We start from the raw sequence: 223290 nt of genomic DNA on the forward strand, positions 1-223290 counted from the left end.
ATCCGGAGCGTCAGGCCCTTGTTCAGGGCGTCGCCGAACTTCACGGCGTTGAAGATGGGCCCGTAGGCGCCCATCACCGAGACCGTGCCGCCCTTGCGGACCGAGTCGATGGCCCAGTTGAGCGCCACGGGGGAGCCGCCCTGGAGCTTGAGCTTGGCGGCGGTCACGTGCTGGAGGAAGTTGCCGTCCGCCTCCGCGCCCACGGCGTCGATGGCGACGTCGGCGCCCAGGTGGTCGGTGATCTTCTTCATGTGCACGACGATGTCGTCGTGCTCGGCGAAGTTGTACGTCTCGGCGTGCGCGAAGGTGCGCGCCTTCTCCAGCCGGTACTCCAGGTGGTCGATGACGATGACCCGCCCGGCGCCCATGAGCCAGGACGACTTCGCGGCGAAGAGCCCGACAGGGCCCGCGCCGAACACCACCACGGTGTCGCCCTCGACGATGTCGCCGAGCTGGGCGCCGAAGTACCCGGTGGCCAGGGCGTCGGTGAGGAGGACGGCGTCCTCCTCGTCCATCCAGTCCGGGATGATCGACGGCCCCACGTCGGCGAACGGCACCCGGACGTACTCGGCCTGGCCACCGTCGTAGCCGCCGGTGGTGTGGGAGTAGCCGTAGATGGCGCCGACGGCGGTGGCGTTGGGGTTGACGTTGTGGCAGTTGGCGTACAGGCCGCGGGCGCAGAAGTAGCAGGACCCGCAGTAGATGTTGAAGGGCACCATCACGCGGTCGCCGGGCTTGAGGTTCTGCACCGACGACCCCACCTGGTCGACGACGCCGATGAACTCGTGCCCGAACGTCGTCCCCACCCGCGTGTCCGGCATCATGCCGTGGTACAGGTGCAGGTCGGAGCCGCAGATCGCGGCACGCGTCACCCGCACGATGGCATCGTTGGGATGCTCGATGGCCGGGATGTCCTTCTCCTCGACCCGGATCTTGTACGGCCCGCGGTAGACCATCGCTCGCATCGCAATGCCCCTGTTCGTCCGCGCAACCCGGCCAGGATCACATGATCGGCGTCACACCGCGCTCCGAGGCGCCGGTGCCACGGGCGGTGCGCGGCCTCGCGCACGCACCGCACCGGTGCCGCGAGGTCGCAGCGCGCTGCCGACGCCGGTCACGGCTCGGTGGCTGGTTCCGCGGGCGCGAGCCGGTACGTGGCGATGATGACGCCGGTCGTGGTCGTCGTCGCCCCTGCGAGCCGCAGGTCGGCGGGCGCCCCGCCGTCGGGGAACAGGCGCCGCCCCGACCCCAGGACGAGCGGGTGGACGAGCAGCAGGAACTCGTCGACGAGGCGGCGCCGCATGAGGGACTGCACCAGCTCGCCGCTGCCGAGCACCACGAGGTCCTTGCCCTCCGCGGCCTTGAGGCGGGCGACCGCGTCGACGGCGTCGCCCGGGAGCAGCGACGAGTTGCGCCAGGGGAGCGGCTCGCGCAGCGTCGTCGACGCCACGTGCTTGGGGAACTCGTTCATCACCGCGGTGTACGGGTCGTCCGGCGGGGCCGTCGGCCAGTAGCCCGCCATCGACTCGTAGGTGCGGCGCCCGAGCAGCAGCTCCCCGCCCTCGGCGACGCCCCGGCCCATCGCCTCGCCCATGACCTGGTCCGCGTTCGCCATCGCCCAGCCGCCCCGGTCGAACCCGCCGCGGCGGTCCTCGTCCGGGGACGCCGGAGCCTGCATGACCCCGTCGAGCGAGACGTGGTTGACCACGACGACCTTGCGCATCGGCTGCTCCTTCGCAGAGTCCCCACCCGTGCACCGAGGGCGCCTGGACGCGGCGAGGGCGCCGGGTGCAGCAGGCGCCGTCGCGGTGTCGAGGCGCCCTGGTCGAACGTAGCAGCGGGCTCCCGGCTGCCGCGTGGGATCCCGATGCACGTAGGCGGCCCCGGTCCGGTCCAGCCGGGCGGCGAGGGCGTCCACCCAGGCCGCCTTCGGCCCCATGTCGGCGGGGCCGTCGTAGAAGGCGGCGACGTTCGCCATGATCGGCGCGCGGCGGTGGGCGTACGCCGTGGCGTCGTCCGGCACCTCCGCCACGGCGCCGCCCAGCACGCGCAGCTGCGCCACCCGCAGCGGCGCGTCCGACGCCTCCAGCGCCGCCACGACCTCGTCCGCGAGGGGTTCGTCGAGCTCGTCGGTGAACAGCGTCCGGGCCACCGCGGTCGGCCGGTAGCTGTCGTCCTCGGGCGGGAACATCTCGGCGTAGCTCGCCGGGCGCACGAGGTCCGCCAGCGGCGGGGAGCGACGGGACGAGGGCCGGGCGCTCGTCGTAGACGGGGGTGACGATGGTGCGCAGCCGGTCGAAGTCGGGGTCGTCGGGGGTCAGGACGGTGCCGGTCAGGTGGGTGCGCAGCCGGTCGACCAGCTTCGGGGTGGTGGCGTGCTGCACGGGTCGCTCCGGGTCGGACGTGGTGGACGGCCAGACGTCGAACGGGGACGGCCGGTCTCGACAGCCGGCGCGGGGGCGGAGACGCGAGTGGTGGGAGGCGCCGGTCGGACGAACCGCTCGTGACGGTTCGGGTCGAAGGTGCGCTTCCGGTGCATGGTTCCGGACACTATCCGGCCGTCAGGGCCGGACAACGAGCCGATGATGTCGAGATCCCCGAGTGCCGTTCGACGTTGGAGCTGAACGGGCGGCGCAGGCGCCCGCCCGCCCTGCAATCCCACGACGACGGAGGTACCCATGCGCAAGGTGGTCATGGCCGCGTTCCTCACCCTGGACGGCGTCATGCAGGCGCCCGGCGGCCCCGAGGAGGACACCGACGGCGGGTTCGAGTACGGCGGGTGGACGTTCCCGTTCGCGGACGAGGAATTCGGCCGCATCGTCACCGGAACGTTCGCCGAGATGGGCGGACTGCTGCTCGGCCGGCGAACCTACGACATCTTCGCCGGCTACTGGCCGCAGCACGCCGACCCGGACGACCCGGTGGCGACGGCGCTGAACGACTGGCCGAAGTACGTCGCCTCCACGACGCTGACCGAGCCGACGTGGCAGAACACCACGGTCCTCCAGGGCGACGTGCCGGAGGCGGTGCGGGAGCTGAAGGAGCAGGACGGCGGGAATCTCCTCATCCAGGGCAGCTCCCAGCTGGTGCAGACGCTCATGGCCCACGACCTCGTCGACGAGTATCGGCTGATCACGTTCCCGGTGGTCGTCGGGTCCGGGAAGCGGCTGTTCCCGGACGGGTGCCCGGCGCGCGGGCTGCGGATGGTGGAGTCCAAGACCACGGCGGCGGGAGCGGTGTATGCCAGGTACGAGCTGGCGGGCGAGGTCCGCACCGGCTCCTACTAGCCGGGGCGCCGGCCCGCCCAGGGCGCGCGGCCTGTGGGCGGGTCGGGGTAGACAAGTCCCATGACCGTGCACAGCGACACCGTCCCGAACATCACCCTCAACAACGGCGTCCAGATCCCGCAGGTGGGGTTCGGCGTCTTCCAGGTCCCCGAGGACAGCACCCAGGCCACCGTCGAGGCCGCCATCGAGGTGGGCTACCGCCACATCGACACCGCGGCGGCCTACTACAACGAGGCCGGCGTGGGCGCGGCGATCAAGGCCGTCGGCCTGCCGCGCGAGGAGCTCTTCGTCACCACCAAGCTGCGCAACGGCGACCAGGGCTACGACAGCGCCCTCCGGGCGTTCGACGACTCCCGCCGGGCGCTGGGCCTGGACGTGGTCGACCTCTACCTCGTCCACTGGCCGGTGCCGAGCAAGGACCTCTACGTCGAGACGTGGCGGGCCTTCGAGAAGCTCCTCGCCGACGGCGCGGTGCGGGCGATCGGCGTGTCGAACTTCCTGCCCGAGCACCTGCGCCGGCTGCTCGACGAGACCGACGTCGTGCCCGCCGTGAACCAGGTGGAGGTCCACCCCACCTTCCAGCAGCGCGGCGCCCTGGCCGCGACGCGCGAGGCGGGGATCGCCGTCGAGGCATACTCCCCGCTGGGGCGCGGCGCCGACCTGGGCAACGAGGTCGTGACCCGCATCGCCGAGGACCGCGGGGTCACGCCCGGCCAGGTGGTCCTGCGCTGGCACCTGCAGGCAGGCCGGATCGTCATCCCCAAGTCGGTGACCCCCGAGCGCATCCGGGCGAACATCGACCTGGCCGGGTTCGAGCTGACCGCCGAGGAGGTCGCCGAGATCGACGCCCTGGAGTCGGGCAACCGCACCGGCGCCGACCCCGCGAAGGCGGCGTTCTCGCAGTACCGCTGAGCCGTCAGGCCGTGCCGACGAGCGGACGGGCCGGCCCGTCCTCGACCGCCACGACCTCGTGGCGCGCCGGGGGCGGGCCCGGCTCCGCGCCGCAGCTGGCCGGGCGCGGCGGCCCGTCCGGGGAGGTGGTCTCCACCGTCACCCGGAGGGTCCGGTCGGCCACCTCCCAGGAGGTCGTCGTGCGAACGCCGTCCGTCTCCACGCCCATCAGCCGGAGAGCGGCGGCACCGTCGGCCCCGCTGGCCCGCCGCACGGCCACCTCGGCGGCCTGGACCGGGTGGGCGAGCGCCGCCCGCCCGCGCATCTTCCCGACCAGCAGCCGCCCCTCGGCGTGCGCCGCGACGAGCGGCGCCACGTCCTCCCGGTCCATCCGCCCGTAGACGACGCCGTCCGGCACCACCAGCACGTTGGCCGCCAGGCGGTGGCCGCCCAGGTGGCTCACCTCCCACGTGCCGGCCGCGTCGGCGGCCGCCAGGGCAGCCGCGATGGGCCGGCCGAGCTCTCCGCAGCAGGCGTCGCGCAGCGCCTGCGTGCACACCAGGTACTGCGTGGCCAGCGGCTCCCAGCCCGCCGGCACCCGGCCGGCGCGCAGCTCGGCCAGCAGCGCGCGCACGTTCCAGCCCGCGATCTGGGACAGCGCGCGCACGGCGGTGCGGGCGCCGCACCCGCCGTCGGGGCCGACGGCGACGAGCATGACGGCGGCCGGGGAGGGCACGCCGTGCTGGGTGCCGGGTCGCCTCACCAGCAGCGGGGTGATCTCGAGGGGCTCGAGCAGCGGCCTGAGGAGGTTCCCGAGACGGGTGTCGGTGCCGTCCGGGTCGGTGAACGGGGCGTCGCGCAGGATCTTCTTGCCCCACGGGCCGTTGTGCTCGATGAGCAGGTAGCCCTGCGCGGTGGACGCCGTCCCGGCCAGGGGGTCGCCGCTCTCGAGGCTGAGACGGCTGCACGCCTCCGGTCGCCTGCTCTCCACCCCGGTGACGGTACCGGGTGCGGCGCGGGCGCGGCGCGCCGCGGCGGCGGGCCCGGTGCCGTGCCGGGGGCGCGCCGCGGTGCGACGTGGGCGGACCCACTGTGGCCGTTCTGGCCCGCGGTGCGAGAATGGGGGAGCAAAGTCCCGAGTTCCCGATCGACGAGGTGACCATGGCCCTGCCGTACGACGACGCCCCGAAGTTCGCCGCCTACGCCCACCCCGACCGGCTGGTGAGCACCGACTGGCTGGCCGCCCACCTCGGCGAGCCCGGCCTCGTCGTCGTCGAGAGCGACGAGGACGTGCTGCTCTACGACACCGGCCACATCCCCGGCGCGGTCAAGGTGGACTGGCACCTCGACCTCAACGACCCCGTCAAGCGTGACTACGTCGACGGCGAGGGCTTCGCGCGCCTGATGTCCGCCAAGGGGATCGGCCGGGACACCACCGTGGTCATCTACGGCGACAAGAACAACTGGTGGGCCGCCTACGCGCTGTGGGTGTTCACCCTCTTCGGCCACCCCGACGTGCGGCTGCTCGACGGCGGGCGCGCCAAGTGGCAGGCCGAGGGCCGGCCGATGACCACCGACGTGCCCGCCCCCGCGCCGGCCGACTACCCCGTCGTGGAGCGCGACGACGCCGGGGTGCGGGCGTTCAAGGACGACGTGCTCGACTTCCTCGGCGGCCAGATGATCGACGTGCGCTCCCCGCAGGAGTACACCGGCGAGCGGACCCACATGCCCGACTACCCGGAGGAGAGCTCCCTGCGCGGCGGGCACATCCCCGGGGCGCTGTCGGTGCCGTGGGGCCGCGCCGCGAACGAGGACGGCACCTTCAAGGGCCGCGACGAGCTCGAGGCGATCTACCAGCGCGAGAAGGGCCTCGACCCGGCCCGGCCGGTGGTCGCGTACTGCCGCATCGGCGAGCGGTCGAGCCACACCTGGTTCGTGCTGCAGCACCTGCTCGGCTTCCCGCAGGTGCGCAACTACGACGGCTCGTGGACCGAGTGGGGCAACGCCGTGCGGGCGCCCATCGCCCGCGGCGAGGCGCCCGGGGAGGTGCCCGCCCGATGACCGCCGTCACCGGCCTGCCGCCGGCCTTCGCCGCGATCGTGGAGGACTTCGGCGCCGTCAGCCCGCAGGACCGGCTCCAGCTGCTGCTCGAGTTCAGTCGCGAGCTGCCGGAGCTGCCCCAGCGGTATGCCGAGCACCCCGAGCTCCTCGAGCCGGTGCCGGAGTGCCAGTCCCCGATCTTCCTGCTCACCGAGGTCGACGGCGCCGGGGACGACGCCACCGTGCACCTGCACTTCTCCGCCCCGCAGGAGGCGCCCACCACGCGCGGCTTCGCCGGCATCCTGCACGAGGGCCTCGACGGGCTGACGGTGCGGCAGGTCCTTGACGTGCCGGCCGACGTCTACAACCGGCTGGGCCTGGCCGAGGTGGTCAGCCCGCTGCGGCTGCGCGGCATGGCGGGCATGCTCGGGCGGATCAAGCGCCAGGTGCGGGAGAGGTCCGCGGCCTGAGGCCGCGCCGGGCGACCCGGAACTATGCCGCGACCATCGTGCGTCGCAGGGACCCCGGGAGCTGGCGGACCAGGGCGTCGACCGAGCGGTCCACGTCCACGCCGTCGTCCTCGATCACCGTCTCGATGAGCCCGTACGCGGCGTAGGCGAGCATGCGGGCGACGGCTCGCTCCTGAGCCGGCGCGCTGCCCTGCCGGGTGGCCGCGGCCAGCGCCTCCTCCGTGCTGCGGAGCAGCTGCTCCGCGACGGCCCGGGTCAGCACCGGGTCGCCGCCGCTGCCGAGGAACCGGTTGTAGGTGTCGCGGTGCTGTGCCGCCTCGTCGAGCACCCCGGACAGCCAGGCGCCGTAGCCGTGCTCCTCGAGCCGGGAGGGGCACTCGATGCGCTCCAGCAGGTCGGCGATGACGGTGGCCGCCAGCTCGGAGACGCTGGTGAAGTGCTTGTAGAACGTCGTGCGGTGCAGCCCCGCGGTGCGGCACAGCTCGACCACGTCGACCTCGTGCGGCGGGGTCGTGCCGGCGAGGTCGATCAGCGCCTGCTGCAGGGCGGCGATCGTCCGGCGCGCCCGGGGGTCGGAGGCTCTGGTCGTCTTGTTCATACGGACATGATGCGTCGTCTACACCCGCATAGCACTGTCCGAAAAAGGACACGTCCGGTTGCTGCCACCTGGGCATATGCGCCGTGGTGGCTCCCGAGGGCGCCGGAGACCGTCCCTCGGGCGCCTCGGGGAGGGGCATTACTCACGCTTCCGCTCTGGCGTAGCGTGGTGGCAGGCAGCTAGGTCCGGCGCATCGATGGAGGACTGCCATGAGGCGCATGCTCGCGGCCGCGGCCGCCGCCCTGGCACTCGCCGGGGCCTCGGTCGCCGTGGCCGGCCCCGCCAACGCCCGAACGACGGCGGACGCCGACGTGCGTTCGACGCTCGTTGTGATGACCGGCCGCGCCGAGCGGCCAGGGCCGGGCGACCCGGACGGCTTCGGCTTCGCCCTGGTCAGCCTGACCCCGGCCGAGGGAGAGATCTGCTACGTGCTCACGGCCTCGCGGATCGAGCCCGCCACCGCCGCCCATATCCACCGGGGTGGGCGGGAGGTGGCTGGTCCCGTCGTGGTGCCCCTCGAACCCCCGACTTCCGGCCTGTCCGCCGCCTGCGTGACGGCGGACCGTGGCCTGGTGACGGAGATCGCGGCGGACCCCGAGGGGTACTACGTCAACGTGCACAACGCCCCCTACCCGGCCGGGGCGATCCGCGCCCAGCTCCGCTGAGAGCGGCCGCGTGTCAGGCCGTGGGCTCGTACGCCCAGTGCCACGGCTCGCGTGGCGTGTCCTCGACGAAGCCGAAGCGGCCCGCGTTGGCGCGCATCCAGGCCTGGGCGTCGGGGTCGAGGTCGAGGTCGACGGCCATCCCCCACCCGTGCGGGCTCGTCCCGGGCGCTGCGCCGAGGCCGCCCTCGGAGTACAGCCCCTTGCGGCGGACGACGTCCACCTGCACGTCGTACGGGCGGTAGGAGTCGGTGATGCCGATCGTCACGCCGGCGGCCTCGGCCGAGGCCAGGAGCCGCTCGAGCGAGTCGGCGGCGGGTGCCCACAGCCGGTGGCCCGTGTCCCCGACCGGGTCCAGCGCCTCACGCGGGATGTGCCCGTTGCCGTAGGCCGCGAGCTCGGTGGGGACGCCGGCCGCGTTCAGGGCGCTGGTGAGTGGCGGCGCCTCGAACTCGGCGAGCGCGTCGTCGAGCGCGGACGTGAAGGCGGAGCCGGACGTCGCGGCGGGCTGCGCGGCGGGGGCGCTCAGTGACGCGATCGTCGTCTGGATCTGCGCGATGCGCTGCGTGATCGCGGCGATGCCTTCCACCATGGTCTCCTCCCCGTCCTCACTTCTCATCGGCCGGCGCGCGCCGCGCGTGAGGCGATCTGGTCGGGAAGAACCGACCGTCGTCGGGAATGCGGGACGCGCCGCCCCTGTTGGCGCAGTCGCATACCCTGCCGGGGTATCTCCGACGAGAGGAGAGATGACATGAGCGCATCAGGCGAGATGCCGCGCCAACCGGTGGGCCCCGGTCACGACAGGGGTCACGCGGCGCCCGAGGCGGGTCACCCCGCGCACCACGTGGACCACGCCGCGCACGGGATGGGCGCCGCCGGGCACGAGCCGCCGCCCGGGGTCGGCCACGCGACGCACGGCAACCACGCCGCCCACGGGGCCGACCACTCCGCTCACGGGGTCGACCACGCCATGCACGAGACGGCTCACGCCGCCCAAGCCGGGCACGGTGCGGCAGCCGCGCACGCCGGGCACGGGGTCGGCCACGGCGGCCACGACCACGTGGCGATGTTCCGCCGCCTCTTCTGGATCATGCTGGCGTTCGCCGTCCCCACCGTCCTGCTGAGCCCGATGTTCGCCGACGTCATCGGCTACGAGCTGCCTGACGTCCCCGGGCTGGCCGCCGTCTCGCCGATGCTCGGCACCGCCATGTACCTGTGGGGCGGCCGGCCGTTCCTCACGGGTGCCGTCAGCGAGGTCAGGGCCCGCAAGCCCGGGATGATGCTGCTGATCGGCACGGCGATCACGGTCGCCTTCGTCGCCTCCTGGGGCGCCAGCCTCGGCGTCCTCGCGCACGAGCTGGACTTCTGGTGGGAGCTGGCCCTGCTGATCGTCATCATGCTGCTCGGGCACTGGCTCGAGATGCGCTCCCTCGCGCAGACCTCGTCGGCCCTGGACTCGCTCGCCGCTCTGCTGCCCGACGAGGCGGAGAAGATCGTCGGCGACGAGGTCGTCAGGGTCGCCCCTGGGGACCTGGCGCTGGGTGACGTCGTCATCGTCCGGCCGGGCGGCCGGGTGCCCGCCGACGGCGAGGTCGTCGAGGGAGCGGCCGACGTCGACGAGTCCATGATCACGGGGGAGTCGCGCCCGGTGCGACGCGCCGTCGGCGACCGGGTGGTGGCCGGCACCGTCGCCACGGACAACGCCATGCGGGTGCGGATCACCGCCGTCGGGGAGGACACGGCGCTCGCGGGCATCCAGCGCCTCGTCGCGGAGGCGCAGTCCTCCTCGACGCGTGCTCAGCTGCTCGCCGACCGGGCCGCGAACTGGCTGTTCTGGTTCGCACTCGTCGCCGCCGCGATCACCGTTGTCGTCTGGTCGGTGGCCGGAGCCCCCGACAGCGCCCTCGTCCGGGCCATCACCGTGCTGGTCATCGCCTGCCCCCACGCGCTGGGGCTCGCCATCCCGCTCGTCGTCTCCATCTCGACCGAGCGTGCCGCCCGGGGCGGCGTGCTGGTGAAGGACCGCGCCGCGCTGGAGCAGATGCGCACGATCGACACGGTCCTGTTCGACAAGACCGGCACGCTGACCAAGGGCGAGCCCGTCGTCCGCCGGGTCGCGACCACCGGCGGCGCCGAGGACGAGGTCCTGGCCCTCGCTGCCGCCGCCGAGTCGGACAGCGAGCACCCGCTGGCCAGGGCGATCCTCGCCGCCGCCCGGCAGCGGGGGCTGACCCTGCCGCGGGCCAGCGGCTTTCAGGCCGCCACCGCCGTCGGCGTCAGCGCCACCGTGGACGGCCGCACGGTCAGCGTGGGGGGGCCGACGCTGCTCGCCGAGCACGGGCAGGACCCGTTGCCGGAGACGGGGCCCTGGTCCGACGCCGGCTCGATCGTCCTGCATGCTCTCGTCGACGGGCACGTGGTCGGCGCGCTCGAGCTCGCCGACGAGGTGCGCGAGGAGTCGCGGGAGGCCGTCGACGCCCTGCACCAGCTCGGCATCCGGGTCGTCATGATCACCGGCGACGCCGAACCCGTCGCCCGATCCGTGGCGGCCGGGCTGGGCATCGACCAGCTCTTCGCCCAGGTGCGGCCGGAGCACAAGAGCGAGAAGGTCGCCGCGCTGCAGAACGCGGGCCGCACCGTCGCGATGGTCGGCGACGGCGTCAACGACGCGCCCGCGCTGGCGCAGGCGGACGTCGGCATCGCCATCGGTGCCGGCACCGACGTCGCGATCGCCTCTGCCGGCGTCATCCTGGCCTCGGACGACCCCCGCTCCGTCCTGTCGGTGATCCAGCTGTCCCGCTCGGGCTACCACAAGATGAAGCAGAACCTGTGGTGGGCCGCGGGGTACAACCTCTTCTCCGTGCCGCTGGCGGCGGGCGTGCTCGCGCCGGTCGGGTTCGTGCTGCCGATGGAGGTCGGCGCGCTGCTGATGTCGCTGTCCACCGTGGTCGTGGCGCTCAACGCCCAGCTGCTGCGGCGGCTCGACCTGCGCCCGGAGGCCAGCGCCGGCGCCCTCCTGGAGAGTCGCCAGGTCGCCGGACGGGCGGCGCGGCGGGAGCCGGTGCCCGCCGGGCGGTAGCTCCGACGGATCCGCCGGGCGGCAAGCCTGATCAGCGGCCGGCGGTGCCGGCGTCGCGCGCCGGAGAGACGGAAGGGCTCCCGGCGCGCGGTGCGCCGGGAGCCCTCTGCCGATCTGAGGTCTCAGATCACCCGGACGAAGACCGCGTCGGAGCGGTAGATCGGGGTCTCGCTGAGCGGGGTGCCGGGCTGGCGGGCGGCGATGTTGTTGCCGTTGCCGGTGTAGATCCCGACGTGCCCGGGCCAGGCCACGAGGTCGCCCGGGCGGGCCTCGGCGGCGGAGACGCGCACGCCGGCGCTCGCCTGGGCGCCGGAGGTGCGCGGCAGGGAGACGCCGAACTGGGCGTAGACGTACTGCGTGAACCCGGAGCAGTCGAAGCCCTCGGGGGTGGTGCCGCCGTACACGTACGGGGTGCCGATGAACTGGCGGGCGAAGTCGACGACGGCGCTCGCCGAGGCCGAGGCCGCCGGCGCGGCGACCGTCGGGGCGGCGGCGGTGGCGGTCTGCGCCTCCGCGACCGCGTCGGCCAGCTGGGCGCGGGTGCCGGTGCGCGAGGCGCTCTCGGTGCTGCGCGCGGCGAGGCTCTCGCGCACGGGCGCCGGCGTCGCCTTGGCGGCGGCGACGCTCTCCACGCTCCACGTCACGTCGGCCGGGACGGTGACCGTGGGGGTGGTGATCATCGCGGTGACGGCCTCGGCGGCGGCGGCGGAGACGTCCACCCGCGGCAGCGCGGTGGCCTCCGGCCCGGCCGCGGCCGCGGAGGTGGCGGCCATGCCGAGGACGAGGCCCGAGGTGGCGACGGTGGCGAGCCCGCGGCGCGCGTCCGGCGCGCCGATGCGGTGGCCGAGGGTGGTCAGGGGTGTGGAAGGACGGCGTGCGGCCCGGTGGCGAGCCTTGGTCGTGCTGGTCACGTGCAAACCTCTCCTGGCGGCCTGCGGGGTGAGCTGTCGGGTTCGGGCGGGAGAGCACCCGGTGCGCCGTGGTGGCCGCACTTCACCCCAAGGCCCTTGCGGGCCGCGATCACTGGTTCCCCCGTCCCTGCCACGGGCTCGTACCTCCCCGGACGCCGGCAGGGTTCGGTCTGCGCCCGGAGGCCTCCGGGAGGGGATCCGGAAGCGAGGGAGACATTACCGGAAGTTGGGAGTGGAAAGTCACGTCCGGATAACGGCGATTCGGTCAGGGCCCGATCGACCGGGGTCACGGCACGTGGATGGCGCCACCCGCAAAGGACCTTCGGCCCAGCCGTCCGGGGCCCGGCGCCATAGGTTCGAGGCCGTTCCCCGAGTATCCGGGCGGTGGGGACGGCACTCGGGAGGCAGCCATGGCGGCCGGCCGGGCGCTGCGCGCTCAGGCGCGGCTAGCCGGTTCCTCCGCCTCTCCGGCGGCGTGTCGCGCCAGGACGAAGAGCAGGTCCGAGAGGCGGTTGAGGTACGCCAGCACCTCCATGCTGACGGCGCCGCCCGCGTCCCCCGCGGCCACGACGTGCCGCTCCGCGCGCCGGGCGACCGTCCGGGCGTGGTCCAGCGCGGCGCCCGCGGGGGTCGCTCCCGGCACCACGAACACCGGGCGCAGCGGGCGCTCCGCGACCAGCCGGTCGATGAGCGCCTCGAGCGTGGCGACCATCCGTGGGGTCACCCGCGACACCTCGGCGGCGAGGCGGTCCCGGTGCGTGGGGTTGGCCGCGAGGTCGGCCCCGACCACGAACAGCTCGCGCTGGAGCCGTAGGAGGAGCTCGGCGGTGGCCGCGTCCGCCGTCGACGCGCGGGCCACGCCGAGCAGGGCGACGGTCTCGTCCACGTCGCCGGACGCCTCGACGAGGAGGTCCGCTTTGGACACCCGCCCGCCCAGGTACCGCCCGGTCGTGCCGTCGTCGCCCTGACGGGTGTAGATCCGGCTCACCGGGGAAGCATCGCACTCCCGGCCCGGCGGGAGGACAGTAGAGGAAGAACTGAACATCCGCGCCCTGGACCCAGGGGAAGCCGGTCGAAGTCCGGCGCTGACCCGCAACCGTAGGCCTGGCGGCCTGGCCGCCGGCGAGCCGGGATGCCTGACCGGGGCGAGAGGCTTTGTCCGTCGAGGTCTGCGGGCGAGCCCGGAGCCGCCGTGGCCGCGGCAGCCGTCGCCGGCTGCGGGGACCTCGCGGGTGCCGGGCCCGTCCCGGGCCGCACCCGAGAGGAAGACCCTTGCGACAACTCGCCGCACTCACGCTCGCGGGCGCGCTGCTGGCGCTCGCCTCCTCGGCGGCCGCCAGCACCGGCGTCGCCCCGCCCGCCGCCAGCACCGGCGTCGCCCCGCCCGCCGCCACCACCGGCGTCGCCCCGCCCGCCGGCACCCCGGCGGAGGGGGTCCCGACGGGGGCGTGCGCGCCGGGGGAGGGCGTCACCGTCGTCGTGGACTCCAGCGACCTCGGCGGCGAGCTCCGCGTGGGGTGCGCGCCGGGCGACCCGGCGACCGGCCGGGACGCGCTCGAGGCGGCGGGCTTCACCCCGACGGACAGCGCACCCGGGCTGATCTGCGCCATCGACGCCCTGCCGGACCCGTGCCCGGCCGAGTTCGACGGGAACTACTGGGCGTACTGGTCCGCCGGGACCAGCGGTGAGTGGACCATGCGGTCCGAGGGCGCGGACACCGCGGACCCGGCACCGGGGGAGGTCGAGGGCTGGCGCTACAACGACGGCGGCACGCCGCCCTCCGTCGCGCCCGCCGAGCTCGGGCAGGCGGCGCCGGCCACCGGTGCGCCCGGACCGGATGTCGCCGGGGGGCAGGCTGATGACGCGGCCGACGACGCCGCGGCCGGCACCCCCGTCGCGCTGGTGGTGGGCGTCGCCGCCATCGCGGCGCTCGTGCTGGCCGGCGTCCTGCTGGCCCGGCGGCGGGGCTGACATGGGTGTCCCGAGCGCGGTGCGCGCGCGGCCCGGGACGCCGGGACCGGCAGGTGTGCGCCCGGTCGCGGTGCACCCGCTGGCCTGGTGGGCGTGGGCGCTGGGCGCTGCGGTGGCGGTGAGCCGGACGAGCAACCCTCTGGTCGTGGGGCTGCTCCTCGCCGCCGTCGTGCTGGTGGTGCTCGCGCGGCGCGACGACTCCCCCTGGGCGCGCGGGTTCGCCGGGTACCTGGTGCTGGCGGGAACGATCGTCATCGTCCGGGTCGCCTTCCACGTCCTCGTCGGGGTCGACGGCGGCGGCCCGGTGCTGCTCGACCTGCCCCGCGTCGGCCTGCCGGGGTGGGCGCGCGGCATCGAGCTCCTCGGGCCGGTCCGCGCCGCCGGTCTGCTGGCCGCCGCCGCGGGGGGCCTTCGCCTGGGCGCGCTCGTCGTCTGCTTCGGCGCCGCCAACGCGCTGGCCAACCCCAGGCGGGCGCTGCGCTGCCTGCCCGCCTCCCTGCACCACCTGGGCACCGCCGTCGCCATCGCGGTCACCGTCACCCCGCAGCTCGTGACGTCGGTCGCGCGGGTGCGCCGGGCCCAGCGGCTGCGGGGGATGGAGGGCCGCGGGCCGCGCGTGGCGCTCGCCCTGCTCCTGCCGGTGCTGCAGGACTCCCTCGACCAGGCCATCGCGCTGGCGGCCTCCATGGACTCGCGCGGGTACGCCCGCTCCCGGGTGCGCGGCGGCGACCGGCGGGTGACGGCCGCGCTCCTGCTGGCCCTGCTGGCGGCGGTGGTCGGCACCTACGGGCTGCTCGCCGGGACGGGGCCGCTGGGCGGCGTCCTGCTCGTGGCCGGCGCCGCCGTCGCCGTCGCGGCCTCGCGCGCGGCCGGCCGGCAGGTCCGCCGCACCCGGTACCGACCCGACCCCTGGGGCGCCCGTGAGAGCGTCATCGCCGGCTGCGGGCTGGCCGCCGCGCTCGCGGTCGTGCTCGCGGCGACGGCGGACCCCGCCGCCCTGGCGCCGCCGCCGGGCGTGCTGGCCTGGCCCGCCCTGCCCCCGCTGGCGCTCGCCGCCGCGGCCGCGACCGCCACGCCGGCCCTCGGAGGTGCCCGGTGATCCGCTTCGAGCACCTCTCGGTGACCTATGCCGGCGCGGCGGCGCCGACGCTTCGCGGCGTGGACGCGTGCGTGGCGGAGGGTGAGCTGTGCCTGGTGGTGGGCCCCACCGGGTCCGGCAAGTCCACGCTGCTGGGCGCCGCGTGCGGCCGCGTGCCGCACTTCACCGGCGGGTTGCTCGCCGGCCGCGTGCTGGTCGAGGGCCGGGACACCCGCGACCACCTGCCCCGCGACCTCGCCGACGTCGTCGGGGTGGTGGGCCAGGACCCGCTCGCCGGCTTCGTCACCGACACCGTCGAGGAGGAGCTCGCCTACGGCATGGAGCAGCTCGGCGTCGCGCCGCCGCTGATGCGCAGGCGGGTCGAGGAGGTGCTCGACCTGCTCGGGCTCGCGCCGCTGCGCCGCCGCCCCCTGCTGGACCTCTCCGGCGGGGAGCAGCAGCGCGTGGCCATCGGGGCGGTGCTTGCCGCCCAGCCCCGCGTGCTGGTGCTGGACGAGCCGACCTCCGCGCTCGACCCCACGGCCGCCGAGGAGGTGCTCGCGGCGCTCGGCCGGATGGTCCACGACCTGGGGATGACGGTGCTGCTCGCCGAGCACCGCCTCGAGCGGGTCGTCCAGCTCGCCGACCGGGTGATCGCCCTGGACGCCGACGGCACGGCGACCTCGGGGGAAGCGGCGCGGGTGCTCGCCACCGCGCCCGTGGCGCCGCCGATCGTGGAGCTCGGCCGGCTCGCGGGCTGGGAGCCGCTCGCGCTGTCCGTCCGCGACGCGCGCCGCCGCGCGGCGCCGCTGCGCGAGCGGCTGGAGCTGCTCGGGGCCCCCGTCGGCGCCGGTGACCCGGCCCCCGGTGCCGCGCGCGCCGACGCCGGCAGTGCCGTGCGTGCCGACGCCGACGCCGCCGGTGCCGTGCGGGCTGACGCCGCCGGACCGGCGCGGCTCCTCGCCCGCCGCCTGGAGGTCCGCCACGGCTCCGTCCACGCCGTCCGCGGCGTCGACCTCGACCTCCACGCCGGGGAGGTGGTGGCCCTGATGGGCCGCAACGGCTCGGGCAAGTCCTCCCTGCTCTGGGCACTGCACGGCCAGGGCCGGCGCTCGGGCGGGGCCGTCCGCCTGGTCACACCCGCGGGTGAGGTGGACCCCGCCGAGCTGCCCCCGGCACGGGCGCAGACGCACATCGCCCTCGTGCCGCAGACCCCTGCCGACCTGCTCTACCTGCCCGACGTCGACCAGGAGTGCGCCACGGCGGACCGGCAGGCCGGCGCCGCGCCCGGCGCCACGCGGGAGCTGCTCGGCCGGCTGGCCCCCGGCATCGCCGGTGCCGCCCACCCGCGCGACCTGTCCGAGGGGCAACGACTGGCCCTCGCGCTGGCGATCCAGCTCGCCGGGCGCCCCGCCGTGGTGCTCCTCGACGAGCCGACCCGCGGCCTGGACTACGCCGGCAAGGCCGCCCTCGCCCGCACCCTGCGCGGCCTCGCCACGGACGGCCGCACGGTCATGCTGGCCACGCACGACGTGGAGTTCGTCGCCGGCGCCGCCGACCGGGTCGTGGTCCTGGCCGAGGGGGAGGTGGTGGCCGACGGCGGGGCGCGCGACGTGCTGGTCGGCTCGCCCACCTTCGCCCCCCAGGTCGCCAAGATCCTCCGGCCGCTCCAGCTGCTCACGGTCGACGCCGTTCGCGAGCTGCTGGTCACGCCGGCCGGGAGGCCGGCGTGACGGCCGGTGGGCTGCGTCGGGGGCGGGGTCTGGTGGGGCCGGGTCCAGCGCGGCGGGGCCGCTCGGGTACGGCCGCCCGGCCCGACCTTGCCGTGCCGCCGAACCTCGCCGTGCCCCCGCGCCCCGCCGTGCCGGTCACCCGGCGCACCGCCGTCGCGCTGGCGCTCGTCTCGGCGGCCGGGCTGCTGGCCTTCGTCTGGCCGCTGCTGGTCCGGCCGGGCGCCGCGCTCTCGGGCGGCGTCGACGCGCCGCTCGTGCTGGGCCTCGTGGTGGCGGCGGCGCTCGCGGTGCTGTTCGTGGGGCTCGGCGACGGGGACCTGGACGTCAAGGCGGTGGCCGTCCTCGGGCTCCTCTCCGCCGTCGGGGCGGTGCTGCGCCCGCTCGCCGCCGGGACGGCCGGCGTGGAGACGGTCTTCTTCCTCCTGGTGCTCGCCGGCCGGGTGTTCGGCCCGGGCTTCGGGTTCGTGCTGGGCTCGACCACCCTCTTCGCCTCCGCGCTGCTGACCGGCGGGGTGGGGCCGTGGCTGCCGTTCCAGATGCTCGGCGCGTCATGGATCGGGCTGGGGGCCGGGCTGCTGCCGTCCCGGGCGCGGGGCCGGGCGGAGCTGGCCCTGCTGGCCGGCTACGCCGTCGCCGCCGCGCTGGCGTACGGGGCGCTCATGAACCTCTCGTTCTGGCCCTTCCAGCTCGGGTTCGGCACCGCGTTGTCGTTCGTGGCGGGGGACCCGGTGGGCGAGAACCTGCACCGGTTCGTCCTCTACAGCGTCGCCACCTCGCTGGGCTGGGACGTCGGGCGGGCGCTGACCACCGCCGCCGGCGTGGTGCTGCTCGGCCGCCCGGTGCTCGCCACCCTGCGCCGGGCGGCGACCCGCGCATTCTTCGCACCTCAGGACGTTCCGGCGTCGAACAGGCCCTGATCCGGTGCTCCAGGCGCCGGACTGACACCGGCTCGCCACTCCAGGCGCCGGACTGACACCGGCTCGCCCACTCCAGGCGCCGAACAGGCCCTGTTCCGGCTCTTGGGGCGCCGAACGCCGGATCAGGGCCTGTTCGAAGGGCGGCCGATGCGGCAACGGGACCCGGCACCGCCGGCGCCCGCGACCCGGCACGCGGGATGATTCGTCCGTAACCGACCAAGGTCCCGTGGCCCCGCGCGCGGCACTACATGTCGTGGTCGGGCAACGATCCGCACCCAACATGTTGTGGTGACACGCGCGGCTTCGGGGTCCACAATTGGTGCCCAAGCACCACGAAGCGGACAGCCGAGGGGCTTCGAAGGAGACCAGATGTCCGTGACCCCCGCGGCCGGCAAGAAGACCGGCTCCCCCCGTGGCAGGCGCCAGGGCCTGACCGTCCCGCGCGTGTTCTCCACCGCCGGCACACACCCGTACGACGAGGTCGAGTGGGAGCTGCGGGATCTCGTCCAGACCAACTGGCGGACCGGCGAGACCGTCTTCGAGCAGCGCGGCGTGGAGTTCCCGGCGTCGTGGTCGATGAACGCCTCGACCATCGTGGCCACCAAGTACTTCCGCGGCGCGCTGGGCACCGACGCCCGCGAGCACAGCCTGCGGCAGATCATCGACCGGGTGGTCGCCACGTATACACGGGCCGGGCGGGAGCACGGCTACTTCGCCACCGGCGAGGACGCCGCCGTCTTCGCCGACGAGCTCACCTGGCTGCTGCTGCACCAGTACTTCGCGTTCAACTCCCCGGTGTGGTTCAACGTCGGCACCCCGGCGCCGCAGCAGGTCAGCGCCTGCTTCATCCTCTCCGTCGACGACAACATGGACTCGATCCTCAACTGGTACCGGGAGGAGGGGATCATCTTCAAGGGCGGCTCCGGAGCCGGGCTGAACCTCTCGCGGATCCGGTCGTCCAGGGAGCTGCTCTCCTCCGGCGGCAACGCCTCCGGCCCTGTCTCCTTCATGCGCGGCGCCGACGCCTCCGCCGGCACCATCAAGTCGGGCGGCGCCACCCGCCGCGCCGCCAAGATGGTCGTGCTCGACGTCGACCATCCTGACATCGAGGAGTTCGTCGAGACCAAGGCCCGCGAGGAGGAAAAGATCCGCGCCCTGCGCGCGGCCGGCTTCGACATGGACCTGGGCGGCCGGGACATCGTCTCCGTGCAGTACCAGAACGCCAACAACTCCGTGCGCGTCTCCGACGAGTTCATGCGCGCCGTCGAGACCGGCGGCGGCTTCGGCCTGCGGGCGCGTCGGGACGGGCGCGTCGTCGAGACGGTCGACGCCAAGGCCCTCTTCCGCAAGATCGCCCAGGCCGCCTGGGAGTGCGCGGACCCCGGCCTGCAGTACGACGACACCATCAACGACTGGCACACGTCCCCCGAGTCCGGCCGGATCACCGCCTCGAACCCGTGCAGCGAGTACATGCACCTGGACAACTCCTCGTGCAACCTCTCCTCGGTCAACCTGATGAAGTTCCTCCGCGCGGACGGGACCTTCGACGCCGACGCGTTCGTCGCCGTCGTCGAGCTCGTCGTCACCGCGATGGACATCTCCATCGGCTTCGCCGACTTCCCGACCGAGGCCATCGCCGAGACCACCCGCGCCTACCGCCAGCTGGGCATCGGCTACGCCAACCTCGGCGCCCTGCTGATGGCCACCGGGCACGGTTACGACTCCGACGGCGGCCGGTCGCTGGCCGCCGCGATCACCTCGCTGATGACGGCGGCGGCGTACCGCCGCTCCGCCGAGCTCGCAGGGGCGCTGGGGGCCTACGACGGGTACGCCCGCAACGCCGCGGCGCACCAGCGGGTGATGCGCAAGCACGCCGCGGCGAACGACGCCCTGCGCACGGTCAACGACATGGACGCCGCCGTCCACGCCGCCGCCACCGCGCAGTGGCACGCGTGCCTCGAGACCGGCATGAAGGCCGGGTGGCGCAACGCCCAGGCCTCGCTGCTGGCGCCCACCGGGACCATCGGCTTCATGATGGACTGCGACACCACCGGCATCGAGCCGGACTTCTCGCTGGTGAAGTTCAAGAAGCTGGTCGGCGGCGGGTCGATGCAGATCGTCAACCAGACCGTCCCGCTGGCGCTGCGGCGCCTGGGCTATCCCGAGGAGACGGTCGAGGCGGTCGTCGAGCACATCGCGGCCCACGGCCACGTCGTCGACGCCCCCGGCCTGCGGACCGAGCACTACGAGGTCTTCGACACCGCCATGGGACGCCGCTCGATCGCGCCCATGGGTCACGTGAAGATGATGGCCGCCGTCCAGCCCTTCCTCTCCGGTGCCATCTCCAAGACCGTCAACCTCCCCGAGTCCGCCACCGTCGAGGACATCGAGCGGGTGTACTTCGACGGCTGGAAGCTGGGGCTGAAGGCGCTGGCGGTCTACCGCGACAACTGCAAGGTCGGCCAGCCGCTCTCCGCCGGGAAGACCCGGGAGAAGGCCGCGCCGGCGACGGCGGAGCCCGGGGAGCCGCCGCGCGCCGTCCGGCGCCGACTGCCGAAGTCCCGCCCGTCCGTCACCACGTCGTTCCGCGTGGGCGGCGCCGAGGGGTACATGACCGCCGGGTCCTACCCCGACGACGGCCTGGGCGAGGTGTTCCTCAAGCTCGGCAAGCAGGGCTCGACCCTGGCCGGCGTGATGGACGCGTTCTCGATCGCCGTCTCCATCGGGCTGCAGCACGGGGTGCCGCTGGAGGTCTTCGTGCAGAAGTTCACCAACCTGCGGTTCGAGCCGGCGGGCATGACCGACGACCCGGACATCCGCATGGCGCAGTCGATCGTGGACTACATCTTCCGGCGACTCGCCCTGGACTACCTGCCCTACGAGACGCGGGCGGGCATGGGCATCCACACGACGGCCGAGCGCAAGCGCTACGCGGAGACCGGCTCCTACGAGGAGGCCCCCGAGGAGGTCGACGACGTCCAGGCCGAGCTCGAGACCTTCAACCAGACGGCCGGGGACGAGCCGGCGCTGCCCTCCCGGGCGCACTCCTCGGCGGAGCTGCTCGAGCTGCAGCAGGGCCAGGCCGCCGACGCGCCGCTGTGCATGTCCTGCGGGACGAAGATGCGCCCGGCGGGCAGCTGCTACGTCTGCGAGAACTGCGGCTCCACCTCGGGCTGCAGCTGAGTCCCGACGCCCCCAGCCGCCCCCGCGACATGTCATCTGCTCCCCGACACGTCGTCTGCTCCGCGGGCCGCTCGCGAGGCTCCTGGCCGGCCTCCGTGCCGGATCCTGATCGCCTGGAAATGCCGGGCTCTCGAGGAGTAGATGACTTCTCGAGGAGAAGATGACATCTCGCGGGAAGGGGGCGGCGGGTGGGCGAGGCGCGGGTGGGCGGTCAGGCGATGACGGCGTCGTAGAGCCGCTGGTACCGGGCCAGCCGCTCGGCGTAGTAGGCCTCGCGGCCGGGCGCCGGCGCGTAGGAGGCGCCCACTGTCACGTCCGCGCGCGGCACGTCGGGGGCCAGCGCCTCCAGCGCGATCAGCGCGGTGCCGTGCAGCGTCGTGCGCTTCATCGTCACGTGCTCGACCGGGGCCCCGAGGGCGTCGGAGAGCACCTGGAGCCACTCGGGCAGGTCGGCCGCCACGCGGCCGCTCGCCACGATCCGCTGCGCCCGGCCGGCCGCCCGCTGCAGCTGCTCGGCCACCCGGGCATAGGTCAGCGCCACGCCCTCCATCGCGCCGCGGAAGATCATCGGCGCCGTCGTGGCGGCGGAGACCCCGGCCATCACCGCCCGGGCGCTGCCGGCCCAGCCGGTGCTGCGCTCGCCGGTGAGGTAGGGCAGCACCAGGGGGGCCGCCGGGTCGGGGTCCGCCAGGAGCGCGGCGGCGCGGGTGGCGCTCTCGAGGTCTTCCTGCCGCAGCGTCTGGTCCAGCCACGTCACCATGCGGCCGACGTCGTTGAGCGCGCCGCCGAGCAGGGTGCGCGAGGTGTCCACGCGGTAGCACCACAGCCCGGAGGGGATCTCGTCGGGCACGCCGTGCACCACCACCCGCATCGCGCCGCTGGTCGCGGCCGCCGCGGCGATCGTCGACTCGTCGTGCGCGCCCGCCCCGATGTTGCTCGCGAAGCCGTCGGTGATCACCGGGAACCACACCGCTCCGGCCAGCTCCGGCCACCGGGACGCGGCCCGGCCGGCGACGTCGCTCAGCGGCCGGGCCGGGTCACGGATCTCGGAGAGCTGCTCCCGCCGCACCCCCGCGACGGCCAGCATCTGCTCGTCCCACTCCCCGGTGCGCCGGTCGAGCAGGCCCGTCCAGGCGGCCGTCGAGGTGCCCGCCGCCGTCGTGCCGAGCAGCCCCAGGTAGACGTACTCGCCGAGGGAGAGCCACCGCTCGACCCGCTGGAACGTCGCCGGGTCGGTGTCCCGCAGCCAGCGCAGCCGCGCCGGCAGGTAGCTGGTGTGCAGCCGCGTGCCGGTGCGCTGCTGGACCTCCGCCTCGTCCAGCTCGTCCCGCAGCTGCTGCAGCTGGGGCGCGCAGCGCGAGTCCGCATAGGTGTAGCAGGGCGTGAGCGTGCGGCCGTCGGCGTCGACGCCGACCAGCGAGGACGCGAACGTGTCCAGGGCGACGCCGGCGACCCGGCCGCCGGCGCCCGCCTTCTTGGCCAGCACCTCCGTGATGATCTCGGCGACCTCCCCGGCCACGGCGCCGGCGTCGATCTCCGAGGTGCCGTCGGCGCCGGTGGTGAAGTGGTGGGGCACCTTGTGCCGTAGGCCCTGCACCGGCCGGCCTGCGGCGTCGTACAGGCCGCCGCGCGAGGCGGTCGAGCCGACGTCGAGCGCGAGCACCAGGGGCTCGAGGGCGTCCTCGAGGGCGACGGACCCACCGGCGGGCAGGGCGTTGGCTGACATGGGGCTCCTCGCTGTCGCGGGCTTCGGTCCGGCCCATGCTAGGGGCGGGGGCCCGGCGGGACGTCGCCGGACGGCGGAGCCTCAGGCGGTGCCGTCGAGCGTGGCCACGAAGTCGGTGATCGCCTCGACCACGTCGCCCAGCGCTGCGACCGAGCGCCGCGCGTCGCCGGGGAACTCCAGGCTGTGGTTCGCGCCGGGGATCTCGAGCACGGGGTGGCCGGTGCGGCGGGCCGCGGAGCCGTCCCACAGCTCGTCCGCAGTGCCGCCCACGAGCAGGGTGGGCGCGGTCTGCCGCTCGAGGCCGGCGACGACCTCGGCGTTGTGCATCAGCGGCGTGAGCCAGATCCCCGGGATCTGCAGGTCTGCGGCGAGCGGCGCGGCCAGCGAGCCCAGCGACTTGGCGACGACGAGGCGCTGGGCGGGCGCGGCGTCGGCGTGCAGCTCGCGCCAGGCGATGTCCCGGACCATGGTGCCGAGGGCGTCGCTGCCCGCGGGCGGCAGCTCGGGCCACCAGACGTCACGGCCGGACCAGCCGGCGTCGCGCAGGATCGAGCGCGCGTAGTGCAGCAGCGGCCGGTCGGGCGTGTACCCGGCTCCGGGGAAGACGATGGCCACGCGGCCGGCGTCCCCGTCGAAGATCCTCACTTGCTGAGGGTAACGTCCGGAAAGCCTCCGCGTCAGGGCGCCGCGCCCCCGTTATGCTCCGGGTCCATGGAGTCGCCGCGCACCGCTCTGGAGGTCCGGGCGGCCACTGACGCGGACTGGCCCGGCATCTGGGCCGTGATGGAGCCCGTGGTGCGCGCGGGCGAGACCTACACCTGGGACCCGGGCACGGACGAGGCCACCCTGCGCGAGAAGTGGATGCACGCCGGCGGGCACGGACGCACCGTCGTGGCGGTGACGCACGGGCGGGTCGTGGGCACCGCCGAGCTGCACCCGAACTACGGCGGCGGCGCCGCCGACGTCGCGAACGCGGGCTTCATGGTCGCCGCGGACCATGCCGGCCGGGGCGTGGCGCGGGCGCTCGCCGCGCACGTGCTCGACCTCGCCCGCGCCTACGGGTACTCCGCGATGGTCTTCAACGCGGTGGTCGCGAGCAACGTGCGGGCCGTGCGGCTGTGGCAGTCGATGGGGTTCGCGGTCGTCGGCACGATCCCCGGCGCCTTCCGCCTTCCCTCCGGGGACCGGGTGGGCCTGCACGTCATGCACCGCTTTCTCTGACTCCGCTCAGCGGGCGCCCGGCGCGGAGACCTCTCCCTCGCGCAGCGCCCGGAACCGCAGCGCCGACCACTCCTCGTCCACCGACACCTGCGTGGTCGGGCGCAGGCCGTACTCCGTCAGCATCGGCCAGAGGGTGTCGCGGTTGATGTCCGCCTTGTTGCCCTTGGGGTACGCGACCCAGAGGACCGGGGGCGTGCCGAGGTGCGGGCGGTGGGTCTCGAGGAGAGCCCGGGCCGCGGCCCCGCTCTCCGCGAAGATGACCGCCGTCGTCGCGCTCTCCATGCTCCGGACGGGGCGCACGTCCTCGGGCAGAGGACCGAGGAGCCCCTGTCGCTCGGGGTCGGAGCACCACAGCGTCGTGCCGGGCTTGATGAGCATCTTCTCGGCGACCGTCTTCTCGGCCATCGTTCCTCCCTCGTGAGCTGTCGGCGCGCTCGCGGCGGCCTGGTGCCAGCATGGCGCACCGCCGCGCGGGCGTCCCGGCGGAGCCCGCGGCGACCGTGAGGCACCCGCCCGGCCGGCGTCGTCTCAGGGGTGGAGGTGGCCCTCGTGGGGCCGGTGCCCCGCGGGCTCGAGCTGGAAGGTGGAGTGTTCGACGCTGACCGGGAAGTGCTCGGCCACGCAGTTCCGCAGCTCACGGAGCAGCGCGGTCGCGTGCCCGTCGCGGAAGCACTCGTCGTCGATCACCACGTGCGCCGAGAGCACCGGGAGGCCGGAGGCGATCTGGGAGGCGTGCAGGTCGTGCACCGCGCGCACGTGCGGGACACCCAGGAGATGCCGGCGCACCTCCGCCAGGTCCAGCCCGCGGGGGGCCGACTCGAGCAGCACGCTGGTGCTCTCGCGCAGCAGCATCAGCGTGCGGGGCACGATCAGCGCGCTGATGACGATGCCGGCCACGGCGTCCGCCCGCGTCCAGCCGGTGGTCGCGATGACGACGGCGCCGACGATGACCGCCACCGAGCCCAGCGCGTCGTTGACGACCTCCAGGAACGCCGCCCGCAGGTTGAGGTTGGCCGACCGGCTGCCGGCGAGCACCACCAGGGCGACGACGTTGGCGACCAGGCCGACGACGCCCAGCACCAGCAGCCCGCCCGGCTCGACCTCCGGCGGGGTCATGAGGCGCCTGACGCCCTCCACGACGGCGTAGACGCCGACGCCGAGCAGCAGGGTCGCCTGGGCGGCGGCGGCGAGCACCTCCGCGCGCCTGAAGCCCCACGTCCGCCGGGCCGTCGCCGGACGGGCGACGAGCGACGCCGCCACGAGCGCCATCAGCAGCCCGGCGGTGTCGGTGAGCATGTGGGCGGCGTCGACGAGCAGCGCCAGGCTTCCCGTCCACAGTGCGCCGACCACCTCCGCCACGAAGACGGCGGCGGTGATGCCGAACGCCACGGCGAGGCGGGCGCGGCCCGCCGGCGGGTGCTCGTGATGGTGCCCGTCCACGCCGCCTCCCTCCTCCGCCGCCATCATCTCGCGAAGTCGCCGCCCGGGAGGAACGGGGCTGCGGGCCCGGGCACCCGCGGGTGCGCCCGTCACCTGCCGGGCGCCGGTCGGCCGGGACTTTCGTTCGCGCAATATCCCGACTGCCCGGCCCTAGGAGCGTGGGTCAGTAACACGCCGGGCCTGGTCCGCTATTGACGGAGCTGCGGGCGGGAGAATCGGGGTGTGACGGGCGAGGACTACGGGGCGTTGTTCGAGGCGGAGCCGTTCCGGGTGGAGCGGGGCGAGGACGAGCGCGACGGCGGCGGAGCGGGGGTGGACAAGACATTCCGGGAGTTCGACCCGCACCAGGTGCTGTTACTGCCGCCCTCGCTCGATGACTGGCTGCCGGCGGACCATCTGGCCCGGTTCGTCGCGGACCTGGTCGATGAGCACCTGGACTTGTCCCGGATCTACGCCGCCTACCGGGAGGGGCGCGGGGCCCCGCCGTACGACCCGCGGCTGATGGTGCGGCTGCTGGTCTACGGCTACGCCACCGGGGTGCGCTCCTCCCGGGCGATCGAGCGGGCCTGCACCGACATCGTCGCCTTCCGGTGGCTCGCGGCCGGGTCGGCCCCCGACTACCGGGCCATCGCCCGGTTCCGCCGCCGGCACCTGGCCGCCCTGGCCAACCTGTTCCTCCAGGCGCTGGCGCTGTGCCAGGCCGCGGGGATGGTCAAGCTCGGCCGGGTCGCCCTGGACGGGACGAAGCTGCGGGCCAATGCCTCCAAGCGCAAGGCCATGTCCTACGCGCGGCTGACGGAGAAGGAGAAGATCCTCGCCCAGGAGGTCAGCGAGCTGCTGGCCGCCGCGGAGGAGACCGACAGGGCCGAGGACGCCAAGTACGGCAAGGACCGGCGCGGGGACGAACTCCCCGACGCGCTCGCCCGCAGGGAGTCGCGCCTGGCCAAGCTGCGCGAGGCCAGGCAGGCCCTGGAAGACCAGGCCAGGGCCGAGGCCGGCGCGAAGGCCGCGGAGAAGGCGCGCGAGCGTGGCGAGGACGAGGACACCGTCGCCGAGCGGGCCGCCCAGGCCGCCGAGCGCGCCACGCCGAAGCCGAAGGCGCAGCGCAACTTCACCGACCCGGAGTCGAAGATCATGCTCACCGGGGACGGGTCCTTCCAGCAGTGCTACAACGCCCAAGCCGTGGTCGACGCTGAGCATCAGGTCATCGTGGCCACCGACCTCAATGATTGCGCCGCCGACGTCGCCAACCTCATCCCGCTGACCGAGCAGGCGGTCGCGAACACCGGGCAGGTGCCCAAGGCCGTGCTCGCCGATGCCGGATACTGCTCGGCCGCCAACCTCGCCACCGCCGCCGAACTCACACAGCGGCAGGGCACCGAGTTCTACATCGCTACCGGGCGGCGCCGCCACGGCGAGCCCGCCTCGATCGCCCCGCGCGGGCCAATCCCGAAGAACGCCACGGCCAAGCAGCGCATGGCCCGCAAGCTGACCACGAAGACCGGCCAGGCGGCCTACGCCCGCCGCAAGGTCATCGTCGAACCCGTCTTCGGGCAGATGAGCATCCTCCAGGACGCCAAACGCCTGCTGCTACGCGGCCTCTACGGCGCCAAGGGTGAATGGTTCCTGCTCGCCGCCTGCCACAACCTGCGCAAGCTCCACCGCCACCTCGGCTCCGCCGGGCTCGCCGGCCTCCGCACCGCCTGACCGGGCCGGCCCACGGCCGGCCCAGGCGCCCGACAGCACCCCAGCGGGCCCCGCGGCCACGCACCGGCCGCGAACCGAGCGATGATCTCTGGCAACCGGACCCGCCACCGACGATCAGGCACACGCCGCCCTACGCGATCGCCCGCGCGCCATCGCACCGATACCGACCCGCGCTCCTAGTTTCTGATGCTGGCAGATGGATTAGGCGAAGGGCCCGACGGCCGGAGAAAAGCTGGTCGAGACAGGAACCTCCCTGAACAGCAAGCCCGCCAAGGTCACCGGCCTGGAGCAGGCCGCGCAGCCCGCCGGGGCGCCGTCCACCTCCGCGAGCAGGTAGCTGGCCCGCGCCTCGACGGTCGGGTCGGTGGCGTCCTCCGGATACCGGGCGTCGAGCTCGGCCACGGCGGCGCGCAGGAGCGGGGCGAGACGGGGGTCCTCGGGCGGCCGCGGGGCGATGCGCGTCGTGGCAATGCCAGGTGGCGCGCTGCCTGGGTTCCGGGCGGGGTGGCGGCGCGAGGGGCCCGGGGGGACCATGAGGGGACGAGCCGCCGCGGGCCCTCACGCCGGGAGAAGACGTGTGGGTGAAAGCACTCGCGCCCGCACCCCCCATGCCGTAGGCTCGTGGTCACAGTTACAGTGCATTCAGAGTTTGTTCGGCCCCGTCATCCAGCCGGGTTGCTTTTCCTTCGTGGAGCAGACGACGAACACCGTGACAAGCAGGACCGAATTCCCGGCACTGTTTGAAGCTCTACGAGGAGACAGCAATGGCTACCGGAACCGTGAAGTGGTTCAACGCCGAGAAGGGCTACGGCTTCATCGCCCCCGACGACAACTCCGCCGACGTGTTCGTGCACTACTCGGCCATCAACTCCAGCGGCTACCGCTCGCTCGAGGAGAACCAGAAGGTCGAGTTCGACGTCACGCAGGGCCCCAAGGGCCCGCAGGCCGAGAACGTCCGCCCGCTCTGATCTGAGCGTGGACTGACCTCCACCTGACGCGAGGCCCCGGCACGGTTTCGTGCCGGGGCCTTCGTGCGCCCGGGTCCGGGCGGCGGGGCGCTGTCGTGCCGACGTCAGAGGACCGGGGGCGCGCTCTCGTCGCGCAGCCGCGGCTCGGACCCCAGGGCGGGGCGGACGCCCGTCTTGCCGGCGTAGAACTCGCGGATCCGGTCCATGTCGGCGGCGACGTCGCCCGTGACGTGCATGGTCGGCCCGAACCCGGTGGTCATCGTGGTGCGGTCGACGAACCCGAGCGTCACGGGCAGCCCGGTGGCCAGCGCGATGCGGTAGAAGCCGGACTTCCAGTGCGCCGAGGCGCTGCGGGTGCCCTCGGGGGTGATGACGAGGAAGAACCGCTCCCCGGCCCGCACGCGGTCCACGATCTCCTCGACCAGCCCGGCCGGGTGGCGGCGGTCCACCGGGATGCCGCCCAGCGCCCGCATGAGGAACCCCAGCGGCGGGCGGAAGAGCTCGTGCTTGCCGAGGAACCGCACGGAGATGCCCGTGCGCCACGCGATCGCGAGCATCAGGACGAAGTCCCAGTTGGACGTGTGGGGGGCACCGATGAGGATGCCGGCGCCGGCGGGCGGCAGCGGCTCCGCGCGGTAGCGCCAGCGGCTCACGGCCCAGTAGGCGCGCGCCGCTGCGCGCCGGATCCTCATCACCGTCCGGACACTACGGCAGGACGGCGCGACGCCGGGGCGCGCGCCGCGGGGCGCCGGTGGGGAAGGAGCGGGCGCTGGTCCTCCCCCTCGACGGTTCGCCCCGGTCGCTTCGGCCCGGAAGACGCACCGGTGCCCTCTTTCCCCGCTCCTCGTCCCATCTCGGGCAGGGCGAGACGCCGCGCGTGTCCCACGTCACCTTCGGGACTAGCATGGGCCGCACATCCGCACGGCATGGACACGGCTCCGCCGGGCACCCGCCAGCGGGCGCGTCGGTGACGACGAGGATGCGGATCTCGCTCGAGGAGGAGTGATGGGATCCATCCGGCGCAGGTCATCGCTCGCGGTCCCGGCCGCGCTCGCGCTCGTGCTCGCCGCCTGCGGCGACGGCGGAGGCACCGACGGCGGAGGCGCCGGCGGCGGCGGGGACGCGGCCGTCCAGAGCCTGCAGATCATCGTCCCCGCGGACCCGGGCGGCGGCTGGGACCAGACCGGCCGCGCGATGCAGCAGGTCCTGCAGGACGAGGAGCTCGTGTCCGACGCCCAGGTGGTCAACGTCGGCGGCGCCGGCGGGACCGTCGGGCTGGCCCAGCTCGCCACCGAGACGAACCCGGACACCCTCATGGTGATGGGGTACGTCATGGTCGGCGCCATCGAGACCAACCAGGCGCAGACCACGCTCGAGGACGTCACCCCGATCGCGAGGCTCACGGACGAGCCCCTGGTCGTCGTCGCGCCGGCCGAGCGGCCGTACGAGGACGTCACCGACCTCATCGACGACATCCGGCAGAACGGGCAGGGCGTCGCCGTGACGGGCGGGTCCGCCGGCGGGGCGGACCACATCCTCGCCGCCCAGCTCCTCACGGAGTCCGGGGTGCCCGCCGAGGACGTCGCGGGCACGCTCAACTACATCCCGTACTCGGGCGGCGGGGAGTCGCTGGCGGCGCTTCTGGGCAACAACGTCAACGCCGGCATCTCCGGGGTCGGCGAGTACGCCGAGCAGGTGGAGGCCGGTGCGCTGAAGGCGCTCGCCGTCTCCGGCGCGGAGCGTTCGCCGGCCCTGCCCGACGTGCCCACGCTCGGCGAGCAGGGCATCGACCTCGTCCTGACCAACTGGCGCGGCGTGGTCGCTCCCGGCTCCGTCGACGACGCCCAGGCCGAGGCGTTGACGACCCTCGTCACCGACATGCACGACACCGAGGCCTGGAGCGCCGTCCTGGAGCAGAACAACTGGGGCGACGCCTTCCTGGCCGGACCGGAGTTCGCGGAGTTCCTCTCCCAGGAGACCGAGGAGACCCGCGAGACCCTGCGGACCATCGGCCTGGTGCAGTGACGTGGACGACGACGCCGCCGGCGAGGCCCGGGCGCGCCGGTTCCCGGTGGGTGAGCTCCTGTTCGCCCTGGCCGTCACGGCCCTGGGGGTCTACGCCGTGCTCGACGCGCGGACGATCAACGTCCCGCTGACCGCCGGCGCGCTGGGGCCGCGCGCCATGCCGTACCTGGTGGGCGCGCTGCTGCTGGCCAGCGGCGCGGCCACCGTCGTCGCCGTGGTCACCGGGCGCACCGGGCAGGCCGAGGAGGGCGAGGACATCGACCCGCACGCCGGCACGCACTGGCCGACCGTGGCGCTGCTCGTCGGGGTGTTCGTCGCGCACATCGCGCTGATCGTCCCGCTCGGCTGGCCCGTCGCGGCCGCGGTGCTCTTCGCCGGCAGCGCGATCGTGCTGGGCGCCCGCCCGTGGTGGCGGCCGGTGCTCATCGGCGCCGCCCTGGCGCTGGTGGTGCAGGTGGCGATGGTCGGCGGGCTGGGCCTGTCCCTCCCGGCCGGCCCCCTGCTGGAGGGGGTGCCGCTCCTCGGTGGATAGCTTCCAGCTGCTGCTCGAGGGCTTCGCGGCCGCGCTGCAGCCCGTGTACCTCCTGTACGCCCTCGCCGGGGTGCTCGTCGGCACGGCCGTCGGCGTGCTGCCGGGCATCGGCCCGGCCATGACCGTCGCGCTCCTGCTGCCCCTGACCTACACCCTCGAGCCCACGCCGGCGTTCATCATGTTCGCCGGCATCTACTACGGCGGCATGTACGGCGGGTCCACCACCTCCATCCTGCTGAACACGCCGGGGGAGTCTGCGTCGATCGTCACCGCGCTGGAGGGCCACCGCATGGCGCTGGCGGGCCGCGGCGCCGCGGCGCTGGCCACCGCGGCGATCGGCTCGTTCGTCGCCGGCACGGTCGCCACCGTCGCGCTCACCTTCGTCGCGCCGGTGGTGGCCCGGTTCGCCGTGCAGCTCTCCGCCGCGGACTACGTCGCCCTCATGGTGGTCGCCTTCCTCACCGTCGGGGCGCTGCTGGGCGCCTCGGTCACCCGCGGGATGGCGTCGCTCGCGCTGGGCCTGTTCCTCGGGCTGGTCGGGGTGGACGCGGTCTCCGCGCAGCAGCGCTTCACGCTCGGCATCCCCGAGCTCACCGACGGCATCGACGTCGTCCTCGTCGCCGTCGGGCTCTTCGCCGTCGGGGAGGCGCTCTACGTCGCGGCCCGGATGCGCCGGGGCCCGGTGTCGGTGATCCCGGTGACCGGCGGCTGGCGCAGCTGGCTGAGCGGGACCGACCGGCGCCGGTCGTGGCGCCCCTGGCTGCGCGGCACCGCCATCGGGTTCCCGATCGGCACGATCCCCGCCGGCGGCGCCGACGTGGCCACCTTCCTCTCCTACGCCACCGAGCGCCGGCTGGCGAGGGGCGCGCGCAAGCAGGAGTTCGGCAAGGGGGCGATCGAGGGGGTGGCGGGCCCCGAGGCCGCCAACAACGCCGCCGCCGCCGGCGTGCTCGTCCCGCTGCTGACGCTGGGCCTGCCGACCACGGCCACGGCCGCGATCATGCTGGCCGCCTTCCAGCGCTACCAGATCCAGCCCGGCCCGCTGCTGTTCGAGAACCAGCCGGCGCTGGTGTGGACGCTCATCGCCTCGCTCTACGTCGGCAACCTCATGCTGCTGGTGCTCAACCTGCCGCTGGTGGGCATCTGGGTGAAGATCCTGCAGATCCCCCGGCCCTACCTGTACGCGGGCATCCTCACCTTCGCCGGGCTGGGCGCCTTCGCGGTGAACTTCACCCCCGCGGACGTCATCCTGCTGCTCGGGGTGGGCGTCGTCGGGTTCCTCATGCGCCGCTTCGGCTACCCCGTCGCGCCGATGGTCATCGGGCTGATCCTCGGGCCGCTCTTCGAGGCCCAGCTGCGCCGCGCGCTGTCCATCTCGCAGGGCGACCCGGTCGCCCTCGTCACCTCGCCGTTCGCGCTGGTGGTCTACCTTGCGCTCGTCCTCCTCCTCGCGCTGTCCCTCTGGCTGCGCGCGCGGCGGCGGCGCCTGGAGGCGGCGCTGGCCCCGGGCCTGGTCGACCTCGACCGCGAGGTCGGCGCGCGCCCGCTCCCGGGCGAGGGCCTCCACGAGGGCGCCGCAGAGCCGCAGCCGGGCGGGGACGTGCCCGGGCGCCGCACGCCGGGATGACCGCCGCAGGGGCGCCGCGGCCCGATCCCGGCGGGGAGAGCCCGGTCCGGGCCGCTGGCCCGGTTCCACCCGGCGAGGTGGTGACCCGGCGGCTCCTCACGTGCGGCGTGCTCGCCGGGCCGCTGTTCCTCCTCGCGGTCGCCGTGCAGGCCGCCGCCCGGAGCGACTTCGACCTCGGCCGCGACCCGCTCAGCCTGCTGAGCCACGGACCCGCGGGGTGGGTGCAGGTCGCGAACTTCTCGGTGACCGGCCTCCTGGTCCTCGCCCTCGCCGCCGGCGTCGCCCGCCTTCCCCGCCCGCGCGACCGCGGCCGCTGGGCGGCGCCCCTGCTCGGCCTCGCCGGCGTCGGGCTCGTGATGACGGGCGTGTTCCTCGTCGACGCGCCGGCCGCCGGCGCCGCGGGCGCCGTCGACGCGGCCGCTCCGGCGGTCCCCACGGGGCACGGCCGCGCGCACGACGTCGGCACCGCGCTGGCCATCAACCCGGCGCTCGCGGCCGCGCTGTCCCTGGGCCGCCGGTTCGCCGCCGGCGGGCGGCCCGGCTGGGCGGCGTACTGCGGCGCCAGCGTGCTCGCCGGCGCCGGCCTCGCCTGGTGGCCGGACCGCGACAGCACCCCGGCGCGCCTCGCGCTCGTGGCGGTGGTGCTGATGTCGTGGCTGGGGGCGAGCGCCGCCGCGCTGCGCCAGGAGACGGCGCCGCCCCGGCGGGAGCGCGCGTAACTCGCACCGGCGGCGCGGCGGAGGCTCTTGCCGGGCAACCTGCGTTGGCCAATACCGTTAGCCAACACGTCGGCGCACCGGAGGAGCGCCATGAGCACCACCCGATGGATCGACCGGCCCGGCGGGCGCGTCGCGTACGACGTCACGGGCACCGGACCTCTCGTCATCGCCGTCCCCGGGATGGGCGACGTCCGGCAGGAGTATCGCCACCTCGTCCCGCACCTGGTGCGCGGGGGCCTCCGCGTCGCGACCACCGACCTGCGCGGTCACGGCGACAGCGACGCGACCTTCACCCGCTTCGGGGACGTCGAGACGGCCGGCGACGTGCTCGCCCTGGCGGACGAGCTGTCCCCGGGCGCCCCGGTCCTCCTCGCCGGCAGCTCGATGGGCGCCGCGGCCGCCCTCTGGGCCGCGGCCGAGCGGCCGGAGCGGGTCTCCGCCCTGGTCCTGCTCGGGCCGTTCGCCCGCGACGCGCGCACGCCGGCCCTCGCCCGGTGGCTCATGCGCGTGGCGCTGCTGCGCCCATGGGGGCCGCGCGCCTGGGTGACCTACCACCGCTCCCTCTTCGCCGGTCGGCCGCCGGCCGACCACGCGGACCACGCCGCGCGGAACCTGGCCGCCCTGCGCCGTCCCGCTCACTGGCGCGCGTTCACCGAGACGGTCCGCCAGCTCACCCATGCCCCGGTCGAGGCCCGGCTGGGCGAGGTCCGCGCGCCGGCCCTTGTCGTCATGGGCGGCAAGGACCCCGACTTCCCCGACCCGGCCGCGGAGGCGGCGTGGCTCGGAGAGCGCCTGGGCGCGGAGGTGCTGGTGCGCCCGGTGTCGGGCCACTACCCGCACGCCGACGACGCCGCGGCCGTGGGCCCCGCCGTCGCAGCATTCCTCACACGGGTGGCGGGCACGCGCGTCGATGCCTAGGGCGGGACTCACCCCGGAGCGGGTGGAGGAGCTCGGCTGCGCCGTCGCGGACGACGTGGGCTGGGAGCTCCTCACCCTCGCCGCCGTGGCGCAGCGGGCCGGGGTGCGGCTGCCGTCGCTGTACAAGCACGTGGCGAGCGTGGAGGACCTGCGCGAGCGGATCGCCGCGCGCACGGTCACAGAGCTGCGCGCCGCGGTGGCCGAGGCGGTCGCCGGCGCCTCCGGCCGCGCCGCCCTGCGGGCGGTGGCGCAGGCGTACCGCGCCTTCGCCCTCGCGCACCCGGGCCGCTACCCGGCGGTGGTGCGGGCACCGGGGCCCGATGACGTCGTCGCCGGGACGGCCGCGGGGGAGCTGCTGGGCACGATCGACGACGCGCTGGCGGCCTACGGCCTGGAGGGCGACGACCGGGTGGACGGCGTGCGGATCGTGCGCAGCGCCCTGCACGGCTTCGTCTCCCTGGAGACCCGGGGCGGGTTCCGCATGCCCCGCGACGTCGAGCGCACCTTCGCCCGGATGGTCGACGCCCTGGACGCCGCGCTGCGGGCGGTGGGCGGCGTGGGCGGCGACCCCGGGCGCGCGGCGCGGGTAGGTTCGCATCCGTGAGCGACACCGGCTACGGCGACTTCGAGTTCGAGCGGAAGTTCCTCGTCCGCGAGCTGCCGGTCTCCCTGCTGGGGGAGCCGGCGCCGGACCTGATCGTGCAGATCTACTTCCTGGCAGCCGAGGGCTACGCGCTGCGCGTGCGGCTGCAGGGTCCCGCGGGGGACGTGCCGGCGGGCGGCGACATCGACTCCCTCGACCCGGCGGCCTTCACGTTCTGCGCGCTGACCGCCAAGGGGCCCTACATCGGCGGCACCCGGTACGAGGCGGAGCGGGAGCTGGACGTCTCGGTCGGGCTGGCGATGGTCCGCCTGGGCGGCCAGCGGGTGACCAAGCTGCGCCACTCCATCTGGCTGGGCGGGGACGGGTGGGTGATCGACGAGTTCCTCGGTGACAACGCCCCGCTCGTCGTTGCCGAGTGCGAGCGCGGCGGCCCCGTGACCGACCTGGCGATCCCGGACTTCTGCGTGACCGAGCTCACCGACGACCCGCGCTTCGCCAACGACGCCCTGGCTGGGCGGCCCTACGCCGCCTGGCGGGAGGAGTTCGAGCGGGAGCTGGCGGCCACGGGCCCGCGGTTCCTCGAGGAGTTCGGCCACAACGAGCTCGGCCTGTCCTCCGACTCCTGAGCCGGCTCGGGGGCTGCGCCGAGCTCTCTGGCCGCCGGCCCCGAGGGGCGTCGAAATCTGACGGCGGCTCAGTCGCGCGCCGCGCTGCCCCCGGCGACGGCGAAGCTCCACTGCTCGGAGCTGATGCCGACCGGCCGCTGCCGGGCGCCGTCCTCGCTGCGCCCGTGGCCGGCGGCGAAGCCCTCCGACCCCACCCAGGCGTCGTACGCGGCCTCGTCCCGCCAGCGGGTGACGACCAGCCAGGTGGTGCGCCCGTCGGTCGGCTGGAGGAGCTCGAAGCCCTCGAACCCGTCGACGCCGTCCACCGCGCCGGCGCGGGCGGCGAACCGCCGGGCCAGCTCGTTGCCGCTGTCGGCCGGAACGGTGATGGCGTTGATCTTCACGATGCTCATGCGCCCATCATCGGGGAAGAACCTGCCGCCGGGACAACCCTGCCGTCGTCCGGCCTGCGGACCGCCCCCGGTGTCCGTAACGTTCGGGGCATGCTCACCCTGGAGAGGCTGATGGCCTCCGAGATGGAGCTCGCGGCGGGGGACGGCGCCACCTACCGGCGGGTGCTCACGGAGAACGCGCTCGTCGTGGTGCCGGGCATGGTCCTGGACGCCGAGGCGTGCATCAAGACCATGGACGCGAGCCCGCCGTGGGACAGCACCCAGTTCTGGGACGCCCACCTCGTCCGGCTCACCCCTGACAGCGCTGCCGTCGTCTACACGTTCGAGGGCGTGCGCGGCGGCAACACCTACCGCGCGGTGCTCAGCAGCACCTACGTGCTCCGCGACGGCGTGCCCCGCCTGGCGCTGCACCAGCAGACGCAGGTCACCTGACGGGACCTGTCCCCGTGGACGTCGTCGTGAGCCGGGCCGGCGCCGCGGAGTGGCGCACGGTGCGCGAGGTGCGCCTGCGGGCGCTGGCCGCCGACCCCGCCGCCTTCGGCTCCACGCTCGCGCGCGAGCAGGCGTTCGGCGACGACGTCTGGCGCGGGCGCGCCGGCGCGGGCCGCACCTTCCTCGCCCGCCGGGGCGGCGCCGTCGTCGGCATCGCCTCCTACTACGTGGAGGAGGGCCGCGAGGACGAGCGCCAGCTCGTGTCGATGTGGGTCGCGCCCGAGGCGCGCGGCTCCGGCATCGCGCCGCTGCTGGTCGGCGCGGTGCGGGACGCCGCGGCGGCGGAGGGCGCCGCGGCGCTGACGCTCTTCGTGGCGCAGGGCAACGAGGCGGCCCGGCGGCTGTACGAGCGTCTCGGCTTCCGGCCCACCGGTGAGATCCAGGCGCTGCCCTCCGACCCGTCCCGCGGCGAGGAGCGCTACGCGCTGCCCCTCGCCGCGGGCCGGGGCGGCACGGGCTGAGCCGCCGCACGCCCCGCTCAAGCCCCGCGGCCGCCCGGCCGGGCCGGGGGCAGGAACGACGTGGCGTTCCTGGCCCTCCGCGTGCCGCGCCGGCGCTCTGCGGTGCGCGCCTCCGTGACCAGGTCGCGGGCGCGGTACTCGTGGAGCTGCAGCCACATGTCCATCAGTGCCTCCTCGTGGGGTCGTCACCCGCGGCGGTCGTGGGGTGGATGGTGGTGGGCGTCTCGCCATGGGCGTCTCCCGTGCTCGCGGCCGCACGGCGTGCGGCACTGGGGACGACGATGCAAGCTCAAGTCGGCTTGAGGTCAAGCCGCTACGGTGGCCGCGTGCCTCCCGCCACCACCCTCACGATCGGGGAGCTCGCGCGCCGTTCGGGCGCCGCGCCGTCGGCGCTGCGGTACTACGAGGAGCGCGGCCTGATCCTCGCGGAGCGCACGGCCGGCGGACAGCGGAGGTATCCGCGCTCGACCCTGCGGCGGGTGGCCTTCATCCGCACCGCCCAGCGCGTGGGGCTGTCGCTCGAGGAGATCGCGCAGGCGCTGAGCGCCCTGCCGGGGAACGCCACCCCGACGCGGGCTGACTGGGCGCGGCTCTCGGCCGGCTGGCGGCCACGGATCGACGAGCAGATCGCCCGGCTGGAGCGGCTGCGCGACAAGCTCGACGGCTGCATCGGGTGCGGCTGCCTGAGCCTCGACAGGTGCGCGCTGAGCAACCCCGAGGACGAGGCCGCGGGCCGGGGGCCGGGCGCGGCGTTCCTCTGAGCCCTCGGGCGTCGGCGTGCTCGCCGCCGGAAGCGGAAGGACCGCCGGTCGCCCGGCGGTCCTCGGGTCCGGCTCACAGGCCGGAGTTGCGGTGCCTCCGCGGAAGGAAGCGCGTCGCCTGCCTGCCGTGGGGGGCGCTGCGGCGCCTGGCGGAGGCCTCGGCCTCGCGGATCAGGTCCAGCGCCCGGATGTCGTGCAACTCGAGCCACTCGCTCATCTACTTCTCCGTCTCGTGTGCTGGGACTTGGTGGTCGTCGGGGCGCGGTGCAGGGTGGGCGTCTTGGCCACCGGCGCACCCCGCCGGATCGGGAAGGCGGTCCTGCGCGGATCCATCGGTCCTCCTCGGGTCGCTCCCGGCGGACGCCGGAACGGTAGGCGCAGCGGGGCGCGCGGGCGCGTGCTCGAGCTGCGTGGGTGTGGCCCCTGGGGGCGTGCTCGTCCGGAGACTGCCGGCGAGGGAGGTGCCGCTGCGGGACGTCGGCTCCGACGTCCCCCGCGCTCAGGCGGTCGGCCCGCAGGCTGGGCCTGCGGTGCCGGCGGGCCGGAGCCCGCGGACGGCGTCGCCGAGCACCTCGCGGCCGGCACGGCCCGCGATGACGAGGTGATCGGTGAACATGGACCCATCACAGCAGCGGCGCGCCGCCCGCGGCAACGTATTTATCGGTGGCGCCTCTCCCGCGGTGTTTCCCGCACGGGCACCCGTACGCTCGACGCGGGTGGCCGACCGGGACGACGGTACGCGGTGGACCGTCATGACCGACCCCGAGGGCAACGAGTTCTGCGTGGTCCAGCGCTGAGGCGCCGGGTCGGCGGCAGGGAGGAGCGCCATGACCGGACCCGCCATCGCCGTCACCGGGGCGACCGGGCGCCTGGGCGGCCGCGTCGCGCGCCGGCTGGCCGCCGCCGGCGTGCCCCAGCGCCTGCTGGTCAGGGACCCGGGCCGGGCGCCGGAGTTGCCCGGTGCCGAGATCGCCGTCGCCACCTACGACCAGCCGGACGCCGCCCGGGCAGCGCTGCGGGGCGTGCGCACGCTGTTCATGGTCTCCGGCAAGGAGACGCCCGACCGGCTCGCGGACCACACGGCGTTCGTCGACGCCGCCGCGGCGGCGGGGGTCGAGCGCATCGTCTACACGTCGTTCTACGGCGCCGCGCCGGACGCCACCTTCACGCACGCCCGCCTGCACTGGGCCACCGAGGAGTACCTGCGCGCCGCGCCGCCGGCGGTCGTCGCCCTGCGGGACAACCTCTATCTCGACTTCGCGACCTCCCTCATGGGGGACGACGGCGTCATCCGCGGCCCCGCGGGCCAGGGGAGGTTCTCCCCGGTCGCGCAGGACGACATCGCCGACGCGGCCGTCGCGATCCTGCTCGACCCGGCGCCGCACGAGGGCCGGGTCTACGACCTCACGGGCCCCGAGGAGCTGACCCTGACGGAGGTGGCCGCGGGCCTGACCGCGCATCTGGGGCGGGAGGTGCGCTACGTCGAGGAGACCCTCGAGGAGGCGTACGCCTCCCGGGCGCACTACGGCGCGCCGGACTGGGAGGTGGAGGCGTGGGTGAGCACCTACACCGCCATCGCCGCCGGCGAGATGGCGGGCGTCAGCCCCGCCGTCCCGATCCTCACCGGCCACCCCGCCACGTCGCTCGAGCAGCTGTTCCCGCCCGGCGCGGGCGCCCGGGCCTGACTCCATCCACCTCGGAAGGTCGCCTGGCGCTCTGGCGGTCACTCCTGGCACAGCCGACGGTGCGTCCGCCTCTGATCAGACCCAGGTGGGGGAGAGGGTGACCTCCCACGGGTGCCGCTCGAAGGTGCGCCACCACCCGTGCGCGCCGGGGGGCAGCCAGTCCTGCGGCGCCTGCGAGACGAGCGCGCGCAGCTCGCGCTTGAGCGCCACGAGCTCACGGAGGTCCGGCGTGGCGTCGTCGTCGCCGGGGGCGAGCAGCTCGGTCTCCAGCGCCCAGATCTGCCGCCGCAGCTCGATGAGGTCCCGCGCGAGGAGCCGCTGCTCGTCCGTCGCGGGCTGCGTGGCCTCGGCCGCGCGGAGGTAGCCGTAGTCCATCGCGATGGCGATCAGGCCCGGATCCACGGTGAGCGCGTCGTGGATGTCGAGCTCGGGGGAGATGACCGTGACGCCGGCCGTCCGGGCGTAGGTCACCTCGTCGTGCAGGCCCTCGTCGGACATGATGCCGGCGGTGCTGCGCAGCACGATCGAGAGCATGTCCTTCTCGGCGTAGCTGTCCTGGTGCGGCACGCCCGGGGGCGCCGCGACGACGGCGAAGGCCCGGCCCACCCCCAGGTGCTCGACGGCGATCTCGGCCGGCAGCGTCTCCCGCACGCCGGGTCGACGTAGTGCTCCTCGCCGAGCTGCACGGGGGCGAAGACGGCGGGGATGGCGCACGAGGCCCGGATGGCCTCCACGAGCGGCACGGTCGTGGTGCCCGGCACCGGCGCGTCGCAGCGGTCGACCAGCTCGCCGCGCTCGGTGACGTACCGCAGCTCGCCGGACTCCAGCGCCACGACGGCGACCCGTAGCGTCACGCCGGAGGCCGCCACGCGCTCGGGCGTGAAGACCTCCGGGTCCAGCAGCCGGTCGACGATCGAGCCGGGGCGGTACATCGACTGGGCCCGGCGAGCCCCGCGCACGATGGCCTCCAGGTCCGGCCGGGCCCGCCCGGCCTCGCGCAGCGCCGTCACCAGCTCGACCACGTTGACCGGCGCCCAGGTGCCGTCCGCAGGCGGGTCGTCCGCGGTCACCTGCCCGTCCGGCCCGTCCACGACGACGGCGCTCAGGGCCGCCGCCTCCTCCGCCGTGCCGCGGCGGACGGTCCGGTCCGCCACCCGGGCGAAGCTGCGACCCAGGGTGCTCTGGCGCCGCTGCTGGCGGGTGAACGCCGTCACCAGCGCCGGCCCCCGACGGCGCAGCAGGGCGAACCACTCCAGCTCGGTGAACATGTCCGAGCTCTCCCGCATGCCGAGCCAGACGCCCTCGAGGCCGGCGAGCGCGCGCCGCTGCCCGGCGTGGTCCGACGCCTGGGCGAGGACGGCCGCGAGGATGGACCCGGCGGAGGTGCCGGTGATCACCTGCGGCGTCACGCCGAGGCGGTCGTAGAGGTAGCGCAGGGCGCCGATCTGGAAGCTCGCGCGCGCGCCGCCGCCGCTGAGCACCAGCCCCACCCTCTCATCGGCGGACTGGCGCTCGCGGAGCTTCCAGAACATGCGGCCAGGCTAACCGGGCGGCCTCGGTCCGGCCGGACGTCGGATCCGGCTGCGCGCGCGGATGGCTCCGGCTCATGCTTTATTGGCGCCAGCAGTGAGGGGGCGAGGATGACCGCTCAGCGGGAGGTCCGGCCCGGGACGGCGCTCCGCCGGGCCGAGGGTCCGGTGCAGGGACGCCGTCCCTCCCGGCGGTTCATGCTGGGCAGGGCGCTGCGGGACTTCTTCGCCGACGAGTGCTGGGACCGGGCCGCGGGGCTGACCTTCTTCGGGGTGCTGTCGATCCCGCCCCTCGCGGTCGCGCTCGCCTCGGTCCTGGCCGTCGTCGGCCAGGAGGAGACCACCGGAGCGATGCTGGGGATCCTGCGCCTGCTCACCCCCGACGACGAGGCGCTGGAGACGGTGAGCGAGCCCGTGGTCGCCGTCCTGCGGCACCCGGGGGCCGGCGTCTCGCTCGTGCTGGGCCTGCTCACCGCGCTGTGGATGGCCTCCGGGTACGTCGGCTCCTTCGGCCGCGCGATGAACCAGATCTACGGGGTCGACGAGGGGCGGCCGCTGTGGAAGCTGACGCTCTGGCACCTGCTCACCACGGTGGTGCTCGTCGCCTTTGCGGCCCTCGTGGCGCTGATGCTGGTCATCTCGGGGCCGGTGACGGAGGCCGTCGGGCAGGTGCTGGGGCTGGGCGACGTCAGCGTGCGGGTGTGGGAGGCCGCGCGGTGGCCCGTGCTGCTGCTCGCCGCGATCGTGGTGGTCGCGGTGCTGTACTACGCCACGCCGAACGTGCGCCACCCCCGGTTCCGGTGGGTCTCGCCCGGCGCCGTCCTGGCGCTGGGGCTCGCCGCGCTGGTCTCCTACGGGTTCAGCTTCTACGTCGAGGCGATGGGTAACCGGTTCGAGATCAGCTACGGCACGGCCCTGGCCGGGATCGTGGTGTTCTTCGTCTGGCTCTGGATCATCAACATGTCGCTGCTGCTCGGCGCCGAGCTCGACGCCGAGATCGAGCGGGCGCGGCAGCTGCAGCGGGGCATCCGGGCAGACCGGGCGGTGCAGGTACCCGTGCGCGACACGCGGGCGAGCGAGCGCGCCGCGCGGCGCCGCCGGGCGGACGAGGCGCGCTCGCGGAGCCTGCGCGAGTCGCACGGGTGGTTCGACGACGAGCTGTACCACGGCGACCCGCCGCGGCACGGGCCCAGCGAGTCTTGAGCGGCGCGCCGGGCCCGTTGCCGGCTACGTGCGGCGGCGGCTGAGCGCGAGGCCCAGAAGGATCATGGCCACGCCGAGCACGAGGTGGAGCCAGTTGTCCGCGGTGTTCACCGGCACGAAGTTCGCCGGGGACTCTTGGTCGATGAGCAGCCCGTACAGCCACAGGACGAGGTAGATCACCCCGCCGCCGACCAGGAACGTCCGCGCCCCACCGACCGTGCGCGCCATCGCCAGGCCGGCGACGCCGAAGAGCAGGTGGACGATGTTGTGCAGGATCGAGACCTGGAAGATGCCGAGGAGCATCGCCTCGGAGTCCTGGCCGAGGAAGGTCATCGCCGAGTAGTTGGACGTGACGCCCGGGATGAATCCCAGGATCCCCACGATGAGGAAGACGGCGCCGACGAGCGCGGCGGCCGTGCGGATCGTTGCCCGCTCGCCGGCCGCGCGGCCGGCCATGGGTGCGGTGGTCATCGCTACCTCCTGAAGAAGGAGGGCGGGCGCGGCACTGCGTCCGCTTCCGCCCCGGGTGCCCGGTCCGGGACCGTGCAAGAGATGCCCGAGTCCGTCACGGCTTCGTGACGGGCTCGACCGTGTCGCCGACCTTGTCCTTGCCGGCCTGCGCGATGTTCTGCTCCGACATGCTCGCTCCTCCCGTTCGGACGGGACGTGCACTTTCAGGGTAGGAACCGCTCCCCGTCGCCGCACGCCGAGAGATGTCGGGGGCTCCGCGCGGAGCGCCTCAGGGCGTGAGGTCGAGCGCCTCCTCGGTGAGGGCCAGCACCGACCACGACTCGCCGGTGTCCGCCGTGAGCTCGTACGCGGGCACCAGCAGCGCCGTGCCCGACGGCGTGGTGTAGGGGGCGACCGCGAGCCGGGCGCCCGTGATGGTCACCTGGCGCACGGGCCACGCCACCGGCTCCCCGGGGACGGCGGGCGGGGGCGGGGTGGCCCCGCCGCCCGGCGCCGCGACCGGGGCGTCCGGTGCGGTCAGGGCCGTGGAGCTCGGGTCCTCCGGGGCCGCCGGCGCCGCTGGGTCCGGGACCGGTCGGCCCTCGCGGGCCGGGCCTGCCTCGCCGGCCCCGCCTGCCTCGGCAGCCATGATCGAGAACCCGCCCAGCACCCCGAACCGCGGGTCGTTCAGGCGCCCCACCGCCTCGGCGGGGCTCACCACGGGGTACGTGCCGAGCTCGGTCAGCGGCGCCAGCGGACCGGAGGCCCAGGCCACGCCCGCTCCGGTGACGGTGAGGTACCACGCCACCCCGGTCCGGCCGCCGCCCCGCACGAGGTGGGCGATCACCGACACGGCCGGACCGTGCCCGAGGTCGGGCACCTCGTACTCGAACCCGTCGAGCCCGAGCGCCGCCAGCAGGGCCTCGGCCTCGTCGGTCGCCGTCTGCGGGTCGGGGGCGGGCCCGGTGTCCCGCGGGACGCACTCGACGGCGCCGCCGGTCGCCTCGCACACCGGCTCGGCCGCCGGGTCGTGGTAGCTGAGGCCGGCCTGGCCGTCCGCGTGCACGGAGATCGACGGGCCCGAGCCGTCCTGGGGGCCCACCTGCCACACGCCGTCCTGCAGGCGGGGCTCGCCCGTCACCCCCAGCGCCGCCGCGGCCGCGGCGACGCGCTCGGCCGTGAAGGCCGCGGCCGCGTCGAAGGCCCAGGCCGGCGCCGTGCCCGCCGCGTCGGAGAGGCCGGCGCCCGTGAAGGTGGTGCGCCCGCCCACGCCCGGGCCGGGCCAGATCTCCGGGGCCACCGCGGCGCCGCGCAGGTCGGTCCCGTCGAGCGCCGGCTCGGCGCCGCCCGCCGTGTCGCCCGGCACCGCGGTCTCCCCGGTCGTCCGCCCGAGCCCGAAGCCCGCCGCGCCCACCACCGCCACCCCGGCGGCGACCGCGGCGACCCGGGCCCAGCCTCGCCGTGCGCGGGCCCGCCGGTCCGCCAGCGCGGGCGGGGCCGTCGGGGTGGCCGCGGGGGCGTCGCCGGCCATCCGCGCGTCGACGGCGGCGCGCAGCCGGTCCAGGTCCACCCGGGCGCCCGCCGCCGGGTCCGCGGCCCGCAGGCGGTCCACGGCGTCCGCGGCGGAGGGTCCGCCCGTCCCTTCCTCGTTCATCCTCGCTCCGTCCGTCGGGTTCGACCGCTCACTCCCGCGGCCACGCCGCCGCCAGCCGGGCTCTGGCCCGGGACAGGGCCGCGTCCGCGCCGCCGCGGCTGATGCCCAGCACGGCGGCGAGCTCGACCCCGCCCAGGCCCTCCCAGGCGTGCAGGAGCAGGACCGTGCGGTCGCGCGGGCTCAGCGTCAGCAGCGCCGTCCGGGCGGCCTCGTCGGCGAGGACGAGGTCGGCCGGGTCGTCGTCGGCAACCTGCTCCGGCAGGTGGTCGGCGGGGCCGGGGACCCGCTTGCGCCGGTGGTTGGCGAGCACGAACCCGGCGGTGCGGTAGAGCCAGGGCAGCTCCGCGCCGTCGGGCACGTCCTCCCGGCGCCGCCACGCGATGGTCATGACCTCGGCGGTGAGGTCCTCGCAGTCGGCGGCCGCCGTGCGGCGCAGCAGGTACCGGTGCACCGCGGGGGCGTGGGCGCGGAAGAGCGCGTCGAACCACGCGTCGTCCCGCACGCGCGTCGCCTCCTGCGCCATGGCCCTCACACCCTGTCTCTGTCCCGGACGGGCCACATCTTGCCGGGGCTCCGGACGCGGGGCGGTGGTTCGGCCGGCGGGCGCGCCACCGCAGGGGGTGCGACGATGTCCGGCGGGCTACTTCCGTCCGCTACCGGCGGGCGGTGCGCACGGCCCCACGCCACGGGCCCTCGGCGGCGTGCCCAGGCGCCCCCGGCGCCCGAACGAAAGGGATCGCGACATGACGCAGGAAGGGGCGCGGCGCGACCGCGGCGAGCGGCTCCCGCTCAGCACCCGGGATCGGCTTGTGGGGGCATGGACGCTCGCCTCGCTCGCCGAGGACGGCGGGGAGGCGGCGGAGGGCGCCGAGGGCCTCGCCCTGTACACGCCGGACGGCCACGTCGCGGTGCAGGTGACCCGCGCAGGTGGGGAGGGCGGCGCCCTGGCCGGCCCCTGCGAGCTGGACGAGGACGGCGGCAGCATCACCCAGCGCGTGAGCCGCGTGGTGGCCGTGGGTGCGGCCGACGGTCTCGGTGACGGGGTCCTGGAGCTCGCGGACGACGAGCTCGTCCTCACCGCCCCCTCGGGCACCCGCCTCGTGTGGCGCCGCGCCCGGCCGGAGGTGTGATCAGGCCTCCGCGGGCCACGCCGCCGCGTCGGCCCCGGCGGTGAGCCGGGCGGCGTCGGACACCACGGCGGCCAGCCCGGCGCCGCGCGCGTACACCTCGCGCTGGCGCCGCGCGCCGGTGCCCCGGCGGAGCAGGACGTCCAGGCGCTCCTCCACGAGGGCCGCGTCACCGGCGGCGCGCAGCGCCGGCCGCACGTGCGCGAGGAGCGCACGCACGACCTCTGCGGCCGGGCGGGGGCGGACCGTGACGGGGTCGACGAGGACGCCGTCGAGGCCCTCCCGGGCCGCCTGCCACATGGCCAGGCGCAGCGTGGTCGCCGGCACGGGAGGCGGCGGTGCCCCGCCGGCCCAGGACGAGGCGGCGGTCTCCACGAGCGCCCGGCACAGCGCGGCGACCAGCACGGCGTCCTCGGCGTGCAGGCACACGTCGGCCGAGCGGATCTCCACGGTCGGGAAGTGCTCGGAGGCGCGGGCGTCGAAGTAGAGCATCCCGCGGTCCAGCAGGACGCCGGAGGCGATCATCTGCGCGACCAGGTCGTCGTAGGCCGCGGCGGAGCCGAAGACCTCGGTCGGGCCTGCGGAGGGCCAGCGCAGCATGAGCTGGCTCCGGAAGCTCGCGTACCCCGTGCTCAGCCCCTGCCAGAAGGGGGAGTTGACGGTGAGGGCCTGGACCACGGGCAGCCACACCCGGATGCGGTCCAGCACGGCGACCGCCTCCTCGTGGCTGTCGATCCGGACGTGGACGTGGAGCCCGCAGGTCAGGTGCTGCCGGCCGGTGAGGCCGTAGCGGCGCACCATCTCCTCGTACCGGGGCGAGCCGACGACCTGCGGCTCGACCTCGGCCGGGTAGGTCCCGAGCGCGGCGACCTCCGCGCCCACGCTGGCGGCGGCGCGGGCCGCCCGGAGCCGCCAGTCGCGCAGCTCCTCCTCCAGCTCGAGCATGCTCGTGTGCGGCCGGGTGTTGGTCTCGAGCTGCTGCTCGGCCATCTCGTGGGTCAGCACGCCGCCCGGGCCGCCCCCCGGCAGGGTCGCGGTGCCCCAGGCGCGCGCCTGGGCGAGCGCCGCCTCCGCCACGGCCATCGCCTGCCCGGTGCCGCGCTCGACCAGCAGGAGCTCCTCCTCGACGCCCACGGTCCGCACGGGGACAGTGTGGGCCCGGAGGGGCCCCCCGGTACATGCCCGTCGGCCGCCTCCGCCCTCCCGGTCACCGCCTCCGCCTCAGGGGCGCAGCATGACCTTGATGGCCTCGCGGCTGTCCATCGCCGCGTAGGCGCGCGCCACGTCCGCCAGCGGGAGGGTGAGGTCGAAGACCTTGCCCGGCTCGATGCGGCGCTCGAGCACGTCGGACAGGAGCTCCTCGATGTACGCGCGCACGGGCGCGACGCCGCCGAGGAGGTTGACGTTGCGGTTGAACAGCGGGCGGACCGGCAGGGCCGAGATGCCGTTGGGGACGCCGACGTAGCCGACGTTGCCGCCGGGCCGCGCCGCGGCGATCGCCTGCTCCATGGAGGACTGGTTGCCCACCGCCTCGACCACCACGTCCGCGCCCGGCCCGCCCAGCAGGTCGCGGAGCTCGGCCACGCCCTCCTCGCCCCGGGCGGTGATGACGTCGTCGGCGCCGAGGGCGCGCGCCACCGCCTGCCGCGCCGGGTACCTGGAGAAGATCACCACGCGCTCCGCCCCGAGCCGCCGCGCCGCCAGGGTCGCGCACAGCCCCACGGCGCCGTCGCCCACCACGGCGACCGTGGCGCCCGGGCGCACGCCGCCGCGCAGGGCCGCGTGGTGCCCGGTGCCCATGACGTCGGTAAGGGTGAGCACCGAGGGGAGCAGCTCCTCGTCCGGGGCGCCGGGCACCTTCACGAGGGTGCCGTCGGCCAGCGGCGCGCGGACGTACTCGCCCTGCCCGCCGTCGACGAGGTCGCCGTCGCCGTCCCGGGCTCCCCAGTAGCCGCCCCGCACGCAGGAGGTCTGAACGCCGGCCAGGCAGTTCACGCACTCGCCGCAGCTGTAGGAGAACGGCGCGACGACGAAGTCACCGGGGGCCACCGACCGCACCTCGCCGCCGACCTCCTCGACGACGCCGACGAACTCGTGACCGATCCGGCTCGGCCCCCCGGAGCCCACGACGCCGCGGTAGTGCCACAGGTCCGACCCGCACACGCAGGAGGCGACCACGCGCACGACGGCGTCGGTGGGACGCAGGACGCGCGGGTCGGGAGCCTCTTCAAGCCGTACGTCGCGGGGGCCGTGGATCGTGGTCGCACGCATCCACCGATCCTAGGTGCGCGAACGATCCCGCCCCGGCCGGAGGAGGTGGCCGCCCTGCTGCGGGCCGCGCCGGAGCGGTCGGCACGGACCAGATCGGCGCCCTCGCCGGTAGACGTCACTCGCTGGTGGCGCCGACCTCCCTGTCCTCGTGGAAGGCCTGACGGCGGGCAGTCTCGTGCAGCTCCTCGAGGCGCGCCTGGAAGCCCCGGGCGTCCTCGGCGAGCTCCTCGAAGCGCTCCCGGGGCAGCTGGATGTCCTCGGAGAGGTCAATGAGCGTCTGCCACAGCCCGAGCTGGCCGGCGACGGCGCTGCGCATCAGCTCCAGCTCGAGCAGCACGCTGAGCGGCGAGCGGGTGAGGACCCGCCCGTTCAGCTTCAGCCGGCCGAGGTGCTCGGCCGCCCAGGCGGCCGCCTGCCGGTACGGGCGCTTACGGAGTCCGAGCGCCTCGATGACCGCCTCCAGGGCGTCGCGCGCCTCGCCGATCTCCCTGGCGAGCTGTCCCAGCTCCGGGCCGAGCGTCGTGTCGGCGTAGGCGCGGGCCATCCGCTGGATGCGGTTGAGCCCGCCGGTGGCGCCGGTGAGGTGGTCCGAGAGGTACAGCCCGAGCAGGTCGGCGTCCAGGTGCGGGGGAACGTGGGCGGCCATGACGTCTCCTGGGGTCGCGCGGTCGCGGTGCCGGCCGGCGACCTCGCCGGCGTCGTGGAACTGCTTGTCGTGCGGGCGCATGGTGGGGCTCCGGGTGCCGTCCTTGTGCACCATGCCCAGCAGCATCTCGCGCAGCGTCTCCTCGGCGCCGTGCCGCGGGCGCCAGTCGAGCACGGTCCGCGCGCGCGTGGTGTCCATCAGCGGCACGCCGAGGCCCATGTCCAGCCAGCCGGCGTCGGAGGCCAACGCCTTGCTCTCCCACGCGAGCCAGAACAGGGGCCGGACGAGGCGGGGCGGCACCTGCACCACCCGCCCGTGGTCCAGGATCCGCGCGAGGTCGCCGGCCCACAGGACCTCGTCCGCGGCGACGTTGAAGGCGCCGCCGGCGCGCTGCAGCACCGCCCGCAGGTAGGCCTGCGCGGCGTCGTCGGCGTGGAGAACCTGCAGCCGGAGCCCCCGGGGCAGCGGCAGCACGGGGAGGGCGCCGGGGCGCAGCAGCGGCAATGGCACCCACCGGCCCAGGAAGTAGCGCACCACCTGCGCGCCGGCGGCGGCCTGGAAGACCAGCGCGGTGCGCATCCGGGTGACGACCACCTCCGGGTGGGCCACCTCGAAGGCGTCCAGCACGCGCTCCTGGGCGGCCTTGTCCACGCTGTAGTGCGAGGAGCGGATCCCGCCCGTGCGCCAGGTCTCGTCGCGGGGGAGGTCGTCGTCGGCGGGGGAGTACGCGCCCCAGGAGGAGGCGCACACGAGCTGGCCCACGCCCGCCCGGGCGCAGGCGAGCGCGACCCGGCGGGTGCCGTCGACGTTGACCCGGCGCAGCTTCTCGCGGTCGTGGTTGGGCTGGAGGATCCACGCGAGGTGGATGACGGCGTCGTACCCGGTCAGGGCGCGGGTCAGGCGCGCGACGACCGCCTCCTCGGCGGCGTCGTCCGGGGCCTCCGCGCCGATGTCCAGGGCGGTCCACTCGGCGGCGTCGTAGGGGGGCGCCAGCGCCCCGCGGTCCGGGACGCGGCGCGCGATGCCGAGGACGGCGGTGATCGAGGGCTCGTCGGCCAGCGCCCTCAGCACCGCCGTCCCGACGTTGCCGGAGGCCCCGACGACGGCGACCCTCATGGGCGTTCGGCCTCCGTGGCCGGGCCCGCCCCCTCGGGCTCGCCGGGCCGCACGTCGGCGGCGGTCGCCGCCGCGATCTCGGCCTCGGTGGCCGCCGGCACCGGCGGCGCGGCGGGCGCGGCCGGGTCGAGCACCACCTTGATGAAGCCGTCCTGCTTCTTCTGGAACTTCTCGTAGGCGGACGGCGCCTCCTCCAGGGGCAGCCGGTGGGTCTCCAGGTCGAGCACGCCGAGCGGGTCGGCGCCGTCGGTGACCAGCGGCATGAGGTCGTCCAGCCAGCGCCGCACGTTGGCCTGGCCCATCCGGACCGTGACCTGCTTGTCGAACAGCTCCATCATCGGCATGGGGTCCACCGCCCCGCCGTACACCCCCGAGAGGGAGATGGTGCCGCCGCGGCGCACGGTGGCGATGGCCAGGTGCAGGGCGGCGAGCCGGTCGACTCCCAGCTTCTTGATCATCGGCCGCGCCAGGGCGTCGGGCAGCAGCCCGGCGCCGGCCTGCAGGGCCTTGGCGACGCCGGAGCCGAGCGCGCCGTGCGCCTCCATGCCCACGGCGTCGATGACGCTGTCCGGGCCGCGTCCCTGGGTGAGCCCGCGGACGGTGTCCGGCAGGTCCTCCACCTCGCGCACGTCGAGGGTGTCGATCCCGTGCCGGCGGGCCATCGCGAGGCGCTCGGGCACCAGGTCCACGCCGATGACCTGGCCCGCGCCGCGGTGCCGCGCGATGCGCGCGCTCATCTGCCCGATGGGCCCCAGCCCCAGGACGACGACGTTCCCGCCCGGCGGGACGTCGGCGTACTCCACCGCCTGCCAGGAGGTCGGCAGCACGTCGGAGAGGTAGAGGTAGCGCTCGTCCGGCTCGCCGTCGTCCGGCACGGGGATCGGGCCGTACTGGGCCTGCGGCACGCGCAGGTACTCCGCCTGCCCGCCGGGCACCTGGCCGTAGAGCTTGGTGTAGCCGAACAGCGCGCCGCCCTTGTCGTGCTCGTGGACCTGCGTGGTCTCGCACTGCGACTGCAGCCCGTGCCGGCACATCCAGCAGTGCCCGCAGGAGATGTTGAAGGGGATGACGACGCGGTCACCGGGCCGGATGTGGGTGACCTCGGGCCCTACCTCCTGGACGATGCCCATGGGCTCGTGCCCAAGGACGTCGCCGGGGTCGATGAACGCGCCCAGGACGCTGTACAGGTGCAGGTCGGAGCCGCAGATGGCCGTCGAGGTGATCTTGACGATCGCGTCGGTCGGCTCAACCAGCTCCGGGTCCGGGACGTTCTCGACCCGGACGTCCTCCTTGCCCTGCCAGGTCAGTGCGCGCACGTACTTCCTCCTCGTCGGTCCTCCGGCGCCGCTGTCAGCCGCCCAGGCACGGGGGCACGGGGCGGCCTGGGCGTCAGGCGTGGCCCTCCGCGATCTCGTCCTCCTCGCCCTCGGCCTGGTCCCGCTGCTCGGCGGGCTCGCGGGACTCGAGGCTCTCCGGGTCGGCGTCGGGGTCCTTGGAGGGGTCGTAGGGCTGCTCGCTGGGGTTCGTCGTGTTCTCGCTCATGCGTCCAACCGTGGCACCGGGCCCCGGCGCCCGCATCCGGTGACGTGGCGGCGGACGGGGTCATGCGGCGCGGTGCTGCCCGCGCTCGCCCCCGCGGTGGTGCCGATCAGGCGGGGATGCGGACGACGATCCGGCCGCGCGTCCGGTGCCGCGCCGCCACAATGGGGCATGGCCCGGGGAGCGTGCCTGCTCGCCGCCGTGCTGGTGCTCGGCGCCTGCACGGGCGGCCCCTCCACGCCTGCGACGTCCCCGTCGCCTTCCCCGTCACCGACCGGCCCTGCAGCGGCGCCCGAGCAGCCGGCACCGGCTCCGGCGCCGCCGGCGCCCACGCCCGCGTGGCCGGACGCCTCCGGCGGGCCCGTCGTCGTCGCCGAGGGGCTGGACGTGCCGTGGGGCCTGGCCTTCCTGCCCGACGGGTCGGCACTGGTGACGCTGCGGGACTCGGGCGAGGTGGTGCAGGTGCGGGCGGGCGCCGCGCCGCGCGTCGTCGGCACCGTTCCCGGTGTGGTCCCCGGCGGGGAGGGCGGCCTGCTGGGGATCGCCGTCTCACCCGGCTTCGCCCAGGACCGCCGCGTCTTCGTCTACCTCTCCGCGGCCACGGACAATCGTGTGCTGCGCATGCGGCTCGACGGCGAGCTGGTGCCCGACCGGGTGGTCGTCGAGGGCATCCCCCGCGCGGGCAACCACAACGGCGGACGGCTGGCCTTCGGCCCCGACGGCTTCCTCTACGTGACCACGGGGGACGCGCAGCGGCCGGCGAACGCCCAGGACCGCGCGTCCCTGGGCGGGAAGATCCTGCGGGTCGACGCCGACGGCGCCCCGGCGCCGGGCAATCCGTTCGGCTCGGCGGTGTGGTCCCTCGGCCACCGCAACGTCCAGGGTCTCGACTGGGCGGACGACGGCACGATGTACGCCAGCGAGTTCGGGCAGAACACCTGGGACGAGCTCAACGTCATCACGCCCGGCGCCAACTACGGATGGCCGGACGTCGAGGGCAGCGGCGACGTGGCCGGCTACACGGACCCCGTGGCGCAGTGGCGCACCGGCGACGCCTCGCCGTCGGGGATCGCCGTCGCCGGTGACGCGGTCTACCTGGCGGCGTTGCGTGGCGAGGCGCTGTGGCGGGTGCCGCGAGGAGGCGGGGAGCCGCAGCGGTTGCTGCACGAGGCTTACGGGCGGCTGCGGGCCGTGGAGACCGACGGCACCGGCAACCTGTGGGTGCTGACCTCCAACACGTTCCGCGGCGAACCCCGGCCGGGCGACGACCAGGTGGTCGTTCTCGATCCCGCCACCCTCGGCGAGGGCTGAGGCGCCGGCCGGACGCCGGCCGCACGCCGGCCGGACCGCTTCCTGGAACCGCGGCGTCGCTTTCCCGGCGGCGTTGCATTTCGCAGGCATGTCAGGAATCTGGAACTGATGACAGCAGGGCGCGCGTCGATTCAGCTTCTCGTCCGACACTTCCGCGGCACCGATGCCGCTCTTTCGCGGCACCAATGCCACTGCCGAGCCGCCAATGCCACTGCCGCGTCACCGATGCCACTGCCGCGTCACCAATGCGGCTTTGTTGGCACCCTGCCGACCAGCCGACGATTCGCCGCAAAGGCGTCGGGCGGATCACTCACTGCCGGAACTGCTGGGGGCGCGGATGGCCCCCGAAAGGCGATCGACGAGTAGGGGCGATGTGAAACGGCGCGGGCGAAGTGGTGACCCCATCAGCGTGCTGATCGAGCGACGATGACGGGATTCTGCTGCGGCGTCAGCATGTCTGACACCACCCGAGCAGAGAGGTGGCACCGGATGCGGGCCTTATGTCCGGTGGTGTGGGAGGGGCCGGGCGACCCGGCCCCCTACCCGATCGTCCGCGGGTTCCTGGATCAGCGGTTGGCCTCGTCGGGGTGGCTCTCGAAGTGCTCGCGCAACTCGCGGCCGCGCGCGATGTCCTCGCGCTCCTTCTTCGCCTTCTTGTCGCTCACGCGGGTGTCGCGCGGCGGGAGCTGGACGGTCTCCTCCGCCTTGATCCCGGCCTGAAGCTGCCGGCCGCGCTCGAGCTCGGCGTCGAACTCCGCGCCGAACAGCAGGGCGAGGTTCGTGACCCACAGCAGCAGCAGGAAGATGATGACGCCGGCCAGCGCGCCGTAGGTCGCGGAGTAGCTCCCGAACTTGGATGCATAGAAGCTGAAGCCCAGGATCGCCAGCCCGGCGACGACGATGGCGATGATCGCGCCGAGGCTGATCCAGCGGAACTTCAGCTGCTTCACATTGGGCGTCACGTAGTACAGCAGGGCGATCACCACGACGATGATGACCAGCAGCACCGGCCACTTGGCGATGTTCCACACCGTCAGCGCCAGTGGGCCGAGCCCGATGACGTCTCCGATCGCCTGGGCGATGGGCCCGCTGACCACGAGCAGCAGCGCGGCGACCGCGACCAGCACCAGCAGCAGCGCGGTCAGGCCGTACATCACCGGTCGGAGCTTCCAGATCGGCCGGCCCTCGCGGACCTCGTACATGCGGTTCATCGCCCGGCCGAAGGCGTTGACGTAGTTCGACGCGCTCCACAGGGCGACAAGCAGACCGATGAGGAGGCCGAGACCGGGCGCCGGTGCCGTGGTGAGCTGCTCGATCACCGGTTGCAGGGTCGACATGGCGTCGTCTGGAATGCGTCCCTCGAACAGGCGAAGGATGGCGTTGGTGGTCTGCTCCGCCTGCCCGACCAGGCTGAGGATGGATACGAGCGCGATGAGGGCAGGGAACATCGACAGCACGGCGTAGTAGGTCAGTGCCGCGGCGAGGTCGGTGCACTCGTCGTCCATGAACTCGCGGAAGGTCTTGCGAAGCACGTAGCCCCAGGACGGCTTGCGGAGGTCGGTGGGGGAGTCCGGCTTGCCCGGATGCTCCTCGTGCGGGGCCTCTTGGGTGCGGGACATCGTGCGCCTCCTCCTCGGGCAGTCCGGGCCGGGCCGGCTGCTGGTCTCGTGTCCGCCGTTCCGCCGTTCCGCCGTTCCGCCGTTCCGCCGTCGCGGCGTCCGCGGCGCTGGCGTCAGCGTGTGCCCGACCGGAGGGAACGGCAACTCGGCGGCCGGCCGGGCCGGCCAGGCCTGGCGAGGGTGCCGGGCGGGGCCCGGGCGACATGGTCGGCGTCGGCTCATTCCGGATGCGACCGGCCGTGAGCCGTGCCACGGTGGCGGCGAACGTCGTCGGCGGGTGACGCCGTACCGGCCGGAGCGATCCGGCGCCGCGATGACAGCAACCGAGCACCGGGGGCCGCGCGCTCCCCGAGGGGGTCCGATGTTCTTCCACAAGCAGGAGCTGCAGTTCAAGGCCACGCCCGACAAGCCGGACGCGGTCTACGCGCGCAAGCTCCAGGAGGTGCTGGGCGGGCAGTACGGCGAGATCACCGTCGCCATGCAGTACGCCTTCCAGGGCTGGAACATGCACGTGCCGGGCAAGTACCGGGACCTGGTGTTCGGGATCGGCGCCGAGGAGTTCGGGCACGTCGAGATGCTGGCGACGATGATCGCCCAGCTGCTGGAGAAGGCGCCGCTAGGGATCACCGACGACGCCGTCCAGAGCGACCCGACCGTGGCCGCCGTCATCGGCGGCATGGACGTGCAGCACGCGATCGTGGCGGGCGCCGGGGCCCGGCCGGTGGACTCCAACGGCAACCCCTGGCAGGGCTCCTACATCACCGCCAGCGGCAACCTGCTGGCCGACTTCACGGCCAACGCGAACGCCGAGATGCAGGGCCGCCTGCAGGTGGCGCGGCTGTACCACATGACCGACGACTCAGGCGTGCGTGACATGCTCGGCTTCCTGCTCGCCCGCGACACCATGCACCAGAACATGTGGCTGCGGGCCGTGGAGGAGCTGAAGGAGGAGGGCGCGGAGAAGCTGCCCGTGCCGAGCAACTTCCCGCAGAAGAAGGAGCACACGGAGGTCTCCTACCAGTACCTGAACTTCTCCGACGGCGAGAAGGCCAAGGAGGGCGGCTGGGCCAGCGGGCCGAGCGTCGACGGCAACGGTGAGTTCAGCTACCACGACGGCCCCACCACCACGGCGCCGATGCCGCCGCCCACCCGCGTGGACGCCCGCTACTACGGGACGACGGACCTGCCCAACGCCGTCGAGAAGATCGCGGGCACGGTGCAGGACAAGCTCCACAGGGAGTGACCCCTCCGCGCCGGACCTGAAAGACGCCCGGCGGGCACCGGCCTCTCGCGGCCGGTGCCCGCCCATGGAAGGGAGAGCGATGCTGCAGCGGGACGTCGCCGACGGGGTGCACCAGGTCGAGCACGCCCACGTCAACTGCTACCTCGTCGAGGACGACGACGGCGTGACGCTCGTCGACGCGGGCCTGCCGGCCTTCTGGCCGTTGCTGGGTCAGGCGCTTCGCGAGATAGGCCGGCGTCCCAGCGACGTGCGGGCGCTGGTCATCACGCACGGCCACTTCGACCACGTCGGCATCGCCCGGCGGCTGCAGCAGCGCCTGGGCGTGCCGGTGTGGGCGCACGAGAAGGAGCACCACCTCGTCGCCCACCCCTACCGGTACGCGCACGAGAACCTTCGCGGCATCTACCCCCTGCGGTACCCGCGTGGCGCCGTCATCCTCGGCGCCATGGCCAGGGCCGGCGCCCTCACCGTGCGGGGGGCGACCGCGACGCACCAGCTCTCGCCCACGGCCATGGTGGACGTGCCGGGGCAGCCGCGGGTGGTGTTCACCCCCGGCCACACCTACGGGCACTGCGCCCTGCATCTGCCCGGCCGCCGGGCGCTGCTCACCGGCGATGCCCTGGTCACGCTCGACCCGTACACCGGCCACACGGGCCCGCGGATCATTGCCGGGGCCGCCACCGCCGACTCGGAGATGGCCCTGCGCTCCCTCGACGCGCTCGCCGCGACCGACGCGGACGTGGTGCTGCCCGGCCACGGCGAGGTGTGGAGGTCCGGTGCCGCCGCGGCGGTGGAGCACGCCCGTGCGGCAGGGTCCGCATGACCAGACCGCTCGCGGCTGACGCCCGGCCGCTGACCCGGCTCGGACTCGCCGGGCTCGGGGCGCACGTCTTCTACGAGCTCGCCGCCGGCGTGGGGATGCCGGGGGCCTCGGTGATCGGTCCCGTCCCCGCCGCCGGGCTGTGGGCGGCGGCCACGGTCGGTGGCATGCGAGCGGCCAGGCGCTGGCCGCCGGAGCGCGACGCCGCCTTCGCCGCCGTCAACGGCCTGGGGCTCGCCGCCGTCCTGGGCCACCTCGGCGGCTGGCCGCACCGGCGCACGCGCCTGGGCCTGCCCTGGCTGACCAGCTGCGAGGGCATGGGTCCCGAGCGGATGCCCGGGTACAACGCGATCCTGTACGTCTCCGGTGCCGCCACCGCCCTCGCGCTGCTCACGGAGAACCGGGCCGCCGGTGCGCGCTGGGCGCTGGCCAGCGTGGCGCTGGCGCCGGTGCTGTCGCCTCTCCAGCACGGCGAGCACCGCCGGCTCGTGCGGCGGGCGCGGCAACGACCGGGGTGGGCCACCCGCCGGCTGGTGCGGGAGGCGGCGTGAGCGACGTCGAGGACCCGGACGTGACGATCGTCGTCGCCAGCCGCAACCGCCGCGACGAGCTGGTGGCGAGCCTGGCGCGGCACCGCGCCCCGGTGGTCTACGTGGACAACGCCTCCACGGACGGCAGCGTGGAGGCGGTGCGGGCGGCGCACCCGGACGTCGGGATCGTCGAGCTGCCCCGGAACGTGGGCGCCTACGCGCGCACCCTCGGCGTGCGCCGCGCCACGACGCCGTACGTGGCCTTCGCCGACGACGACTCCTGGTGGGCGCCCGGGGCCCTGGCCGCCGCCGCGCAGGCCCTGCGGGACCACCCGCGCCTCGCCGTCGTCAACGGCCGGATCCTCGTCGGCCCCGACGAGCGGCTCGACCCGGTGTGCGAGGAGATGGCCGCCTCACCGCTGCCCTCCCCGCCCGGCACCCCGGGAGCCGCCCTGCTCGGCTTCGTCGCCTGCGCCGTCATGGTCCGCGTGGAGGCCTTCACGGCCGCCGGCGGCTTCGACCCGGTGGTGCGGTTCCCCGGTGAGGAGGAGCGCCTGGCGCTGGACCTGGCCTCGGCCGGCTGGGCGATGAGCTACCTCGACGACGTGGCCGTGCACCACCACCCCTCGCCCCGGCGGCACGCCCCCGAGGAGCGGCGGCGGGCGATCACCCGGTCCAGCGTGCTCACCGGCTTCCTGCGGCTGCCGTGGCCCCGCGCCGCCGCCCGCGCGAGCCGCGCCGTCACGGCCGGCGGCCCCGAGCGCGCCGGGGCGCTGGCGGCCCTGCGGGAGCTGCCCACCGCGCTCCGTCACCGGCGCGTCGTGCCCGGCCGGGTGCTGGCCCGGCTGGACCTGCTGGAGGCGGGCGCGACGACGCCTCCCGCGGCCGCGCACCCGGGACCCGTCACCGACGACGGGACACCTGCCGCCGCGCACGGGGCGCCAGTCACCGCCGGCGGCGGGACCGTCGCCGCCGGGCCCGCGGCCGACGAGGGAGGACACGGATGAGGACGCTTCACGACGCCTCCGGCTCGGCCGGACGCGCGGTCGTCACGGGCGGTGCCGGGTTCCTGGGCAGCCACCTGTGCGAGACCCTGCTCGGCCGCGGGTGGGAGGTGGTGTGCCTGGACAACTTCCTGACCGGCACGCCGGCGAACGTCGCCCACCTCCTGGGGCGGCCAGGCTTCGAGCTGGTGCACTGCGACGTCACCGAGAACACGCACGTGCGCGGCGCGGTGGACCTCGTCCTGCACTTCGCCTCCCCGGCCTCGCCCGTGGACTACCTCGAGCTGCCCATCGAGACCCTGCGCGTGGGGTCGGTGGGCACCGAGCGTGCGCTGGTGCTCGCCCGCGACAAGGGGGCGCGCTTCGTGCTCGCCTCGACCTCCGAGGTCTACGGCGACCCGCAGGTGCACCCGCAGCCGGAGACCTACTGGGGCCACGTGAACCCCATCGGGCCGCGGGGCGTCTACGACGAGGCCAAGCGCTACGCCGAGGCGCTGGTCACCGCCTACCGGTCCTCCCACGGCGTCGACACCGGGATCGTGCGCATCTTCAACACCTACGGCCCCCGCATGCGGCCGTACGACGGCCGGGCGATCCCCACCTTCATCCGGCAGGCCCTCGCGGGTGAGCCGCTGACCGTGGCGGGGGACGGCAGCCAGACCCGCTCCGTCTGCTACGTCGACGACCTGGTGGCAGGGGTCCTCGCGCTCGCGGGCAGCGGGCACCCCGGCCCGGTGAACATCGGGAACCCGGAAGAGCGGTCGGTGCTGCGGATCGCCGAGGACGTCATCGCGGCGACGGGCTCGCGCTCGACCATCGAGCTCGTCCCGCGCCCCACGGACGACCCCGAGGTGCGCCGCCCGGACACCACCCTCGCGCGCGGGCAGCTGGGCTGGGAGCCGGAGGTGTCGTGGAAGCACGGGCTCGGCCGGACCGTGGAGTGGTTCCGCAAGGCCCTGTCCGAGTCGGCGTAGCCGGGTCCCGCCCGGGCCTAGGAGGGCGGATGCTGAGGGGACGAAGACGGCGGCCCTGTACCGGTGCGCCGGGGCGAGGTGGGATGACGGCGCCCCGCGGCGGTGGAGGTGCGCCCGGCGACACGGCCCGCCGTCGACGTCATGGGCGGCGGGAACGGCACTCGGCGTGTCATGGCCGACCTGGTCCCGGCGTGGCGAGGGCGCGCGGACCCGTCCCCCGGGGGGAGGACACCGTGGAGGAGTGGGGCGCCCTCCTGGCCGTGGCCGCGCTGGGCCCTGCAGGCGCGCGGACCCGAGGTGGGCACGCGGGATCACCGGCCGGAGGGAATACCCGCCGACCGGAGTGTGACGGACCGCATGGCCCCTCGGGGTGTCACCCGAGCCCCTGGCGTCGTAACGTTGAAGGCACGACGCGGGGTGGAGCAGTTCGGTAGCTCGCCGGGCTCATAACCCGGAGGTCGCAGGTTCAAATCCTGCCCCCGCTACCACCTGAGGCCCGGACCGCATGCGGTCCGGGCCTTCGTCGTGCACGCCGCGGCCGTCGGCAGCTGGGTGCTCATCCTCGCCGTGGCGACCAGGGCTATCGCCTCTCGCTGATCTGGTGGCCGCTGTGCTACGCCGTCGCCGCCGGGCCGCTGTGGCGCCGGCACAGGGCCCTCACCGGCTGCGCCCGGCGCCCCGGCCGTGCGCGCCGGGTCATGACCGGCCGGACAGCGCGGCGGTAGCCGGCGCCGAGCTCAGCAGCCCCCGGGCGGCGTCCCACACCTCCTCGGCGGTGATCGCCGCCAGGGCCGGGTCGACCTCCGCCCCGTGCGGGTCCCCGGGGCCGGTGCCGTGCCAGATGACGACGTGCCGGTCGGTGTCGACCGCGGGGCCCCACCACGCCGGCGGCGTGGGCCCGAACAGCACCACCGAAGGCGTGCCCAGCGCGGTCGCCACGTGGGCGACGCCCGTGTCCCCGCACACCAGCAGGCGCGCCCGGCCCACGACCTCGGCCAGCGCCGGGAGGTCCAGTGCCCCGGCGAGGCAGGTCACCCCGGCACCCCCGGCGGCGCGCTCGTCCCGCGCACCGGCGACGACGGCCGCGCACAGGTCACGCTCGCCGGCCGAGCCGGTGACCACCACTCGGTGCCCCGCCCCGGCGAGGCGGCGCGCCAGCGACGACCACCGCGCCGCCGGCCACCGCCGCGCGCCGGACGCCGCGCCCGGGTGCAGCACCACGTCGCCGTCCTTGGGCGGGCCCGCCAGGCGGAGGTCGTCGGGCGCGCACGGCCCGCCGGCCGAGCGGACCAGCCGGCACCACCGCTCCACCTCGTGCTCGTCCGCGCGCCATTGTGGGCCGTGGTGGTGGCCGGCCTCCGGGCAGGCGAAGGCGACCAGCTCCGCGGGCCCGGTGGCCGCGAGGAGCCGGTGGCTCTGCGGGCCGCGGCCGTGCAGGTTCACCGCGACGTGACCGCGACGCTCCCTCGGCCAGCGCAGCGGGGCGAGGCCGTGGGTGGGCAGGACCGCGTCCACCACGCCCAGCCGCTGCAGCCACGCGCCCGTCTCGGCGGGCCCGGCCAGCACGAGGCGCCGGCGCGGGAAGGCGCGGCGGAGGCCGCGGAGGGCGGCGACGCCCGTGAGCGCGTCCCCCAGCCCCAGCGCCCGCAGCACGAGGACGTCGTCGCTGCTCGCCGCCGTCCTCCCGGCCGCGGCCGGCGCGGGTCCGTCTGCCGCCGTCACGGCCAGGACGTCTCGCCCGAGGCCATGACGAGCATCTCGCGGATCTCGCAGCCCACCGGCTGGCGCAGCGCGGTGAGCACGGCGCCGGCCGTGTTGGCCGGGTCGTTGAGGTCCTGGTCCGGCGCCGGCTTGAACCGCTCCTCCCGACCGTCGAAGAACGCGGTCCGCATGCCGCCCGGGACGAGGCAGGTCACCCCCACCCGTCCGGCGTACTCCGCGGCCAGCGCCTGGGAGAACCCGCGCACCCCGAACTTCGACGCCGAGTAGGCGGTGGCGGCGTCCGCCCCGCGCAGCCCGAGCGTGGAGGACACGGTCACCACCGTGCCGCGTGATCTCTCCAGGTACGGCAGGCAAGCCCGGACGACGGCGACGGTTCCGAACAGGTTCACCCGCACCACCCGCTCCCACGCCTCGGGGTCGATCTCGAGCAGCGGGCCGCAGGCGTCCGTCCCGGCGGCGGTGACGACGGCGGTCGGCGGGCCGACCTGCTCCGCCAGGCGTTCGACCGCCGTCGCGGCGGCTGCCGAGTCGGCCAGGTCGACCTCGGCGAACGCGACGCCGTCGCGCGGGGGCACCCGGTCGAGCACCGCGGGCGTGCCCCCGGCACGCTCGACGGCGTCGACCACGGCGGCGCCCAGGCCGGAGGAGCCGCCGGTGACGAACACGGTCCCGACCTCTCGGGGCGTTCCGGGGGCCTGCTGGGTGGTGGCGGTCTGGGTCACGCGTGTCCTCCTCGTGGTGCCGGCGTCCGGGCGAGCGCCGAACGCTGGATGATGGTGGTGGTCGAGCGCCCGCCGAGGTACGGCAGCAGCACGACGCGGCCGCCGTGCTCGCGCACGACCTCGGCCTCGGGCAGCGGGGCGCCGCCGTAGTCGCCGCCCTTGGCCCACACGTCCGGGCGCAGCTCGCCCAGCGCCCGCCGGGGGTCGTCCTCGTCGAAGACGACGACGGCGTCGACGCAGTCCAGCGCCTCCAGCACCCGGGCCCGGTCCGCGGCGGTGACGACCGGCCGGCCGGGTCCCTTGAGGCGGGTCACGGAGGCGTCGGAGTTCATCAGGACGACGAGGTGGTCGCCGAGCCGCCGGGCGGCCTGCAGGGTGGCGACGTGGCCGGCGTGGACGATGTCGAAGCACCCGCCGGTGGCGACCAGCGTGCCGCCGTCGGCGCGCAGCCGGGCCGCGAGCTGGCGCAGCGACGGCTGGGGCGACGGCTGCTCGCCGGGGCCGTGCCGGTCGCCGGGCTCCGGCCCGGCGTCCGCGGGTGCGACGCCGGCCGGTCCCGCACCGCCGCCGGGGCCGAGCGGGCGGGGGCCGGCGGCCGCGGGTGCGCCACCGGGCGTCCCGGCGCGGCGGGTGCGGAAGGCCTCAGCACCTCCGGCGGCCACCCAGGCGGAGGCGTCGGCGACGGCCTGCTCCACGGCCTCGGTGAGCAGCGCCCCGAGCGCGAGCGCCACCACGGCGGAGGCGGCGAAGCGATCGCCGGCCCCGCACGTGTCACCGCCGTGGACGGCGGGAGCGGGCACGAACACCGGCTCGGCGCCGCCGGCGAGGAAGGCGCCGGCGGCCCCGGCGGTGACGCAGGCGGCGCGCACGTCCCATGCGGTGCGCAGCGCGGTGGCCAGCTCGTCCGGCGCCGCCCCGGCCGGCGCGGCGTCGGCCAGGGCCGCGCGCGCCTCCGCCAGGTTCGGGGTCACGAGCGCGCAGCGCGGCACCGCGGGGCCCCCGCGAGGGTGCGGGTCCCACACCACCGGCCGCTCCGCCGCGGCCGCCGCCAGCAGGTCGCGCAGCACCGGGTGGCGGGTGGTGCCCGCGCCGTAGTCGGAGACCAGGACGGCGTCCGCGTCCCCGAGCGCGGCGGCGACGGCGGCGCGCGGGACGTCGACGGGGGCGCCCGGTCCGCCGTCGTCGACGCGGACCAGGGACTGCCCCGCGCTGCGGATCCGGGTCTTGCGGCGGGTGGCGCCCTCGTGCGGCAGCCGCAGCACGGTCACGTCCTCGCCGAGCTGCGCGCCGAGCCGGTCGCCCCACGCGTCGTCGGCCACCGGTGCCACGAGCGTCACGCGGGCGCCCGAGGCGGCGCACAGCAGCGCCGCCAGACCCGCCCCGCCGGGGCTCTCGCGGGTGGCCGTCACGTCGACCACGGGCACGGGCGCATCGGGGCTGAGGCGCTCGACCCGCCCGTCGACGTCGGCGTCGAGCACCACGTCCCCGACGACGACCACGTGCGGGCGGCGGTGCCGGTCGTCACCGCCCGCCCGCCGAACAGGTGCTGGTCCGGCGTCACGCCGGCCGTTCGCCGGGCCCGGGCCTGGCCGGCCGGCGGACGGCCCATCACTCTGCGCCCGGCCGGTCGCGCCCTCACCGAGCGGGTGGCCGACCCGCACCTCCGGCAGGGCGGGGCGGGCGCCGGGCCGCACGCCCAGGCGCTCGTCGAGGGTCGCGCACAGCGCGTGGATCGCCACCAGGTGCGCGGCCTGGACGGCGGCGGTGGAGGGGGCGTCGATGCACAGCGCCTGGTGGCAGCGCGCCGCGAGCGGGTTGGGCCCCGGGCCGGTCAGGCCCCACACCTCCAGGCCCAGCTCGCGGCCGCGCTCGGCGGCGCGCAGCACGTTGGGGCTGCGCCCGGAGGTGGACAGCAGCACCAGCACGTCACCGGGCCGGCCGTGGCCCTCCACCTGCCGGGCGAACATCTCGTCGATGCCGTAGTCGTTGACGATGGCTGTCACGCTCGAGCTCTCCGAGCACAGGGAGATGGCCGAGAACGGGCGCCGCTCGGCGAGGAAGCGGCCCACCAGCTCGCTGGTGAGGTGCTGCGCCTCGGCCGCGCTGCCGCCGTTGCCCGCGGCCAGCAGCCGCGAGCCGGCGAGCAGCTTGTCCGCCAGCCGCCGCCCCCAGGACTCCACCGTGGCGGCCCCCGCCCGCAGGCTGCCCACCGCCCCCACGAGCTCGCGCTCGTGCTCGTCGAGCCAGGCCTGCGCGCTCATGCCGTCGCCTCCCTCATCGCCGGCTGGCGGACCGTCTCGTAGGCCGCCTCGGTGCTGGCCGCCACGCGGTCCCAGCCGTACCTGGTCAGCGCGCGACGGCGGGCGGCGGCGCCGTAGCGGTGGCGCCGCGCGGGGTCGGCCAGCAGCGGCGCCAGCGCGGCCGCCAGCGCGGCGGGGTCGCGGGGCGGGACGAGCACGCCGGTGACGCCGTCGTCGACGCTGTCCAGCAGCCCGCCCACGGCGCTGCCCACCACGGGGCGGCCGCACGCGGCCGCCTCCAGCGGGACGATGCCGAACGGCTCGTACCAGGGGGTGGCCACCACCACGTCGGCGGAGCGGATGACGGCGGGCATGTGGGAGTGCGCGACGCTGCCGAGGAACCGCACGCGGTCGGCGACGCCGAGCCGGCGTGCGAGGTGCCGCAGCCGCGTGGCCTCGGGATCGGCGTCGAGGGCCTCGGCGGGCGGGCCGCCGGCGACCACGAGCTCCGCGGTCGGCAGGCCGGGCAGCGCCTCGACGACGGTGGCCACGCCCTTGCGCGCCACCAGCCTCCCGATGCACAGCAGCCGGTGCGCCGTCCCGGCGGCGCGCGGCCCGAGATCGGCGAGGAACGCCTGGGCCACGACGTCCGGCGGGCCTGCGGGCGCCTGCGGGGCGAAGTGCTGGACGTCGACGCCGCAGGGCACCACCCGGACCCGGCCGGTCACCCCCACGGCCGCCAGCTCCGCGACCTCGTCCCGGCAGGTGGCGACCACCAGGTCGACGGCCTGGCCCAGCCGGGTCTCGAGCGCGACCCGGCTCGGCGGGCTGGTGTCCGCCGCGCCCTGGTGGCGCCGCTTGACCGAGCCGAGCGCGTGGTAGGTGTGCACGTGCGGCACAGGAACGATCCGCGCCGCCACCCGCACCGCGAGGCCGGACATCCAGAAGTGGGAGTGCACCACGTCCGGCGCCCCCGTCGTCGCCCACTCGCGGGCGAGCCAGCGGCCGAAGGGCCGCATGTACGGCAGCAGCTCGTCCTTGGGCAGCGCCCGGGCGGGGCCGGCGGGGACGTGCACCACATGCACGCCGGGGAGCATCTCCACCCGCTCGGCCAGCGCGGGGTCGTCGCGCCGGGTGTACACGGTGACCGTGTGGCCCGCGCGCGCGAGCTCGGAGGCCAGGGCGGCGACGTGCACGTTCTGCCCGCCGGCGTCCACGCCACCCAGCGCCGCGAGCGGGCTCGCGTGCTCAGAGACCATCGCGATCCTCATGCGACCTCCTTCAGCAGCTGCTCCCAGTCGGACAGGAACCGGTCCAGCCCGAAGCGCACCAGGGCGTGGCGGCGCGCGGCGCGACCCCGCTCGCGTGCCTCGTGGGGGTCGGCGAGCCAGCGCCGCGCCGCCCCGGCCAGGGCGGCGGGGTCGGAGCTGACCACCCCGGCCTCCTCCGGCACCGACTCGGGCGCGGCGGTGGTGGCGAGCGCGAGCACGGGCAGGCCCAGCGTCATGGCCTCGACGAGGGACAGCCCGAGCGACGTCCACCGGTAGGGGTGCAGGTAGGCGCGGTGGCGGGCGAGCAGGTCGTGCATCCGCCCCTGCGGGACGTCGTCGTGCAGGTAGGGCGCCAGCCGCGGCGCGCGCTCCGCCAGCGCGGCCATGCCCATGCCGTAGACCTCGACCGGCAGCTCCTCGGCGATCCGGAGCAGCACGTCGGTGCCCGCCACGCGCCAGCGCCGCACCGGCTCGTTGACGACGACGCCGAGGCGCTCCCGCTCGCCGGTGTAGCGGTAGCCGGTGTCCACGACGCCGTGCTCGATGACCCTCGTCGGCGCCGCGCCGCAGTCCCACATCAGGGCGTTGAAGCCGGTCACGTGCACCACCTCGATGTCCCCGCGCTCCGCCAGCGGGTGGCGCGTGGCGGCGGCCGGCCCTGGCGGGGTGTTGTGCTCGACGTAGACGGCGGGCACGTCCACGCCGGCGCGCAGCCCGGTCCACTCCCGGAGGAGCTCGATCTCCTCGGGGCGCTGCAGCACGACGACGTCGCAGCCCTCCTCGCGCAGCCGCTCGGGCGTGACCTCTCGGGCGCTTCCCGGCCACGTCCACGTGCGGGCGCGGCCGCGCCCGTCCGGCCCCCGGTCGGGCACCACCGGCAGCAGGTACTCCTCGGCCCCCTGCAGGAAGGCCGTGAGCCAGGAGCCGTGCACGTGCCAGACGAGGACCCTCATGCGGTGGCCTCCGTCCGGGCGGGGAACGGTGTCATGACCGCCGGGGCGGGCGCGGTGACCGCGGGAGCGGCTGCGGTTCCGGGTGTCGGTGCGACGACGCCCGCGTGCGACGGGCCACGGGTCCCGGCGAGCGCGGCGACGGCGTCGAGGACCTCGGCGGGCGTCACGCCGCTCAGGCACGGGTGGCCCGGCAGCGGGCACGCCCGGGCCCGGCTGCCGCGGCACGCCGCGTGCTGGTCGCCGAGGAGCACGGTGGGCACGCCGTAGGGCGCCCAGCGCTCGGCGGGGACCACGGGGGAGAAGAGGGACACCACCGGCGTGCCCACCGCCGCGGCGAGGTGGGCCGGGCCGGTGTTTCCCACCACCACGCACGCGGCGCCGGCCAGCACTGCGGCGAGCTCCGCGAGCTCGGTGCGCCCCGCGAGGTTCACGACCCCGCCGGCGCCACAGGCCGCGACGCGTGCCGCGAGGTCCCGCTCGCCGGGGCCGCCGGTGACCACCACCGGCCACCCGGCCTCGCCGAGCGCCGCGGCCAGGGCGGCGGCGTGCTCCGGGAGCAGGGCCCGGGCGGGCACCGAGGCGCCCGGGTGGAGCACGACGTACGGACGCGCGGGCACGAGGTGGGCGACGCCCGGCAGCGGGTGGCGCACCGCGGGCCGGCCGTCGTCGCGGGCGGCCAGCTCGCCGCCGGCCGCCCGGGCGAGGTCCAGCGCGGCCTCCACCTCGTGCAGCCCCTCCGGACGGCGGTGGCGCACGTCGAGGAGAGAGCCGGGGTAGTCCTCGCTCGTCGCGGCGACGAAGCCGATGCCGGCCATCCGCGCGAGCAGGGCCATGGGCAGCGGGGACTGGTGGAAGGAGGTGAAGACGACGGCGGCGTCGTAGGCGCGGGCTGCGAGGGTCCGCACCAGGGACTCGACGGCGGCCCCGTCCACCGGCGGCGGCGCGAACCCGGACCACGGGGCGTCGAAGACGAGGACGTCCGCGACCCCCGGCAGGAGCCGGGCGGCGCCGGCCCCGGCGGGGGAGGCCAGCAGGTCGACCTCGGCGGTGGTGGCCAGCGCGCGCAGCGCCGGCCCGGTGACCAGCACGTCGCCGTCGTTGTCCAGCCGCACCGCCAGGAGCCGCCTCATGCCTGCGCCCCCCGGCCGGCGGGCGGCGCCGGCTGCGGGCCGGCCGAGGCCGCCGCCTGCGCGGCGCCCGCGGCCGCACCCGTCCGCAATGACGTCTCGGGGAGGACTTGACGTCTCGCGGGGGAGGAGGGGTCGGGGGGGCTCGCGGGGGAGGGGGGGTCGTGACGTCTCGCGGGGGAGGAGGGCGGTCCGCCGTCCCCGGCGGCCCAGGCGAGGAGCTGGTCGACGGCGGCTGCCAGGTCGGGGGCGACCACCTCCGCGGCGGCCACCTCCTCCGGCCGGGTGACCGGCGTGGGCACCAGCGCGGCGCGGGCACCCGCGGCGATCGCGGCGCCCACGTCCGCGCCGATGTCGCCCACCACCGCGCACTCGTGCGGGGCGACGCCCAGCGTTCCCGCGGCGCGCAGCACCATCAGGGGGCCCGGCTTGCGGCAGCCGCAGCCGTCGTCCGGGCCGTGCGGGCACACCTCCACGGCCCCGAACGGCCCGAGCTCGGCCGCGACCCGCGCGTTGACCGCGCGCACCTGCTCGGCGTCCAGCAGGCCGCGGGCGACGCCGGACTGGTTGGTCACCAGGCCCAGGCGCAGCTCGGCGGCCCGGAGCCGGTCCAGCGCGACCCGGGCGCCGTCGACCGGCCGCACCTTCGCCGGGTCGCCGTTGTAGGGCACGTCGTGCACCAGCGTGCCGTCGCGGTCGAGCAGCACGGCCCGCAGGGGCACCGGCCACGGCGCGGCGCCGCGGTGGGTCAGCTCCCCGCGCAGCCGGTGGCGCACCGCCGCCCACGGGATGACGACGCTGGTGAGCGCCATGTGGCCCCACTCGCGGGTCCAGCCCTCCTGCCCCGGGCGGGGTCCGGGGGCGATGCGCCGGGCCGCGAACTGCGCCGTCAGGCCCGCCCAGGCGGCGCCCGCGAGCGCCGCGGCGCGCGGCCGGCCGGCCAGGCCGGCGGCGGCGGAGGCCACCCCGGCCGCGACCGTGGCCACGTGCCAGCGGAACCGGCCCCGGCCCGTCTCGGCCTCGGCCCGCCACCGGGGGCCGTGCAGCGCCCGCATGAGCGCGTCGGAGGCGGCGCCGGCCTGCATGCGCACGCTGACGGTCCCGTCGGCCGGCCGCACCGGGTGGACGATGTGCCGCCGGCCGCGCTGGAGCCGCCAGCCCGCCCGGCGCACCCGCAGCGCCAGGTCGGCGTCCTCGCGGTAGGCCCGCGGGAACCGCTCGTCGAAGCCGTGCACCTGCGCCAGCGCCGCACGGCGGTAGGCCATGTCCGCCGTCGCCCACGCCGCCTGCTCGAGGCCGGCGGTGTTGCGCTCCCAGTCGGTGGGCCGCCGGTGCCGCGGCAGCGGCACCCGGATCCCGCCCTGCACGCCCGCCACGTCGGGGCCCGCGGCCGCCAGGTCCGCGGCGAGCCCGGCCGCCCACCCGGCCGGCAGCTCGACGTCGTCGTCGAGGAAGGCCACCCACTCCGCCCCCACCGACCGCCAGCCGGCATTGCGGGCCGCGGCGGGGCCCCGCCCGCCGGAGCGGACCACGCGGGCCGGGCACGGCAGCCCCGGCAGTGCCAGCGGGGGAGGGCCGTCCGCCCGCAGTGGCCGGTCGTCGACCACCACGACCTCGGCAGGCGCGGGCCCGTCCTGGGCGGCGAGCGTGCGCAGCAGCGCGGCCAGCGAGGGCCGGCCCACGGTGGGGACGACGACGCCGTACGCCGGCGCCGCCGTCATAGGACCGCCCCGGCGGGCTGCGCCGCGGCGGCCGATGCCCCCTCGCGGCTGCCGGAGGCGAACATCTGGCCGCGGCGCACCAGGTGCGGGCCGAGCACGAGGGCGTCCACGGGCGCGGAGCCGAACAGCTCCAGGGCGTCGCGCGGGTCGTCCACCATGGGGCGGCCGGCGGTGTTCAGCGAGGTGTTGACCAGCACCGGCAGACCTGTGCGCGCCTCGAAGGCCTCGAGCGTCCGCCCCAGCCGCGGCTGGCGGGCGGGGTCCACGGTCTGGATGCGGGCCGTGCCGTCCACGTGCACCACGGTGGGGATGCGCTCGCGCCACTCGGGCCGCACGTTGTGCACGAACAGCATGTACGGGCTGGGCAGCGGGCCGCCGTCGAAGATCTCCGCCGCGCGGTCCTGGAGCACCATGGGGGCCACGGGACGGAACTGCTCGCGGCCCTTGACGTCGTTGAGGCGCTCGAGGTTCTCGGCGAAGCCGGGATGGGCGAGCAGCGAGCGGTGCCCCAGCGCCCGCGGGCCGAACTCGCTGCGCCCGTCGAACCAGGCGACCACCCCGTTGCCGGCGAGGACGTCGGCGACCTCCCCGGCCAGGTCCGCCGGGGTGGTGAACGGCACGGCCGCGCCGCGCAGCCACGCGGCCAGCTCCTCGTCGGTCCACGCCCGGCCCAGCGCCGCGGACGGCATGGGGTGCGGCTCGTCGCCGTGGTCGGCGGCCGCCTGCAGGGCGGCGCCCAGCGCCGTGCCGGCGTCCCCGGCCGCGGGCTGCACCCACACCTCCTCGAACGGGGTCTCCCGCCAGATCCGCGAGTTCGCCACGCAGTTCAGGGCCGTGCCGCCCGCCATGGTGAGGACCTTGTCGCCGGTCCGGGCGTGCAGCCACCGGGCGAGGTCCACCATGACCTCCTCGAGGCGGGCCTGCACCGAGGCGGCCAGGTCGGCCCACGTCCCCCGCCAGGACGTCTCCTCCAGGTCCGCGTCGCGGCCCCGGGGCGGCGCCCACCGCGACCAGTCGGGGACGTGCGCCACGAACCCGCCGTCGTCGGTGGCGTGGATCAGGTCGCGCAGCTCCGGGAGGTGCCGCGGCTCGCCGTAGGAGGCGAGGGCCATGACCTTGTACTCGTCGGAGGAGTGCAGGAACCCGAGGTGCTGGGTGAGGGACTCGTAGAGGAGCCCCAGGGAGTGCGGGAGGTCCTGGCCGGCGAGGGTCTCCAGCGAGCCGCCCGTGTAGTGGCCCGACAGGTGGGAGGCGTGCTCTCCGCGACCGTCGAGCACGAGCACGCTGCTCGAGCGGAACGGCGAGGCGAGCGCCGCCGAGGCGGCGTGGGCGACGTGGTGCGGGACGAACCGCACGATGCCGGGGTCGAGGCCGGGCAGGGCCGTGGCGAGGAACTTCGGGGCGCGTTCCGCGTAGGTGATGCGCAGCTGCTCCCACGGGTCGGCGAGACCAACCTCCTCCGGCTTCCGCGCCAGCCCGGGGTCGAAGGAGTAGGCCACGGCGTCGAGGTCCTCAGGGCGAAGGTTCGCGTGCTTCAGGCACCAGCGCATCGACAGCTCGGGCAGCTCCCACGCGGAGAACGGCACCGGGCGCTTGCCGTGCTTGCGGCGGCTGAACCGCTCCTCCTCCGCAGCCGCGACGACCTGGCCGTCGATGACCAGGGCCGCCGAGGGGTCGTGGAAGACGGCGTTGACACCGAGCACGCGCATGAGTGGCGGACCTCCGGGACGGATAGTTACCTATACGTGATCTGGCTCACGGGCCACTGTGGCGGCTGGGAGCACTTCTCGCACCTGGAACAGCAAGGAGATTTCGCGTGACCACGACCGAACGCACCGCACCCCCCGCCGCGCCGTCGGACCACGTCGCCGGGCCCGCGCCGGCGCCCGACCTCCCGGCCGCCCCCGCCCCCGCCTCGGCCGGGGCGCCGTCGCGGCTGGCCACCCACCTCATCGACGGGCGGGGCCCGGACGCCCGCGGCGACCGGGAGGTGCGGCGGCGCTGCCCGGTGACGGGGGAGGAGGCCCTCGTGCTCGTGCCCGCCACCGCGGCGGAGGTGGCCGACGCCGTCGCGGCCGCCCACGCGGCCCGGCGGTCGTGGCGCGGCACCCCGCCGGCCGAGCGCGCGGCGGCGCTGCGGGTGGCCGCCGCCGCGGTGCGCGAGGCCGCTGAGTACCTCGGGGCGCTGCTGACCGGGAGCACCGGCCGGCTGCGCGCGCAGTCGGTGGAGTCCGCCGTCGTCGCGGCCGACCTGCTGGACGAGGCCGCCGTCACCGGCCTCGGGGCGGCGGGGCGCGCCCTGGCGGGCCCGTCAGCAGCGCTGGACCTGGTGCGCCGCGAGCCGCACGGCGTCGTCGCGGTGATCACGCCCTGGAACGACCCGTTCCCCACCGCCGCCGGCCTGCTCGCGGCCGCCCTCGTGACCGGGAACACCGTGGTGCACAAGCCCTCCGAGCGCAGCGCCGTGCCGGGCTGGGAGATGGCCCGGTTGATCGCCGACGCGCTGCCCGCCGGAGTGCTGAACGTGGTCAACGGCGACGGCGAGACCGGTGCCGCGGTCGTGGCGGACGAGCGCGTGGCCCTGGTGGCCCACGTCGGCTCGACGGCGACGGGCCGGGCCATCGCCGCCGCCGTGGGCGCTCGCGGCGGCCGGGTGCTGCTGGAGAACGGCGGGAAGGACCCGATCGTCGTGGACTCCGGGGTGGACCCGCGCTGGGCCGCGGAGCAGGTGGCGCTGGGCGCCTTCGCCAACACCGGGCAGATCTGCACCTCGGTGGAACGGGTGTACCTGCACGAGGACGTCGCCGACGCGGTGCTCGGTGAGCTCGCCGCGATCGCCGGACGGATGGCGGTGGGTGACCCGGACGACCCAGCCACGGCGCTGGGTCCGCTGGTCGACGGGCTGCAGCGCGACGTCGTCGCCGGGCAGGTGGACGAGGCGGTGGCGGCGGGGGCCCGGTGCCTGGCGGGTGGCGCGGTGCCGGAGGGGCCGGGCAGCTTCTACCCGCCCACGGTGCTCGACGGCTGCACGGCGGACATGGCGATCATGCGCGAGGAGACGTTCGGGCCGGTGGCCGCGGCGGCCCGGGTGCCCGACATCGCCGCGGCGCTCGCGGCCGCGAACGAGGGGCGCTACGGGCTCGCCGCCACGGTGCTGACCAACGACCTCGGCCACGCGCTGCGTGCGGCCGACGAGCTGGAGGTCGGCACGGTGAAGGTCAACGGCGTTCGGCGGGGCGCCGGGCGGCTCCGCGGACCCGCGCCGGGACAGCGGCGGCGGGCCCGGGTACGGCCCCGACCTGCTCGCGGCCATGACGGTGCTCAAGACCGTGCACGTGGAGGCCGCGCGCTGAGTTGTTCACGGGCGCCGGGCCCAGCGCCGGAGCGGATAGCGAAGCCGCAGGTCGGAACGGGTTCGTCCATAACTCGCGGTTGTTCGGAACCGATGCAAGAGTTGTTCAGCATCGCCGGCGACCGTCGACCGGCGCGGAACACTGGAGGCCCAGCAATGGCTGCATCGAACACCGCAGGAACCGGACGCGCCTACGTGCCCGCCCGGGCGCGGACCACGGGGCTCATGGTCACCACCGTGGGCGTGGTGGTCTTCAACATCTCTCCCTTCCTCAACTGGGTGAACCCCCGCGACGGCGCGGACCCGCGCACCGGCTACGAGACCGACTCACTGGTCCCCTTCGTCGCGTACCTCGGACTCGGCCTGCTCGTCGCCCTCTTCTATGCGGCCAAGCGAGCCCGGCGCGGCCAGCACCGCGGCCTGACGCTCACGTCCATGGCGGTCGGCATCGCGGCCGCCCTGCAGTGCCTCGCCTTCGCCATCAACCCGATGGGCGGCCTGGAGCGCGGCGACGACCTCTCCTCGGACATCGGCGTGTGGGTCGGGCTGATCGGCGCGGCCGTCTGGGCGGTCGGCTCGTACATGTTCGCCAAGGAGATCGAGGGCGACGACGACGAGGTGGCCGCGGACGACGTCCGCGCGGGCACCCGCCACAGCTGACCGCCCCGGCGCACGTCCTCGCCTGACCAGCGCCGCCCCCTCGCTCGCGGGGGCGGCGCTCTCGTCGGAGGCACCTGCGCGGGCCGCCGTCGCCGCGCCGCACGGGCCGGCCGCGGGGCACTCACCTCGCCGTGCGCGGCCCCGCCACCTCGGCCACGCTTGATGAAGCCAGAACGGACAAGGAGTAACTGATGACCGACATCGTCCATTTCCCGATCGCCAAGGTCGCCGAGAAGAGCGCGGACTTCCGCCGCGTGCTGTGGACCGGCGAGCACTCCCAGCTGGTGATCATGACGATCCCGGCGAAGGGCGAGATCGGCGAGGAGGTCCACGACGACGTCGACCAGATCCTCAGCTTCGTCAGCGGCGTGGGCCGGGCGGAGATCGACGGCCGGACGAAGTCGCTCGCCCCCGGCGACGTCGTCGTCGTCCCGGCCGGAACCAAGCACAACTTCGTCAACACCGGCGACAACCCGCTCGTCCTGTACACCGTCTACGGCCCGGCGGAGCACGCCGACGGCGCGGTGCACAGCACCAAGGAGGAGGCCGACGCCGCGGAGGAGTCCGGCGAGGACGAGCCGCCGCAGGGCTGAGGACCCGCCGAGCCCCGATGAGCGTGGACGCGCCCCGGCGCTCCGCCCAGGCCGCCCTGAGCGTGCCGGGTGGCGCCGGGGCGCGCGCCGCCACGGACGTGGTCGGCGGGCTGGGCGCCGCACTCGCCGGGACGGCGCCGGCCTGGTGCCCTGGGAGGCCGTGACGATGGCCGGCCCGCCGACGGTCAGCGTCGTCATCCCGGCCCGGGACGATGCGCCCGCGCTCGCCCGCTGCCTCGACGCCCTGGCGGCCCAGCGGGTCCGGCCGGCGGAGGTCGTGGTGGTCGACAACGGCTCCCGCGACGCCACGGCCGCCGTGGCGGCCGCCCGCGGCGCCCGCGTGGTGAGCGAGCCGCTGCCGGGGATCCCGGCGGCCGCCGCGGCGGGCTACGACGCCGCCCGGGCCGAGGTGATAGCCCGCCTGGACGCGGACTCCGTGCCCGGGCCCGACTGGGTCGGCCGCGTCGCCGCCGTCATGGCGGACCCCCGGGTCGACGCGGTCACCGGGTGGGGCCGCTTCTACGGGCTCGGGACGGCGGGCCGCGCCGCGACCCAGCTCTACCTGGGCGCGTACTACGTGCTGGGGCTCGCGGCGCTGGGCCACCCGCCGCTGTGGGGCTCGAACATGGCGGTGCGGCGCAGCACCTGGGAGCAGGTGCGCGGCGAGGTGCACCGTCACGACCAGGAACTCCACGACGACATGGACCTCGCCTTCGTCCTGGGGCCGCGCCGGGTCGTGCGGCTGGACCGGCGCCTCACCGTCGCGGTCTCGGGCCGGTCCGTGCGGGGCGCCGCCCAGGTCCGCCGGCGCTTCCGGCGCGCCTTCAACACGCTCGGCACGAACTGGCGGGTGGCGCCGCCGTGGGAGCGGTGGGCAGCGCGGCTGGCCCCCGCAGCGGACACAACGAGGAGGCAGCCATGAGCACTGTCGCGGACGCCCTCGTCGCGCGGCTCCACGACTGGGGCGTGCGGCGCGTCTTCGGCCTGGCTGGGGACGGCATCGACCCCATCCTGGCCGCGATGAACCGCCGCCAGGACGACGTCGAGCTGGTCACCGCGCGGCACGAGGAGATGGCGGCCTTCATGGCCACCGGGCACGCCAAGTACACGGGCGAGGTCGGCGTGTGCCTGGCCACCCAGGGCCCGGGCGCCATCCACCTGCTCGAGGGGCTGTACGACGCCAAGCTGGACCGCAAGCCGGTGGTGGCCGTCGTCGGTCAGGTCGTCTCCACCGCGCTGGGCAGCGGCTACCAGCAGGAGGTGGACCTGCACACCCTCTTCAAGGACGTCTGCGGCCAGTACGTGCAGACCGTGCGCGCGCCCGAGCAGATGACCCTCGCCGTCGACAACGCCGTGCGCACGGCGATCGCCACCTCCAGCCCCACCTGCGTGATCGTGCCGCACGACGTGCAGAAGGCCGACATGCCCCAGGAGCAGGCCCACGAGCACGGCATGGTGCACACCGCCGCGGTCGTCGGCCGCCCGCGGGTGCTGCCCGCGCCCGGGGAGCTCGAGCGCGCCGCCGAGCTGCTGAACGCCGGCAGCCGCGTCGCGCTGCTGGTGGGCCAGGGCGCTCAGGGCGCCGCCGAGGACGTCCTCGCGGTCGCCGAGCGGCTCGGCGCCGGCGTGGCCACCTCCCTGCTGGGCAAGGCGGTGGTCGACAGCAGCTCGCCGCTGTACTGCGGGGTGATGGGCCACCTCGGCACGACCGCGGCCACGGACCTGATGGCGGGATGCGACACGCTGCTGATCGTCGGGAGCAACGACCCGTGGACCGAGTACTACCCCGCGCCCGGGCAGGCGCGGGCGGTGCAGATCGACATCGCGCCGCGGAACCTCGGCACGAAGTACCCGGTCGAGGTGGCGCTCGCGGGCGACGCGGCCGAGACCCTCCGCGCGCTGCTGCCGCTGCTGCGCGAGTCCGCGAGCCCCTGGCGGGCCAAGGTGGAGCTCATGGTGGAGTCCTGGCGCGAGATCGCCGCCCGCCGCGTGCGTGAGCCCGCCGACCCGCTCAACCCCCAGCTCGTCGTCGCGGGACTCTCGCCGCACCTGCCCGCGGACGCGCAGGTGGCCGTGGACGTGGGGTCGGTGACCTACTGGTACGCCCGCTTCCTGCGCCTGCCGCCGGGCGTGCCCGCCCACCTCTCCAGCACCCTCGCGTCCATGGGCTCGGCCATGCCGTACGGGATCGCCGCGAAGCTCGCCGCCCCGGACCGGCCGGTGGTGGCCCTGGTCGGCGACGGCGCGATGCAGATGAACGGCCTGTCCGAGCTCATCACCGTCGCCGCGCGGTGGCGCGACTGGCCGGACCCGCGCTTCGTCGTCCTGGTCCTCAACAACGGCGACCTGGCGACCGTCTCGTGGGAGCAGCGGGAGATGGAGGGCGACCCCCGCTTCCCCACCTCCCAGGAGGTGCCCGGCTTCCCCTACGCCCGTTACGCGGAGCTGCTGGGGCTGGGCGGCATCCGGGTGGACGACCCCCGCGACGTCGAGGGTGCGTGGCGCGCGGCCCTGAGCGCCGACCGGCCCGTGCTGCTCGAGGCGGTCGTCGACCCCGCCACCCCGCTCCTCGCGCCCCGGCTGCCGCAGGCGAAGATGGAGCAGCTGCGGCGCGGGCTCGCCCAGGAGGGCGCCGACGGCGCGACGGCGCAGCTCGAGCGCCAGCGGCGGCACGAGGAGGAGTTCCCGGTCTGACGGTGCCCAGCGCAGGCGCGGCGGGCTTCGATACGGACCCGTCGCCACCTGCAGGGGCGACCGCCGCACCGTGCAGCAGGACATCGACTTCGCGCTCCGGCAGCTCGTCGACGTCGGGCGACGGCCGTCGAGGTCGCGCTCCGGATCGCGGCGGCCGACGGTCCGCTGTCGGCGGCCTTCTCGGCGTGCCAGTGTGGCCCCATGGCCACGACCCTGGCGCTGCTGCGGGCCAGCCACTTCGCGCCCACGGTGGCCGTCACCGCCGTGGTCGTGGTGCTCACCGTCATCGCCCGGCTCGAGCCCGGGACTGCCGCCGTGCTCGCGTGCGCCGTGCTGGCGGGCCAGCTGTCGATCGGCTGGTCCAACGACCTGCTCGACGCGGACCGGGACGCGCGCGTGGGCCGCCGCGACAAGCCCATCGCCGCCGGCCAGCTGCCCCGCGCCCTGGTGCGGCGCGCCCTGGTTGTCGTCGTCGCCGCGTGCACGGTGGCCTCCCTCGCCGTCGGCGTCCTCTCCGGGCTGGTGCACCTGCTGCTGGGCGTGGGCTCGGGCTGGGCCTACAACCTGGGGGTCAAGCGCACGGTGTGGTCCTGGCTGCCCTACGCCGTCGCCTTCGGCTCCCTGCCGGTGCTCGTCTGGCTCGCCGACGACCGCCTGCCGCCCGGCTGGATCGTGGCCGCCGGCAGCCTGCTCGGCCTGGGGGCGCACCTGCTCAACGCGCTGCCGGACCTGGCCGACGACGCCGCCACCGGGGTGCGGGGGCTGCCGCACCGCATCGGGGCCCGTGCCTCCGTGCTGCTCGCCCTGTCGTGCCTGACGGCGGCATCCGCCGTGACGGTGCTCGGGCCCGCGGGTGCCGCGCCGGGGTGGGCGTGGGGCGTGCTCGGCGCCGTCGTGGCGCTCGCGGTCGCGGCGGCTCGCGCCGGGGGCAGGGCACCGTTCCGGGCCGCCATGGTCATCGCGCTCGTCGACGTCGTCATGCTCGCCGCCCGGGGGCTCTGAACGAACCGGGCGACAGGGCCGCGTTGTCCACCTAGGCTCGCCTCCGTGACGCACCTGGTGGCGGTGGAGGCTGTCGTGCCCGAGCACCGCTACGCCCAGGCGGACGTCACCGACGCCATCGCCGCCATGATCGGGGCCCAGGGCCGCACGGGAACGCTGCTGCGCCGGGTCCACGGCAGCGCCGGCGTCGAGCACCGCCACCTGGCGCTGCCGCTGGAGCGCTACGCCGCGCTGACCGACTTCGGGAAGGCCAACGACGCCTTCATCGAGGCCGCCGTCGAGCTCGGCGCCCGGGCCCTGACCGGGGCGCTGGACCGCGCCGGCCTCGCCCCCGCCGACGTCGACCTCATCATCTCCACCACCATCACCGGCCTAGCCGTGCCGTCGCTCGAGGCGCGCATCGCCGCCAGGGTCGGGCTGCGTGACGACGTGGTCCGCGTGCCGATCATCGGGCTGGGCTGCATGGCGGGCGCGGCGGGGACCGCCCGGCTGCACGACTACCTGCTCGGCCGCCCCGCCGGCGTCGCGGTCCTGGTGAGCGTGGAGCTCTGCTCCCTCACCATCCAGCGCGACGACGTCTCGACCGCCAACCTCGTGGCCAGCGGGCTGTTCGGGGACGGCGCGGGCGCCGTCGTCGCGGTGGGCGCCGAGCACCCGCTCGCCGCCGGGCGCGGCGGCGCCGCCCGGTTCGTCGCGGCTGCCGGCGACGCCGTCGGCGGCACCTCGGACTCGGCTGCCGGTCGCGGCGGGAGCGCGGTCCCGGCCGGCGACTCCGCGGGCGTGGCGACCGCCGTGGCTGTCGCCGACGGCCCCGGCGTCGGCGTGGCCGCTCCGGTTGTCGTCGCCAGCCGCAGCCGGCTGTACGCCGGCACCGAGGCGGCGATGGGGTGGGACGTCGGAGCGACGGGGCTGCGTATCGTGCTCGGCGCCGAGGTGCCCGAGCTGGTCCGCTCGCGGGTGGGCGAGGACGTGGCCGCGTTCCTTGCCGAGCACGGCCTCACCATCGGCGACGTCGGCTGGTGGGTGTGCCACCCCGGCGGCCCGAAGGTCATCGACTCCCTCGCCGGCACCCTGGACGTCGATCCCGACGCCCTTGCCCTGACCACCGACTCGCTGCGCCGGGTCGGGAACCTCTCCTCCGCGTCGGTCCTGCACATCCTGCGCGACACCCTGGACAGGCGTCCGCCGGCGCCCGGTTCGCCGGGCGTGATGATGGCGATGGGCCCCGGCTTCAGCCTCGAGCTCGTCCTGCTGCGCGCATGACCTCCCTCGTGCTGTTCACCGCGCTGGTGCTCGCCGTCGGGTGCGAGCGGCTGGCCGAGCTCGTGGTCGCCACCCGCAACGCCCGGTGGAGCTTCGCCCGCGGCGGCGTGGAGACCGGCCGGGGGCACTACCCCGTCATGGTGGCGCTGCACACCGGGCTGCTCGTCGGCGCCCTGGTGGAGGTCTGGGTGCGCCGGCCGGAGTTCGTCCCGGCCCTGGGCTGGCCGATGCTGGCCCTGGCGCTCGGGTCCCAGGCGCTGCGCTGGTGGTGCATCACGGTGCTCGGGCCGCGGTGGAACACCCGGGTGATCGTGGTGCCGGGGCTGCCGCTGGTCTCGAACGGGCCGTACCGCTGGTTCAGCCACCCGAACTACGTCGCCGTCGTCGTGGAGGGCTTCGCGCTGCCGCTGGTGCACTCGGCGTGGATCACCGCGCTCGTGTTCACCCTCGCGAACGCGGTCCTGCTCACGGTGCGCATCCGTACCGAGGACCGGGCCCTGGCCGCGGCGGCGGGTGCCCGGGGGGAGTCGGCGTGATCGACCTGCTGGTCGCCGGCGGCGGGCCCGCGGGGCTGGCGACCGCCCTGCACGCCGCCCGGGTCGGTCTGAGCGTGCGGGTGCGCGAGCCGCGCGACGGCGTGGTGGACAAGGCCTGCGGGGAGGGGCTGATGCCAGGCGCCGTCGCGCGCCTCGCCCGGCTCGGGGTGGACCCCGCCGGCCGGGCGCTGCGCGGCATCCGCTACCTGGCCGGCCCGGCCCGCGCCGAGGCGCTCTTCCCCGGCCCGCCGGGGCGCGGGGTGCGCCGCACGGTCCTGCACGACGCGCTGCGCGCCGCGGCGCTCGACGCCGGCGTGGTGGTGGAGCGGCGGGCCGTCCGCGACGTCGTGCAGGGCGCGGACCGGGTGGTGGTCGACGGCACGCCGGCGCGCTACGTCGTCGCCGCCGACGGCCTGCACTCCCCGGTGCGCCGGAGCCTGGGCCTGGAGGCCGGCACCCGCGGGCGGCAGCGCTACGGGCTGCGCCGGCACGTGGGCGTGGCCCCGTGGACGGACCTGGTGGAGGTGCACTGGTCCGCCCACGCCGAGGCGTACGTGACGCCGGTCGGCCCGGGGGAGGTGGGCGTGGCCATCCTGACCTCGGTGCGGCGGCCGTACGAGGAGCAGCTAGCCGCCTTCCCGGCGCTGCGGGAACGGCTGCGCGGCGAGGCCACCTCGACGGTGCGTGGCGCGGGCCCGCTGCGCCAGCGCACCACCCGCCGGGTGGCCGGCCGCGTCCTGCTCGTGGGGGACGCCGCCGGGTACGTCGACGCCCTCACCGGCGAGGGACTCTCGCTCGCGCTGGCCCAGGCGGAGGCGGCGGTCGCCGCCGTGCGCGCCGGCCGCCCGGAGCGCTACGAGGCGGACTGGCGCCGGGTGGTGCGTCGCTACCGGTTGCTCACCGAGGCGCTGCTGGCCGCCGCCGCGGTGCCCCCGGCGCGCCGGGCCCTGGTGCCGGCCGCCCGCGCGCTGCCGGTGCTGTTCGACGCCGCCGTCCGGGAGCTCGGGCGCCCGGCCTGAGACGGCGTCCGCCAGCTCGGCCGCGGTCTGAGAAGCCGTGCGCGAGGTCGGCCGCCGGCCTGAAGTCGAGGGCGCCTCGACGCGTTGATGGCGCCTGCTGCAGGAGTGGCCCTGGTCGTGTCGAGGCGCCGTCGCCGCTGCTCAGGCCGTTTCGCCGACAATCGTTCCGCCCGTCGGTGGGCGGCGCTATCCTCCAGTTGCGGGGGCAGGGCAGCCCCGTAGATTGTGATGACCGTCCACCCGCCCAACCGTGGCGGAACGGTGACGCCCGTGGCGGCGCCGCCGTCACGCTGCGCCGCAGAGGTGATCAGCATGGCCGCTGGACCGGCAGGACCTCCCACCGACCTCAGCCTGCGCGCGGACGGGGCCGTCTGATGGCCACCACCGTGCGCCCGGAGGTCGTGCCGGGGCTGCGGCCGCAGCGGCGCCACTGGGGCAAGACGGTCGTCAAGTGGGTGACCTCCACCGATCACAAGGTGATCGGCTACATGTACCTGGCCACGTCGTTCGCGTTCTTCCTCTTCGGTGGCGTGCTGGCCCTGCTGATCCGGACCGAGCTGTGGGAGCCGGGCATGCAGCTGCTCCAGACCAAGGAGCAGTACAACCAGCTGTTCACGATGCACGGCACGATCATGATGCTGCTGTTCGCCACGCCGCTGTTCACCGCGTTCGCGAACGTCATCGTGCCCGTCCAGATCGGCGCGCCGGACGTGGCGTTCCCGCGCCTGAACATGCTCTCCTACTGGCTGTTCCTTTTCGGTGGGCTCATCGTCGTCGGCGGGTTCCTCACCCCGAAGGGGGCGGCGAGCTTCGGGTGGACCGGCTACACCCCGCTGTCCAACGCCACCTTCTCCCCCGGGCTGGGCGGCGACCTGTGGGTGCTCGGGCTGGGGATGACCGGTTTCGCCACCATCTTCGGCGCCGTCAACTTCGTCGCCACGATCATCACGTTGCGCGCGCCCGGGATGACGATGTTCCGGATGCCGATCTTCACCTGGGCCACGCTGATCACGTCGCTCCTCGTCCTGATGGCGTTCCCCGTCCTGGCGGCCACGCTCTTCGGCCTCGCCATCGACAGGATCCTCGGCGGCCAGATCTTCAATCCCGACGCCGGCGGGGCGCTGCTGTGGCAGCACCTGTTCTGGTTCTTCGGCCACCCCGAGGTCTACGTCATCGCCCTGCCGTTCTTCGGGATCATCTCCGAGGTCATCCCGGTGTTCTCCCGCAAGCCGATCTTCGGCTACAAGGGCATGGTCTTCGCGCTCATCGCGATCGCGGCGCTGTCGATGGCGGTGTGGGCGCACCACATGTTCACCACCGGCGGGGTGATGCTGAACTTCTTCTCGATCATGACGATGCTCATCGCCGTCCCCACCGGGATCAAGTTCTTCAACTGGATCGGCACGATGTGGCGCGGGAAGCTCACCTTCGACACTCCGCTGCTGTTCGCGCTGGGCTTCCTGGTCACGTTCCTCTTCGGCGGCCTGACGGGCATCATCCTGTCCAGCCCGCCGATGGACTTCCAGGTCCACGACTCCTACTTCGTCGTCGCGCACTTCCACTACGTCGTGTTCGGCACCGTGGTGTTCTCGATGTTCGCGGGCTTCTACTTCTGGTGGCCCAAGTTCACCGGCCGGATGCTCGACGAGCGCCTGGGCAAGATCCAGTTCTGGCTGCTGTTCCCCGGCTTCCAGATCACCTTCCTGGTGCAGCACTGGCTCGGCGCCCAGAGCATGCCGCGGCGCTACGCCGACTACCTGCCCGAGGACGGCTTCACGCTCTACCACCAGATCTCCACGGTCGGTGCCGTGATCCTGGCGATCTCGACGCTGCCGTTCCTCTACAACGTCTACAAGACTCAGCGGGGCCCGCGGACGGTGTTCGTGGACGACCCGTGGGGCTTCGGCAACTCCCTGGAGTGGGCGACCGCCTCGCCGTTCCCCCGGCACAACTTCACCTACCTGCCCCGGATCCGCTCCGAGCGCCCGGCGTTCGACCTGCACCACCCCGAGGTCGCCGCCATGGACGTCACCATGCCGGCCGGAGGCCCGCTCGAGAGCGTCTACGCCGGTCCGGAGCGCAAGGGCCGGGCGGAGGTCGTCAAGGAGCGCATCGAGCGCAAGCAGAGCGAGAGCGGTGGTCAGCGGCCGCTGCCCCCGGAGGGCGAGACCTACTGAGCCGGGACGTCGAGACCTGCTCGCCCGGGCCTCCTCCGGGTGGTCGACCCTGTGCCGGCCGACCCTCGACGCCTCAGCCCCGGCCCGGCTCGAAGGCCTCGCGGTAGACCCACCTGGCCTCCTCCACGCACTCCGGGCCGATGGCCGCCAGCGGCGTGGTGTCGGCCAGCAGCGGCTCGCAGTCCGGGCCGCGCCCGACCTCCCGGCCGGTCAGCAGCCAGCCGACCTGGTCCCCGCCGAGCAGGTGCTCGTACTGGCAGAGCTGGCGGGCCACCCACTGCTGCGGGGGCCGGTCCCACCACGGCTCGGGGGTGATGGGGTTCGTGCTCAGCCCGGGCAGCACACACCCGCTCTCCTTGTCCGTGCTGGTCTCGCCGGCGTCGACGGCCGGGCCGCGGCTGTAGCGCAGGTACACCTGCCCGACGGTGCGCTGCAGCTGCACGATCTCGTCGAGCGAGTGCAGCTCCGGGACCTCCTCGAGACCGGCGGGGCGGTCCGCGCTCACAGGACCGGGCCGGTGGGGGTGTCGTCGGCGTCGCCCGCTGTCCCCACGGCCGGTCCGCCCTTGCCGAGATCCCCGGGCCGGCGCGCCGCGGCCCCCTCCTCGAACGCCGGGTCGCGGGTGGCCACCTTCCGGGCCAGCGACATGTGCGCGCCCAGGTACCCGCCCCAGGTCAGCATGAGATCGGCCGCCAGGCTCAGCGCCACACCGGAGGCCCGCCAGCCCGCCCTGCGGTTGAGCCACGACGCCGTCTGCAGCCCGAGCGTGATGGTGTTGGCGGTCGCGTGCGTGATGCCGACGCGCTGGTTCCGGCGGTCGGTGACCGCCCACTCCGCCAGGCCCGTCACGACCGTCGGCACGGCCGCGAGGAGGCCCAGGCCCACCAGCCGGGAGGCCGCGGGCCGCGCCGCCTCGCCGCCGAGGAGGTCCAGCGCCGTGGCGGAGGCCCACAGACCGATCGGGAGGTCCGTGAGCAGGGGGTGCAGGGCGTGACCCAGCTGCCGCCCGTGCAGCACGCCGGCGACGCCCGGGTTGGCGACGAGGGCGCGCGCGAGGGGCTGCACGGCCTCGACGACACGGTCGAGCGACTCCGCCTCCTCGATGTCACGGGTGGCCTTGACCAGCGGGGGCGTGCGGCGCGACGAGCGGGTGGTCGTCATGATCTCCTCCGGAGGCTGTGGACCAGGTGTGAGCCAGGATGCGGCCGCACGGTTGGGCGTGCACGCGGAGAGGCCGCGCGCCACCCCGGCGGCCGCGTGCGTCGGCGGGGTCTGGCGACCGCGCCCGGTTGCCCCTCGGCCCGCCCTGCCCGACCGTGAGGGCATGACCACGGCGCGCGCGTCCCACCCGTCACGCCGCTCGGCACCGGCGGGCGCCGTTGCCGCGGCCACCGCCGTCGGCGTGGTCCTCGGGGGCGTCATGGCCGCGACGGCGGTGGTGCGGCGCTCGAAGCCCGTGCACCCGCGCGGCGCGGTGGTCGACGCGCGCCTGGCCGTCACCGCCGAGGAGGCGGCCCTGGGCGCGCTGGGCACTCCCGGCGTGCTGCCCGTCGTCGCCCGGTTCTCCCGGGCCGTCGGACTGCCACCGGGCTGGCCCGACCTCCAGGGCCTGGCGCTGCGCTGGTCCGGCGCGTCCGGCCCCAACGACCTGCTGCTCGCGTCCACGAGGGCCGGTCGCATCGGCCGGTTCCTGCTCTCCGTCCGCCGACGCGCCCGGGGCAGCTTCGGCTCCCTCATGCCGTTCGCCACCGCGCTGGGGCCGGTCGTCGTCTCGGCCGTGCCGGTACCGGGCGAATGGGCCCTGGAGCTGCGGTGGGCGGTGGGCCTCGGACGGTGGCGGCCGGTCGGCGTCCTGCGCTGGGAGCGGCCGCCGGCCGCGGACGCGCTGCTGCGCTTCGAGCCGGTCGGCAACTGCCCCGACGGCCTGGCCACGTACCCGTGGGCGGACCGGCTGCGCCGGTACGCCTACGGCTGGTCCCGGGCGACGTGGCGAGGCTGAGTCAGCAGGGCCCGCCGGGCGGCGTGGGGGGCGACGCCGTCGGCGTGACCGGCGCACCGCCGGAGCGGTCAGACCGGTGGGACGCTCAATGGCTCGCCGCCACGACCGGTGTGACGGCCACCGAACCGACGCCGGGCAGCGCGCGGTGCAGGGCCGCCGACACGTCCCGCGCAAGTGCGCCGAAGTCGCTGACGGTCACGCTCGCCGGAGTGGCCACCGTGACGGTGACGTCGAGGCGGTGACCGTTCCACCTCAGGCGGAGGGCGCCGACGTCCGCCACGCCGGGAACGCCGCCCGCGGCCCGCTCGGCGCGGTCGGTGAGCTCGGGATCGACGCCGTCGAGCAGGCGCCGGCCGACGTCCCGGGCCGTGCCCCACAGCAGGACGGCGATCATCGCCGAGATCAGCAGGCCCACGATCGGGTCCGCCTGCGGGAAGCCCAGCCAGACGCCGGCTGCGCCGAGCACCACCGCGAGCGACGTGAAGCCGTCCGTGCGGGCGTGGACGCCGTCGGCGACGAGGGCCGCGGAGCCGATGCGCCGGCCGACCCGGATGCGGTAGGCCGCCACCGCCTCGTTGCCGGCGAAGCCCATGAGGCCGGCCGCGAGGACCCAGCCGAGGTTGTCCACCGGCCGGGGCTCGATGAGCCGGCGGGCCGACTCGAACGCGGCGAAGAAGGCGGAGAGCGCGATCATCGCGACGACGAACAGCCCGGCGAGGTCCTCCGCCCGCCCGTAGCCGTGGGTGTACCTGCGGGTCGGGGCGCGACGGCCCAGCGCGAAGGCGATCCACAGCGGGACGGCGGTGAGGGCGTCGGAGAAGTTGTGGATGGTGTCGGCGGCCAGGGCGACCGAGCCGCTGAGTGCGACGATGCCGAGCTGGAGCAGCGCGGTGAGGGCCAGCGCCAGCAGGCTGAACTTCACCGCGCGGATGCCGTGCCGGCTCGCCTCCAGGGCGTCGTCGATCGAGTCGGCGGCGTCGTGGCTGTGCGGGACGAAGAGGTGGTGCAGGAACCCGCGCAACCCGGTGGGGTGGTCGTGGTCGTGGTCGTGGTCGTGGTGGTGCCCGTGGCCGCCCGCTCGCCGGCCGCGTGCTTCCGCCGGGGCGCTCCCGTGGCCGTGCCCGTGGCTCCCGGTCGTCACGACGCGTGCCCGAGCTCGGCCGGCCGGTGGTGCCGGGGATGTGCGTCCAGGGCGTGTTCCGCCTGGAAGATCGCGTCGGTGACGAGGTGGCGCGCGTGCTCGTTCTGCAACCGGTAGTAGACCCGGTTGCCCTCCTGCCTGGTGGTGACGATCCGGGCCAGGCGCAGCTTGGCGAGGTGCTGTGAGACGGCGGCAGGCGGCCTGCCGACGATCTCCGCCAGCTCGCCCACCGGCCGCTCGCCGTCACACAGGGTCAGGATGATGCGCACCCGGGTGGCGTCGGCCAGCATCGCGAACACCTCGACCGCCAGCTCGACGTACTGGCTGTCCGGGTCATGGCCGCCAACCTGCCTATCTGCATGCACACGCAGATAGTGGCCCGCGGAGGCGCTGTCGTCAACGGATGCCGTTGATGCTCAGCGCGCGAGCGCCCGCTCCAGCTCCTGCCCCGTGGTCGCCGGCATGTCGCAGACGAAGCCGCGGCAGACGTACGCTGCCGCACCCCCGCGCACGAGCGGGCGCTCGGCGAGCAGGGGCACGCCCGGGGCGTCCGGCTGCCCGACGGCGACGACCAGGCCGGGGGAGGTGCTCGCCCGGGCGAGCCGGGCCAGCTCGCGGGCGGCGTCGTCGTCGCCGACGACGGCGACCTGCAGCGGTCCGGCGACCGCGGCCTCGGCCACCGCGAGGGTCCACCCGGCGAAGCGCGGCTCCTGGCGCGCCAGCGTGCCGGCCGCGGCGAGGGCGCCGTCGGCCGCCTCCCGGTGCCGGGCCGACCCGGTCAGCGCGGCGTAGGTCAGCATCGCGCCCGCCAGTGCGGACGTCCCGGCGGGCTCGGCGTTGTCCGCGAGGTTCTTCGGCCGGGCGACCAGCCGCTCCGCGTCGTCGGCGACGTCGTGGAAGCCGTCCGCGCCGTCGGCGAAGTGTGTCAGCGCCGTCTCGAGGATCCCGCCCGCCGCGTCGAGCCAGCGTGCGTCGCCGGTGGCCTGGTGCAGGGCGAGGAGGCCCTCGGCCAGGTTGCCGTGGTCGTCGGCCACGCCCGCGGCGCGCCCGACGACGCCGTCCCGCGAGGCACGCCGGAGCCGGCCGTCGACGACGTGCGTGGCGATGACGAACTCCGCGCACGCCCGGGCGGCGGCGACGTACCGCTCCTCGGCGAGCAGCGTCCCGGCCTCGGCCAGCGCCGCGATGGCCAGGCCGTTCCAGGAGGTCACCACCTTGTCGTCGCGCCCGGGCTGCGGACGCCCGGCGCGGGCGGCGAGCAGGCGGTCGCGGACGCCGTTCCACCAGGCTGGGTCGTCGGGGTCCGCGCGCAGCTGGAGCGTGGACGCGCCCCGCTCGAACGTGCCCGCGGCCGTCACCTCCAGCAGCTCGGCCGCCCGGGCGCCGTCCTGCTCGCCGAGGACCTCGGCGAGCTCGGCCGGCGTCCACGCGTAGGTCAGGCCCTCCACGCCCGCGGCGTCGGCGTCCAGGGACGAGGCGAAGGCCCCCTGCGGGGTGCCGAGGTCGCGCAGCAGGAACTCCGCCGTCTCGCGCGCCACGCGCCCGGCGAGCGGCGAGCCCGTGGCCCGGTGCAGGTGCAGGTACACCCGCAGCAGCTGCGCGTTGTCGTAGAGCATCTTCTCGAAGTGGGGCACCACCCAGGCGGCGTCGACCGAGTAGCGGGCGAACCCTCCGGCCAGCTGGTCGTAGATGCCCCCGCGCGCCATGGCCTCGCACGTGCCCGTGACCATGGCGAGCGACCGCTCGTCGCCGGTCCGGGCGTGGTGGCGCAGCAGGAGCTCCAGCACCATCGACGGCGGGAACTTCGGGGCGGTGCCGAACCCGCCGTGGCGCGCGTCGTAGGAGGCCGCCAGGCGGGTGACGGCGCCGTCCAGCGCGGCGGCGTCGAGGGCGGCGGGGCGGGTCTCGACGGCGGAGGCCAGGTAGTCGGCGATCCGCTCGCTCGAGGCGTCCACCTCGGCGCGGCGGGTGGCCCAGGCCTGGACCACCGCGCCGAGCAGCTGCAGGAACTGCGCCTTGGGGAAGTAGGTGCCGCAGAAGAACGGCTTGCCGTCGTCGGGGGTCAGGACGCAGGTCATGGGCCATCCGCCCTGGCCGGTCATGGCGGTGGTGGCCTGCATGTAGACGGCGTCGATGTCCGGGCGCTCCTCCCGGTCGACCTTCACCGCGACGAAGTTGCGGTTGAGGACGGCGGCGACCGCGCCGTCCTCGAACGACTCGTGCGCCATGACGTGGCACCAGTGGCAGGCGGCGTAGCCCACCGACAGCAGGATCGGCACGTCGCGGCGGCGGGCCTCGGCGAAGGCCTCCTCGCCCCACTCGTACCAGTCGACCGGGTTGTCCCGGTGCTGGAGCAGGTAGGGGCTGGTGGCAGCGGCCAGGCGGTTGCTCACGCCTCCAACGTACGTGCCCCCGTTTCGTTCGGCGAGGCGACGGCGGCCAGCAACTCGCGCAGCAGCCCCTCGAGCTGGTGCCGCTTGCCGGCCGGCAGCGGAGCCAGCATCCGTTGCTGCACCTCGACCCCGGCGGCCACCGCCCGGTCGACGACGTCGCGGCCCTGATCCGTGAGCGTGACCTGCAGGGCGCGGCGGTCGGTGGGTGACGGCGAGCGGCGCACCAGGCCGGCCCGCTCCGGGCGGGACCGGCGCGATGGCGCTGGGCATGGTGCTGACCAGGGCGTGGGGCCGCCCGGCACCGCTGCTGACCTTCACCGGCTGGCAGCTCGCCGCCGGCAGGATCCTCCTGCTCCCGCTGGCCCTCGCCGTCGAGGGGCTCCCCGGGCGGCTGACGGGCACCCACGTCGCGGGCTTCGCCTACCTCGCGCTGGTCGGCACGGCGCTCGCGTACGCACTGTGGTTCCGGGGTCTCGAGCGGCTGCCCGCCGCCAGCGTGTCCTTCCTCGGGCTGCTGAGCCCCGTGGTGGCGACGCTGGCCGGCTGGGTGCTCCTGAGCCAGGGTCTCGGGGCCTGGCAGCTCGCGGGCTGGCGCTGGCGCTGGGCGGGCTCGTCGCCGGGCAGGGTGGCGGCGGCGGGCGTCCCCCGACCCGGCCGGCGCCGTCCGCGGCCGCCGTGCCCGAGGCGCGCCGCGTCGCGGTCCCGGCGGGCGCCCGGGCGCAGCGGGTCAGCGCGAGCTGACCGTCACCGCCCGGCCCGAAGGTGCGAGCTCGCGGAGCGGCGCACGGAACAGTCCGGGGGAACGGGAGGCCGAGCCCCGGAAGCCCCGGGGGAGCGGAGTCCTTGCCGGCGGCCCCGGACCGGCCGGTGCTCAGGACGCCTCGGCGGCCCCTGGAGGCTCGGGGACGGCGCCGGGGAGCCGGCGCAGCGCGCAGGTGGCCGGACCCTCCAGCACCGAGCCGTCCGCGGCGAAGCGGGAGCCGTGCAGCGGGCAGTCCCAGCTGTGCTCGGCGTCGTTCCAGGCCACGACGCCTCCCAGGTGCGTGCACGTGGCCGACAGGCGCCGGGTGAGCCCGTTTACGGTGCTCACCGCGACGAGACGCTGCCGGTCCAGCTCCACCCGCCCCTGCCCCTCGGGCGGGGCGACGCCGGAGGAGTGCACCCGGGGGGTGCTGCGGTCCACCGTGAGGCGGGCGGCGACGCCGGCGTTGTACGCGACGGCACGGTCCAGACCGGTGACGGCGTTGGGGCGCCAGGTCCGCACGCCCCGCGTCCACGGCATGTGGCCATCGAGGATCGTGCTCGCGAGCGCGAGCGCCGCGGCGGGCGCCATGGCCAGTCCCCACTTGTCGTAGCCGGTGGCGAGCAGCACCCGGTCGGAGCCCGGGGTGAGCCGCCCGACCGAGGGCAGCTGGTCGATCCCGCGGTAGTCCTGGGCGGACCACGCGTGCGTCGGCACGGCCCCGGGGAAGTGCTCCGCCGCCCACCGGGTCAGCTCCAGCACGTGCTCGCGCGGGGAGACGGCGCGTCCCCCCGGGTGCCCGTGGCCCGCCACCACCAGCCGTTCCCCGCCGACGACGTCCGCGGTGCGCAGCGACCGGGTCGGCGCCTCCGCCGAGATCGCCATCACCGGGGGGAGGGGACCGGGTGCGTCGAGGGCCAGGGCGTAGCTCCGCAGCGGCTCCAGGCGGGCGAAGTGACCGCCGCGGTTCAGGATCGGCGTCCCGGTGGCCAGGACCACCCGGTCCGCGCGCACCTCGCCGTGCGCCAGCTGTAGCCGGCACGGGCGCCCGGTGTCGATGCCCCGCACGCGCGAGCCGGCGAAGATCTCCCCGCCGTGCCGCTCCACGTCGCTGGCGAGGGCGACGACCAGGTCGCCGGCGTCGAGCTGGGCCTGGTCCGGCACCCGCGCGGCGCCGTAGGTGGGAAACGGCAGGCCCGGCTCCTCCAGCCACTCCACCGGCAGGTCGGCCTCGCGGGCGGCGTCGTACACCGCGGCGACGGTGTCGCGGCCGTCCTCGGTCTGGGCGAACGTGACGTCGGGGCGGCGCTGGACGGGGACGTCGTGCTCGGCGCAGTACCGCAGGAGCCACTGCTGGCCCTCCACGTTGGCCTCGACGTAGGTCCGCAGGGTCTTCCGGGAGTGCCGGCGGGCGATGCGCGCCAGCTTGGTGCCCTGCAGCACCGTCACCTTGCCGGTCGTGTTGCCCGTCGTCACCGCGCCGAGATGACGTGCCTCGACGACCGCGACGGAGCATCCCGCGCGGGCCAGGAGCAGCGCGGTCGTCAGCCCGGTCAGACCGCCGCCCACGACCACGACGCCGAAGGAGCGGCCCGCGGGAACCGGGGGATGGGCCGGCAAGTCCGGGCGGTCGAGCCACAGCGAGGTCATCGCGTTCCCCCTCAGGCGCCGTCAGCAGCGAGGGCCGGCGCCGGGGCGCCGGTGCCGCCCACGGTAGGCCGGTGCGCGGGTGCGCGCCATCCCCGCGCGCTCGGTCCCTCCTTGCCGGCGGCGCGGGGTGCCGCCGGTTGCCAGGGGAGGCTGCCGCGGGCCGGTGCCGGGCGAGGGAGGAGCGCACGCCGCTCTTGTTGCGGTCCGAGCAGGATCCTCGATGGTGGGCAGTCTGACGAACCACAGTCGACATAGGGGCCGCTGTTGCGACTGGGCTATGGATGACCGTCCATAGTCGTGTGTACGGTCGTCCATATGACGATGCCAGCGAAGGACGACGGCCGGTCGATGCGTGAGCGCATGCTCGCCGGTGATCTCTACATCTTCGGCGGCCCGGAACTGGCCGAGGCCAACGCTGCGGCACTCGACCTCATGGCTGCCTACAACGCGACGACCCCGCGCCAGGAGCCGCTGCGCCGGGTGCTGCTCGAGCAGCTGCTCGGGTCGGTGGCGGAGGACACGGCGATCCGGCCGCCCCTGTACGTCGACTACGGCTCGCAGATCCGCATCGGCGCTCGGTGCTTCGCGAACTTCGGGCTTGTCGCGCTGGATGTCGCGCCCATCACCATCGGCGACGATGTGCAGATCGGGCCGAACGTCCAGCTGCTGACGCCGCTGCACCCGGTTGAGCCCGGTCCTCGGCGGGACAAGTGGGAGGCCGCCCGGCCGATCACGATCGGGGACAACGTCTGGCTCGGCGGCGGGGTGATCGTGCTGCCGGGTGTGACGATCGGAGCCAACACGGTCGTCGGTGCCGGCGCGGTGGTGACCAAGGATCTGCCGGCGAACGTCGTCGCCGTGGGCAACCCCGCCCGCGTCGGGCGCTCGATCGAGGAACCCGCCGGTCGGGACGAGGCCGTCGCGGCGATCGAAGAGGCATGACGTCCCACGTCAGCACCCGGCGCGGGAGGTCGCGCCGGTGAGCGCCGAGCTCGCCGCGGACGCGGCCGTGGAGAAGCCGGAGCGGCGGCCGCGGCGCTACGACCCCGGGCGCAGGGACACCCTCGTGGCAACGGCGCTCGACGTCATCGCGGAGCTCGGCGTGGCGGGCGCCACGCATCGCGCGATCGCGCGGGCCGCGGACGTGCCGCTGGGATCGACGTCGTACCACTTCGCCTCCATCGACGAGCTCCTGGCGGCGGCCTTCGCCAGGCACGCCGACGAGGTCGCCACGGAGCTGGAGCGGCGGATGCGTGCGGCGCCGAACCGCGCGGCGGCGCTCGATGCGCTGGCCCGACATCTGTCGCAGGACCTGCTCGGCTCGGAACGTGCGCTGGTGCTTGCGGTAGAGCTGTACCTCGCCGCCGCCCGGCGGCCGGCACTGCGCGAGGTGACGCAGGCGTGGATGCTGCGCAGCCGCCGCGCGCTCGAGCGGCACTTCGACGCGGTCACCGCCCGCGAGCTCGACGCCCTCGTCGAGGGCCTGGTCCTGCACCAGGCGCTGTCGACCGACCCGATGACACCCGAGCAGGTCCACCACGCCCTGCTCCGCATCGCCCGCTGACCCAGCGCGGCAGTCACGCCCCGTTCCAGGCCGCCGCGTTCTGGCACGAGTGGATGGCCGAAGAGCTCGCCTTCCTCGGACGCCAGCGGCCTGGCGCCGGGCCTGCGTCGTCGTCAACGGCACCCCTCGCGGCCACCTCGATGGCGTCGAGGTCGCCCCGGCGCCCTGGCGGGGTGCTGGAGGGGACCTGGAGCCACGGCCCAGCCCGCCGAGAGGTCTCAACAAGAGCGGCCATCCTGCCGCCACCCGGCCACGTTCGGTCCCGCGGCGGCGCACGGAGCGGCCTGTTCCGGCCTGACCGGGCCTTTTGTAAAACGCAAGTCAACTTCTCCGCAGTTCCGGTCGCTAGAAGTTGGCGAGAGGCTTACCGTCGGGGGGCGTCCGCTAGGGCAGCGGACCGGGAACGTTGTGGCCCGGGTGGGGCCCGGTCGAAAGGAACGACATGGTCAGGGGGATCGCTCGCGCGACTTCGGTGGTGGCGGTGGCGGGGCTGACGCTCGCCGCCTGCGCCCAGGGGACGGGCGGCGCAGCGGACGGCGGCGAGCAGGTCAGCTATGACTCGGGCGCCGAGCTCGGCGGCAGCCTCGACATCATGGGCTTCGGCCTGGGCGACGACGTCGCCGAGACCCGCCACGGCATCGCGCTGGAGGCTCTCGGGGACGTCGACGTCAACCTCACCGAGGGGGCCCTCGACATCCAGCAGTTCCTCACCGCCGTCGCGTCCGGCGAGCCGCCGGAGCTCATCTACGCCAGCCGCGACCAGATCGGCACCTTCGCCTCGCGCGGCGCGATCATCCCGCTGACGTCCTGCATCGAGGGCGAGGGAATCGCCGTCGACGACTTCCTCGAGCCGGCGCTGGAGCAGGTGACCTTCGACGGCGAGGTGTACGCCGTCCCGGAGTTCAACACCGTCCCGCTCACCATGGCCAACGCCGACCTCCTGGCCGCCGCCGGGCTCACCGTCGGGGACGTCAACGGCTCGAGCTGGGAGGACCTCGCCGCCGCGACCCAGGCGATGCACCGCGGCGACGGCGGGTCGCTGTCCGTGATCGGGTACGACTCCAAGCTGCCCGAGTTCCTGCCGCTGTGGGCGCACGCCAACGGCACGGACCTCATCTCCCAGGACGGCCGCACCGCCCAGCTGGACGACCCGGCGGTCGTGGAGGCGCTGGAGTTCGCCGTCGGCATCTACGACGGCCAGGGCGGGTTCCCCGAAGTCAAGGCCTACCGGGACTCCGCCGACTTCTTCGGCGAGGGGAACCAGTTCGCCACCGGGACGCTGGGTGCGATGCCGATGGAGCAGTGGTACCTCAACGTGCTCAACGAGGTCTCGCCGGACGCGCCCCTGGTGTTCGACACCGTCAAGGACCGGCAGGGCCAGCCGATCGCGTACGCCTCCGGCAACGCCTGGGCGATCCCGGCCGACACGGAGAACCCGGCCGCCGCGTGCCGGTACGCCCGCGTCATGACGGAGGTGGACACCTGGGTCGCCGCGGCCGAGGCGCGCAAGGCCGCCCGCGAGGGCGAGGGCCAGACCTTCACCGGGCTGCTCACCGGCAACGCCGCCGCCGACGAGGCGGTCCGCGGCCTGATCGAGCCCAGCGGCAGCGGGGTCTGGGACGGTGCCGTCGCGGCGCTGTACGAGGCCAACGAGAACGCCTTCTCCCTGCCCGCGAACCCCGCCGACGCCGAGTTCGAGCAGGCGTGGCAGGACGCCGTCAACAGCGTCCTGAACGGCCAGGCGGAGCCTCAGGAGGCGCTGGAGAAGGCCCAGGAGGAGGCGCAGGCCGCCCTCGACGACGCCTGGGCGAAGTGGGAGGACAGCGAGGCCTGAGTCATGTCCGCCCTCCCGACGACAGCCGGCGCGCCCGCCCGGCGGGCGCGCCGGCCCCGCACGATCAGCGAGCGGCGCGACCTGCGCGCGGCGCTGCTCTTCATCAGCCCGTGGATCATCGGCTTCCTGGTCTTCACGGCCTGGCCCGTGCTCTACAGCGGGTACCTGTCCTTCACGGACTACGACGTCATCAACGACCCGTCGTTCATCGGGCTGGAGAACTACCAGCGGCTGCTGGAGGACGACAAGATCCGCCTGTCGCTGTGGAACACCTTCGTGTACGCCGCCATCCAGGTGCCTCTGCAGGTGGTCATCTCGCTCGCTCTGGCACTCCTGCTCAACCAGGCGGGGCGGGCGGCCGGGTTCTTCCGCACCGCCTTCTACCTGCCCAACATGACCCCGCCGGTGGCGGTCGGCGTCCTCATGCTGCTGATCTTCAACGGCCAGGACGGGCTCATCAACGAGGTGCTGGGCTGGTTCGGCATCGACGGTCCCAACTGGACGACCGACCAGCAGTGGCTCAAGCCCACGATCATCGCCATGAGCCTGTGGTCGGTGGGCTCGTCGGTGATCATCCTGCTGGCGGCGCTGCGCAACGTCCCGCAGGAGCTCTACGACGCGGCCCGCGTCGACGGTGCCGGGTTCTGGCGGCGAACCATCAAGATCACGGTGCCGATGATCTCGGGGGCGCTGTTCTTCGTGTTCGTCGTGAACTCCATCGCGGCGTTCCAGACGTTCACCGAGACCTACACGGCGTTCTTCGGCGCCGGCAACACCACGTACGAGAACGACGCCGCGCTGTTCTACGTCATCTACCTGTTCCAGCGGGCCTTCGAGTTCCTCGAGATGGGCTACGCCTCGGCCATGGCGTGGGTGCTCTTCGTGATCATCCTCGTGATCACGCTGGTCCAGCTGCGGGTCTCCAAGCGGTTCGTCTACCTGGAGGGGGAGCAACGATGAGCACGCGCCCCCTCCAGGCGACGCCGGCGCAGGCCCCGCCCATCGCCCCTCGCGCCGCCGGCGGCCCGGGGCGCCGGTCCGGCCCGGTCCACCGGCGACGGTGGACGGTCGGGCGCGTGCTGGTCGCCGGGGCGCTCGTCGCGATGACCGTGGTGTTCATCTATCCGTTCGTCTGGCTGCTCAGCGCCTCCTTCAAGCCGCGGGGCCAGGTCCTCGACAACCGGCTCATCCCCGAGACCTTCACTTATCAGAACTACCTGAACGTGTGGGACGAGGCGCCCATGCTGCTGTGGCTGGGCAACACCGTGCTCGTCACGGTGCTCGCCGCGGTCGCGGTCACGCTCTCCAGCGCGCTGGTGGCGTGGGGTTTCGCGTACTTCCGCTTCCCCGGGCGCAGTGCCCTCTTCGGGCTCGTCCTGGCCACGATGATGCTGCCGGGTGCGGTCACCATGGTGCCGACCTTCCTGATCTGGAACTCCCTGGGGCAGGTCAACACGCTCACCCCGCTGTGGGCGGGCAACCTCTTCGGCAGCGCCTTCTACATCTTCCTGCTGAGGCAGTTCTTCCTCAGCCTGCCGAGGGAGATCTTCGAGGCAGCCAAGATCGACGGCGCCAACAACTGGACGATCTTCCGGCGCGTCGCGCTGCCGCTGACCAGGCCCGCCCTCATCGTCACGCTCCTGTTCGAGTTCCAGGCGGCGTGGACGGACCTCATGAAGCCGCTCATCTACCTGCGGGACAACGAGAAGTTCACGATCCCGCGCGGGCTCAAGGCGCTGGTGGACCAGTACGGCTTCGGTGGCAACTGGCAGTGGGAGATCCTCGTGACCGCCGCGGTCATCACGACGGTGCCGATGATCATCCTGTTCTTCCTCGGCCAGCGGCACTTCGTCGAGGGGATCGCCACCACGGGCGTCAAGGGCTGAGTCCCGCGCCGGCGGCGCGCCCCGTCCGGTGCGTCGCCACATCGGGTCGCGAGAGCGGGCCGGCGTCGGCGGCTGGGTCCCGCGTCGGCGGCTGGAGAGTCCCGTTCCGCTCGCTGCCCCCTCCGTCGGGGGCGCCGGGGGTCGAATGGCGGACATCCGGCCGCTCAAGAGGCGGGCTGTCGCGGGTGGGCACACCATGGAGATCTCTTCGGAGGAACGACCGTACCTGGATCAACCAGTGGAGGGACTGACCATGACCGAAGGACCGAACCGCCCCGTCGGGACTCCCGACCCTCTCGGGCCGCCGCCCACGACGGGTGTGCCGGCACAGCCGCCGGTGTATCCGCCGGCGGGGAGCACGGCGCCGGCCGGGGGTGAGGGTGGCGTGAAGGAGGCCGCCAAGGAGGAGGCGTCGCAGGTGGCGCAGACCGCCGGTGAGGGGGCCCAGGAGGTCAGGGAGACGGCCAGGGAGAAGGCCGTGGAGACGGCCGAGGTCGCCAAGGACACGGTGCGGCAGACGGCGGAGCAGGCGCGCTACCAGGCGCGGGACCTCCTCGAGCAGGGCCGCAGCGAGCTGAGCGGGCAGGCCTCGAGCCAGCAGCAGCGCCTGGCCGGGGGGCTGCGCTCGTTGTCCGGGGACCTGGGGTCGCTGGCGTCGGGGCAGGGGGGCGCGGACTCCATGGCCGCGGACCTGGCCCGGCAGGTCTCGGAGTACGTGGACCGGGCCGGGGCGTGGCTGGAGCAGCGGGAGCCGGGTGAGGTGCTGCAGGAGGTCTCGCGGTACGCGCGGCGGCATCCGGGGGCGTTCATGGCGATCTCGGCGGGGCTGGGCCTGCTGGTCGGGCGGGTCGCGCGGAGCATGAAGGACGAGTCCTCCCAGGCCTCCGGCACCGCCCGCCACGCGGCCGGCTACGGCGCGGACTACCCCGCCTACACGGGCACCGGGTACGCCACCACCGGCGCGGAGTACGCCGGGACGGGCGCCGGCTACACGGGCACGGGCACGGGTTACACCGGGACCGCCGCCGGCACGGGCGCGGCGAGCGGGTACCCCGCGGACTACGGCATCGGGGCCCGCAGCCAGGCTGGCGACTCCCCGGCGATCGAGTACGCGCCCGGCTACGGCACGCCGACGACCGGGGCGAACCCCTCGGCCACCGGACCGGCCACCGTCGACGAGGACTATCGCGGCACGGGTGGCGAGCGATGAGCACGCAGTTCGAGCCGGGGTCGCAGCCGCTGGGCGGGGGTGGCGCGCCGGTGGGCGGGGCGTCGGCGCCGCGGGCGGAGTCGGCGTCGGTGGGTGAGCTGTTCGGCGAGGTCAGCCGGGACCTGTCGACGCTGATCCGTCAGGAGATCGCGCTGGCCAAGGCCGAGACGACCGAGTCGGCCAGGCAGGCGGGCAAGGGCGCGGGCATGCTCGGCGGGGCGGCCTGGGCGACCCACTTCGTGCTGCTGTTCGCCTCCCTGGCGCTGTGGTGGGCGCTGGGGGCGTGGATCGGCGCCGGGGACGACCGCCCGGCGCTGGGCTGGGCCGCGCTGATCGTCGCGGCCCTGTGGGCGGTCGTCGCCGCGGTGCTCGCCGCCCGGGGCCGCAAGCAGCTGCGGCAGACCCGCGGGCTGCCCGACACGGCCGAGTCCGTGAAGAAGATTCCCGACGCGCTGAAGGGACAGGAGACCCCATGAGCAGCTACGACCCCACCGACGACACCACGATCACCCCGGCCACGAGCACCGACCCCGACCGCATCCGCGCCGACATCGAGGCCACCCGCACCTCGCTGAGCGGCAACGTCGACGCGCTGACCGAGAAGGTCTCCCCGGCCCGGATCGCCGAGCGCCAGAGCGAGAAGGTCAGGGGCGCCGTCTCCGGCGTCAAGGACCGGGTCTTCGGCGCCGCCGAGGACGCCCGCGAGGCGGCGCTGGGCGCCAAGGACTCCGCCACCGGGACGGTGCGCGGGGCGGCCGGGTCGGTGCGCGAGGGCGCCGGGTCCGCGGCCGAGACCGCCAAGGCCGCCCCCGGGCAGGTCAAGGCCCGGGCCGAGGGCAACCCGCTCGCGGCCGGCCTGGTCGCCTTCGGGCTGGGCCTGCTGGGGGCCTCGCTGATCCCGTCCTCGCGCCAGGAGCGCCAGGTCGTGGGCCAGGTCAAGGACTCCGACGCCCTGCAGGCGGTGACCGCCGAGGCCAGGGGCGCCGCCCAGGAGATGGGCCAGGCCCTGCGCGAGCCCGCCCGGGCCGCCGCCCAGGACGTCAAGGACACCGCCACCACCGGCGCCCAGGACGTCAAGGACACCGCCACCACCGGCGCCCAGGACGTCAAGGACACCGCCACCACCGCCGGCCAGGACGTCAAGGACCAGGCCCAGCACTCCACCCAGACCGTCAAGGACACCGGCACAAGCGAGAACGACCGGCCCGGCATGGGCTCGGCGTACTGACGGACACGGCACGCGGACGAGGACCCCGGCCCGGGGTCCTCGTTCTGCGCGTACCCGCTCGCCGCTGCGCGGGCAGGTCGGAGGAAGCATGAGCAGCACCGAGATCAACACCGACATGACGCGTCACCCGCTGGGCGAGGCCAGCCCGCAGGGCGGGAGCAACACCGTCCTGGCCTTCCACCGGCACTACCTCTTCCCGCCCGAGCGGGTGTGGGCGGCGATCACGGACCCGGAAGAGACCGAGAAGTGGTGGGCCGCCTCCCGCGGGCGCCTGGCGCCGGGGGAGCGGTTCGAGCTGCGGTGGCTCAACGGCCGCGACGAGGAGCTGGAGTGGTGGCCCGGCGAGGTCGTCGCGGTGGAGCCGCCGCGGCTGCTCGAGATCACCAACCGCGAGCACGGCAGCATCCGTTTCGAGCTCACCGAGGCCGACGCCGACGGCCTGCCCGGGACGTGGCTGACGTTCACCAACGTCATCTCCGCCGAGCCCGAGCAGGTCCGGATGTCGCTCGCCGGCTGGCACGTGCACCTCGACCACCTCCAGGAGGCGCTGGAGGGCCGCCGGGTGGACTGGGCCCGGTGGCACGACGACGTCTACCCTGCCTGGGAGGCCGTCTACCGGGAGTACACCGACGCCGCCGGCTGAGGGACCGGCCACGGCGCCCGATGAGGCCCGCGGCCGTCCGGCCAGCGGGCCGCCCGGACCCCTGCCCGGCGTCCGGAGGCAGAATCGCGGCATGTCACACGGCCACTGGACCGAGGTCGCGCGATCGGTCGGGCTCCTCGCCCCCGACGGCGCCGTCGCCTCGACGATCTTCGCGGAGATGTCCGCGCTCGCCCAGCGCACCGGCGCGATCAACCTCGGTCAGGGCTTCCCGGACGTCGACGGCCCGCAGCACCTCAAGGACGCCGCCGTCGCCGCGATCCAGGGCGGGGACAACCAGTACCCGCCCGGCCCGGGCGTGCCGGCGATGCTGGACGCCGTGGCCGCGCACCAGCGACGCTGCTACGGGCTGGAGGTGGACCCGCGGACGGAGGTGCTCGTCACCGCCGGGGCCACGGAGGCGCTGGCGGCCACCGTCCTGGCGCTGGCCGGACCGGGCGACGAGGTGGTCACGCTCGAGCCGTACTACGACTCCTACGCCGCGGCGATCGCCCTGACCGGCGCCGTCCACCGGACCATCCCGCTGCGCCCCACGCCCGGCGGCTTCCGCCTGGACCCTGCCGACGTCGAGGCCGCGTTCTCCTCGCGCACCCGCCTCCTGCTGGTCAACACCCCGCACAACCCCACCGGCACGGTGCTCACGCGGGAGGAGCTGGCGGTCCTGGCCGACGCCGCCGTCGCCCACGACGCCCTCGTCGTCACCGACGAGGTCTACGAGCACCTCACCTACGACGGCGCCGCCCACGTGCCCATGGCGACCCTCCCCGGCATGGCCGCGCGCACCGTCACGATCTCCTCCGCCGGCAAGTCGCTGTCCTTCACGGGCTGGAAGGTCGGCTGGCTCCACGCCCGCGCCGACCTGGTCACCGCCATCCGCACGGTCAAGCAGTTCCTCACCTACGTGGCGTCCGGCCCCTTCCAGCACGCGGTGGCCGTGGGCCTTCTCGACGAGGACGGGCGCACCGGGGCCTACGTCGCCTCGCTCGCCGCCTCCCTGCAGGAGCGCCGTGACCTGCTCGCCGGCGCCCTCGCCGAGGCCGGGTTCGCGCCGGTCACCCCGCGCGGCACGTACTTCGTCGTCGCCGACGGCGCCCCCCTCGGCTACCCGGACGGTGTGGATCTGTGCCGTGAGCTGCCCGAGCGTGCGGGCGTGGTGGGCGTCCCGGTCTCCGCCTTCTGCACGCCCGGCGGGCCGGTCGCCGAGGAGCTGCGGTCCTACGTCCGCTTCACCTACGTCAAGGAGCGGGCGACCCTCGAGCGGGCCGCCGCCGGGCTCGCCCGGCTCAGGGGCTGATCAGGCGCGCCGGGGCGCCGTGCGACGCACGCTAGCCCGGCCGGCGGGCGAAGCGCGTCCGCCCGGCCCGGCTCCGGGGCTCTCCTGCGCGCCGCCGGCCCCCCCAGGGCGCGCCCGCCGGAAGTGGGATACCTCCGCCGAGGTAGAACGTCTCGACCGAGTTAGTACGGGCCAGCACGGCGTGGCGTTCTACCTCGGCGTGAACTCTCTACCTCGGCGCGAACGGTCTACCTGGGCACCGGAACTACGTCGGCGCGAACGCTCTACCTGGGCGCTACGTCGGCCGCGAACGGTCTGCCTGGGCACCGGCACTACGTCGGCGCGAACGCTCTACCTGGGCGCTACGTCGGCCGCGAACGGTCTGCCTGGGCACCGGCACTACGTCGGCGCGAACGCTCTACCTGGGCGCTACGTCGGCGCGAACGGTCTGCCTGGGCACCGGCACTACCTCGGCACCGCGCTACCCACCAGCCGGCCCGGCCGCGCGCAACGGTGCGCGGGCACAGCCGCCGGTTCTTCCGCGCCGGGGCACGGTGGCCGGGCTGGGGTGTGGGGCGGCTCACGCGCCGGAGTGTGAGACATCGGGTCCGTACGGTGGACGGCCGGGCGCCGCAGGGGTCACATTCGGGAGGGTCCGGTGACCGCCGGGCGTCCGTGACCACCGTGGAGGGTTGATGATCTCCGTCGTCGACGTGTCCAAGACCTTCCGGTCCGGTGACCGGGAGGTCCGAGCCCTCGACCACGTCAGCCTCGACGTCGCCAGCGGCGAGATCTTCGGGATCGTGGGGCAGTCCGGCGCCGGCAAGAGCACCCTCATCCGGACGATCAACGCCCTGGAACGTCCCGACAGCGGCACGGTGACCGTGGACCGGGAGGAGATCTCCTCGCTGCAGGGCCGCGAGCTGCGCCTGGCCCGCCGCCGGACCGGGATGATCTTCCAGCACTTCAACCTCCTCAGCTCCCGCACGGTGCAGGGCAACGTCGAGCTCGCGCTGGAGATCGCCGGCACCGGACGCGCCGAGCGTCGGACCCGCGCCGCGGAGATCCTCGAGCTGGTGGGCCTCACGGAGCAACGCCGGGCGTATCCCGCCCAGCTCTCCGGCGGGCAGAAGCAGCGGGTCGGCATCGCCCGGGCCCTCGCCACCAACCCCTCCGTGCTGCTCAGCGACGAGGCGACCTCCGCCCTCGACCCGGAGACCACGCGCTCGGTGCTGGACCTCATCAAGCGGCTCAGCCGCGAGCTGGGCCTGACGGTCCTGCTCATCACCCACGAGATGGACGTCATCAAGCGCGTGTGCGACTCGGCCGCGGTGATGGCGGACGGCCGCATCTTCGAACAGGGGCCGGTGGACCAGCTGCTCACCACCGAGGGCTCACTGCTCGCCGCCTCTCTCTTCGAGCTCGGCGAGCTCCCGCCGGAACGGGGCACGACCATCATCGACGTCACCTTCACCAAGACCACGTCCAGCCGCCCGGTCGTGGCCCAGCTGGCGCGCACCCACAACCTCGACGTGGGGATCCTCGGCGCCGCCATCGAGACGATCCACGACGGCGGGCAGACGGGCCGCACCCGCCTCGAGATCCCGGGCAGCACCGAGCAGGTCCGTGCGGCGCTCGACGACCTGCGCGGCCAGGGGCTGTTCGTGGAGGTGGTCCGGTGATCGACCGCAGCGACCCCGACTTCTGGCCGGACCTGTTCGCGACCGTCCTGGAGGCGAGCGGCCAGACCGCCTACATGGTGCTGGTCTCGCTCCTGCTCACCGTCGTCCTCGGCCTGGCGATCGGCGTGCTGCTGGTAGAAACCGAGCGCGGCGGGCTGCTGGCCCGGCCGCTGCGCTCCCGCGCCCTGGGCCGGGTCGTCAACCGGACCCTGCAGCTGATCGTCAACATCGGCCGCTCCGTGCCGTTCATCATCCTGATGATCCTGCTCATCCCGGTCACCCGGACGATCGTGGGCACCGGCTTCGGGCCGACAGCCGCGATCGTGCCCCTGACCGTGGCCGGCATCCCCTTCTACGCCCGGCTGGTGGAGATCGCGATCCGCGAGGTGCCCGCCGGCGTCGTCGAGGCCGCGGAGTCACTGGGCGCCGGCCGCTGGACGATCCTCACCAAGGTGCTCATCGCCGAGTCCCTGCCGGCCCTGACGCTGGGGCTGTCGACGACCGTGGTCTCGCTGATCACCTACTCCGCGATGGTGGGCACGGTCGGCGGCGGCGGCCTCGGCGACGTCGCGTACCGCTACGGCTACCAGCGCTACAGCGTCGAGTACATGCTCGTCGTCGTCGTGATCCTGGTCGTCGTCGTACAGATCCTGCAGAGCCTGGGCAACCGCCTCGCCGGGGCCCTCTCGCACCGCTGACCCCTCCACCCCGCTAGCGAAGGACACCCATGACCCGCCCCCGCACCATGATCCTGACCGGCGCCACCGCGCTCACCGCCGCCCTCGTCCTGAGCGCCTGCGGCTCCGCCTCCGGCGAGGAGGAGGCCGCCGCGGAGGACACCATCCGCGTCGGCGCCCTGGCGGTCCCGGCCGGTGACATGCTGAACTTCCTCGCCGAGGACCTTGCCCCCGAGGCCGGCCTCACCATCGAGTACACGGAGTTCAGCGACTACAACACGCCGAACCCCGCGCTGGTGGAGGGCTCGATCGACGCGAACCTCTTCCAGAACACCACCTTCATGGAGACCTTCAACGAGGCCCAGGGCGAGGACCTGGTGAGCGTGGGCGAGGTCTACCTGCCGCCCATGGCCCTGTACTCGGACAAGTTCGACAGCCTCGAGGACCTGCCGGACGGCGCGAGCATCGCCGTCCCGAACGACCCGACCAACGAGGGCCGGGCGCTGAAGCTGCTCGCCCAGCACGGGCTGATCGAGGTGACCGAGCAGCCGACGACCCTCGACGACATCACCGCCAACCCGCGGGGCCTGGAGTTCATCGAGATCGAGAACGCCTCGCTGCCGCAGGCCGTCCCGGACCAGGACGCCGCGATCGTCACCGCCGCCTTCGCCATGCCGGCCGGCCTGACCGTGGACCAGCAGCTGCTCTCCGAGGGCACCGACAGCGAGTACTACAACGTCCTGGCCACCACTCCCGAGCTCGCGGACGACCCCCGCATCGAGAAGCTCTACGAGCTACTCACCTCCGACGAGATGGCGACCTGGCTGGAGGAGGAGTACGAGGGCCTGATCATCCCGGCCGAGTGACGACATAGGGGCGCCCGCGTGCCGACGGTGCGTGGGCGCCTCTCATTCGCTGCCCACGTTGTCGACGACGCGCGTGAAACTCGGTCCGCCGCGCTCGGCCGCCGACGCTCGAGCGCGCACGCCCGCCGAGGCTGCCCGACCGCCGTGCCGCTCGCAGCCGTCAGCGACGCTCCGCCGCCGCGGCCGCCGCGCGGCGCAGCGCGGCGTGGAAGCCGGACAGCGTCAGCGCCCCGACGGTCCCGCCGTCCGCGCCGACCACCGGCACGACCCCCTCCGGGCTCGCCGTCAGGGCGGAGAACGCCCGGTCCAGCGGGTCGCCCAGCCGCACGGCGGGCGCGGACCGGGCGGCGTCCGCGGCGGACGGCGTGACGTCCTGGGCCCCCAGCCGGGCCAGTGAGAGCAGGCGCACCGAGGAGTCCCCGATGAAGGTCTCGACGAACGGCGTCGCCGGCCGGGTCAGCACGGTTACCGGGGCGTCCACCTGCTCCAGCCGGCCGCCCTGGCTGAGCACGGCCACCCGGTCCCCGAGCAGCACCGCCTCGTCGATGTCGTGCGTCACCAGCAGCACCGTGGTGCCCAGCTCGTCGTGGATCCGGCGGAACTCCGTCTGCAGCGCCCGCCGTCCCTCGGGGTCGACGGCGCCGAAGGGTTCGTCCATGAGCAGCACCCGCGGGTTCGCCGCGAGGGCCCGGGCCACCCCCACGCGCTGCCGCTGGCCGCCGGAGAGCTCGTGCGGGTAGCGGCGGCCGTACACCGCCGGGTCCAGCCCCACCATGGTCAGCAGCTCGGACACGCGCTCGTCGGTGCGGCGGCGGTCCCACTCGAGCAGCCCGGGGACGGTGGCCACGTTCTGCGCGACGGTGCGGTGGGGGAACAGCCCGACGTTCTGGATCACGTAGCCGATGCCGCGGCGCAGCCGCACGGGATCCTGCCCGGCCACGTCCGCGCCGTCGAGCAGCACCCGGCCGCCGGTGGGCTCCACCAGCCGGTTGACCATCCGCAGCAGCGTGGACTTCCCGGAGCCGGACGGCCCGACCAGGGTGAGGAGCTCGTGCTCCCGGACGTCGAGGTCCAGGCGCCCGACGGCGACGGTGCCGTCCGCGAAGCGCTTGGTGACGCCCTCGAAGCGGATGAGCGGCGCGGAGGACTCGGGCACCCTCCGACGGTACCGGCGCCCGTGGTCGCGAGGTAGCGTCGCCCGGGTGAGCGCGCCGACCGCCGCGGCCAACCCGTGGCTCTCCTGGGACTACCTGGAGAACAACTGGTCCGACGTGGCCCGGTACACCGGGCAGCACGTGAGCCTCACCGTCGAGGCGGTGCTGGCCGCGATCGTCATCGCCGTGCCGCTGGCCCTCCTCGCCCACCGCCTGCCGGCCCTGGGCGCGGCCGCAGTGGGCACCTCGGCGGTCCTGTACACGGTGCCCTCGCTGGCGCTGTTCGGGCTGCTCGTGCCGCTCACCGGTATCGGCCGGACCACCGTGCTCATCGGGCTGACGGCGTACGCGCTGCTGGTGCTGGTGCGCAACACCCTCGTCGGGCTCCAGGGCGTCCCGCCGGACGTCGTCGACGCGGCGCGCGGGATGGGCTACTCCCCGGCGCGCCGGCTCCTCACCGTCGAGCTGCCCCTGGCCCTGCCCGCCGTCATCACCGGGGTCCGCCTGGCGACCGTCTCCACGGTGGCGCTGGTGACCGTCGGTGTCGTGGTCGGCTACGGCGGCCTGGGGCAGCTGATGTACCGCGGGTTCAACTCCGGCTACCGCGCCGAGATCATGACCGCCGCCCTGCTGTGCCTCGGGATCGCGCTCGTCGCCGACCTGGTGCTGCTCGCCCTCGGCCGCGCCGTCACCCCGTGGCTGCGCCGGAGGTCCCGATGAGAGAGGTGCTGCGCGACGCGTACCGCTACGTCAACGACCCGCTGAGCTGGACCGGACCGGGCGGGATCCTCGACCTGCTCGGCGACCACCTCTGGATGACCCTCGTGGCCGTGCTCCTCGGCGCCGCCGTCGCGCTCCCGCTCGGGCTGTGGCTGGGGCACACCGGCCGCGGCGGCACCCTCGTGGTCGGCGTCGCGAACCTCACCCGGGCCATCCCGACCCTGGCGCTGCTGTTCGTCCTCACCGCCGCCCTCGGGCTCGGGCAGCTGCCCACCATCCTCGCGGTGGCGATCTTCGCCGTCCCGCCGATCCTGTCCAACGCCTACACCGGGGTGCGGGAGGTGCCCGACGACGCCCGCGACGCCGGCATCGGCATGGGCATGTCGCCGCGCCGGCTGCTCACGTCGGTCGAGCTGCCGCTGGCCCTGCCGCTCATCGGCGCGGGCCTGCGCACCGCCGTCGTGCAGGTCGTCGCCACCGTGTCGCTGGCCTCCCTCGTCGGTGGCGGCGGGCTCGGGCTGGTCATCTCCAACGGGATCGCCACCCAGCGGTTCGGGCAGGCCCTCGCGGGCGCGGCGCTCGTCGTGGCGGTGTGCCTGGGCATCGAGGGGCTCCTCGCCCTCGTCCAGCGGGCCCTCACGCCGGCGCCCATGCGCACCGCGGCGCGGCCGGTGCGCGGCCACCGGGTGGCGGCCTCGGACGCCTGACGTCAGGGACCCGGCCGGCGGGACGCGCCGCCCAGACGCTTGCGTCGTCGCTGGCGACGGGATGCAATGACCCCCGTCGTCCACGCCCGGCAGGGCCCAACGGAAGGTCAGACCATGAGGGGTCGCAGGCTCAGCGCCGTCCTGTTCGCCGGTGCGCTCGGGCTCGCCGCCTGCGGCGAGCCCGGCTCCGCCGGGGGCGGCGCGCCGACGGAACCCGCGGCCACCGCCACGGCGGGGGCCGCGGCCACCTGCGAGCCGGTCCCCGACGAGCAGCTGGTGGTCCTCGAGGACGACAAGGCGCTCCAGACGGTCGACAACGTCATCCCCGCCATCCACGCCGCCGCGGCGCAGCCGGCGATGATCGCGGCCCTCGACGCCGTCTCCGCCACCCTGGACACGCCCGCCCTCATCGAGCTGAACAAGCAGGTGGACATCGAGCGGAACACCTCGAGCCAGGCCGCGGCCGGCTACTACGAGCGGGCCGGCATCGAGGTCACGGACACCTCCGGCTCCGGCGAGGTCGTGGTGGGCGCGGGCAACTTCTCGGAGTCCGCCACCCTGGCCGAGCTGTACGCCCTGGCGCTGCGTGACGCCGGCTACGCCGTGGAGGTCCGCACGATCGGCAACCGCGAGACGTACGAGCCGGCCCTGGAGTCGGGCGAGCTGACGGTGGTGCCCGAGTACGTCGGCACGCTGACGGAGTTCCTCAACCTCAAGGTCAACGGTCCCGACGCCGAGCCGCTGGCCAGCCCGGACCTGGACGCCACGGTGGAGGAGCTGCGGGGCCTGGGCGAGCAGGTCGGCCTCACGTTCGCGGCGCCGGCCGAGGCGGCGGACCAGAACGCCTACGCCGTCACCGCAGCGTTCGCCGAGGAGCACGACGTCAGCACGCTGTCAGAGCTCGCGGAGGCCTGCGGCGGGCTGGTGCTGGGCGGGCCGCCCGAGTGCCCGGACCGGCCGTTCTGCCAGCCGGGGCTGGAGGAGACCTACGGCCTGGACATCGCCGAGTTCGTCTCGCTCGACGCCGGCGGCCCGCTGACCAAGCAGGCTCTCACCTCCGGCGAGATCACGCTGGGCATGGTCTTCTCCTCCGACGCCGCCCTCGCCACCGACTGAGCCACTCTCGTGAGCGGTCACCTTCGCCGCGAGCCGTCAGCCGTGCCGTGAGCGGTCGGTTGTGCCGTCAGCGGTCAAGCGGTCATGGTCCGGCTGCGGACGGGCACGCCTCGATGCCCTCGCCGGGCCTGCGTCGTGCCTGTCGGCCGCCAGCCGAGATTCACACGTCCGCCGTGAGAACGTCCTGCGATGGTGACACCGACGCAATCAGGCTGTAACGGCCGGCCTGCACCGTAGTTCCCATGAGTACCCACGGGACCGGGATCGTCGCATCCCTGCGCTGCGAGGTGTGCGGGCAGCTGCCCCACCCGCGCAAGACCCGCCTCACCCTGGCGAACGTGGCGGCCGTGCTGCCCATCGAGCTGGTCGTCCACAGCCTCGTCGTCGACAGCGCCCTGCCCCACCTCACCAAGGTGCTCCTGCTGACGATCACGGCCACCGTCCTCGCGATCTGGGTCGCCGAACCGTCCGTCATGCGCCTGCTGCGGGCCTGGCTGCATGCGCCCACCGTGCGCGCCCGTCGCCGCCTGGAGTCCGCGCACGCCCTGTGGCGCGTGCGCACCGCCGTGCCGGACGCCCCCGGCGCACTGGAAGGGCTGGCCCACGCGCTGGCGGGACTGGGCGCCAACGTCCTCGACGTCCAGGTCCAGCCCCTGGGCGGCGAGGTCCTCGACGAGTTCGTGGTCGCCGCGCCGGACGACGTCACCGAGCGGGACCTCGTGGCTGCCGTAGCCGCGGGCGGAGGAAGCGGGACGCTGGCGTGGCCCACGACGGCGCTCGCGCTCGCCGACAGCCCGACCCGGGCGCTGAACCTGTCCGTGCGGGTGGCGGCCGAGCCCGCCGAGCTGCCTTTCGCCGTCGCCGAGCTGCTCGGCGCGGAGGTGCTGACGCCGCCGGCGGGCGCGCCCGCGCCCGTGGCGCCCGGGCCGGACGGCACCGTCCTGAAGGTCTTCTCCCCGTGGAGCGGCGCCCACTACTTCACCAGGCCCGGCCGGCCGTTCACCACCGCCGAGTCCGCCCGCGCCCACCGGCTCGCGCAGCTGGCCGAGGTGGTGGAGCTCCGTCGCACCGCCCCGGCGGGCGGGTAGCGGGCTGCATCCACGCGGCCCCGTCTCCAGCGGCAGCAGCATCCCCGACAGGAGCATGGGCGGGAAGAGGAGGCCCGGCCGCACGGTCCAGAACATCCAGTCGCGCTCGCGAGAGGCGATGCCAGCGCGTAGCTGAGCGCCCAGCCCGGCGCTGCGCTCAGTCCTCGCCGGAGGCCCGCAGCGGGACGAACTGATAGGTCCCGTACGCCCGGGTGCGCAGCTCGTCCCCGGCGCGCTCGACGACGACGAGCTCACCGCGCACCGGCACCACCATGCGGCCGCCCTCGGCCAGCTGGTCGACGAGCGTGCGGGGCATCCGGCGCGCCTCGGCGGAGACGAGGATGCGGTCGTACGGGCCGTCCTGCGGGCGGCCGAGCCGTCCCGGCACGGCCTCCTCGATCCGGGCGTCGACGCCGGCCGCGAGCAGGTTGGCCCGGCCGGTCTCGACGAGGTCCGGCTCGATCTCCACCCCGACGACCGACCCGCCCTCCCCGACCAGCCGCGCGAGCAGCGCCGTCGTCCACCCGGACCCCGAGCCGACGTCGAGGACGCGGTCGCCGGGGCGCGGGTCGAGCAGCTCCAGCATCACCTCGACGGTGCTGGGCTGGGAGCAGGTGGCCCCTTGGCCGATGCGCAGCGGCAGGTCCGCCCGGGCGAAGCGCTGCTGCGACGCGGGCAGGAAGCCGCGGCGGTCGACCGCCCCCAAGGCCTCCACCACCCGGGCGGCCGCGGCGGTCGGGTCCACGCGCCGTCGCATGCGGCCATGCTCCCGCGCGGCGCGCGCCGGCGCACGCGGCGGCTTCGCCCCGCCGCCGCCCGTAGGAGAGGATGGCGGGCATGCGACTGATCCTCGTCCGCCACGGGCAGACCTCCTCGAACGTGGCCGGGCTGCTCGACACCGGCGCTCCCGGCGCGGAGCTGACGGCGCTCGGCCACCAGCAGGCGGCCGCGCTGCCGGACGCGCTGGCCGGTCATGACATCGGGGCGCTGTGGGTCTCCACCCTCGTGCGCACCCAGCAGACCGCCGCCCCGCTCGCCGCCGCCCGCGGCCTGGACGTCGTCGTCCGCGACGGCATCCGGGAGGTCCGGGCGGGCGCGTACGAGATGCGCGGCGACGACGAGGCGGTGCGCGGGTACCTGGAGACGGTCTTCGCCTGGCCTGACGGCGGGCTGCACACCCGGATGCCCGGCGGGGAGAACGGGGTCGAGTTCCTCGGGCGCTACGACGAGGTGGTCGCCGAGATCGCCGCCTCAGGGGTGCGGACGGCGGTGCTGGTCAGCCACGGGGCCGCCATCCGCGCCTGGGTCGCCGCGCGGACCGAGAACGTGCCCGTCGAGTTCGCCGCCCGGAACCCGCTGAGCAACACCGGCGCCGTCGTGCTGGACGGCGACGTCACCGGCTGGCACGCCGTGACGTGGGAGGGAGGCGCGCTGGGCGGCCCCGCCGTGGACGCTCCCAGCACCGACGGGCCCGCCGGCGAGCCGGTCGACGCCTGAGGCGCCCCGGCCGGGACGGTCAGCCCCGCGTCTTCGAGCGCTTCGCTGTGGTGTGGCCCCCGAGCTGGCGGACCGAGCCCCGGTACGGTACGACCCATGACCGCGCCCGCCAGGCCCCCGCTGCAGACCGTCCGGTGGGGGATCATCGGCGTCGGTGACGTCACCGAGCGCAAGAGCGGACCCGGGCTGCAGCGCGCCGAGCGCTCCGAGCTCGTCGCGGTGATGCGCCGGGACGGCGCCAGGGCCGCCGACTACGCCCGCCGGCACGGGGTGGCGCGCTGGTACGACGACGCCGACGCGCTGGTCGCCGACCCCGAGGTCGACGCCGTCTACGTCGCCACGCCGCCGGACAGCCACCGCGACCACGTGCTGCGCGCCGCGGCCGCGGGCAAGCCGGTCTACGTCGAGAAGCCGATGGCCCGCACCGCCGGCGAGTGCGAGGAGATGGTCGCGGCGTGCGACGCGGCAGGCGTGCCGCTGTTCGTGGCGTACTACCGCCGCGCCATGCCGCGCTTCGCCACGGTCAAGCGGCTCCTGGACGACGGTGCCGTCGGGCGGACGCGCGCGGTGAGCGTGCGCACCCAGGGCGTGCCGGGCATGTGGGAGCCGGGCCACCTGCCGTGGCGGGTGCAGCCGCAGGTCTCGGGCGGCGGGTTGTTCGTGGACCTCGGCTCCCACACCCTGGACCTGCTGGACCACCTCCTCGGCCCGGTGGGCGCCGTCAGCGGCGCTGCCGGCAACCAGGCCGGCCGGTACCCGGCCGAGGACATCGTCACGGCGACCTTCATCTTCGCCTCGGGCGTCCAGGGCGTCGGCCTGTGGGCGTTCGACACCGCGGAGAGGCGCGACGAGGTGGAGATCGTCGGCAGCGCCGGGTCGCTGCGGTTCTCCTCCTTCGGCACCGAGCCGCTCGTGCTGCGCACGGGCGACGGCGAGCGGCTGATCGACGCGCCGTACCCCGAGGTCGTGCAGCAGCCGCTCATCCAGGCGGTCGTCGACGAGCTCACGGGCCGGGGCGCGGCGCCGAGCACCGGGCGCACCGCGTTGCGCACGGCGCGGTTCGTGGACACCGTGCTCGCCGGCTACCGCGCCGAGCACGGCATCACCTTCTAGACCGACTCCGCCGACGGCGCCTGGCGGCTGTCGTCCGTCCTGCCGGCGCAGCCCGGCGACGAGCGCCGCCTCCCGGGTGACCGTCCCGCCGCGTTCGGCGAGACTTGCCGGAGGCGGACGTCGGGAGGCGGGCATGAGGGAACGAACCAGCACGGAGCGCAACTTTCTCTCCCGGATCACCCCCGGGCAGTGGCTGGGGCTGGCCCTGGTCGTCGTCGCCGTGGTGTTCGTGCTGCAGAACCAGCGGACCGTCTCGGTCGAGCTCTTCTGGCTCGACGCCCGGGCACCGCTGTGGCTGACGCTGCTCGTCGTGCTCGTGGTCGGGTGGCTCGCCGGGGCGCTCATGGGGGGCCGCCGGCGCGGGTAGCGCCGCCGGCGCTGGTCGGCCCTTCAGCCGGCGCTGCCTACGATGGCTCCCGTGCGCACCGCCGTCGTGGTCGGGGGAGGCATCGGTGGCCTCGGCGCGGCCATCGCGCTGCGCCGCGCCGGATGGCACGTCACGGTGCTCGAGCGCAGCCCGAAGCCGGCCGAGATCGGCGCCGGCCTCACGCTGATGGCCAACGGGCAGCGGGCGCTGCGCGCGCTCGGCCTGGCGGAGGTGGTCCACGCCGACGCCCGGCCACAGGGCGGCGGCGGGATCCGCGACCCGCGCGGGCGGTGGATCGCCCGGGTCGACGGCGCGTACCTCGCGCGCACGGTGGGCACCGCGATCATCGGCATCCATCGCGAGAGCCTGCACCGGCTGCTCCGCGAGGCGCTGCCGCCCGGGGCGGTCGTGCCGGGGGCGCGCGTCACCGACGTCGTCCCGGGGCCGCCCGCCTCGGTGACCTACCGGCTCGACGGCGCGACCCGCACCGTCGGCGCCGACCTGGTTGTGGCCGCCGACGGCATCCGCAGCTTCGTCCGCGCCGCCCTGTGGCCGGGGCACCCCGGCCCGCGCTACACCGGCACCACGGCCTGGCGCGCAGTCACGCGGCGGCCGTGGACCATGGACGTCGCTGCCATGAGCACCTGGGGAGCGGGCGCGGAGTTCGGCATCGTGCCGCTCGCCGACGGGCGGGTGTACTGGTTCGCCGCCGCCCGCGCCCCCGAGGGCCGGCGGGGCACGGACGAGCTCGCGGAGGTCCGCGCGCGGTTCGGCGGCTGGCACGGACCGATCCCCGACCTGCTCGCCGCAGCCCGGCCCGAGGACGTGCTGCGTCATGACCTGTACGAACTCGCGCGGCCGCTGCCGCCCTGCCGCCGGGGCGCCGTGGTCCTGCTCGGGGACGCCGCCCACGCCATGACCCCGCACCTCGGCCAGGGCGCCGCTCAGGCGCTGGAGGACGCCGTGGTTCTGGGGGCGCTGTGCACCGGCCGCGACCTCGAGGCCGCGCTGTCCGGGTACGACCGGCTCCGCCGTCGCCGGACGCAGGCCGTCGCCGCGGCGTCGCGGTGGGCGGGGCGCCTCGGACCGGAGCTGCGCGGTGCCCCGCTCGTCGCGGCACGCGACGCGGCCCTGCGCGCGCTGCCCGCGCTGACGCTGCGGCAGGCCGCCCGCTTCACGCGGTGGACGCCACCCCGCGAGGACGGCGCACGGCCGGCGCCAGGCCCGCTCATGTGACCCATCTCGCGCGGCGCGGGCGCTGCAACCTCTGGCAAGGCGTGGCCGCGCGTGTTCGCCGTTGGATACCGTCCACGCAGTCCTCGCCAGATCGGAGCCCGCGCGCCATGACCGAGATTCCCACCACCGAGATGTCCCCGCTGCCCAAGCGGTCGAGGGGACCCCGGCACGTCATCGTCATGGGCGTCTCCGGCGGCGGCAAGACCACCCTGGCGATGATGCTCGCCGGGAAGCTCGGCTACGTCTTCGCCGAGGGCGACGAGTTCCACAGCCAGGCCAACCGCGACAAGATGCACGCCGGCATCCCGCTCGACGACGACGACCGGGCGCCCTGGCTCGCCTCCATCCGCGACTGGATGACGTCCGAGGCCCGCGTCGGCCACTCCACCGTCGTGACCTGCTCCGCGCTGAAGAAGCGCTACCGCGACGTGCTGCGCGGTGCGGAGGGGCGCACGATCTTCGTGCACATGGCCCCGCCGGTCCAGCTCACCGCCGAGCGCCTCGAGACGCGGCAGGGGCACTACATGCCCGCCAGCCTGCTCGGCTCCCAGGTGGCCACCCTCGAGGAGCTCGACGACGACGAGCCCGGCTTCAAGGTCACCTCCACCGGGACCCCGCCCGAGGTGCTGGCTGAGGTCCTGCAGATCCTCAAGGACTACTGAGTCCTTCGGCGCGCGACTGAGCGTCCCCGCCTCGGCGCCCGAGTGAGCGCTCCGGCCCTCCGCGCGCGTGGAGGGGCGCCGTTCGCCGGTGCGACCGGACGGCTGACGGGGCGGCCTCCCACCGGAGGAGCGCCATGGGTGCTGGGCCTATGCGCCGACATCGAACTCCACGACCGAGATAGAACGCCGCGGAGTTCTAACTCAGTCGGGAAGTTCGAGATCGCGCTTCGCCCCGCTCTTCGGCTGACGCTGCCGCCGCGCCCCGGCGGCGTCAGCGGTTACGCGGCCAGTTCCGGATGGCGAGGGCGACCACGCCGCCGAGCACGCCCACGGCGAGGACGATCAGCACCCAGGCGGGCAGCCGGGACCGGCCCGCCTCCTCGCCGCCCTCGGCTACCGGGCCTTGAGTCGTGACGGCGTCGGGGGTCTCCTCCGGCGCGGAGGTGGTGGCCGGGGCCTGCGTGGCGGACGCGCCGGCGACCGTGAAGGCGTACTGGCCCTCGATGGGGTGGCCGTCCGAGGAGACCACGCGCCACGTCACGCCGTAGCCGCCGTCGCCGAGGGGGGCGGGCAGAGTGAACGTGGCGTCGGGGCCCTCCACGGTGGCCGGCCCCTCCGCGACGACGGCCCCGGAGGCGTCGGTGACCCGGACCTGCGTGCCGGTGTCGAGGAGCTCGTTGTTGAACGTGAGCACGATCTCCGACGGCGGCTCGACGGTAGCCTCCGCGGCGGGGGTCGAGCCGATGAGCGTGTCGTGCGCCCGTGCCGGGGGTGCCGTCACCGTGCCGACGAGCCCCAGCACGCCAAGCAGGGCGAGCAGGGCGGCGAGGACGTGGACGGTGCGGGGCGCGGGATGAGCGGTCACCCGGCCACTGTAGGCAGCGGCCGCGCGGCCGGGCCACGCCCCCCGGCGAGCGCTCAGCGCAGCGCCGCCGGCTCAGCCGACCCGCGCGGCGACCTGGTAGCCGTCCGCCTCGAGCACGAGCTCGTAGTCGGTGCCCGGGTGCCGGGCCTCGGCGAAGGCGGCCGCGTCCGTGATGTCCCGGTCCGGCCAGGTGCGGCGCAGGGTGTCGAGCTGGACGAAGTCGGGGGCGGGGTTGCCCTCGTTGCCGACCCAGTACACCTGCGCCCGGGGGACGAGATAGGCCATGAGGTAGATGTCGGTCTCCACCGTGGCGCCCGGCTCCACGGCCCGGACGGCCGCCATGGCGCCGTCGTACCGGGCGGGCAGGGCGTAGGCCTCCGGCTCCACCAGTCGCGCCAGGGGCTGGGTGGGCATCATCAGCACGGTGGTCGCCACCGCGACGGCGACCCCGATCGTCGCCCACCCGTCCCGGCGGGTCCCCGCCCCCGGCGCGCCGTCGTCCACCACGGGCCGTGGCCGGACCGCGTCCATCAGAGCAGCCGCCGCCACGGGCATGAGGACGGCGGAGTAGTGCCAGTCCCACCCCCAGTAGTGCTCGACGTTGCCCAGGAAACGCCAGGCCAGCGTCGGCACCCACAGCCAGACCAGCGGGGAGCGGACGCCGACGACGCCCGCGGCCGCCACCAGCAGCAGCACGGTCACCCACTTCTCGCCGGGCACCACGGCGCCGAGCAGCACGTCCAGGACGCCGTCCTGCGGCTCGCCGAGCCGGTCGACGTAGTCCCAGCGGGCCCGGGGGTTCAGCGCGGGCAGGATCACCGCCACGGCGAGCACGAACCACGCCACGCCCCAGCCGGCGAGGAGCGCGCCGACGCGCGCCTGCTGCCCGCGCCGCGCCGCCCGTTCACGCCAGCCGCGCCACACCAGCACCAGGCCCAGTGCAGCGACCGTCAGGCCGAGGTCCTCCTTGACGAAGACCAGCGGCGCGGCCCACGCCGCGCACGCCCACCACCGCCGGCGCAGGAACGCCGCGAGCGCGCAGGCCAGGAGCGGCACGGCGAACGCGATCTCGTGGAACTGCGCGGCGACGGCGCCCTGCAGGCCCCAGCTCAGCCCGTAGGCGGCGCCGAGCGCCGTGCCGCGGGCCCGGCCGAGCACCTCGCGTGCCACGGACGCGATGGGCACCACCGACACGGCGAGCAGCAGCGCCTGCACCACGAGCAGCGTGAGCCCGGAGGGGAACAACCGGTAGACCGGGCCGAGCAGCGCCAGCAGCGGGTGGAAGTGGTCGCCGAGGAGGTTGAACCCCTCGCCCTTGATGGTCACGACCGGGGCCCCGAGGCGCGAGTAGGCCTGCGCGAGCTGGGTGAAGATGCCCAGGTCCCACGACGGCGCCTCCAGCCGCCGCCACTGCAGCACCGCGAAGAGCGTGTACAGGGCGGCGACGACGGCGGCGAGCGCCCAGGGCACCCACCGGCCGGCGGGCGGCGCCGGTCTCGGCATGTGCCCTCCTTACAGGCGCTCGACGTCGGTCCGGCGGAAGGGCGACGTCCAAGACGGCGCCCTGCCACGCACTCCGGCCGGCTACCGGCCGTGCCGGGGCGCGACGTACGGCCGGCGTGGTCGTTCCGAGCGTAACGGCGGCGGGCACGGCGGCCAGCCGCCGCGCCCGCCGGTCGAGGACTACTGCGCCAGCGAGACGCTCACTCCGCCGGAGAACATCGAGTCGTGCAGCTCGATGCTGGCCGGCACCGCGTCCACCGGCAGGTCGAACACCAGGGTGCCGCTGACGGAGTTCCCGGGATTGATCTCGTTGAGCCAGACCTCGTTGTTCTCCAGGTAGATCCCGGCGGTGGAGTTCGCCGAGTGCTCGCGGCCGAGGTCGTCGACGAGGGTCTGGTCGCTGTCGGACAGGTACTGGGCCTGGTCGCCGATGTTCGCGACGGTCAGGTGGACCAGGACGAACTGCCCCTGGGCCTGCTCGTTGAGGTACTGGTCGCCGATGGTCGGTACGCCGGTCTCCACGCCCGTGACGGTGAACTCGAACTTCCCGTCGCGCACCGGCGTACCGATGCCCGCCTCGGCGGGTGCCTGCTCGGCCGGCGCCTGCTCGGAGGGTGCCTGCTCGGCGGGCGCCGCCTCGGGTGACGCCCCGCCGGCCTCGGTGCTGCTCGCGGCCGGGGATTCGGGCGCGGCGTCCTCGCCGCCGCCGAACGCGTTGACGAGGACGACGAGCAGCACGACGGCGAGGAGCGTGGTGAGGATCTTGTGCCGCGCGAACCAGCTGCGCTGCTTCTGCGGTGCCGGCCCGGGCGCGGCGCCGGCGGGCGGCGGATACCCGGGACCCGCGGTGGCGTACGCCGGCGGGAGGGAGGGGTCGGGGTGGGGGCCGGCGTGGCCCTGACGAAGCGACATGGTTCTCCTACTTTCGGTGGTGATGGTTGGTCAGGCGCGGGGCAGGCGGCGCATCTCGGCGGCCATTCGCCGCACCTGCTTGCGGGACAGCACGCGCTTGCTGGGCCTGCCGTCGGAGTCGCTCCACACCCGCAGGCAGGCGTAGAGGACGGTGACGACCGTGAGGCGTGCCAGGTCGACGACCACGACGATGTCGTCGGCGCGGAAGAGCCGGCGGCCGCGGGACGGATAGGTCGTGCTGGGCCGGGCGAGGCAGTTCCCGACCTCCGCCGGGTGGACGTGCCTGCTGATCATCCGGCTCATCGCGTGCTGCGTGAGCTCGACGACCATGCCGTCGTCGGTCTGGAACGTGTACTGCCCGTGCGTGGTCATGTGCGTCCTCCCCGTGCGGCTCGTCTGCTTGGTGCCCCAAGCCTTCGCCGTGTGGGGACTGGTCCACATCGCCCGGTCGGCCAGGCACCGGTGACCGATCGGGTGACTCGACGGCGGGGGAGGCCGGCCGATCGGTGGTCCCCGGCGTGGGCGGGGAGCCCTACCGTGTGCGGCATGACGACGACTGCGCCGCGCGAGGGCAGGACGGCGTGGTGGTGGGCGCGTACCGCCGCCTACGTCGTCGGGTGCGCCTTCATGTCCCTGTCGAGCGGGGTCTTCTCGGCCCTCGGTGCGGCAGATGGGCACGGTTGGCAGCTCTTCCTGCAGCTGGTGATGATCCTTGCCGCCGTGGCCGTCCCCTCCATGCTCTTCTGGCGCCAGCGGATTCCTTTCACCGTCACGCTGACGGCCTCCGGCGCCGCCCTCGTCCTGCCGATCGGCACGTCCACTGCGCTGGTGGCGCTCGCGGGGCTGATCGCCAGGCGCCGGGGGCCGCAGGTGTGGTGGGCCGCCGGTGCCGTCGCCGCGGCGACGATCGCCTCGTCGGCGCGGGACGCCGGCGGCGCCACCAAGGAGACCTCCTTCTACAAACAGCTCTTCGGCCCCACCGCGGCTCCCGCCGACGTGCCCGTGGACCTCAGCGCGTGGGTGGTGGTGGTGTGCGTGCTGGTGCTTCTGGGGCTGTCCGTCGGTGCCGGGCTGCTGGCACGCTCCCGGCGGGAGACGGCCGCGGCGACGGAACGGGTGCGCGACGCCACGCGGGCCAGCGGCCGGCTCAACGACCAGCTGAGTCGCCAGGTCGAACGGGAACGCATCGCCCGGGAGGTGCACGACGTCCTGGGGCACCGGCTGTCCCTGCTGAACCTGCATGCCGGCGCGCTGGAGGCGCGGGCCGTGGGGGATCCCGAGCTCAACCGGAGCGCACGCCTCGTGCGTGAGAGCGCCCGCGCCTCGGTCGACGACCTGCGCTCACTCATCAACGTCCTGCGGGAGCCCCTCGGCGAGGCCCCGGCCACTCCCGACCTCACGCTGGTGGACCTGCCCAAGGTCATCGACGAGGCGGTGCGGACCGGCGTCCCGATCACCTCGACGGTGTACCTCGACGGCGCCGAGACGGCGGGGCCGACCCTCTCCCGTGCCGTCTACCGCATCGTGCAGGAGCTGCTCACCAACGCCCGGAAGCACGCGCCGGGGGAACAGCTGTGGCTCCAGGTGCACGGCGGTCCGACGGCGGGGGTCACCATCGACGCGCGCAACCGCTATCCCGGCAGCGCAGGCGGGGGGCCGGGTCGCGGGCTCCAGGGCATCGCCGAGCGTGCCGAGCTCCTGGGCGGCACGCTGACGTACGGGCTCGACGACGGCGGGCGGTTGTTCCGGGTCACCGTCTCCCTACCCTGGTCCACCGACTGAGCGCCGGTGCGACCGGCGCGAGACGATGGTGAGCCTGCGCCGGGCATGTCAGTGGCGCGCCCTACGATCGGCGCGTGCCCCAAAGACCGCACCGCGTCCTGCTCGTGGACGACGATCCCCTGGTCCGCTCCGGACTCCGCCTGATCCTCACCTCCGACGAGGACATGGACGTGGTCGGCGAGGCCGGGGATGGTGACGAGGTGGTCGGCGCCGTGCAGGCCCACGCGCCGGACGTCGTCCTGATGGACCTGCGGATGCCGCGCACCGACGGCATCACGGCGACCAGGGCGGTCCGGGCCCTGCCGCACCCGCCCCACGTGATCGCACTGACGACGTGGGACGTCGACGACGCCGTGCTGCGCAGCATCCAGGCCGGCGCCGCCGGGTACCTGCTCAAGTCGGCGTCGCCGGACGAGATCAAGTCGGCGGTTCGGGCCGTCGTGGCCGGCGACGCCGTCCTGTCTCCCAGCAGCACCCGGCAGGTGCTCGACCATCTCACACGTGACGGCGGGGACGCGGCACGCCGCGAAGCCGTGGCGACGATGGCGTTGCTGAGCCAGCGTGAGCGTGAGGTCGTGGTCGCCGTCGCCCACGGCCTTTCCAACGCCGACATCGGCCGCCGGCTGTACGTGTCCGAGGCCACGGTGAAGTCCCACCTCGCTGCGGCCCAGGCGAAGCTGGGACTGCGCAACAGGGTCGAGGTCGCCGTCCTGGCGGAACGGGCCGGCCTGCTCCGCTGACCGCTGGTGCCACCCGTCAGATGACGTCCGCGCGCTGCAGGTAGCGCAGCGCCGCCCAGCCCAGCGGCACCCGGCCCCAGAAGGTGAGCAGCCGGAACAGGATCGCCACCGACAGCGCCGTGGCGTAGGGGATGCCCGCCACGGTCAGGCCACCGGTCAGCGCGATCTCAACCGGCCCGATGCCGCCGGGGGAGGGCACGACCGACCCGATGGAGTTCGACGCCAGGTAGGTGATCGCCAGCGAGGTGAGCGGCAGCTCGTAGCCGAACGCGGCCAGCGACGCCCCGAACGCCGTGATGTAGCCCGCGGTGACGAGGAAATTGCCGAGGATCCCGGCGAGCAGCCGGCGCGGGCTGGACGCCACCTGCACGAGGCGGGGCCACACCTGCTGCAGCGTCGGGGCGGCCTTGGCCCACGCCCACGAGCGCACCCGGGGCACCAGCAGCGCCACGGCCACCAGGCCCACGCCGCCCAGGACGGCGCCGGTCACGGGCGCCGACGGCGCCGAGAGCGTGCCGACGGACCCGGTCACCAGCGCCACGACGACGAGCAGCAGCACCGTGGTGACGAACTGGGACACCTGCACCAGGCCCACCGTGGCCACCGCCAGCGGCGTGGAGATGCGGCGCTTGCTCAGGAAGCGCAGGTTCAGCGCCGCCGGCCCGATGCCGGCCGGGGCGACCAGGGACACCACGGAGGCGGCGACCTGCACCAGCGTGGTGCGCCAGAGCCCGAGCCGCTCCGGCGAGAACGCCGACAGCGCCACCGCTGCGCCCACGAAGGTCAGCAGCCCCATGGCGAACGCGAGCACCATCAGCGCGGGGTTGGCGCCGGTGACCGCGTCGGCCACCTCTCGGAAGTTCAGCGAGCTCATCAGCACCCAGGCCGCGACCACGGCGAGGGTGACCGTGACGACGGTGCGCGGGGAGAACCGGGAGATCTGCAGCGGCTCGACGTCCGCGGTGGGGATGAGCTCGATGAGGTTCTCCCGCAGCGTGGCGAGCAGCTTGCCGTTCCGGGCGGCCGCCCGCGTGGCGGCGGGCAGCACCACCGGCTGCAGCAGCGGCGCCATGGAGGCGAGCTGGTCGCGGGTGAGCACCCGCGCCGCCGACGCCAGCGCCCGGTCGGCGCCGACGAGGACGCCGAGCATGGCGAGCAGCTGGGCGAGGTCGATGCGGCGGGCCAGCTCCGAGGAGATGATCTCGCCGTTCTCCCAGTTCACCAGCCAGACTCGGCGGTCGGGGTCGACGAGGACCGACCCGGCGTGCAGGTCCCGGTGGGCGATGCCCGCGGCGTGCGCGGCACGGACCTGGGACCAGATCTCGTCGCACAGCCGCTCGTCGATCTCGTCCTCGGCCAGCTCGTCGAGGCGCCGGGCGCCGGCGAGGTGCTCGGAGACGATGAGCACCGAGTCACGCGCCTCCGTCACGCCGACCAGGGCGGGCGTGCGCACGTGCGCCGCGCGGGTGGCCAGGGAGAGCAGGGCGGCGCGGTTGGCGGCCTCCCGCAGCGTGCGGGCCGGGCGCTGGTCGAGCCCGCGCAGGCGCAGGCTGTCCCAGAGGCTGGTGAGGTAGCCGACCACGTGCCGGTCGCCGTCGAGCACGGTGACGTCGCGGCGGCGCCCGTCGGCGTCCCACACCGCGTAGAGCCGGTGCTCGCTCTCCTCCTCGCCCGCGGCGGGGGACGAGACCTCCGCGAGGACCTCCCGGGGGTCGGTGAGCGGGTCGGGCGCGATCGTGTCGCCGCCGCCCGCCCCCTCCTGGTCGACGGCGGCGAGCAGCGCGGCCGGCGAGGCGGGCTGAGGCGGGCGGCCGCCGTGGTTGCGGGGGCGCTCGCCGGTGTGCTCCGCGGCGATCTGGCGCCCGGCCTCCGGGAGCGCGGAGGGCTCCCGCAGCCGCTCGGTGTACCCCATGGGCGAGGAGGTGCTCACGGTCCACGCCTGCACCGCAGACCCGGGCAGCAGGGGGTCGGCGCGGACAACCCGCACCGGGTCCAGCCCGGCGCGGCGCAGGCCGCGCACCAGGGAGACGCCGATGGCGCGCTCGTGCAGCACCCCGGAGGCGTAGCGCATGCCCAGGCCCGCCGCGCGCCCCAGCAGCACGGTGACCAGCGCGCCGGGCAGGGTCTGCTCGCCCTGGACGATGGCCAGCCCGAGCACGACCCACAGCAGGCCCCAGGAGAAGCTCAGCAGCCGGTTGTGCGAGCGGTCGCCCACCACGGTCAGGAGCCCGGACAGCGCCGCGACGTAGGGGTTGAGCGCGATGACGGTGCGCCCCTCGGTCGTGATGGCGAGGCCGTTCGCCAGGGCGCGCGGGGCCACGTTGTCGAGCAGCCACAGCGCGGCGACCACGAGCAGCCCGGCCACGCACGCCGTGATCGCGGCCTCGACGGCGGACCGCCAGTTGCGCCGGACCAGGCGGTCGACGAGCACCACGATGGGGACGAAGAAGGTCACGATCCCCTCGAGCACCGTGACGGGCAGCAGGAGGACCTGCCGCAGCCAATCGGCGACCGCGGAGCGGACGTCCTCGGTCACGCCCTGCGTGGTGGCGTTGGCGTAGACGGCCAGGATGAGGACGAAGACGATGCCGAGCACGCTCAGGACGAGGGCCAGCAGGTCGGCGGGGCGGCGGACGCGCGTCTGCGGCGTGTCGACCAGGAGGACCTCGCGACGCGGCGAGGCCTCCTCGCGCGGGGCGTCGGCGGGCACCGTGGCGCCGCTCTCGCCCACGTGCTGCGTCATGGCCGCGAGTCTACGGGGCGGTTCTGCCCGTTCCGGGGCGCCTCTCCGGCCATCTGTCTCGCCGGTCGCGCCCCGCCCGGACGCCTCCCACGCCCGTGGCGGGGCCGTGGATATCGTGAGCGGGGAGGGGCCGGGACCGCCGGCGCCGCCCGGGCGGACGGAGGTGGGGTCGGGATGGCCTGGTCGGACCCGCGCGCCCGCCTGGTCGCGGACCTCCGCCGCTTCGCCGCCCGGACGTGGCGGCACACCGTCTTCCGCGGCGTGCTCGCGTTCGTGCTGGGCGTCGTGCTGCTGCTGGCGCCGCTGAGCAGCGTCGTGGCCGTCGTCGCGGTGCTGGGTGCCGTGGTCGTGCTCGACGGCGCGGTCGCCGTCGTCGTCGGCCTGCGGGCCCGTCACGTGCCCGGGTGGGGCTGGTGGCTCGGGCAGGGGCTGGCGAGCGTGCTCGTCGGCCTGCTGCTGCTCTGGCAGCCCGAGCTCATGCTGGCCACGCTCGTGGTGCTCGGCGGCGTCGCTGCGCTCGTGGCCGGTGTGGTCGTGGTCGCCGTCGCCCTCCAGACCCGCGGGGTGGCCGGGCGCAGCTGGCGCGGGGAGGTCACGGTGGGCGCGCTGCTCGCCGTCCTCGGCGTGGTCCTCATGGCTTTCCCGACGGCCACGGTGGCCACCGCGGCGGTGACCGCGGGGCTGCTGGCGTGCGTCGGCGGGGCGGCGCTCCTGGTCCGCGGCGCCCGGTTGCGGCGGGCCGCCCGGGCGCTCGACCGCTCGTGAGAAGGCCGGGTCAGCCGAGCCCGAGCGCCTCCAGCACCCCCGCGGGCAGCAGGGCGTAGCCGACGAAGGCGACGACGTCGATGAGGGTGTGGGCCAGCACGAGCGGCATGGTGCGCCTGCGGCGGCGGTAGTACTGCGCGAAGACCACGCCCATGACGGCGTTGCCCACGAACGGCCCGATCCCCTGGTAGAGGTGGTACGCCCCGCGCATCACGGCGCTCGTGGCGACGACGGCTGCCGGGCGCCAGCCGAGCCGCTCCAGCCGCTCGACGAGGTATCCGGCGACGACCACCTCCTCGAGGACGGCGTTCTGGGCCGCCGCGAGGATGAGCACGGGCACGGTCCACCAGTGCTCGCCCAGGCCGGAGGCCTGGACCTCGACCGTCAGGCCCATGGCGCGGCCCAGGGCGTACAGGCCCAGGCCCGGGATGCCGATGAGCGCGGCCAGGCCCGCGCCGGCGCCCAGGTCGCGCCACGGCCGCGCGCCGTCGAACCCGATGCGGGCGGTGGCGCGCCGCCCCGGCTCGGACAGCAGGAACAGCGCCAGGGCCACGGGCACGAGGGCGAACCCGATGGACAGCAGCTGGTACGCCAGGTCCAGGTAGGGCCGGACCGCGCGGGGCGGGTTGAGGGCGGTGGACTGCTCGGCCAGCGGCACGCCGGCCGTGAGGCGGGCCAGGAGGTTGACCACGGCGTAGACCGCCGACTGGCCCAGCGAGAGGCCCAGGACGATGAGCACCTCGGCGCGCAATCGGCGCGCGGTGCGGCCGGCGGCCGGGACCGCCTGACCCGCGGGCCCAACGCCGTCGGCGTCGCCGGCGGGGGTCGCCCGCCGTCCCGCGGTCACCTGCGCCCTTTCCTGAGCGGTGGGCGGGGCGCCGGCGGGCTCGTGCGGGTTCATCCCGCCAGTGTCCAACACCGCCTGGCGGCCGGGGGAGGCCGCCGCCGAGCCGTCAGGCAGGCGCGGGGTCCGCGGCGCGGTCCTCGCCGCGCAGCGGCGTCCCGACGAAGCCCGGGTCGACCTCGACGATGTCGAGGATCTGGCCCAGGTCGGTGACGTCGAGCAGGAAGAGCAGGATCTCGGGCGGCTCGATCAGCCGCGGGCGGCCGGGCAGGCGCGCCGCCAGCCGCGCCAGCGTCGCCACCGTGGAGGAGTCCATGAAGGTGGTGTTCCGGGCGTCGATGTCCACCGGCAGCCCGCGGTGGACCGCGAGCTCCACCGCCTCGGTCAGGTCTCCTGTCAGGGTCTCGTCCAGCTCTCCGGCCAGCACGATTCGGGTGCGGCTCTCCGATGCCAGCACGGAGACCCAGCCCACCTCGTGCGCCGACCTGTCGCGTCCCATCGATGTGCTCCTCTCGACCGGGCGTCGCGGTCATCGATGACCGCGCGCTCAAGTCCCCCCGCTCGTAGTTTCCGGAAGTCTAAGGGCGAAATTGCGCCGGCGCGCGGCGAGAGGTGCGCTCGGACCCGGTCGGTGCGCTAGAGGCCTCGGGCCGGCCACCGGCGCACGTCCGGGACCCGGTCGGCGCAGCCCTGGGCGGGGCGGTCGGGGCACGATGGACCCATGCCATCGACAGCTTCTGCCATCGACGCCGTCGTCTTCGACATGGACGGCGTGCTCACCGACACCGAGACCCTGTGGGACGAGGTGCGCCGCGGGCTCGCCGCCGAGGAGGGGGTGCCCTGGCCGGAGGAGGCGACCCGCGCGATGATGGGCATGAGCACGGCGGAGTGGTCGGCGTACATGGCGACGACCGTGGGCGTCGGCGCGGACGCTGCCGACGTCGCCGAGCGCACCATCGCCGCCATGGCGGACCGCTACCGCGAGCACCTCCCCACCCTGCCGGGCGCGGTGGAGGCCATCGAGCGCCTCGCCGCCCGGTGGCCGCTGGGGCTCGCGTCCTCCTCGCCGCGCCGGCTCATCGACACCGTGCTGGACCAGCTGGGCGTCACCGAGCACTTCCGCGCGACCGTCTCCACCGAGGAGGTGGCCGCCGGCAAGCCGGCGCCGGACGGGTACGCGCGCGCGTGCGAGCTGCTCGGCGTCGACCCGGCCCGGGCCGTGGCCGTCGAGGACTCCAGCAACGGCATGCGCTCGGCCGCCGCCGCGGGGATGCGCGTCATCGCCGTCCCGCACGAGGCCTTCCCGCCGGCTCCCGACGCCCTCGCGCTCGCCAGCGCCGAGGTGCGCAGCCTCGACGAGGTGACCGTGGAGCTCGTCGAGGGCCTCGCGGACCGGTAGCCGTGGCGCCGCGGGTGCGACGCGCCCGCCGGGGCGCGTCAGCCGGCGCGGCGCAGCCGCAGGGAGTTGCTCACCACGATCACGGAGCTGGCCGCCATGGTCGCGCCGGCGATCATCGGGTTGAGCAGGCCCAGGGCGGCCAGCGGGATGGCGGCGACGTTGTAGGCGAAAGCCCAGAACAGGTTCTGCTTGATGATCCGCAGCGTCCGGCGGGAGATGCGGATCGCCGTCGGCGCCGCGCGCAGGTCCCCGCGCACCAGCGTGATGTCGCTGGCCTGGATCGCCACGTCGGTGCCCGTGCCCATGGCGAGACCCAGGCCCCGGCGGCCCGCCTGCGCCAGCGCCGCGGCGTCGTTCACACCGTCGCCCACCATGGCCACGACCTTGCCCCGCTCCTGCAGGCGCCTGACGACGTCGAGCTTCTCGCCGGGCAGCACCTCGGCGACCACGTGCTCCGGGGCGATCCCGACCTCTGCGGCGACCCGTTCCGCGGCCGCCCGGTTGTCGCCGGTGAGCAGGTAGGGCGTGAGGCCCAGGTCGCGCAGCCGGGCGATCGCCTCCGCGGAGGTGGCCTTGACCTCGTCGCGCAGCGCGAGGACCCCGCGGACCCGGCCGTCCCAGGCGACCGCGACGGCGGTGGCCCCGCCGGACTCGGCGGCCCGGTGGTCGCGGGTGACGGGGTCGTCCGGGCCGGTGCCGGCGATGCCCTGCCCGGCGAGCCAGGTGGGGCGGCCGACGAGCACCTCGCGGGTTGCGTCGCCGTCGTGGACGAGGGCCGAGACGCCCCGGCCGGCGTGGTTCGAGAACCCGGAGATGCGGGGCAGCTGCCCGCCGGCCTCCTGGGCGGCCTCGGCGACGGCGCGGGCGATGGGGTGCTCGCTGCCGTGCTCGGCGGCGCCCGCGAGGCGCAGCAGCTCCGCGGGGGCCACGCCATCGGCGGGTACCGCCTCGGCCAGGCGCATGCGGCCCTCGGTGACCGTCCCGGTCTTGTCCAGCACCACGGTGTCGACCCGGCGGGTGGACTCGAGGATCTCCGGGCCCTTGATGAGGATGCCCAGCTGCGCGGCCCGTCCGGTGCCCACGAGGAGGGCGGTCGGCGTGGCCAGCCCTAGGGCGCACGGGCAGGCGATGATCAGGACCGCCACGGCCGCGGTGAACGCGAACTGCACCGGGTTGCCGGTGAGCAGCCACACCACGAGCGTGGCGAGCGCCAGGACGATGACCACGGGGACGAAGACGGCGGAGATCCGGTCCGCCAGGCGCTGCACCGGCGCCTTGCCGGTCTGGGCCTGGGCGACGAGCCGCCCGATCTGGGCCAGCGTCGTCTCCTCGCCCACCCGGGTGGCGCGGACCAGCAGCGTGCCGGAGGTGTTGACGGTGGCGCCGACCACCTCGTCCCCCTCCGCCACGTCCACCGGCACCGGCTCGCCGGTCAGCAGCGAGGTGTCCACGGCCGAGCGGCCCTCGGCGACGACGCCGTCGGTGGCCACCTTCTCGCCGGGGCGGACGGCGAAGAGATCGCCCACGGCGAGGGTGTCGACGGGCACCCGCGTCTCGGTGCGCACCCCTGCGGCGTCGACGCTCACGCGTGCGACGTCCTTCGCGCCCATGGAGAGCAGGGCGCGCAGCGCGTCACCGGCCCGGCGGCGCGAGCGGGACTCCGCGTAGCGGCCGGCGAGCAGGAAGGTGGTGACGACGGAGGCCACCTCGAAGTACAGCTCCGGCGCCGCGTGACCCATGGTGTCCTGGGCAGGGAAGAGCTGGAACTGCATCCGCATGCCGATCTCGCCCGCCCCGCCCAGCGTGATCGCCCAGACCGACCACAGCGTCGCGGCCAGGACGCCCATCGAGACGAGGGTGTCCATCGTGGAAGCCCCGTGCCGGGCGGCGCGGAGGGCCGAGAGGTGGAACGGCTTTGCGCCCCACGTGACCACCGGAAGCGCGAGGACCATGACCACCCACTGCCAGCCCGGGGACTGCAGGCCCGGGATCATCGACAGCGCGGTGACCGGCACGGTCAGCGCGGCCGAGATGACGAGGCGGCGCCGGAGGTCGGCCGCGCGGCGCTCGGAAGGGGAGTTGGTGTCCGTGGCCGCCGGGGGCACCGGGTCGGTGGGGGCGGGTGCTGCGGCGCCGGGGGCGGGGGCCGGGGCGGCGGGCGCGGGTACCGGCTGCACCGGCTCGGCGCCGGTGGGCGAGGCGGTGGCTGGTGGGTGCGTGGCTGTGCCGCCCCGCGTGACATGGCCGCCGTAACCGGCGGCCTCGATGGCCGCGACGAGATCGGCGTCCGGGACGTCCTCGGTCAGGGTGACGTGGGCGGACTCCGTCGCGAGGTTCACGGTCGCCCGGGCGCCGGGCACCTTGTTGAGTCGCCTCTCGACCCGGCCCACGCAAGAGGCGCAGGTCATGCCCTCCACCGCCAGATCCACCTCGCGGAGGAAGGCGGGCGTCTCGGCCGCGGGCGCGCTCACCCGCCGGCGCGTGACCTGGCCGGTGTAGCCGGCCCGCTCGACGGCCTCGACCAGCGCCTCGTCCGGGACGTCCTCGCTGAGCTCGACGTGAGCGGACTCGGTCGCGAGGTTGACGGTGGCCCGGGCGCCGGGCACCTTGTTGAGGCGCTTCTCCACCCGGCTGACGCAGGAGGCGCAGGTCATCCCCTCGACGCTGAGGTCCACCTCGACGAGGGGCTGGGGGAGGGGCGCTTCGGTCGTGGTGCTCACAGGACGGCTTCTTCCGTGGGACGGTCGTGGCGGGGCCCGCGGCAGACGGGGGGCCGCTCGGCGCGGCGGCGGTGCCGCCGCGCCCGGTGGGTCAGTCGCGGTGGATGCCGACGACGGCGTAGCCGGCCTCGTCCACGGCGGCGCGCACGGCGTCGTCGTCGAGGACCACGTCGGAGAGGACCGTGACGGGCGAGACGCCGCCGGCGTTGAGCTGGACGGAGACGTGCTTGACGCTGTCGAGGCCCTGCAGCTCGGTGGTCACGGCGTGCACGCAGTGCCCGCAGGTCATGCCCTGCACGTCGACGACGGTGGTGCGGTCGATCTCGGTGGCGCTCATTGGTGCTCTCCTGTTCGGTGTGGCAACTTGTGGCGACTCGGGGACCGGGACCCGACCGGCCGGGCGACGGTCGGTCTTTGGCGCCGGACGGGCTGGCCGACGGCTGCGGCTCGGGACCGGACCCGCCGGGGTGGCCTCGGCTCAGGACCGGACCCGCCGGGGCCTCGCCTCAGACCGGACCAGCCGGGGGCCTCGGCTCAGGACCGGACCAGCCGGGCGATGGCCTCGGCGGCCTCGGTGACCTTGGCCTGGCCCTCCTCGTGGGAGGACCGGGCGGCGTCGACGACGCAGTGGCCGAGATGGTCCTCGACCAGCCCGATCCCGACCGCCTGCAAAGCCTTGGTGACGGCGGAGATCTGGGTGAGCACGTCGATGCAGTACGCGTCCTCGTCGACCATGCGCGCGATCCCGCGCACCTGGCCCTCGATCCGTCGGAGGCGCTTGGCGTACTGCTCCTTGGTGCCGCTGTAGCCGGGCACGTCGGTCCTCCCGTCCTGGCGGCCCGGGCGGGCCGCGACTGCCGTCAGCATACCCATAGGGGGTATCGAGGGCAAGAGTACCCCGCCGGGGTATCCGGATCCGGGGACGAAGGTCGTGCGGGGGGCGCCGAAGCGCGCCTGCGCCGAGCTCGAGCGTCTTGTCGCGGAGCCAGTGCGAGGCTCTGTGCCACTTGAGCCCTAAGCCTGGTGGGCTTGGCAGCGGCTCGACTCTTGGTCACGACTGGACGGGGTGCCTGCAGCTCGACTCTTGGCCGCAGCGGCACGTGGCCGCAGCTCAGGCAGCCGAGCCCGGGTCAGCCGGCGGGGGTGTCCGGGGCCTGGCCGGCCTCGGCCAGGCGCTCCCGCAGCCAGTCCGGCTGGTGCTCCTCGTCGCGTGGATACCGCCGTACGTCCTCGGCGTACTCGGCGGGCGGCAGCGGCTTGCTCCACTTCGGCTCGCCGGTGCGGTCGATGTTCAGCGTCAGCTTGCCGTCCGGCAGCAGAGTCACCAGCGCGGTGAGCCACGTGCCCTTGCCCGGCTCGTACGCCAGGTGGCGAATCTCGGAGAGCGCCCTCGCGACGTCCTCCGGCAACCCGGGGAGCACCTTCTCCTCGCCCTCGGGCGTCGTCGCGCTGGCGAGGATCTCTCCGCGGGAGCCCGCCATGCGGCACAGCACCCGGGCGCGGGTCCAGCCCTGCGGCGCCGCGGAGGCGAGGCCGCGCGTCACCCGCTGCAGCGCGGCCTGGCGTACGGCGTCCGGGTTGCCCCGGAGCGCGACGCTCGGCCCGCCCGCCGGTGCGCCGCCCGTCGCTCCCGCCGGCGTCGCTCCCGCCGCGGGGGCACCCGGCGCGGGGGCACCCGGCGCGGGCGCACCCGCGCCCCCGCGCGCGCCCGCCCCGCCGGTCGCCGCGGCCGCGGCACGGCGGAGCTGCTCCTGGCGCGCCCACGCGCGCGGGATGCGCTGGGCGTACACGACGTCGGTGAGCGCGTCGAGCGGCACGGTGGCCTCGTAGACCCCCACGTCGACCTTGTCCATCAAAAGCCGCTCGGCGGCGTCGGCGTCGTGCGCGAGGGAGCTGACGCGGCACAGGCGGCCGCCCTTGTCGTCCGGCGCCTGGTCGACGATGCGCACCGGGATGCCGTGCCAGCGCCCCGCGGCGTGGATCTCGAACAGCTCGGCGACCTCGTCCGCGGGCACCTGCTTGGCCCAGGTGCCCGCCTTGGTGCGGGTGAAGCCGTGCTGCTCGGCCGCCTCGCCCATGGTCACGAGCGTGACGACGGTGGGGGCGCCGCCGTCGTCGGTCCGCACGTCGCAGGCGAAGGTGCCCAGGGCGACCTTCGCCACGGGCCCGACGAACTTGGAGGGGGCCAGGGCGTGGAGGGCGTCGTCCTCGAGGTGGTTCTGCCAGCCGAAGGCGACCCCGTGGTACGTGCCGATGAGCTCTGGCTCGGCGGCGCCGGGCGTGAAGCGCCACAGCCGCGAGCCGGGAGAGAGGCGGGTGTGCTCCAGCCACGACAGCGGCGCCGTGACGTCACCGGTCGCGGCGATGCCGGTGCCGGTGAACGGCGGCCGGTCCAGGAACGTGCCGCCCGAGGCGCGGCGGCTCTCCTCGTCCACCCCGCCTCGCGCCGGGACGAGCGTCGCGGCCGGCGGCGTGGGCAGGTGCAGGATGTCGATCGGCCGGTCCGGCGCGAAGGGGGAGCCGGGGAACCCGAGCCCGTGGAGCTCGAAGAGCGCCTCGGTCGTCGTGACCGCGGCGACGTCGGCGGCGGGGACCACGTAGCCCGAGACCCGGTCCAGGCCACGCTCGAGGTAGGCGGCGGACATCTGCGGCGTGATGGCCTTCTGCAGGACGACGGTGCTCATGCGGTGCCCTCGGCTCGGGAGACGGGTCCCGGACGACTCTAGCGGGACCGCCCCGAGCCGATCCGGGTGGGGCGGGTGGGGCAGGGCCGAACGACGGATCCCTCCCGGTGGGCCAGTCAGGCGGCCGGGCGCTACCGTTCCGCCGTGCGTCTGGGAGTGCTGGACATCGGCTCGAACACCGTTCACCTGCTCGTCGTCGACGCCAGGCCGGACGCCCGGCCCACGCCGGCCGCGGACGAGCGCAGCACCGTCCGGCTCATGCGCTACCTCGACGACGACGGGACGATCACGCCCGAGGGCGTCGCGGCCCTCAGCGCGGCGGTCGCCCGGGCCACCGCCGCGGCCGAGCGCCTCGGGGCCGAGGAGATGCTCGGCATCGTCACCTCCGCGCTCCGCGAGGCGGGCAACGGCCCGGAGGTTCTCACCGGGCTGGAGGGTGTCGCCGGGGTGCCGCTGCAGGTGCTGACCGGCCGGCAGGAGGCGGAGCTGACGTTCCTCGCCGCGCGCCGCTGGCACGGCTGGGCCGCCGGCCGGCTGCTGGTCCTCGACATCGGTGGCGGTTCCCTGGAGATCGCCACGGGGATCGACGAGCTGCCGGACTATGCCGTGTCGCTGCCGCTCGGGGCCGGCCGGCTCACACGGGAGTTCCTGCGCTCGGACCCGCCGACGGCGGAGCAGGTGCGTGCGTTGAAGGCCCACGTAGAGGAGACGCTGGCGCCCGTCGTCGCGGAGCTGGCCGCGCTGCCGGCCGCGCACCACGTCGTGGGGACCTCGAAGACGTTCCGCTCGCTCGCCCGGCTGGCCGGGCAGCGTGTCGCCGTCGTCGGCCCGGAGGAGCGGCGCCGCATGCAGCTGGCCGACCTCGCGGACTGGACGCCCCGCCTGGCCAAGATCCCCGCCGAGCAGCGGATGGAGCTGCCGGGCATCACCCCGGAGCGCACGTACCAGATCGTCGCGGGTGCGATGGTCGCGCAGCGCGCCATGAAGCGGCTGGGCGTGGACGAGATCGAGATCTGCCCGTGGGCGCTGCGCGAGGGCGTGATCCTGCGCCGGCTGGACGCACTCTCCGCGTGAGCCGGCGCCGTCCGGACGCTTTCCGGGTGAGGCCGGGGCCGAGCGACGCGCTCCCCGGGTGAGGCTCGGGCCGCCCGGACGCGCTCCCCGGGTGAGGCCGGCGCGGTCAGACCTGCGGCTCCTCGCCCACCGGTCGGATCTCGATCGGTTCCTTGATGTAGTCCACGATCTTCGAGGCGATCTCGACCGCGCGGTCGAACCCCGCGACGTCGACGACCCAGAACCCCGCGATGACCTCCTTGGCCTCCGCGAACGGCCCGTCGGTCACCGTGGGCGTGCCGTCCACCAGCCGCACCGTCTTGGTCTGCTCCGGGCCCGTCAGCCCCTCGTCGTAGACCAGCTCGCCGGAGGCGCGCAGGTCCCGGTCGAGCCGGTTCATGAACGCGACCAGCTCCCGGAGCTTCTCCGCCGGGTACGTCGCCGGGTCGAAACCCTCCGCCGTGCTGTAGGTGTTCAGCATGTACTTCATCGCCCGTCCCTCCCTCTCACCGGGACGTCGATCGAAGGGGGCGTGTCTCGACACCGCGCCAGGGCCGGCGCCGGCGCTTGCGGGGTCGGCGCACCCAGGCGACGCGGGACGGCGCTTGCGGGCCGGCACATCCGGCCGACGCGCGCCCCGGGCGCCGCGGCGTGATCAGCCGGCGCGGACCGGCTCGGGCGCCTCGGCGACATCGTCCTTCGCCGCCCGCCGGCTCGCGCCGCGCGCCCACAACGCGAAGGCGCCCACCAGCACGAGCGTGACCAGCAGGCCCAGCCAGGTGCTCGCGGTGAGCGCCAGCACCACGTAACCGCCGAGCGCGGCGAGCGCGCCGGTCAAGGCGTAAGGCAGCTGCGTGAGCACGTGATCCATGAGGTTCGCGCCGGCACCCGTCGCGGAGAGGATCGTGGTGTCGGAGATGGGGCAGCAGTGGTCGCCGAACACCGCGCCGGCGAGCACGGCCGCCAGCGCCGGCAGCAGCAGCTCGGTGGCGCCGACCCCGGCGACGATCTGGCCGGTGATCGGCAGCAGGATGCCGAAGGATCCCCAGGAGGTGCCGGTGGCGAACGCCATCACCGCGGCGACGACGAAGACGAGCGGGACGAGCCAGCGCGGGTCGAGCGCGGCGTCGGTGACGAGGGCGGCCAGGTACTCGCCGGTCCCGAGGTCCTCGATGAGGCCGGCCGTCATCCAGGCCAGGACGAGGATGTACACGGCGGGCAGCATCGAGGAGGCGCCGTGGACCCAGCCGTCCTTGAAGGTGCCGAACCCGAACCGCTCGTTGGCGCGGGTGTCGCGGAAGTAGAACACCAGCGCCACGGCCAGGCCGACGGCGCCGCCGAAGACCAGCGACTCGTTGACGAGGGTGGCCGCGGAGATGTCGACGAGGTCCCACGAGGCCGACCCGGTGTGCCCGGTCCACACGATGGCGCCGACGACGCCGAGCACCAGGCCGAGGAAGGGGCCGATCAGCGCGCCGATCGAGCCGGGCCGGTGCGCGGGGAGCTTGTCGTCGAGCTCGCCGGCGATCTTCTTGCCCGGGACGTACGGCTCGCCGGTGCGGGCGGCACGGGCCTCCTCGCGGCGCATCGGGCCGACGTCCGCGCCGAGCACGGCCACGGCGAGGACCAGCGCCAGCGCCGCCCAGACGTAGTAGTTCAGCGGAATCATCGCCACGAAGGCGCCGAACGGGCTCAGGCCGGTCACGCCGGCCGCGAGCAGGATCGGGGCGATGATGCCCATGATGCTCGCGCCCCAGCTGGAGAACGGTGCGACGACGCACACCGGCGCCGAGGTGGAGTCGATGAGGTAGCTCAGCTTGGCCCGGGAGACCCGATTGCGGTCCGTCAGCGGCTTAGCGATCTGGCCGACCGCGAGGGCGTTGAAGTAGTCGTCGATGAAGATGACGACGCCGAGCACCAGGGCCACCAGCTGGGACCCCCGGCGGGAGCGGACGCGTTCCATCGCCCACCGGCCGAAGGCGTGGCTGCCGCCGGACATCATGATGAAGGCGGCGAGCACGCCCAGCAGGAGCAGGAAGACGATGATGTAGACGTTGCCGGTGTTGACGGCGCCGTCCGCCCAGAAGATCCCCACGAAGGTCTGCCACACGACGCCGACGGCACGGACCGGGTCGAGGCCGGCGACCACGAGCGCGCCGCTGACGATGCCGGCGCCCAGGCTGACGAGCACCTTGCGGGTGAGCATCACCATGACCAGGGCCAGGAGCGGCGGCAGGAGCGACACGGCGGACGGCTCGAGGGCGGCGTCGGGCACGGAAGACCTCCGGGGGCGGTGACGGCTCACCCGACCGGGGAGCACGCAGCGGGACGCCCTCCGGCGGCGCATGGCCATACGGACGGCGCGTCAAGGCTAGTCGCCGGCGAGGGTGGCGCGGCGCCGTGGTCGCCGGATTGGGCGCGACGTCACACTCCAGGGCGACGGTCGGGCGGCCGGGGGGCGTTCCGACCACGACCAGGACTGAGGAGCCGGCGTCGCGGCAGGCGGGCCGGGCGAGTGAGGTGCGTGCCCCAGGCACCCGGGGAGGGGCTCAGGCGGCGTCGTCGGTCGGGTGCGTGGGCTCGTGCCCGTGCACCCGCATGGCCCGCACGCGCGAGACGACGAACCACGCCAGCGCCAGCACCACGGCGACGATGACGACCTTGGAGAACACGCCCACGTACTGGTCGACCAGGTGCCAGTTCTCGCCCAGCACGTAGCCCGCGACGATCAGGGCGGTGTTCCAGATGAGCGACCCGGCGAGCGTCAGCGCCGTGAACAGCGGCAGCGACATGCGCGTGATGCCGGCCGGGATGGAGATGAGGCTGCGGAAGATCGGGATCATCCGGCCGAGGAACACCGTCCCCTTGCCGTGCTTGTGGAACCACGCCTCGGTCTTGTCGACGTCCTCCATCTTGATGAGCGGCAGCCAGTTCATGATGGCGCGGGTGCGGTCGCGGCCGAGGATGGCGCCGATGCCGTAGAGCACCCAGGCCCCCACCACCGAGCCCGCCGTGCACCACACGATCATCTCCACCAGGCCCAGCGAACCCTGGGAGGCGGTGAAGCCGGCCAGCGGCAGGATGACCTCGCTGGGCAGGGGCGGGAAGAGGTTCTCGAGGCCGATGAGCAGGGCGGCGCCGAAGCCCCCCAGCGTCTCCATGACGCCGACCGCCCATGCGGCGATGCCGTCGAGCGGGACCGAGGATCGGGACTGGGCGGTGGCGAGAAGGGCGGTCACCCGCGCCACGGTACGTGGCTCTCCTGGGAATCGCCTTGGCGTAGCGTGTGAGGCGCACCGCGGGCGGCGCCGTCAGTCGCCCAGGTGGCGCACCAGCCGCTCGGCCAGCCCGGTGTAGCTGGCCGGCTCGAGCCCGAGCAGGCGGGCCTCGACGTCGGCCGGCAGTCCCAGCCCGGAGATGAACTCGCGCATGGCCGGGCCGTCGACCTTCTTGCCGCGGGTGAGCTCCTTCAGACGCTCGTAGGGGTCCTCCATGCCGGTCGCGCCCGCGATCGAGGCGGCGCGCATGGCCTGCTGGACCGCCTCGCCGAGCACCTCCCAGTTGGAGTCCAGGTCCCGCGCCAGGGCGGCGGCGTCGACGTCGAGGCCCGCCAGGCCGCGCCGGACGTTGTCGATCGCGAGCAGCGAGTGGCCGAAGGCCACGCCGATGTTGCGCTGGGTGGTCGAGTCGGTCAGGTCGCGCTGCAGGCGGGAGGTGACGAGCGTCGCGGCGAGCGTGTCCAGCAGGGCGCTGGAGATCTCCAGGTTGGCCTCGGCGTTCTCGAACCGGATCGGGTTGACCTTGTGCGGCATCGTCGAGGAGCCGGTGGATCCCTGCGCGGACAGGCGCTGGTGGAAGTAGCCCAGCGAGATGTACGTCCACACGTCCGTGGCCAGGTTGTGCAGGATGCGGTTGAACCGGGCGACGTCGGCGTACAGCTCGGCCTGCCAGTCGTGGGACTCGATCTGGGTGGTCAGCGGGTTCCACGTCAGGCCCAGGTGCTCGACGAACGCCCGCGCGACGGCCTCCCAGTCCGCGCCGGGCACCGCGACGGAGTGGGCGCCGTAGGTGCCCGTGGCGCCGTTGATCTTGCCCAGGTACTCGTCGCGCGCGATCCGGCGGAGCTGGCGGCGCAGGCGGTGCGCGAGCACGGCGAGCTCCTTGCCCAGCGTCGTCGGGGTCGCCGGCTGGCCGTGCGTGCGGGCCAGCATGGCGGCGCCGGCGTGCTCCCCCGCCAGCGTGGCGACGTCGTCGGCCAGGCCGGTGGCGGCGGGCAGCCAGACGTCCTCGACCGCGTCCTTGACGCTCAGCGCGTAGGACAGGTTGTTGATGTCCTCGGACGTGCAGAAGATGTGGACGATCTCGTGCACCCGCGGCAGCACGGTGTCCTCGCCCAGCACGGCGGGCGCCGCGTCGAGGCGGCGCTTGAGGAAGTACTCCACGGCCTTGACGTCGTGCAGCGTCTCCCGCTCGATCTCCGCCAGCTCGGCGAGCTCGTCGCCGGCGCCGAAGCTGGCGACGACGCCCCGCAGGTAGTCCTTGTCGGCGTCGTCCAGCCGCGGGGCGCCCGGCAGTACCCCGGTGTCGGTGAGGTGGATCAGCCACTCCACCTCCACGTGCAGGCGGGCCCGGTTGAGCGCGGCCTCGGACAGGTGGTTCGCGAGGGCCGCGACGACCTTGCGGTAGCGCCCGTCAAGCGGGCCCAGGGCGATCGGCGGGGTGAGGGTGGCAAGGTCGACGCGCTCAGTCATGCGCGCCATCATTCCAGCCCGCCCGCCGGCGCGGCCGGGGCGTCCGGGGACCGGCCGGGCGTCCGGGGACCGGCGGGCGCCCCGGCCCCGGGTCGTGCGGAGCGCGCCACAAATGGTGCTGTTGTGACATCCCCGGGGCGTCGGGAGGCGCCGGTGCGCCACTCCAGCCCCATTTGTGGCGCGATCCCGCGCACGGCGACCCGGGCGGGGGGCATGCTCGGGGGATCGCGAGGGATGAGCGGCGGGTGTCCGAGCTGGCTGTGGTTTCGTCGATGCCGTCGGCACGAGGGCGCGCAGGCGGCTCCCGTCGGCTGCGCCGCCCGCGCGGCCGACGCCCCAGCCCTGACCCTGCCCGCGGCGGTCAGCTCGGGCGTGCCGCCGCGGCCGCCCTGGCGGCCGCCGGCAGGGCGCCCAGCACCCGGTCGACCGCGGCGTCGTCGTGCGCGGCGGAGACGAACCACGCCTCGAAAACCGACGGCGGCAGCGCGACGCCGGCGTCGAGCATGGCGTGGAAGAAGGCCGGGTGGCGGAAGGCCTCCTGGGCCTGCGCCTCCGCGTAGCTGCGCACGCCGTCGCGGGCCGCCGCCTCGCCGAACATCACCGAGAACAGGTTCCCCGCGCGCTGCACGCGGTGCGCCACGCCCTCGGCGGCCAGCGCCTGGGCCAGCGCGTCGCCGATCACTCGGGCGACCTCGTCGGCGCGGGCGTACACGGCGGCGTCGGCGAGCCGGAGCGTCGCGAGCCCGGCGGCGGTGGCCAGCGGGTTCCCCGAGAGCGTGCCCGCCTGGTACACGGGCCCTGAGGGCGCCAGCAGGTCCATGAGCTCGGTGCGCCCGCCCAGCCCGGCCAGCGGCATGCCGCCGCCGACCACCTTGCCGAAGGTGAACAGGTCCGGCGTGTACGGCTCCGAGCCGGTCGCGGTCGTGCCGCCGTCGGCGGCGACGCCGTCGAGCCCCCACCACCCGGCCGGCCCGACGCGGAAGCCGGTGAGCACCTCGTCGAGGATGAGCAGGGCGCCGTGCTCGGCCGTGAGGCGCCGCAGCGCCGAATTGAACCCCGGCTCCGGCGGGACCACGCCCATGTTGGCGGGCGAGGCCTCGGTGATGACGGCCGCGATCTCGGTGCCGCGGGCGGCGAAGACGGCCTCGAGGGCGGGCAGGTCGTTGTAGGCGACGACGATGGTCTGGGCCGCGCTCGCGGCCGTCACCCCCGCCGATCCCGGCATCCCGAAGGTCGCGACGCCGGAGCCGGCCTCGGCCAGCAGGGCGTCGACGTGCCCGTGGTAGCAGCCGGCGAACTTGATCACGAGGTCGCGTCCGGTGGCGCCGCGGGCGAGGCGCACCGCGGTCATGGTGGCCTCGGTGCCGGTGGAGACGAAGCGCACCTTCTCGGCGGCGGGGACGCGGGCGCGCACGGCCTCGGCCAGCTCGACCTCGGCGACCGTGGGGGCGCCGAAGGACAGCCCGCGCGCTGCGGCCTCTTGCACCGCGGCGACCACCTCGGGGTGGGCGTGCCCGAGCAGTGCCGGCCCCCAGGACATGACCAGGTCGACGTACTCGTGGCCCTCGACGTCGGTGATGTACGGCCCCCGCGCCGAGGCGATGAACCGCGGGTCCCCGCCGACCGAGCCGTACGCGCGCACCGGCGAGTTCACCCCGCCGGGCGTCACGGCGCGGGCACGCTCGAACAGCCGGTGCATGGTGTCGAGGCTGGTCATCGAGGGGACTCCTTCTGGGTCGGGCGGGGGCGGGGGAGATGGTGGTAGGGATTCGTCAGGCTATGCCTGACGAATCCCCACCATAGGCGGGTCGCCCGAGGGGCTCGGCTGGGGCTGGCGGCCCGCCGGCAGGTCCGCCAGACCGCCGGCAGGTCCGCCAGGCCCGCAGCCGGTCCGCCAAGCCGCCGGCAGGTCCGCCAGACCGCCGGCAGGTCAGCCAAGCCGCCAGCCGGTCCGCCAGACCGCCGGCAGGTCCGCCAGGCCGCCGGCCGGCAGGTCAGCCAGGCCCGCAGCCGGCTCGGCGCGCCCCGCGCCCGAGCGGCCACGGGCAGCGGCCCTCGGGCGCCGGGACCTCAGCGGAGCCAGCCGGCGAGCTCCGTGGCCCAGTAGGTCAGCACGAAGTCCGCGCCGGCGCGCTGGATGCTCACCACGGACTCCTCGATGGCGCGGCGCCGGTCGATCCAGCCGTTGGCGGCGGCGGCCTCGACCATGGCGTACTCGCCGGACACCTGGTACGCCGCGACGGGCACCGGCGAGAGCTCGGCGACGTCGGCGAGGACGTCGAGGTAGCTCAGCGCCGGCTTGACCATGACGACGTCGGCGCCCTCGGCCAGGTCCAGGGTCGCCTCGCGCAGGCCCTCGCGGCGGTTGGCCGGGTCCATCTGGTAGGTCCGCCGGTCGCCCTTGAGCTGGGAGTCGACCGCGTCGCGGAACGGGCCGTAGAACGCCGAGGCGTACTTGGCCGAGTAGGCCAGCACCGCGGTGTCGGTGTAGCCGTCGCCCTCGAGGACCTCGCGCACGGCGGCGACCTGACCGTCCATCATGCCGCTCAGGCCGAGCACGTGGGCGCCCGTCGCCGCCTGCGCCAGCGCCATCTCCTGGTAGCGCACCAGGGTGGCGTCGTTGTCGACCCGGCCGGCGGCGTCGAGCACGCCGCAGTGGCCGTGGTCGGTGAACTCGTCGAGGCACAGGTCGGACATGACGACGACCGCGTCGCCGACCTCCTCGACCAGGGCGCGCAGGCCGGCGTTGAGGATGCCGTCGGGCTCGGTGGCGGCGGAGCCGACCGCGTCGCGCGAGGCGGGCACGCCGAAGAGCATCAGGCCGCCCACGCCGGCCTCGGCCGCCTCGACGGCCGCCCGGCGCAGGGAGTCCATCGTGTGCTGCACGACGCCGGGCATCGAGGAGAGCGCGTTCGGTGCGTCGAGGCCCTCCCGCACGAACATGGGCAGCACCAGGTCGGCCGGGTCCGTGCGGTGCTCAGCGACGAGCCGGCGCAGCGCCGGCGTGGCGCGCAGCCGGCGCGGGCGCTCGGCGGGCCGCAGGGCCGGCGCGCGGGTCCCGGCCGGGGTGGGGGCGGACGAGGTGGTGGTCACCGGTTCTCCGATCGTTGCGGGGTGGTCGTGAGGGCCCGTGCCGCGGCGGCCACGAGGCCCGCCGGGGTCTGCTCCTCGGCGACGGCGTGCACGGGGAGGCCGGCCGCGGCGGCCGCGCTGGCGGTCGCGGCGCCGATCGCGCACACCCGCGCGGCCGGCGCGCCGTACAGCCCGGCGAGGGCGCGGGCGGTGCTGCCCGAGGTGAGCAGCACCAGGTCGATGCGGCCTGCGGCGAGGTCGGCCGCGACCGCCGGGTCGGGCTTCTCGGCGGGCATGGTGCGGTAGGCGACGACGTCGTCGACGTCCCAGCCGCGCTCGCGCAGGGCGGTGGCGAGGGTGGGGCCGGCGATCTCCGAGCGCGGGAACAGCACCCGCCCGTGTCCCGCCGGCCACGCGGCGGCGAGCGTGGCGGCGCTGGACTCGCCGGGCGGCGTCAGGGCGACGGCGACGCCGGCCTCGTCCAGGGCGCGGGCGGTGGCGGGCCCCACGGCGGCCACGGGCACGCCCCGGGTCAGCCCACCGAGCGTGGTGCCGAGCCGCGCGGCGCGGTCGGCGAGCACCTCCACGGTGGTGGCGCTGGTGACGGCGAGCCAGGCGTACGCCCCCGCGGCCAGGCGGCGCAGGGCGGCGTCGAGCTCGGCCGGGTCGGCGACGGCGTGGCGCACGAGCGCCGTCGGCACCGGCTCGGCGCCGGCGGCGCGCACGGCCGCGGCGATGGGGTCGCCGGGCCGGGTGCGGGGCACCAGCACGCGGTGGCCGCGCAGCGGCGAGGCGGTCACGACAGGGGGCGCGGCTCGTCGTCGGGGACGTCGAGCACGCCGGGCACGTCGGGCACGCCGGCCGGCACGGGCGTCTCCGCCGTCGGGTCCGCGCCCGGGCGGGCGGCGGCGCCGGTCCCGGCGGCGGCGCCGCCGGCTGCCGGGACCTGCGCTCCAGGGGCGGCCGCAGCCGCCGTGCCCAGGGCGTTGCCGGCCCGCAGCGGCAGCCCGGCGATCTCGCCGGCGCCGTGCGCGATGAGCTCGCGGGCGCACCCCTCGCCCAGCGCGCGGGCCAGGGCGGCGGCCACCTCCTCGGTGGCGGCGGGGGGCAGCTCGACCCCGGTGGTGCGCACGAGCCGGCGGGCGCCCGCGGGGTCGAAGGCGCCGGCGCGCAGCTCCAGGCGCGCCGGCGCCCCGTCGGCACCGGGCGCGTCGTCGGTCGCCGGCACTACGCGCGCCCACGCGGCGACGGGTGCGGCGCAGCCGGCCTCCAGGGCGGCCAGCAGCGCCCGCTCGGCCAGCACGGACAGGCGGGTGGGGGCGTCGTCGACGGCGCGCATGGCCTCGCCCAGCTCGCCGGCGAGGTCGGCGGTGCGGCACTCGACCGCCAGGGCGCCCTGGCCGGGCGCGGGGAGCATGACCTCGGGGTCGAGGGAGTCCGTGACGTGCTCGAGCAGCCCGAGGCGCTCGAGGCCGGCGCGGGCGAGGATGACGGCGTCGAGGTCCGCGCCCACCCGGCCGAGCCGCGTCGGCACGTTCCCGCGGATGTCGACGACCTCGACGTCGGGCCGGGCCAGGCGCAGCTGGGCCGCGCGGCGCGGGGAGCCGGTGCCCACGCGGGCGCCCGCCGGGAGGTCGGCGAGCGTCCAGCCCTCGCGGGCGCACAGCACGTCGCGGTGGTCGGCGCGCGGCGGCAGCGCCCCGATGCTCAGGCCCTCGGTGGGGCGGGTGGGCAGGTCCTTGAGGGAGTGGACGGCGACGTCGCAGGTGCCGGACAGCAGGGCCTCGCGCAGGGCGGCGGCGAAGACGCCGGTGCCGCCCAGGCTGGCGAGGGAGGCCTTGGACCGGTCGCCCTCGGTGCGGATGCGCACCAGCTCCACCTCCCGGCCGGTGGCCGCGGCGAGCGCCCGGGCAACGGTGGTGGTCTGGGTCATCGCGAGGTCGCTGCCCCGGGTTCCGATGCGGAGGGGAGGGGGCGTGCTCACCGGAACAGTCTGCGCAGCACGCCCCGAAATGTCGAGGCGGCCACTTTCTGACGGACCGTCAGGAAACATGGTGACAATCCGTCAGAATGTGCGCCGGCGCATTCACGAGAATTGGCACGCACCGCGATGGTGACAAACCGTCACGACAATTCGGACATTTCTGCCGCGGCCGCGCGGGCCTGCGCGACCACCGCCGCGAGGCCGGTGCCGGCCACCCAGGCGCCGCACAGCGCGAGGCCCTCGAGCGCCGCGGCGCGGGAGGTCAGCGACGCCACCTGCGCGCGCACCGCGGGGGTGGTCGCCGCCAGCGCGTCCTCGCGGTGCACCACCCGGGCGTCCAAGAGCTGCTGGGCGCCGAGCGGCACGCCCAGGAGCGCGGCGGCGTCGCGCAGCGCCAGCGCGGCGTCGACGTCGGCCACGTGCTCGCCGGGGCGGCCGTAGGAGACGCGCAGCACGTGCACGCCGGGGCCGGCGGCCGCCCGCAGCCAGGGCCACTTGGCGCTGGCGTGGGTCAGCGCCTTGGCGCGCACCCGCTCGCTTCCCCGGGCGACCAGCAGCCCGGCCCCGCGCGGCGCGGCGTCCAGGGCCGGCTCGCGCACCACGAGCGTGACGTGCGTGATGGCGCTGCCCGCCGGCAGGGAGACGCCCAGGGGGTCGAGCACCCCGCCGAGCAGGTCCAGGGCGGCGCGGCCGGGGGTGGCCAGGACCAGGCGCGGGGCGCGCAGCCGCACCGGGCCGCCCGCCGTGGCGGTGGCGACCTCCCAGGCGCCGTCGACGCGCCGCAGGGCCGTGGCGGCCGCGCCGGTGCGGACCTCCCCGCCGCCGGCGGTGACGGCGTGGGCCAGCGCCCGGGGCAGCCGGAACAGCCCGCCGGCCGTGGTTGCCACCGCGGCACCGGGCGGCGCGGCGTCGAGGAGCGCCCGCACGGCCGCGCCGAGGGAGCCGTGCGCGGCGAGCGCCTCGCGCAGCCCCGGCGCCACCGAGTCGACGGCGAGGTCGGCCGGGTCCGCGTTGTGGATGCCGCCGGCGACCGGCCGCACCAGCCGCTCCAGCACCGGCTCGCCCATCCGCACCCGCACCAGGGTCGCGAGGTCGGCGGCGTCGGAGCCGGGGCCGGGGCCCAGGTCCGCGTCCCGGGCGGCGCGGGCGGCGCCGTCGGGGCCGAGCGAGCGCAGCGCGTCCGGGGCGAACGGGTCGGCGGGGATGCCGAGGAGGGACTGCGCGGGGATGGGGGCGGCGCGGCCGCCGTCCGGCGCCGGGGTCCAGACCCACGAGCCGCCCGCGGGCTGCTCCACCTCCAGGCCGAGGGACCGGGCCAGCGCGAGCACCTCGGGGCGGCGCAGCGCGAAGGCCTCGGCGCCCAGGTCCAGCTCCAGCCCGCCCACGGTGCCGGCGCGCACCAACCCGCCGACGTCGTCGCCGGCCTCCAGGACCAGCGGGCGCAGGCCCGCCTCCAGCAGGGCGTGGGCCGCCGTCAGGCCGGCCATGCCGGCGCCGACCACCACCACGTCGGCGGGTCCGGCGACCACGGGGGCCTGCCCGGTCACAGCGAGTGCACGAGCTCGACGACGCGGGTGAGCACCGCCGGGTCGGTGCCGGGCGGGACGCCGTGACCGAGGTTGACCACGTGCCCCGGCGCGGTGCGCCCGCGGGCGACGACGCCGCGCACGTGCGCCTCGAGCACGTCCCACGGCGCGGCCAGGAGGGCGGGGTCGACGTTGCCCTGCAGCGGCGTGGTGCCGCCCAGCCGGCGGTTCGCCTCGTCGAGCGGGATCCGGTAGTCCACGCCGACGACGTCCGCGCCGGCGTCGCGCATCGCGACGAGCAGCTCGCCGGTGCCGGTGCCGAAGTGCACCACCGGCACGCCGAGGTCCTTGACGTGGTGCAGCGCGCGGGCGCTGTACGGCGCGGCGTGGGCGGCGTAGTCGGCGAGGGACAGCGACCCGGCCCAGGAGTCGAACAGCTGGGCGGCGCGGGCCCCGGCGAGCACCTGGGCGCGCAGGAACGCGCCGGTGACCTCCGCGGCCCAGCGCATGAGGTGCCGCCACGCCTCGGGCTCGGCGTGCATCATCGTCCGGGCGGCCAGGTGGTCCCGCGAGGGCCGGCCCTCCACGAGGTAGGCGGCCAGCGTGAACGGGGCGCCGGCGAAGCCGATGAGCGGGGTGGCCGGGCCGAGCTCCGCGACCGTCAGGCGGACGGCCTCGGTGATGGCGGCGTGGTCGCCGGGGCGGTGCTGCACGAGGCGGTCGACGTCGGCGCGGGTGCGCACGGGCTCGCCGACCACGGGGCCGACGCCGGGGACGATCTCGACGTCGACGCCGGCCAGGCGCAGCGGCACCACGATGTCGGAGAAGAAGATGGCCGCGTCCACCCCGTGCCGGCGGACCGGCTGCAGCGTGATCTCCGCCGCGAGCTCGGGACGCAGGCACGCGTCGAGCATGGCGACGCCCTCGCGGGCCGCGCGGTACTCCGGCAGCGAGCGGCCGGCCTGCCGCATGAACCACACCGGGGTCCGCTCCGGGCGGCGGCCGGAATAGGCCTGGAGCAGCGGCGGGACCGTCATTTCCGGGGTGGCCGCCGACGGCGGTGCAGGATTTGTCACGGGCGCCATTGTGCCTGGCCCGCGGACAAATGGTTCACTATGGGTGCTGTGGTGCTCCTCCTCCTTTCCGCGAACCACCATGACCTGGACCTCGCCGACATCGAGCGGCTGAGCGTCGGCGCCGAGGGCGTCGGCCGCCAGGTCGTGGCCGCCCGCCCTGCCGTGCGCGGCGCCGTCGTGCTGGCCACGTGCAACCGCTTCGAGCTCTACCTCGACGCCGGCACCGACCCGGAGGAGGTCGCCCGCGCCGCGCACGAGGCCGTCGCCCGCGCCAGCGGCGCCGACGTCGCCGACGTGGCCCGGCTCATGCGCACCGCCTCCGGCGAGGAGGCCGTGCAGCACCTGTTCGAGGTCGCCTCCGGGCTGGACTCGATGGTGGTCGGCGAGCGGGAGATCACCGGCCAGGTGCGCCGGGCGCTGAGCGCCGCCCGGTCGGAGGGCATCACCTCGCCCCTGCTGGAGCAGACCCTGCAGCGCGCCACCCGCACCTCCCGCCAGGTCGCCGTCGCGACCGACCTGGCCCGCGCGGGCCGCTCCGTCGTCGCGGTGGCCCTGGACCTGGCCGGCGCCCGGCTGGCCGCGCTGGCCTGCGAGCGCGACGGCGGCACCCTGCCGGCCGACCCCCACCAGGGCCCGGTGCCGCGCGCGAGCTGGGCCGGCCGGCGCGTGCTGCTGGTGGGCACCGGCTCCTACGCCGGCGCCTCCCTGGCCGCGCTGCGCGAGCGCGGCGCCACCGACGTCCAGGTCTGGTCGGCCTCCGGCCGCGCGCAGGCCTTCGCCGAGTCCCACGGCGTGCGGGCGGCGACGGCGGACCTCGCGGCCGCCCTGGGCCGCGCCGACCTCGTGGTCACCTGCCGCGGCACCGGCACCCCGGTCCTGGACGCCGCCACGGTCGCGGCCGCCGTGCGCGCCCGCCCCGCCGGGGCGGACCCTCTCGTGATGGTGGACCTGGCGCTGCACCACGACATCGACCCCGCCGTCGCCGACATCGCCGGCGTGGTCCTCGTCGACCTGCCCACCGTGCGTGAGCACGCGCCCGCCGCCACCGCGGCGGAGGTGGCCCGCGCCCGCGAGATCGTCGCCGACGGCGTGCGCGCCCTGGCGGAGGACGCCGCCGAGCGGCGCATGGACGACGCCGTCGTGGCGCTGCGCAACCGGGTCGCCGACGCGGTGGCCGCCGAGATCGACCGGCTGCCCGACGGCGCCGTCCCGGCCGAGCAGGCCGCCCAGGCGCTGCGCCGCCTCGCCGCCCGCCTCGTGCACGAGCCGACCGTCCGCGCTCGGGCCGCCGGCCGCGAGGGCCGCGTGGAGATTCACCTGGAGGCCCTCGAGCAGGTGCTCGGCCTGAGCGTGCCCGCCGCCGCGCCCCGCCAGGGCGCGCAGGCGGAGGCGGCGGCCGAGGACGCCGCGCTGGCCGAGGCCGTCGCCGCGGTGGCCGAGGACCCGGAGCTGGCGGAGGCCGTGACCGCCGTCGCCGAGGAGCCCGGGCCCGTCGACGCCGCCGACCTCGCCGCGGCCGTCGCCGCCGTGACCGGGGAGCCCCACCTCGCCGACGACCCCGCCGTCGCCGAGGCGCCGGCGGCCCCCGGCGTGTGCCCGCACGCGGTCGCCGAGGCGCCCGTCCCCGCCGCCCAGGTGGCCGTCCCGCGCCCGCCCGGCGCCCCCGGCGCGCGTGCCCGCCGGTCCGCCGGCTCGCTGAGCCCCACCCGCCCCTGACCCACCGCCGGCAAGGCGGTCCCCTTCCCGGCCTGCCGGCCGGCCGACCAGAACGAGCCCGATGAGCCCCACGCTTGCCCCGTACGACGCGATCCTGCTGCTCTCCTTCGGCGGCCCCGAGAAGCCCGAGGACGTGGTGCCCTTCCTGCGCAACGTCACCGCCGGGCGCGGCATCCCCGACTCCCGCCTGGAGGAGGTGGGCGAGCACTACTACCACTTCGGTGGCCGCAGCCCCATCAACGACCAGAACAAGGCGCTGCTCGCCTCGCTGCGCGGCGAGCTGGCCGAGCGGGGCGTCGAGGTGCCGGTCGTGTGGGGCAACCGCAACTGGGACCCCTACCTCACCGACGTGCTGCGGGACCTGCACGCCTCCGGCGCCCGCCGGGTGCTGACGCTGGTCACCAGCGCCTTCGCGTCGTACTCCGGGTGCCGCCAGTACCGGGAGAACATCGCCGCGTCCCTCGCCACGCTCGCCACGGAGGGCCGCGAGCTCGCCGTGGACAAGATCCGCGCCTACTTCAACCACCCCGGCTTCGTGGCCGCCAACGTCGACGCGGTCGTCGCCGCGTACGAGCGGCTGGGTGCGGCGCCGGGCCCGGACGCGCCGCTGGTCTTCGTCACCCACTCGATCCCCACCACCATGGAGGTCGCCTCCGGCGTGCGGACGACCGGGGGCTACTCCGCCCAGCACCTCGACGTCGCGGCGCTCGTCGCCAAGCGGGCCGGGGAGCGGCTCGGCGCGCCGGTGCCGTGGGAGCTGGCGTACTGCTCGCGCTCGGGCAGCCCGATCACCCCGTGGCTCGAGCCCGACGTCAACCGGACGCTCGGCGCGCTGCACGCCGACGGCGTCGGCCAGGTCGTGCTCGCGCCCATCGGGTTCGTCTCCGACCACATGGAGGTCATCTACGACCTCGACACCGAGGCCCGCGAGACGGCGGACGAGCTGGGCATGAAGATGGAGCGCGCCGCCACCGCCGGCACGGCCCCGGAGTTCGTCGCCGGCCTCGTGGACCTCATGGCCGAGCGCGCCGCCACCGAGCGCGGCGAGCAGCCCGAACGCATCGCCGAGGGCGCACTCGGCCCGTGGCGCGACGTGTGCGCCCCCGGCTGCTGCTTCGTCCGCGCCGGCGTGGACCCCGGCGTGCCCGCGGCCTGCGAGCAACCCGCCCTCGCCGCCGCCGGGCCGGTCGCGCCCGTGGCCTGACGCATACCCGATCCCGGCGGGCCGCCCGCGCCCGCCGTCTCACCCAAGGAGAACGCATGACCACCACAGCACGGATCGGCGAGGGCGCCGACGCCGAGAGCATCAACGCCGGCATCGACTACACGATGTGGAGCGTCTTCGCCACGGCCGCGCCGCTGCCCGCGGACGCCGGCGAGCGGGCCGGGCTCGTGGCCGCCGCCGAGGAGGCCGTGGCCGGCACCGGCGTCGTGGTGCGCGGCTGGTACGACGTCGCCGGCCTGCGCGCGGACGCCGACCTGATGGTGTGGTGGCACGCCCCCACGATCGAGGCCGTCCAGGACGCCTACCACCGGCTGCTCGCCTCGCCGCTGGGCGCCCACCTCGAGCCGGTGTGGTCCGTCGTCGGGCTGCACCGCCCGGCGGAGTTCAACAAGCGGCACGTGCCCGCCTACCTCGCCGGCGAGGAGCCCTCCACCTACCTGTGCGTCTACCCCTTCGTGCGGTCCTACGACTGGTACGTGCTGCCCGACGACGAGCGCAAGGACATGCTGCGCGAGCACGGCATGGCCGCGCGGGACTACCCCGACGTGCGGGCTAACACCGTCGCCGCGTTCGCGCTCGGCGACTACGAGTGGATCCTCGCCTTCGAGGCCCCCGAGCTGCACCGCATCGTGGACCTCATGCGCGAGCTGCGCGCCACCGAGGCGCGCCGCCACGTGCGGGAGGAGGTCCCCTTCTTCACCGGCCCCCGCGTGGCCCTCGCCGACTGGGCGGACCGCCAGCCCCGCGTCTGACAGCCGCCGCCGCGGCGCGCCCGCCCGCGCCCCCGCCCCCGCCGCGAGATGTCATCCCTGTTCCGCCAGATGTCGTCCCGCGGCGGGGGTTTCATCGCGGGGCTCGCGCGGTGTTCGCTCAGGCGTAGCGGGCGGCGGTGCGCACGGTCTTCGCGCCGTAGGACCCGCCGAAGAGCGCGGCATGGACCACGAGCATGTGCAGCTGGTGCAGCCCGACCCGCTCCCGCCACCCGTCGGCGAGCGGTGATACCTCGTCGTACGCCCGGACGATCCGGTCCAGGTGCGGGGCGCCGAACACGGCCAGCTGCGCCAGGTCCGACTCGGCGTGGCCACCGTGCGCCGCGGGGTCGATGAGGGTGGCCTCCACGTGGCCGTCCGCCGCGGCCCACAGGACGTTCCCGCTCCACAGGTCGCCGTGCAGGCGCGCGGCCGGGTTCTTCACCAGGCCCGGCTGCGGCGCGTCGAGCGCGCCGGTCGCGAGCCGCTCGGCGCACCGGCGCACGACCCGCTCGCCGTATGCGTCCACGGAGCCGTTGGCGACGGCGGCCGACAGGTACGGCAGCACCCGGTCCGCCGCGTAGAACTCGCCCCAGGAGCGTCCAGGGTCTCCGCCCAGCGGCAGCCGCGCCCGCCCCATGAAGCCCTCGCCGTCCCAGCCCGGCGGCGGGCAGCCCAGGTGCGGCGCCCCGGCCGCGTGGGTGCGGGCGAGGGCCCGGCCGAGCTCCTCGGCGTCCGCGGGGGCGGGCCGGCGCTCGGTCATCCGCCGGGTCTCCAGCCAGCCCGGCCCCTCGGCGAGCACCTCCACGACGGCGGCGCCGCCGTCCGCCGCCGCCTGCGCCAGCCAGCGCAGCCCGGCCGCCTCGAAGCGCAGCGCCGCGGGGGTGCCGTGGTCGCCCTTGCGGAATCGGTCCATCTCCTCATCCTCGCGTCCACACCGCCGAGGTGACGACCTCTCGTCCACGCCGGGGCGCCGGGCCCGTTCAGGCCCCGCCCTCGCCCGGCCTAGCGTGCCGCCACGGAACAGGAGGCACGGATGGCCGTCAGCAGCGCACCCCGGGAGCCGACGTGGGCCGACCCCTGGCCCGTCTCGCCGGTGCGGGCGGAGCTGTTCGCCGCCCTCGCCACGCTCGCCCGCGCCCGGCAGGAGCTGCTGGCGGCGTTCCCCGAGCGGTGGCGCGGCGCCGGCGCCACCGCCTACGGGGAGGCGCTGGCCGCCCTGCTGCACCACGCGCAGGTGCTGGCCGAGGAGCTGCGGGAGGCGGAGCGGGCCGCGGGCGTGGCGGACCAGGACCGTGCCGCGATGCTCGGGACCGCCGGGCACGGCGCATGAGCCGGGACGGCGGGCCGCCGGACCCCGGCGGATGGGTCGCGCACCCGCGGCCGACGGCGGCCGGCACGCGCGTCATGGTCACCGGCGGCACCGCGCCCCTGCACGTGGACACCGAGGAGCTCGCCGCCCTCCGCGCCCGGCTGCTGGGGGCCGTCACCCTGGTGGAACAGGCGCTGGACCACGCCGATGCCGCCGACGCCGAGGTGCTCGGCTACTTCGCCCCGCCGGTGCCGGCCGGGATCGCGGTCTCGGCCATGATCCGGCAGGCCCTGTACGTCGGGGTGACGCTCGGCCGGCTCGCGCAGGGCGTGCGCGACCTCGCCGACGACGTCGAGGTCCAGCGGCAGTGGTACGAGGAGGCGGAGCAGAGGGCCAGTCGCGTGTTCCGGCCGCCGCTGTGGCGGTACCTGGTGCTCCTGGCCCCGGTGGAGCACGTGCGCAGGGCGGCCGTGGGGCTCGACGTCGTGGCGGTGGGCGGTCACCTCGGCGCCGCGGTCTCGCGCATGCGGGACCCGCGGCTGCTGGACGCGGTGGTGGCCCAGGAGCACGCGCGCTCCCTCGCCGGGCGGATGCAGTGGGCGCGCCCGGACGCACTGGCGGGCGGGATGTTCCTCGGCGCGCGGTGGGTCGACGTGACACGGAAGACGCCGGTGGAGCGCACCGCCCTCGCGGCGCTGCCGATGCTGGAGAACGCCAGCCTCGTGGCGCACGGCGGCCGGACGTACCCGGGCCTGCGCGTGCGGCCGCTGCCGGTGCCGGGCACGGGCCGGACGCCCGCCACCGACAGCCCGCCCGGCGCGCCGCGGCCCGCCACCGACAGCCCGCCCGGCGCGTCGCGGCCGGGCACCGCCCTCGTCACCGGCTTCGGGCGCACCGTGAGCGCCCCGCCGACCACGCCGGCGCAGGCCCTCGCCCGCATCCCCGCCCTCGAGCGCGAGATCCGGGGCCGGGGTATCGGCCTGGTGGAGATCCTTCGCACCACGGCACCCGACGGCGGTCGGTCCTGGACCGTCGTCGTCCCGGGCACCCAGAGCCCGTGGGACGGCGGGCGCCAGCCGATGGACAACGGGACGAACCTGCGGGCGATGGCCGGGGTGGGCAGCGCCATGGAGGCGGGCGTGACGAGCGCCATGCGCCAGGCCGGCATCGCGCCGGGGGAGCCGGTGGCCATGGCGGTGCACAGCCAGGGCGGGCTGGTGGCGGCCCGGCTGGTGGCGGACCCGGTGTTCCGGGCGCGGTTCGACGTGCGCAGCCTGCTCACCGCTGGCAGCCCGGTCGCGGGGGTGACGCTGCCCGCCTCCGTCGCCACCCTGAGCCTGGAGGACGTCAACGACCCCACCGTCGGCCTCGACGGCTATCCCAACCCGCCGGCGCCCCACCACGTGACGGTGGCGGTGCACTCCGGCGAGCCCGCCGGCCTCGGGCAGGCGCACCACGTGGAGAGCTACGCGGCGGCGGCCGGCCTGCTCCCCGGGGTGGCGGACGACGGCGTCCGGCGCTGGCTGGCACACAACGAGCAGGTCATGGGCACCGCCGTGCCCGGCGCGCGCACCGAGTCGCTGCTCTTCGAGATCGAGCGCACGCGGTGAGGCCGTCTCAGCGGTGCTCGCCGGGGATGAACAGGTGCAGCAGCCAGCTCGCGATGGCGATGATGATGCCCCCGAGGACCGCCGTCCAGAAGCCGTCGACGTAGAGGCCCCACTCGGTGAGCTGGGTGATCCAGCCGGTGAGCATGAGCATGAGCGCGTTGACGACCAGCGAGAACAGGCCCAGCGTGAGGATGTACAGCGGCAGCGAGAGCAGCTTCACGATCGGCCGCACGACCATGTTCACCAGGGTGAACACCAGGGCCACGACGGCGAGCTCGAGGAGCTTCTCACCGGTGGACGCCTCGGCGGGCAGGGTGACGCCCGGCACCAGCAGGGTGCACAGCCAGATCGCCGCCGCGTTCACGAGGAACCGCACCACGAAGCGCATGCGCCGATCCTGTCACCGGGGCCTCGTTTCGGTGCGCGCGTTCGCGGGGTGCACACTGGGTGCCATGGCCCCGAAGAGCACCTCGGTCCGACTGCGCCCCGCCATCGAGAGCCTCCCCGCGTACGTGCCGGGCGAGCGGCCCGTGGCCGGCGCGCAGGTCTTCAAGCTCTCGAGCAACGAGATCGCCTTCCCGCCGCTGGCACAGGTCAACGCCGCGATGATCGACGCCGCCGCCGACCTCAACAGGTACCCGGACATGTACGCCTCGGAGCTCACCGAGGCGCTCGGGGAGCGGCACGGCGTCGGCCCGGGCCGGGTGACCGTGGGCAACGGGTCGGTCGCCGTCCTGCAGCACATCCTCGCCGCGGTGTGCGAGCCGGGGGACGAGGTGGTGATGGCCTGGCGCTCGTTCGAGGCCTACCCCATCGCGGTCCAGGTGGCCGGGGCCCGTGCGGTGCAGGTGCCGGTGGACCCCGCCGGCCGCCACGACCTGGCCGCCATGGCGGCCGCCGTCACCGACCGCACGCGCGTCGTGCTGCTGTGCAGCCCCAACAACCCCACGGGCCCGGCGCTGACCCAGACCGAGCTCCGGGAGTTCCTCGCCGTCGTCCCGCCGTCGGTGATGGTCGTCCTGGACGAGGCCTACATCGACTTCGTCACCCTGCCCGACCGCACCGACGGCCCGGCCCTGCTGGGCGAGTTCAAGAACCTGGTGGTGCTGCGCACCTTCTCCAAGGCGTACGGGCTGGCGGGCCTGCGGGTGGGCTACGCGCTGGCACGGCGCCGCCTCACCACCGGCTTCCGCGCCGCGTCGACGCCGTTCGGCGTGAACTCCATGGGCATGGCCGCCGCCGTTGCCGCGCTGCGCGCCGAGGACCAGGTGCGCGCACGGGTCGCCGAGGTGGTCGCCGAGCGCGAGCGTGTCGTCGCCGCCCTCGCCGACCAGGGCTGGGCGGTGCCCGACGCGCAGGGCAACTTCGTCTGGCTGGGGCTCGGCCGCCGCTCGGTGAGCTTCGCCGACGGCGCCCGCCGCCGCGGCGTGCTGGTCCGGGCCTTCGCCGGCGAGGGTGTCCGGGTCTCCATCGGCGAGCCGGAGGGCAACGACCTGTTCCTGAGCACCGCCGCCGAGTGGCCGGCCTCCCGCATGCCCACGGTGCTCGAGCGGGCCTGACCGCCGGCGGACGCTCCTCGACCTGGCTGCGCGGGCGGCGGGTTGCGGATTCCCACACCGGGGGTGCGCCGTCTCAACCGATCCGCCACCATATTTGTAGGGACCGCACAACTGAAACTTACGGTCGCGTAGCCTACGCTGGCGTAGGTTCGCGCGACTCGTTGCCACCCGCTCCAGGGTCGCTCCCGCCGGGCCCGGCGCACCACCCACGCGCCGGGCCCGGCGGGCCACCACCGCCCGCCACCCGGGCGCCGTCGCCGAGGAGGTCCACCCGATGGAGCAGCTCGAAACCGTCCCGCCGGGCCTGGAGGCCGGTGAGGGCATGGTGCAGATCCTCGACGCCGAGGGTCGCCGGCAGGAGGATCCCCAGTACGGGCCGCTGGCCGCCGAGCTGGCGGCGGAGGACCTGCGGGCGATCTACCGCGACATGGTGCTCACGCGCGCCTTCGACGGCGAGGCCACCGCCCTGCAGCGCAAGGGTGAGCTCGGGCTGTGGGCCCAGTGCCTGGGCCAGGAGGGCGCACAGGTCGGCTCCGCGCACGCGCTGGCGCCCCGCGACTTCGTCTTCCCCTCCTACCGTGAGCACGGCGTCGCGCAGGTGCGGGGCGTGGACCTGCGGGACCTGCTGCCCGTCTTCCGCGGCGTGCGCCACGGCGGCTGGGACCCGAGGGCGCACAACTTCCACCTGTACACGTTCGTCATCGGCGCCCACACGCTGCACGCCGTCGGCTACGCCATGGGCGTCCAGCGCGACGGCGACGTCGGCACGGGCGACCCGGCGCGCGACCGCGCCGTCGTGGCGTACTTCGGCGACGGCGCCACCTCCCAGGGCGACACCAACGAGGCCATGGTCTTCGCCGCCTCGGCCAACGCGCCGGTGGTGTTCTTCGTCCAGAACAACCACTGGGCCATCTCCGTGCCGACGTCGACGCAGAGCCGGGTGCCGTTGGTCCACCGCGGCGCCGGGTTCGGCATCCCCTCGGTGCGGGTGGACGGCAACGACGCCCTCGCGTGCTACGCCGTCACCCGGGCCGCCCTCGAGAGCGCCCGCAGCGGCGGCGGGCCGACCTTCATCGAGGCGGTCACCTACCGCATGGGCGCGCACACCACCTCCGACGACCCTTCCCGCTACCGGGACAAGGCGGAGGAGGAGCGCTGGCGCGCCAAGGACCCCATCGCCCGCGTCCGCGCGTACCTGCAGCGGGAGGGCCTGGCCGACGCCGCCTTCCTCGCCGCGGTGGACGACGACGCCGCCGCCCTGACGGAGTCGGCCCGCGAGTTCTGCCACGCCCTGACGGCGCCGCCGCACGAGCGGATGTTCGACCACGTCTACAGCGCCGCGCACCCCCTTGTCACCGAGGAGCGCGCCGCCGAGGCCGCCTACCAGGCCGGCTTCGCCGACGCCGAGGGGGAGCGATGACCGCCACAGCGATGGCCCGCGCCATCAACGCCGGGCTGCGCAAGGCGCTCGAGCACGACCCCAAGGTGCTGCTCATGGGCGAGGACATCGGCGCCCTGGGCGGGGTCTTCCGGGTGACCGACGGCCTGCAGCGCGACTTCGGGCCTGACCGGGTGGTCGACACCCCGCTGGCCGAGTCCGGCATCGTGGGCACCGCGATCGGCCTGGCCATGGCGGGGTACCGGCCGGTGTGCGAGATCCAGTTCGACGGGTTCATCTTCCCCGGCTTCGACCAGATCACGACCCAGCTGGCCAAGCTCACCTACCGCTCCGAGGGTGACCTGACGATGCCGGTGGTCATCCGGGTGCCCTTCGGCGGGCACATCGGCGCCATCGAGCACCACAGCGAGTCCCCCGAGGCGCTGTTCGCGCACACCCCGGGCCTGCGGGTGGTGACGCCGGCGACCGCGGCGGACGGGTACGCGATGATCCAGCAGGCCATCGCCTCGCCGGACCCGGTGCTGTTCTTCGAGCCCAAGTCGCGGTACTGGGACAAGGGCGAGGTGGACCTGGACGCCGAGGTGGACCTCAGCGAGGCCGCGCTGGCCGCGGGCCTGCACGCGGCGCGCACCGTCCGCCGCGGCACCGACGTGACCGTCGCCGGGTACGGGCCCACCGTCAAGACGCTGCTGGCCGCCGCCGACGCCGCCGCCCAGGAGGGCACGAGCCTGGAGGTCATCGACCTGCGCTCGGTCTCGCCCATCGACTTCGACGCCGTCACGGCCTCCGTCATGCGCACGGGCCGGCTCGTCGTCGCCCACGAGGCGCCGATGTTCTTCGGCCCCGGCGCCGAGATCGCCGCGCGGATCACCGAACGCTGCTTCTATGCCCTCGAGGCGCCGGTGCTGCGGGTGGGCGGTTACCACACGCCCTACCCGGCCAGCGCCCACGAGGAGGAGTACCTGCCGAACCTCGACCGCGTCCTGGCCGCCGTCGACCGGGTCCTGGCCTACTGACACCGCCGGCCGCTGCCGCGCGGCGGCGGCCGGCCACCCAACGCGTCACCTGGAGGTATGCGCACCGTGCCGAGCTACCAGCAGTTCCGCCTGCCGGACGTGGGGGAGGGCCTGACCGAGGCCGACCTGGTCGCCTGGCAGGTCGCCGTCGGGGACACCGTGGCCGTCAACCAGATGCTCTGCGAGATCGAGACGGCGAAGTCGGTCGTCGAGCTGCCGAGCCCCTATGCGGGCGTGGTCCACGAGCTGCTGGTGCCCGAGGGCGCCACGGTGGAGGTCGGTGCGCCCATCATCAGCATCGACGTCGACCCCGACGGCGAGGCCCCGGCCGGCGGCGATGACGCGTCCGCCGCCCCGGCCGAGGCCACCGCGCCGCAGGGCGAGACCGCTCCCGCACCGGCGACGGCGGACGGCGGGGGTGCCCCGTCCGGGGCCGGCCCGGCGGCGGGCGCGGCGGCGGGGGCGACGGCGGGCACGACGGCGGGCACGACGGCCGGGCCCGGCTCGGCGGCCGAGGGGTCGGGCAGCGTGCTCGTCGGGTACGGCACGCGGGCCGGCAGCGCCACGCGCCGCCCGCGCAGGCAGGACGCAACCGCAACGGGGAACATTCGTCAGGCTATGCCTGACGAATCTTTCACACAGCCCGGCGCGCGCCCGGCGCCGTCGACCGGCCCGGCGCCATCGACCGGCGGCGCACCGTCGACCGGCCCGGTGCCGTCGACCCGCCCGGTGCCGTCGACCGGTGGCGCCGCCGCGCCGGCACCCGCGGCGGAGGCTGCTGCCACCGCCGACGGACGCCGGGCGGGCGCACGCGTGCTGGCCAAGCCCCCGGTGCGCAAGCTCGCCAAGGACCTCGGCGTCGACCTCGCCGCCGTCGTCGGCACCGGGCCGGGCGGGATCATCACGCGCGAGGACGTGCAGACCCAGCGCGCGGGCGCCGAGCCGGCCGCGCTGGCCACCCACCGCGGCGACGAGGAGCCCTGGCTGGCCGGCGGCACCGTCTCCCCGGACGGCCGCCAGACCCGGGTGCAGGCCAAGGCCGTGCGCCGCCGCACCGCCGAGGCGATGGTCGCGTCGGCGTTCACCGCCCCGCACGTCACCGTGTTCGAGACCGTGGACGTGACCCGCACCATGCAACTGGTCGAGCGGCTCAAGCAGGACCGCGAGTTCGCGGACGTGCGCGTCACCCCGCTTCTGATCACCATGAAGGCGCTGATCCTGGCCATGCGCCGCAACCCCGAGGCCAACGCCGCCTGGGACGACGAGGCCAAGGAGATCGTCTACAAGCACTACATCAACCTGGGCATCGCCGCCGCCACCCCGCGGGGCCTGGTGGTCCCCAACATCAAGGACGCCCACCGGCTGAACCTGCACGAGCTCGCCGCCGAGCTCGGCGAGCTGACCGCCAAGGCCCGCGCCGGCAAGACGCAGCCGGCCGACATGGCGGACGGCACGGTGACGATCACCAACATCGGCGTCTTCGGCATCGACGCGGGCACCCCGATCCTCAACCCCGGGGAGTCGGCGATCCTCGCCTTCGGCGCCATCAAGAAGCAGCCGTGGGTGCACCGCGGCAAGGTGAAGCCCCGCTGGGTCACCCAGCTGGCGCTGTCCTTCGACCATCGCCTCGTCGACGGCGAGCTGGGCTCGCGGCTGCTCGCCGACGTCGCGCGCGTCCTGGAGGACCCGGCCCAGGCGCTGGTCTGGGGCTGACCGGCCGGGCCGGTGAGCCGGCCGCCCGCCGTGCGCCCGGCCGGGGCAGGCGGTAGCACTGGGACATGACCACCGACGCACCCGGCGCCGTCCTGCTCGATGCCGACGGCACCCTCCTCGACTCCACGTACCTCCATGTCACGGCCTGGGCCGAGGCGTTCGAGCAGGCCGGGCACCCGGTGGACGCCTGGCGCATCCACCGCCGCATCGGGATGGACTCGAAGCGGATCGTCGCCGAGCTGCTCGGCGACCGCGCCGAGGAGCTCGGCGAGCGGGTGAAGCAGGAGCATGCCGACCGCTACGAGGCGCTCGCCGCCCAGCGGCTCCGCCGGCTCGACGGCGTCCACGAGCTGCTCTGTGCGCTGCGGGAACGGGGGCTGCGGGTCGTGCTGGCGACCTCGGCGCCACCCAACGAGCTCAGGCACGTGCGGCGGGTGCTCGACGCCGAGGACCTGCTCGACGCCGTCACCGCCGCGGAGGACGTCGACAGCGCCAAGCCGGACCCCGACCTCGTGGCCGTCGCGCTGGACCGGGCCGGCGTGCCGCCCGAGCGGGCGGTGTTCCTCGGCGACGCCGTCTGGGACGCCGTCGCGTGCGAGCGCGTGGGCGTGCGGTGCGTCGGCGTCCTCACCGGCGGCATCAGCGCCGCGGAGCTGCGCGAGGCGGGCGCCGTGGCCGTGTACGACTCGGTCGTCGACCTGCTCGACCGGCTGGACGACTCGGTCATCGCCGAGCTGACCCGCTGAGGCCGGCGCCGGTGAGGCCGCCGCGGCGGTGGGGAAGAGACGTGCGCGCCGCCACCCGGCGCGCGTAGCAGTCCCGGCCCGGCGCACGCCGGGGATGCGTACGTCCGCGCCGGCGGCTAGGTTTTTGCCGGCCCTCGTCGGGCGGCCCTCCGGGCGTCGTTGTCCGGCCGCCGTCGCCCCGCGCCGCCGCGGGATCCCGTCCGCGGGCGGCAGGTTCGCGGAGGGCGTCGGTGCCGCCGCCGAGCGCCCTGCCGATGGCATGTTCCTGCCATGGCATTTACGTGCCCGCCAACTGGCTGGTAACGGCGTCCGGGCTCTCGTTACGGTCGCAACGTCCGCAAGGATGACCGCCCGCAGTCGCGGGTGTGGGAGGACGAGCGAGAGGGGCCGGCCATGCCGTCATCGGTGCTGCTCCCGTTCGAACGGCCGGCCGGCCGCGACGGCTCCGCCCTGCGGGCGGCCACCGCCGCGCGCGTGGCAGAGGGCCGCACCGGCGAGCTGATCGACCTCGGCGCGCGCCGGGGCAGCCGGTTCGCCGTGCTCGACGACGCCTCCTACCCGCAGGTGCGAGAGCACCTGGTGCGCAGCATCCTTGCCGCGGCCACGCCCCAGCGCGCGGATCGGCTGTTCCCCGGCGACCCGCAGCAGCTCCTGCGGCCCCACGGTGGCGTGAGCCTCGGCTCCGGCGCCGCAGGGGTCCTGTGGACGCTCGCGGAGCTTGGGGCTGAGGTTCCCACCGAGCTCGTCGACTGGTTGGAGGGGGCGGTCGACGGGATGGAGGGCCCAGGACCGGGGCTCGTCGACGGGCTCGGTGGGATCGCGCTCGCGCTGGACCGGCTCGGCCGCCGGGAGGCGGCCGAGCGGGCGTGGGCGGAGGTGGAGCAGGCGCCGCTGGAGGACCTGGGCGTCGCGATGGCCGACGGCCTGGCCGGCGTGGGGCTGGCCCTGCTCGAGCGCGCACCGCTCCTCGACGGCGAGGGGACCCTGCGGCTGCTGGCCCGGATCGCGCACCTGGTGGTGGACAAGCTGGAGCAGCCCGGCGGCCGGCTGTACCGGCCGGGCTTGCTGCACGGCGGCGCCGGCGTGGCCCTGTTCCTGCTGCACGCCTACGAGCTCACCGCCGAGCAGGTGCTGCTGGACCACGCCGAGCGGGCGCTGCGGCGCGACCTGGCCCACCTGGGGTGGCCGGCGTTCTCGGCCGAGGGCGCCCCTGAGCTCTGGCGCAGCCGGCCGCTGCTGGGCAGCGGCAGCGCGGGCGTCGTGATGGTGCTGCACGAGGCGATGACCTACCTCGACGCGCCCTGGGTGTTCCAGGCGCGGGAGTCCCTCGCGGCCGCGTGCGAGGAGCACGTCGGCGCCCACGCCGGGCTCTTCCACGGGTGGGCGGGCACGCTGGCGGCGGTGCAGTACGTGCGGGCCCGGCCGTGGGACCCGGCAGCCGACCCGCGCGCGGCTGTGCGCCCGCACCTCGAGCGTCTCGGGCACCCCTCGGCGCAGGCGCGCATCCCCTACGTCGGCCTGGAGGCGGCGAGGTCCTCCGCCGACCTCGGTACCGGGGCCGCCGGCGTCCTGCTCGCGCTGGACTACCTCCTCGGCGCCGAGCCCCGGCGCCTGCCCTTCTTCTGGTGACGAGAGCCGGCGAGTGATCACGCACGACGCGCCCGTGCGCACCCCGCAGGAGCAGGGAGGTGGCCCGATGGACGCATCGCCGCTGACTACGGCGCGGCCCGGTGCCCGGCTCGCCCTGGCGGCGCCGCGGGTCTCCCTCTCCGCCTCGCACGGGATCCCTGGGCGCGCCGGGCGGACGGTGGCCGCCCTCGGCGCCCGCGCCGAGGTGCACGGCATCTGCGACGAGGCCGGCTCGGCCCTGTACGCGGACCTCGTCGACAGCGATATGCAGGAGATCCGCGCGGTGCTCCGGGCCGTGCTCCAGGTGGACGGCCCGGTGCTCGACCTGGCCGCCGGCGTCGGGCGCCTGACCGTGCCGCTGCTCGCGCTGCGGCGGGAGGTCACCGCGCTCGACGTGTCCCGTGACGCGCTGCGCGGACTCGCGGGCCGGCTCCTCAAGGCGCCGGCGCCGCTGCGCGAGCGGTGTGCCATGGTGCAGGCCGACATGGCCGGCTTCGCCCTGGGCAGGCTGTTCGGCGCCGTCGTCCTCGCGGGCTGCTCGGTCGCGCTGCTGGACGAGACGGGGCGCGTGGGGTTGTACGGCTCCGTGCGCGACCACCTCGCCCCGGGCGGGCGGTTCTTGGTCAGCACGGTTGACCACGGCGCCCTCCCGCTGCCGCCCGAGGTCGGGACCGAGGTGCACGCCCCGAGCGGGCGCACGTACCGGATGTACGAGTACTGGGAGCCGGACGCGCCGACGTGGACGCTCACGGCGCTGCCCAAGGACCGGCGCCGTGGGCAGGTCACGGTGTGCACGACGACGCAGCGGGTGCTGTGCCCCGGGCAGCTCGAGGCGGAGCTCGAGCGGGCGGGGTTCGTCGTCGCGGCCCGGACGCAGGTCACCGAGCACGGCTACCGGCAACCGCTCGTGCTGCTCGACGCGCGGGTGGCCTGAGGAGGCGTTCCACTTCGCGGAGGCCCGGTGCGCGGCTGGGCCACCGGCCGGACGTCGGCGATCGTGCGGGAATGCGAGGCGGGCTCAGAGCCAGCCGCGCTCGGCTGCCTTCGCGCCGAGCGCAAAGCGGCTGGAGGTCTCCATCCGCAGGCTCAGGTTGTTGATCATGCGGCGCACGGTGCGGATGGAGATCCCGAGCTGGCGGGCGATCGCCTCGTCTTTGAGTCCGCGGGCGAGGAGCTGGAGCAGCTCACGCTCTTCCGGGCGGAGGTCTTCGTCGTCGGACGGTGCTAGATCCGTGCTCGCGGCCCATATGAGCTCGAACATGGCACGGAGGGTCGCAACGACGCCCGGCGTATTGATGATTACGGCGCCGCGAGAGTGATCCTCTGGGTCAAACATCAGCACGGCTACCTCGCCGTCGTAGATGAGAACCCGGTTCGGAACGGTGATCGAAGTGCGGGCTGCTCCTCCTCTCGCGGCCAGCCACTTCGCGTACTCGACGACGAGCTCATCATGGCGCGCCGATGCTGGGTAGACGGTCCGCAACTTGATGCCGCGCTCGAAGTACTTCTCTTCGTCCATCTTGGACTCGCGCAACTGATGCACCGTCGGTTGCTTCGTCACCACCGAGTCGATGGAGGCTGCGACGTTTTCTCCAAGCTCGACCAACCTGGAGACAATCTCGTCGGTCTCGACTAGGTGCTCGACTTCCCCGCGGCGGCGATTGACCGAGCGCTGATACTCGTCAACGAGCTGGGCCGCGCCTGTGCGAATGCTGCTGAGCTGCTCCTGGGCGCGATGAAGCTTCTCCTCCTGGTCGCCGAGAAGTCGCTCGAACGCAACTTGGGGCGACTCCGTGCGCACACCAGCTGGATCGGAATGTGAACGCCGGAGCAGACCCTTCTGCTCGAGTACGTCAAGTGCGAGGTGCACGCCGTCATGGTCTACTCCAGCTCGCTCGGCGAGCTGGGCGTGCGTGACCGAGGGGGAGAGCAGGAGGGTGCGGTAGACCGCGATGGCGTTCGCGTCCAGGCCTAGCGCTTCGAACATGGCACCCCCGACAGTCTGATTCCGACCTGATCGTATGCCGACACCGAGCGTCCTCTATGCATGCCGCGAGGATCGAACCTCTTTCTCTACACGGCTGTAACTTCCTGCCATGGCAGGGAGTGCACGTTCACGGACCCGCAATCCTCGTCCGGAAACCCCGATGATCATGGCGTGAGGCGCACGGCCTCGCCGAATTCGGGAGTGAGCGAATGTTCAAGAAGCTTGGAGTGAGCGTCCTGGTGGCTGCGGGCCTGATCGCCGGCATCGCGGCCCCGTCGTCGGCAGCCCCCGTGGACAAGTCCGCTAGCTACACCGCGTGCTTCGCATGCTGGCCCACCGCCGGCCCGCGCTGATCTACGCCTGACCAAGCGCGGCGTCCAGCCGCGCTGCGACATCGATACCCCAGGGCGGGAAGATTCGTCCTGGGGTATCTCGCGTCTCCCACCGGCAAGCCGTGGCCGCGGGCAACGCCGGCTGGCGGGTGCGACGATGACCGTGTGTCCACCGAAGCCGCCGAGCCCCGCACGAGCAGACCCCGACGGCGGCTCGTCGGGGCACTCGTGGTGATCGCGGTACTGGCGGCCGTCGCCGTCGGGCTCTACCTCGGATCCCGGCCGCTGACCAGCGCACAGCCGGCGCCCTCGCCGGCAGGCTCGGCGGCGGAGCAGGAGCCCGCCGAGGAAGACGCCGCCGGCGACGCGACTTCGCCGACCCTGGCCGGCCTCCACGTCGTGCTGGACCCCGGTCACAACGGCGGCAACGCCGCGGCCGCGTCGGAGGTCTCCGCGCCGGTCGACGATGGCCGCGGCGCCCGCAAGGCCTGCAACACGGTGGGCACGTCGACGGCGTCGGGCTACCCCGAGCACGCCTTCACGTGGGACGTCGCGGGCCGGGCACGCGGGCTGCTGGAGGCGGCGGGCGCCCGGGTGACCCTCACGCGCCAGGACGACACGGGCGTCGGGCCGTGCGTCGACGAGCGGGGCAGCGCGGCGCAGGCGCACGACGCCGACCTCCTCGTGTCCATCCACGCCGACGGCTCCGATGACCCCACCGTCCGGGGGTACTTCGCCATCGTCTCCTCCCCGCCGCTCAACGACGCCCAGGGCGAGCCCTCACGCGCCCTGGCGGCCGCGCTGCTCGACGCCCTCGGGGCCGCGGGGTTCACGCCGTCTCCGACCTACCCCGGCGCCCTGAGCGAACGCGCGGACCTGGGCACGCTGAACTGGGCCGAGCGGCCCGCCGTCATGCTCGAGCTCGCGCAGATGCGCAACCCGGCCGACGCGGTGCTGATCGAGAGCGAGGACGGGCGGCAGCGTTACGCCGAAGCCATCGCCGCCGGCGTCACCGCCTGGTCGGAGGATGGCGCCGCCGCGCCCTGACGCCGACGGCCCGTCAGAACGTGGTGAAACCGGCGCGGGCGACCGAGAAGCCGCTGCCGGTGAGGGTGCTCCAGCAGGTCATGCCGTCCTGCTCACTCGTGCACGCGAAGAGACCGGCCGTGGCGGACTGGCCGTACGGCAGCGTGCCGGCCGCGGGCGCCGCGGCACGGGTGCAGTCCGGGGCGGCGGCGCCGCCCGTGCCGACGACGAGCGTCACCGGACCCGCCGCGCACCCGGCCGGGTCCGCGAACGAGCGGTCGCCGATCGTGCAGCTCGCCTCGGTCTCGCCCAGCGAGCAGGCGATGTTCCCCGACGGGCTGGTGAAGTCGTTCATCGGCTGCGCGCCCGGCGGCGCGGCCCGTACCGGCTGCACCCACTCGCCGGCCGTGGCCAGCGTGGTGACCAGTGCGGCGGGGGTGCCCTCGCCGTCCACCAGGGCGTCGTTGACGGCGACGGCGTACGCCGGGTCGCACGCCTCCTGCAGCCCGGTCAGCGCCGTCATGACGACGTCGGCGGCGCCGGGGTCGGCCCAGGCGTCGCCGGACGAGGCCGCGGCGCCGAAGTCGGCGAAGACCTTGGCGTCGGCCGAGACGTCGGCGCACGAGGACGCTCCCGGGAGCGCGGCGAGCGCGGCGAGCGTGGCGCCCGCCGCGTCGGCGGGGTCGGACGTGGGCGCGGGGCTGGCCGGGGGAGACGCCGGCGTCGTCGTCGCGCTGGGGGATGCGGAGGGGGCCGGGTCGTCGCCGGGCCTGCCGAGTGCCCAGCCCAGCCCGGCCACGAGCAGGACCGCGACGAGGGCGAGCAGCGCCCACGCGGGACGCCGGTCCCGGCCCGGACCGACGCCGTCGTCCGGTGCGGCACCCACCGCGGCCGGGCGGGTTCGCTCCGGCCGGCCCGGCTCGGCGCGGCCCGGCGCATCGAGACCCGGCTCCGCGGAATCCGGTTCGACGAGGCCCGGCCGGGCGGGCAGGCGGCTGGTCGTGGCCTCCTGGGCGGCCGCAGGCCACGCCGCGGTCGCGCCGCCGGGGACGTCGCCGGGGGAGTGGCGGACGCCGGCCACGATGGCTCGGTCGTCGAGGCTCGTGGGCTGGTCGCCCGTCCCCGGCTCCGCGCCGGCTGACGCCGGGGCGGCTGGCGGCTGCTCGGGCCCCAGCGCCGCGATCCGTTCGGTCGGCGGCTCGGCGGCGGCCTGCACCGGGCGTGGGCGGGAGGCGGGCAGGATGACGGGCGGCAGGACGGGGGCCGGGTGGGCGGTCGTCGGCGGCTCGAGGCCGACCGGACGCTCTCCGGTGGTGGCCGCGCTCGCCGGGTTCCCGGCCGCAGAAGGCTCGGACTCCGCCGCCGTGGCGTGCGCGCCGGCGCCGCGGGCGGCCAGGGCGGCGTCGACGTCGGGCATGCCCAGGGCGCCGAGCCACTCCAGCAGCGCCGGGTAGGTCGCCGGGTTCGCGGCGATCGCGGCGCGGACCTCCGGGTGGTCCTGGGCCAGCAGCTGCAGCGTGGTCAGCGGCGTGGCCGGGTCGGCGGCCAGCCGCCGCAGGTCCTCCTCACGGTCGTCCACGCGTCCCCCTTCTCCGTCCGGATGACGCCTCGACCCTACACATGACGCCTTCTTGCGGAGGAGCTGCCCCGGTTATGGGCCGGGGCGGCGCCTAGGGTGGGGGCATGCGCGCCGCCCGGACCCTGATCGTCGTCGTGCTGGTGGTGCTGGTCCTGGCGGTGGTCGCCGACCGCGCGGCGAACGCCTGGGCCGAGCGGGAGGTCGGGAACCGGCTCGCCGAGGCGGCGGGCACCGAGGGGCGGCCGGCGGTGAGCATCGAGGGCTTCCCCTTCCTCACCCAGGTGCTCGCCGGCGAGATCGGCGCCGCCACCGCGACCGCCGAGGCGGCGCAGCTGGAGGGCGTGCGGCTGAGGGATCTCGACGCCCGCGCGGCGGGCGTCGGGCTGACGAGCCCGGTCACGGTGGAGAGCCTGGAGCTGGTCGGCACGCTCCCCGAGGACGAGCTCCAGCGGCTCGTCGACGAGGCGGGGCTGGGGCTCGCCGTCGCGACCGGCCCGGACGGGCTGAGCCTCTCCGGGGAGCTGCTCGGCCAGACGGTCGAGGTCGGGACGACGCCCGTCGTGGAGCGCGGTGAGGTCGGGCTGGCCGTCGAGACGGTCGAGCTGGCCGGCCTGACCGTCGACCCGGGCCGGGTCGCGCCGCTGCTCGGCATGCCGGAGCTCATGGTCGACATCGACCTGCCGGCGCTGCCGTACGGGCTCCGGATCACCGACGCCGTCCCCGGCGAGGGCGGCGTGCGGGTCACGGCGAGCGGGGCGGACGTGATCCTCGAGGAGGCCGGCTGAGCCTCCGGCGGCTGCGGCCGGTGGGGCCGGGGTCAGCCGACGTTCTCGCCCGGCGGGGGCAGGATGCCGTCCTCGACGGCCCGCTTGTACAGGTCGACCTTGGTGTCCGCCGGGCGCCCGGCCATCCGGTACTTCCCCCGGATCCGCCCGACGTAGTCGTTGACGGTCTCCCGGGAGATCCCCAGCCGCTGCGCCACACGCTCGGACTTCTCGCCCGCGGCGTACAGCTCGAGCGTCTGCCGCTCGCGCGGCGACAGCAGCGGCGCGGACCAGCCGGCCGGTGCGAGGTTCCCCGGCACGACTCCCTGGTGCTGGCCCCGCGCGGCCGCCCGGACGGAGCGCACGAGGACCTCGGGCGGCACCGTCTTGTGGACGACGGCGAGCGCTCCGGCCGCGAGCGCCAGGTCGAGCAGGTAGGGGCTGCGCTCGGCCGTGAAGGCGACCACGCGCGCGCCCGTCTCGGCGAGCGTCGAGAGGTTGCGCTGCGGGGAGGTGCCGTCGGGCGGCGTGAGCTCGGCGACGACCACGTCGGCCGGGTGCTCGACGCCCCGGGAGGCGAGCAGCTCCCGCACGCTGGTGTACCCGCCGACCACGGAAAGGTCCGGCGCGCTGGCGAGGCACCGCTCGACCCCGAGGACTACCACCGGGTGGTGGTCGACCACGGCCACCGACATCTGCGCGGACGCAGTGCCGGCCATCGGCCTCGACGACGCGGTGAGAGACACCATTGACCCCCTCGTCTGTCCCCAGAACTCCCGACTTGCGCATTCCACCGGTCCTGTGTCGCACCTCTGTCGCGCGCCGGCGGGCAGCACGGTGAGGCGGGCGAGGGCGCAGGACCGCGCCGTGAGACCGGACCGGGGCGAGATGGCCGCCCGGTGAGACCGGCGCACAACGCGGGACATATCCGCGCCCCGCCGCCCAGAATGGGTGCCATGCGTGCCCGGCCCGTCCCCGACCCGTCCGCGGAGGTGTGCCGGCACCTCGTGGCCCTGCTGGCCGAGCGGGCCGCCTACCGGTCCCGGTGGGCCGTGCACATGCGGCGCAGCAGCGGCCAGCAGGTGCACCAGGGCGCCGTCGCGCAGGTGCTGGCGGAGTACCTGTGGGAGAGCGGGGAGGTGGCCGACAGCGAGCGGGACCTGCCCCGCCGGCTCAAGGACCGGGTGAACAGGGCCCTGACCGGGCACTTCATCGCGGCGGCGACGCTCCGGCTGTTCATAGAGGCGTTCGACATGTCCGACAAGGACGCCAACCAGCTCTGGGCGCTGTTCATGAACGCGGACTCCGAGGACCTGTCGGTGCTGCGCGCGGCCGCGGACGACGGCGCCCCGCTCAGCCCGACGGTGGGCTACGAGTCGCTGGTCGTCCACGAGCTGCACCGGGTGGGGCCCGACGGGCTGCCCGCCGAGCACCGCACCTTGCAGGTCATCCGGGCGCTGGAGCCGATGGACCGCTACGTCTACCAGTTCGACACCCACGCCGCCGCCGTCGAGGTGGTGCGCGGCGGGCGGGCCGGGCCGGTGCGGCGCTCGAGCATGTCGGGGTTGTACGGCGTCGAGCTCGCGCTGACCAACCCGCTGGCCCCGGGCGAGACGGCGTCGCTGGAGTACCGCACCGCGTTCAGCTTCAGCGAGGAGCCGCCGCCGAACTTCCGCCGCGGGTCGCGCCGCCGGATCGGCAACCTCGAGATCTACGTCCAGTTCCACCCCGCGCGGGTGCCGCGGCGGGTGTGGTGGGCGCGGTGGGACAACATCTGGTCCGACGAGCCGGTCTCCCGCCACGAGGTGCGCCTGTCCGCCGACCTCGACGTCCACCGGTTCCTGCCGGCACTGGAGGGGGAGATCGTCGGCTTCGTCTGGGAGTGGGACGACTAGCGGCGCCCGGCCCGGGATCCCGCTACGGACGCGTCTGGTCGGCGGGGGCGCCGGGCTGCTCCGGCGCGGTCCGGCCCGAGGCCTGGAGGCCCGCCGAGCGGGCGGCCCGCTCGGCGAGCATCTCGTTGTAGGCGCGCAGCTCGGCGTCCTCGTCGCGGTCGGCCTTGCGGTCGGAGCGCCGGGCCGTGCGGTCGTCCTCCTTCGCCCAGGCCGCGGCGACGCCGATCGCCAGCGCGAGCGTCGGGATCTCGCCGATGCCCCAGGTGATGGCGCCGCCCTTGACCTGGTCGGCCATGGCGTCGACCCCCCCGCCCCAGGACAGGCCGAGCTGGCCGAAGTAGTCGGCGGCGAGCAGGGCGGACTGCTCGATGAGGGAGATGCCGAAGAACGCGTGGAAGGCCATCGTCGCGAAGAGCAGCAGCAGGCGCAGCGGGTAGGACGGGCGCGAGGGTCCCGGGTCGATGCCGATCAGCGCGTTGGCGAAGAGGTAGCCCGTGGCGGTGAAGTGGACGACCATCAGCACGTGCCCGACGTGGGTGGTCACCGCCCCCTCGAGCAGCGGCGAGTAGTAGAACACCACCAGGGACCCGGCGAAGTTCACGGCGGCCACGATGGGGTTCGAGAAGAAGGCGAGCCACCGCGAGTGCACCAGGGCCAGCAGCCACTCGCGCGGGCCGCGGGAGCCGTCGCCGCGGTGCGGCAGGCCGCGCAGCGCCAGGGTGATGGGGGCCCCGAGCACCAGGAGGATGGGCACCACCATCACCAGCAGCATGTGCTGGATCATGTGGCCGCTGAAGAGCACCTTGCCGTACACGGACGGGCCGCCGTTGGTGACCCAGAAGAAGAGCACGAACCCGATGACCCAGCTCGCCGTCCGGGCGGCCGGCCAGGCGTCGCCGCGGCGGCGCAGCCGCACCACCCAGCCCAGGTAGACCACCAGGGCCGAGATGGTCACCAGCGCGGTGACGGGGTCCGGCCGCCACTGGGTGAGGTAGGTCAGGGCCGTGGGGAACGGCGGCTCGGCGTAGCCGCTGAGCAGGTAGACCGGGCCGGCCTCGGTGACCGGCTCCTGCGGCACCGGGGGCGCCGAGGAGCCGAGCGCGACGGCGACGCCGACCACGGCGCCCATGACGAGCACCTCCACGCCCGCCAGCCGCCAGAACGCCCACCCCGCGCCCGTGGCCGGCACGGACGCGGCGCGCCGCTCCAGCTCGGGGATCGTCATCCGGCGGTGCGCCCAGCCGGCCAGGCCGAGCCCGACGGTGAGGAGCACCTTGATGAGCACGAGATGGCCGTAGGGGTGCGTGAACAGCTCCACGGGGGAGGACAGCCGGAGCCAGGCGTTGGCGGTGCCCGCCAGGGCCGTGATGGCGAACGCCCACAGGGCCAGCCGCGAGTACCGCTGCACGGCGGCGGGCAGGTCGCGGCCCAGCCGGGAGCCGACGAGCACGAGGACGGCGAGACCGCCGACCCACAGGGTCACGCCGCCCAGGTGCAGCCACCACGAGGAGACGGCGAGCTCGTGGCTCGCGGCGCCGGCGGCGTGACCGGTCAGGGCCAGCGGGAAGAGGGCGGCGAACGCGAGGACGGTGGTCCACGCGGCGGAGGTGTACCCCGCGACGGACACGGCCAGGACGGCGACGAGCGCGGCGAGGACCGTCGCCCACGCGAGATTCCGGCCGAGCTCCACATCGGTGACGAACTGCGCCAGCTGCGCCCCGTACCCCTCCCCGCCGATCGCGCCGACGACGGAGCCGTGCGTCAGCACCAGGTGGGCGAGCTGGGCCAGGGCCCACACGACCGCGGCGACCCCACCGATGCGCGCCGCCCGGGGCCAGGCGGCGCCGTCCACGGGCGCGGACGCCCGAACGTGCGGGGCACCGGCCCGCGGCGCGGCCGGCAGGACCACGGCGCACAGCGCGAACGCGCCCACGGTCAGCGCCGCGGCGGCCTGCTGGACCACCGTGACGACGGGCAGCCCCCAGCGCACGAGGGGACCAGGGTCGAAGATCGCGGGCGGCTCTGCGGCGCCCGTGAGCACCAGGCCCCCGGCCATGGCCAGGAGGGCGAGCGGCAGCGCGCCGAGCGCGTACCACCACGGGGACGGGCGGGGAGACAGAGGCACGAAACCAGGGTAGGCGCTCGCAGACGTCCCTCCGGGCGGGCCGCCGGCCTCCCGACCCTTCCCGCCCGCGGGGTGGTTTGGCATAGTCTCGCAGCAGCCATCCCACGGGGGGACCATGAGCGGAACGCACGGGTGGGCTGCGGCCCCGCACGACGGCGCGGGCAAGGCGGCGTCCGGTGGCGCCCGCGCGGACGGCGCGCGCGGGGCCGGGTTCGGCCACGCGCACGGTCCCGGCGACGACGTTCCCGCCGGCGCGCCCTGGTCGCCCCAGCCCGCCCAGCAGCACCTCCAGGTCCAGACCATCACCGAGACCGACACCGCCCGGGCCGCCGGGCTGGTGCGCCGGGTCCACAACATCTTCGGCCAGCGCGTTGTCGGGCAGGACGGGCTCCGTACTGCGCTCGTGTCTACGCTGATCGCGGGCGGGCACGTGCTGCTGGAGTCCGTGCCCGGCCTCGCCAAGACCACGGCCGCGCACACCCTGGCCGCCGCCGTCTCCGGCACCTTCCACCGCATCCAGTGCACGCCGGACCTGATGCCCAACGACATCGTGGGCACCCAGATCTTCAACTACGCCACCGGGGAGTTCACCACCCAGCTAGGCCCCGTGCACGCCAACCTCGTGCTGCTCGACGAGATCAACCGCTCCTCCGCCAAGACCCAGTCGGCCATGCTCGAGGCCATGCAGGAGGGGCAGACCTCCATCGGCGGCAGGATCTACCCGCTGCCGCAGCCCTTCATGGTGCTGGCCACCCAGAACCCCATCGAGGAGGAGGGCACCTACGTCCTGCCCGAGGCGCAGATGGACCGCTTCCTCATGAAGGAGGTCCTCACCTACCCCACCCCTGGTGAGGAGGTCGAGATCCTCGAGCTCACCGCCTCCGGCGCGCTGACCGCCCCGCTGGAGGCGAGCCCCATCGCGCTGCAGGACGTGCTGTACCTGCGCGAGCTGGTGGGCCGGGTGTACGTCGACCTGTCGGTCAAGCAGTACATCGTCGCGCTGGTCAACACCACCCGCGGCGGCGGCCCCCGCCCGCTGCCGGACCTCCAGCAGCACGTGCGGGTGGGTGCCTCCCCGCGCGGCGCGATCGCCCTCATGCGGGTGGCGCAGGCCGTCGCGCTGCAGGCGGGCCGCGCCTACGTGGTGCCCGACGACGTGCGGCGGCTGCGCCACGCCGTGCTGCGCCACCGGCTGGTGCGCACCTACGACGCGCTGGCCAACAACGTCGCCCCCGAGGCGATCATCGACGCCGTCTTCGCCGCCGTCCCGGCCCCCTGACGGCGGCGCGAGGAAGCCGTGGACGCCACCTCCCGCCTCGCGAAGGTCCGGGCCCGCCTGGACCTGCCCACCGTGCGGCGCGCCGCCGGGCTGCTGGAGGGCCGGCACCGCTCGATCTTCACCGGCCACGGCCAGGACTTCGACGACCAGGTGGAGTACCGGCCTGGTGACGACGTCAAGGACATCGACTGGAAGTCCTCCGCCCGGGCGGGGCAGCCGATCATCCGGCGGTTCGTGCGCGAGTCGAACCTCTCGATGGTCCTGGCGGTGGACACCGGCCGGAACATGGCCGCCGCCGCGACGTCGGGCGAGGTCAAGGGCCAGGTGGCCCTGTTCGTCGCCGACGTCGTCGCCTACCTGGCCCGCGCCCGCGGCGACCTTGTGGCGCTGGTCTCCGGCGACGCCGCGCGGCTGACGCAGCTGCCGGGGCGAGGCGGCACCGCACACCTGGAGACGCTGCTGCGCGCCGTCGAGAACGACGTGCGGCTCGACGCCCCGCCGTCGGACCTGGGCCGGGTGCTGGAGCGGGTGCTGACCTGGTCCACCCGCCGGTCGCTGGTCGTCGTCCTCACCGACGAGGCCCGCCCGGAGCCCGCGCACGAGGACGTGCTGCGCCGCCTGCGCGCCCGCCACGAGGTCATGGTGGTCGCCGTCGCCGACGCCGTCCCCACCGCGCCGGGCCTCGGCCCGGTCGCGGACGTCGACGGCGGCCCGCCCCTGCCCGCGTTCCTGCGCGAGGACCGGGCCGTGCACGCCGAGGCGCTCGCCGCCGTCGAGGAGCGCCGGGGCGAGGTGGCCGAGCTGCTCCGCCGCCGCGGGATCGAGCACGTGCGGGTGGACGGCACCGACGACGCGGTCGACGGGCTGATCGACCTGCTGGGCAGGCAGCGCCGTGCCCGCCGGTGAGCTCCTCGCGCCGGAGGCCTACGTCTGGTGGGTGCCGGCGCTGGGCGCGGCGCTGCTGCTGCTCGTGGGGGGCTGGTACCTCCTCGTCCACCGCCTCACCGACCCCGCCCGGGCCGTCCGGCCGCGCGCCGCGGGGCGCCCGGTGGGCGAGCTGCGCGCCCGCTTCGCCGCCGAGGTGGACGAGCACCACGCGCGCTACCGCGCCGGCGAGCTGGACCTGCGCGCCCTGCACCTGCAGCTCGCTCGCACCATGCGCGAGTTCGCCTCCGAGCGCCTGGGCACCGACGTGCGCGCGTGGACCCGCGGGGAGGTGGCGGGCTACGACCCCACCCGGCGCGTGGGCCACCTGCTCGCCGTGTGGGAGGAGCCGAGCTTCGCGCGCCGCTCCGACGCCGAGGCCGCCGAGGCGGCCCGCCGGGCGAAGGAGGTGATCGCCACGTGGTGACGCCCTGGCTCGTGCCGCTGCTGCTGGCCGTGGTGGCCCTCGCCGCCCTCACGGGCTGGCTGGTGCGCCGGGCCCGGGGCCCGGCCGTGACGTTCGTGGCCAACTCCGCGTACCTGCGCCGCCTGCCCGGCTACCGCCGCCGGGCGCGGCTGCTGCGCGGCGGGCTCGCGCTCGCGGCGGGCGCGCTCGCCCTCTCGGCGGTCGCGGCGGCGTCGCTCGCCGCCCGGCCGGTGGACCGGGACGTGCGCTCGGAGGTGCTGGCCACCCGCGACATCGTGCTGTGCCTGGACGTCTCCGGCTCGATGATCGAGCTGGACTCGGAGATCCTCGCCACCTTCGCCGAGCTCGTGCAGGAGTTCGAGGGCGAGCGCATCGCGCTGAGCGTCTTCAACAACACCTCCCGCACCGTCTTCCCGCTCACCGACGACTATGCCCTGGTGGAGGAGGAGCTCGCCGCGGCCGCCACCGCCCTGGACTTCGACCTCGACGCGTGGGTCTTCGATCCCGAGGCGCTGCAGCGGCTGGAGGCGTTCCTGGCCGGCACCGTCTCGCTCGACGCCGAGGCGTCCTCGCTGGTCGGCGACGGGCTGGCGACGTGCGCGCTGGCCTTCGACGAGACCGGCACCGAGCGGTCCCGGTCCATCATCCTGGCCACGGACAACCTCGTGCTGGGCACCCCCATCTACACGCTCGAGGAGGCGCGGGCCCTGGCGACCGAGCGCGGCATCACCGTGCACGGGCTGTACGCCTCGATGACCGACAGCGCCTCGGCCGCGGCGCGGGCCGAGATGCAGGAGGTGGTCACGTCCGGGGGCGGGCTGTTCTACCAGGCGGACGACCCGGCGGCCGTCGACGGCATCATCGCCGACATCGACGCCCGGCAGGCCGTCGAGCTCGCCGGGACCCCGGAGGCGGTGGTGACGGACCGGCCCGAGCGGTGGTTCGGCTGGCTGGTGGCCGGGCTCGCGGCGCTGCTGCTGCTGGTGTGGAGGCTGCGCGCATGATCCTGCGGCTGGTGTGGCCCGGGTGGGCGCTCGCGGCGGTGTTCCTCGCCCTGGCGGCGCTGTGCGCCGCCGGCTGGTGGCGCGCCCGCCGCTCGCGCGACGGCACGCAGGGCGACTGGCTCCGCCGCGGCGGCATGGTGCTCTGCGCGCTGGGCATCGGGCTGGCGCCGGCCGTGGCCGCGGAGACCACGCGCGTGGAGACCGACGCGGAGGTCTTCTTCGTCGTCGACCGCACCGGCTCGATGGCGGCGGAGGACTACGACGGCGTCCGCCCGCGCCTGGAGGGCGTGCGCCACGACGTGGTCGCCCTGATGGAGGCGCTGCCCGGCGCGCGGTACTCCGTGATCGGGTTCGACTCCCAGGCCAGCCGGCAGCTACCGCTCACCACCGACGCGCGCGCCGTCCGCGCCTGGGCCGACACGCTGCGCCAGGAGATCACCCGGTACTCGGCCGGCTCCGCGATCGACCGCCCGCTGCCGGCCCTCACCGACGCCCTCACCGGCGCGGCCCAGCGCAACGCCGGCAACGTGCGCCTGGTGTTCGTCCTCTCCGACGGCGAGAACACCGCCGGCGCGGTAGCTGGGAGCTATGCGGACCTGGCCCCGCTCGTCGACGGCGGCGCGGTGCTCGGGTACGGCACCGCCGCCGGCGGGCACATGCGCAGCTACGACGGCGAGGAGGGCACCGGGGCGGGCACCGATGCGCCGTACATCACCGACGACTCCCGGCCGGGCTCCCCGCCGGCCGTCTCCCGGATCGACGAGACGACGCTGCGCCGCGTCGCCGACGATCTCGGCGTCCCCTACGCGCACCGCACCGAGCCGTCGCCGGTGACGCCGCTCGTGGCGGACATCGACGTCGAGGAGCTGGCGGGGGACGGCCGCCGCGAGGTCCACACCTACCGGGACGTGTACTGGCCCGCCGCCGTCGTCCTCGCCGGGCTGCTGGCCTGGGAGGCGTTCGCCCACGCGGGCCGCTGGCGCCGGCTGCGGGAGGTGGCCCGGTGAGGGTGGGGCGTGGGGCGCCCCTGCCCGGCTACCTCCGGCGCCGGCGGGGGCTGCTCGCCTGGTCCGCGCCGGTCGTGCTGGCGGCCCTGCTCGCCGCCGGCGTGCTGCTCGGCGTCCCGTTGGGGAACCTGTACGCCCGCGCCGCCTACGACGCCGGGGACGCGGCCGAGGCGGCCGGGCGCTACGGCTACCAGAAGGGGTTCACGCCGGTCGTCGTCGAGCCCTGGAAGGCGTGGTTCAACGCCGGCACGGCGTCGGCGCGGGACGGCGCGTACTTCGCGGCCGTGGAGGACCTGCGCGAGGCGCACCGGCTCGTGCCGCCGGGCACCACGGACGCGCACGGCAACCCGGACCCGGCGACGGCCGAGTGCCGGGTGCGCACCAACCTCTCCCTGGCGCTGGAGGGCATGGGCGACGACTCGGCCGCCGCCGGCGACCTGGCGATGGCGCAGGCGTACTACCTCGAGGCCGTGGACATGATCGGGCCGTGCACCTCCGACGGGCGGCCGCCGCCCGTGCCCGAGCCGGAGGATCCCGCCGAGCCGCAGGACCCGGCCGCGCCGCCCGAGCAGCCGGCGGAGCCACCCCCTGGTCCCGGCGAGGAGCCCTCCGGCGAGCCGTCCGGGCCTCCGTCCGACGGGCCCCCGGATCCGCCGTCGGACCGACCGTCAGGCGGCTCACCGAGCGACGCGCCGTCCGCCGACGAGCCGTCCGCCGGACCGCCCAGCCCCGGGCCGGGCGACGAGCCGTCCGACCAGCCGCCCACGGACCCGCCGTCGGAGCGGCCGTCCGGCCCGCCGCACGGTCAGGGCGAGACCCGGACCGGCCAGGACCGCACCGAGCAGCGGCAGCAGGAGAAGGCCGAGCAGGCCGAGCGCGAGCAGCGGATGCGGCCGGGCGTGCCCCAGCCCGAGCCCGCGGAGCCGGGCGAGGGCGAGCCTGCGCCCGACCCGCGCCAGCGCGAGCTCGAGGAGCGCAACCGGGAGGCCGAGCGGGACCGGCAGGAGCAGGAGCAGCGCTCGGGGCGCGGTTTCGGCGGCGGCCCGAACTGGTGAGCGCTAGGCGGCCACCAGGCCGGGGCGCAGCACGAAGCTGAGCACCACCTGGACCGCCTGGCGGCGGAAGCTCGCCGCGCGGGCGGGGTCGAGCATGTCGCGGTCGAAGAGCTCGCGGAACGTGGCCCGGTTGGAGACCCGGTAGAACGCGATGGAGCTGATGAGCTGGTGCACGGCCAGGGCGTCGGGGGCGTCGGGTCCCTCGCGGAACACTCCCGCGGCGCGGCCCCGCTGCAGGAGGCGCTCGATGTTCTCGACGAGGCCACGGTTCAGCTCGCGCAGCGACTCGATGCCGGCGATGTTCTCAGCATTCAGCGCGTTCTCGAAGCTGACCATGCGCACGAAGCTGGGCCGCACCTCCTGCGAGTCGATGGTGCGCAGCACCAGCGTGCGCAGGGCCTCGACGGGCTCGAGGTCGTCGAGGGCGACCGACCGCTCCCACTCGCGCATCTTGCGGTAGACCTGCTCGAGCGCGGCGACGTACAGGCCGCGCTTGTCGCCGAAGTAGTAGTAGATCATCCGCTTCGTGGTGCTCGTGCGCTCGGCGATGGCGTCGACGCGTCCCCCGAGGTACCCGCGCTCGGAGAACTCCTCCTCGGCGGCGTCCAGGATCGCCTGGCGCGTCCGCTCGGGGTCGCGGCGCCTCCGCTTGCCGCGGTCATGGTCCTGGACGGGCGCGACGGTGTCCCGCTCGGCCGGCGGGCGCGCAAGGCTGGACACGCCGCTCCTCCTCGGTGATCGGTGGCCGCTGCACTGCGGCTGTGCCACAGGGTAGTGCACGCCGGACGGCCCGGCCCCGATACCCTCAGGCCACGTCGGCGGCGCGGACCGACTGCGCCGTGCGGGCCCCGACCGCCCGGAGCACGAACAGCTCGGTGGCGTCGAGGAACCGCTCCCGCTCGGCCTCCGCGCGCGGCAGGCGCCGCCCGCTCAGGCACGCGTGGACCAGCTGCACGACGGCGTCGAGGTTCTGGTCGGGGATGTCGCCCTGCTCGATGGCCCGCGAGAGGATGCCGCGCAGCACGCCCTCGACGGCGCCGACGTGCTCGCGCAGGTGCGCGGCGGCGTCGTGCGAGACGACCTCCCGCAGATCCGGGCCGGGGGCGAAGTGGTAGGAGCGCTCGAGCTTCAGCTGCTCGCGCACGTAGACACGGAGCTGCTGCACCGGGTCCTCGACGCTGACCAGGGACTCCTCGAGCGCGCGGACGTACGCGGCCGTCTCGTGCTCGATGAAGGCGAGGAGGAGGCTCTCCTTGTCAGGGAAGTGGTTGTACACCGCCGTCCGGCCGATGCCCGCCTCTGCGGCGATGTCTGCGAGGGAGATCGCGTCGAAGCCCCGCTCGCGCATGAGGTGCGAGAGCGCCGCGAAGAGCGCGCTGCGGGTCCGCTCGCGATGCTCGGCCAGGGAGCTCCCGATGATCTTGGGCACCAACCCATGGTGCCACTTTCTGACGGACCGTGCGCAATCGTCGTGAAAGCGCGACGGGAACCACACGCCCGTCTGCCGCTGCGGCTCGCGGATGCGCGCCGACGCGCGGAACCGCTGACACGCGCCGACGCGCCAGGCCATTCCGGACGCTGCCCTACTCTTGCGCCGTCAGGTGCGTCGCGGACGGAGGAGCCCACCATGCCAGCGCCCGAGGAGTACACCGCCTACGAGGCCGGCGACCCGGGCACCGCGCCGCAGGTGCTGGCGCAGATCGCCGAGCACCGCCCCGACTTGCGCCCGCTCGTGGCGGCCAACCCGGCGACACCGCCCGCGGTCCTCGACTTGCTGGCCGGGCTCGGAGACGTGGCCGTCGACGCGGCGCTCGCCGGCCGCCGCGACGGGCAGCCGGGCGCTGACGCCACCGAGCCGCTTCGCGCAGACGCGACCCAGCTGTTCGCCCCGCCCGCACCTGCCGCGTACCAGCCGGGCCCGTACGGCACGCCGAGCCAGGGCGCGCCCTACGGCGCCCCGGCCCCAGGGCCCTTCGGTGCGCCGCAGCCCCCGTACGCCGCCCCGGGCCCCTACGCCGCGCCGCAGGACGGGGGCGGCAACCCGTTCGGGGCGCCCGTGCCGCCGTACGGCGGCTCCGGGCCCGCCGGGGCGCCGGCCTACGCCGCGCCGTCGTGGCAGCAGCCAGCGGGGCGGTCGCGCAGGTGGGTCTGGTGGGTCGCGGCCGGCGCGGTGGCACTCGTCGTCGTGTGCGTGGTCGCGGCCGCCGCGCTCGTGCGCGCGAGCGAGTCGGGCGAGGGCCTGCTCGGCGGCGCCACCTACGGCAGCGACCCGTACCTGGACGAGCTCTGGGACGCCTGCGCCGACGGCGACGCGCAGGCCTGCGACGACCTGTACAACGAGTCCCCGCTCTTCTCCGAGTACGAGGAGTTCGGCGACACGTGCGGCTACCGCTTTCCCGACGGCGGGCAGTGGTGCGCGGACGTCATGGAGGCCTGAGACGGGTGCGCGCCGGCTCAGCCGGCGCGCACGGCCCCCAGCGCGGCGGCGATCGGCCGGTCCGGGTCGAGCCAGTCCAGCGACTCCAGGTCCTCCTGCTCCACCCAGCGCAGCTCGGAGTGGTCCTCCAGCGGCGACGGCGTGCCGGCGGTCAGCTCGGCGAGCCACACCCGCATCGTCCGGTGCGCCAGGATCGGCCAGTCGCCCGCGAGCGGACCCTCGAGCACGCGTCCGAGCCGCACCGTCACGCCCAGCTCCTCGGCGAGCTCGCGGTGCAGGGCGTCGTCCGGCGCCTCGCCCGGCTCCACCTTCCCGCCGGGCAGCTCCCACCGTCCGGCCAGCTCCGCCGGGGCCGACCGCTGCGCGCACAGCGTGCGGGTCGGGCGCTCGAGCGAGTCGACGATGGCCGCGGCCACCACGAGCCGCGGCGCCGGGGCGGGGGCGGGGACGGCAGGCACGCCCCGAGCCTAGCCGTGGCGCCCGGCCCGCCCGCGGGCACACGCCGGGCACCCCGGCCCGCGGGGCGTCAGCCGACCCGCAGCGCCTGCAGCTCCGGCTCGGAGACCGGGTGCAGCTCCACCCCCACCGACTGGGTGGAGCCCTCGCCGGGGGAGTAGGCGACGCCGCGCAGCGGCGCGACGTCGAGGTGGTCCCGGCCCCAGCCGAGGACGACGTAGCGGTTGTCGATGAACTGGTCGTTCGTCGGGTCGATGTGGACCCAGCCGCCGCCCGGCACCCACACCGACGCCCACGCGTGGGAGGCGTCCACGCCGCGCAGCGTCCTGGTCAGGCGGCGGCGGGGTCTCGATGTACCCCGAGACGTACCGGGCCGCGAGGCCCATCGAGCGCATGCAGGCGATGAGCACGTGCGCGAAGTCCTGGCACGCCCCCGTCCGCCGCTCCAGCACCTCGGCCAGCGGCGTGCGCACGGTCGTGCTGCCGGGCCGGCAGGTGAACTCGGTGCGGATGCGGTGGGCGAGGTCGGCCACCACACGCACCAGGGGCGTGCCGGGGCCGAAGGACGGCATCGCGAACTCGCGGACCGCCTCCTCGGGCGCCACGAGCTCGGACGGCAACGCGGACTCGACGATCGCCAGCACCGACGCCGGGCCCTCGCCGTGCTCGCCCCTGCCGGTGGCGCGCATCCCGCTGACGGAGGCGGCCGCGCGCTCCCAGGGCACCTGGGGCACCGTCGCCGTGTCCAGGCGCCGGCGGGTCACCGTCACGAGCGAGGTGGCGACCACCTCGAGGGTGGTGTGCTCCTCGGTCACGTGGAAGTAGCTGGCCCGGTTGCCGTGCAGGTCGACGTGCTCCGCCGTCTCGGCCGGCGCGGGCGAGACGGTGAGGGCGGCCCGGTGCACCCGCTGGCCGTTGCCCTCCCGGGGCAGGAGCATGGCCAGCCCGTACGAGCCGGTTACCGGCGCGGGATACGTGTGGGTGGTGCGGTGCACGAGCTCGTAGTGGCGCTCGTGCTCGCCCCGCGCCCTGGCGGACTTGCTCACATCCACCCCTCCCCGGACCACTGCACCGCCACGGGCCGCACGAGGTGCACCCGGGTGATCTCCTTGGTGAGCTCGGCCAGGCGCCAGCCGATGGACTCCAGCGTCCGCGCCAGGTAGATCCGCGTGCCCCCCACGGGCGCGTCGTCCGCGCGGTCCGTGCGCAGCTCGGCGAGCAGGTCCTGGGCCTCGGCCAGCAGCTGGTCCCGCGAGGTCGGCCCGCGCCCCACCGCCGGCACCTCGGCGAGCTGCACGCGCAACTGCTCGAGCTGGTAGGCCAGGGCCCGGGGGTTGGAGGCGTCCGTGAGGAGCAGCTCCAGCAGCGCCGCGAGGCCCCCGCCCGGGTAGCGCCGCCGGAACGTGATCGAGGACTCGTGGGCCACGAGCACGGACTCGGTCACCAACGCCTCCACGGCCGGCTCGCGGCGCTGGGGGAGGGTCCGGGACAGCGTCGCGACAAGGTGGCGCCCGCGCTCGAGGCGGCGGCCCGCCTCCAGCAGCCGCCAGCCGACGTCGTGGACGAGGGACTCGGTGTAGCTGCCGTGCAGCGCCAGGAGGCCCTCGAGGAGCCCGGCGAGCACCGGGGCGAGGCCGAGCTGGGCCTCGTCGTCGCGCTGCCGGGCGCGCTCGCGGGCGAGGGCCCGCTCGAGGGCGGAGAGGGCCCGCCAGATGTCGGGGGAGAGGTTGTCCCGGACGCCGGCGGCGGCCTGGCCCATCCGCGCCACGGCCCAGGCCAGCGAGCCTGGCACGGCCGCGTCCGTGACGAGCGCGGGCAGCGGGGCGTCGGCGGCGAGCTGGTGCAGCGCGGCGAGCAGCACCTCCAGCGCCTGCCAGCCGGCCGTGTCCGCGGAGGGGCTGGAGCTCGTGGCGGCGGCGCGCGCGTAGTCGTCCCACCGGTCGGTGACGGCGAGCAGCAGCCGCGCCGTCGCCTCGGCGCGCTCGGTGTGGCGGCCGAGCCGGAACAGGTCCTCGGCGGCGCGGGGTGAGATGGCCCCGCCGGACGGACGGCCGCCCGGGAGGACCGGCGCGGGGTGCGCCGTGACGGCGGGCTCGGGCGCGAGCACCCAGACGTCCTTGGCGGTGCCGGTGAGGGCGCCGTCGGGCACCGCCTGCGGCACGGGCCCGGCCTGGCCGAGCGCGCCGCTGAGCACCACGTAGCCGTCGGCGTGCGCGACGGCGAAGGTGCGCAGCGAGGTCGGCTGCGGCACGAGCGTGTCCCGGGCGACCGTGGGGGTCGTCGAGGCCTCGACCGGCTCCTGCCCCACCCACGCCGCCGGGCGCTCGGCGATGCGGGCGGCGAGGTCGGCGCGCTGGTCCAGGCTCAGCTCCCAGCCGAGCACCGGGCGGTCGCCCGCCGTGGGCCGGACGACGAGCCGGCCCAGGTTGGCGATGACGTGGGAGCACATCGACCGGTCGCCGCACCAGTAGGTGGCCGTCGAGGGCAGGGCGAGGTCCTCCCCGAGGAGCGAGCGCGCCAGGCGGGGGAGGTAGGTGAGCAGCGCCGGGCTCTCCAGCACGCCGGAGCCGAGGGTGTTCACCACGGTCACGGCGCCCTGGCGGGCGGCGTGGACGAGGCCGGGGGTGCCGCGCCGGGCGGCGCGGTGCAGCTCCAGCGGGTCGACGTCGGCGGCCGGCAGGCGCCGCAGGAGCACGTCGACCGGCTCGCGGCGGCCCAGCGAGCGGGCCCAGACCCGCCCGTCCTCGACGACGAGGTCGCCGCCCTCGACGAGCGGGAGTCCGAGCATCGCGGCGAGGTAGCCGTCGTCGAACGCGGCGGCGGTGCCGGGGTCGGCGGTGAGGACGGCCATGCGGGGGTCGTCGCCCGCCGCCGCGGGGGACGCGGCCTGCAGGGCCTCGCGCAGCGCCTGGAAGTACGGGCCGACCCGCCGGGCGCGGGACTCCCGGTAGACGCCGGCCAGCACCTCCGAGACGACGCGCCGGTCGGCCATCACATAGCCCAGCCCGACCGGGGCGTCGGCGCGGTCGGCGAGCACGGTCCAGCTGCCGTCCGCGTTGCGGGCCAGGTCGACGGCGATGTGGAAGAGCTGGCGGAGCCCGGGCACCGTGACGCCGTCGGCAGTGTGGAGGAAGCCCGGGTGGGCGAGGACGACCTCCGGCGGGAGGAGGCCCGTGGTCAGCAGCCGCCGCTCGCCGTACAGGTCGGTCAGGACGAGGTCGAGCAGCTCGGCCCGCTGACGCAGCGCGGCCTCGAGCCGGTGCCACTCCAGCTCGTCGACGAGCACGGGGAGCGGGTCCAGGCGCCACGGCTGGGCACGGTCCCCGGCCAGGACGCCCTCGTCCTCCAGCAGGTTGCGCACCTCGGCGCTGCTCTCCGCGAGCCGGTCGGCCTGGCCGAGGTGGGCCTGGCCCGCCAGCTGCTGCCAGGCGAGCCGGGCGGGCCCGGTGGCCTGGAGCATCTCGTCGTGCCCGGGACCGTTCGCGCGGTAGGAGGCGAGCAGGTCCACATGATCTCCATGGGTCGGCCGTGGGTGCGGCTGGAGCGGCGTACCCAACGCCGGGCAAACCGCCGCCGGACGCGTCGACGGTGACTTTACCGGAGTATTGCCCGCACGTGGAGGTCAGCGCGGAAAACTCTTGGAGCGGCACGGCGGCCGGCGCGCGCCTCTAGCTAGCCGGCATCACCGCGCGCCGCCGGATGGTCGCGCCGGCCGTTCCCTGGACGGCGTCACCGCGCGCCGGCGCCGAGCCGCTCCTCGCGCCGGCCCCCGACCGCATCAGCGGCCGGCGCCGGGCGTGGCCCGCGGGCGGCTCGCCCGAAGGCGGTGCCCGGCGCGGCGCCCGTCGCGGCGTCCCGGACCGCCTGCGCGGCATCGCCGAAGGCGCGCCACTGCTGCTCGCGGCTGTGGCGCCCGGTGCGGTGGATGTCGCGGACCATGATCCCCGCGGGCGGAATCACCCCCTGGGGGCCTACTACTTCGGGTGTAAGGGTGATCCCGCACGGTCCACCCTCGGGGGTTGGGGCGAGGACTCAGGGCAGGCGACGCTCGCCGTCGTGACGGACCCGCAGCCACCGGTACCCGTAGCCCTCCAGCTGCAGCTCGACGGCGCCGTCCGGCCCCACCTGGCAGGTGCCGTCCTGGAGGAGGTCGATGAGGGCGCTGTCCGGCGGGACGTCCAGCGTGAGCGGGACCGTCACCGGCTCGGGGCCGAGGTTGTGCAGGGCGACCACCGAGGCGGTGCGCCAGGTGCTCCGGTGGGCGAGGACCTGGCGGTGCGGCTGGTCCAGGACCTCGAAATCGCCCCACCCGAGCTCCGGGCACGAGCGGTAGGTCTGGATCAGCCCGCGCATGAAGCTCCACAGCGAGTCCGGGTCGCGCACCTGGGAGGCCGCGTTGACGTGCGCGGGCCCGTACCCGCCCTCGACGACGGGGGAGACCAGGTCCCCGGGCACGGCGGTCGAGAAGCCGCCGGCGGCGCCCGCGGACCACTGCATCGGCGTGCGCACCGCCATCCGGCCCTCCGCCCGCAGGTCCTCACCCATCCCGATCTCCTCGCCGTAGTACAGCGTCGGCGTGCCGGGCAGGGAGAAGAGCAGCGAGTAGACCATGCGGACGCGCCGCGGGTCGCCCTCGAGCATCGGCGGCACCCGCCGCTTGAGCCCGCGGCCGAAGACCTGCATCTCCTTCTCGGGGCCGAACGCCGCGAAGACCTCGGCCCGCTCGTCCTCGGAGAGCTTGTCCAGCGTCAGCTCGTCGTGGTTGCGCACGAACGTCGCCCACTGGCAGTCCGCCGGGATGGCGGGGCGCTCGAGCAGGGCACGCGTGAGGGGGCGGGCGTCCTCCCGGGCGAGGGAGAGGTAGAGGTTCTGCATCGCGATGAAGTCGAACATCATGTGCAGCTCGTCGCCGCCGTTGGCGCCGAAGTACGTCCGCTGCTCCTCGTGCGGCAGGTTGACCTCGCCCAGCAGGATGGCGTCGCCGTGGCGGCGGCCGAGGAAGGCGCGCATCTTGCGCAGATAGGTGTGCGGGTCGTCGACGTCCCTCTGCTCCGCGGTGAGCCCGACGTCGGAGAGGAAGTAGGGCACGGCGTCCACGCGGAAGCCGTCTAGGCCGAGCTCGAGCCAGAAGCCGATGGTCTTCCAGATCTCGTCGCGCACACGGGGGTTGGCGATGTTGAGGTCCGGCTGGTGCTTGTAGAAGTGGTGCAGGTACCACTCGCCGGTCTTCTCGTCGAGCTCCCAGATGCTGTCCTCCTTGTCGGGGAAGACCACCTGGTCGGCGGTGTCCGGCGGGGGGTCGGCGCGCCAGACGTAGTAGTCGCGGTACGGGTTCTCCTTGCTCTGCCGGGCCTGCTGGAACCACGGGTGCTGGTCGGAGGTGTGGTTGATGAGCAGGTCCGCGATCACCCGGATGCCACGGTCCTTCGCGGTGCGGATGAGCTCGACGACGTCGCCGTGGGTCCCCAGGCGGGCGTCGACCCCGTAGTAGTCGGTGACGTCGTAACCGTCGTCGCGGTCGGGGGTGGGGTAGAACGGCATGAGCCACAGGCAGGTGACGCCGAGCTCGGCGAGGTAGTCGATGCGCTCGGCCAGCCCGGCGATGTCGCCGATGCCGTCGCCGTCCGCGTCGAAGAAGGTCTCGATGTCCAGGCAGTAGATGACGGCGTTCTTCCACCACAGGTCGGAGGTCTCGGTCATGCGCACGGCGGTGTCCTCTCAGTCCTCGAGCGCGGGCAGCACCGAGGTGGCGGCGGTCTCGATCCAGGCCCGCTGGTCCTGGCCGACATGGTGCAGGTAGATCTCGTCGAAGCCCAGCTCGGCGTACTCGCGAAGCCAGGCCACGTGCCGGGCGGGGTCGGCGGAGATGCGCACGGCGCACGCCACGGTCTCGGCGGTCACGTCCGCGCTGGCGATGTCGAAGTGCAGCGGCGTGGGCAGGTCGAGGCTGAGCGGCTCGGCGAAGACGTTGCTGCGCCACTGGTCCACGGCGAGCGCGGTGGCCTCCTCCTCGGTGGGGGCCCAGGACAGGTGGACCTGCAGCGCGATCGGCCCCCTCCCGCCGTTGTCGCGGTAGGACGCGATCACCTCGCGGAGCGTGTCGACGGGCTGGTTGATGGTGATCAGTCCGTCGGCCCAGCGCGCCACGTGCGCGGCCGTGGTGGCCGAGATCGCGGCGGCCAGCAGCGGCACCGGCTCGGCGGGCAGGTCGTAGAGGCGGGCCTGCGAGACGCGCACGAGGCCGTCGTGGTCGACCTCCTCGCCGGCGTGCAGGCGGCGGATGACGTCCACGCACTCGTCGAGGCGCCGCCGGCGGACGTGCTTGGCCGGCCACGGGTCGCCGGTGATGTGCTCGTTCATCGCCTGGCCGGTGCCGAGCGCCACCCAGTGCCGCCCGGGGAACATCTCCCCGAGCGTCGCGGTGGCCTGCGCGACGACGGTCGGGTGGTAGCGCTGCCCCGGCGCGTTGACGCAGCCGATCCGCAGCGAGGTGGTGGCCAAGGCGGCGCCGAGCCAGGACCAGGTGAAGCCGGAGTGCCCCTGGCGCTCGCTCCACGGGAAGAAGTGGTCGGAGCACATGGCCATCGCGAAGCCGGCCTGCTCGGCGGCCCGGAGGTCCTTCAGCAGCGCGCTCGGCGCGATCTGCTCGTGGGAGGCGTGGAAGCCGTAGGTCGTCACGTGCCTTTCCTATGGGGATTCCGCTCCCGCCGCCTCCCGAACGGCGCCCGGCGCCCTGCACGGTGAACGAGGGCTGCCCCCCGTCCGGTGAGCGGGGCCGCGCCGCGCCCGGTGCAGGATGGTGGGGTGGACGGCGGCGCGGTGGTGGGGTGGCTGGGGCAGGCGTGGCGGCGGCTGCTGCCGGACGCCGCCCCGGAGGCAGACCTGGTGGCTCTCCTGGCGACCCTCGCCGTGGTCGCCGCCGCGGTGCTGCTGCCTCCGCTGTGGCGGCAGGTCCGCGTGCTCGTCACCGTCGTGCACGAGCTCGGGCACGGCCTCGTGGGGATCCTGTGTGGGCGCCGCTTCACCGGCCTGGTGCTGCGCGGGGACATGTCCGGCCACGCGGTCACGGTCGGCCCGGCGCGAGGAGCCGGGCGGGTGCTTTCCACCTGGTCGGGGTACCCCGCCCCGGGCGTGGTCGGGGCAGCGTCGGTGCAGCTCGCGGGGGCGGGGTGGGCCCCGCCGGTGCTCGGGCTGGTGACGGCGATCCTGCTCGTCTGCCTGGTGCGGGTGCGGTCCTGGTACACCGCCGCGGTGATGGTGGCGCTCACGGCCGCGACCGGCGCGCTGTGGTGGTGGGGGGCCCCGGCGCTCCAGGCCGTCGTGGTGCTCGGGATGGGTGCCTTCCTGCTCGTCGGCGGCTGGCGGCACCTCGGCGCGGTCCTGGCACGTCCCACCGCCGGCTCGGACCCGGCGGTGCTGGCTCGCCTGACGTGGCTGCCGCAGTGGTGCTGGATCGGCACCTTCGCCGTCGTCCTCGGCGCGGCGAGCTGGTGGGCGCTGGCGCCGGTGCGCCAGCTCGTCGGCTGAGCGGCCGGAACGCCGGCTCGACGGTGGACCGCCCGACCGCGTGACTCGCCGGCCCGACAGCTCCCCACACTCCACTACGCCTGGCTCGTGCCTGGTGGCTGGTGGCTGGTGCTTCTGTGCAGGCTCGCCACGGCAGCGCCCGCCTCTGTCCGGTGCCGAAGCCCTGGCGGCCTGTCGCGGCGGCAGTACGATGCCGGTGCCTCGCTGGTAACGACGCCGGGAGCCGCGGTGAACCTCGAGAAGGTGGTCTTCGGGTTCTTCGTCGTGCTGGCCGCCACCCTGAACTTCGGCTTCTTCATCGGCGACCTCTCCGACCCCCTCGTCCACAACCCGTTCGAGCTGTACGCCGCCGTCGTGGTCAACCTCATCGCCACGGTCCTGAAGTTCGGCGATCGCACCCAGATCGGCGCCGTCCACCTGGCCACCAGCCTGGTGGCCGACCTCCAGCTCATCGCGGCGGCGACCGTCTGGGCCTACGCCGACGCCACCACGGCCGGTCTGCCCGGCCCGGGGGTTACGGCGAGCGTGGTGTCCCTCTCCGGCGGGGCGCTGCTCGCCAACCTCGTCTCGGTCACGCTGCTCCTCATCGAGACCGTCTCCTTCCACCGCCGCTAGATCGGGGCCGTCGTGGGCAACCCGCTGCTGACCTTCTGGTACCGGCTCCTCGGCGCGGACGCCCGCGCCCCGGAGACCGAGCCGTCGCGAGGGGCCGCCGCCACCGAGCAGGCGACCGCGACGGTCTTCCTGGTCCTGCGCCGTATGCGCCCGCCGCTGATCGTGCTCGTGGTGATCTTCGCCGTCAGCGTTCTCGGCCTGATGCTCATCCCGGGCCAGGACCCCTCGGGTGAACGCCGCCCGCTCGGGCTGCTGCACGCCTTCTACGTCATGAGCTACACCGCCACCACCATCGGCTTCGGCGAGATCCCCTACCCCTACACCGAGCAGCAGCGGCTGTGGCTCACGCTGTGCATCTTCCTCACAGTGGTCGGCTGGGCCTACGCCATCGGCACCCTGCTGGCACTGCTGCAGGACCGCGCGTTCCGCCGGGCGGTGGCGCTCCAGCGCTTCGCCCGCAGCGTCGCGCGGCTCCGCGAGCCGTTCTGGCTCATGGCCGGCCAGGGGCAGACGGGCCGCCTGCTGGGCGACTCGCTCGACGCGCTGCGCCGGCGCTTCGTCGTAGTCGACACCTCCGAGGCCCGCATCGCCGAGCTGGACACGCGTTCGTACCACTCCGACGTCCCCGGGCTGGTGGGCGACCCCCGCAACCCGGGCCACCTCATCGCGGCCGGGCTGCGCCACCCGCACTGCGCGGGCGTGCTCGCGCTGGCCGAGGACGACCGGACGAACTTCGCCGTCACGGTCACCGCCGCCCTGCTGAGGCCAGACCTGCCCGTGGTGGCGCGCACCCTCTCGCGGCGGGTCGCCGACCGGATGAAGGCCTTCGGCGGGCCCACGGTGATCAACCCGTTCGACGTCTTCGGCGAGCGACTGCGCCTGGCGCTGCAGGCGCCCGCGGGCTACCAGCTCATCCAGTGGCTCACCGCCCTGCCGGGGGACACCATCCCCGGGCGCAGCGCCCAGGTGGCCGCCGGCCGCTGGGTGGTGTGCGGGTACGGCCGCTTCGGGCAGGAGCTGACGGCGGACCTGCGCCGCTCCGGCCTGGAGGTGACGGTGGTGGACCAGGGCACCACCACCAGCGACGACCCCTCGGTCATCCGCACCGAGGCCCCGGAGGACGAGGTGATGGCGCTGGCCGACGTGGGTACCGCCGTCGGGCTCATCGCTGCGAACGACGACGACGTCACGAACCTCGCGCTGGTGGCGGCGGCGCGGCGGGCGAACCCCTCGCTCTTCCTCGTCGCCCGGCAGAACGTGCGGTCCAGCGACCCCCTGTTCGCGGCCCAGGGCGCCGACCTCGTGGTGGTGCCCGCCGAGGTGGTCGCGCACGAGGTCCTCGCCCATCTCGGGAGCCCCGTGCTGTTCCACCTGCTGCGCGATATCGGCACCCGCGGGGAGGCGTGGGCCGAGGACGTCGTCGAGCGGCTGGAGGCCCTGTGCGGCCGGGGGGCGCTCCTGACGTGGCAGGTCGAGCTCACCCCGGAGCGGGCGGGCGCCCTCATGCCGTGGCTGCGTACCGGGCGGGCCCGTCTCGGCGACCTCGTGCGGAGCCCCGACGACCGTGAGGTGCCCATCGCCGCGGTGCCGCTGGTCGTGGTGCGCGGGTCCGGCCGCGTCATCACCCCGGACGACGACTTCGTGCTGGCGCCGGGCGACGAGATCTTCCTCGCCGGGCAGCCGGCCGCACGGCAGGAGCTGGAGAACGTGTTCGTGGACGAAGCCACACGCGAGTACGTGCTCCACGGCCGCGAGGTGCCTTCCGGCTGGCTGTGGCGCACGCTCACGCCGCGGCCGGGTGCGCGCGTCCCGGGCTGACGCGCCGGACCGGTGCGTGGTGCGGAGCCGTGCCCGCCCGGTGCCGCGGGAGGTGACTAGTCCGAGGTCAGCACGCCGGCGAGGCTGTCCAGGGCGCCGGGCACCAGCGTGTAGTACGCGTTCACGCCGCGCTTCTCGCGGGCGAGGATGCCGGCGTCGACGAGCACCTTGAGGTGGTGGGAGACCGTCGGCTGGCTGAGCTGGACCGGGCCCGTCAGGTCGCAGACGCACATCTCGCCCTGGTTCTGCGCGATGAGCGAGAGCAGCCGGAGCCGCGTGGGCTCGGCGATCGACTTGAGGATGCGGGCCAGGTCCTCCGCCGCCTCGGCGCCGAGGGGCTCGCGGGCGAGCGGCGCGCAGCACTGCTCGGCGAGCGGAAGCACGGTCCGGGTCGTCGGCATGCCCCCATGCTACCAAGCATCGAGCAATATCGATATTGACGAACGTCGATGGCCTGTGTCACAGTCTCCATCGACACCGATCGATGGAGCGTGCGGGTTCCGCGCCCCCAAGGGAGAGACGTGATGGACACCTGGCTGCAGCTGCACGAGTACCGGGCGGCGGACCTCGTCCGGGAGGCGGAGGACGCGCGCCGCCGGCGCGCGCTGGGGAGCCCGCTCCTCGGCGTCCGGCGGAGCCTGGCCGGGAGGGCGCTGGCGTGGCTGGCGCCCGGGCTGCAGGGCGCGGACGCCGGCAGCGGCCACGCCGGGACGCTGCTCGGGCGGGCCGACCGGCGGGGCCGGCTCACCCGCACGACCGCGGCGCCGGGCGGCGCGGTCTGCTCCGGAGCCGCCTGCTGAGTGGCCGGGCCCCGGGCGGTCTCAGCCGGCCGGTGCGGTGCGCGGGGTGATCTGCTGCACCGCCCACCCGTTCCGCAGGCCCTCCACCGAGCCGGGCGCCATGAAGGTGATGCCGGTGTCGATCGCGATGGACGCCGGGGAACCGGCGGTCGGCCATGACGCTGCTCTCACTCACGCGGCAGGGTTTCGCCGCTCGTCGCCCGGATGGGTATAGTGGCGACGCGCTCAGCGCACGCGGGTGTAGTTCAATGGTAGAACTTCAGCTTCCCAAGCTGACAGCGCGGGTTCGATTCCCGTCACCCGCTCCGTGTGATGTCGCGAGCATCGAATGCCCCCGGACCTCCCGTCCGGGGGCTTCGCCGTCCCCGGGCCGCCGATGCTCGGGGAGGCGCCAGCCTCGCCGCGCCGTCCGGGCCTGTGCCGCGCACCGGGACGCCTGGCTGGACCGGCGGCGCGCGGTGGCAGGATGGGCCCGTGCTGCTCTCCGACCGTGACATCCGCGCCCAGATCGACTCCGGCCGGGTCCAGCTCGAGCCGTACGAGCCCGAGATGGTCCAGCCCGCCAGCCTCGATGTGCGCCTCGACCGGTACTTCCGGCTCTTCGACAACCACAAGTACCCGGTCATCGACCCCTCGCAGGACCAGCCCGAGCTGACGCGCCTCGTCGACGCGGGCCCGGACAGCCCCCTGGTGCTGCACCCCGGCGAGTTCGTCCTCGGCGCCACCTACGAGGCCGTCACCCTCCCCGACGACATCGCGGCCCGGCTCGAGGGAAAGTCCTCGCTCGGCCGGCTGGGGCTGCTCACGCACTCCACGGCCGGCTTCATCGATCCCGGGTTCACCGGGCACGTCACCCTGGAGCTGTCCAACACGGCCACGATGCCGATCATGCTGTGGCCGGGCATGAAGATCGGGCAGCTCTGCTTCTTCCAGCTCTCCTCCTCCGCGGAGCGCCCGTACGGCTCCGGCGCGCGGGGCTCGCGGTACCAGGGGCAGCGCGGGCCCACCGCCTCGCGCTCCCACCTCAACTTCGAGCGCACGCTGATCTCGTGAGCGTCGTGCGGGAGGCCCGATGACCGACCTGACGCCGCTCGACCGGGGGCTCGCGGAGCCCCACCACCTGCTCGTGCTTCCGGGTGACGTCGACCCCGGGGAGCTCGAGGCGCTCGCGGTCTCGCTCAGCGAGGACGCGGGGTGGCTCGCGCCTGCGCAGCTGCAGCTGATGCCTGGCGCCCAGCTGACCGGGCCGTGGGGCCTGGACGAGGGCCTGCGTGCCGCGTTCGACCTGCCGCGCTGGTCGGAGCAGGCCTACCTGCTGCTCTGCCCGGTGCAGCGCGGCGGTCCTCTCCCCGAGGAGCTGCGCGGCATCGACCCGGTGCTCGACGCCTTCCCCGGCGGCGTGCCCACCGGGACGGAGTCGGAGGCGCTGGGGCACCTGCGCGCCTTCGCCCGCCGGCTGCGCGGCGCCGTCCGCCTCTCCGGCTCCGGCGCGGTGGTCGTCCCGGACCCCGACGCCGCCATCGACCTCACCGTGCTGGCGCCGGTGTGGCTCGACCACGACGCGTGCCTGCAGCTCCTCACCCGCGAGCTGCCGGCCGTGCACTCGCTGCTCGACGACATCCCCGCAGAGCTCGCCTCGGCGCCCCTCGAGGGGTACGGCATCGTCTCCGACGTCGGCGACGGGGACCTGATCGAGGTCGACGTGAACGGCCTGCACCGGGTGCCCGTGGTGCTGCGGGGCACGGACTGGGCCGCCGGCGGCGTGATCTCCTACGAGGTGCGCTGGCGGCCGCAGCATCCCGAGGTGGCCTTCCTCGCGCGGCCCCCGCTGGCGGTGCGGGAGCGGCGGCGCCGGACGGCGGAGCTCATCGAGCGCGCGGCGGCGAGCCTGCACGCCGTCGTGGGCGGGGAGATCTGCGATGACGACGGCTTCCTGGTGGACCCCGAGGACCTCGTCGGCTGAGCCGGTGCCTCCGTGACGACGGGGACCCCCGGCCGATGGGCCGGGGGTCCCCAATGATGCGGTGCGGGCCGGTCAGTACGTGCCGGTGCCGCTGGTTCCGCTCGTGCCGGTGTCCTTGACGGTCTGGGTGGAGTGCTGGGCCTGGTCCTTGACGTCCTGGCCGGCGGTGGTGGCGGTGTCCTTGACGTCCTGGGCGCCGGTGGTGGCGGTGTCCTTGACGTCCTGGGCGCCGGTGGTGGCGGTGTCCTTGACGTCCTGGGCGGCGGCCCGGGCGGGCTCGCGCAGGGCCTGGCCCATCTCCTGGGCGGCGCCCCTGGCCTCCTCGGTCACCGCCTGCAGGGCGTCGGAGTCCTTGACCTGGCCCACGACCTGGCGCTCCTGGCGCGAGGACGGGATCAGCGAGGCCCCCAGCAGGCCCAGCCCGAAGGCGACCAGGCCGGCCGCGAGCGGGTTGCCCTCGGCCCGGGCCTTGACCTGCCCGGGGGCGGCCTTGGCGGTCTCGGCCGCGGACCCGGCGCCCTCGCGCACCGTCCCGGCCGCCCCGCGCACCGTCCCGGTGGCGGAGTCCTTGGCGCCCAGCGCCGCCTCGCGGGCGTCCTCGGCGGCGCCGAAGACCCGGTCCTTGACGCCGGAGACGGCGCCCCTGACCTTCTCGCTCTGGCGCTCGGCGATCCGGGCCGGGGAGACCTTCTCGGTCAGCGCGTCGACGTTGCCGCTCAGCGAGGTGCGGGTGGCCTCGATGTCGGCGCGGATGCGGTCGGGGTCGGTGCTCGTGGCCGGGGTGATCGTGGTGTCGTCGGTGGGGTCGTAGCTGCTCATGGGGTCTCCTGTCCCTTCAGCGCGTCGGGAATCTTCTTCACGGACTCGGCCGTGTCGGGCAGCCCGCGGGTCTGCCGCAGCTGCTTGCGGCCCCGGGCGGCGAGCACCGCGGCGACGACCGCCCACAGGGCCGCGACGATCAGCGCGGCCCAGCCCAGCGCCGGGCGGTCGTCCCCGGCGCCGATCCACGCCCCCAGCGCCCACCACAGCGCCAGGGAGGCGAACAGCAGCACGAAGTGGGTCGCCCAGGCCGCCCCGCCGAGCATGCCCGCGCCCTTGCCCGCCTGCCTGGCCGACTCGGTCGTCTCGGCCTTGGCCAGCGCGATCTCCTGACGGATCAGCGTCGACAGGTCCCGGCTGACCTCGCCGAACAGCTCACCCACCGACGCCGACTCCGCCCGCGGCGCCGACGCCCCGCCCACCGGCTGCGATGGCTCGAACTGCGTGCTCATCGCACCTCGCCCGCGCCGTACTCGTCCGTCGTCGGGGCGCCGTAGCCCGCGGCGTACTCCGTGGTCGTGCCGGAGGTGCCCGCGTACGTCCCGGTGCCCGCGGCGGTGCCGGTGTAGCCGGTGCCGGTGCCCGTGTAGTCCGTGCCGTAGCCGGCGCTCGTCCCGGCGTACCCGGTGGGTGCGTATCCGCTGCCTGCGTGGGAGGGGTAGCCGCTGGCGTGGCGAGCGGTGGTGCCCTGGCCCTCGGAGGACTCGTCCTTCATGCTCCGCGCGACCCGCCCGACCAGCAGGCCCAGCCCCGCCGAGATCGCCATGAACGCCCCCGGATGCCGCCGCGCGTACCGCGAGACCTCCTGCAGCACCTCACCCGGCTCCCGCTGCTCCAGCCACGCCCCGGCCCGGTCCACGTACTCCGAGACCTGCCGGGCCAGGTCCGCGGCCATGGAGTCCGCGCCCCCCTGCCCCGACGCCAGCGACCCCAGGTCCCCGGACAACGAGCGCAGCCCCCCGGCCAGCCGCTGCTGCTGGCTCGAGGCCTGCCCGCTCAGCTCGCTGCGGCCCTGCTCGAGGAGGTCCCGCGCCTGGTAGCGCGCCTGCTCCGCCGTCTGCCGCACCGTGTCCTTCGCCACCTCGGCCGTCTCCACGGCCTTCTCCCTGGCCGTCTCCCTGACCTCCTGGGCCCCCTCACCGGCGGTCTGCGCCACCTGCGACGCCTCCTCCTTGGCGGCCTCCCTCACGCCACCCTCACCCCCGGCCGGCGCCGTGCTCCCCGCCGGCGGATACACCGGCGGCGCCGGGATCGGGTCGGGTGACGTCAGCGGGTCCGCTGGCCGGCTGAAACCTTCGGTCATGGCTTGCCCCTTCACTCGTGTTCCGGGTGGTGCGCCCCTGCGGGGTCCGTGCCCGATGCGTTGTTCTGACGCGGTCATGCAACGGTTTTGAACAACGTAGTCGCGATCGTGCTCGCTGTCGTGCCGAACGGCGAAGTTTCGCTTTCCGCGCTGGAAGGGTGTGCCTTCGCGGGTGAAGTCCGCCCCGGGGGTCCTCGCCGAGGGGGCGGTGCCGGACGCAAGGTGCTGACGCGGTTGTGACCCGTTCGGGTGGTCTGCGGCGACGGTGTGTGCCCAGCGTCGAGAGCCAGGGAGCTTCCCCACGGCGCCAAGCCGTCCCGGCCTTGCCGCGCCGCCCGAACGGCGCGAACCGCACGAGCCGCCCGGGCCGACCGCGCCGCCGTGCGACCGACAGGAGAGACGTATGACGAAGACCACCCAGGTCCAGAACACCTCATCGACACCAAGGCCACCGTCGTCGCCAACGACGGGCAGAAGATCGGCGTAGCGTACGACGACGCGCCGGCCGGCACCGCGGGAACCGACGCGGCAGGGCCGGGCGCCGCGCGCGCCGGAGCGGCGGGCCGCTCTGCGGGCACCGCCGTGACCGAGCAGCGCGACGTCACCGAGGAGCTCCACAAGGAGCGGGTGGAGACCGACCACGACGTGCGGTGACCTGAGCTGTGCGAAGGGCCCGGCGGACCGCCGGGCCCCTTCGGCGTGCTAGAGCCGCCGCGCCGCGAGCAGCACGGGCACCACCACCAGCCCGGCCGCCGCGGCCAGGGCGGGGAAGCCCACCAGGGCCATCACGGGGCCGGACGCGATGGCTCCCATGGCGGCGGCAGCGTTCATCGTGGCGTCGCCCATGCCCTGCACCAGGGGCCGGGCGGGGGCGGGCACGGACTGGGACAGCAGCGCCGACGCCGGCACCGTTACCACAGACCAGCCGAGCCCCAGCAGGGTCAGGGCGGCGGCCACGGCAGCCGCCGAGCCGGCGCCGGCCGCCCCCACGACGGCGGCCGCGGCCAGCACGACCTGGCCGGCCAGGATCACCGGCACACGGCCGTAGCGGTCGGCCGCCACCCCCACGACCGGTGCCAGTGCGAACATCCCCAGCACGTGCAGGCTGATGGTCAGCCCGACGAGGCTGATCGTGGCGCCGTGGTGGGCCAGGTGCACCGGCGTCATCGTCATGACCGAGACCATCGAGACGTGCGCCAGCACGAGGGAGAGCAAGGCGAACCGGGCGGGCGGCGCCGCCCGGACCGCGCGGGCCGCCCGCGCGAGGCCGTTGCGCCCCGGCACGGGCGGACCCGTCACCGAGCCGGCGTCGTCCGCGTGCCGCTGCGCCAGGAGCAAAGGGTCGGGGCGCAGCCCGGCGAGCACGACGGCGCCGGTCAGCGCGAGGAGGACGGCGCCGATGGCGAACGCCCCGGCCAGCGGCGGCAGGCCGGCCCGCGCCTCCACAGCCTGTCCCGGGACGCCGAGGTTGGGGCCGATCACCGCCCCGAGCGTGCCCACCCAGACGACGAGCGCGAGGCTCCGTGCCCGGTGGGCGGGCGCTGCGAGGTCGGTCGCCGCGAAGCGCGCCTGGAGCTGGGCGGCGGCCCCCGCGCCCATGAGCAGCATGCCGAGGACCAGCAGCGGCACCGAGTCGGCGACCGCCGAGGCGACCAGCAGCGCCGCGCCGGCCGCGGCGCCGAGCCAGCCGGTCGCCAGGGCGCCGCGCCGGCCGGACCGCCCGGCCAGCCCCGCGAGCGGCAGCGCGAGCAGGGCGGCCCCCACGGTCGTGGCCGCCCGGGCGACGCCGGCCCAGGTCTCGGAGTCGGTGACCTGCTCCGCGAGCAGGACGCCCACGGACGGCGCGGCGCCGATGCCGAGGGATCCGAGGACCTGCGCGGCCACGAGGGTCGCCGTGGTGCGGCGGCGCGCCCGGGCGACGCCGGGGAGCGCCAGCCACCCCGGGGGTGTCTCAGCCCTCATGCCCACGCCTGACCCCGGCGAGCAGCAGCTGGGCGACGTCGAGGACCTCCACGTCGTCGCCGTTGGCGGCCACGCCGTCGGAGAGCATGGTGGTGCAGAAGGGGCACGCGGTCGCGACGGCGGCGGCGCCCGTGCCGGCGGCCTCCCGTGCCCGCTCGGTGCTGATCCGCGTGCCGATCTTCTCCTCCATCCACACCCGGGCCCCGCCGCCGCCGCAGCACATGGCGGTCTCGCCGGAGCGGGGCATCTCCGCCAGCGACGTGCCGGGCAGGGCGCCGAGCAGCTCGCGCGGCGGGGCGTAGACCTGGTTGTGCCGGCCGAGGTAGCAGGGGTCGTGGTAGGTGATCGCCCGGGCCTCGCCGACCGGCGGGGCCACCTTCAGGCGTCCCTCGCGCACCAGGCGGTTCAGCAGCTGGGTGTGGTGCACCACCTCGTAGCGCCCGCCCAGCTGCGGGTACTCCCGCGCCAGAGTGTTGAAACACGCCCATGGTCGGCTGCAGGCCGATGACGGCGAGCCAGGCCATCGAGACCAGGATCTTCAGGGTCGCCACCACGGTGATCGCATCGGCGAGCGCCGCCGGGGACGCCCCGGCCAGCAGCTCCCCGAGCCACCCGGTGAGCGGGAAGTGCAGGGCGGTCGCATAGCCGGCGATCTCCGGGTCGGCGGCGAGGTAGGCGTGCTCGAGCCCCCGCAGCGCGAGCACGCAGAGCACGACGACGAGGATCACCGCCTCGACGAAGTACGCCTGCCACCGCGTCGAGCCGAAGAAGCGGGAGCGGCGGCTGGCGTCCGCGTCCCGGCCGGCGCGGGGCTGGATCCGCTGGCGCAGCGCGATCAGGTAGACGATGCCCGCCAGGCTCAGCCAGGCGATCGCCTCGACCAGCCACTCCCAGGGCGGCAGGTGCCCCAGCACGGGCAGCGCGAAGGCGGGGTCGACCAGCTGGCCGTACCCCGTGACGAGGGTGAGGAAGAGGAGCGGGAAGGAGACCATGACCGCCCAGTGCGCCGCCCGCACCGCGGGCCGCTGGCGGAAGTGCCCGTGCCCCAGCACCTCGCGCACGAGCGTCCCGGCCCGCCGGCCCACCGGCCGCAGGCGGCCGGGCGCCGGGCGCCCAACCCGCACCTGCGCGACGAGCTGCCACGCCCCGCGCGCGAAGAGGGCGACGCCGGCCGCCGTCGCCGCGGCGACGAGGACGACGGAGACGGTCTGCACCACGGTGACGTCCTTCCTGTGCCCGCACACGGTACCGCCGGAGGAGCGCCCCAGTTGATTGGATGGGCCCTACTGTCTCGTCGCGGCTTGTTAGGATGGGTCCCCATTCCCCGTCGTCGCCCTCCCTCGCCGTCCCTACGGCCAGGCAGCTGGCGGGGCCGCGCCGGTGCCCGCGGGTGCGGGCCGGGCGGAGAACTGAACGCTGATCGACCTCAACCGACGGAGCGGCCGTGCTGCAACTGCTGATGATCCACGCTGTTGCGGCCCTCGCCGCGCCAGCGATCGTCGGCAGGTACGGGCGCCGGGCGTTCCTCGTGCTGGCGGCGGTGCCGGGCGCCGCCGCGGTGTGGGCGGCCCTCCAGACCGGCGACGTCCTCGCCGGCCGGCACCCGGTCCAGGAGGTCGCCTGGGTCCCGTCGCTGAGCATCGAGCTGGCGTTCCGCCTCGACGTGCTGTCGTGGCTGATGGTCCTGGTCGTCGGGGGCGTGGGCGCCCTGGTCCTGGTCTACTGCGCCGCCTACTTCTCCACCCACGCCACGGCCCTGGGGCGGTTCGCGGGCGTGTTCGTCGCGTTCGCCGGGGCCATGCTCGGGCTCGTCACCACGGACAACACCCTCGCGCTGTACCTGTTCTGGGAACTGACGACGATCTTCTCGTTCCTGCTCATCGGTCACTACCACGACCGGCAGTCCTCCCGGCGGGCGGCCATGCAGGCCATCGTGCTGACCACGTTCGGCGGCCTGGCCATGCTCGGCGGGCTGATCATCCTCGGCGAGGTCGACGGCGGCTCGTACCGGCTCAGCGAGCTGGTCACCGCCGCGGCCGACGGGCGGCTCGGGGCGGAGGCGCCGGCCGGGCTGGTGCCCACCGCCGTCGCGCTGGTGCTGCTCGGCGCGGTGGCGAAGTCGGCGCAGGTCCCCTTCCACTTCTGGCTCCCCGCGGCGATGGCCGCGCCCACGCCGGTCAGCGCCTACCTGCACGCCGCCGCCATGGTCAAGGCCGGCGTGTACCTGGTGGGCCGCCTCGCCCCCGGCTTCGCCGACCTGCCGGTGTGGCGGTGGACCGTGCTCCTCCTGGGTTTGGGCAGCCTGCTGCTCGGCGGCTACCGGGCGCTGCGCCAGCACGACCTCAAGCTGCTGCTCGCCTACGGCACGGTGTCCCAGCTGGGCCTGATCATGGTCCTGGTCGGCCACGGCGACTCGGGCGTCGCCCTGGCCGGCCTGGCGATGCTGGCCGCGCACGCGTTGTTCAAGGCCGCGCTCTTCCTCCTCGTCGGCGTGATCGACTGGTCGGTCGGCACCCGCGACCTGCGCCAGCTGTCGGGGCTCGGCCGGCGGATGCCGGTGGCCGCGGTGGCGGGCGCGCTCGCCGCAGGCTCCATGGCCGGCGTCCCGCCGCTCGCGGGGTACGTGGCCAAGGAGGGCGCGCTCGAGGCGCTCGCCCACCGTGGCGGCGCGCTGGACTGGGTCGTCCTCGCCGCGATCGCCGTCGGCTCCGCGCTGACCGTGGCGTACGGCCTGCGGTTCTGGTGGGGCGCCTTCGCGGACAAGCCCGGCGTGGAGGAGCCCGAGGCGCAGCGCACCTCGCGGCTCATCATGGCCTCGCCCGTCGTGCTCGCGGTCGCCGGCCTCGTCGTCGGCCTCACGCCCGGGTTGAGCGAGCGGGCCCTGGCCCCGTACGCCGCGACCTACCCCGGCGAGCCCGGGCACCTGACGCTGTGGGGCGGCGTCGGGCCCGCCTTCCTCACCACGGTGGCGGTGCTCGCCGCCGGCGCGGCGCTGTTCGCCGCCCGCCGCGGCGTGGAGCGGGCCCAGGCCGCCGTCCCCGCGGTGCGCAGCGCCGAGGACCACTACCGCCTGCTGCTGCGCACGCTGGACAACCTCTCCGCCGACGTCACCGCCCGGACCCAGCGCGGCTCGCTGCCGGCCTACCTGTCGATCATCCTCGTCACCGTCGTGGCCACGTCCGGCGTGGCGGGCCTGACGCTCGGCGACACGTGGCCATCGGCGGTGCGGCTGTGGGACAGCCCGATGCAGGGCGCGGTCGCCGTGGTGATCGCCATCGCCGCCGTGCTCGCGGCGCGGGCGCGGCGCCGGCTCAAGGCGGTCGTCCTGCTGGGCGTGGCCGGCTACGGGGTGGCGCTGCTCTTCGAGCTCCACGGCGCGCCTGACCTGGCGCTGACCCAGGCCCTGGTGGAGACCGTGACGCTGGTGGTCTTCGTGCTGGTGCTGCGCCGCCTCCCCGCGTACTTCTCCAACCGGCCGCTGGCCGCGTCGCGGTGGTGGCGCGCGATCCTCGGCGCGGTCGTCGGCGTGACCGTGGCGGGGCTCGGGGTGCTCGCCGCGGGCGCCCGCGTGCACGGACCGGTCTCGGTGAACTTCCCCGAGGAGGCCTACCAGTACGGGTACGGCAAGAACATCGTCAACGTGACCCTCGTGGACATCCGCGCCTGGGACACCATGGGGGAGATCTCGGTCATCGTCGTGGCGGCCACGGGTGTGGCCTCGCTGATCTTCCTGCGGGCCCGGACCGGCCGCATCGACCGGGCTGCGCACCTGTCCCGGGCCGCCGAGCGGCACAGCGTGTGGCGCGGCGGCCGGCCGGACCCCGGGGCGCGGCTGCGGCAGCCGCCGCACGCGGAGACGCCGCCGGACGGCATCCGCTCGCCCGGCCGCGATCGGACCTGGCTCTCCGCCGGGGCGACGCTCGCGCCCGTGCGCCGCTCGGTCATCTTCGAGGTCGGCACCCGGCTCGTCTTCCACACCATGCTGGTGTTCTCGGTGTTCCTGCTCTTCTCCGGGCACAACGCCCCCGGAGGCGGGTTCGCCGCCGGCCTGATGGCCGGCATCGCCCTGGTCGTGCGCTACCTCGCCGGCGGACGCTACGAGCTCGGCGAGGCCGCCCCGGTCCATCCCGGCGTGCTGCTGGGCAGCGGCCTGTTCCTCTCCGTCGGCGCCGGGCTGGTGCCGCTGCTCCTGGGCGGCACGGTCCTGCAGAGCGCCGTGGTGGACCTGCACCTGCCGGTGTTCGGCGACGTCCACCTCGCGACCGCCCTGTTCTTCGACACCGGCGTCTACCTGGTCGTCATCGGCCTGGTGCTCGACATCCTGCGCTCCCTGGGCGCGGAGGTGGACCGCCACGGCGAGATCGAGGGCAAGCAGGCCCCCGACATCGCCTTCGACGACCCGGTGCAGTCGCCCGACGACGCCCTGCCCGCCCCCGACGCCCGCGCCGCGCCCGAGGCGGCCCTCGGCGCCGGCCGCCCCGCCGGAGGTGCCCGATGATCGAGATGGCTCCCGCCGCCGCCCTCGTGGTGCTGGTGGCCGTGCTGGTCGGCACCGGCGTGTACCTCGTCCTGGAGCGGTCGCTCTCTCGCGTCATCATCGGCATCGCGCTCATCTCCAACGGGGTCAACGTGCTGATGCTGGTCGCCGGCGGCCGGGCCGGCGGACCGCCGATCTTGGGCGAGACGGCGCCGGAGGACATGTCCGACCCGCTGCCGCAGGCCATGGTGCTCACCGCCATCGTGATCACCCTGGGCATGACGGCGTTCGTGCTCGCCATGGCGTACCGGTCCTGGCAGCTCAACGGCCACGACGAGGTGCAGGACGACCTCGAGGACCGCCGCATCGCCCGCCGCGCCGCGCGCGACGAGCTCTCCGAGCGCGCCACCGACGACGCCGGCACCAGCCTGGCGCAGGAGGCCGCCGTCATCCGGGACGAGACGGCCACCGCCGAGGAGGACCAGCAGGAGCACGCCGACCGCGGGCACCACCCGGCGGCCGTGGCCGCCGACGACGAGGAGGCCCGATGAGCTGGCTCGTCGCCCTGCCGATCGCGCTGCCCCTGTTCGGGGCCGGCGCCGCGCTCGCGCTCGCCCGCTACCGCCGGCTCCAGGGGATCGTCTCGGTCGCCACGCTCTCGGTGGTGCTGGTCATCGCGGTCGCGCTGCTGGTGATGGTCAACTCCGGCCCGATCGTCGTCGACGTGGGCGGGTGGGCCGCGCCGGTGGGCATCTCCCTCGTGGCCGACCGGCTCTCCGCCCTCATGCTGGTCGTCTCCGTGACGGTGACCCTGGCGGTGCTCGCGTACTCCCTCGCCCAGGGCCTTGCCGACGGGGACGGCGGCGCGCCGCTGGCGATCTACCACCCCACGTTCCTGGTGCTGTCCGCGGGGGTGTCCAACGCCTTCCTCTCGGGCGACCTGTTCAACCTCTACGTGGGCTTCGAGATCCTGCTGGCCGCGAGCTTCGTGCTCATCACGCTGAGCGGGACCCGCGAGCGTGTGCGCGCCGGGACGATCTACGTGGTCGTCTCGCTCATCAGCTCGGTCATCTTCCTCGTCGCCCTGGCGCTGATCTACGCGGCCACCGGGACGATGAACATGGCGCAGCTCGCCCTGCGCCTGCCCGAGGTGGGGGAGGGCACGCAGCTGGCGCTGCAGCTGATGCTGCTGGTGGCGTTCGGCATCAAGGCCGCGATCTTCCCGCTCTCGGCGTGGCTGCCCGACTCCTACCCCACCGCCCCGGCGCCCGTCACCGCCGTGTTCGCCGGCCTGCTGACGAAGGTCGGCGTCTACGCGATCATCCGGACCCAGGTGCTGCTCTTCCCCGACGGGCGGCTCGACGACCTGCTGATGTGGGTGGCCCTGGCCACCATGGTCATCGGCATCCTCGGCGCCGTCGCGCAGGAGGACGTCAAGCGGCTGCTCTCCTTCACCCTGGTCAGCCACATCGGGTTCATGATCTGGGGCGTCGCCATGGGAACCGTGGCCGGGCTGTCGTCCGCGATCTTCTACGTGGCCCACCACATCACCGTCCAGACCTCGCTGTTCCTCGTCGCGGGTCTCATCGAGCGCCGCGGAGGCACGACGTCGCTGGCCCGGCTGGGCTCGCTCGCCCGCGTGGCCCCGCTGCTCGCGGTCCTGTTCTTCGTGCCCGCCATGAACCTTGCAGGCATCCCGCCGATGACCGGGTTCCTCGGCAAGACCGGCCTGGTGCAGGCCGCGGCGCAGGAGGGGGCCGGGCTGGACTACGCCCTCATCGCCAGCGGCCTGGTGACCTCCCTGCTCACCCTGTACGCCATCGCCAAGACCTGGAACATGGCGTTCTGGCAGCCGGCGCCCGAGCCGCTGCCGGAGACGACGCTGCCGCGCGCGATGGTGGGCTCCGCCGGCGCCCTGGTCGCGTTCTCCCTGGTGCTGGCCGCGCTGGCCGGCCCGCTCTACACCTACACGGACCGCGCCGCCCGCGACCTGCTGGCCCGCTCCCCGTACATCTCCGCCGTGCTGCCCGAGGGCGGCCGCGGCACGGGGCAGTCGCCGGAGGTGGCCGAGGAGGGCGAGCGGGGCGACCCGAAGGAGGCGCCGGCCACCGGCGCGCCCGCCACGGGCGAACGGGCGACCGGCGCACCGGCCACGGCTGCACCGGCGACCGGCGCACCGGCGACCGGCGATGCCGCCGCCACCGGGGGAGGAGGGACGTGATGACCGACTCGGGACGCCGCCGCCGCTGGCCGCGGGCGTCGTGGGGCATGCTCGCGTGGCTCACCGCCGTGTGGGTGCTGCTGTGGGGCGACATCACCATGGCCAACGCCGTCGCGGGCCTCGGGGTGGCGCTGTTCGTCACCACCGTCGCGCCGCTGCCGCGCGCCCCGTTCGACGGCCGCTTCCGCCCGTGGGGCGTGGTGCGGCTCGTGGTCAGGTTCGCCTACGACGTCGTCGTCGCATCGCTGCAGATCGCCGGCATGGCGGTGCTCCGCCGGCAGCCCCGCGGCGCCGTCATCCGCGTGCGGCTGCGCGGTCACTCGGACAGCTATCTCACCGCGACGGCGGGAATGACCTCGCTGGTCCCCGGCTCCATCGTGGTGGAGGCGCACCGCCTGACCGGCACGCTGTACATTCACGTGTTCGACGTCGAGCTGGCCGGCGGGCTCGAGAACGCCCACCGCATCGTGCTGGACCAGGAGGAGCGCATCCTGCGGGCCTTCGCCTCGCGCGACCAGCTCATCGACGCCGGCTACGTCCCCGGCTCATCGCCGCGGGCGGGGCGGCTCACCACCGAGGGGGCGGAGGGCCGATGACCGCCGTCTACGCGTACTGCACGATCGTCCTCGCGCTGGCAGCCGTGATCGCCCTCGTGCGCATGGAGCGCGGCCCCAGCATGCTCGACCGCGTGGCGGCGCTCGACGTCATCACCGCCGCGGTGCTCGGCTCCGTGGCGGTCATCTCCGCCCGTACCGGGAGGACCGACCTGGTGCCCGTGCTGGTCGTGCTCGCGATCGTCGGGTTCGTCGGGTCCGTGACCATCGCCCGGTTCGTCGCCGTCGAGCGCGCCGAGGAGGCGCGCATCCTCACCAAGGAGGAGATGCGCGAGCTGCTGGCGAGGGAGAACGTCATGGACGACGAGGCCGCCCCGGTGCACGACCCCGACGCCGCCCGGACCCGCGAGGACGTGCCGGCGCCCGACGCCGGGGCCGACGGCGCCGGCGTCAGGCTCGCGCACCCCGAAGGGGCGCCGGAGCCGGCCGCGGCAGGCGGGCCGGCGTCCCCGGCGGCGGGCCTCGGCGCCGGCCGGGACGCCCCTCCCGGCGACACGGGTGGCGGACCGGGCGGGCCTGGTGCCCGACCCGGCGAGGACCCCCGACCGGGAGGAGGACGGCGATGAGCTGGACCGACGTGGCGGACGTGCTCGGGGCCGTGTGCCTGCTCCTCGGCTCGACCCTCACCCTCGTGGCGGCCTTCGCGGTGAACTTCTTCCACGACCTGTTCTCGCGGATGCACGCCGCCACCAAGCCGCAGGTGCTGGGGCTGGTGCTGATGATGGCGGGCACGGCCCTCATCGTGCGCAACCCCGTGGTGGGCTGGACGCTCGTGCTCGTGGTGGCGTTCCAGCTCGTGACGGCGCCCATCTCCGCCCACATGGTGGGCCGGGCCGGCTACCGCACGGGCAAGGTCGACCCCGCCACGCTCGTGCTCGACGAGCTCACCGATGACCTCGACGCCTCCCGCCGGCTGGCCGAGGCCGAGGCGGCGGACGGCGGCGGCCCGGACGGCGCACCCCGCGCCTGAGCGGCGCTTCCCCTCGCAAGTCCACGGCCGGCGCCTGCCCTGCGCCGCCCACGGCTATCCGGCATGATCGAGCCAGGCGCGCGAGCGCAGCCGAGAGGATGGAGCAGGCGATGGAGATGGGTTACCGGGTGGTCAGCACGGGCGCGCTGCTCGTGGCGGGCCTCGTCACGAACAAGGTGCTCGACCTCGGGTGGAAGGCCGTCACGGGCCACGAGCCGCCGCACGACCCGGACGACCCCGGCGTGAAGCTCTGGGAGGTCCTCACCTTCGCCGCCGTCTCCGGGGCGCTCGTCGGGCTCACCAGGCAGCTCGCCGTGCGCGGCGCGTCGAAGTGGTACCGCGGCCCCGGCGCGCAGGACGTCAAGAGGAACGCCTGACGCTCTCCCCGTCCCCGTTTATGCCTCCGGCTGGTTCCGCGAGTATGACGTTCTGGGGCCTTCGGGTGGTGGCGGGGGCCCCGCTTCGTCGCATTGGACGGCTGGCGCCAGACGGCGAGTGTGACGTTCTGGGGCGTTCGGGTGGTGGCGGGGGCCCCGCTTCGTCGCATTGGACGGCTGACGCCTGGCGCCAGACGGCGAGTGTGACGTTCTGGGGCGTTCGGGTGGTGGCGGGGGCCCACTTCGTCGCATTGGACGGCTGACGCCTGGCGCCAGACGGCGAGTGTGACGTTCTGGGGCGTTCGGGTGGTGGCGGGGGCCCCACTTCGTCGCACCGGGCGTACGGTCCGCACGCTCTCGGACCCTGCGTGGGCGCTCCGGCGCGGGCGGGCTCGCTGGCGCCGTGCCCGGGCGTGTAGGCTCGCCAGCGAACGACAGGGGAGCGCCGCGGGGCGCTGAGAGTGCGGACAGCCGCAGACCCTCGAACCTGCACCGGTTAGCACCGGCGAAGGAAGTCGGGATTGTCTCTCCCTGCCGTCGCGCCGCGACGTGCGGGGCGGCGGTGGGCCCTCCTGGAGTACGAGGAGGAGCCTTGACCAGCAGGACCAGAGGGCGCGCGCCGCGCCCGTACGTCGCGGGCCTGGCGGCCGCGTCCCTCACGCTCGCCGGGTGCAGCCTGGCCGGTGAGGGGGACGGCGCCGCCGACGCGGGCGGCGCCGAGGGCGGCGAGCTCACCGTCGTCACGCACGACTCCTTCGCCCTCACCGAAGAGCTCATCGAGATGTTCGAGGCCGAGTCCGGCTACGACCTCACGTTCGTCGCGCCCGGCGACGGCGGTGCCCTCGTCAACCAGCTCATCCTCACCAAGGACTCCCCGCTGGGCGACGTGGTCTTCGGGATCGACAACTCCTTCGCCGCAAGGGCCATCGACGAGGGGGTTCTCGAGCCCTACAGCTCCCCGGCGCTCCCGCCGTCGGCCCGCGACTACGCGGTCGACGACGCCGGGTCGCTGACGCCGGTGGACATGGGGGACGTCTGCGTCAACGTCGACCACCAGTGGTTCGCCGACGCGGGCATCCCCGAGCCCGCGACGCTGCAGGACCTGGCCGACCCCGCCTACAAGGACCTCCTGGTGGTCACCAACCCCGCGACGTCGTCCCCGGGCCTGGCCTTCCTGCTGGCCACGGTCGGCGCCTTCGGGCCGGACGGCTGGCAGCAGTACTGGCAGCAGCTGCGGGACAACGGCGTGAAGGTCGTCGAGGGCTGGTCGGACGCCTACTACGTCGACTTCTCCGGCTCCGAGGGCGCCGGGCCGCGGCCGCTGGTGGTCTCGTACGCCTCCTCGCCCGCCGCCGAGGTGCCCGAGGACGGCGCCGAGCCGCGCACGGGCGCGCTGCTCGACACCTGTTTCCGCCAGGTGGAGTACGCCGGCGTCCTCGAGGGCGCGCAGAACCCCGAGGGCGCGCGGGCCTTCGTCGACTTCCTGCTGTCCGAGGAGGTCCAGGCCGACATCCCGGGGCAGATGTACATGTACCCGGTGGACAACCAGGTGCCGCTGCCGGGGTCCTGGCTGGAGTTCGCCCCGCTCGCCGAGAAGCCCTTCGAGGTCGCGCCCGCGGACATCAGCGCGCACCGAGAGGAGTGGATCGCCGCCTGGACCGAGACGGTGATCGGCTGACATGACCGCGCCCGCCCCGCCCGCACCCGCCGCCCGGCCGTCCCGGCCCGGGCGGCTGGGCGGGGCCGGCGCGCGCCCGGCCGCCCCGCCGACCGTCCGGGGTGGGACGCGCGCGCGACGGCGGCGCGTGGCCCGCTGGGCGGCCTGGGGCCTGGCGGCGGGGATCCCGCTGCTCTTCCTGGGCACCTTCTTCCTGTGGCCCGTGCTCACCCTCGTCGGCCGGGGCTTCCTCCCGGGCGGCGAGCTCGACCTGGGCGGGTTCGCCGAAGTCTTCTCCCGGCCGCGGACCTGGCGGATCCTGGGGCAGACCCTGGCCCAGGCCACCCTGGGCACGGCGCTCTCGCTGCTGCTCGGGCTGCCCGGCGCGTACCTGCTCTACCGGTGCCGCTTCCGCGGCCGCGGCGCGGTCCGCGCGTTCGTGACCATCCCCTTCGTGCTGCCGACGGTCGTCGTCGGGGTCGCGTTCCGCTCCCTGCTGGGCGAGGGCGGGCCGCTGGGCTTCCTCGGCCTGGACGGCACCATGACCGCGATCGTGCTCGCCCTGGTGTTCTTCAACTACTCCGTGGTCGTGCGCACCGTGGGGGGGATGTGGGAGCGGCTGGACCCGCGGGCCGAGCAGGCCGCCCGCGCGCTCGGCGCTGCGCCGTCGCGGGCATTCCTCACGGTCACCCTCCCGGCACTGGGGCCCGCCATCGCCTCGGCCGCCTCGATCGTGTTCCTCTTCTGTGCCACGGCGTTCGGCGTCGTGCTCGTGCTCGGCGGGGTGCGGTACGGGACCATCGAGACCGAGATCTGGGTGCAGACCACCCAGTTCCTCGACCTGCGCGCCGCTGCCGTGCTGTCCGTGGTCCAGCTCGTCGTCGTCGGCGCCGCGCTCGCCCTGGCCGGCCGCACCCGCGCCCGCCGGGAGCGGGCCCTGCGACTGCGCGGCACCGGCGGCGGGCACCGGCTCTCCCTGGCCGTGCGCGAAGGCCCCCGGTGGCGGCCGGGCCCGGACCTGGTGCCGGCCGCGGTGACCGCCGTCGTCGTCCTCGGCCTGCTGGCGGCGCCGCTGGCCGGCCTCGTCGTCCGCTCCTTCCGCACGCCCGGCGGCTGGGGCCTGGGCAACTACGCCGCCCTGGGGACCACCGGGGGCGACAACGCCCTGACGGTGACCGTGTGGGAGGCCACCGCGAACTCGCTGCGCATCGCCGTCGACGCCACGGTGCTCGCCGTCGTCGTCGGCACGCTGGTGGCGCTGGTCGCGTCGCGCCGGCCGCGCTCGCCCACCGCCCGGCGCGCGACGCGGCTGCTCGACGCGGCTTTCATGCTCCCGCTGGGCGTCTCAGCGGTGACCGTGGGCTTCGGGTTCCTCGTCACGCTGGACCACCCGCCGCTGGACCTGCGCTCGTCGCCGATCCTGGTGCCCATCGCCCAGGCCGTGGTGGCCACCCCCATGGTGGTGCGCACCGTCCTGCCGGTGCTGCGGGCCATCGACCCGCGCCAGCGGGAGGTCGCCGAGGTGCTCGGCGCCTCCCGGTGGCAGGTGCTGGCCACCGTGGACGGCCCCTACCTCGTCCGCGCCCTGGGCCTGGCGGTCGGGTTCGCCTTCGCGGTCTCGCTCGGGGAGTTCGGGGCGACGTCGTTCCTCTCCCGCCCCGACCGGCCCACCCTGCCGGTGGTCATCTTCCGGCTGATCGGGCGCCCGGGCGCGGAGAACTACGGGATGGCCATGGCCGCGGCCGTGGTGCTGGCCGTGCTCACCGCCACGGTGATGGGCCTGGCCGAGAAGCTGCGCACGAGGGAGGCCGCCGAGTGGTGAACGAGCTGGGCGTGCGACGCCCCCGGGAGGGCCATGCGCCCGCGGGTCGCGCCGGGGCGCCGGAGACGCACGGCGGGCTGCGCGTGCGTGGCCTCGTCGTGCGCTACCCGGGCCCGGGCGGCGCCGAGCCGACCACGGCGGTCGCCGGCGTGGACCTCGACGTCGCCGTGGGCGAGGTGGTCGCGCTGCTGGGGCCCTCCGGCTCGGGCAAGTCCTCCCTGCTGCGGGCGGTCGCCGGGCTCGAGCCGGTCGCCGCGGGGTCGGTCTCGTGGGCCGGCCGGGACCTCGCGGGCGTCCCGGTGCACGAGCGCGGGTTCGGGCTGATGTTCCAGGACGGCCAGCTCTTCCCGCACCGGTCGGTGGCCGGCAACGTCGCCTACGGCCTCGCCGTGGCGCGGGTGGCGCGGGCCGAGCGACGCCGCCGCGTCGCCGAGCTGCTCGAGCTCGTGGGTTTGGCCGGCTACGGGCCCCGGCCGGTCTCCACGCTCTCGGGCGGGCAGGCGCAGCGGGTGGCCCTCGCCCGCGCGCTCGCGCCGGCGCCGACCCTGCTCCTCCTCGACGAGCCGCTCTCGGCCCTGGACCGCGGCCTGCGCGAGCGGCTGACCGGCGAGCTCCACGACATCCTGCGGGCCACCGGCACCACCGCGCTGTACGTCACCCACGACCACGACGAGGCCTTCACCGTCGCCGACCGGGTGGGCGTCATGGACCGCGGCCGGCTCCTGCAGGTGGACGCGCCGGCGCGGCTCTGGCAGGCCCCGGCGAGCCGGGACGTCGCCGCCTTCCTCGGCTACGGGCCCTTCCTGCCGGCGCGCGTCACCGGGCGGGTGGCCCGCACCGCGATCGGTGAGGCGCCGCTGCCCGCCGGCGCGGCGGCGGAGGGGGACGCCCTGCTCGGGCTCGGCCCGACGGCGCTGCACGTGGACGAGGAGGACCCGGCCGGGGTCCTCGCGCCCGTGGTGGCCACCCGGTTCCGCCGGGGCCGCACGGAGGTGGACGTGGTGCTGCCGGACGGTCAGCGGGCCACCGCGCTGGCCGGGGTGTCCCTGCCCGACGGCGACCGGGTGCGCCTGCGCCTCGACCCGGCGGGCGTGGTCGTCCTGCCTCACGGCACGCGTCACGCGGCCGGCCGGAGCCACCTCCCCAGGTAGCGGCGCACACCGGCGAGGTCCGCGCCGCCGCGCTACGCGACGTGCCCGTCCGGCCGCACGAGCAGGTGCAGCACCGTGCCCGGCGAGCGCGCGCCGAGCCGGCGCAGCGCCGTGCCCGCCGGGTCGTGCAGCGCCCCGGAGCCCGGACGGGACGAGAGCCGGTGCACGGTGAGGCGGCGGAGGTCCGCGGCCAGTCGCTCCACCTCCTCCTGCGGCCAGGAGCCGGCGGCGGCGCCGGCATGCACCTGGAGCCGCACCGCCGGGTTGCCGCGGCGCACCAGCTCGTCGCCGATCCCGTGCGGCGCGAGGACCTCGAGCGTCCGCGGCTGGACGGCCAGGGCGCGGGACTCGTGCACGCGGTCGTCGAGCCGGTCCACGACCCTCAGGCGTGCGCCGTGACGCTCGAGCTCGGCGGCCAGCGTCAGGCCCGTCGGCCCGGCGCCGACGACCAGCACGTCCACGTCCGGGTGTGCCGCGGCGGCGTCCACGGCACCACGGTAGGGGCGTGCGCGGGGCTGCGCGCCGGCGACTTCGCCGGCCCTGTCCCGCGCCGCAACGAATTGACGCCGGTCTATGGATGCGTCAGGATGACGTCCATTCGATCGATGCACGTCGATGGATGACCATCGCAGTCGTCTCCCGGAGGGAACTCATGCGCCTGTCCACCGCTCCGTCGCCCGAGCCCCTGCCCGTCGTCGTGGTGGGAGCCGGGCCCGTGGGGCTGGCCGCGGCCGCGCACCTGCTCGAGCGCGGACTGGAGCCGCTGGTGCTCGAGGCCGGCGACGGCGTCGGCGCCGCGGTGCACGAGTGGGGGCACATCCGGCTCTTCTCGCCGTGGGAGTACGACGTCGACGCCGCGGCCCGGCGCCTGCTGGAGCCGTCCGGGTGGGTGGCCCCGCCGGGCGACCTGCTGCCCACCGGGGCGGAGCTGGTGACGGAGTACCTCGAGCCGCTCGCCGGCACGCCCGCGCTGCGCGACCGCATCGTGACCGGCGCCCGGGTGGTCGCGGTCAGCCGGGAGGGGATGGACAAGACGCACGGTGCCGGCGGCGAGGACCGGCCCTTCCTGGTCCGCACCCTGGTCGACGGGCAGGTCGTGGACCACCTGGCGCGGGCGGTCCTGGACGCCTCCGGCACGTGGTCACAGCGCAACCCGCTCGGCGCCGCCGGCCTGCAGGCGCCCGGCGAGGCGGAGGCGGCCCCGTCCCTCCTCGGCCCGCTGCCCGACGTCCTCGGCCGGGACCGGGACCGCGTGGCCGGGCGCCACGTGCTCGTCGTCGGCGCCGGCCACTCCGCCACCAACACCCTGCTGAACCTCGTCGAGCTCGCCGCCGCCGAGCCCGCCACGCGGATCTCGTGGGCCGTGCGCGGGGCCTCCGTCGCCCGTGCCTACGGCGGCGGCGACGCCGACGGCCTGCCCGCCCGCGGCCGGCTGGGCTCGAGGCTGCGGGAGGCCGTCGAGGCCGGCAAGGTCGAGCTGCTCACCTCGGTCACCATCACCGGGTTCGAGGAGGTGGGCCACCGGGTCGGCGTCGCGGCGTCCACGCCGCAGGGCCCGCGGCGCCTGGTCGTCGACGCGGTCGCCGGGGCCACCGGCTTCCGGCCCGACCTGACGATGCTGCGCGAGCTCCGGCTCGACGTCGACCCCGGCGTGGAGGCGCCGAGGCGCCTCGCACCGCTGATCGACCCGGAGCATCACTCCTGCGGGACGGTGCCCGCCCACGGCGCGGAGACCCTCGCCCACCCCGAGCCGGGGTTCTTCGTGGTCGGCATGAAGTCCTACGGGCGGGCCCCGACGTTCCTGCTGGCCACCGGTTACGAGCAGGTGCGTTCCATCGCCGCGCACCTGGCCGGCGACGAGCGGGCGGCCCGCGAGCTCGAGCTGAACCTGCCCGAGACCGGGGTGTGCTCGACGAGCCTGCCGGTCGTCGACCCCGACGGCACCGTGCGCATCGATCCCGCCGGGGGCGGCTGCTGCGGCCCCGCGCCCGAACCGGTGATCATCGGGTTCCCGACCGGGCTGCGGCACGGCAGGACCGGCGAGCAGACCCCGGCCGCGGTGCGGAGTCACGCGCCGCGGGAGACGACGTCGGGCTCGGGCAGCCGGACCGCCGCACCCTCCGGAGCGGGGACCGGGTAGAGGAAGCGGGCGAGTGCGAGGCCCGCGGCCGCGCCGAGCAGCTGCGCGAGCACGAACGCCGGCGCCGACGCGGGCGCGATGCCGGCGAAGGTGTCGGTGAACAGGCGCCCGAGCGTGACGGCGGGGTTGGCGAACGAGGTCGAGCTGGTGAACCAGTACGCCGCGCCGATGTAGGCACCCACCGCTGGGGCGACCACCGCTCCCCGGCCCGAGCGGGTGAGGGAGAAGATCACCACCACCAGGCCCGCCGTGGCGACGACCTCGGCGAGCAGCAGCCCGGCCCCGGACCGCTGCGTGGTCGACAGGGACGTCGGGACCTCGAACATCGCGTTGGCCAGCGCCGCACCGGCGATGCCGCCGGCGCACTGGGCGGCGACGTACGCGCACGCGCCGCGGAGCGTCAGGCCCGCGCGGGCCCGCCGTGCCAGGAACCACTCCGCCAGCGTGACGACCGGGTTCAGGTGGGCCCCGGACACCGGGCCGAGCACGAGGATGAGGATCGTCAGACCCAGGGTGGTGGCCAGGCTGTTCTGCAGGAGCTGCAGGCCCGCGTCGTCCGGCGACAGCCGCCGGGCGGCGATCCCCGAGCCGACGACGACGGTCACGAGCAGCCCGGTGCCCAGGAGCTCAGCGACCAGCCGACGACCCCACGACGGCGCCGCGGCCGTCCCCTCACGCGTGTTCATGGGGTCCATACTTGACGAAGCCAAATCGCTCAGTCAATATTGAGGCAATGAAGGACGAGCGATTGCACGAGCTGCGGCGGCGGGCCGCGCTCCATGCGGCCCTGGCCGATCCGGCCCGGCTGCAGATCGTCGACACCCTGACCCTGGGCGATGCCTCCCCGTCGGAGCTGGCCGAGGCGCTGGGCATGCCCTCGAACCTGCTCGCCCACCACCTCAAGGTGCTCGAGCGCGAAGGGGTGCTTGCCCGCACCCGTTCGGAGGGTGACAAGCGCCGCTCCTACGTCCACCTCGTGCCCGGAGCCCTCGACGCGCTCGCCGTGCCGAGCCTGCGTCCGGTTCCGCGGGTGCTCTTCGTCTGCACCGCCAACTCCGCCCGCTCCCACCTCGCCGCCGCGCTGTGGCGCGGGGCCAGCGATGTGCCGGCCGTCTCGGCCGGAACCCACCCGGCCGCCGCCATCGCCCCCGGCGCCGTGGACAGCGCCCGCCGCCACCACCTCGACCTGCCGCTGGTCCACCCTCAGCACGTCGCCGACGTCCGCGCCGGCGACGACCTGGTCGTCACCGTCTGCGACCGCGCCCACGAGGAGCTCGACTTCCCCGTCGACGTCCACTGGTCCATCCCCGACCCCCTGCTGGCCGGCACACCGGATGCCTTCGACCACGCTCTCGAGGAGCTCGGCCGCCGCGTCGACAACCTCGCCCCCCGCCTGTCCCCACTGGCCAACCCCACCGACCCGGCGACGGCGCCCGCGCCGACCCGTTGACCCGACCCCGAGGAGACTCCATGTCGATGCTTCCCAGCGTCATGTTCGTGTGCGTCCACAACGCCGGCCGCTCCCAGATGGCCGCCGGCTACATGACCGCCCTGTCCGGCGGGCAGGTCGAGGTCCGCTCCGCCGGCTCGGCGCCCGCCGGGAGCATCAACCCGGTCGCGGTCGAGGCCATGGCCGAGGAGGGCATCGACATCACGGCCGAGAGGCCGAAGATCCTCACCCCCGACGCCGTCCAGGCCTCCGACGTCGTCATCACCATGGGCTGCGGAGACGCCTGCCCGTTCTTCCCTGGCGTGCGGTACGAGGACTGGGAGCTCGAGGACCCGGCAGGCAAGGATCTCGAGACGGTCCGCCGCGTGCGCGACGACATCCGCGGCCGGGTCGAGGCGCTGCTCGGCGAGCTGCTGCCGGCCAAGGCCTGAGAGGAGGCAGAGATGGGCAACGTCCCCGTCGTCACCGACGCCACCTTCGACGCCGAGGTGCTGGGCTCCGACGTCCCGGTCCTGGTTGACATCTGGGCCACCTGGTGCGCCCCGTGCCGGCGCACCGAGCCGATCATCGAGGAGCTCGCCGCCGAGCACGGCGACAGGCTGAGGTTCGTCAAGCTGGACGCCGACGCCAACAGCGAGACGGTGACGAGGTACGGCGTGGTCTCCATCCCGACCTTCAACGTGTACAAGGACGGCGAGCTCGTGAAGTCCCTCGTCGGCGCCCGCACCAAGAAGGAATTCCTCGACGAGCTTGCCGACTTCCTTGGCTGAGGTGGCTCAGCCCGCCTGGTCGTAGCTGTCGACCACCGCCACGTCGAGCGGGAACTCCACCGGGAAGTCGCCGAAGAGCAGGCGCCCGGCGGCGGCCGCCGCCTCCCGCACCTGCTGGGCGACGGTGTCCGCCAGCGCCGCGGGGGAGTGCACGATGACCTCGTCGTGGAGGAAGAAGACGAGGTGCGGCGCCCCGCCTCCCGCGGGGAGGCCGCGCAGCCGGGCCCGCAGGTCGGCCATCCAGCACAGCGCCCACTCCGCGGCGCTGCCCTGGACGACGAAGTTGCGGGTGAACCGCCCCCAGTCGCGGGCCTGCTGGTACGCGCGACGCCGGTCCGCGTCGGTGGCGTCGACCTCGCCGGCGCGCCGCTGGGCGGCGTGCCAGGCCTGAGGTGGCGGCGGCGAGGTGCGGCCGAGCCACGTGCGGACCACCCCGCCGCGCTCGCCGACCTGGGCGGCGCGCTCGACGACGCCCGTCGCCACGGGGGTAGGCGCGCAGCAGGGAGGGCATCAGGGCGCCGGCCTCGCCGGTGGTCGCCCCGTAGAGCGCGCCGAGCATCGCGACCTTGGCGTGCGCCCGGGTGGGGACGATCCCCTGGTCCACGAGGCCCTGGTAGAGGTCGCGGCCCTTCGCCGCCCGGGCCAGCTTCTCGTCCCGGGCCAGGGCCGCGAGCACGCGCGGCTCCACCTGTGCGGCGTCCGCGACGACCAGCTTCCACCCCGGGTCTGCCACGACCGCGCCGCGGATCTGCTTGGGCAGCTGCAGCGCGCCGCCCCCGCGGGTGGCCCAGCGCCCCGTGACCACTCCGCCGGGCACGTAGTCGGCGTGGAAGCGCCCGCGCCGCCCACCGGTGCCCGGGCGCACCCAGTCGTCCATCCAGGCCCAACCGTTCGCGGTGAGCAGGCGGGAGAGCTTCTTGTACAGCAGGAGGGGCGCGACGACCGGATGGTCCAGCGTGGCGAGCTCGTGCTTGCGGGTCGAGCGCACCTCGAGCCCGGCGCCGCGCAGAGCCCGGAGCAGCTCCGCGGGGGAGTCCGGGTTGAGCGTGGGCGCCTGGAGGAGGCGGCGGACCTCCTCGGCGAGCGCCTCCAGCCTGGCCGGCCGGGCGCCGCGCACGGGGCGCGGGCCCAGGAGGTCGGTGAGCAGGCGGTCGTGGATCCCGCGGTCCCACGGCAGCCCGTCGTGGCTCATCTCGGCGGCGACGAGGGCGCCGGCCGACTCAGCGGCCAGCAGCAGGTTGAGGCGCCCGTCGGGTGCAGCGGCGACGGCGGCGCGCTGGCGCAGGTGCTCGGCGAGGACCTCCTCGGGTCCCACGGTGGGCAGGACGTCGAGGAGCGCGGGCTGCTGCTCGTCGGTGACCGGCCGGTGCTCCCACGGGTCGCCGGGAGTGAATACGCCGTGAACCGAGGCCCGGCCGGCGCCCGCGGAACCGGCGCCCGCGGAACCGGCGTCCGCCGAACCGGCGCCCGCGGAACCGGCGCCCGCGGAACCGGCGCCCACCGCGGCGCCGGCGGAACCGGCGTCCACCGCGACGCCGGCCCGCGCATGGACCAGGATCTCGTGGCACAGGCGCAGGTCGAAGCAGCGCTCCACCCGCACGCCCGCGGCCAGCAGCGCCGGGTAGATCGCCCCCGTGTCCGGCCACACCCAGCGCGGGTGCGCGGTCTCGAGCGCGTCGACGCGTGCGGGAAGCTCCGCCTCGGGCGCGACGGCGGACGAGACCTCCGCGGCGCCGTCGAGCACCCGCAGGTGCACCCCGCCCTCGACGCGGGCCGCCAGCACCTCCACGGGTCCGAGCGTAGGACCTGGCGCCGACACCGCAGGGCGGGGCGCCCGTCGCTCAGCGCTCGGCGGCGACCTCCTGCACCGAGCGGCTCAGGACGCAGAACTCGTTCCCCTCCGGGTCGGCGAGCACGACCCAGGTCACGTCGGGCCCCTGACCGACGTCCGCGCGGGTCGCACCGAGGCCGAGGAGCCGCTCGACCTCCTCGGCCTGGGACGTGCCGTCGGCGCGGATGTCCAGGTGCAGGCGGTTCTTGACGGTCTTGGGCTCCGGGACGGGCAGGAAGTCGATCGCGGGGAGGGAGCGGTCCGCGGGCGCGATGCTGACCCCTTCGTCGCCGTCCTCGACGATCTCCCAGCCGAGGGCGGCGGTCCAGAAGTCAGCGACCCTGCGCGGGTCGTGGGCGTCGACGGCGAGGGCGGCGATGGCGCTGGTCATGCCGCATTCCTACCGCATCGCCCTCCCGGGCGCCGTTCCATTCGCCGTCGCGTCGTGCGGCGCAGCGCGCCCGCGTGCAGCCACCGCCGCCGGCGCGGGAGGCGCGCCGGCGCGAGGGGGCTCCTCCGCCGTCGTCCCCTGGCCACCGGTGAGGCATTGTCAGGCTATTCCTGACGAAGTTCCACCGGTGCGCGCTGCCAGGGCACCGTGCGCGCTGCCAGGGCCGTTTCCGACGAAGTTTCACCGGTGCGCGCTGCCAGGGCAGTTCCAGACGAAGTTCCACCGGTGCGCGCTGCCAGGGCCGTTCCCGACGAAGTTCCACCGGTGCGCGCTGCCAGGGCAGTTTCCGACGAAGTTTCACCGGTGCGCGCTGCCAGGGTCCTCAGCGGTCCGCACGACATCCGGCGACCGGTGTGCTTGTCTGACCCCGAAAGCGGTCTCCCGACATGCAGGAGGGTTCGCGTGCCCGATCTTCCAGGCCTCGTCTCCGATCAGCTCGCCGCCGCGGGAGCGTCGGCCCGCGGCCGGAGCGCGCTCCGCGTGGTGCACGACGGCCCGCTGCGCCAGACGGTGATCGCGCTGCTGGCGGGGCAGTCCCTGGAGGAGCACAACACCCCGCCGGCCGCGACGCTGCAGGTGCTCCGGGGCCGGGTGCGCCTGACGAGCCCGAGCGGTGACGTGGTGCTCAGCGCCGGCGCGCTGGAGCTGGTCCCGCACGACCGGCACGGAGTCTCGGCGATCGAGGACTCGGTGGTCCTGCTCACGGCGGTCAATCCGCAGCAGTAGCGCCGCGGCGCGCCCGGGTCCGGGCAATCCGGCGCCGCGCGGCCGATCGCCCGACGTCCCCCGGCCGGCTCTGGCGCCCTGCGCGGCCCGGCCGCCGGACGTGCAGCGACGCTCACGCGTGGAGAGACTTGGCCTCATGACGGCTGATCACGTGGAGCAGAAGACGGTGCTGGGGCTGCCCGAGGGCATCAGGGCCTGCTTGTTCGATCTCGACGGCGTGCTCACACGTACCTCAACCGTGCACCGCGCGGCCTGGGCCGAGACCTTCGACGAGTACCTCCGCGAGCGCTCCGGGCGCACCGGCGAGCCGTTCGTGCCCTTCGACGCGCGCGCGGACTACGCGACCTACGTCGACGGCAAGAAGCGCACGGACGGGGTGCGGGACTTCCTCGCCAGCCGCGGCATCGTGCTCGACGAGGGCAGCCCCACCGACACCCCGGACATGGAGACGGTCAACGGGATCGGCAACCGCAAGAACGACGCCATCCTGCGGCTCATCGCCGAGCAGGGGGTGGAGGTGTTCGAGGGCAGCCGCCGGTACGTCCAGGCCGCGCGGGAGGCGGGCCTGCGCCGGGCGGTGGTCTCCTCCAGCGCCAACACCCGCCTGGTCCTCGAGGTCACCGGGATGGCGGAGTACTTCGACGTCGTCGTCGACGCCGTGGTGGCCCGCGAGCGCGGGCTGCCGGGCAAGCCGGCGCCCGACACGTTCCTCGAGGCGGCGCGCGAGCTCGGGGTGGACAAGACCCGGGCAGCGGTCTTCGAGGACGCCCTCGCCGGGGTCGAGGCGGGCCGCGCCGGGGGGTTCGGGTTCGTCGTCGGCATCGACCGCCTGGGGCAGGCCGAGGCCCTGCGCGAGCGGGGTGCCGACGTCGTCGTCGCGGACCTGGAGGAGCTGCTGTGAGCGAGCCTGAGCCGCTGCTGCCCGTGGACCCGTGGTGCCTGCGCGAGCCGGACCTCGACCTGGAGCGGCTGGGTCAGATGGAGTCCCTCTTCGCGCTGTCCAACGGCCACATCGGGATGCGCGGCAACCTCGACGAGGGCGAGCCGCACGAGACGCAGGGCACCTACCTGGGCGGCTTCTTCGAGCACCACCCGCTGCCCTACCCCGAGGGCGGGTTCGGCTACCCGGAGTCCGGCCAGAGCTTGGTCAACGTGACCAACGGCAAGATCATCCGGCTGATGATCGACGACGAGCTCTTCGACGTCCGCTACGGCCGGGTGGTCAGCCACGAGCGCGAGCTGGAGTTCCGCTCGGGCATCCTGCGCCGCAAGGTGCACTGGATCTCGCCGTCGGGCAGGTCCGTGCGCATCAAGTCCACTCGCATGGTGTCCTTCGCGCACCGGGCGATCGCCGCCATCGCCTACACCGTGGAGGTCGACCAGCCCAGCCGCATCATCCTGCAGTCCGAGCTCGTCGCGAACGAGGCCCCGCCGGAGATCGTCAGCGACGACCCGCGGGTGGCCGAGGCGCTGGAGGACCCGCTCGTCGCGCTGGACCGGGACATCGAGCAGCGCGGCGCCGTGCTGGTGCACCGCACCCGGCGCAGCGGGCTGACGCTCGCCGCCGGCATGGACCACGACGTCGACTGCCCCTCCCAGTTCGAGATCGAGAACGAGGCCCGGGAGGACTGGGCGCGCACGACGGTCGTCACCGCGCTGCAGCCGGGGCAGAAGCTCCGCGTGGTGAAGTACCTCGGGTACGGGTGGTCGTCCACCCGGTCCGTCCCGGCCCTGCGCGACCAGGTGGCCGCGGCCCTGACCAGCGCCCGCTACGCCGGGTGGAACACCCTGCGCCACGCCCAGCGCGAGTACCTCGACGAGTTCTGGGACGCGGCCGACGTCGAGGTCGACGGCGACCCGGCCATCCAGCAGGCGGTGCGGTTCGCGCTGTTCCACGTGCTCCAGGCGGGCGCCCGCGCCGAGGGGAGGGCCATCGGGGCCAAGGGCCTGACTGGCACCGGGTACAACGGCCACACCTTCTGGGACATCGAGGGTTTCGTGCTGCCCGTGCTGACCCTGACGGCGCCCAAGGCGGCGGCCGACGCGCTGCGCTGGCGCGGCTCGACGCTGGACCGGGCGCGCGTGCGGGCGCAGACCCTGGGCCTGGAGGGGGCGACGTTCCCGTGGCGGACCATCGACGGGGAGGAGACCTCGGCGTACTGGCCGGCCGGCACCGCGGCGTTCCACATCAACGCCGACATCGCCCGCGCCTTCCACGAGTACCGCCTGGCGACCGGGGACGAGGACGTCGACCGCGAGTGCGGCCTGGCCGTCCTGGTCGAGACCGCCCGGCTGTGGCGGTCCCTCGGGCACTTCGACCGGCACGGCCGCTGGCACATCGACGGCGTCACCGGGCCGGACGAGTACAGCGCCGTCGTCGACGACAACGTCTTCACCAACCTGCTGGCGAGCCGCAACCTCACGGCCGCCGCCGACGCGTGCGTGCGCAACGTCCAGCTCTCCAAGGACCTCGACGTCTCCACCGAGGAGATGGCCGCCTGGCGCACGGCGGCCGACGCCGTCTACATCCCGTACGACGAGGAGCTGGGCGTCCACTCGCAGTCCGAGAACTACACCCGGTACGGCGAGTGGGACTTCGAGGCGAGCCGCGGCAAGTACCCGCTCCTGCTGAACTACCCGTACTTCCAGCTCTACCGCAAGCAGGTGGTCAAGCAGGCTGACCTGGTGATGGCCATGCACTGGGTGCCGGGCGCGTTCACCGCCGAGCAGAAGGCGCGCAACCTCGACTACTACGAGCGGCGGACCGTGCGGGACTCCTCGCTGTCGGCGTGCACCCAGGCCGTGATCTGCGCCGAGGTGGGGCACCTGCGCCTCGCGCACGACTATGTGCACGAGGCGGCGCTGGTGGACCTGCGCGACCTGCACCACAACACCAAGCACGGGGTGCACATCGCCTCGCTCGCCGGGACGTGGATCGCCCTGGTGGAGGGGTTCGGCGGGCTGCGCCGCGATGGCCAGGACGGCGAAGAGCTGGGCGTGGACCCGGCGCTGCCGGACGGCATCAGCCGGCTGTCGTTCCGGGTGCGGTGGCACGGTCACCGCCTGCACGTGGAGGTCGCCGAGGGGGAGGTGCGCTGCCGCCTGCTCGACGAGGACCCCGACGCGCGGCTGTCGCTGCTGCTGTGCGGCGACGTGGTCGAGGTCGGCTCGGCGGAGCCCGTGAGCCGGCCCCTGCGGTCGCGCGAGCCGCTGCTGCCCGAGCCGCCGCAGCCGCCCGGCCGTGAGCCCGCGCGGCACAGCGTGGTCGTCTGAGGCCGGCGGCGGCACGGACCGCGGGGGCTGACGGCGATTCCGGCCGGCCGCGCGCACCGTCAGACCGGCGGCGCGCCGCCGTCCTTGCGGGACGGCTCGTGCGCCGTGCCCATCTACACCACACCGGCGCGCAGCTCGGCGACCATCCGCTCGATCCGGCGTTCGCGGGGTGTCCGCGCGTTTCGCCCGGCCGATCCACGCGAGGTAGTCCTTGCGCTGCTAGGCCGGCCGGGCGGCGTAGTCGGCGGCCACGTCCAGGGCCTGCCGGACGACGTCCGGCAGGCCCTGCACCGGGCGGCTCAGGCCCCCGGTGCCCGGCTCCGTCACGGCTCCTCCTGGAGGTAGGCGAGGGCCTCGATCTCGACGAGGAAGTCCGGGCTCCCCAGCCCGGCGACCTGAAGCATGGAGATGGCCGTGGGGTGCTCACCCCAGACCGCCTGGGCGGCGCCGTAGGCCGGCCCGATCTCCTGTCCGGCCACCATGTAGATGGTCAGCTTCGCGACGTCGCGCTGGTCCGCGCCGACCTCGGCGAGCACGGTGAGCAGGTTCTCCAGCGCCTTGGCGGTCTGGCCCGCGACGTCGTCGGCGACGACCGCGCCGCTCTCGTCCACGCCGTTCTGGCCCCCGACGACCAGGAGGCGCCCCGGCCCGTCGAGGAGGACCGCCTGGGAGAAGACGGGGCTGTGGTACATGCCGTCCGGGTTGATGTGCGTAATCATCTTCGGTCTCCACGAGCACTCGGGCAGGACGTGACGGCCGCGCCGGTGCGCGGCACCGGGGCCGTGAGCAGGCGCCGCCGCCAGTGTCCCAACTGCTCGCCCGGTGCACCGCCGGTTCGCGGTCGCTCGCTCCTTGCACCGGGTTCGGCCGCCCTCCGCTGTCCCGCAGCAGCTCACCGCCGCCGGCTCAGCGCAGCAGCTCGTGCATGTTCTCCAGGCTCTGCGGGGCGACGAGGATGCCGATCTCCCGGCGCACCCACCACTGCCTGGTGCGGCGCAGCTCCTCCCACGTCGAGTAGCGGTACCGGAACACCCGGGCACGCACGTACCGCGGCCGGCGCCCCTCGAACGGGTCGCGCCGCAGCAGCCGGAGGGTGGGGCGGTCCGCCTCGAGCAGCCGGAGGAGGAAGACGGTGAACCACCGGTGCTGGGAGGGGGACCCGAGGGCGAGGAACCACATGCCCCAGTCGAGCCGGAGGTGGTACGGCGCCCACTGCCGGGGCATCTGGCCGGGGTGCCCGGGCTTGCCCTTGAACTCGTACTCGTGCCAGTCGGTGGTGAACGGGTCGTCGTCCTCGGTGCCCTCCACGACCACCTCGTCGCGCCGCCGGGTGATGGACCCGAACGCGCCGTACGCCCCCGCGAGGTGCCAGCGGTTGAACGAGGCGTTCATCTTCTGGTGGCGGTCGAACAGGTTGCGGGCCGGCCAGTAGCTGAGCACGAGCATGAGGGCGGTCATCGCCAGCACGACGACGACGAACCACACCGGCGTGGGCCCGTGCGTCTGCGCGCCCACCGCCCACGGCAGCAGCCGGCCGAGGGCGTCGTCCCCGATCGCGGAGAAGGCCAGCAGCATGGTCAGCCAGTTCAGCCAGGCGAAGTTGCCCGAGAGCACCAGCCACCCCTGGGTGATCACCATGATCGCGGCGGCCACGGTCGCGACGGGCTGGGGCACGAAGAGCAGGAACGGCAGCCCGAGCTGCGTGACGTGGTTGGCGGCGACCTCCACCTTGTGCAGCGGCCGCGGCAGGTGGTGGAAGAACCAGCTGCCCTGGTTCGGCATCGGCTGGGTCTCGTGGTGGTAGTACAGGCACGTCAGGTCCCGCCAGCACGGGTCGCCGCGCATCTTGATCAGCCCGGCGCCGAACTCCACGCGGAACAGCAGCCAGCGGAACAGGAAGATGACGACGAGCGGGGGCGCCACCTCGTCGGAGCCGAGGAATGCGGCGAGGAACCCCGCCTCGAGGAGGAGGGACTCCCAGCCGAAGCCGTAGAAGACCTGGCCGACGTTGACGATCGACAGGTACAGCGCCCAGACGACCAGGAAGGCGAGCATCGGCACCCACGGCGGGCCCGACTGCGGCAGCCCGGCGACGAGGGTGGCCGCGACGAGGGCGCCGACGCCGGAGACGACGAGCAGCAACCGGTCGGAGTAGCGCCAGAAGAACAGGCTCGGGCTGAGCCGGGCCGGGACGCGGGCGACGAAGCGCGGCACCGGGAGCAGGCCGCGCTCGCCGAGCAGCGGCCGGAACTGCAGCAGCGCGGCGACGAACCCGATGACGTAGACGGCGGCGATGCCCCGCTGCAGCACGAACCGTGCCGCGTCGTAGTCCTCCGCCCCGAACCACTCCACCGCTCGGCTCTCCCTCCGGGTCGAGCCCATTGCACACCCCGCCCCGGCCCGCTGCAGCCGGAGCCGGCCGCCACCCGCGGTGCCGGGGCGGGGCCTTCGTCCGAGGGCCGCCGGCGGCGGCCTCCGGCGGGGGCTACGCCGCGGGGCGAGACCCGCCGGCCGGGGCTACCGCGCGGGCTGGGCGGCGGCGTAGCGCAGCGCGTCCGGCCTGGCCGGGCACTCCGCCCCCACGGCCATCGGGCCGATCCGGCCCTGCGCGCGCAGGTCGAGCAGGCGCCCGACGACGCGCTCGCGCAGTGCCCAGGGGTCGATCGTGTTGAGGTAGATTCTCGTGCCGCCCTCGAAGCCGGCGATGGTGGAGATGCGCCACTTGAGCATGACGCGCCAGGGCATCGGGGCCGCCACCCGGGCGGGGCGGTGGTGCCACTCCTCGTTGGTCGGCACGTGCGCGCCGGTGGCGGCGTGGCAGGCGTGCAGCACGTCGGAGAACGCCCAGAGCTCGTCCTCGTCGTGCTCCCAGGGCAGGTTGCGGGCGCTCTTGGAGTAGACCTCCAGGGTGGGGTAGCGGTGCCCGAAGCCCGCGAAGGCGATCGCGTGCGCGTTCTCGGCGACGACGAGGCCGCACCGCGCGGCGTAGTTCACCGCGGCGTCGTTGAACAGGTTGGGCTCGTGGGCCAGCAGCGCGAGCTCGGAGTCGGTGGCGCGGCCGTGCTCGTCGATGGCGACCAGCTGCTTGTGCAGGTGGTCGAACGAGGCCCCCGCGGGCCGGAGCCAGTTCTGGAACACCGCGACGTAGCGCGCGTGCGGGTTGGCCGCGTACAGCGACCGCGCCGTCCCGGCGGTGAAGGCGAGGAACCGGTGGTGTTCCTCCGGCGTGAGGCTGCCCGAGCCGGCGAGCTCGTCGTCGCGCCGGGCGCCGTCGACGAAGTGCCGGCGGGCGATGACGACGTCGTGCCCGCCGGCGAAGAAGGCGGTGGCGTGGGCCAGCCGCTCGGCCTCGGGCAGGGCCGCCCACTCGGCGTCGGTGACGCCCGCGGCGCGCAGGCGGGCGCGGACGACGGCGAGCACGTGGGCGCGGCCGGTCGGCGTGGCCAGGTAGGCGCGCTGGTGCTCCGCGGCCGCTGCCGGCGGTGTGTAGCCGTAGTTCTCGTGCCAGTAGTCGTAGCTGAGGATCTCGAAGAGGTTCGGCACGCGCCGGAACTCGGCCACCGTCTCGTCGAGCCGCTCCGCCGGCAGGTTCTCCAGCGTCGCCCAGGAGCCGTCGGCATGGCGCACCAGCCGGGACTTCTCCGGCGGGGTCTGGAGGTAGTTCTCGTGGCAGAAGGCGCAGGCGCGGCCCACGTCGGCGGGGTCGAGCGGGGCGGGGGGCTCCGAGGGGACGTCGAGGGGCCGGTGGGCGCGGCCGGGCACGGTCCACACCTCGGTGCCGGTGAGCGGGTTCACCTGCTTGACGGTGCCGTCGGCCATCCGGACGAGTGGCTCGACGCGCGGCGAGCGCATGGCTGCACGCTACGCGCGCCGGCCCGGGCCCGTGGCGGTCCGGGGACTCGCGCCGATCCGAATGCGCCGGGTCCGGGTTGGTGGCGCTCCAGGATGGGCCGGGATAGTGGCGCTCAGGAATGCGCCGGGGCCCGGGCGTGTTCGCCCACGCATGGACACGGAGGTCCGGCAGCGCGCGGACCGCTTCGAGATCCTCGCCGGCGGCGAGGTCGCGGGCTTCACGCAGTTCCTCGACGGCGCCGGCCGGCGCATCTTCTTCCACACGGAGGTCCGCGAGGCCTACGCCGGGCAGGGCGTGGGCGGCCGGCTCGTCGAGGCCGCGCTCCGGCGCAGCCGGGAGGAGGGTCTGCGGGTGGTCCCCGTATGCCCGTACGTCGCCGCCTACCTCCGGCGGCACCCGGAGCACGCCGACATCGTCGAGCCGGTGACCCGTGAGGCGCTGGGGCACGTGAGGCACCTCCTGTCGCGGCACGAACGGGTCGCCGTCGGGAGCAGGCTGCAGCGCGACCGGGCGTGACGTCCCGCGGACCGGTTCCACTCCGTGTCCGTGCCCCCACCCGTGGCCGGTGAACTACGCCGTCGAGCGCGACGAGGTCGTGGTCCGGACGGGCTACGGGAGCAAGCTCGTCGCGGCGGCCCACGAGACGGTGATGACGCTGGGTGCCCACACGGTCGACGTCGCCACGCGGACGGGCTGGTCCGTGACCGTCCGCGGCCGGCGCCCACCCGCTTGGCGACGAGCTGGTGAACCCGAGCCGCGCGGAGCCCGCACCGCGGGCGCCGGGCGAGAAGGTCGTGCTGATCGCCATCCCGATCGACGAGGTCGCGGGCCGGCGCCTGGTGGGTAGTCACCAGGGCCCGCGGTCCCGCGGAGCCGCACCCGCGCGCTCGCCGGCACGGTCAGGCCCTTGTGCGCACCGGCCCCGGCGCACCGGCCCGGAGGCCGGCCGACCGGGCCGCCAGCGTGCGCCGGCGGGTCAGTGCGCCGCCGTGACCAGCTCTCGCTCTGCCGGCGCCAACGCCCGGGTGCAGGCGGCCTTTGGCGGAGCAGCCCGGACAGCAGCCCGGCGCCCACGAGCCGCTTGCTGAACTGTGCAGGGGAGCTTCACGTGACGGTGAAGATCCGCAAGATCCGCACCGGGTCGTTCTTTCCCTCTCTCCTCGCCCTCCGCCCTCGGTTCGTCACGAGGCGGCTCACGAGCTCAACAGGTCGGACGGCATGCGCCCGGCGCTGCGCACATCGGTGAGCATTGCAGGCCTGATGGGCACGCCCCGGCGCAGGACGCTGATCGTGCCGGTCGGCTCGAGGACCACGGCCGCGACCTCGTCGTCGGTGCGGATGCCGGCCTGGCGAAGACGCGACCGGAGCTCGGCCGCGGTGACGTGGGTCCGCCTGAGCTCGTCATGGAGGACCACGGGCCCAGCCATGAGCAGCACCGCCCGGTTGTTAACCAGGCGCTCCCACCGCGGCCGGGAGGTCAGCCGCCCGATAACACCCTCGAGGGCGAAGAGAGTGACCACGGCGATGACTCCACCGGCGAGGGTGGGGGTATGCCCCATGGTGGCGCGTCCGAGGATCGCGCCGAGCACGATCACCACGAGCAGGTCGAAGCCGGACAGGCTCGCCAGCACCCGCTGACCCAAGAACCGGGTCAGGACGATGAAGGTCACGTACAGCACCACGGTCGCCACAATCACCGCTAGAGCGGCGCCCTGAGTGATGCCGAGGTAATCCCACAGGCTAAGTCCGCCCACCAGTGTGCCTCCCATGCCGTCCCGTCAGGTAAGTCTCGCTGCCTAGCGGTGCGCAACAACTGCCGATGCATCCGCCCGGATGCGCGTACGTCAGGCCGTCACTAGCGTGCTGCGAACGTCAAGGACGGCGACGAGCCGGGCCCGCCGGCACCGCCTCTCCATCCGGGACCAGGAGGACCCATGCGGACCAGCGCGATGATGAAGACCTGCCCGGCCGAGATCAACTCGACCGCGATCTCCTCGAGAGCACCGTCGACGCCCTCGTCGCCTGCTCACAGGCCTGTACCGCCTGCGCCGACGCCTGCCCGAGCGAGGAGATGGTCGCCGAGCTGCGCAGGTGCATCCGCTCCAACCTCCACTGCGCCGATATCTGCGACACCACCGCCCGGGTCCTGTAACGACACACCGGCGACGACGCGAACATCACCCGAGCACAGCTCCTCTCCTGCGCCCATGCCTGCAGGTCCTGCGGGGGCCAGTGTGCCGAGCACGCGGACATGCACGAACTGCCGCGTCTGCGCCGAGGCCTGCCGGGCCTGCGAGCAGGCCTGCAACGAGCTCCTCGCCGCCATCAGCTGAACACCACCATGCCCCTCGCCGCCCGCCCCCGAGCAAAGGGGTCGGGCACAACCCATGCACCGCGTGCGGCTCTTGAGAAGCCGAGCCAGGAACGACCACCAATCGGCGACGACGCGTCCCTGCCGGGCAGCTACATGCGGTAGCCAAGCCAGGCATCAGAGAAGGAGCTGTTCGTGTCCAAGACGAGAAAGGACAAGGCGAACGAGCATCAGCACGGTGAGAACCGGTCCCACAACGCAAGGAGCATGTACCTGCGGTTCGGGGCAATGATCCTCACGGCGATGGTGGTGATGTACGCCGCCATGTTCGTCGGCTCCTACGAGTGGAGCCATGTGCGCTGGAGTGAGAGCCGCATGTTCATGGCGCTCACCATGGGCGGAACCATGGGCCTGATCATGCTCGCGTGGATGCTGAACATGTACCGCAGCACGAAGGCGAACGCCGCCATCGTGGCCGTGAGCGTCCTGCTCCTCGGGGGCGGAGTCTTCCTCGACCGCAGTCAGACCACCGTGCAGGACACCGCCTACATGAGCTCCATGATCCCCCACCACTCGCTCGCCATAACACGATCCGAACGTGCCGAGATCGCCGATGTCCGAGTGTGTGAGCTGGCCGTCGAGATCAGCGAGGCCCAGAGGCGCGAGATCTTCGAGATGGATTGGCTGATCGACGACATCCGCCGCAACGGGGCGGCCGACACGAAAGAGGAGGCACAGGCCCGACCAGTCCCTGAGTACGAAGAGCCCGCAGAACGGCAATGCCCCACCGGATGAAGCCCTGGCCTGACTCAAGAAACGAGACGTGACGGCTGACCCAGGCCAACGGGGCGATCAGCTGGGAAACTGCACGGGCCTGCGCGAATCGGCGCGCCGCCCAGTGCTACGCGGCCGACCATTCGTCGTCGGCCTCTTCACCGAGACCAGAACCTGGACCGAGAGCTATAGCTACTCCCCTACGGTGACCCGAACCCGACTCCTACACCAACCAAACCGCTCAACAACACCGTTCCAACGGTGAACGGGATCGAGGAGATGGCCACCAGCGAGTCGTGGCCTTGGCCTGATCTCTTCGCCGGGCAGGCGACTCCACGCCCGCTCTGCCGCGGACGCCCAGAACTTAGACAGCTCCAACGGCCCGGCGCCGACCGCGCTCAGCACTGAAATTTCGGAGGATCTCGATGTGGTTCGACGCCTGGTCCGACCTGCTCCGCGTCGCCCTCGTCGGCGTCGCCGCGTACGCCGTCCTTGTCCTCCTCCTGCGGTTGACCGGCAAGCGGTCCCTCGCCAAGCTCAACGCCTTCGATCTGGTCGTCACCGTGGCACTGGGCTCCACGCTCGCCACGATCCTGCTCAGCGCCGACGTGTCCTGGACCGAAGGCGCGACGGCCCTGGCGCTCCTCGTGGCTCTGCAGCTCATCGTCACCTGGACCTCATCGCGCTGGCCCCGCTCACGAAAGGCCATCACGGCGGAACCGACGATCGTCCTCCGCGATGGCGAGCCGCTGCACGACGCGATCCACAAGCAGCGTCTGACAATGGATGAGATCCGTCAGGCCATCCGGTCCACCGGGTCAGGCGACCTTTCGGACATCGCGGCCGTCGTCCTGGAGACCGACGGAACTCTCAGCGTCATCCCCGCCACGAAGCTCGGCACCGGCTCCGCACTGCACGGGACAAGAGAGGAGCGGTCGTGAGCCCTC

The 223290-nt window shown here is 75.1% G+C and carries 214 protein-coding genes, 2 tRNA genes, 4 pseudogenes and 3 riboswitches (1 of these 223 cut by a window edge); of the genes and pseudogenes, 125 read left to right on the top strand and 95 right to left on the bottom strand.

Annotated features, from left to right (window positions below; all coding sequences use genetic code 11):
- Positions 1 to 965, bottom strand: the 5' portion of a protein-coding gene (locus tag ACF0H8_RS02655; RefSeq protein ID WP_395287445.1) for a zinc-dependent alcohol dehydrogenase. 184 nt of this gene lie to the left of the window's left edge; 965 of the gene's 1149 nt are visible here — the first part of the coding sequence; its start codon is at positions 963 to 965; its stop codon lies beyond the left edge, outside the window.
- 149 nt (positions 966 to 1114) lie between these two features.
- Positions 1115 to 2215 (bottom strand): dihydrofolate reductase family protein, encoded by a 1101-nt coding sequence (locus tag ACF0H8_RS02660; RefSeq protein WP_395287446.1) that lies wholly within the window; start codon positions 2213 to 2215, stop codon positions 1115 to 1117.
- Between the two features lie 463 nt (positions 2216 to 2678).
- On the opposite strand from ACF0H8_RS02660, the gene ACF0H8_RS02665 reads away from it, so the two are divergent.
- Positions 2679 to 3287 carry a dihydrofolate reductase family protein gene (locus ACF0H8_RS02665; RefSeq protein ID WP_395287447.1) on the top strand — a complete coding sequence of 203 codons (609 nt, stop codon included), beginning with the start codon at positions 2679 to 2681 and terminating at the stop codon, positions 3285 to 3287.
- A 60-nt stretch (positions 3288 to 3347) separates the two neighbouring features.
- Complete coding sequence (locus ACF0H8_RS02670) at positions 3348 to 4199, top strand: aldo/keto reductase (protein WP_395287448.1); 852 nt, start codon at positions 3348 to 3350, stop codon at positions 4197 to 4199.
- Between the two features lie 4 nt (positions 4200 to 4203).
- Here ACF0H8_RS02670 and ACF0H8_RS02675 read toward each other — a convergent pair whose 3' ends face one another.
- Complete coding sequence (locus ACF0H8_RS02675) at positions 4204 to 5169, bottom strand: sucrase ferredoxin (RefSeq protein WP_395287449.1); 966 nt, start codon at positions 5167 to 5169, stop codon at positions 4204 to 4206.
- 170 nt (positions 5170 to 5339) lie between these two features.
- Here ACF0H8_RS02675 and ACF0H8_RS02680 point away from each other — a divergent pair, with 170 nt between their 5' ends.
- Positions 5340 to 6239, top strand: coding sequence for a sulfurtransferase (locus tag ACF0H8_RS02680; RefSeq protein ID WP_395290796.1), 900 nt, complete (start codon positions 5340 to 5342; stop codon positions 6237 to 6239).
- Positions 6236 to 6688, top strand: coding sequence for a SufE family protein (locus tag ACF0H8_RS02685; RefSeq protein ID WP_395287450.1), 453 nt, complete (start codon positions 6236 to 6238; stop codon positions 6686 to 6688). The genes ACF0H8_RS02680 and ACF0H8_RS02685 overlap by 4 nt, the downstream gene beginning before the upstream one ends.
- 22 nt (positions 6689 to 6710) lie before the next feature.
- Here ACF0H8_RS02685 and ACF0H8_RS02690 read toward each other — a convergent pair whose 3' ends face one another.
- Positions 6711 to 7286 (bottom strand): TetR/AcrR family transcriptional regulator, encoded by a 576-nt coding sequence (locus ACF0H8_RS02690; RefSeq protein WP_395287451.1) that lies wholly within the window; start codon positions 7284 to 7286, stop codon positions 6711 to 6713.
- A gap of 209 nt (positions 7287 to 7495) precedes the next feature.
- Here ACF0H8_RS02690 and ACF0H8_RS02695 point away from each other — a divergent pair, with 209 nt between their 5' ends.
- A complete protein-coding gene (locus ACF0H8_RS02695; protein WP_395287452.1) occupies positions 7496 to 7951 on the top strand; it encodes a CHRD domain-containing protein in 456 nt (151 codons plus the stop codon).
- 13 nt (positions 7952 to 7964) lie between these two features.
- On the opposite strand, the gene ACF0H8_RS02700 is transcribed toward ACF0H8_RS02695, so the two are convergent.
- Entirely contained in the window at positions 7965 to 8540 is a 576-nt protein-coding gene (locus ACF0H8_RS02700; protein WP_395287453.1) for a D-alanyl-D-alanine carboxypeptidase family protein, read from the bottom strand.
- Positions 8541 to 8699: 159 nt separating this feature from the next.
- Between ACF0H8_RS02700 and ACF0H8_RS02705 the strand changes: the two genes are divergently transcribed.
- On the top strand, positions 8700 to 11027 hold the full coding sequence (locus ACF0H8_RS02705) for a heavy metal translocating P-type ATPase (RefSeq protein WP_395287454.1): 2328 nt from the start codon (positions 8700 to 8702) through the stop codon (positions 11025 to 11027).
- Between the two features lie 122 nt (positions 11028 to 11149).
- Here ACF0H8_RS02705 and ACF0H8_RS02710 read toward each other — a convergent pair whose 3' ends face one another.
- Together ACF0H8_RS02710 and ACF0H8_RS02715 are read right to left on the bottom strand one after the other, a co-directional pair.
- Positions 11150 to 11938 carry a C40 family peptidase gene (locus ACF0H8_RS02710; protein WP_395287455.1) on the bottom strand — a complete coding sequence of 263 codons (789 nt, stop codon included), beginning with the start codon at positions 11936 to 11938 and terminating at the stop codon, positions 11150 to 11152.
- 3 nt (positions 11939 to 11941) lie between these two features.
- Positions 11942 to 12092: riboswitch (cyclic di-AMP (ydaO/yuaA leader) on the bottom strand.
- A 282-nt stretch (positions 12093 to 12374) separates the two neighbouring features.
- Positions 12375 to 12926, bottom strand: a complete 552-nt coding sequence (locus ACF0H8_RS02715) for a cob(I)yrinic acid a,c-diamide adenosyltransferase (RefSeq protein ID WP_395287456.1) — start codon at positions 12924 to 12926, stop codon at positions 12375 to 12377.
- 72 nt (positions 12927 to 12998) lie between these two features.
- Positions 12999 to 13076: riboswitch (cobalamin riboswitch) on the top strand.
- 134 nt (positions 13077 to 13210) lie between these two features.
- Between ACF0H8_RS02715 and ACF0H8_RS02720 the strand changes: the two genes are divergently transcribed.
- The 5 genes from ACF0H8_RS02720 to ACF0H8_RS02740 all read left to right on the top strand — a co-directional run bounded on the left by ACF0H8_RS02720 (position 13211) and on the right by ACF0H8_RS02740 (position 20820).
- Entirely contained in the window at positions 13211 to 13909 is a 699-nt protein-coding gene (locus tag ACF0H8_RS02720; protein ID WP_395287457.1) for a hypothetical protein, read from the top strand.
- 1 nt (position 13910) lies between these two features.
- On the top strand, positions 13911 to 15008 hold the full coding sequence (locus ACF0H8_RS02725; RefSeq protein ID WP_395287458.1) for a CbiQ family ECF transporter T component: 1098 nt from the start codon (positions 13911 to 13913) through the stop codon (positions 15006 to 15008).
- Entirely contained in the window at positions 15005 to 16720 is a 1716-nt protein-coding gene (locus ACF0H8_RS02730; RefSeq protein WP_395287459.1) for an ABC transporter ATP-binding protein, read from the top strand. The genes ACF0H8_RS02725 and ACF0H8_RS02730 overlap by 4 nt, the downstream gene beginning before the upstream one ends.
- Before the next feature lie 110 nt (positions 16721 to 16830).
- Positions 16831 to 17637, top strand: a complete 807-nt coding sequence (locus ACF0H8_RS02735) for an ECF transporter S component (protein ID WP_395287460.1) — start codon at positions 16831 to 16833, stop codon at positions 17635 to 17637.
- A gap of 369 nt (positions 17638 to 18006) precedes the next feature.
- Positions 18007 to 20820, top strand: coding sequence for a vitamin B12-dependent ribonucleotide reductase (locus ACF0H8_RS02740; RefSeq protein ID WP_395287461.1), 2814 nt, complete (start codon positions 18007 to 18009; stop codon positions 20818 to 20820).
- 211 nt (positions 20821 to 21031) lie between these two features.
- On the opposite strand, the gene ACF0H8_RS02745 is transcribed toward ACF0H8_RS02740, so the two are convergent.
- Complete coding sequence (locus tag ACF0H8_RS02745) at positions 21032 to 22546, bottom strand: gluconokinase (RefSeq protein ID WP_395287462.1); 1515 nt, start codon at positions 22544 to 22546, stop codon at positions 21032 to 21034.
- A gap of 81 nt (positions 22547 to 22627) precedes the next feature.
- Positions 22628 to 23191, bottom strand: coding sequence for a hypothetical protein (locus tag ACF0H8_RS02750; protein ID WP_395287463.1), 564 nt, complete (start codon positions 23189 to 23191; stop codon positions 22628 to 22630).
- A gap of 66 nt (positions 23192 to 23257) precedes the next feature.
- Between ACF0H8_RS02750 and ACF0H8_RS02755 the strand changes: the two genes are divergently transcribed.
- On the top strand, positions 23258 to 23767 hold the full coding sequence (locus ACF0H8_RS02755) for a GNAT family N-acetyltransferase (RefSeq protein ID WP_395287464.1): 510 nt from the start codon (positions 23258 to 23260) through the stop codon (positions 23765 to 23767).
- Between the two features lie 6 nt (positions 23768 to 23773).
- On the opposite strand, the gene ACF0H8_RS02760 is transcribed toward ACF0H8_RS02755, so the two are convergent.
- Entirely contained in the window at positions 23774 to 24172 is a 399-nt protein-coding gene (locus tag ACF0H8_RS02760; RefSeq protein WP_395287465.1) for a DUF3052 domain-containing protein, read from the bottom strand.
- Positions 24173 to 24295: 123 nt separating this feature from the next.
- The gene (locus tag ACF0H8_RS02765) at positions 24296 to 25231 is read right to left on the bottom strand and encodes a cation diffusion facilitator family transporter (protein ID WP_395290797.1); all 936 of its coding nucleotides are present in this window, start codon (positions 25229 to 25231) and stop codon (positions 24296 to 24298) included.
- 222 nt (positions 25232 to 25453) lie between these two features.
- Between ACF0H8_RS02765 and ACF0H8_RS02770 the strand changes: the two genes are divergently transcribed.
- Entirely contained in the window at positions 25454 to 26914 is a 1461-nt protein-coding gene (locus ACF0H8_RS02770; RefSeq protein ID WP_395290788.1) for an IS1182 family transposase, read from the top strand.
- 201 nt (positions 26915 to 27115) lie between these two features.
- Here the strand turns inward: ACF0H8_RS02770 and ACF0H8_RS02775 are convergent, their stop codons facing one another.
- A complete protein-coding gene (locus tag ACF0H8_RS02775) occupies positions 27116 to 27448 on the bottom strand; it encodes a hypothetical protein (RefSeq protein WP_395287466.1) in 333 nt (110 codons plus the stop codon).
- 230 nt (positions 27449 to 27678) lie between these two features.
- On the opposite strand from ACF0H8_RS02775, the gene ACF0H8_RS02780 reads away from it, so the two are divergent.
- A complete protein-coding gene (locus ACF0H8_RS02780) occupies positions 27679 to 27882 on the top strand; it encodes a cold-shock protein (protein ID WP_395287467.1) in 204 nt (67 codons plus the stop codon).
- Positions 27883 to 27986: 104 nt separating this feature from the next.
- On the opposite strand, the gene ACF0H8_RS02785 is transcribed toward ACF0H8_RS02780, so the two are convergent.
- Entirely contained in the window at positions 27987 to 28574 is a 588-nt protein-coding gene (locus ACF0H8_RS02785) for a 1-acyl-sn-glycerol-3-phosphate acyltransferase (RefSeq protein WP_395287468.1), read from the bottom strand.
- Positions 28575 to 28887: 313 nt separating this feature from the next.
- Here ACF0H8_RS02785 and ACF0H8_RS02790 point away from each other — a divergent pair, with 313 nt between their 5' ends.
- From ACF0H8_RS02790 to ACF0H8_RS02820, 7 genes are all read left to right on the top strand, one after another.
- Positions 28888 to 29907 carry a Bug family tripartite tricarboxylate transporter substrate binding protein gene (locus ACF0H8_RS02790; protein ID WP_395287469.1) on the top strand — a complete coding sequence of 340 codons (1020 nt, stop codon included), beginning with the start codon at positions 28888 to 28890 and terminating at the stop codon, positions 29905 to 29907.
- Between the two features lies 1 nt (position 29908).
- The gene (locus ACF0H8_RS02795) at positions 29909 to 30439 is read left to right on the top strand and encodes a tripartite tricarboxylate transporter TctB family protein (protein ID WP_395287470.1); all 531 of its coding nucleotides are present in this window, start codon (positions 29909 to 29911) and stop codon (positions 30437 to 30439) included.
- Complete coding sequence (locus ACF0H8_RS02800; protein ID WP_395287471.1) at positions 30432 to 32066, top strand: tripartite tricarboxylate transporter permease; 1635 nt, start codon at positions 30432 to 30434, stop codon at positions 32064 to 32066. The genes ACF0H8_RS02795 and ACF0H8_RS02800 overlap by 8 nt, the downstream gene beginning before the upstream one ends.
- A gap of 80 nt (positions 32067 to 32146) precedes the next feature.
- Positions 32147 to 32785, top strand: coding sequence for a DUF998 domain-containing protein (locus ACF0H8_RS02805; protein WP_395287472.1), 639 nt, complete (start codon positions 32147 to 32149; stop codon positions 32783 to 32785).
- A gap of 90 nt (positions 32786 to 32875) precedes the next feature.
- The gene (locus ACF0H8_RS02810) at positions 32876 to 33703 is read left to right on the top strand and encodes an alpha/beta fold hydrolase (RefSeq protein ID WP_395287473.1); all 828 of its coding nucleotides are present in this window, start codon (positions 32876 to 32878) and stop codon (positions 33701 to 33703) included.
- A complete protein-coding gene (locus ACF0H8_RS02815; protein ID WP_395287474.1) occupies positions 33696 to 34307 on the top strand; it encodes a TetR/AcrR family transcriptional regulator in 612 nt (203 codons plus the stop codon). The genes ACF0H8_RS02810 and ACF0H8_RS02815 overlap by 8 nt, the downstream gene beginning before the upstream one ends.
- Positions 34304 to 34933 (top strand): hypothetical protein, encoded by a 630-nt coding sequence (locus tag ACF0H8_RS02820; RefSeq protein WP_395287475.1) that lies wholly within the window; start codon positions 34304 to 34306, stop codon positions 34931 to 34933. The genes ACF0H8_RS02815 and ACF0H8_RS02820 overlap by 4 nt, the downstream gene beginning before the upstream one ends.
- 68 nt (positions 34934 to 35001) lie before the next feature.
- Here the strand turns inward: ACF0H8_RS02820 and ACF0H8_RS02825 are convergent, their stop codons facing one another.
- Positions 35002 to 35325, bottom strand: a complete 324-nt coding sequence (locus ACF0H8_RS02825; protein WP_395287476.1) for an antibiotic biosynthesis monooxygenase family protein — start codon at positions 35323 to 35325, stop codon at positions 35002 to 35004.
- Positions 35326 to 35415: 90 nt separating this feature from the next.
- Here ACF0H8_RS02825 and ACF0H8_RS02830 point away from each other — a divergent pair, with 90 nt between their 5' ends.
- Together ACF0H8_RS02830 and ACF0H8_RS02835 are read left to right on the top strand one after the other, a co-directional pair.
- Positions 35416 to 35757, top strand: coding sequence for a nuclear transport factor 2 family protein (locus ACF0H8_RS02830; protein ID WP_395287477.1), 342 nt, complete (start codon positions 35416 to 35418; stop codon positions 35755 to 35757).
- Positions 35758 to 35771: 14 nt separating this feature from the next.
- Positions 35772 to 36278: a GNAT family N-acetyltransferase gene (locus ACF0H8_RS02835; RefSeq protein WP_395287478.1), complete on the top strand. Its 507-nt coding sequence runs from the start codon at positions 35772 to 35774 to the stop codon at positions 36276 to 36278.
- A gap of 17 nt (positions 36279 to 36295) precedes the next feature.
- On the opposite strand, the gene ACF0H8_RS02840 is transcribed toward ACF0H8_RS02835, so the two are convergent.
- Positions 36296 to 36442, bottom strand: coding sequence for a hypothetical protein (locus tag ACF0H8_RS02840; protein WP_395287479.1), 147 nt, complete (start codon positions 36440 to 36442; stop codon positions 36296 to 36298).
- 105 nt (positions 36443 to 36547) lie between these two features.
- Here ACF0H8_RS02840 and soxR point away from each other — a divergent pair, with 105 nt between their 5' ends.
- Positions 36548 to 37039 (top strand): redox-sensitive transcriptional activator SoxR, encoded by a 492-nt coding sequence (gene soxR / locus ACF0H8_RS02845; RefSeq protein WP_395290798.1) that lies wholly within the window; start codon positions 36548 to 36550, stop codon positions 37037 to 37039.
- A 73-nt stretch (positions 37040 to 37112) separates the two neighbouring features.
- Here the strand turns inward: soxR and ACF0H8_RS02850 are convergent, their stop codons facing one another.
- Positions 37113 to 37256, bottom strand: coding sequence for a hypothetical protein (locus tag ACF0H8_RS02850; RefSeq protein WP_395287480.1), 144 nt, complete (start codon positions 37254 to 37256; stop codon positions 37113 to 37115).
- Positions 37257 to 37653: 397 nt separating this feature from the next.
- Between ACF0H8_RS02850 and ACF0H8_RS02855 the strand changes: the two genes are divergently transcribed.
- Both ACF0H8_RS02855 and ACF0H8_RS02860 read left to right on the top strand, forming a co-directional pair.
- Complete coding sequence (locus tag ACF0H8_RS02855; protein ID WP_395287481.1) at positions 37654 to 37836, top strand: VOC family protein; 183 nt, start codon at positions 37654 to 37656, stop codon at positions 37834 to 37836.
- A gap of 30 nt (positions 37837 to 37866) precedes the next feature.
- Positions 37867 to 38724, top strand: coding sequence for an SDR family oxidoreductase (locus ACF0H8_RS02860; protein ID WP_395287482.1), 858 nt, complete (start codon positions 37867 to 37869; stop codon positions 38722 to 38724).
- Positions 38725 to 38799: 75 nt separating this feature from the next.
- Here ACF0H8_RS02860 and ACF0H8_RS02865 read toward each other — a convergent pair whose 3' ends face one another.
- Positions 38800 to 39246: a hypothetical protein gene (locus ACF0H8_RS02865; protein ID WP_395287483.1), complete on the bottom strand. Its 447-nt coding sequence runs from the start codon at positions 39244 to 39246 to the stop codon at positions 38800 to 38802.
- The gene (locus ACF0H8_RS02870; RefSeq protein ID WP_395287484.1) at positions 39192 to 40256 is read right to left on the bottom strand and encodes a patatin-like phospholipase family protein; all 1065 of its coding nucleotides are present in this window, start codon (positions 40254 to 40256) and stop codon (positions 39192 to 39194) included. Before ACF0H8_RS02870 ends, ACF0H8_RS02865 begins: the two co-directional genes overlap by 55 nt.
- Positions 40257 to 40364: 108 nt before the next feature.
- Between ACF0H8_RS02870 and ACF0H8_RS02875 the strand changes: the two genes are divergently transcribed.
- Complete coding sequence (locus tag ACF0H8_RS02875; RefSeq protein WP_395287485.1) at positions 40365 to 41456, top strand: YihY/virulence factor BrkB family protein; 1092 nt, start codon at positions 40365 to 40367, stop codon at positions 41454 to 41456.
- A 24-nt stretch (positions 41457 to 41480) separates the two neighbouring features.
- Here ACF0H8_RS02875 and ACF0H8_RS02880 read toward each other — a convergent pair whose 3' ends face one another.
- The 3 genes from ACF0H8_RS02880 to ACF0H8_RS02890 all read right to left on the bottom strand — a co-directional run bounded on the left by ACF0H8_RS02880 (position 41481) and on the right by ACF0H8_RS02890 (position 44083).
- Positions 41481 to 41927: a DUF4383 domain-containing protein gene (locus tag ACF0H8_RS02880; RefSeq protein WP_395287486.1), complete on the bottom strand. Its 447-nt coding sequence runs from the start codon at positions 41925 to 41927 to the stop codon at positions 41481 to 41483.
- A 268-nt stretch (positions 41928 to 42195) separates the two neighbouring features.
- Positions 42196 to 43560 carry a hypothetical protein gene (locus ACF0H8_RS02885; RefSeq protein WP_395287487.1) on the bottom strand — a complete coding sequence of 455 codons (1365 nt, stop codon included), beginning with the start codon at positions 43558 to 43560 and terminating at the stop codon, positions 42196 to 42198.
- A gap of 28 nt (positions 43561 to 43588) precedes the next feature.
- Entirely contained in the window at positions 43589 to 44083 is a 495-nt protein-coding gene (locus ACF0H8_RS02890) for an RNA polymerase sigma factor (RefSeq protein WP_395287488.1), read from the bottom strand.
- Positions 44084 to 44303: 220 nt separating this feature from the next.
- Here ACF0H8_RS02890 and ACF0H8_RS02895 point away from each other — a divergent pair, with 220 nt between their 5' ends.
- A complete protein-coding gene (locus tag ACF0H8_RS02895) occupies positions 44304 to 44690 on the top strand; it encodes a hypothetical protein (protein ID WP_395287489.1) in 387 nt (128 codons plus the stop codon).
- Here ACF0H8_RS02895 and ACF0H8_RS02900 read toward each other — a convergent pair whose 3' ends face one another.
- From ACF0H8_RS02900 to ACF0H8_RS02920, 5 genes are all read right to left on the bottom strand, one after another.
- Positions 44691 to 45830 carry a glutamate--cysteine ligase gene (locus tag ACF0H8_RS02900; RefSeq protein WP_395287490.1) on the bottom strand — a complete coding sequence of 380 codons (1140 nt, stop codon included), beginning with the start codon at positions 45828 to 45830 and terminating at the stop codon, positions 44691 to 44693.
- A gap of 78 nt (positions 45831 to 45908) precedes the next feature.
- Positions 45909 to 46958 carry a zinc-binding dehydrogenase gene (locus tag ACF0H8_RS02905; RefSeq protein ID WP_395287491.1) on the bottom strand — a complete coding sequence of 350 codons (1050 nt, stop codon included), beginning with the start codon at positions 46956 to 46958 and terminating at the stop codon, positions 45909 to 45911.
- A 115-nt stretch (positions 46959 to 47073) separates the two neighbouring features.
- Positions 47074 to 48720: an NAD-dependent epimerase/dehydratase family protein gene (locus ACF0H8_RS02910; RefSeq protein ID WP_395287492.1), complete on the bottom strand. Its 1647-nt coding sequence runs from the start codon at positions 48718 to 48720 to the stop codon at positions 47074 to 47076.
- Positions 48717 to 50036 (bottom strand): zinc-dependent alcohol dehydrogenase, encoded by a 1320-nt coding sequence (locus tag ACF0H8_RS02915; protein ID WP_395287493.1) that lies wholly within the window; start codon positions 50034 to 50036, stop codon positions 48717 to 48719. The genes ACF0H8_RS02910 and ACF0H8_RS02915 overlap by 4 nt, the downstream gene beginning before the upstream one ends.
- A 73-nt stretch (positions 50037 to 50109) precedes the next feature.
- A complete protein-coding gene (locus ACF0H8_RS02920; protein WP_395287494.1) occupies positions 50110 to 50262 on the bottom strand; it encodes a hypothetical protein in 153 nt (50 codons plus the stop codon).
- 168 nt (positions 50263 to 50430) lie between these two features.
- Between ACF0H8_RS02920 and ACF0H8_RS02925 the strand changes: the two genes are divergently transcribed.
- Entirely contained in the window at positions 50431 to 51570 is a 1140-nt protein-coding gene (locus ACF0H8_RS02925) for a PQQ-dependent sugar dehydrogenase (RefSeq protein WP_395287495.1), read from the top strand.
- 566 nt (positions 51571 to 52136) lie between these two features.
- Here the strand turns inward: ACF0H8_RS02925 and ACF0H8_RS02930 are convergent.
- The gene (locus ACF0H8_RS02930) at positions 52137 to 53189 is read right to left on the bottom strand and encodes a YihY/virulence factor BrkB family protein (RefSeq protein ID WP_395287496.1); all 1053 of its coding nucleotides are present in this window, start codon (positions 53187 to 53189) and stop codon (positions 52137 to 52139) included.
- Positions 53190 to 53550: 361 nt separating this feature from the next.
- Between ACF0H8_RS02930 and ACF0H8_RS02935 the strand changes: the two genes are divergently transcribed.
- The 6 genes from ACF0H8_RS02935 (at position 53551) to ACF0H8_RS02960 (ending at position 58248) form a co-directional block, all read left to right on the top strand.
- Complete coding sequence (locus tag ACF0H8_RS02935; RefSeq protein ID WP_395287497.1) at positions 53551 to 54432, top strand: manganese catalase family protein; 882 nt, start codon at positions 53551 to 53553, stop codon at positions 54430 to 54432.
- 79 nt (positions 54433 to 54511) lie between these two features.
- Positions 54512 to 55255 carry an MBL fold metallo-hydrolase gene (locus tag ACF0H8_RS02940; RefSeq protein ID WP_395287498.1) on the top strand — a complete coding sequence of 248 codons (744 nt, stop codon included), beginning with the start codon at positions 54512 to 54514 and terminating at the stop codon, positions 55253 to 55255.
- Positions 55252 to 55803 carry a hypothetical protein gene (locus ACF0H8_RS02945; RefSeq protein ID WP_395287499.1) on the top strand — a complete coding sequence of 184 codons (552 nt, stop codon included), beginning with the start codon at positions 55252 to 55254 and terminating at the stop codon, positions 55801 to 55803. Before ACF0H8_RS02940 ends, ACF0H8_RS02945 begins: the two co-directional genes overlap by 4 nt.
- The gene (locus ACF0H8_RS02950) at positions 55800 to 56789 is read left to right on the top strand and encodes a glycosyltransferase family 2 protein (RefSeq protein WP_395287500.1); all 990 of its coding nucleotides are present in this window, start codon (positions 55800 to 55802) and stop codon (positions 56787 to 56789) included. Before ACF0H8_RS02945 ends, ACF0H8_RS02950 begins: the two co-directional genes overlap by 4 nt.
- Positions 56786 to 57760, top strand: coding sequence for a UDP-glucuronic acid decarboxylase family protein (locus ACF0H8_RS02955; protein ID WP_395287501.1), 975 nt, complete (start codon positions 56786 to 56788; stop codon positions 57758 to 57760). The genes ACF0H8_RS02950 and ACF0H8_RS02955 overlap by 4 nt, the downstream gene beginning before the upstream one ends.
- 411 nt (positions 57761 to 58171) lie before the next feature.
- A tRNA-Met gene (locus ACF0H8_RS02960) sits at positions 58172 to 58248 on the top strand.
- A 208-nt stretch (positions 58249 to 58456) separates the two neighbouring features.
- On the opposite strand, the gene ACF0H8_RS02965 is transcribed toward ACF0H8_RS02960, so the two are convergent.
- Genes ACF0H8_RS02965 through ACF0H8_RS03000 form a run of 8 tightly spaced genes read right to left on the bottom strand, consistent with a single transcriptional unit; the run spans position 58457 to position 69225 of the window.
- Entirely contained in the window at positions 58457 to 59482 is a 1026-nt protein-coding gene (locus tag ACF0H8_RS02965) for a glycosyltransferase family 9 protein (protein WP_395287502.1), read from the bottom strand.
- Positions 59479 to 60204, bottom strand: coding sequence for an SDR family oxidoreductase (locus ACF0H8_RS02970; protein ID WP_395287503.1), 726 nt, complete (start codon positions 60202 to 60204; stop codon positions 59479 to 59481). The genes ACF0H8_RS02965 and ACF0H8_RS02970 overlap by 4 nt, the downstream gene beginning before the upstream one ends.
- Positions 60201 to 62465 carry a PfkB family carbohydrate kinase gene (locus ACF0H8_RS02975; RefSeq protein ID WP_395287504.1) on the bottom strand — a complete coding sequence of 755 codons (2265 nt, stop codon included), beginning with the start codon at positions 62463 to 62465 and terminating at the stop codon, positions 60201 to 60203. The genes ACF0H8_RS02970 and ACF0H8_RS02975 overlap by 4 nt, the downstream gene beginning before the upstream one ends.
- Entirely contained in the window at positions 62462 to 63715 is a 1254-nt protein-coding gene (locus ACF0H8_RS02980) for a glycosyltransferase (RefSeq protein WP_395287505.1), read from the bottom strand. The genes ACF0H8_RS02975 and ACF0H8_RS02980 overlap by 4 nt, the downstream gene beginning before the upstream one ends.
- Positions 63712 to 64668 (bottom strand): glycosyltransferase, encoded by a 957-nt coding sequence (locus ACF0H8_RS02985; RefSeq protein ID WP_395287506.1) that lies wholly within the window; start codon positions 64666 to 64668, stop codon positions 63712 to 63714. Before ACF0H8_RS02985 ends, ACF0H8_RS02980 begins: the two co-directional genes overlap by 4 nt.
- Positions 64665 to 65798, bottom strand: coding sequence for a glycosyltransferase family 9 protein (locus ACF0H8_RS02990; protein ID WP_395287507.1), 1134 nt, complete (start codon positions 65796 to 65798; stop codon positions 64665 to 64667). The genes ACF0H8_RS02985 and ACF0H8_RS02990 overlap by 4 nt, the downstream gene beginning before the upstream one ends.
- A complete protein-coding gene (locus tag ACF0H8_RS02995) occupies positions 65795 to 67516 on the bottom strand; it encodes an HAD-IIIA family hydrolase (RefSeq protein WP_395287508.1) in 1722 nt (573 codons plus the stop codon). The genes ACF0H8_RS02990 and ACF0H8_RS02995 overlap by 4 nt, the downstream gene beginning before the upstream one ends.
- A complete protein-coding gene (locus ACF0H8_RS03000) occupies positions 67513 to 69225 on the bottom strand; it encodes a carbamoyltransferase (protein WP_395287509.1) in 1713 nt (570 codons plus the stop codon). Before ACF0H8_RS03000 ends, ACF0H8_RS02995 begins: the two co-directional genes overlap by 4 nt.
- Positions 69226 to 69332: 107 nt before the next feature.
- Here ACF0H8_RS03000 and ACF0H8_RS03005 point away from each other — a divergent pair, with 107 nt between their 5' ends.
- From ACF0H8_RS03005 to ctaD, 9 genes are all read left to right on the top strand, one after another.
- On the top strand, positions 69333 to 71528 hold the full coding sequence (locus ACF0H8_RS03005; protein ID WP_395287510.1) for an aldehyde dehydrogenase family protein: 2196 nt from the start codon (positions 69333 to 69335) through the stop codon (positions 71526 to 71528).
- A 191-nt stretch (positions 71529 to 71719) separates the two neighbouring features.
- Positions 71720 to 72121: a cupin domain-containing protein gene (locus ACF0H8_RS03010; RefSeq protein ID WP_395287511.1), complete on the top strand. Its 402-nt coding sequence runs from the start codon at positions 71720 to 71722 to the stop codon at positions 72119 to 72121.
- 145 nt (positions 72122 to 72266) lie between these two features.
- Positions 72267 to 73043, top strand: a complete 777-nt coding sequence (locus ACF0H8_RS03015) for a glycosyltransferase family 2 protein (RefSeq protein ID WP_395287512.1) — start codon at positions 72267 to 72269, stop codon at positions 73041 to 73043.
- Positions 73040 to 74815 (top strand): thiamine pyrophosphate-requiring protein, encoded by a 1776-nt coding sequence (locus tag ACF0H8_RS03020; RefSeq protein ID WP_395287513.1) that lies wholly within the window; start codon positions 73040 to 73042, stop codon positions 74813 to 74815. Before ACF0H8_RS03015 ends, ACF0H8_RS03020 begins: the two co-directional genes overlap by 4 nt.
- 201 nt (positions 74816 to 75016) lie before the next feature.
- Positions 75017 to 75817, top strand: a complete 801-nt coding sequence (locus tag ACF0H8_RS03025; RefSeq protein WP_395287514.1) for a UbiA family prenyltransferase — start codon at positions 75017 to 75019, stop codon at positions 75815 to 75817.
- A gap of 45 nt (positions 75818 to 75862) precedes the next feature.
- Complete coding sequence (locus ACF0H8_RS03030) at positions 75863 to 77080, top strand: type III polyketide synthase (RefSeq protein WP_395287515.1); 1218 nt, start codon at positions 75863 to 75865, stop codon at positions 77078 to 77080.
- Positions 77077 to 77616 carry an isoprenylcysteine carboxyl methyltransferase family protein gene (locus tag ACF0H8_RS03035; RefSeq protein ID WP_395287516.1) on the top strand — a complete coding sequence of 180 codons (540 nt, stop codon included), beginning with the start codon at positions 77077 to 77079 and terminating at the stop codon, positions 77614 to 77616. Before ACF0H8_RS03030 ends, ACF0H8_RS03035 begins: the two co-directional genes overlap by 4 nt.
- The gene (locus tag ACF0H8_RS03040; protein WP_395287517.1) at positions 77613 to 78635 is read left to right on the top strand and encodes an NAD(P)/FAD-dependent oxidoreductase; all 1023 of its coding nucleotides are present in this window, start codon (positions 77613 to 77615) and stop codon (positions 78633 to 78635) included. Before ACF0H8_RS03035 ends, ACF0H8_RS03040 begins: the two co-directional genes overlap by 4 nt.
- A gap of 374 nt (positions 78636 to 79009) precedes the next feature.
- On the top strand, positions 79010 to 80812 hold the full coding sequence (ctaD, locus tag ACF0H8_RS03045; RefSeq protein ID WP_395287518.1) for a cytochrome c oxidase subunit I: 1803 nt from the start codon (positions 79010 to 79012) through the stop codon (positions 80810 to 80812).
- Between the two features lie 73 nt (positions 80813 to 80885).
- Here ctaD and ACF0H8_RS03050 read toward each other — a convergent pair whose 3' ends face one another.
- Together ACF0H8_RS03050 and ACF0H8_RS03055 are read right to left on the bottom strand one after the other, a co-directional pair.
- Positions 80886 to 81317 carry a DUF6098 family protein gene (locus ACF0H8_RS03050; protein WP_395287519.1) on the bottom strand — a complete coding sequence of 144 codons (432 nt, stop codon included), beginning with the start codon at positions 81315 to 81317 and terminating at the stop codon, positions 80886 to 80888.
- Positions 81314 to 81973, bottom strand: a complete 660-nt coding sequence (locus tag ACF0H8_RS03055) for a DUF2231 domain-containing protein (protein ID WP_395287520.1) — start codon at positions 81971 to 81973, stop codon at positions 81314 to 81316. Before ACF0H8_RS03055 ends, ACF0H8_RS03050 begins: the two co-directional genes overlap by 4 nt.
- A 163-nt stretch (positions 81974 to 82136) precedes the next feature.
- Here ACF0H8_RS03055 and ACF0H8_RS03060 point away from each other — a divergent pair, with 163 nt between their 5' ends.
- Positions 82137 to 82811: a hypothetical protein gene (locus tag ACF0H8_RS03060; RefSeq protein WP_395287521.1), complete on the top strand. Its 675-nt coding sequence runs from the start codon at positions 82137 to 82139 to the stop codon at positions 82809 to 82811.
- Positions 82812 to 82896: 85 nt separating this feature from the next.
- Here the strand turns inward: ACF0H8_RS03060 and ACF0H8_RS03065 are convergent, their stop codons facing one another.
- Genes ACF0H8_RS03065 through ACF0H8_RS03080 form a run of 4 tightly spaced genes read right to left on the bottom strand, consistent with a single transcriptional unit; the run spans position 82897 to position 86569 of the window.
- A complete protein-coding gene (locus ACF0H8_RS03065) occupies positions 82897 to 83952 on the bottom strand; it encodes a cation diffusion facilitator family transporter (protein WP_395287522.1) in 1056 nt (351 codons plus the stop codon).
- A complete protein-coding gene (locus ACF0H8_RS03070) occupies positions 83949 to 84317 on the bottom strand; it encodes an ArsR/SmtB family transcription factor (protein WP_395287523.1) in 369 nt (122 codons plus the stop codon). The genes ACF0H8_RS03065 and ACF0H8_RS03070 overlap by 4 nt, the downstream gene beginning before the upstream one ends.
- Positions 84318 to 84368: 51 nt before the next feature.
- A complete protein-coding gene (locus ACF0H8_RS03075; RefSeq protein ID WP_395287524.1) occupies positions 84369 to 86345 on the bottom strand; it encodes a thioredoxin domain-containing protein in 1977 nt (658 codons plus the stop codon).
- A complete protein-coding gene (locus ACF0H8_RS03080; protein WP_395287525.1) occupies positions 86342 to 86569 on the bottom strand; it encodes a MarR family winged helix-turn-helix transcriptional regulator in 228 nt (75 codons plus the stop codon). The genes ACF0H8_RS03075 and ACF0H8_RS03080 overlap by 4 nt, the downstream gene beginning before the upstream one ends.
- A gap of 44 nt (positions 86570 to 86613) precedes the next feature.
- On the opposite strand from ACF0H8_RS03080, the pseudogene ACF0H8_RS03085 reads away from it, so the two are divergent.
- Positions 86614 to 86922: pseudogene (locus ACF0H8_RS03085) on the top strand (EamA family transporter); the annotation flags it as partial.
- 294 nt (positions 86923 to 87216) lie between these two features.
- On the opposite strand, the gene ACF0H8_RS03090 reads toward ACF0H8_RS03085, so the two are convergent.
- A complete protein-coding gene (locus ACF0H8_RS03090; protein WP_395287526.1) occupies positions 87217 to 88737 on the bottom strand; it encodes an FAD-dependent oxidoreductase in 1521 nt (506 codons plus the stop codon).
- A gap of 315 nt (positions 88738 to 89052) precedes the next feature.
- Between ACF0H8_RS03090 and ACF0H8_RS03095 the strand changes: the two genes are divergently transcribed.
- From ACF0H8_RS03095 to ACF0H8_RS03155, 13 genes are all read left to right on the top strand, one after another.
- Positions 89053 to 89679 carry a sugar O-acetyltransferase gene (locus tag ACF0H8_RS03095; RefSeq protein WP_395287527.1) on the top strand — a complete coding sequence of 209 codons (627 nt, stop codon included), beginning with the start codon at positions 89053 to 89055 and terminating at the stop codon, positions 89677 to 89679.
- A gap of 37 nt (positions 89680 to 89716) precedes the next feature.
- Positions 89717 to 90301 (top strand): TetR/AcrR family transcriptional regulator, encoded by a 585-nt coding sequence (locus ACF0H8_RS03100; RefSeq protein ID WP_395287528.1) that lies wholly within the window; start codon positions 89717 to 89719, stop codon positions 90299 to 90301.
- Positions 90302 to 90743: 442 nt separating this feature from the next.
- Positions 90744 to 92135, top strand: a complete 1392-nt coding sequence (locus ACF0H8_RS03105; RefSeq protein WP_395287529.1) for an ABC transporter substrate-binding protein — start codon at positions 90744 to 90746, stop codon at positions 92133 to 92135.
- 3 nt (positions 92136 to 92138) lie between these two features.
- Entirely contained in the window at positions 92139 to 93095 is a 957-nt protein-coding gene (locus tag ACF0H8_RS03110; protein WP_395287530.1) for a carbohydrate ABC transporter permease, read from the top strand.
- Positions 93092 to 94021, top strand: a complete 930-nt coding sequence (locus ACF0H8_RS03115; protein WP_395287531.1) for a carbohydrate ABC transporter permease — start codon at positions 93092 to 93094, stop codon at positions 94019 to 94021. The genes ACF0H8_RS03110 and ACF0H8_RS03115 overlap by 4 nt, the downstream gene beginning before the upstream one ends.
- 385 nt (positions 94022 to 94406) lie before the next feature.
- The gene (locus ACF0H8_RS03120) at positions 94407 to 95231 is read left to right on the top strand and encodes a hypothetical protein (protein ID WP_395287532.1); all 825 of its coding nucleotides are present in this window, start codon (positions 94407 to 94409) and stop codon (positions 95229 to 95231) included.
- The gene (locus tag ACF0H8_RS03125; RefSeq protein ID WP_395287533.1) at positions 95228 to 95707 is read left to right on the top strand and encodes a phage holin family protein; all 480 of its coding nucleotides are present in this window, start codon (positions 95228 to 95230) and stop codon (positions 95705 to 95707) included. The genes ACF0H8_RS03120 and ACF0H8_RS03125 overlap by 4 nt, the downstream gene beginning before the upstream one ends.
- Complete coding sequence (locus tag ACF0H8_RS03130; RefSeq protein WP_395287534.1) at positions 95704 to 96459, top strand: DUF3618 domain-containing protein; 756 nt, start codon at positions 95704 to 95706, stop codon at positions 96457 to 96459. The genes ACF0H8_RS03125 and ACF0H8_RS03130 overlap by 4 nt, the downstream gene beginning before the upstream one ends.
- An 88-nt stretch (positions 96460 to 96547) precedes the next feature.
- Positions 96548 to 97102, top strand: coding sequence for an SRPBCC family protein (locus tag ACF0H8_RS03135; protein WP_395287535.1), 555 nt, complete (start codon positions 96548 to 96550; stop codon positions 97100 to 97102).
- Between the two features lie 91 nt (positions 97103 to 97193).
- Positions 97194 to 98414, top strand: a complete 1221-nt coding sequence (locus ACF0H8_RS03140) for an aminotransferase class I/II-fold pyridoxal phosphate-dependent enzyme (protein WP_395287536.1) — start codon at positions 97194 to 97196, stop codon at positions 98412 to 98414.
- 674 nt (positions 98415 to 99088) lie between these two features.
- Entirely contained in the window at positions 99089 to 100075 is a 987-nt protein-coding gene (locus tag ACF0H8_RS03145; RefSeq protein ID WP_395287537.1) for a methionine ABC transporter ATP-binding protein, read from the top strand.
- Positions 100072 to 100773, top strand: a complete 702-nt coding sequence (locus tag ACF0H8_RS03150; RefSeq protein ID WP_395287538.1) for a methionine ABC transporter permease — start codon at positions 100072 to 100074, stop codon at positions 100771 to 100773. Before ACF0H8_RS03145 ends, ACF0H8_RS03150 begins: the two co-directional genes overlap by 4 nt.
- A gap of 29 nt (positions 100774 to 100802) precedes the next feature.
- Positions 100803 to 101618, top strand: a complete 816-nt coding sequence (locus ACF0H8_RS03155) for a MetQ/NlpA family ABC transporter substrate-binding protein (protein ID WP_395287539.1) — start codon at positions 100803 to 100805, stop codon at positions 101616 to 101618.
- Positions 101619 to 101778: 160 nt separating this feature from the next.
- Here the strand turns inward: ACF0H8_RS03155 and ACF0H8_RS03160 are convergent, their stop codons facing one another.
- On the bottom strand, positions 101779 to 102774 hold the full coding sequence (locus ACF0H8_RS03160; protein WP_395287540.1) for an ABC transporter ATP-binding protein: 996 nt from the start codon (positions 102772 to 102774) through the stop codon (positions 101779 to 101781).
- A 46-nt stretch (positions 102775 to 102820) separates the two neighbouring features.
- Between ACF0H8_RS03160 and ACF0H8_RS03165 the strand changes: the two genes are divergently transcribed.
- The 4 genes from ACF0H8_RS03165 (at position 102821) to ACF0H8_RS03180 (ending at position 106403) form a co-directional block, all read left to right on the top strand.
- A complete protein-coding gene (locus ACF0H8_RS03165; RefSeq protein WP_395287541.1) occupies positions 102821 to 103492 on the top strand; it encodes an ABC transporter permease in 672 nt (223 codons plus the stop codon).
- Positions 103489 to 104199, top strand: a complete 711-nt coding sequence (locus ACF0H8_RS03170) for an ABC transporter permease (RefSeq protein ID WP_395287542.1) — start codon at positions 103489 to 103491, stop codon at positions 104197 to 104199. Before ACF0H8_RS03165 ends, ACF0H8_RS03170 begins: the two co-directional genes overlap by 4 nt.
- Positions 104200 to 104313: 114 nt before the next feature.
- Entirely contained in the window at positions 104314 to 105315 is a 1002-nt protein-coding gene (locus tag ACF0H8_RS03175) for a glycine betaine ABC transporter substrate-binding protein (RefSeq protein WP_395287543.1), read from the top strand.
- Between the two features lie 242 nt (positions 105316 to 105557).
- Entirely contained in the window at positions 105558 to 106403 is an 846-nt protein-coding gene (locus ACF0H8_RS03180) for an amino acid-binding protein (protein ID WP_395287544.1), read from the top strand.
- Positions 106404 to 106560: 157 nt separating this feature from the next.
- Here ACF0H8_RS03180 and ACF0H8_RS03185 read toward each other — a convergent pair whose 3' ends face one another.
- On the bottom strand, positions 106561 to 107160 hold the full coding sequence (locus ACF0H8_RS03185; RefSeq protein WP_395287545.1) for a protein-L-isoaspartate O-methyltransferase: 600 nt from the start codon (positions 107158 to 107160) through the stop codon (positions 106561 to 106563).
- Positions 107161 to 107240: 80 nt separating this feature from the next.
- Here ACF0H8_RS03185 and ACF0H8_RS03190 point away from each other — a divergent pair, with 80 nt between their 5' ends.
- The 5 genes from ACF0H8_RS03190 to ACF0H8_RS03210 all read left to right on the top strand — a co-directional run bounded on the left by ACF0H8_RS03190 (position 107241) and on the right by ACF0H8_RS03210 (position 111278).
- Positions 107241 to 107900 (top strand): histidine phosphatase family protein, encoded by a 660-nt coding sequence (locus ACF0H8_RS03190; RefSeq protein ID WP_395287546.1) that lies wholly within the window; start codon positions 107241 to 107243, stop codon positions 107898 to 107900.
- 96 nt (positions 107901 to 107996) lie between these two features.
- Positions 107997 to 109013, top strand: a complete 1017-nt coding sequence (locus ACF0H8_RS03195) for a Gfo/Idh/MocA family protein (protein WP_395287547.1) — start codon at positions 107997 to 107999, stop codon at positions 109011 to 109013.
- A gap of 133 nt (positions 109014 to 109146) precedes the next feature.
- Positions 109147 to 109380 (top strand): hypothetical protein, encoded by a 234-nt coding sequence (locus ACF0H8_RS03200; protein ID WP_395287548.1) that lies wholly within the window; start codon positions 109147 to 109149, stop codon positions 109378 to 109380.
- 51 nt (positions 109381 to 109431) lie between these two features.
- Positions 109432 to 110616 (top strand): FAD-dependent oxidoreductase, encoded by a 1185-nt coding sequence (locus ACF0H8_RS03205; protein WP_395287549.1) that lies wholly within the window; start codon positions 109432 to 109434, stop codon positions 110614 to 110616.
- Between the two features lie 107 nt (positions 110617 to 110723).
- Positions 110724 to 111278, top strand: coding sequence for a gluconokinase (locus ACF0H8_RS03210; protein WP_395287550.1), 555 nt, complete (start codon positions 110724 to 110726; stop codon positions 111276 to 111278).
- 271 nt (positions 111279 to 111549) lie between these two features.
- Here ACF0H8_RS03210 and ACF0H8_RS03215 read toward each other — a convergent pair whose 3' ends face one another.
- The 4 genes from ACF0H8_RS03215 to ACF0H8_RS03230 form a co-directional block, all read right to left on the bottom strand.
- The gene (locus ACF0H8_RS03215) at positions 111550 to 112143 is read right to left on the bottom strand and encodes a copper resistance protein CopC (protein WP_395287551.1); all 594 of its coding nucleotides are present in this window, start codon (positions 112141 to 112143) and stop codon (positions 111550 to 111552) included.
- 72 nt (positions 112144 to 112215) lie between these two features.
- A complete protein-coding gene (locus tag ACF0H8_RS03220; RefSeq protein ID WP_395287552.1) occupies positions 112216 to 113646 on the bottom strand; it encodes a DUF2079 domain-containing protein in 1431 nt (476 codons plus the stop codon).
- A 180-nt stretch (positions 113647 to 113826) separates the two neighbouring features.
- Positions 113827 to 114558 carry a DUF4352 domain-containing protein gene (locus ACF0H8_RS03225; protein WP_395287553.1) on the bottom strand — a complete coding sequence of 244 codons (732 nt, stop codon included), beginning with the start codon at positions 114556 to 114558 and terminating at the stop codon, positions 113827 to 113829.
- 30 nt (positions 114559 to 114588) lie between these two features.
- The gene (locus tag ACF0H8_RS03230; RefSeq protein WP_395287554.1) at positions 114589 to 114930 is read right to left on the bottom strand and encodes a hypothetical protein; all 342 of its coding nucleotides are present in this window, start codon (positions 114928 to 114930) and stop codon (positions 114589 to 114591) included.
- 174 nt (positions 114931 to 115104) lie between these two features.
- Between ACF0H8_RS03230 and ACF0H8_RS03235 the strand changes: the two genes are divergently transcribed.
- The gene (locus ACF0H8_RS03235; protein WP_395287555.1) at positions 115105 to 116340 is read left to right on the top strand and encodes a sensor histidine kinase; all 1236 of its coding nucleotides are present in this window, start codon (positions 115105 to 115107) and stop codon (positions 116338 to 116340) included.
- Positions 116341 to 116414: 74 nt separating this feature from the next.
- Positions 116415 to 117080 carry a response regulator gene (locus ACF0H8_RS03240; protein WP_395287556.1) on the top strand — a complete coding sequence of 222 codons (666 nt, stop codon included), beginning with the start codon at positions 116415 to 116417 and terminating at the stop codon, positions 117078 to 117080.
- 16 nt (positions 117081 to 117096) lie between these two features.
- Here the strand turns inward: ACF0H8_RS03240 and ACF0H8_RS03245 are convergent, their stop codons facing one another.
- On the bottom strand, positions 117097 to 119823 hold the full coding sequence (locus ACF0H8_RS03245) for a lysylphosphatidylglycerol synthase domain-containing protein (protein ID WP_395287557.1): 2727 nt from the start codon (positions 119821 to 119823) through the stop codon (positions 117097 to 117099).
- A 174-nt stretch (positions 119824 to 119997) separates the two neighbouring features.
- On the opposite strand from ACF0H8_RS03245, the gene ACF0H8_RS03250 reads away from it, so the two are divergent.
- Positions 119998 to 120588, top strand: coding sequence for a DUF308 domain-containing protein (locus tag ACF0H8_RS03250; RefSeq protein ID WP_395287558.1), 591 nt, complete (start codon positions 119998 to 120000; stop codon positions 120586 to 120588).
- A gap of 10 nt (positions 120589 to 120598) precedes the next feature.
- Here the strand turns inward: ACF0H8_RS03250 and ACF0H8_RS03255 are convergent, their stop codons facing one another.
- Entirely contained in the window at positions 120599 to 121489 is an 891-nt protein-coding gene (locus tag ACF0H8_RS03255; RefSeq protein WP_395287559.1) for a CPBP family intramembrane glutamic endopeptidase, read from the bottom strand.
- A gap of 52 nt (positions 121490 to 121541) precedes the next feature.
- Positions 121542 to 121931 (bottom strand): STAS domain-containing protein, encoded by a 390-nt coding sequence (locus tag ACF0H8_RS03260; protein WP_395287560.1) that lies wholly within the window; start codon positions 121929 to 121931, stop codon positions 121542 to 121544.
- 222 nt (positions 121932 to 122153) lie between these two features.
- On the opposite strand from ACF0H8_RS03260, the gene ACF0H8_RS03265 reads away from it, so the two are divergent.
- Positions 122154 to 122831, top strand: a complete 678-nt coding sequence (locus tag ACF0H8_RS03265; protein ID WP_395287561.1) for an HAD family hydrolase — start codon at positions 122154 to 122156, stop codon at positions 122829 to 122831.
- Positions 122832 to 122869: 38 nt separating this feature from the next.
- Here ACF0H8_RS03265 and ACF0H8_RS03270 read toward each other — a convergent pair whose 3' ends face one another.
- The 4 genes from ACF0H8_RS03270 to ACF0H8_RS03285 all read right to left on the bottom strand — a co-directional run bounded on the left by ACF0H8_RS03270 (position 122870) and on the right by ACF0H8_RS03285 (position 128235).
- Entirely contained in the window at positions 122870 to 125551 is a 2682-nt protein-coding gene (locus ACF0H8_RS03270; RefSeq protein ID WP_395287562.1) for a heavy metal translocating P-type ATPase, read from the bottom strand.
- A gap of 91 nt (positions 125552 to 125642) precedes the next feature.
- Positions 125643 to 125888: a heavy-metal-associated domain-containing protein gene (locus ACF0H8_RS03275; RefSeq protein ID WP_395287563.1), complete on the bottom strand. Its 246-nt coding sequence runs from the start codon at positions 125886 to 125888 to the stop codon at positions 125643 to 125645.
- A gap of 197 nt (positions 125889 to 126085) precedes the next feature.
- Positions 126086 to 126367 carry a metal-sensitive transcriptional regulator gene (locus ACF0H8_RS03280; protein WP_395290799.1) on the bottom strand — a complete coding sequence of 94 codons (282 nt, stop codon included), beginning with the start codon at positions 126365 to 126367 and terminating at the stop codon, positions 126086 to 126088.
- Between the two features lie 314 nt (positions 126368 to 126681).
- Positions 126682 to 128235 (bottom strand): hypothetical protein, encoded by a 1554-nt coding sequence (locus ACF0H8_RS03285; protein WP_395287564.1) that lies wholly within the window; start codon positions 128233 to 128235, stop codon positions 126682 to 126684.
- Positions 128236 to 128379: 144 nt separating this feature from the next.
- Between ACF0H8_RS03285 and ACF0H8_RS03290 the strand changes: the two genes are divergently transcribed.
- The gene (locus ACF0H8_RS03290) at positions 128380 to 129309 is read left to right on the top strand and encodes a Ppx/GppA family phosphatase (protein WP_395287565.1); all 930 of its coding nucleotides are present in this window, start codon (positions 128380 to 128382) and stop codon (positions 129307 to 129309) included.
- Between the two features lie 106 nt (positions 129310 to 129415).
- Here the strand turns inward: ACF0H8_RS03290 and ACF0H8_RS03295 are convergent, their stop codons facing one another.
- From ACF0H8_RS03295 to hemE, 10 genes are all read right to left on the bottom strand, one after another.
- Positions 129416 to 129778 carry a YciI family protein gene (locus ACF0H8_RS03295; RefSeq protein WP_395287566.1) on the bottom strand — a complete coding sequence of 121 codons (363 nt, stop codon included), beginning with the start codon at positions 129776 to 129778 and terminating at the stop codon, positions 129416 to 129418.
- 165 nt (positions 129779 to 129943) lie between these two features.
- On the bottom strand, positions 129944 to 131563 hold the full coding sequence (locus ACF0H8_RS03300; RefSeq protein WP_395287567.1) for a Na+/H+ antiporter NhaC family protein: 1620 nt from the start codon (positions 131561 to 131563) through the stop codon (positions 129944 to 129946).
- 274 nt (positions 131564 to 131837) lie between these two features.
- Complete coding sequence (locus ACF0H8_RS03305; protein ID WP_395287568.1) at positions 131838 to 132536, bottom strand: DedA family protein; 699 nt, start codon at positions 132534 to 132536, stop codon at positions 131838 to 131840.
- A gap of 63 nt (positions 132537 to 132599) precedes the next feature.
- Entirely contained in the window at positions 132600 to 134039 is a 1440-nt protein-coding gene (gene purB, locus ACF0H8_RS03310) for an adenylosuccinate lyase (protein ID WP_395287569.1), read from the bottom strand.
- Between the two features lie 361 nt (positions 134040 to 134400).
- A complete protein-coding gene (gene hemL, locus ACF0H8_RS03315; protein ID WP_395287570.1) occupies positions 134401 to 135756 on the bottom strand; it encodes a glutamate-1-semialdehyde 2,1-aminomutase in 1356 nt (451 codons plus the stop codon).
- Positions 135757 to 136109: 353 nt separating this feature from the next.
- A complete protein-coding gene (gene hemB / locus ACF0H8_RS03320; RefSeq protein ID WP_395290800.1) occupies positions 136110 to 137081 on the bottom strand; it encodes a porphobilinogen synthase in 972 nt (323 codons plus the stop codon).
- A gap of 47 nt (positions 137082 to 137128) precedes the next feature.
- Complete coding sequence (locus ACF0H8_RS03325; RefSeq protein ID WP_395287571.1) at positions 137129 to 137911, bottom strand: uroporphyrinogen-III synthase; 783 nt, start codon at positions 137909 to 137911, stop codon at positions 137129 to 137131.
- Positions 137908 to 139164: a hydroxymethylbilane synthase gene (hemC, locus tag ACF0H8_RS03330; RefSeq protein WP_395287572.1), complete on the bottom strand. Its 1257-nt coding sequence runs from the start codon at positions 139162 to 139164 to the stop codon at positions 137908 to 137910. The genes ACF0H8_RS03325 and hemC overlap by 4 nt, the downstream gene beginning before the upstream one ends.
- A 71-nt stretch (positions 139165 to 139235) precedes the next feature.
- The gene (locus ACF0H8_RS03335) at positions 139236 to 140642 is read right to left on the bottom strand and encodes a protoporphyrinogen/coproporphyrinogen oxidase (protein ID WP_395287573.1); all 1407 of its coding nucleotides are present in this window, start codon (positions 140640 to 140642) and stop codon (positions 139236 to 139238) included.
- Positions 140639 to 141706, bottom strand: a complete 1068-nt coding sequence (gene hemE / locus ACF0H8_RS03340; RefSeq protein WP_395287574.1) for a uroporphyrinogen decarboxylase — start codon at positions 141704 to 141706, stop codon at positions 140639 to 140641. Before hemE ends, ACF0H8_RS03335 begins: the two co-directional genes overlap by 4 nt.
- 39 nt (positions 141707 to 141745) lie before the next feature.
- Here hemE and ACF0H8_RS03345 point away from each other — a divergent pair, with 39 nt between their 5' ends.
- The 3 genes from ACF0H8_RS03345 (at position 141746) to hemQ (ending at position 145390) form a co-directional block, all read left to right on the top strand.
- The gene (locus ACF0H8_RS03345) at positions 141746 to 143413 is read left to right on the top strand and encodes a glutamyl-tRNA reductase (protein WP_395287575.1); all 1668 of its coding nucleotides are present in this window, start codon (positions 141746 to 141748) and stop codon (positions 143411 to 143413) included.
- 61 nt (positions 143414 to 143474) lie between these two features.
- Entirely contained in the window at positions 143475 to 144617 is a 1143-nt protein-coding gene (locus tag ACF0H8_RS03350) for a ferrochelatase (RefSeq protein WP_395287576.1), read from the top strand.
- 56 nt (positions 144618 to 144673) lie between these two features.
- On the top strand, positions 144674 to 145390 hold the full coding sequence (gene hemQ / locus ACF0H8_RS03355) for a hydrogen peroxide-dependent heme synthase (protein ID WP_395287577.1): 717 nt from the start codon (positions 144674 to 144676) through the stop codon (positions 145388 to 145390).
- 118 nt (positions 145391 to 145508) lie between these two features.
- Here the strand turns inward: hemQ and ACF0H8_RS03360 are convergent, their stop codons facing one another.
- A complete protein-coding gene (locus tag ACF0H8_RS03360; protein WP_395287578.1) occupies positions 145509 to 146303 on the bottom strand; it encodes a fructosamine kinase family protein in 795 nt (264 codons plus the stop codon).
- 120 nt (positions 146304 to 146423) lie between these two features.
- Between ACF0H8_RS03360 and ACF0H8_RS03365 the strand changes: the two genes are divergently transcribed.
- Positions 146424 to 146720 carry a hypothetical protein gene (locus ACF0H8_RS03365; protein WP_395287579.1) on the top strand — a complete coding sequence of 99 codons (297 nt, stop codon included), beginning with the start codon at positions 146424 to 146426 and terminating at the stop codon, positions 146718 to 146720.
- Positions 146717 to 148309 (top strand): hypothetical protein, encoded by a 1593-nt coding sequence (locus tag ACF0H8_RS03370; protein ID WP_395287580.1) that lies wholly within the window; start codon positions 146717 to 146719, stop codon positions 148307 to 148309. Before ACF0H8_RS03365 ends, ACF0H8_RS03370 begins: the two co-directional genes overlap by 4 nt.
- 7 nt (positions 148310 to 148316) lie before the next feature.
- Here the strand turns inward: ACF0H8_RS03370 and ACF0H8_RS03375 are convergent, their stop codons facing one another.
- Complete coding sequence (locus tag ACF0H8_RS03375) at positions 148317 to 148697, bottom strand: phage holin family protein (protein ID WP_395287581.1); 381 nt, start codon at positions 148695 to 148697, stop codon at positions 148317 to 148319.
- Positions 148698 to 148761: 64 nt separating this feature from the next.
- Here ACF0H8_RS03375 and hisC point away from each other — a divergent pair, with 64 nt between their 5' ends.
- The 7 genes from hisC (at position 148762) to mpaM (ending at position 157305) form a co-directional block, all read left to right on the top strand.
- Positions 148762 to 149868, top strand: coding sequence for a histidinol-phosphate transaminase (gene hisC, locus ACF0H8_RS03380; RefSeq protein ID WP_395287582.1), 1107 nt, complete (start codon positions 148762 to 148764; stop codon positions 149866 to 149868).
- 274 nt (positions 149869 to 150142) lie between these two features.
- Positions 150143 to 151288, top strand: coding sequence for a pyruvate dehydrogenase (acetyl-transferring) E1 component subunit alpha (pdhA, locus tag ACF0H8_RS03385; RefSeq protein WP_395287583.1), 1146 nt, complete (start codon positions 150143 to 150145; stop codon positions 151286 to 151288).
- On the top strand, positions 151285 to 152283 hold the full coding sequence (locus ACF0H8_RS03390; protein WP_395287584.1) for an alpha-ketoacid dehydrogenase subunit beta: 999 nt from the start codon (positions 151285 to 151287) through the stop codon (positions 152281 to 152283). The genes pdhA and ACF0H8_RS03390 overlap by 4 nt, the downstream gene beginning before the upstream one ends.
- Positions 152284 to 152340: 57 nt before the next feature.
- Positions 152341 to 153996, top strand: coding sequence for a dihydrolipoamide acetyltransferase family protein (locus tag ACF0H8_RS03395; protein ID WP_395287585.1), 1656 nt, complete (start codon positions 152341 to 152343; stop codon positions 153994 to 153996).
- 65 nt (positions 153997 to 154061) lie between these two features.
- A complete protein-coding gene (locus ACF0H8_RS03400; RefSeq protein ID WP_395287586.1) occupies positions 154062 to 154742 on the top strand; it encodes an HAD family hydrolase in 681 nt (226 codons plus the stop codon).
- Between the two features lie 393 nt (positions 154743 to 155135).
- Positions 155136 to 156371 (top strand): lanthionine synthetase LanC family protein, encoded by a 1236-nt coding sequence (locus ACF0H8_RS03405; protein WP_395287587.1) that lies wholly within the window; start codon positions 155136 to 155138, stop codon positions 156369 to 156371.
- A gap of 67 nt (positions 156372 to 156438) precedes the next feature.
- Positions 156439 to 157305 (top strand): daptide-type RiPP biosynthesis methyltransferase, encoded by an 867-nt coding sequence (mpaM, locus tag ACF0H8_RS03410; protein ID WP_395287588.1) that lies wholly within the window; start codon positions 156439 to 156441, stop codon positions 157303 to 157305.
- Between the two features lie 84 nt (positions 157306 to 157389).
- On the opposite strand, the gene ACF0H8_RS03415 is transcribed toward mpaM, so the two are convergent.
- Positions 157390 to 158358, bottom strand: coding sequence for a helix-turn-helix domain-containing protein (locus ACF0H8_RS03415; protein WP_395287589.1), 969 nt, complete (start codon positions 158356 to 158358; stop codon positions 157390 to 157392).
- Between the two features lie 227 nt (positions 158359 to 158585).
- On the opposite strand from ACF0H8_RS03415, the gene ACF0H8_RS03420 reads away from it, so the two are divergent.
- Both ACF0H8_RS03420 and ACF0H8_RS03425 read left to right on the top strand, forming a co-directional pair.
- Entirely contained in the window at positions 158586 to 158711 is a 126-nt protein-coding gene (locus tag ACF0H8_RS03420; protein WP_395287590.1) for a hypothetical protein, read from the top strand.
- Between the two features lie 144 nt (positions 158712 to 158855).
- Complete coding sequence (locus ACF0H8_RS03425) at positions 158856 to 159737, top strand: N-acetylmuramoyl-L-alanine amidase (protein WP_395287591.1); 882 nt, start codon at positions 158856 to 158858, stop codon at positions 159735 to 159737.
- A 13-nt stretch (positions 159738 to 159750) separates the two neighbouring features.
- Here ACF0H8_RS03425 and ACF0H8_RS03430 read toward each other — a convergent pair whose 3' ends face one another.
- The gene (locus tag ACF0H8_RS03430) at positions 159751 to 161295 is read right to left on the bottom strand and encodes a hypothetical protein (protein WP_395287592.1); all 1545 of its coding nucleotides are present in this window, start codon (positions 161293 to 161295) and stop codon (positions 159751 to 159753) included.
- 104 nt (positions 161296 to 161399) lie between these two features.
- Between ACF0H8_RS03430 and ACF0H8_RS03435 the strand changes: the two genes are divergently transcribed.
- Positions 161400 to 162080: a DUF2993 domain-containing protein gene (locus ACF0H8_RS03435; protein ID WP_395287593.1), complete on the top strand. Its 681-nt coding sequence runs from the start codon at positions 161400 to 161402 to the stop codon at positions 162078 to 162080.
- A 32-nt stretch (positions 162081 to 162112) separates the two neighbouring features.
- Here the strand turns inward: ACF0H8_RS03435 and ACF0H8_RS03440 are convergent, their stop codons facing one another.
- Positions 162113 to 162778 carry a response regulator transcription factor gene (locus ACF0H8_RS03440; RefSeq protein WP_395287594.1) on the bottom strand — a complete coding sequence of 222 codons (666 nt, stop codon included), beginning with the start codon at positions 162776 to 162778 and terminating at the stop codon, positions 162113 to 162115.
- Between the two features lie 237 nt (positions 162779 to 163015).
- Between ACF0H8_RS03440 and ACF0H8_RS03445 the strand changes: the two genes are divergently transcribed.
- On the top strand, positions 163016 to 163954 hold the full coding sequence (locus ACF0H8_RS03445; protein ID WP_395287595.1) for a hypothetical protein: 939 nt from the start codon (positions 163016 to 163018) through the stop codon (positions 163952 to 163954).
- A 22-nt stretch (positions 163955 to 163976) separates the two neighbouring features.
- Here ACF0H8_RS03445 and ACF0H8_RS03450 read toward each other — a convergent pair whose 3' ends face one another.
- The gene (locus ACF0H8_RS03450; protein WP_395287596.1) at positions 163977 to 166079 is read right to left on the bottom strand and encodes a cytochrome c oxidase assembly protein; all 2103 of its coding nucleotides are present in this window, start codon (positions 166077 to 166079) and stop codon (positions 163977 to 163979) included.
- 115 nt (positions 166080 to 166194) lie between these two features.
- Here ACF0H8_RS03450 and ACF0H8_RS03455 point away from each other — a divergent pair, with 115 nt between their 5' ends.
- The 6 genes from ACF0H8_RS03455 to ACF0H8_RS03480 are packed head-to-tail and all read left to right on the top strand — an operon-like array spanning position 166195 to position 171775.
- A complete protein-coding gene (locus ACF0H8_RS03455; protein ID WP_395287597.1) occupies positions 166195 to 167358 on the top strand; it encodes an AAA family ATPase in 1164 nt (387 codons plus the stop codon).
- A gap of 18 nt (positions 167359 to 167376) precedes the next feature.
- Positions 167377 to 168264, top strand: a complete 888-nt coding sequence (locus ACF0H8_RS03460; protein ID WP_395287598.1) for a DUF58 domain-containing protein — start codon at positions 167377 to 167379, stop codon at positions 168262 to 168264.
- Entirely contained in the window at positions 168251 to 168709 is a 459-nt protein-coding gene (locus ACF0H8_RS03465) for a hypothetical protein (RefSeq protein ID WP_395287599.1), read from the top strand. The genes ACF0H8_RS03460 and ACF0H8_RS03465 overlap by 14 nt, the downstream gene beginning before the upstream one ends.
- Complete coding sequence (locus tag ACF0H8_RS03470; RefSeq protein WP_395287600.1) at positions 168703 to 169713, top strand: hypothetical protein; 1011 nt, start codon at positions 168703 to 168705, stop codon at positions 169711 to 169713. Before ACF0H8_RS03465 ends, ACF0H8_RS03470 begins: the two co-directional genes overlap by 7 nt.
- Positions 169710 to 170720 carry a VWA domain-containing protein gene (locus tag ACF0H8_RS03475; protein WP_395287601.1) on the top strand — a complete coding sequence of 337 codons (1011 nt, stop codon included), beginning with the start codon at positions 169710 to 169712 and terminating at the stop codon, positions 170718 to 170720. Before ACF0H8_RS03470 ends, ACF0H8_RS03475 begins: the two co-directional genes overlap by 4 nt.
- A complete protein-coding gene (locus ACF0H8_RS03480) occupies positions 170717 to 171775 on the top strand; it encodes a hypothetical protein (protein WP_395287602.1) in 1059 nt (352 codons plus the stop codon). Before ACF0H8_RS03475 ends, ACF0H8_RS03480 begins: the two co-directional genes overlap by 4 nt.
- A gap of 3 nt (positions 171776 to 171778) precedes the next feature.
- Here the strand turns inward: ACF0H8_RS03480 and ACF0H8_RS03485 are convergent, their stop codons facing one another.
- Positions 171779 to 172495, bottom strand: coding sequence for a TetR/AcrR family transcriptional regulator (locus ACF0H8_RS03485; RefSeq protein WP_395287603.1), 717 nt, complete (start codon positions 172493 to 172495; stop codon positions 171779 to 171781).
- 85 nt (positions 172496 to 172580) lie between these two features.
- Positions 172581 to 173204: a TetR/AcrR family transcriptional regulator gene (locus ACF0H8_RS03490; protein WP_395287604.1), complete on the bottom strand. Its 624-nt coding sequence runs from the start codon at positions 173202 to 173204 to the stop codon at positions 172581 to 172583.
- Positions 173205 to 173402: 198 nt separating this feature from the next.
- Here ACF0H8_RS03490 and ACF0H8_RS03495 point away from each other — a divergent pair, with 198 nt between their 5' ends.
- Positions 173403 to 174212, top strand: coding sequence for a hypothetical protein (locus ACF0H8_RS03495; RefSeq protein ID WP_395287605.1), 810 nt, complete (start codon positions 173403 to 173405; stop codon positions 174210 to 174212).
- 17 nt (positions 174213 to 174229) lie between these two features.
- Here the strand turns inward: ACF0H8_RS03495 and ACF0H8_RS03500 are convergent, their stop codons facing one another.
- From ACF0H8_RS03500 to ACF0H8_RS03530, 7 genes and pseudogenes are all read right to left on the bottom strand, one after another.
- Complete coding sequence (locus ACF0H8_RS03500; protein WP_395287606.1) at positions 174230 to 174670, bottom strand: (deoxy)nucleoside triphosphate pyrophosphohydrolase; 441 nt, start codon at positions 174668 to 174670, stop codon at positions 174230 to 174232.
- A 68-nt stretch (positions 174671 to 174738) separates the two neighbouring features.
- Positions 174739 to 174981: a hypothetical protein gene (locus ACF0H8_RS03505; protein ID WP_395290944.1), complete on the bottom strand. Its 243-nt coding sequence runs from the start codon at positions 174979 to 174981 to the stop codon at positions 174739 to 174741.
- 88 nt (positions 174982 to 175069) lie between these two features.
- A pseudogene (locus ACF0H8_RS03510) lies at positions 175070 to 175735 on the bottom strand (transglutaminase N-terminal domain-containing protein); the annotation flags it as partial.
- The gene (locus tag ACF0H8_RS03515) at positions 175711 to 178176 is read right to left on the bottom strand and encodes a circularly permuted type 2 ATP-grasp protein (RefSeq protein WP_395287607.1); all 2466 of its coding nucleotides are present in this window, start codon (positions 178174 to 178176) and stop codon (positions 175711 to 175713) included. The gene ACF0H8_RS03515 and the pseudogene ACF0H8_RS03510, both read right to left, overlap by 25 nt.
- A gap of 221 nt (positions 178177 to 178397) precedes the next feature.
- Positions 178398 to 178628, bottom strand: coding sequence for a hypothetical protein (locus ACF0H8_RS03520; protein ID WP_395287608.1), 231 nt, complete (start codon positions 178626 to 178628; stop codon positions 178398 to 178400).
- Positions 178629 to 178700: 72 nt separating this feature from the next.
- Positions 178701 to 180374 carry an alpha-amylase family protein gene (locus ACF0H8_RS03525; RefSeq protein ID WP_395287609.1) on the bottom strand — a complete coding sequence of 558 codons (1674 nt, stop codon included), beginning with the start codon at positions 180372 to 180374 and terminating at the stop codon, positions 178701 to 178703.
- Between the two features lie 12 nt (positions 180375 to 180386).
- Complete coding sequence (locus ACF0H8_RS03530; RefSeq protein ID WP_395287610.1) at positions 180387 to 181346, bottom strand: TIGR03885 family FMN-dependent LLM class oxidoreductase; 960 nt, start codon at positions 181344 to 181346, stop codon at positions 180387 to 180389.
- 126 nt (positions 181347 to 181472) lie between these two features.
- On the opposite strand from ACF0H8_RS03530, the gene ACF0H8_RS03535 reads away from it, so the two are divergent.
- The 3 genes from ACF0H8_RS03535 (at position 181473) to ACF0H8_RS03545 (ending at position 184628) form a co-directional block, all read left to right on the top strand.
- The gene (locus tag ACF0H8_RS03535) at positions 181473 to 182195 is read left to right on the top strand and encodes a M50 family metallopeptidase (protein ID WP_395287611.1); all 723 of its coding nucleotides are present in this window, start codon (positions 181473 to 181475) and stop codon (positions 182193 to 182195) included.
- A gap of 228 nt (positions 182196 to 182423) precedes the next feature.
- The gene (locus ACF0H8_RS03540; protein WP_395287612.1) at positions 182424 to 182810 is read left to right on the top strand and encodes a DUF6394 family protein; all 387 of its coding nucleotides are present in this window, start codon (positions 182424 to 182426) and stop codon (positions 182808 to 182810) included.
- Between the two features lie 12 nt (positions 182811 to 182822).
- Complete coding sequence (locus ACF0H8_RS03545; RefSeq protein WP_395287613.1) at positions 182823 to 184628, top strand: NAD-binding protein; 1806 nt, start codon at positions 182823 to 182825, stop codon at positions 184626 to 184628.
- A 56-nt stretch (positions 184629 to 184684) separates the two neighbouring features.
- Here the strand turns inward: ACF0H8_RS03545 and ACF0H8_RS03550 are convergent, their stop codons facing one another.
- Positions 184685 to 185029, bottom strand: a complete 345-nt coding sequence (locus ACF0H8_RS03550) for an ArsR/SmtB family transcription factor (RefSeq protein ID WP_395287614.1) — start codon at positions 185027 to 185029, stop codon at positions 184685 to 184687.
- Positions 185030 to 185152: 123 nt separating this feature from the next.
- Between ACF0H8_RS03550 and ACF0H8_RS03555 the strand changes: the two genes are divergently transcribed.
- Entirely contained in the window at positions 185153 to 185428 is a 276-nt protein-coding gene (locus tag ACF0H8_RS03555) for a hypothetical protein (protein ID WP_395287615.1), read from the top strand.
- Between the two features lie 21 nt (positions 185429 to 185449).
- Here the strand turns inward: ACF0H8_RS03555 and ACF0H8_RS03560 are convergent, their stop codons facing one another.
- A complete protein-coding gene (locus ACF0H8_RS03560) occupies positions 185450 to 185599 on the bottom strand; it encodes a hypothetical protein (RefSeq protein ID WP_395287616.1) in 150 nt (49 codons plus the stop codon).
- A gap of 63 nt (positions 185600 to 185662) precedes the next feature.
- Between ACF0H8_RS03560 and ACF0H8_RS03565 the strand changes: the two genes are divergently transcribed.
- The 3 genes from ACF0H8_RS03565 (at position 185663) to ACF0H8_RS03575 (ending at position 187391) form a co-directional block, all read left to right on the top strand.
- A tRNA-Gly gene (locus ACF0H8_RS03565) sits at positions 185663 to 185733 on the top strand.
- A gap of 169 nt (positions 185734 to 185902) precedes the next feature.
- Positions 185903 to 186481 carry a dCTP deaminase gene (dcd, locus tag ACF0H8_RS03570; protein WP_395287617.1) on the top strand — a complete coding sequence of 193 codons (579 nt, stop codon included), beginning with the start codon at positions 185903 to 185905 and terminating at the stop codon, positions 186479 to 186481.
- A 19-nt stretch (positions 186482 to 186500) separates the two neighbouring features.
- Positions 186501 to 187391, top strand: coding sequence for a hypothetical protein (locus ACF0H8_RS03575; RefSeq protein ID WP_395287618.1), 891 nt, complete (start codon positions 186501 to 186503; stop codon positions 187389 to 187391).
- A gap of 72 nt (positions 187392 to 187463) precedes the next feature.
- On the opposite strand, the gene ACF0H8_RS03580 is transcribed toward ACF0H8_RS03575, so the two are convergent.
- The 3 genes from ACF0H8_RS03580 to ACF0H8_RS03590 are packed head-to-tail and all read right to left on the bottom strand — an operon-like array spanning position 187464 to position 189399.
- Positions 187464 to 188210, bottom strand: a complete 747-nt coding sequence (locus ACF0H8_RS03580) for a DUF3618 domain-containing protein (protein ID WP_395287619.1) — start codon at positions 188208 to 188210, stop codon at positions 187464 to 187466.
- A complete protein-coding gene (locus ACF0H8_RS03585) occupies positions 188207 to 188662 on the bottom strand; it encodes a phage holin family protein (protein WP_395287620.1) in 456 nt (151 codons plus the stop codon). The genes ACF0H8_RS03580 and ACF0H8_RS03585 overlap by 4 nt, the downstream gene beginning before the upstream one ends.
- Complete coding sequence (locus tag ACF0H8_RS03590) at positions 188659 to 189399, bottom strand: hypothetical protein (protein WP_395287621.1); 741 nt, start codon at positions 189397 to 189399, stop codon at positions 188659 to 188661. The genes ACF0H8_RS03585 and ACF0H8_RS03590 overlap by 4 nt, the downstream gene beginning before the upstream one ends.
- Before the next feature lie 495 nt (positions 189400 to 189894).
- On the opposite strand from ACF0H8_RS03590, the gene ACF0H8_RS03595 reads away from it, so the two are divergent.
- Complete coding sequence (locus ACF0H8_RS03595) at positions 189895 to 190167, top strand: hypothetical protein (protein WP_395287622.1); 273 nt, start codon at positions 189895 to 189897, stop codon at positions 190165 to 190167.
- 48 nt (positions 190168 to 190215) lie between these two features.
- Here the strand turns inward: ACF0H8_RS03595 and ACF0H8_RS03600 are convergent, their stop codons facing one another.
- Positions 190216 to 191475, bottom strand: coding sequence for an MFS transporter (locus tag ACF0H8_RS03600; protein WP_395287623.1), 1260 nt, complete (start codon positions 191473 to 191475; stop codon positions 190216 to 190218).
- Positions 191465 to 191902 carry a (Fe-S)-binding protein gene (locus ACF0H8_RS03605; RefSeq protein WP_395287624.1) on the bottom strand — a complete coding sequence of 146 codons (438 nt, stop codon included), beginning with the start codon at positions 191900 to 191902 and terminating at the stop codon, positions 191465 to 191467. Before ACF0H8_RS03605 ends, ACF0H8_RS03600 begins: the two co-directional genes overlap by 11 nt.
- A gap of 1017 nt (positions 191903 to 192919) precedes the next feature.
- Here ACF0H8_RS03605 and ACF0H8_RS03610 point away from each other — a divergent pair.
- From ACF0H8_RS03610 to ACF0H8_RS03655, 10 genes are all read left to right on the top strand, one after another.
- A complete protein-coding gene (locus ACF0H8_RS03610) occupies positions 192920 to 195973 on the top strand; it encodes a Na+/H+ antiporter subunit A (protein ID WP_395287625.1) in 3054 nt (1017 codons plus the stop codon).
- A complete protein-coding gene (locus ACF0H8_RS03615) occupies positions 195970 to 196503 on the top strand; it encodes a Na(+)/H(+) antiporter subunit C (RefSeq protein WP_395287626.1) in 534 nt (177 codons plus the stop codon). The genes ACF0H8_RS03610 and ACF0H8_RS03615 overlap by 4 nt, the downstream gene beginning before the upstream one ends.
- Positions 196500 to 198173, top strand: coding sequence for a Na+/H+ antiporter subunit D (locus tag ACF0H8_RS03620; protein ID WP_395287627.1), 1674 nt, complete (start codon positions 196500 to 196502; stop codon positions 198171 to 198173). The genes ACF0H8_RS03615 and ACF0H8_RS03620 overlap by 4 nt, the downstream gene beginning before the upstream one ends.
- The gene (locus tag ACF0H8_RS03625; protein ID WP_395287628.1) at positions 198173 to 198769 is read left to right on the top strand and encodes a Na+/H+ antiporter subunit E; all 597 of its coding nucleotides are present in this window, start codon (positions 198173 to 198175) and stop codon (positions 198767 to 198769) included. Before ACF0H8_RS03620 ends, ACF0H8_RS03625 begins: the two co-directional genes overlap by 1 nt.
- A complete protein-coding gene (locus tag ACF0H8_RS03630; protein WP_395287629.1) occupies positions 198766 to 199353 on the top strand; it encodes a monovalent cation/H+ antiporter complex subunit F in 588 nt (195 codons plus the stop codon). Before ACF0H8_RS03625 ends, ACF0H8_RS03630 begins: the two co-directional genes overlap by 4 nt.
- Entirely contained in the window at positions 199350 to 199757 is a 408-nt protein-coding gene (gene mnhG, locus ACF0H8_RS03635; protein ID WP_395287630.1) for a monovalent cation/H(+) antiporter subunit G, read from the top strand. The genes ACF0H8_RS03630 and mnhG overlap by 4 nt, the downstream gene beginning before the upstream one ends.
- A 110-nt stretch (positions 199758 to 199867) precedes the next feature.
- Complete coding sequence (locus tag ACF0H8_RS03640; RefSeq protein ID WP_395287631.1) at positions 199868 to 200134, top strand: DUF4235 domain-containing protein; 267 nt, start codon at positions 199868 to 199870, stop codon at positions 200132 to 200134.
- Between the two features lie 426 nt (positions 200135 to 200560).
- Positions 200561 to 200665: riboswitch (TPP riboswitch) on the top strand.
- A 61-nt stretch (positions 200666 to 200726) separates the two neighbouring features.
- A complete protein-coding gene (locus ACF0H8_RS03645) occupies positions 200727 to 201812 on the top strand; it encodes a thiamine ABC transporter substrate binding subunit (RefSeq protein WP_395287632.1) in 1086 nt (361 codons plus the stop codon).
- A 1-nt stretch (position 201813) separates the two neighbouring features.
- Positions 201814 to 203613: an ABC transporter permease gene (locus ACF0H8_RS03650; protein ID WP_395287633.1), complete on the top strand. Its 1800-nt coding sequence runs from the start codon at positions 201814 to 201816 to the stop codon at positions 203611 to 203613.
- The gene (locus tag ACF0H8_RS03655; protein ID WP_395287634.1) at positions 203610 to 204764 is read left to right on the top strand and encodes an ABC transporter ATP-binding protein; all 1155 of its coding nucleotides are present in this window, start codon (positions 203610 to 203612) and stop codon (positions 204762 to 204764) included. Before ACF0H8_RS03650 ends, ACF0H8_RS03655 begins: the two co-directional genes overlap by 4 nt.
- A gap of 32 nt (positions 204765 to 204796) precedes the next feature.
- Here the strand turns inward: ACF0H8_RS03655 and ACF0H8_RS03660 are convergent, their stop codons facing one another.
- On the bottom strand, positions 204797 to 205252 hold the full coding sequence (locus ACF0H8_RS03660) for an FAD-dependent monooxygenase (RefSeq protein ID WP_395287635.1): 456 nt from the start codon (positions 205250 to 205252) through the stop codon (positions 204797 to 204799).
- Positions 205253 to 205383: 131 nt separating this feature from the next.
- On the opposite strand from ACF0H8_RS03660, the gene ACF0H8_RS03665 reads away from it, so the two are divergent.
- Complete coding sequence (locus ACF0H8_RS03665; protein ID WP_395287636.1) at positions 205384 to 206904, top strand: NAD(P)-binding protein; 1521 nt, start codon at positions 205384 to 205386, stop codon at positions 206902 to 206904.
- On the opposite strand, the gene ACF0H8_RS03670 is transcribed toward ACF0H8_RS03665, so the two are convergent.
- Complete coding sequence (locus ACF0H8_RS03670; RefSeq protein WP_395287637.1) at positions 206832 to 207590, bottom strand: aquaporin; 759 nt, start codon at positions 207588 to 207590, stop codon at positions 206832 to 206834. The two genes, ACF0H8_RS03665 and ACF0H8_RS03670, sit on opposite strands and share 73 nt — an antisense overlap.
- A 47-nt stretch (positions 207591 to 207637) precedes the next feature.
- On the opposite strand from ACF0H8_RS03670, the gene ACF0H8_RS03675 reads away from it, so the two are divergent.
- The 3 genes from ACF0H8_RS03675 to trxA are packed head-to-tail and all read left to right on the top strand — an operon-like array spanning position 207638 to position 209124.
- Complete coding sequence (locus tag ACF0H8_RS03675) at positions 207638 to 208354, top strand: helix-turn-helix domain-containing protein (protein ID WP_395287638.1); 717 nt, start codon at positions 207638 to 207640, stop codon at positions 208352 to 208354.
- A gap of 20 nt (positions 208355 to 208374) precedes the next feature.
- Positions 208375 to 208785: an arsenate reductase ArsC gene (locus ACF0H8_RS03680; protein ID WP_395287639.1), complete on the top strand. Its 411-nt coding sequence runs from the start codon at positions 208375 to 208377 to the stop codon at positions 208783 to 208785.
- A gap of 12 nt (positions 208786 to 208797) precedes the next feature.
- On the top strand, positions 208798 to 209124 hold the full coding sequence (trxA, locus tag ACF0H8_RS03685) for a thioredoxin (protein ID WP_395287640.1): 327 nt from the start codon (positions 208798 to 208800) through the stop codon (positions 209122 to 209124).
- Between the two features lie 6 nt (positions 209125 to 209130).
- On the opposite strand, the pseudogene ACF0H8_RS03690 reads toward trxA, so the two are convergent.
- Both ACF0H8_RS03690 and ACF0H8_RS03695 read right to left on the bottom strand, forming a co-directional pair.
- Positions 209131 to 210868, bottom strand: a pseudogene (locus ACF0H8_RS03690) (bifunctional 3'-5' exonuclease/DNA polymerase).
- A 97-nt stretch (positions 210869 to 210965) separates the two neighbouring features.
- Positions 210966 to 211346 (bottom strand): VOC family protein, encoded by a 381-nt coding sequence (locus ACF0H8_RS03695; RefSeq protein ID WP_395287641.1) that lies wholly within the window; start codon positions 211344 to 211346, stop codon positions 210966 to 210968.
- Between the two features lie 462 nt (positions 211347 to 211808).
- Here ACF0H8_RS03695 and ACF0H8_RS03700 point away from each other — a divergent pair, with 462 nt between their 5' ends.
- The 3 genes from ACF0H8_RS03700 to ACF0H8_RS03710 all read left to right on the top strand — a co-directional run bounded on the left by ACF0H8_RS03700 (position 211809) and on the right by ACF0H8_RS03710 (position 215405).
- On the top strand, positions 211809 to 212132 hold the full coding sequence (locus ACF0H8_RS03700) for a cupin (RefSeq protein WP_395287642.1): 324 nt from the start codon (positions 211809 to 211811) through the stop codon (positions 212130 to 212132).
- A gap of 136 nt (positions 212133 to 212268) precedes the next feature.
- Positions 212269 to 213033: an HAD family hydrolase gene (locus ACF0H8_RS03705; RefSeq protein ID WP_395287643.1), complete on the top strand. Its 765-nt coding sequence runs from the start codon at positions 212269 to 212271 to the stop codon at positions 213031 to 213033.
- Positions 213030 to 215405, top strand: a complete 2376-nt coding sequence (locus ACF0H8_RS03710) for a glycoside hydrolase family 65 protein (protein WP_395287644.1) — start codon at positions 213030 to 213032, stop codon at positions 215403 to 215405. Before ACF0H8_RS03705 ends, ACF0H8_RS03710 begins: the two co-directional genes overlap by 4 nt.
- A 323-nt stretch (positions 215406 to 215728) precedes the next feature.
- Here the strand turns inward: ACF0H8_RS03710 and ACF0H8_RS03715 are convergent, their stop codons facing one another.
- The 3 genes from ACF0H8_RS03715 to ACF0H8_RS03725 all read right to left on the bottom strand — a co-directional run bounded on the left by ACF0H8_RS03715 (position 215729) and on the right by ACF0H8_RS03725 (position 219257).
- Positions 215729 to 216124, bottom strand: a complete 396-nt coding sequence (locus ACF0H8_RS03715) for a RidA family protein (protein ID WP_395287645.1) — start codon at positions 216122 to 216124, stop codon at positions 215729 to 215731.
- 187 nt (positions 216125 to 216311) lie between these two features.
- The gene (locus ACF0H8_RS03720; RefSeq protein WP_395287646.1) at positions 216312 to 217757 is read right to left on the bottom strand and encodes a lipase maturation factor family protein; all 1446 of its coding nucleotides are present in this window, start codon (positions 217755 to 217757) and stop codon (positions 216312 to 216314) included.
- A gap of 165 nt (positions 217758 to 217922) precedes the next feature.
- The gene (locus tag ACF0H8_RS03725) at positions 217923 to 219257 is read right to left on the bottom strand and encodes a DUF4921 family protein (protein WP_395287647.1); all 1335 of its coding nucleotides are present in this window, start codon (positions 219255 to 219257) and stop codon (positions 217923 to 217925) included.
- Between the two features lie 151 nt (positions 219258 to 219408).
- On the opposite strand from ACF0H8_RS03725, the gene ACF0H8_RS03730 reads away from it, so the two are divergent.
- Both ACF0H8_RS03730 and ACF0H8_RS03735 read left to right on the top strand, forming a co-directional pair.
- Positions 219409 to 219774, top strand: a complete 366-nt coding sequence (locus tag ACF0H8_RS03730) for a GNAT family N-acetyltransferase (RefSeq protein WP_395287648.1) — start codon at positions 219409 to 219411, stop codon at positions 219772 to 219774.
- Between the two features lie 46 nt (positions 219775 to 219820).
- A pseudogene (locus ACF0H8_RS03735) lies at positions 219821 to 220105 on the top strand (pyridoxamine 5'-phosphate oxidase family protein); the annotation flags it as partial.
- Positions 220106 to 220451: 346 nt separating this feature from the next.
- On the opposite strand, the gene ACF0H8_RS03740 reads toward ACF0H8_RS03735, so the two are convergent.
- Complete coding sequence (locus tag ACF0H8_RS03740) at positions 220452 to 221027, bottom strand: DUF421 domain-containing protein (RefSeq protein WP_395287649.1); 576 nt, start codon at positions 221025 to 221027, stop codon at positions 220452 to 220454.
- 737 nt (positions 221028 to 221764) lie between these two features.
- On the opposite strand from ACF0H8_RS03740, the gene ACF0H8_RS03745 reads away from it, so the two are divergent.
- Complete coding sequence (locus tag ACF0H8_RS03745) at positions 221765 to 222364, top strand: DUF305 domain-containing protein (RefSeq protein ID WP_395287650.1); 600 nt, start codon at positions 221765 to 221767, stop codon at positions 222362 to 222364.
- Between the two features lie 404 nt (positions 222365 to 222768).
- Positions 222769 to 223284 (top strand): DUF421 domain-containing protein, encoded by a 516-nt coding sequence (locus ACF0H8_RS03750; RefSeq protein ID WP_395287651.1) that lies wholly within the window; start codon positions 222769 to 222771, stop codon positions 223282 to 223284.
- Positions 223285 to 223290: the final 6 nt, after the last annotated feature.

Origin of the sequence: Georgenia sp. AZ-5 (assembly GCF_043952095.1) — a bacterium.
Lineage (GTDB): Bacteria > Actinomycetota > Actinomycetes > Actinomycetales > Actinomycetaceae > Georgenia.

Excerpts from the sequence above, each read along its gene's own strand:
- trxA (WP_395287640.1), top strand. The coding sequence starts at position 208,798 with ATGGGCAACGTCCCCGTCGTCACCGACGCCACCTTCGACGCCGAGGTG.
- ACF0H8_RS02890 (WP_395287488.1), bottom strand. The coding sequence starts at position 44,083 with ATGGCGCAGGAGGCGACGCGCGTGCGGGACGACGCGTGGTTCGACGCG.
- ACF0H8_RS02990 (WP_395287507.1), bottom strand. The coding sequence starts at position 65,798 with ATGAGGCGGCTCCTGGCGGTGCGGCTGGACAACGACGGCGACGTGCTG.
- ACF0H8_RS03435 (WP_395287593.1), top strand. The coding sequence starts at position 161,400 with ATGCGCGCCGCCCGGACCCTGATCGTCGTCGTGCTGGTGGTGCTGGTC.
- ACF0H8_RS02875 (WP_395287485.1), top strand. The coding sequence starts at position 40,365 with ATGACCGCTCAGCGGGAGGTCCGGCCCGGGACGGCGCTCCGCCGGGCC.
- ACF0H8_RS03145 (WP_395287537.1), top strand. The coding sequence starts at position 99,089 with ATGATCTCCGTCGTCGACGTGTCCAAGACCTTCCGGTCCGGTGACCGG.
- ACF0H8_RS02840 (WP_395287479.1), bottom strand. The coding sequence starts at position 36,442 with ATGGACATGTGGCTGCAGCTCCACGAGTACCGCGCCCGCGACCTGGTC.
- ACF0H8_RS03125 (WP_395287533.1), top strand. The coding sequence starts at position 95,228 with ATGAGCACGCAGTTCGAGCCGGGGTCGCAGCCGCTGGGCGGGGGTGGC.
- ACF0H8_RS02930 (WP_395287496.1), bottom strand. The coding sequence starts at position 53,189 with ATGTCCCGCACCCAAGAGGCCCCGCACGAGGAGCATCCGGGCAAGCCG.
- ACF0H8_RS03025 (WP_395287514.1), top strand. The coding sequence starts at position 75,017 with ATGGCCACGACCCTGGCGCTGCTGCGGGCCAGCCACTTCGCGCCCACG.
- ACF0H8_RS03095 (WP_395287527.1), top strand. The coding sequence starts at position 89,053 with ATGACGATGCCAGCGAAGGACGACGGCCGGTCGATGCGTGAGCGCATG.
- hemQ (WP_395287577.1), top strand. The coding sequence starts at position 144,674 with ATGACCACCACAGCACGGATCGGCGAGGGCGCCGACGCCGAGAGCATC.
- ACF0H8_RS03235 (WP_395287555.1), top strand. The coding sequence starts at position 115,105 with ATGACGACGACTGCGCCGCGCGAGGGCAGGACGGCGTGGTGGTGGGCG.
- ACF0H8_RS03390 (WP_395287584.1), top strand. The coding sequence starts at position 151,285 with ATGACCGCCACAGCGATGGCCCGCGCCATCAACGCCGGGCTGCGCAAG.
- ACF0H8_RS02955 (WP_395287501.1), top strand. The coding sequence starts at position 56,786 with ATGAGGACGCTTCACGACGCCTCCGGCTCGGCCGGACGCGCGGTCGTC.
- ACF0H8_RS03130 (WP_395287534.1), top strand. The coding sequence starts at position 95,704 with ATGAGCAGCTACGACCCCACCGACGACACCACGATCACCCCGGCCACG.
- ACF0H8_RS03245 (WP_395287557.1), bottom strand. The coding sequence starts at position 119,823 with ATGACGCAGCACGTGGGCGAGAGCGGCGCCACGGTGCCCGCCGACGCC.
- ACF0H8_RS03750 (WP_395287651.1), top strand. The coding sequence starts at position 222,769 with ATGTGGTTCGACGCCTGGTCCGACCTGCTCCGCGTCGCCCTCGTCGGC.
- ACF0H8_RS03255 (WP_395287559.1), bottom strand. The coding sequence starts at position 121,489 with ATGAACCCGCACGAGCCCGCCGGCGCCCCGCCCACCGCTCAGGAAAGG.
- ACF0H8_RS03140 (WP_395287536.1), top strand. The coding sequence starts at position 97,194 with ATGTCACACGGCCACTGGACCGAGGTCGCGCGATCGGTCGGGCTCCTC.
- ACF0H8_RS02775 (WP_395287466.1), bottom strand. The coding sequence starts at position 27,448 with ATGGTCCCCCCGGGCCCCTCGCGCCGCCACCCCGCCCGGAACCCAGGC.
- ACF0H8_RS03170 (WP_395287542.1), top strand. The coding sequence starts at position 103,489 with ATGAGAGAGGTGCTGCGCGACGCGTACCGCTACGTCAACGACCCGCTG.
- ACF0H8_RS02825 (WP_395287476.1), bottom strand. The coding sequence starts at position 35,325 with ATGAGCATCGTGAAGATCAACGCCATCACCGTTCCGGCCGACAGCGGC.
- ACF0H8_RS03260 (WP_395287560.1), bottom strand. The coding sequence starts at position 121,931 with ATGGGACGCGACAGGTCGGCGCACGAGGTGGGCTGGGTCTCCGTGCTG.
- ACF0H8_RS03680 (WP_395287639.1), top strand. The coding sequence starts at position 208,375 with ATGTCGATGCTTCCCAGCGTCATGTTCGTGTGCGTCCACAACGCCGGC.
- ACF0H8_RS03135 (WP_395287535.1), top strand. The coding sequence starts at position 96,548 with ATGAGCAGCACCGAGATCAACACCGACATGACGCGTCACCCGCTGGGC.
- ACF0H8_RS03675 (WP_395287638.1), top strand. The coding sequence starts at position 207,638 with ATGAAGGACGAGCGATTGCACGAGCTGCGGCGGCGGGCCGCGCTCCAT.
- ACF0H8_RS02910 (WP_395287492.1), bottom strand. The coding sequence starts at position 48,720 with ATGAGGGTCGCCGTCGTCGGGGCCTCCGGCAACGTCGGGACGGCGGTG.
- ACF0H8_RS03055 (WP_395287520.1), bottom strand. The coding sequence starts at position 81,973 with ATGACGACCACCCGCTCGTCGCGCCGCACGCCCCCGCTGGTCAAGGCC.
- ACF0H8_RS03695 (WP_395287641.1), bottom strand. The coding sequence starts at position 211,346 with ATGACCAGCGCCATCGCCGCCCTCGCCGTCGACGCCCACGACCCGCGC.
- ACF0H8_RS02705 (WP_395287454.1), top strand. The coding sequence starts at position 8,700 with ATGAGCGCATCAGGCGAGATGCCGCGCCAACCGGTGGGCCCCGGTCAC.
- ACF0H8_RS03725 (WP_395287647.1), bottom strand. The coding sequence starts at position 219,257 with ATGCGCTCGCCGCGCGTCGAGCCACTCGTCCGGATGGCCGACGGCACC.
- ACF0H8_RS03625 (WP_395287628.1), top strand. The coding sequence starts at position 198,173 with ATGACCGACTCGGGACGCCGCCGCCGCTGGCCGCGGGCGTCGTGGGGC.
- ACF0H8_RS03395 (WP_395287585.1), top strand. The coding sequence starts at position 152,341 with ATGCGCACCGTGCCGAGCTACCAGCAGTTCCGCCTGCCGGACGTGGGG.
- ACF0H8_RS03715 (WP_395287645.1), bottom strand. The coding sequence starts at position 216,124 with ATGATTACGCACATCAACCCGGACGGCATGTACCACAGCCCCGTCTTC.
- ACF0H8_RS02860 (WP_395287482.1), top strand. The coding sequence starts at position 37,867 with ATGACCGGACCCGCCATCGCCGTCACCGGGGCGACCGGGCGCCTGGGC.
- ACF0H8_RS02830 (WP_395287477.1), top strand. The coding sequence starts at position 35,416 with ATGCTCACCCTGGAGAGGCTGATGGCCTCCGAGATGGAGCTCGCGGCG.
- ACF0H8_RS02765 (WP_395290797.1), bottom strand. The coding sequence starts at position 25,231 with ATGGCGGCGGAGGAGGGAGGCGGCGTGGACGGGCACCATCACGAGCAC.
- ACF0H8_RS03365 (WP_395287579.1), top strand. The coding sequence starts at position 146,424 with ATGGCCGTCAGCAGCGCACCCCGGGAGCCGACGTGGGCCGACCCCTGG.
- ACF0H8_RS03105 (WP_395287529.1), top strand. The coding sequence starts at position 90,744 with ATGGTCAGGGGGATCGCTCGCGCGACTTCGGTGGTGGCGGTGGCGGGG.
- ACF0H8_RS03740 (WP_395287649.1), bottom strand. The coding sequence starts at position 221,027 with ATGGGAGGCACACTGGTGGGCGGACTTAGCCTGTGGGATTACCTCGGC.
- ACF0H8_RS02885 (WP_395287487.1), bottom strand. The coding sequence starts at position 43,560 with ATGAACGAGGAAGGGACGGGCGGACCCTCCGCCGCGGACGCCGTGGAC.
- ACF0H8_RS03600 (WP_395287623.1), bottom strand. The coding sequence starts at position 191,475 with ATGAGGGCTGAGACACCCCCGGGGTGGCTGGCGCTCCCCGGCGTCGCC.
- ACF0H8_RS03220 (WP_395287552.1), bottom strand. The coding sequence starts at position 113,646 with ATGCCGAGACCGGCGCCGCCCGCCGGCCGGTGGGTGCCCTGGGCGCTC.
- ACF0H8_RS03455 (WP_395287597.1), top strand. The coding sequence starts at position 166,195 with ATGAGCGGAACGCACGGGTGGGCTGCGGCCCCGCACGACGGCGCGGGC.
- ACF0H8_RS02855 (WP_395287481.1), top strand. The coding sequence starts at position 37,654 with ATGGACCCATCACAGCAGCGGCGCGCCGCCCGCGGCAACGTATTTATC.
- ACF0H8_RS03555 (WP_395287615.1), top strand. The coding sequence starts at position 185,153 with ATGGACACCTGGCTGCAGCTGCACGAGTACCGGGCGGCGGACCTCGTC.
- ACF0H8_RS02670 (WP_395287448.1), top strand. The coding sequence starts at position 3,348 with ATGACCGTGCACAGCGACACCGTCCCGAACATCACCCTCAACAACGGC.
- ACF0H8_RS03295 (WP_395287566.1), bottom strand. The coding sequence starts at position 129,778 with ATGAAGTACATGCTGAACACCTACAGCACGGCGGAGGGTTTCGACCCG.
- ACF0H8_RS03495 (WP_395287605.1), top strand. The coding sequence starts at position 173,403 with ATGCCAGCGCCCGAGGAGTACACCGCCTACGAGGCCGGCGACCCGGGC.
- ACF0H8_RS02785 (WP_395287468.1), bottom strand. The coding sequence starts at position 28,574 with ATGAGGATCCGGCGCGCAGCGGCGCGCGCCTACTGGGCCGTGAGCCGC.
- ACF0H8_RS02985 (WP_395287506.1), bottom strand. The coding sequence starts at position 64,668 with ATGAGGGTCCTCGTCTGGCACGTGCACGGCTCCTGGCTCACGGCCTTC.
- ACF0H8_RS02780 (WP_395287467.1), top strand. The coding sequence starts at position 27,679 with ATGGCTACCGGAACCGTGAAGTGGTTCAACGCCGAGAAGGGCTACGGC.
- ACF0H8_RS02680 (WP_395290796.1), top strand. The coding sequence starts at position 5,340 with ATGGCCCTGCCGTACGACGACGCCCCGAAGTTCGCCGCCTACGCCCAC.
- ACF0H8_RS03000 (WP_395287509.1), bottom strand. The coding sequence starts at position 69,225 with ATGCGCGTGCTCGGTGTCAACGCCGTCTTCCACGACCCCTCGGCGGCC.
- ACF0H8_RS03665 (WP_395287636.1), top strand. The coding sequence starts at position 205,384 with ATGACCATCGCAGTCGTCTCCCGGAGGGAACTCATGCGCCTGTCCACC.
- ACF0H8_RS02850 (WP_395287480.1), bottom strand. The coding sequence starts at position 37,256 with ATGAGCGAGTGGCTCGAGTTGCACGACATCCGGGCGCTGGACCTGATC.
- ACF0H8_RS03110 (WP_395287530.1), top strand. The coding sequence starts at position 92,139 with ATGTCCGCCCTCCCGACGACAGCCGGCGCGCCCGCCCGGCGGGCGCGC.
- ctaD (WP_395287518.1), top strand. The coding sequence starts at position 79,010 with ATGGCCACCACCGTGCGCCCGGAGGTCGTGCCGGGGCTGCGGCCGCAG.
- mnhG (WP_395287630.1), top strand. The coding sequence starts at position 199,350 with ATGAGCTGGACCGACGTGGCGGACGTGCTCGGGGCCGTGTGCCTGCTC.
- ACF0H8_RS02695 (WP_395287452.1), top strand. The coding sequence starts at position 7,496 with ATGAGGCGCATGCTCGCGGCCGCGGCCGCCGCCCTGGCACTCGCCGGG.
- ACF0H8_RS03180 (WP_395287544.1), top strand. The coding sequence starts at position 105,558 with ATGAGTACCCACGGGACCGGGATCGTCGCATCCCTGCGCTGCGAGGTG.
- ACF0H8_RS03020 (WP_395287513.1), top strand. The coding sequence starts at position 73,040 with ATGAGCACTGTCGCGGACGCCCTCGTCGCGCGGCTCCACGACTGGGGC.
- hemC (WP_395287572.1), bottom strand. The coding sequence starts at position 139,164 with ATGTTTCCTGACGGTCCGTCAGAAAGTGGCCGCCTCGACATTTCGGGG.
- ACF0H8_RS02755 (WP_395287464.1), top strand. The coding sequence starts at position 23,258 with ATGGAGTCGCCGCGCACCGCTCTGGAGGTCCGGGCGGCCACTGACGCG.
- ACF0H8_RS03585 (WP_395287620.1), bottom strand. The coding sequence starts at position 188,662 with ATGAGCACGCAGTTCGAGCCATCGCAGCCGGTGGGCGGGGCGTCGGCG.
- ACF0H8_RS03615 (WP_395287626.1), top strand. The coding sequence starts at position 195,970 with ATGATCGAGATGGCTCCCGCCGCCGCCCTCGTGGTGCTGGTGGCCGTG.
- hisC (WP_395287582.1), top strand. The coding sequence starts at position 148,762 with ATGGCCCCGAAGAGCACCTCGGTCCGACTGCGCCCCGCCATCGAGAGC.
- ACF0H8_RS02760 (WP_395287465.1), bottom strand. The coding sequence starts at position 24,172 with ATGGCCGAGAAGACGGTCGCCGAGAAGATGCTCATCAAGCCCGGCACG.
- ACF0H8_RS03115 (WP_395287531.1), top strand. The coding sequence starts at position 93,092 with ATGAGCACGCGCCCCCTCCAGGCGACGCCGGCGCAGGCCCCGCCCATC.
- ACF0H8_RS03445 (WP_395287595.1), top strand. The coding sequence starts at position 163,016 with ATGCGTGCCCGGCCCGTCCCCGACCCGTCCGCGGAGGTGTGCCGGCAC.
- ACF0H8_RS02740 (WP_395287461.1), top strand. The coding sequence starts at position 18,007 with ATGTCCGTGACCCCCGCGGCCGGCAAGAAGACCGGCTCCCCCCGTGGC.
- ACF0H8_RS03230 (WP_395287554.1), bottom strand. The coding sequence starts at position 114,930 with ATGACCACGCACGGGCAGTACACGTTCCAGACCGACGACGGCATGGTC.
- ACF0H8_RS03630 (WP_395287629.1), top strand. The coding sequence starts at position 198,766 with ATGACCGCCGTCTACGCGTACTGCACGATCGTCCTCGCGCTGGCAGCC.
- ACF0H8_RS03155 (WP_395287539.1), top strand. The coding sequence starts at position 100,803 with ATGACCCGCCCCCGCACCATGATCCTGACCGGCGCCACCGCGCTCACC.
- ACF0H8_RS03650 (WP_395287633.1), top strand. The coding sequence starts at position 201,814 with ATGACCGCGCCCGCCCCGCCCGCACCCGCCGCCCGGCCGTCCCGGCCC.
- ACF0H8_RS02980 (WP_395287505.1), bottom strand. The coding sequence starts at position 63,715 with ATGAGGATCGCGATGGTCTCTGAGCACGCGAGCCCGCTCGCGGCGCTG.
- ACF0H8_RS03405 (WP_395287587.1), top strand. The coding sequence starts at position 155,136 with ATGCCGTCATCGGTGCTGCTCCCGTTCGAACGGCCGGCCGGCCGCGAC.
- ACF0H8_RS03705 (WP_395287643.1), top strand. The coding sequence starts at position 212,269 with ATGACGGCTGATCACGTGGAGCAGAAGACGGTGCTGGGGCTGCCCGAG.
- ACF0H8_RS03475 (WP_395287601.1), top strand. The coding sequence starts at position 169,710 with ATGATCCTGCGGCTGGTGTGGCCCGGGTGGGCGCTCGCGGCGGTGTTC.
- ACF0H8_RS02940 (WP_395287498.1), top strand. The coding sequence starts at position 54,512 with ATGCTGCAGCGGGACGTCGCCGACGGGGTGCACCAGGTCGAGCACGCC.
- ACF0H8_RS02700 (WP_395287453.1), bottom strand. The coding sequence starts at position 8,540 with ATGGTGGAAGGCATCGCCGCGATCACGCAGCGCATCGCGCAGATCCAG.
- ACF0H8_RS03285 (WP_395287564.1), bottom strand. The coding sequence starts at position 128,235 with ATGAGCACCGTCGTCCTGCAGAAGGCCATCACGCCGCAGATGTCCGCC.
- ACF0H8_RS03575 (WP_395287618.1), top strand. The coding sequence starts at position 186,501 with ATGACCGACCTGACGCCGCTCGACCGGGGGCTCGCGGAGCCCCACCAC.
- ACF0H8_RS03250 (WP_395287558.1), top strand. The coding sequence starts at position 119,998 with ATGGCCTGGTCGGACCCGCGCGCCCGCCTGGTCGCGGACCTCCGCCGC.
- ACF0H8_RS03580 (WP_395287619.1), bottom strand. The coding sequence starts at position 188,210 with ATGAGCAGCTACGACCCCACCGACGACACCACGATCACCCCGGCCACG.
- ACF0H8_RS03360 (WP_395287578.1), bottom strand. The coding sequence starts at position 146,303 with ATGGACCGATTCCGCAAGGGCGACCACGGCACCCCCGCGGCGCTGCGC.
- ACF0H8_RS02815 (WP_395287474.1), top strand. The coding sequence starts at position 33,696 with ATGCCTAGGGCGGGACTCACCCCGGAGCGGGTGGAGGAGCTCGGCTGC.
- ACF0H8_RS03440 (WP_395287594.1), bottom strand. The coding sequence starts at position 162,778 with ATGGCCGGCACTGCGTCCGCGCAGATGTCGGTGGCCGTGGTCGACCAC.
- ACF0H8_RS02975 (WP_395287504.1), bottom strand. The coding sequence starts at position 62,465 with ATGAGCGCGCAGGCCTGGCTCGACGAGCACGAGCGCGAGCTCGTGGGG.
- ACF0H8_RS02690 (WP_395287451.1), bottom strand. The coding sequence starts at position 7,286 with ATGAACAAGACGACCAGAGCCTCCGACCCCCGGGCGCGCCGGACGATC.
- ACF0H8_RS03275 (WP_395287563.1), bottom strand. The coding sequence starts at position 125,888 with ATGAGCGCCACCGAGATCGACCGCACCACCGTCGTCGACGTGCAGGGC.
- ACF0H8_RS02810 (WP_395287473.1), top strand. The coding sequence starts at position 32,876 with ATGAGCACCACCCGATGGATCGACCGGCCCGGCGGGCGCGTCGCGTAC.
- ACF0H8_RS03350 (WP_395287576.1), top strand. The coding sequence starts at position 143,475 with ATGAGCCCCACGCTTGCCCCGTACGACGCGATCCTGCTGCTCTCCTTC.
- ACF0H8_RS03060 (WP_395287521.1), top strand. The coding sequence starts at position 82,137 with ATGACCACGGCGCGCGCGTCCCACCCGTCACGCCGCTCGGCACCGGCG.
- ACF0H8_RS03190 (WP_395287546.1), top strand. The coding sequence starts at position 107,241 with ATGCGACTGATCCTCGTCCGCCACGGGCAGACCTCCTCGAACGTGGCC.
- ACF0H8_RS03010 (WP_395287511.1), top strand. The coding sequence starts at position 71,720 with ATGACCGACATCGTCCATTTCCCGATCGCCAAGGTCGCCGAGAAGAGC.
- ACF0H8_RS03200 (WP_395287548.1), top strand. The coding sequence starts at position 109,147 with ATGAGGGAACGAACCAGCACGGAGCGCAACTTTCTCTCCCGGATCACC.
- ACF0H8_RS03090 (WP_395287526.1), bottom strand. The coding sequence starts at position 88,737 with ATGACCTCGCTGTGGCTCGACCGCCCGGACTTGCCGGCCCATCCCCCG.
- mpaM (WP_395287588.1), top strand. The coding sequence starts at position 156,439 with ATGGACGCATCGCCGCTGACTACGGCGCGGCCCGGTGCCCGGCTCGCC.
- ACF0H8_RS03670 (WP_395287637.1), bottom strand. The coding sequence starts at position 207,590 with ATGAACACGCGTGAGGGGACGGCCGCGGCGCCGTCGTGGGGTCGTCGG.
- ACF0H8_RS03175 (WP_395287543.1), top strand. The coding sequence starts at position 104,314 with ATGAGGGGTCGCAGGCTCAGCGCCGTCCTGTTCGCCGGTGCGCTCGGG.
- ACF0H8_RS02995 (WP_395287508.1), bottom strand. The coding sequence starts at position 67,516 with ATGACGGCGGCGCCGGCGTACGGCGTCGTCGTCCCCACCGTGGGCCGG.
- ACF0H8_RS03265 (WP_395287561.1), top strand. The coding sequence starts at position 122,154 with ATGCCATCGACAGCTTCTGCCATCGACGCCGTCGTCTTCGACATGGAC.
- ACF0H8_RS02725 (WP_395287458.1), top strand. The coding sequence starts at position 13,911 with ATGGGTGTCCCGAGCGCGGTGCGCGCGCGGCCCGGGACGCCGGGACCG.
- hemL (WP_395287570.1), bottom strand. The coding sequence starts at position 135,756 with ATGACCAGCCTCGACACCATGCACCGGCTGTTCGAGCGTGCCCGCGCC.
- ACF0H8_RS02745 (WP_395287462.1), bottom strand. The coding sequence starts at position 22,546 with ATGTCAGCCAACGCCCTGCCCGCCGGTGGGTCCGTCGCCCTCGAGGAC.
- ACF0H8_RS03730 (WP_395287648.1), top strand. The coding sequence starts at position 219,409 with ATGGACACGGAGGTCCGGCAGCGCGCGGACCGCTTCGAGATCCTCGCC.
- ACF0H8_RS02920 (WP_395287494.1), bottom strand. The coding sequence starts at position 50,262 with ATGAGCGAGAACACGACGAACCCCAGCGAGCAGCCCTACGACCCCTCC.
- ACF0H8_RS03400 (WP_395287586.1), top strand. The coding sequence starts at position 154,062 with ATGACCACCGACGCACCCGGCGCCGTCCTGCTCGATGCCGACGGCACC.
- ACF0H8_RS03035 (WP_395287516.1), top strand. The coding sequence starts at position 77,077 with ATGACCTCCCTCGTGCTGTTCACCGCGCTGGTGCTCGCCGTCGGGTGC.
- ACF0H8_RS02935 (WP_395287497.1), top strand. The coding sequence starts at position 53,551 with ATGTTCTTCCACAAGCAGGAGCTGCAGTTCAAGGCCACGCCCGACAAG.
- purB (WP_395287569.1), bottom strand. The coding sequence starts at position 134,039 with ATGACTGAGCGCGTCGACCTTGCCACCCTCACCCCGCCGATCGCCCTG.
- ACF0H8_RS02880 (WP_395287486.1), bottom strand. The coding sequence starts at position 41,927 with ATGACCACCGCACCCATGGCCGGCCGCGCGGCCGGCGAGCGGGCAACG.
- ACF0H8_RS03550 (WP_395287614.1), bottom strand. The coding sequence starts at position 185,029 with ATGCCGACGACCCGGACCGTGCTTCCGCTCGCCGAGCAGTGCTGCGCG.
- ACF0H8_RS03415 (WP_395287589.1), bottom strand. The coding sequence starts at position 158,358 with ATGTTCGAAGCGCTAGGCCTGGACGCGAACGCCATCGCGGTCTACCGC.
- ACF0H8_RS03185 (WP_395287545.1), bottom strand. The coding sequence starts at position 107,160 with ATGCGACGGCGCGTGGACCCGACCGCCGCGGCCGCCCGGGTGGTGGAG.
- ACF0H8_RS02905 (WP_395287491.1), bottom strand. The coding sequence starts at position 46,958 with ATGCGTGCGACCACGATCCACGGCCCCCGCGACGTACGGCTTGAAGAG.
- ACF0H8_RS02685 (WP_395287450.1), top strand. The coding sequence starts at position 6,236 with ATGACCGCCGTCACCGGCCTGCCGCCGGCCTTCGCCGCGATCGTGGAG.
- ACF0H8_RS03195 (WP_395287547.1), top strand. The coding sequence starts at position 107,997 with ATGACCGCGCCCGCCAGGCCCCCGCTGCAGACCGTCCGGTGGGGGATC.
- hemE (WP_395287574.1), bottom strand. The coding sequence starts at position 141,706 with ATGGCGCCCGTGACAAATCCTGCACCGCCGTCGGCGGCCACCCCGGAA.
- ACF0H8_RS02665 (WP_395287447.1), top strand. The coding sequence starts at position 2,679 with ATGCGCAAGGTGGTCATGGCCGCGTTCCTCACCCTGGACGGCGTCATG.
- ACF0H8_RS02870 (WP_395287484.1), bottom strand. The coding sequence starts at position 40,256 with ATGTTCTGGAAGCTCCGCGAGCGCCAGTCCGCCGATGAGAGGGTGGGG.
- ACF0H8_RS02895 (WP_395287489.1), top strand. The coding sequence starts at position 44,304 with ATGACGCAGGAAGGGGCGCGGCGCGACCGCGGCGAGCGGCTCCCGCTC.
- ACF0H8_RS02925 (WP_395287495.1), top strand. The coding sequence starts at position 50,431 with ATGGCCCGGGGAGCGTGCCTGCTCGCCGCCGTGCTGGTGCTCGGCGCC.
- ACF0H8_RS03370 (WP_395287580.1), top strand. The coding sequence starts at position 146,717 with ATGAGCCGGGACGGCGGGCCGCCGGACCCCGGCGGATGGGTCGCGCAC.
- pdhA (WP_395287583.1), top strand. The coding sequence starts at position 150,143 with ATGGAGCAGCTCGAAACCGTCCCGCCGGGCCTGGAGGCCGGTGAGGGC.
- ACF0H8_RS03640 (WP_395287631.1), top strand. The coding sequence starts at position 199,868 with ATGGAGATGGGTTACCGGGTGGTCAGCACGGGCGCGCTGCTCGTGGCG.
- ACF0H8_RS03225 (WP_395287553.1), bottom strand. The coding sequence starts at position 114,558 with ATGTCGCTTCGTCAGGGCCACGCCGGCCCCCACCCCGACCCCTCCCTC.
- ACF0H8_RS02790 (WP_395287469.1), top strand. The coding sequence starts at position 28,888 with ATGGGATCCATCCGGCGCAGGTCATCGCTCGCGGTCCCGGCCGCGCTC.
- ACF0H8_RS02945 (WP_395287499.1), top strand. The coding sequence starts at position 55,252 with ATGACCAGACCGCTCGCGGCTGACGCCCGGCCGCTGACCCGGCTCGGA.
- ACF0H8_RS03620 (WP_395287627.1), top strand. The coding sequence starts at position 196,500 with ATGAGCTGGCTCGTCGCCCTGCCGATCGCGCTGCCCCTGTTCGGGGCC.
- ACF0H8_RS03210 (WP_395287550.1), top strand. The coding sequence starts at position 110,724 with ATGACCGAGATTCCCACCACCGAGATGTCCCCGCTGCCCAAGCGGTCG.
- ACF0H8_RS03375 (WP_395287581.1), bottom strand. The coding sequence starts at position 148,697 with ATGCGCTTCGTGGTGCGGTTCCTCGTGAACGCGGCGGCGATCTGGCTG.